The 230686-nt window shown below is 71.3% G+C and carries 211 protein-coding genes, 1 tRNA gene, 3 rRNA genes and 1 pseudogene (2 of these 216 running past the window's edge); 155 read left to right on the top strand and 61 right to left on the bottom strand.

Annotated elements, in window-relative coordinates; translation table 11 throughout:
- From dnaE to LTT61_RS26880, 5 genes are all read left to right on the top strand, one after another.
- On the top strand, positions 1-1630 hold the end of the coding sequence (dnaE, locus tag LTT61_RS26860; RefSeq protein ID WP_233016793.1) for a DNA polymerase III subunit alpha. The gene continues 1913 nt to the left of window position 1, outside the view; only the last 1630 of its 3543 coding nucleotides appear in the window; its start codon lies off the left edge, out of view; the stop codon is at positions 1628-1630.
- A gap of 178 nt (positions 1631-1808) precedes the next feature.
- Positions 1809-3746, top strand: a complete 1938-nt coding sequence (locus LTT61_RS26865; protein ID WP_233016794.1) for a cellulose biosynthesis cyclic di-GMP-binding regulatory protein BcsB — start codon at positions 1809-1811, stop codon at positions 3744-3746.
- A complete protein-coding gene (locus LTT61_RS26870) occupies positions 3743-5221 on the top strand; it encodes a hypothetical protein (RefSeq protein ID WP_233016795.1) in 1479 nt (492 codons plus the stop codon). Before LTT61_RS26865 ends, LTT61_RS26870 begins: the two co-directional genes overlap by 4 nt.
- Positions 5218-6660 (top strand): glycosyltransferase, encoded by a 1443-nt coding sequence (locus LTT61_RS26875; RefSeq protein WP_420094702.1) that lies wholly within the window; start codon positions 5218-5220, stop codon positions 6658-6660. Before LTT61_RS26870 ends, LTT61_RS26875 begins: the two co-directional genes overlap by 4 nt.
- On the top strand, positions 6657-8324 hold the full coding sequence (locus LTT61_RS26880) for an ABC transporter (protein WP_233016797.1): 1668 nt from the start codon (positions 6657-6659) through the stop codon (positions 8322-8324). The genes LTT61_RS26875 and LTT61_RS26880 overlap by 4 nt, the downstream gene beginning before the upstream one ends.
- Here the strand turns inward: LTT61_RS26880 and LTT61_RS26885 are convergent.
- Positions 8290-9282, bottom strand: coding sequence for a beta-mannosidase (locus LTT61_RS26885; protein ID WP_233016798.1), 993 nt, complete (start codon positions 9280-9282; stop codon positions 8290-8292). The genes LTT61_RS26880 and LTT61_RS26885 overlap by 35 nt on opposite strands.
- 91 nt (positions 9283-9373) lie before the next feature.
- On the opposite strand from LTT61_RS26885, the gene LTT61_RS26890 reads away from it, so the two are divergent.
- From LTT61_RS26890 to LTT61_RS26900, 3 genes are all read left to right on the top strand, one after another.
- Complete coding sequence (locus LTT61_RS26890; protein ID WP_233016799.1) at positions 9374-9778, top strand: hypothetical protein; 405 nt, start codon at positions 9374-9376, stop codon at positions 9776-9778.
- A 120-nt stretch (positions 9779-9898) separates the two neighbouring features.
- Positions 9899-11635, top strand: a complete 1737-nt coding sequence (gene treZ / locus LTT61_RS26895) for a malto-oligosyltrehalose trehalohydrolase (protein ID WP_233016800.1) — start codon at positions 9899-9901, stop codon at positions 11633-11635.
- Between the two features lie 56 nt (positions 11636-11691).
- Positions 11692-12942 (top strand): serine hydrolase domain-containing protein, encoded by a 1251-nt coding sequence (locus tag LTT61_RS26900; protein ID WP_233016801.1) that lies wholly within the window; start codon positions 11692-11694, stop codon positions 12940-12942.
- Positions 12943-12963: 21 nt separating this feature from the next.
- On the opposite strand, the gene ilvA is transcribed toward LTT61_RS26900, so the two are convergent.
- Entirely contained in the window at positions 12964-14328 is a 1365-nt protein-coding gene (ilvA, locus tag LTT61_RS26905; RefSeq protein ID WP_233016802.1) for a threonine ammonia-lyase IlvA, read from the bottom strand.
- A gap of 53 nt (positions 14329-14381) precedes the next feature.
- The gene (locus LTT61_RS26910; RefSeq protein ID WP_233016803.1) at positions 14382-14816 is read right to left on the bottom strand and encodes a nitroreductase family deazaflavin-dependent oxidoreductase; all 435 of its coding nucleotides are present in this window, start codon (positions 14814-14816) and stop codon (positions 14382-14384) included.
- A 98-nt stretch (positions 14817-14914) separates the two neighbouring features.
- On the opposite strand from LTT61_RS26910, the gene LTT61_RS26915 reads away from it, so the two are divergent.
- Positions 14915-15139 carry a hypothetical protein gene (locus LTT61_RS26915; protein WP_233016804.1) on the top strand — a complete coding sequence of 75 codons (225 nt, stop codon included), beginning with the start codon at positions 14915-14917 and terminating at the stop codon, positions 15137-15139.
- On the opposite strand, the gene LTT61_RS26920 is transcribed toward LTT61_RS26915, so the two are convergent.
- Positions 15119-17779, bottom strand: coding sequence for a helix-turn-helix transcriptional regulator (locus LTT61_RS26920; protein ID WP_233016805.1), 2661 nt, complete (start codon positions 17777-17779; stop codon positions 15119-15121). The two genes, LTT61_RS26915 and LTT61_RS26920, sit on opposite strands and share 21 nt — an antisense overlap.
- 94 nt (positions 17780-17873) lie before the next feature.
- Here LTT61_RS26920 and LTT61_RS26925 point away from each other — a divergent pair, with 94 nt between their 5' ends.
- Positions 17874-18224: a nuclear transport factor 2 family protein gene (locus LTT61_RS26925; protein WP_233016806.1), complete on the top strand. Its 351-nt coding sequence runs from the start codon at positions 17874-17876 to the stop codon at positions 18222-18224.
- Between the two features lie 62 nt (positions 18225-18286).
- Here the strand turns inward: LTT61_RS26925 and treY are convergent, their stop codons facing one another.
- Complete coding sequence (treY, locus tag LTT61_RS26930) at positions 18287-20707, bottom strand: malto-oligosyltrehalose synthase (RefSeq protein ID WP_233016807.1); 2421 nt, start codon at positions 20705-20707, stop codon at positions 18287-18289.
- Positions 20708-20720: 13 nt separating this feature from the next.
- Positions 20721-22871, bottom strand: a complete 2151-nt coding sequence (gene glgX / locus LTT61_RS26935) for a glycogen debranching protein GlgX (RefSeq protein WP_233016808.1) — start codon at positions 22869-22871, stop codon at positions 20721-20723.
- Between the two features lie 97 nt (positions 22872-22968).
- Between glgX and LTT61_RS26940 the strand changes: the two genes are divergently transcribed.
- A complete protein-coding gene (locus tag LTT61_RS26940; RefSeq protein ID WP_233016809.1) occupies positions 22969-24240 on the top strand; it encodes an adenosylmethionine--8-amino-7-oxononanoate transaminase in 1272 nt (423 codons plus the stop codon).
- 666 nt (positions 24241-24906) lie between these two features.
- Positions 24907-25344 carry a hypothetical protein gene (locus LTT61_RS26945; protein ID WP_233016810.1) on the top strand — a complete coding sequence of 146 codons (438 nt, stop codon included), beginning with the start codon at positions 24907-24909 and terminating at the stop codon, positions 25342-25344.
- A 6-nt stretch (positions 25345-25350) separates the two neighbouring features.
- On the opposite strand, the gene LTT61_RS26950 is transcribed toward LTT61_RS26945, so the two are convergent.
- Entirely contained in the window at positions 25351-25725 is a 375-nt protein-coding gene (locus LTT61_RS26950) for a cupin domain-containing protein (protein WP_233016811.1), read from the bottom strand.
- Between the two features lie 73 nt (positions 25726-25798).
- Between LTT61_RS26950 and LTT61_RS26955 the strand changes: the two genes are divergently transcribed.
- From LTT61_RS26955 to bioD, 3 genes are all read left to right on the top strand, one after another.
- Entirely contained in the window at positions 25799-26257 is a 459-nt protein-coding gene (locus tag LTT61_RS26955; protein WP_233016812.1) for a MarR family winged helix-turn-helix transcriptional regulator, read from the top strand.
- 79 nt (positions 26258-26336) lie between these two features.
- Positions 26337-27491, top strand: a complete 1155-nt coding sequence (locus LTT61_RS26960) for an 8-amino-7-oxononanoate synthase (RefSeq protein ID WP_233016813.1) — start codon at positions 26337-26339, stop codon at positions 27489-27491.
- Between the two features lie 200 nt (positions 27492-27691).
- Complete coding sequence (gene bioD / locus LTT61_RS26965) at positions 27692-28336, top strand: dethiobiotin synthase (protein ID WP_233021219.1); 645 nt, start codon at positions 27692-27694, stop codon at positions 28334-28336.
- A gap of 33 nt (positions 28337-28369) precedes the next feature.
- Here bioD and LTT61_RS26970 read toward each other — a convergent pair whose 3' ends face one another.
- Positions 28370-29524, bottom strand: a complete 1155-nt coding sequence (locus LTT61_RS26970; protein ID WP_233016814.1) for an acyl-CoA dehydrogenase family protein — start codon at positions 29522-29524, stop codon at positions 28370-28372.
- Positions 29525-29578: 54 nt separating this feature from the next.
- Between LTT61_RS26970 and LTT61_RS26975 the strand changes: the two genes are divergently transcribed.
- Entirely contained in the window at positions 29579-30055 is a 477-nt protein-coding gene (locus LTT61_RS26975) for an SRPBCC domain-containing protein (protein ID WP_233016815.1), read from the top strand.
- A 147-nt stretch (positions 30056-30202) separates the two neighbouring features.
- Positions 30203-31354, top strand: a complete 1152-nt coding sequence (locus LTT61_RS26980; RefSeq protein WP_233021220.1) for an alpha/beta fold hydrolase — start codon at positions 30203-30205, stop codon at positions 31352-31354.
- Here LTT61_RS26980 and LTT61_RS26985 read toward each other — a convergent pair.
- Entirely contained in the window at positions 31342-31806 is a 465-nt protein-coding gene (locus LTT61_RS26985) for a YfbM family protein (protein ID WP_233016816.1), read from the bottom strand. The genes LTT61_RS26980 and LTT61_RS26985 overlap by 13 nt on opposite strands.
- Positions 31807-31904: 98 nt before the next feature.
- Between LTT61_RS26985 and LTT61_RS26990 the strand changes: the two genes are divergently transcribed.
- From LTT61_RS26990 to LTT61_RS27015, 6 genes are read left to right on the top strand one after another with little or no spacing between them, the layout of a single operon-like run.
- Positions 31905-32993 carry an ABC transporter substrate-binding protein gene (locus LTT61_RS26990; protein WP_233016817.1) on the top strand — a complete coding sequence of 363 codons (1089 nt, stop codon included), beginning with the start codon at positions 31905-31907 and terminating at the stop codon, positions 32991-32993.
- A complete protein-coding gene (locus LTT61_RS26995) occupies positions 32993-33859 on the top strand; it encodes an ABC transporter permease (RefSeq protein ID WP_233016818.1) in 867 nt (288 codons plus the stop codon). Before LTT61_RS26990 ends, LTT61_RS26995 begins: the two co-directional genes overlap by 1 nt.
- Complete coding sequence (locus LTT61_RS27000; protein ID WP_233016819.1) at positions 33835-34581, top strand: ABC transporter ATP-binding protein; 747 nt, start codon at positions 33835-33837, stop codon at positions 34579-34581. The genes LTT61_RS26995 and LTT61_RS27000 overlap by 25 nt, the downstream gene beginning before the upstream one ends.
- Positions 34578-35930, top strand: coding sequence for an LLM class flavin-dependent oxidoreductase (locus LTT61_RS27005; protein WP_233016820.1), 1353 nt, complete (start codon positions 34578-34580; stop codon positions 35928-35930). Before LTT61_RS27000 ends, LTT61_RS27005 begins: the two co-directional genes overlap by 4 nt.
- Positions 35927-37156, top strand: coding sequence for an MFS transporter (locus LTT61_RS27010; protein WP_233016821.1), 1230 nt, complete (start codon positions 35927-35929; stop codon positions 37154-37156). Before LTT61_RS27005 ends, LTT61_RS27010 begins: the two co-directional genes overlap by 4 nt.
- Before the next feature lie 30 nt (positions 37157-37186).
- Positions 37187-38020, top strand: a complete 834-nt coding sequence (locus LTT61_RS27015; protein WP_233016822.1) for an alpha/beta hydrolase — start codon at positions 37187-37189, stop codon at positions 38018-38020.
- 326 nt (positions 38021-38346) lie between these two features.
- Here LTT61_RS27015 and LTT61_RS27020 read toward each other — a convergent pair whose 3' ends face one another.
- Together LTT61_RS27020 and LTT61_RS27025 are read right to left on the bottom strand one after the other, a co-directional pair.
- Entirely contained in the window at positions 38347-39381 is a 1035-nt protein-coding gene (locus LTT61_RS27020) for a helix-turn-helix domain-containing protein (protein ID WP_233016823.1), read from the bottom strand.
- Between the two features lie 530 nt (positions 39382-39911).
- Complete coding sequence (locus LTT61_RS27025; protein WP_233016824.1) at positions 39912-40523, bottom strand: TetR family transcriptional regulator; 612 nt, start codon at positions 40521-40523, stop codon at positions 39912-39914.
- A 113-nt stretch (positions 40524-40636) separates the two neighbouring features.
- Between LTT61_RS27025 and bioB the strand changes: the two genes are divergently transcribed.
- From bioB to LTT61_RS27045, 4 genes are all read left to right on the top strand, one after another.
- Positions 40637-41650 (top strand): biotin synthase BioB, encoded by a 1014-nt coding sequence (bioB, locus tag LTT61_RS27030; RefSeq protein WP_233016825.1) that lies wholly within the window; start codon positions 40637-40639, stop codon positions 41648-41650.
- A gap of 8 nt (positions 41651-41658) precedes the next feature.
- Entirely contained in the window at positions 41659-41901 is a 243-nt protein-coding gene (locus LTT61_RS27035) for a hypothetical protein (RefSeq protein WP_233016826.1), read from the top strand.
- An 11-nt stretch (positions 41902-41912) separates the two neighbouring features.
- Positions 41913-42557 carry a DUF2567 domain-containing protein gene (locus tag LTT61_RS27040; RefSeq protein ID WP_233016827.1) on the top strand — a complete coding sequence of 215 codons (645 nt, stop codon included), beginning with the start codon at positions 41913-41915 and terminating at the stop codon, positions 42555-42557.
- A 125-nt stretch (positions 42558-42682) separates the two neighbouring features.
- Positions 42683-43420: a hypothetical protein gene (locus tag LTT61_RS27045; RefSeq protein WP_233016828.1), complete on the top strand. Its 738-nt coding sequence runs from the start codon at positions 42683-42685 to the stop codon at positions 43418-43420.
- On the opposite strand, the gene LTT61_RS27050 is transcribed toward LTT61_RS27045, so the two are convergent.
- Positions 43404-44099, bottom strand: a complete 696-nt coding sequence (locus LTT61_RS27050) for an NUDIX hydrolase (protein WP_233016829.1) — start codon at positions 44097-44099, stop codon at positions 43404-43406. The genes LTT61_RS27045 and LTT61_RS27050 overlap by 17 nt on opposite strands.
- 82 nt (positions 44100-44181) lie before the next feature.
- Between LTT61_RS27050 and nadA the strand changes: the two genes are divergently transcribed.
- From nadA to nadC, 3 genes are read left to right on the top strand one after another with little or no spacing between them, the layout of a single operon-like run.
- Positions 44182-45201, top strand: coding sequence for a quinolinate synthase NadA (nadA, locus tag LTT61_RS27055; RefSeq protein ID WP_378646089.1), 1020 nt, complete (start codon positions 44182-44184; stop codon positions 45199-45201).
- The gene (locus tag LTT61_RS27060) at positions 45198-46832 is read left to right on the top strand and encodes an L-aspartate oxidase (protein ID WP_233016831.1); all 1635 of its coding nucleotides are present in this window, start codon (positions 45198-45200) and stop codon (positions 46830-46832) included. The genes nadA and LTT61_RS27060 overlap by 4 nt, the downstream gene beginning before the upstream one ends.
- Before the next feature lie 32 nt (positions 46833-46864).
- The gene (gene nadC, locus LTT61_RS27065; RefSeq protein ID WP_233016832.1) at positions 46865-47725 is read left to right on the top strand and encodes a carboxylating nicotinate-nucleotide diphosphorylase; all 861 of its coding nucleotides are present in this window, start codon (positions 46865-46867) and stop codon (positions 47723-47725) included.
- On the opposite strand, the gene LTT61_RS27070 is transcribed toward nadC, so the two are convergent.
- Positions 47722-48900 carry a winged helix DNA-binding domain-containing protein gene (locus tag LTT61_RS27070; protein WP_233016833.1) on the bottom strand — a complete coding sequence of 393 codons (1179 nt, stop codon included), beginning with the start codon at positions 48898-48900 and terminating at the stop codon, positions 47722-47724. The genes nadC and LTT61_RS27070 overlap by 4 nt on opposite strands.
- A 109-nt stretch (positions 48901-49009) precedes the next feature.
- Between LTT61_RS27070 and LTT61_RS27075 the strand changes: the two genes are divergently transcribed.
- The 12 genes from LTT61_RS27075 to hisI all read left to right on the top strand — a co-directional run bounded on the left by LTT61_RS27075 (position 49010) and on the right by hisI (position 61161).
- A complete protein-coding gene (locus LTT61_RS27075; RefSeq protein WP_233016834.1) occupies positions 49010-49852 on the top strand; it encodes an arylamine N-acetyltransferase family protein in 843 nt (280 codons plus the stop codon).
- 48 nt (positions 49853-49900) lie between these two features.
- Positions 49901-51652, top strand: coding sequence for a penicillin-binding transpeptidase domain-containing protein (locus LTT61_RS27080; protein WP_233016835.1), 1752 nt, complete (start codon positions 49901-49903; stop codon positions 51650-51652).
- 167 nt (positions 51653-51819) lie between these two features.
- Positions 51820-53406 carry a serine/threonine-protein kinase gene (locus tag LTT61_RS27085; protein WP_233016836.1) on the top strand — a complete coding sequence of 529 codons (1587 nt, stop codon included), beginning with the start codon at positions 51820-51822 and terminating at the stop codon, positions 53404-53406.
- A gap of 144 nt (positions 53407-53550) precedes the next feature.
- Positions 53551-54888 (top strand): histidinol dehydrogenase, encoded by a 1338-nt coding sequence (gene hisD / locus LTT61_RS27090; protein ID WP_233016837.1) that lies wholly within the window; start codon positions 53551-53553, stop codon positions 54886-54888.
- Positions 54885-56039, top strand: a complete 1155-nt coding sequence (locus LTT61_RS27095; protein ID WP_233016838.1) for a histidinol-phosphate transaminase — start codon at positions 54885-54887, stop codon at positions 56037-56039. Before hisD ends, LTT61_RS27095 begins: the two co-directional genes overlap by 4 nt.
- A gap of 16 nt (positions 56040-56055) precedes the next feature.
- Positions 56056-56670, top strand: coding sequence for an imidazoleglycerol-phosphate dehydratase HisB (gene hisB, locus LTT61_RS27100; protein WP_233016839.1), 615 nt, complete (start codon positions 56056-56058; stop codon positions 56668-56670).
- The gene (gene hisH / locus LTT61_RS27105) at positions 56667-57296 is read left to right on the top strand and encodes an imidazole glycerol phosphate synthase subunit HisH (protein WP_233016840.1); all 630 of its coding nucleotides are present in this window, start codon (positions 56667-56669) and stop codon (positions 57294-57296) included. Before hisB ends, hisH begins: the two co-directional genes overlap by 4 nt.
- 58 nt (positions 57297-57354) lie before the next feature.
- Positions 57355-58086, top strand: a complete 732-nt coding sequence (gene priA, locus LTT61_RS27110; protein WP_233016841.1) for a bifunctional 1-(5-phosphoribosyl)-5-((5-phosphoribosylamino)methylideneamino)imidazole-4-carboxamide isomerase/phosphoribosylanthranilate isomerase PriA — start codon at positions 57355-57357, stop codon at positions 58084-58086.
- A gap of 104 nt (positions 58087-58190) precedes the next feature.
- Positions 58191-59018, top strand: a complete 828-nt coding sequence (locus LTT61_RS27115) for an inositol monophosphatase family protein (RefSeq protein ID WP_233016842.1) — start codon at positions 58191-58193, stop codon at positions 59016-59018.
- 13 nt (positions 59019-59031) lie between these two features.
- On the top strand, positions 59032-59805 hold the full coding sequence (hisF, locus tag LTT61_RS27120; RefSeq protein WP_233016843.1) for an imidazole glycerol phosphate synthase subunit HisF: 774 nt from the start codon (positions 59032-59034) through the stop codon (positions 59803-59805).
- A 64-nt stretch (positions 59806-59869) separates the two neighbouring features.
- The gene (locus LTT61_RS27125; protein WP_233016844.1) at positions 59870-60820 is read left to right on the top strand and encodes a TIGR03564 family F420-dependent LLM class oxidoreductase; all 951 of its coding nucleotides are present in this window, start codon (positions 59870-59872) and stop codon (positions 60818-60820) included.
- A complete protein-coding gene (gene hisI, locus LTT61_RS27130; RefSeq protein WP_233016845.1) occupies positions 60817-61161 on the top strand; it encodes a phosphoribosyl-AMP cyclohydrolase in 345 nt (114 codons plus the stop codon). Before LTT61_RS27125 ends, hisI begins: the two co-directional genes overlap by 4 nt.
- Before the next feature lies 1 nt (position 61162).
- Here hisI and LTT61_RS27135 read toward each other — a convergent pair whose 3' ends face one another.
- From LTT61_RS27135 to LTT61_RS27145, 3 genes are all read right to left on the bottom strand, one after another.
- On the bottom strand, positions 61163-61588 hold the full coding sequence (locus LTT61_RS27135; protein WP_420094833.1) for a MarR family winged helix-turn-helix transcriptional regulator: 426 nt from the start codon (positions 61586-61588) through the stop codon (positions 61163-61165).
- A gap of 203 nt (positions 61589-61791) precedes the next feature.
- Entirely contained in the window at positions 61792-62364 is a 573-nt protein-coding gene (locus tag LTT61_RS27140; protein ID WP_233016847.1) for a permease, read from the bottom strand.
- 54 nt (positions 62365-62418) lie between these two features.
- On the bottom strand, positions 62419-62880 hold the full coding sequence (locus tag LTT61_RS27145) for a peroxiredoxin (RefSeq protein WP_233016848.1): 462 nt from the start codon (positions 62878-62880) through the stop codon (positions 62419-62421).
- 89 nt (positions 62881-62969) lie between these two features.
- On the opposite strand from LTT61_RS27145, the gene LTT61_RS27150 reads away from it, so the two are divergent.
- The 11 genes from LTT61_RS27150 to LTT61_RS27200 all read left to right on the top strand — a co-directional run bounded on the left by LTT61_RS27150 (position 62970) and on the right by LTT61_RS27200 (position 74244).
- A complete protein-coding gene (locus LTT61_RS27150) occupies positions 62970-64526 on the top strand; it encodes an anthranilate synthase component I (protein ID WP_233016849.1) in 1557 nt (518 codons plus the stop codon).
- Complete coding sequence (locus LTT61_RS27155; protein WP_233016850.1) at positions 64523-65206, top strand: TIGR02234 family membrane protein; 684 nt, start codon at positions 64523-64525, stop codon at positions 65204-65206. The genes LTT61_RS27150 and LTT61_RS27155 overlap by 4 nt, the downstream gene beginning before the upstream one ends.
- A 205-nt stretch (positions 65207-65411) precedes the next feature.
- Positions 65412-66230, top strand: coding sequence for an indole-3-glycerol phosphate synthase TrpC (trpC, locus tag LTT61_RS27160; RefSeq protein WP_233016851.1), 819 nt, complete (start codon positions 65412-65414; stop codon positions 66228-66230).
- Positions 66227-67480: a tryptophan synthase subunit beta gene (gene trpB / locus LTT61_RS27165; protein WP_233016852.1), complete on the top strand. Its 1254-nt coding sequence runs from the start codon at positions 66227-66229 to the stop codon at positions 67478-67480. Before trpC ends, trpB begins: the two co-directional genes overlap by 4 nt.
- Positions 67444-68271, top strand: a complete 828-nt coding sequence (gene trpA / locus LTT61_RS27170) for a tryptophan synthase subunit alpha (RefSeq protein ID WP_420094834.1) — start codon at positions 67444-67446, stop codon at positions 68269-68271. The genes trpB and trpA overlap by 37 nt, the downstream gene beginning before the upstream one ends.
- A gap of 90 nt (positions 68272-68361) precedes the next feature.
- The gene (lgt, locus tag LTT61_RS27175; RefSeq protein WP_420094835.1) at positions 68362-69657 is read left to right on the top strand and encodes a prolipoprotein diacylglyceryl transferase; all 1296 of its coding nucleotides are present in this window, start codon (positions 68362-68364) and stop codon (positions 69655-69657) included.
- Positions 69658-69730: 73 nt separating this feature from the next.
- The gene (locus LTT61_RS27180) at positions 69731-70258 is read left to right on the top strand and encodes a TM2 domain-containing protein (protein ID WP_233016854.1); all 528 of its coding nucleotides are present in this window, start codon (positions 69731-69733) and stop codon (positions 70256-70258) included.
- 102 nt (positions 70259-70360) lie between these two features.
- On the top strand, positions 70361-71128 hold the full coding sequence (locus tag LTT61_RS27185; RefSeq protein WP_233016855.1) for an amino acid ABC transporter substrate-binding protein: 768 nt from the start codon (positions 70361-70363) through the stop codon (positions 71126-71128).
- 6 nt (positions 71129-71134) lie between these two features.
- On the top strand, positions 71135-71803 hold the full coding sequence (locus LTT61_RS27190) for an amino acid ABC transporter permease (protein ID WP_269821805.1): 669 nt from the start codon (positions 71135-71137) through the stop codon (positions 71801-71803).
- A 70-nt stretch (positions 71804-71873) separates the two neighbouring features.
- Positions 71874-73292, top strand: coding sequence for a pyruvate kinase (gene pyk / locus LTT61_RS27195; RefSeq protein WP_233016856.1), 1419 nt, complete (start codon positions 71874-71876; stop codon positions 73290-73292).
- Between the two features lie 52 nt (positions 73293-73344).
- Entirely contained in the window at positions 73345-74244 is a 900-nt protein-coding gene (locus tag LTT61_RS27200; protein WP_233016857.1) for an acyl-CoA thioesterase, read from the top strand.
- A 54-nt stretch (positions 74245-74298) separates the two neighbouring features.
- Here LTT61_RS27200 and LTT61_RS27205 read toward each other — a convergent pair whose 3' ends face one another.
- Both LTT61_RS27205 and LTT61_RS27210 read right to left on the bottom strand, forming a co-directional pair.
- Positions 74299-74712 carry a hypothetical protein gene (locus LTT61_RS27205; protein WP_233016858.1) on the bottom strand — a complete coding sequence of 138 codons (414 nt, stop codon included), beginning with the start codon at positions 74710-74712 and terminating at the stop codon, positions 74299-74301.
- Positions 74713-74818: 106 nt separating this feature from the next.
- On the bottom strand, positions 74819-75436 hold the full coding sequence (locus LTT61_RS27210) for a low molecular weight phosphatase family protein (RefSeq protein ID WP_233016859.1): 618 nt from the start codon (positions 75434-75436) through the stop codon (positions 74819-74821).
- A gap of 569 nt (positions 75437-76005) precedes the next feature.
- On the opposite strand from LTT61_RS27210, the gene LTT61_RS27215 reads away from it, so the two are divergent.
- Entirely contained in the window at positions 76006-77250 is a 1245-nt protein-coding gene (locus LTT61_RS27215; RefSeq protein ID WP_233016860.1) for a helix-turn-helix domain-containing protein, read from the top strand.
- Positions 77251-77685: 435 nt separating this feature from the next.
- Here LTT61_RS27215 and LTT61_RS27220 read toward each other — a convergent pair.
- Positions 77686-77772: transfer RNA gene (locus LTT61_RS27220), tRNA-Leu, on the bottom strand.
- Between the two features lie 143 nt (positions 77773-77915).
- Between LTT61_RS27220 and LTT61_RS27225 the strand changes: the two genes are divergently transcribed.
- From LTT61_RS27225 to LTT61_RS27265, 9 genes are all read left to right on the top strand, one after another.
- Entirely contained in the window at positions 77916-78533 is a 618-nt protein-coding gene (locus LTT61_RS27225; protein WP_233016861.1) for an ANTAR domain-containing response regulator, read from the top strand.
- A gap of 305 nt (positions 78534-78838) precedes the next feature.
- Entirely contained in the window at positions 78839-80041 is a 1203-nt protein-coding gene (locus LTT61_RS27230; protein ID WP_233021222.1) for a branched-chain amino acid ABC transporter substrate-binding protein, read from the top strand.
- Between the two features lie 103 nt (positions 80042-80144).
- Positions 80145-81182: a branched-chain amino acid ABC transporter permease gene (locus tag LTT61_RS27235; protein WP_233016862.1), complete on the top strand. Its 1038-nt coding sequence runs from the start codon at positions 80145-80147 to the stop codon at positions 81180-81182.
- A 92-nt stretch (positions 81183-81274) separates the two neighbouring features.
- Positions 81275-82651: a branched-chain amino acid ABC transporter permease gene (locus tag LTT61_RS27240; RefSeq protein WP_233021223.1), complete on the top strand. Its 1377-nt coding sequence runs from the start codon at positions 81275-81277 to the stop codon at positions 82649-82651.
- Positions 82648-83616, top strand: a complete 969-nt coding sequence (locus LTT61_RS27245; RefSeq protein ID WP_233016863.1) for an ABC transporter ATP-binding protein — start codon at positions 82648-82650, stop codon at positions 83614-83616. Before LTT61_RS27240 ends, LTT61_RS27245 begins: the two co-directional genes overlap by 4 nt.
- Entirely contained in the window at positions 83616-84347 is a 732-nt protein-coding gene (locus LTT61_RS27250) for an ABC transporter ATP-binding protein (protein ID WP_233016864.1), read from the top strand. The genes LTT61_RS27245 and LTT61_RS27250 overlap by 1 nt, the downstream gene beginning before the upstream one ends.
- 192 nt (positions 84348-84539) lie before the next feature.
- Positions 84540-85535 carry a neutral zinc metallopeptidase gene (locus tag LTT61_RS27255; RefSeq protein WP_233016865.1) on the top strand — a complete coding sequence of 332 codons (996 nt, stop codon included), beginning with the start codon at positions 84540-84542 and terminating at the stop codon, positions 85533-85535.
- 50 nt (positions 85536-85585) lie between these two features.
- Positions 85586-88321 (top strand): DNA polymerase I, encoded by a 2736-nt coding sequence (gene polA / locus LTT61_RS27260; RefSeq protein ID WP_233016866.1) that lies wholly within the window; start codon positions 85586-85588, stop codon positions 88319-88321.
- A gap of 129 nt (positions 88322-88450) precedes the next feature.
- Positions 88451-88939, top strand: a complete 489-nt coding sequence (locus tag LTT61_RS27265; protein WP_233016867.1) for a beta-class carbonic anhydrase — start codon at positions 88451-88453, stop codon at positions 88937-88939.
- Between the two features lie 60 nt (positions 88940-88999).
- On the opposite strand, the gene LTT61_RS27270 is transcribed toward LTT61_RS27265, so the two are convergent.
- Positions 89000-89506 (bottom strand): hypothetical protein, encoded by a 507-nt coding sequence (locus LTT61_RS27270; protein WP_233016868.1) that lies wholly within the window; start codon positions 89504-89506, stop codon positions 89000-89002.
- A 572-nt stretch (positions 89507-90078) separates the two neighbouring features.
- Here LTT61_RS27270 and LTT61_RS27275 point away from each other — a divergent pair.
- The gene (locus tag LTT61_RS27275) at positions 90079-90513 is read left to right on the top strand and encodes an alpha-isopropylmalate synthase regulatory domain-containing protein (protein WP_233016869.1); all 435 of its coding nucleotides are present in this window, start codon (positions 90079-90081) and stop codon (positions 90511-90513) included.
- 66 nt (positions 90514-90579) lie between these two features.
- On the opposite strand, the gene trxA is transcribed toward LTT61_RS27275, so the two are convergent.
- Together trxA and LTT61_RS27285 are read right to left on the bottom strand one after the other, a co-directional pair.
- On the bottom strand, positions 90580-90948 hold the full coding sequence (gene trxA, locus LTT61_RS27280; RefSeq protein WP_233016870.1) for a thioredoxin: 369 nt from the start codon (positions 90946-90948) through the stop codon (positions 90580-90582).
- Positions 90949-90994: 46 nt separating this feature from the next.
- Complete coding sequence (locus LTT61_RS27285) at positions 90995-91513, bottom strand: 2'-5' RNA ligase family protein (RefSeq protein WP_233016871.1); 519 nt, start codon at positions 91511-91513, stop codon at positions 90995-90997.
- Positions 91514-91576: 63 nt separating this feature from the next.
- Between LTT61_RS27285 and LTT61_RS27290 the strand changes: the two genes are divergently transcribed.
- The 4 genes from LTT61_RS27290 to LTT61_RS27305 all read left to right on the top strand — a co-directional run bounded on the left by LTT61_RS27290 (position 91577) and on the right by LTT61_RS27305 (position 95391).
- Positions 91577-92659 (top strand): isocitrate/isopropylmalate dehydrogenase family protein, encoded by a 1083-nt coding sequence (locus LTT61_RS27290; protein ID WP_233016872.1) that lies wholly within the window; start codon positions 91577-91579, stop codon positions 92657-92659.
- A gap of 173 nt (positions 92660-92832) precedes the next feature.
- The gene (locus LTT61_RS27295; protein WP_233021224.1) at positions 92833-93702 is read left to right on the top strand and encodes an ABC transporter substrate-binding protein; all 870 of its coding nucleotides are present in this window, start codon (positions 92833-92835) and stop codon (positions 93700-93702) included.
- Position 93703: 1 nt separating this feature from the next.
- Positions 93704-94630 carry an amino acid ABC transporter permease gene (locus tag LTT61_RS27300; RefSeq protein WP_233016873.1) on the top strand — a complete coding sequence of 309 codons (927 nt, stop codon included), beginning with the start codon at positions 93704-93706 and terminating at the stop codon, positions 94628-94630.
- A gap of 8 nt (positions 94631-94638) precedes the next feature.
- Positions 94639-95391, top strand: coding sequence for an amino acid ABC transporter ATP-binding protein (locus LTT61_RS27305; RefSeq protein WP_233021225.1), 753 nt, complete (start codon positions 94639-94641; stop codon positions 95389-95391).
- Here the strand turns inward: LTT61_RS27305 and LTT61_RS27310 are convergent.
- Positions 95388-96275 (bottom strand): LysR family transcriptional regulator, encoded by an 888-nt coding sequence (locus tag LTT61_RS27310; protein WP_233016874.1) that lies wholly within the window; start codon positions 96273-96275, stop codon positions 95388-95390. The genes LTT61_RS27305 and LTT61_RS27310 overlap by 4 nt on opposite strands.
- Before the next feature lie 70 nt (positions 96276-96345).
- On the opposite strand from LTT61_RS27310, the gene LTT61_RS27315 reads away from it, so the two are divergent.
- The 5 genes from LTT61_RS27315 (at position 96346) to LTT61_RS27335 (ending at position 99413) form a co-directional block, all read left to right on the top strand.
- On the top strand, positions 96346-96966 hold the full coding sequence (locus LTT61_RS27315) for an FAD-binding oxidoreductase (protein ID WP_233016875.1): 621 nt from the start codon (positions 96346-96348) through the stop codon (positions 96964-96966).
- Entirely contained in the window at positions 96864-97610 is a 747-nt protein-coding gene (locus tag LTT61_RS27320) for a hypothetical protein (protein ID WP_233016876.1), read from the top strand. Before LTT61_RS27315 ends, LTT61_RS27320 begins: the two co-directional genes overlap by 103 nt.
- Positions 97611-97676: 66 nt before the next feature.
- On the top strand, positions 97677-98558 hold the full coding sequence (locus tag LTT61_RS27325) for an SPFH domain-containing protein (protein ID WP_233016877.1): 882 nt from the start codon (positions 97677-97679) through the stop codon (positions 98556-98558).
- 11 nt (positions 98559-98569) lie between these two features.
- Positions 98570-98770, top strand: coding sequence for a hypothetical protein (locus LTT61_RS27330; RefSeq protein WP_233016878.1), 201 nt, complete (start codon positions 98570-98572; stop codon positions 98768-98770).
- Between the two features lie 55 nt (positions 98771-98825).
- Positions 98826-99413, top strand: coding sequence for a hypothetical protein (locus LTT61_RS27335; RefSeq protein WP_233016879.1), 588 nt, complete (start codon positions 98826-98828; stop codon positions 99411-99413).
- A 4-nt stretch (positions 99414-99417) separates the two neighbouring features.
- On the opposite strand, the gene LTT61_RS27340 is transcribed toward LTT61_RS27335, so the two are convergent.
- A complete protein-coding gene (locus tag LTT61_RS27340) occupies positions 99418-100263 on the bottom strand; it encodes a class I SAM-dependent methyltransferase (RefSeq protein ID WP_233016880.1) in 846 nt (281 codons plus the stop codon).
- Positions 100264-100623: 360 nt separating this feature from the next.
- Between LTT61_RS27340 and rpsA the strand changes: the two genes are divergently transcribed.
- Positions 100624-102102, top strand: a complete 1479-nt coding sequence (gene rpsA, locus LTT61_RS27345) for a 30S ribosomal protein S1 (protein ID WP_233016881.1) — start codon at positions 100624-100626, stop codon at positions 102100-102102.
- A gap of 133 nt (positions 102103-102235) precedes the next feature.
- Here the strand turns inward: rpsA and LTT61_RS33005 are convergent, their stop codons facing one another.
- On the bottom strand, positions 102236-102370 hold the full coding sequence (locus LTT61_RS33005; RefSeq protein ID WP_420094703.1) for a hypothetical protein: 135 nt from the start codon (positions 102368-102370) through the stop codon (positions 102236-102238).
- A 340-nt stretch (positions 102371-102710) separates the two neighbouring features.
- On the opposite strand from LTT61_RS33005, the gene coaE reads away from it, so the two are divergent.
- The gene (gene coaE, locus LTT61_RS27355) at positions 102711-103886 is read left to right on the top strand and encodes a dephospho-CoA kinase (RefSeq protein WP_233016883.1); all 1176 of its coding nucleotides are present in this window, start codon (positions 102711-102713) and stop codon (positions 103884-103886) included.
- Here the strand turns inward: coaE and LTT61_RS27360 are convergent.
- On the bottom strand, positions 103873-104397 hold the full coding sequence (locus LTT61_RS27360) for a DUF402 domain-containing protein (protein ID WP_233016884.1): 525 nt from the start codon (positions 104395-104397) through the stop codon (positions 103873-103875). The genes coaE and LTT61_RS27360 overlap by 14 nt on opposite strands.
- A 69-nt stretch (positions 104398-104466) precedes the next feature.
- Here LTT61_RS27360 and uvrB point away from each other — a divergent pair, with 69 nt between their 5' ends.
- A complete protein-coding gene (gene uvrB / locus LTT61_RS27365) occupies positions 104467-106629 on the top strand; it encodes an excinuclease ABC subunit UvrB (protein ID WP_233016885.1) in 2163 nt (720 codons plus the stop codon).
- A 129-nt stretch (positions 106630-106758) separates the two neighbouring features.
- Here the strand turns inward: uvrB and LTT61_RS27370 are convergent, their stop codons facing one another.
- Positions 106759-107229: a VOC family protein gene (locus LTT61_RS27370; RefSeq protein ID WP_233016886.1), complete on the bottom strand. Its 471-nt coding sequence runs from the start codon at positions 107227-107229 to the stop codon at positions 106759-106761.
- On the opposite strand from LTT61_RS27370, the gene LTT61_RS27375 reads away from it, so the two are divergent.
- The 3 genes from LTT61_RS27375 (at position 107228) to LTT61_RS27385 (ending at position 109425) form a co-directional block, all read left to right on the top strand.
- A complete protein-coding gene (locus LTT61_RS27375) occupies positions 107228-108163 on the top strand; it encodes a helix-turn-helix domain-containing protein (protein ID WP_233016887.1) in 936 nt (311 codons plus the stop codon). The genes LTT61_RS27370 and LTT61_RS27375 overlap by 2 nt on opposite strands.
- A gap of 67 nt (positions 108164-108230) precedes the next feature.
- A complete protein-coding gene (locus tag LTT61_RS27380) occupies positions 108231-108647 on the top strand; it encodes a DoxX family protein (protein WP_233016888.1) in 417 nt (138 codons plus the stop codon).
- A gap of 325 nt (positions 108648-108972) precedes the next feature.
- Complete coding sequence (locus LTT61_RS27385) at positions 108973-109425, top strand: universal stress protein (RefSeq protein WP_233016889.1); 453 nt, start codon at positions 108973-108975, stop codon at positions 109423-109425.
- A 64-nt stretch (positions 109426-109489) separates the two neighbouring features.
- On the opposite strand, the gene LTT61_RS27390 is transcribed toward LTT61_RS27385, so the two are convergent.
- The 3 genes from LTT61_RS27390 to LTT61_RS27400 all read right to left on the bottom strand — a co-directional run bounded on the left by LTT61_RS27390 (position 109490) and on the right by LTT61_RS27400 (position 115129).
- Entirely contained in the window at positions 109490-111760 is a 2271-nt protein-coding gene (locus LTT61_RS27390) for a HelD family protein (RefSeq protein ID WP_233016890.1), read from the bottom strand.
- 92 nt (positions 111761-111852) lie between these two features.
- On the bottom strand, positions 111853-113202 hold the full coding sequence (locus LTT61_RS27395; RefSeq protein WP_233016891.1) for a sensor domain-containing diguanylate cyclase: 1350 nt from the start codon (positions 113200-113202) through the stop codon (positions 111853-111855).
- 205 nt (positions 113203-113407) lie between these two features.
- Positions 113408-115129, bottom strand: a complete 1722-nt coding sequence (locus tag LTT61_RS27400) for a GAF domain-containing sensor histidine kinase (protein ID WP_233016892.1) — start codon at positions 115127-115129, stop codon at positions 113408-113410.
- Between the two features lie 224 nt (positions 115130-115353).
- On the opposite strand from LTT61_RS27400, the gene LTT61_RS27405 reads away from it, so the two are divergent.
- The gene (locus LTT61_RS27405) at positions 115354-116232 is read left to right on the top strand and encodes a sigma 54 modulation/S30EA ribosomal C-terminal domain-containing protein (RefSeq protein ID WP_233016893.1); all 879 of its coding nucleotides are present in this window, start codon (positions 115354-115356) and stop codon (positions 116230-116232) included.
- 73 nt (positions 116233-116305) lie between these two features.
- On the opposite strand, the gene LTT61_RS27410 is transcribed toward LTT61_RS27405, so the two are convergent.
- Complete coding sequence (locus LTT61_RS27410) at positions 116306-116938, bottom strand: response regulator (RefSeq protein WP_233016894.1); 633 nt, start codon at positions 116936-116938, stop codon at positions 116306-116308.
- 220 nt (positions 116939-117158) lie between these two features.
- Between LTT61_RS27410 and uvrA the strand changes: the two are divergent.
- Positions 117159-120077, top strand: a pseudogene (gene uvrA / locus LTT61_RS27415) (excinuclease ABC subunit UvrA); the annotation flags it as partial.
- An 803-nt stretch (positions 120078-120880) separates the two neighbouring features.
- On the opposite strand, the gene LTT61_RS27420 reads toward uvrA, so the two are convergent.
- Entirely contained in the window at positions 120881-121258 is a 378-nt protein-coding gene (locus tag LTT61_RS27420) for a DUF1844 domain-containing protein (RefSeq protein ID WP_233016895.1), read from the bottom strand.
- Positions 121259-121263: 5 nt separating this feature from the next.
- Positions 121264-121761 (bottom strand): DinB family protein, encoded by a 498-nt coding sequence (locus LTT61_RS27425; RefSeq protein ID WP_233016896.1) that lies wholly within the window; start codon positions 121759-121761, stop codon positions 121264-121266.
- A gap of 318 nt (positions 121762-122079) precedes the next feature.
- Here LTT61_RS27425 and infC point away from each other — a divergent pair, with 318 nt between their 5' ends.
- From infC to ppc, 12 genes are all read left to right on the top strand, one after another.
- Positions 122080-122754, top strand: coding sequence for a translation initiation factor IF-3 (gene infC / locus LTT61_RS27430; protein WP_233021226.1), 675 nt, complete (start codon positions 122080-122082; stop codon positions 122752-122754).
- A gap of 55 nt (positions 122755-122809) precedes the next feature.
- Positions 122810-123004, top strand: coding sequence for a 50S ribosomal protein L35 (gene rpmI / locus LTT61_RS27435; protein ID WP_233016897.1), 195 nt, complete (start codon positions 122810-122812; stop codon positions 123002-123004).
- A gap of 115 nt (positions 123005-123119) precedes the next feature.
- A complete protein-coding gene (gene rplT / locus LTT61_RS27440) occupies positions 123120-123500 on the top strand; it encodes a 50S ribosomal protein L20 (RefSeq protein ID WP_233016898.1) in 381 nt (126 codons plus the stop codon).
- Between the two features lie 79 nt (positions 123501-123579).
- A complete protein-coding gene (locus LTT61_RS27445) occupies positions 123580-124386 on the top strand; it encodes a TrmH family RNA methyltransferase (RefSeq protein WP_233016899.1) in 807 nt (268 codons plus the stop codon).
- 82 nt (positions 124387-124468) lie between these two features.
- Positions 124469-125527, top strand: coding sequence for a phenylalanine--tRNA ligase subunit alpha (gene pheS, locus LTT61_RS27450; RefSeq protein ID WP_233016900.1), 1059 nt, complete (start codon positions 124469-124471; stop codon positions 125525-125527).
- 30 nt (positions 125528-125557) lie between these two features.
- The gene (gene pheT, locus LTT61_RS27455; RefSeq protein WP_233016901.1) at positions 125558-128059 is read left to right on the top strand and encodes a phenylalanine--tRNA ligase subunit beta; all 2502 of its coding nucleotides are present in this window, start codon (positions 125558-125560) and stop codon (positions 128057-128059) included.
- 31 nt (positions 128060-128090) lie between these two features.
- Positions 128091-128372, top strand: a complete 282-nt coding sequence (locus LTT61_RS27460; RefSeq protein ID WP_233016902.1) for a DUF427 domain-containing protein — start codon at positions 128091-128093, stop codon at positions 128370-128372.
- Positions 128369-129169, top strand: a complete 801-nt coding sequence (locus LTT61_RS27465; RefSeq protein ID WP_233016903.1) for an alpha/beta hydrolase — start codon at positions 128369-128371, stop codon at positions 129167-129169. The genes LTT61_RS27460 and LTT61_RS27465 overlap by 4 nt, the downstream gene beginning before the upstream one ends.
- A gap of 9 nt (positions 129170-129178) precedes the next feature.
- Positions 129179-129685: a hypothetical protein gene (locus LTT61_RS27470; protein ID WP_233016904.1), complete on the top strand. Its 507-nt coding sequence runs from the start codon at positions 129179-129181 to the stop codon at positions 129683-129685.
- 34 nt (positions 129686-129719) lie between these two features.
- Entirely contained in the window at positions 129720-130745 is a 1026-nt protein-coding gene (locus LTT61_RS27475) for a hypothetical protein (protein WP_233016905.1), read from the top strand.
- A gap of 108 nt (positions 130746-130853) precedes the next feature.
- Complete coding sequence (locus tag LTT61_RS27480) at positions 130854-131972, top strand: AAA family ATPase (RefSeq protein ID WP_233021227.1); 1119 nt, start codon at positions 130854-130856, stop codon at positions 131970-131972.
- Between the two features lie 82 nt (positions 131973-132054).
- A complete protein-coding gene (gene ppc, locus LTT61_RS27485; protein WP_233016906.1) occupies positions 132055-134814 on the top strand; it encodes a phosphoenolpyruvate carboxylase in 2760 nt (919 codons plus the stop codon).
- 133 nt (positions 134815-134947) lie between these two features.
- Here ppc and LTT61_RS27490 read toward each other — a convergent pair whose 3' ends face one another.
- From LTT61_RS27490 to LTT61_RS27500, 3 genes are all read right to left on the bottom strand, one after another.
- Positions 134948-136312 carry a PQQ-binding-like beta-propeller repeat protein gene (locus LTT61_RS27490; RefSeq protein WP_233016907.1) on the bottom strand — a complete coding sequence of 455 codons (1365 nt, stop codon included), beginning with the start codon at positions 136310-136312 and terminating at the stop codon, positions 134948-134950.
- Positions 136309-137649 (bottom strand): hypothetical protein, encoded by a 1341-nt coding sequence (locus LTT61_RS27495; protein WP_233016908.1) that lies wholly within the window; start codon positions 137647-137649, stop codon positions 136309-136311. Before LTT61_RS27495 ends, LTT61_RS27490 begins: the two co-directional genes overlap by 4 nt.
- A 186-nt stretch (positions 137650-137835) precedes the next feature.
- Positions 137836-138399: a TetR/AcrR family transcriptional regulator gene (locus LTT61_RS27500; RefSeq protein ID WP_233016909.1), complete on the bottom strand. Its 564-nt coding sequence runs from the start codon at positions 138397-138399 to the stop codon at positions 137836-137838.
- A gap of 85 nt (positions 138400-138484) precedes the next feature.
- Between LTT61_RS27500 and LTT61_RS27505 the strand changes: the two genes are divergently transcribed.
- From LTT61_RS27505 to sigJ, 3 genes are all read left to right on the top strand, one after another.
- The gene (locus LTT61_RS27505; protein WP_233016910.1) at positions 138485-139606 is read left to right on the top strand and encodes an FAD-dependent monooxygenase; all 1122 of its coding nucleotides are present in this window, start codon (positions 138485-138487) and stop codon (positions 139604-139606) included.
- An 83-nt stretch (positions 139607-139689) separates the two neighbouring features.
- Positions 139690-140859 carry an NAD(P)/FAD-dependent oxidoreductase gene (locus tag LTT61_RS27510; protein ID WP_233016911.1) on the top strand — a complete coding sequence of 390 codons (1170 nt, stop codon included), beginning with the start codon at positions 139690-139692 and terminating at the stop codon, positions 140857-140859.
- Positions 140856-141746, top strand: a complete 891-nt coding sequence (gene sigJ, locus LTT61_RS27515; protein WP_233016912.1) for an RNA polymerase sigma factor SigJ — start codon at positions 140856-140858, stop codon at positions 141744-141746. The genes LTT61_RS27510 and sigJ overlap by 4 nt, the downstream gene beginning before the upstream one ends.
- Here the strand turns inward: sigJ and LTT61_RS27520 are convergent.
- Positions 141700-142668, bottom strand: a complete 969-nt coding sequence (locus LTT61_RS27520) for a helix-turn-helix transcriptional regulator (protein ID WP_233016913.1) — start codon at positions 142666-142668, stop codon at positions 141700-141702. The two genes, sigJ and LTT61_RS27520, sit on opposite strands and share 47 nt — an antisense overlap.
- Positions 142669-142730: 62 nt before the next feature.
- Here LTT61_RS27520 and LTT61_RS27525 point away from each other — a divergent pair, with 62 nt between their 5' ends.
- The 13 genes from LTT61_RS27525 (at position 142731) to LTT61_RS27585 (ending at position 153412) form a co-directional block, all read left to right on the top strand.
- Entirely contained in the window at positions 142731-143225 is a 495-nt protein-coding gene (locus tag LTT61_RS27525; protein WP_233016914.1) for a pyridoxamine 5'-phosphate oxidase family protein, read from the top strand.
- A 78-nt stretch (positions 143226-143303) separates the two neighbouring features.
- Positions 143304-144359 (top strand): N-acetyl-gamma-glutamyl-phosphate reductase, encoded by a 1056-nt coding sequence (gene argC, locus LTT61_RS27530; RefSeq protein ID WP_233016915.1) that lies wholly within the window; start codon positions 143304-143306, stop codon positions 144357-144359.
- Positions 144356-145567, top strand: a complete 1212-nt coding sequence (gene argJ / locus LTT61_RS27535) for a bifunctional glutamate N-acetyltransferase/amino-acid acetyltransferase ArgJ (protein ID WP_233016916.1) — start codon at positions 144356-144358, stop codon at positions 145565-145567. The genes argC and argJ overlap by 4 nt, the downstream gene beginning before the upstream one ends.
- Entirely contained in the window at positions 145564-146460 is an 897-nt protein-coding gene (argB, locus tag LTT61_RS27540) for an acetylglutamate kinase (RefSeq protein WP_233016917.1), read from the top strand. The genes argJ and argB overlap by 4 nt, the downstream gene beginning before the upstream one ends.
- A complete protein-coding gene (locus LTT61_RS27545) occupies positions 146457-147647 on the top strand; it encodes an acetylornithine transaminase (protein ID WP_233016918.1) in 1191 nt (396 codons plus the stop codon). The genes argB and LTT61_RS27545 overlap by 4 nt, the downstream gene beginning before the upstream one ends.
- 107 nt (positions 147648-147754) lie before the next feature.
- A complete protein-coding gene (gene argF / locus LTT61_RS27550) occupies positions 147755-148690 on the top strand; it encodes an ornithine carbamoyltransferase (protein ID WP_233021228.1) in 936 nt (311 codons plus the stop codon).
- 43 nt (positions 148691-148733) lie between these two features.
- Complete coding sequence (locus LTT61_RS27555; RefSeq protein ID WP_233016919.1) at positions 148734-149246, top strand: arginine repressor; 513 nt, start codon at positions 148734-148736, stop codon at positions 149244-149246.
- 178 nt (positions 149247-149424) lie between these two features.
- The gene (locus LTT61_RS27560) at positions 149425-149718 is read left to right on the top strand and encodes a type VII secretion target (protein ID WP_233016920.1); all 294 of its coding nucleotides are present in this window, start codon (positions 149425-149427) and stop codon (positions 149716-149718) included.
- Complete coding sequence (locus LTT61_RS27565; RefSeq protein ID WP_233016921.1) at positions 149715-150995, top strand: hypothetical protein; 1281 nt, start codon at positions 149715-149717, stop codon at positions 150993-150995. Before LTT61_RS27560 ends, LTT61_RS27565 begins: the two co-directional genes overlap by 4 nt.
- A 40-nt stretch (positions 150996-151035) precedes the next feature.
- Positions 151036-151566, top strand: a complete 531-nt coding sequence (locus tag LTT61_RS27570; protein WP_233016922.1) for a hypothetical protein — start codon at positions 151036-151038, stop codon at positions 151564-151566.
- A gap of 240 nt (positions 151567-151806) precedes the next feature.
- Positions 151807-152163 carry a hypothetical protein gene (locus tag LTT61_RS27575; protein WP_233016923.1) on the top strand — a complete coding sequence of 119 codons (357 nt, stop codon included), beginning with the start codon at positions 151807-151809 and terminating at the stop codon, positions 152161-152163.
- A gap of 328 nt (positions 152164-152491) precedes the next feature.
- Positions 152492-152854 (top strand): hypothetical protein, encoded by a 363-nt coding sequence (locus LTT61_RS27580; RefSeq protein ID WP_233016924.1) that lies wholly within the window; start codon positions 152492-152494, stop codon positions 152852-152854.
- A 189-nt stretch (positions 152855-153043) separates the two neighbouring features.
- Positions 153044-153412: a hypothetical protein gene (locus tag LTT61_RS27585; RefSeq protein ID WP_233016925.1), complete on the top strand. Its 369-nt coding sequence runs from the start codon at positions 153044-153046 to the stop codon at positions 153410-153412.
- A 409-nt stretch (positions 153413-153821) separates the two neighbouring features.
- Here LTT61_RS27585 and LTT61_RS27590 read toward each other — a convergent pair whose 3' ends face one another.
- The 6 genes from LTT61_RS27590 to LTT61_RS27615 all read right to left on the bottom strand — a co-directional run bounded on the left by LTT61_RS27590 (position 153822) and on the right by LTT61_RS27615 (position 163926).
- Entirely contained in the window at positions 153822-155048 is a 1227-nt protein-coding gene (locus LTT61_RS27590; RefSeq protein WP_233016926.1) for a TIGR02679 family protein, read from the bottom strand.
- The gene (locus LTT61_RS27595) at positions 155048-159169 is read right to left on the bottom strand and encodes a TIGR02680 family protein (RefSeq protein WP_233016927.1); all 4122 of its coding nucleotides are present in this window, start codon (positions 159167-159169) and stop codon (positions 155048-155050) included. Before LTT61_RS27595 ends, LTT61_RS27590 begins: the two co-directional genes overlap by 1 nt.
- Entirely contained in the window at positions 159166-160326 is a 1161-nt protein-coding gene (locus tag LTT61_RS27600) for a TIGR02678 family protein (RefSeq protein WP_233016928.1), read from the bottom strand. The genes LTT61_RS27595 and LTT61_RS27600 overlap by 4 nt, the downstream gene beginning before the upstream one ends.
- Complete coding sequence (locus LTT61_RS27605; RefSeq protein WP_233016929.1) at positions 160323-161807, bottom strand: TIGR02677 family protein; 1485 nt, start codon at positions 161805-161807, stop codon at positions 160323-160325. Before LTT61_RS27605 ends, LTT61_RS27600 begins: the two co-directional genes overlap by 4 nt.
- 95 nt (positions 161808-161902) lie before the next feature.
- Positions 161903-163609: a protein kinase domain-containing protein gene (locus tag LTT61_RS27610; RefSeq protein WP_233016930.1), complete on the bottom strand. Its 1707-nt coding sequence runs from the start codon at positions 163607-163609 to the stop codon at positions 161903-161905.
- 89 nt (positions 163610-163698) lie between these two features.
- Positions 163699-163926 carry a hypothetical protein gene (locus LTT61_RS27615; RefSeq protein WP_233016931.1) on the bottom strand — a complete coding sequence of 76 codons (228 nt, stop codon included), beginning with the start codon at positions 163924-163926 and terminating at the stop codon, positions 163699-163701.
- Positions 163927-164155: 229 nt separating this feature from the next.
- Here LTT61_RS27615 and LTT61_RS27620 point away from each other — a divergent pair, with 229 nt between their 5' ends.
- From LTT61_RS27620 to LTT61_RS27635, 4 genes are all read left to right on the top strand, one after another.
- Positions 164156-164455 carry a WXG100 family type VII secretion target gene (locus tag LTT61_RS27620; RefSeq protein ID WP_233016932.1) on the top strand — a complete coding sequence of 100 codons (300 nt, stop codon included), beginning with the start codon at positions 164156-164158 and terminating at the stop codon, positions 164453-164455.
- A gap of 2 nt (positions 164456-164457) precedes the next feature.
- Complete coding sequence (locus LTT61_RS27625; protein WP_233016933.1) at positions 164458-165837, top strand: hypothetical protein; 1380 nt, start codon at positions 164458-164460, stop codon at positions 165835-165837.
- Between the two features lie 41 nt (positions 165838-165878).
- Complete coding sequence (locus tag LTT61_RS27630; protein ID WP_233016934.1) at positions 165879-166406, top strand: hypothetical protein; 528 nt, start codon at positions 165879-165881, stop codon at positions 166404-166406.
- Between the two features lie 352 nt (positions 166407-166758).
- Positions 166759-167166, top strand: coding sequence for a hypothetical protein (locus tag LTT61_RS27635; protein ID WP_233016935.1), 408 nt, complete (start codon positions 166759-166761; stop codon positions 167164-167166).
- A 19-nt stretch (positions 167167-167185) separates the two neighbouring features.
- Here LTT61_RS27635 and LTT61_RS27640 read toward each other — a convergent pair whose 3' ends face one another.
- Positions 167186-167830: a hypothetical protein gene (locus LTT61_RS27640; RefSeq protein WP_233016936.1), complete on the bottom strand. Its 645-nt coding sequence runs from the start codon at positions 167828-167830 to the stop codon at positions 167186-167188.
- 106 nt (positions 167831-167936) lie between these two features.
- On the opposite strand from LTT61_RS27640, the gene LTT61_RS27645 reads away from it, so the two are divergent.
- The 5 genes from LTT61_RS27645 to LTT61_RS27665 all read left to right on the top strand — a co-directional run bounded on the left by LTT61_RS27645 (position 167937) and on the right by LTT61_RS27665 (position 170989).
- Positions 167937-168524: a contact-dependent growth inhibition system immunity protein gene (locus tag LTT61_RS27645; protein WP_233016937.1), complete on the top strand. Its 588-nt coding sequence runs from the start codon at positions 167937-167939 to the stop codon at positions 168522-168524.
- Positions 168525-168615: 91 nt separating this feature from the next.
- Positions 168616-169266 carry a hypothetical protein gene (locus LTT61_RS27650; protein WP_233016938.1) on the top strand — a complete coding sequence of 217 codons (651 nt, stop codon included), beginning with the start codon at positions 168616-168618 and terminating at the stop codon, positions 169264-169266.
- Positions 169267-169396: 130 nt separating this feature from the next.
- A complete protein-coding gene (locus LTT61_RS27655) occupies positions 169397-169753 on the top strand; it encodes a hypothetical protein (RefSeq protein WP_233016939.1) in 357 nt (118 codons plus the stop codon).
- A gap of 267 nt (positions 169754-170020) precedes the next feature.
- Positions 170021-170584 carry a DUF3558 domain-containing protein gene (locus LTT61_RS27660; protein WP_233016940.1) on the top strand — a complete coding sequence of 188 codons (564 nt, stop codon included), beginning with the start codon at positions 170021-170023 and terminating at the stop codon, positions 170582-170584.
- Positions 170585-170602: 18 nt separating this feature from the next.
- Positions 170603-170989 (top strand): hypothetical protein, encoded by a 387-nt coding sequence (locus LTT61_RS27665; RefSeq protein WP_233016941.1) that lies wholly within the window; start codon positions 170603-170605, stop codon positions 170987-170989.
- Positions 170990-171947: 958 nt separating this feature from the next.
- Here the strand turns inward: LTT61_RS27665 and LTT61_RS27670 are convergent.
- From LTT61_RS27670 to LTT61_RS27695, 6 genes are all read right to left on the bottom strand, one after another.
- On the bottom strand, positions 171948-172844 hold the full coding sequence (locus tag LTT61_RS27670; RefSeq protein WP_233016942.1) for a hypothetical protein: 897 nt from the start codon (positions 172842-172844) through the stop codon (positions 171948-171950).
- A gap of 77 nt (positions 172845-172921) precedes the next feature.
- Positions 172922-174400 carry a TerD family protein gene (locus LTT61_RS32835; RefSeq protein WP_332909210.1) on the bottom strand — a complete coding sequence of 493 codons (1479 nt, stop codon included), beginning with the start codon at positions 174398-174400 and terminating at the stop codon, positions 172922-172924.
- Positions 174401-174504: 104 nt separating this feature from the next.
- The gene (locus LTT61_RS27680) at positions 174505-174978 is read right to left on the bottom strand and encodes a hypothetical protein (protein ID WP_233016943.1); all 474 of its coding nucleotides are present in this window, start codon (positions 174976-174978) and stop codon (positions 174505-174507) included.
- A gap of 137 nt (positions 174979-175115) precedes the next feature.
- Positions 175116-175988 (bottom strand): WXG100 family type VII secretion target, encoded by an 873-nt coding sequence (locus LTT61_RS27685; protein WP_233016944.1) that lies wholly within the window; start codon positions 175986-175988, stop codon positions 175116-175118.
- A complete protein-coding gene (locus tag LTT61_RS27690) occupies positions 175985-176296 on the bottom strand; it encodes a hypothetical protein (protein WP_233016945.1) in 312 nt (103 codons plus the stop codon). The genes LTT61_RS27685 and LTT61_RS27690 overlap by 4 nt, the downstream gene beginning before the upstream one ends.
- 1 nt (position 176297) lies before the next feature.
- On the bottom strand, positions 176298-176993 hold the full coding sequence (locus tag LTT61_RS27695) for a hypothetical protein (RefSeq protein ID WP_233016946.1): 696 nt from the start codon (positions 176991-176993) through the stop codon (positions 176298-176300).
- A gap of 239 nt (positions 176994-177232) precedes the next feature.
- Here LTT61_RS27695 and LTT61_RS27700 point away from each other — a divergent pair, with 239 nt between their 5' ends.
- The 3 genes from LTT61_RS27700 (at position 177233) to LTT61_RS27710 (ending at position 180294) form a co-directional block, all read left to right on the top strand.
- Entirely contained in the window at positions 177233-178435 is a 1203-nt protein-coding gene (locus LTT61_RS27700) for an argininosuccinate synthase (protein ID WP_233016947.1), read from the top strand.
- Positions 178432-179838, top strand: a complete 1407-nt coding sequence (gene argH / locus LTT61_RS27705; protein WP_233016948.1) for an argininosuccinate lyase — start codon at positions 178432-178434, stop codon at positions 179836-179838. The genes LTT61_RS27700 and argH overlap by 4 nt, the downstream gene beginning before the upstream one ends.
- Positions 179839-179961: 123 nt before the next feature.
- Complete coding sequence (locus LTT61_RS27710; protein WP_233016949.1) at positions 179962-180294, top strand: hypothetical protein; 333 nt, start codon at positions 179962-179964, stop codon at positions 180292-180294.
- A 79-nt stretch (positions 180295-180373) separates the two neighbouring features.
- Here the strand turns inward: LTT61_RS27710 and LTT61_RS27715 are convergent, their stop codons facing one another.
- On the bottom strand, positions 180374-180724 hold the full coding sequence (locus tag LTT61_RS27715; RefSeq protein WP_233016950.1) for a hypothetical protein: 351 nt from the start codon (positions 180722-180724) through the stop codon (positions 180374-180376).
- 193 nt (positions 180725-180917) lie between these two features.
- A complete protein-coding gene (gene idi, locus LTT61_RS27720; protein ID WP_233016951.1) occupies positions 180918-181466 on the bottom strand; it encodes an isopentenyl-diphosphate Delta-isomerase in 549 nt (182 codons plus the stop codon).
- 202 nt (positions 181467-181668) lie between these two features.
- On the opposite strand from idi, the gene LTT61_RS27725 reads away from it, so the two are divergent.
- Together LTT61_RS27725 and LTT61_RS27730 are read left to right on the top strand one after the other, a co-directional pair.
- Positions 181669-184569 carry an AMP-binding protein gene (locus LTT61_RS27725; protein ID WP_233021229.1) on the top strand — a complete coding sequence of 967 codons (2901 nt, stop codon included), beginning with the start codon at positions 181669-181671 and terminating at the stop codon, positions 184567-184569.
- Positions 184570-184621: 52 nt separating this feature from the next.
- Positions 184622-185221 carry a class I SAM-dependent methyltransferase gene (locus LTT61_RS27730; RefSeq protein ID WP_233016952.1) on the top strand — a complete coding sequence of 200 codons (600 nt, stop codon included), beginning with the start codon at positions 184622-184624 and terminating at the stop codon, positions 185219-185221.
- 49 nt (positions 185222-185270) lie between these two features.
- On the opposite strand, the gene rffA is transcribed toward LTT61_RS27730, so the two are convergent.
- The gene (gene rffA / locus LTT61_RS27735; RefSeq protein WP_233016953.1) at positions 185271-186410 is read right to left on the bottom strand and encodes a dTDP-4-amino-4,6-dideoxygalactose transaminase; all 1140 of its coding nucleotides are present in this window, start codon (positions 186408-186410) and stop codon (positions 185271-185273) included.
- A complete protein-coding gene (locus tag LTT61_RS27740; RefSeq protein ID WP_233016954.1) occupies positions 186400-187491 on the bottom strand; it encodes a glycosyltransferase in 1092 nt (363 codons plus the stop codon). Before LTT61_RS27740 ends, rffA begins: the two co-directional genes overlap by 11 nt.
- 202 nt (positions 187492-187693) lie before the next feature.
- On the opposite strand from LTT61_RS27740, the gene LTT61_RS27745 reads away from it, so the two are divergent.
- From LTT61_RS27745 to LTT61_RS27755, 3 genes are read left to right on the top strand one after another with little or no spacing between them, the layout of a single operon-like run.
- The gene (locus tag LTT61_RS27745; RefSeq protein WP_233021230.1) at positions 187694-189895 is read left to right on the top strand and encodes a hypothetical protein; all 2202 of its coding nucleotides are present in this window, start codon (positions 187694-187696) and stop codon (positions 189893-189895) included.
- Positions 189892-190401, top strand: coding sequence for a GtrA family protein (locus LTT61_RS27750; protein WP_233016955.1), 510 nt, complete (start codon positions 189892-189894; stop codon positions 190399-190401). The genes LTT61_RS27745 and LTT61_RS27750 overlap by 4 nt, the downstream gene beginning before the upstream one ends.
- Positions 190402-190405: 4 nt before the next feature.
- The gene (locus LTT61_RS27755; protein ID WP_233016956.1) at positions 190406-190627 is read left to right on the top strand and encodes a Trm112 family protein; all 222 of its coding nucleotides are present in this window, start codon (positions 190406-190408) and stop codon (positions 190625-190627) included.
- A 2-nt stretch (positions 190628-190629) separates the two neighbouring features.
- Here LTT61_RS27755 and LTT61_RS27760 read toward each other — a convergent pair whose 3' ends face one another.
- From LTT61_RS27760 to LTT61_RS27770, 3 genes are read right to left on the bottom strand one after another with little or no spacing between them, the layout of a single operon-like run.
- On the bottom strand, positions 190630-191232 hold the full coding sequence (locus tag LTT61_RS27760; protein WP_233016957.1) for a TetR family transcriptional regulator: 603 nt from the start codon (positions 191230-191232) through the stop codon (positions 190630-190632).
- Positions 191229-191996, bottom strand: coding sequence for an ABC transporter permease (locus tag LTT61_RS27765; protein WP_233016958.1), 768 nt, complete (start codon positions 191994-191996; stop codon positions 191229-191231). Before LTT61_RS27765 ends, LTT61_RS27760 begins: the two co-directional genes overlap by 4 nt.
- The gene (locus tag LTT61_RS27770) at positions 191993-192721 is read right to left on the bottom strand and encodes an ABC transporter ATP-binding protein (RefSeq protein WP_233016959.1); all 729 of its coding nucleotides are present in this window, start codon (positions 192719-192721) and stop codon (positions 191993-191995) included. The genes LTT61_RS27765 and LTT61_RS27770 overlap by 4 nt, the downstream gene beginning before the upstream one ends.
- 37 nt (positions 192722-192758) lie before the next feature.
- On the opposite strand from LTT61_RS27770, the gene LTT61_RS27775 reads away from it, so the two are divergent.
- From LTT61_RS27775 to rrf, 5 genes are all read left to right on the top strand, one after another.
- A complete protein-coding gene (locus LTT61_RS27775) occupies positions 192759-193406 on the top strand; it encodes a DNA-3-methyladenine glycosylase (protein WP_233021231.1) in 648 nt (215 codons plus the stop codon).
- A gap of 54 nt (positions 193407-193460) precedes the next feature.
- On the top strand, positions 193461-194753 hold the full coding sequence (tyrS, locus tag LTT61_RS27780; protein ID WP_233016960.1) for a tyrosine--tRNA ligase: 1293 nt from the start codon (positions 193461-193463) through the stop codon (positions 194751-194753).
- 478 nt (positions 194754-195231) lie between these two features.
- Positions 195232-196750: ribosomal RNA gene (locus LTT61_RS27785) — 16S ribosomal RNA — on the top strand.
- 265 nt (positions 196751-197015) lie between these two features.
- Positions 197016-200150: ribosomal RNA gene (locus tag LTT61_RS27790) — 23S ribosomal RNA — on the top strand.
- 64 nt (positions 200151-200214) lie between these two features.
- Positions 200215-200331 (top strand): 5S ribosomal RNA (rrf, locus tag LTT61_RS27795).
- Together the 16S, 23S and 5S rRNA genes form the textbook arrangement of a ribosomal RNA operon.
- Before the next feature lie 111 nt (positions 200332-200442).
- Here rrf and LTT61_RS27800 read toward each other — a convergent pair.
- Positions 200443-202413: a hypothetical protein gene (locus LTT61_RS27800; RefSeq protein ID WP_233016961.1), complete on the bottom strand. Its 1971-nt coding sequence runs from the start codon at positions 202411-202413 to the stop codon at positions 200443-200445.
- A gap of 303 nt (positions 202414-202716) precedes the next feature.
- On the opposite strand from LTT61_RS27800, the gene LTT61_RS27805 reads away from it, so the two are divergent.
- The 6 genes from LTT61_RS27805 to recN all read left to right on the top strand — a co-directional run bounded on the left by LTT61_RS27805 (position 202717) and on the right by recN (position 208835).
- Positions 202717-203766: a hypothetical protein gene (locus LTT61_RS27805; RefSeq protein ID WP_420094836.1), complete on the top strand. Its 1050-nt coding sequence runs from the start codon at positions 202717-202719 to the stop codon at positions 203764-203766.
- A gap of 270 nt (positions 203767-204036) precedes the next feature.
- Positions 204037-205035, top strand: a complete 999-nt coding sequence (locus LTT61_RS27810; RefSeq protein WP_233016962.1) for an HAD-IIA family hydrolase — start codon at positions 204037-204039, stop codon at positions 205033-205035.
- On the top strand, positions 205032-205301 hold the full coding sequence (locus tag LTT61_RS27815) for a hypothetical protein (RefSeq protein WP_233016963.1): 270 nt from the start codon (positions 205032-205034) through the stop codon (positions 205299-205301). The genes LTT61_RS27810 and LTT61_RS27815 overlap by 4 nt, the downstream gene beginning before the upstream one ends.
- Positions 205302-206123 (top strand): TlyA family RNA methyltransferase, encoded by an 822-nt coding sequence (locus tag LTT61_RS27820; protein WP_233016964.1) that lies wholly within the window; start codon positions 205302-205304, stop codon positions 206121-206123.
- Positions 206120-207082, top strand: a complete 963-nt coding sequence (locus LTT61_RS27825) for an NAD kinase (RefSeq protein ID WP_233016965.1) — start codon at positions 206120-206122, stop codon at positions 207080-207082. Before LTT61_RS27820 ends, LTT61_RS27825 begins: the two co-directional genes overlap by 4 nt.
- Positions 207060-208835 (top strand): DNA repair protein RecN, encoded by a 1776-nt coding sequence (recN, locus tag LTT61_RS27830; protein WP_233016966.1) that lies wholly within the window; start codon positions 207060-207062, stop codon positions 208833-208835. Before LTT61_RS27825 ends, recN begins: the two co-directional genes overlap by 23 nt.
- Before the next feature lie 44 nt (positions 208836-208879).
- On the opposite strand, the gene LTT61_RS27835 is transcribed toward recN, so the two are convergent.
- Complete coding sequence (locus LTT61_RS27835) at positions 208880-209299, bottom strand: SRPBCC family protein (RefSeq protein WP_233016967.1); 420 nt, start codon at positions 209297-209299, stop codon at positions 208880-208882.
- Positions 209300-209455: 156 nt separating this feature from the next.
- Between LTT61_RS27835 and steA the strand changes: the two genes are divergently transcribed.
- The 11 genes from steA to der all read left to right on the top strand — a co-directional run bounded on the left by steA (position 209456) and on the right by der (position 221184).
- On the top strand, positions 209456-210670 hold the full coding sequence (gene steA, locus LTT61_RS27840; protein ID WP_233016968.1) for a putative cytokinetic ring protein SteA: 1215 nt from the start codon (positions 209456-209458) through the stop codon (positions 210668-210670).
- An 11-nt stretch (positions 210671-210681) separates the two neighbouring features.
- Positions 210682-211626 carry a copper transporter gene (locus LTT61_RS27845; protein ID WP_233016969.1) on the top strand — a complete coding sequence of 315 codons (945 nt, stop codon included), beginning with the start codon at positions 210682-210684 and terminating at the stop codon, positions 211624-211626.
- An 86-nt stretch (positions 211627-211712) separates the two neighbouring features.
- Complete coding sequence (locus LTT61_RS27850; protein ID WP_233016970.1) at positions 211713-213431, top strand: CTP synthase; 1719 nt, start codon at positions 211713-211715, stop codon at positions 213429-213431.
- On the top strand, positions 213428-214072 hold the full coding sequence (locus tag LTT61_RS27855; RefSeq protein WP_233016971.1) for an NUDIX domain-containing protein: 645 nt from the start codon (positions 213428-213430) through the stop codon (positions 214070-214072). Before LTT61_RS27850 ends, LTT61_RS27855 begins: the two co-directional genes overlap by 4 nt.
- An 8-nt stretch (positions 214073-214080) precedes the next feature.
- Positions 214081-215010, top strand: coding sequence for a site-specific tyrosine recombinase XerD (xerD, locus tag LTT61_RS27860; RefSeq protein WP_233021233.1), 930 nt, complete (start codon positions 214081-214083; stop codon positions 215008-215010).
- A 264-nt stretch (positions 215011-215274) separates the two neighbouring features.
- Positions 215275-216219 carry a ParA family protein gene (locus tag LTT61_RS27865; protein ID WP_233021234.1) on the top strand — a complete coding sequence of 315 codons (945 nt, stop codon included), beginning with the start codon at positions 215275-215277 and terminating at the stop codon, positions 216217-216219.
- Positions 216216-217073 carry a segregation and condensation protein A gene (locus LTT61_RS27870; protein WP_233016972.1) on the top strand — a complete coding sequence of 286 codons (858 nt, stop codon included), beginning with the start codon at positions 216216-216218 and terminating at the stop codon, positions 217071-217073. The genes LTT61_RS27865 and LTT61_RS27870 overlap by 4 nt, the downstream gene beginning before the upstream one ends.
- The gene (gene scpB, locus LTT61_RS27875) at positions 217070-217726 is read left to right on the top strand and encodes an SMC-Scp complex subunit ScpB (protein WP_233016973.1); all 657 of its coding nucleotides are present in this window, start codon (positions 217070-217072) and stop codon (positions 217724-217726) included. Before LTT61_RS27870 ends, scpB begins: the two co-directional genes overlap by 4 nt.
- Positions 217727-217733: 7 nt before the next feature.
- Positions 217734-219035, top strand: coding sequence for a pseudouridine synthase (locus LTT61_RS27880; RefSeq protein WP_233016974.1), 1302 nt, complete (start codon positions 217734-217736; stop codon positions 219033-219035).
- A 65-nt stretch (positions 219036-219100) separates the two neighbouring features.
- Positions 219101-219772: a (d)CMP kinase gene (cmk, locus tag LTT61_RS27885; RefSeq protein ID WP_233021235.1), complete on the top strand. Its 672-nt coding sequence runs from the start codon at positions 219101-219103 to the stop codon at positions 219770-219772.
- Positions 219769-221184 carry a ribosome biogenesis GTPase Der gene (gene der, locus LTT61_RS27890; RefSeq protein ID WP_233016975.1) on the top strand — a complete coding sequence of 472 codons (1416 nt, stop codon included), beginning with the start codon at positions 219769-219771 and terminating at the stop codon, positions 221182-221184. Before cmk ends, der begins: the two co-directional genes overlap by 4 nt.
- A 56-nt stretch (positions 221185-221240) precedes the next feature.
- On the opposite strand, the gene LTT61_RS27895 is transcribed toward der, so the two are convergent.
- Both LTT61_RS27895 and LTT61_RS27900 read right to left on the bottom strand, forming a co-directional pair.
- Positions 221241-221615: a hypothetical protein gene (locus LTT61_RS27895; RefSeq protein ID WP_233016976.1), complete on the bottom strand. Its 375-nt coding sequence runs from the start codon at positions 221613-221615 to the stop codon at positions 221241-221243.
- Positions 221612-222721: an AraC family transcriptional regulator gene (locus LTT61_RS27900; protein ID WP_233016977.1), complete on the bottom strand. Its 1110-nt coding sequence runs from the start codon at positions 222719-222721 to the stop codon at positions 221612-221614. The genes LTT61_RS27895 and LTT61_RS27900 overlap by 4 nt, the downstream gene beginning before the upstream one ends.
- An 81-nt stretch (positions 222722-222802) precedes the next feature.
- Between LTT61_RS27900 and LTT61_RS27905 the strand changes: the two genes are divergently transcribed.
- The 7 genes from LTT61_RS27905 to LTT61_RS27935 form a co-directional block, all read left to right on the top strand.
- Entirely contained in the window at positions 222803-224284 is a 1482-nt protein-coding gene (locus tag LTT61_RS27905) for a flavin-containing monooxygenase (protein ID WP_233016978.1), read from the top strand.
- Positions 224281-226020, top strand: coding sequence for a GMC family oxidoreductase N-terminal domain-containing protein (locus LTT61_RS27910; RefSeq protein ID WP_233016979.1), 1740 nt, complete (start codon positions 224281-224283; stop codon positions 226018-226020). Before LTT61_RS27905 ends, LTT61_RS27910 begins: the two co-directional genes overlap by 4 nt.
- 94 nt (positions 226021-226114) lie before the next feature.
- Complete coding sequence (locus tag LTT61_RS27915) at positions 226115-227569, top strand: MFS transporter (protein ID WP_233016980.1); 1455 nt, start codon at positions 226115-226117, stop codon at positions 227567-227569.
- A gap of 125 nt (positions 227570-227694) precedes the next feature.
- Entirely contained in the window at positions 227695-228498 is an 804-nt protein-coding gene (locus LTT61_RS27920) for an MlaE family ABC transporter permease (protein WP_233016981.1), read from the top strand.
- On the top strand, positions 228495-229373 hold the full coding sequence (locus LTT61_RS27925) for an ABC transporter permease (RefSeq protein WP_233016982.1): 879 nt from the start codon (positions 228495-228497) through the stop codon (positions 229371-229373). Before LTT61_RS27920 ends, LTT61_RS27925 begins: the two co-directional genes overlap by 4 nt.
- Positions 229374-229380: 7 nt before the next feature.
- Positions 229381-230364, top strand: a complete 984-nt coding sequence (locus LTT61_RS27930) for an Mce family protein (RefSeq protein ID WP_233016983.1) — start codon at positions 229381-229383, stop codon at positions 230362-230364.
- Positions 230361-230686, top strand: partial view of an MlaD family protein gene (locus LTT61_RS27935; protein ID WP_233016984.1) — the 5' portion only. The gene runs 691 nt beyond the window's last position; 326 of the gene's 1017 nt are visible here — the first part of the coding sequence; its start codon is at positions 230361-230363; its stop codon lies off the right edge, out of view. Before LTT61_RS27930 ends, LTT61_RS27935 begins: the two co-directional genes overlap by 4 nt.

The following is a 230686-nucleotide window of genomic DNA, read 5'->3' on the forward strand; positions in this document are numbered from 1 at the left end:
CCCCATGCGCGACCTGCTGCGCCGCATGCAGCCCACCGCCTTCGAGGACATCGTCGCCGTCGGCGCGCTCTACCGCCCCGGCCCGATGGGCATGAACGCGCACAACGACTACGCGGACCGGAAGAACAAGCGGCAGGACGTCAAGCCGATCCACCCGGAGCTGGCCGAGCCGCTGAAGGAGATCCTTGGCGAGACCTACGGCCTGATCGTGTATCAGGAGCAGATCATGCACGTCGCGCAGAAGGTCGCCGGGTACTCGCTCGGCCGCGCCGACATCCTGCGCCGCGCCATGGGCAAGAAGAAGGCCGAGGTGCTGGCCGCGGAGTTCGAGGGCTTCGAGGCGGGCATGCAGGCCAACGGCTATTCCAAGGCCGCGATCAAGGCGCTCTGGGACACCATCCTCCCGTTCGCCGGCTACGCCTTCAACAAGTCGCACGCCGCCGCCTACGGCCTGGTCTCCTACTGGACCGCCTACTTCAAGGCGAACTACCCGGCCGAGTACATGGCGGCGCTGCTCACCAGCGTCGGCGACGACAAGGACAAGGCCGCCGTCTACCTCTCGGACTGCCGCAGGCTCGGCGTGCACGTGCTGCCCCCGGATGTGAACGAGTCCGAGCTGAACTTCGCCTCGGTCGGCACCGACGTGCGGTTCGGGCTCGGCGCGGTGCGCAATGTCGGCACGAACGTGGTGGCCTCGATCCTGCAGGCGCGCAAGGAGAAGTCGAAGTACACCGACTTCTCCGACTACCTGAACAAGATCGATACCGTGGCCTGCACCAAGAAGGTCACCGAGTCGCTGATCAAGGCGGGCGCCTTCGATTCGCTCGGGCACCCGCGCAAGGGGCTGCTGCTGATCCACTCGGACGCCATCGACGCGGTGATGACCACCAAGAAGGCCGAGGCGATCGGGCAGTTCGACCTCTTCGGCGGGGTCGACGCGGACGAGTCGATCACCTCGATCTTCAACGTCGCGGTGCCGGACGACGAGTGGGAGTCCAAGCACCGGCTGGCGCTGGAGCGGGAGATGCTCGGGCTCTACGTCTCCGGGCATCCGCTGAACGGCGTCGAGCACGTGCTGGCCGCGCAGGCCGACACCCAGATCCCGGCCATCCTGGAGGGCGACCTCAAGGACGGCACCCAGGTGACCGTCGGCGGCATCCTGGCCTCGGTGAACCGCCGGGTCAACAAGAACGGCCTGGCCTGGGCCTCGGCCCAGCTGGAGGATCTGACCGGCGGCATCGAGGTGCTCTTCTTCCCGCAGTCGTACCAGCTCTACGGCATGGACGTGGTCGAGGACGCCATCGTGCTGGTGAAGGCGAGGGTCAGCGTGCGCGACGACCGGATCTCGCTGATCGCCAACGACCTCGCGGTGCCGGATCTCTCCACCATCGGCGTCGCCAAGCCGCTCGCCGTCACGGTGACCACCCGGATGTGCACGCCGGACAAGATCGGCGAGCTCAAGCGGGTGCTCATCAGGCACCCGGGCACCGCCGACGTGCACGTGCGGCACGTCGGGGCCAGGGACAAGACCACCGTGCTCAAGCTCTCCGACAGCTTCCGGGTCTCGCCGTCGTCGGCGCTCATGGGCGACCTCAAGGCGCTGCTCGGCCCCGGCTGCCTGGCGGGCTGAGCGACACCGGGACGCGCTGCGCCGCACGCTCTCCACGCGGCGGTGCGGCGCCCGCGCCGGCGCACCGCCGAGCCCGGTGCCGGAGACACGCACCGCTGATACCGAGGTGACCAGGACTTTCGGCCCTATGGTTGGGGTCGTTCGTCCTGATCTCGGCTCGTGTGGTGGAGGTGTGGGCATGACAATCGCCGGTTCGATCCGGTCCGGTATCGCGCGCTGCGCGGCGGCCGGGGCGGCGGTGCTGGTGCTGGCCGCGCCCGCCGCGGCGGTGCCGCTGCGGCAGGACGCGCAGTTCCCGCTCCCCGCGCTCGGGTTGACCGCCGTGCAGCCCTTCGACGGCCGCGACGACGTGGTCGCGCTGGTCGTCCCGGTGCCGCCGGGGATGGCGCCCGCCGCGCTGCGCGGCACCCTGCAGGTCGCGCCGGACGCCGGGACCGGACGGATCGACGTCGAGGTGCAGGGGCGGGTGGTCGGCTCGGTCGAGGTGCCGCCGGGCAGCGCCACGCTGCCGGTCAGCCTGCCGCTGGCCGGGGTTCCGGTGCTGAACGGCGCCGCCACCGTCACGCTGCACTCGCACCTGACCGCGATGGGCGCGGGCTGGTGCGCCGCCGAGAGCGGCACGCTCGCCCTCGTGGACGCCACCGTCGACTACACCGGCGAGGAGACGCAGCCCGCGGTGATCGCGGACTTCCTGCCACCGGTGCTGAACCGGCTCACCCTGTACCTGCCCGCCACCCCGTCGGCGGACGAGACCGCCACCGCGCTCGAGCTCGGCACCGCCATCGTCGCCAGGTACGCCAACCAGACCGTCGCGGTTGAGCTGCGCCCGCTCGGGCCCGGCGGTGCGATTCCGGCGGAGCCGCCTGGGCTCCTGGAGCGCCGCGTGGTGATCACCGAGGCGGACACCGCGGGCACCACCCTGCGGACGACGGCACCGGGCGGCCCGGTGCTCGCGGTCACCGGCCGCGGCGCGGAGCTGCGCACCCAGGCCAGGCTGATCACCAGCGACATGGCCTGGATCGCCGCGGACACCGCCGCCGTCGCCGGGTCGCTGGCCCCGGCGCCGCAGCTCGCGCCGGACAGCGTCACGCTGCGCGAGCTGGGCGTCACCACGCTGAGCGGGACCGGCCAGGGCCGGGTCCGGATTCCGATCGCGGTGGACCAGACCCGGCTCGGCCGCCCCTCCGGGACCGTGCGGATCCACCTGCGCGGCAACTACACGCCGCTGCCGGACGGGACGAACGGCCAGCTCACGGCCACCGTCGGGGACAGCACGGTCGACCACTGGCCGGTGGACGGCTCCGGGAGCATCGACCGCTGGATCGACGTCCCGGATCGGCTGCTCGGCCGCTTCACCGAGGTCGCGGTGGCGCTGCAGGTCGCGGGGGCCGCGAGCTGCGAGGCGGCGCAGCCGGTCACGCTCACCCTCGACCCGGAGAGCACGGTGGAGAGCGTGCGGCGGGTGCCGCCGGTGCCGGGCGGGTTCGAGGCGCTGCCGCAGGCGCTCATGCCCGCCGTGCAGGTCGGGCTGAGCGCGGGCACGCTGGCCGACGCCGGGCGCGCGCTCGGGCTGCTCACCGGATTGCAGCGGATGACGCTCGCGCCGCTGCGCCCGGAGCTGGTCCCGCTCGACGCCGCGCTGAACTCGGACCGCCCCGCCGTCCTGATCGCGGCCGACGGCGGGCTGCCCGACTCGCTGGAGCTCCCGCTCACCGTGGTCGGGCCGAGCGTCACCGTCGCCGACGCCGACGGTGGCCCCGCGCAGAGCGTGGAGCTGCCCGGGCAGCGGCTCGGCTCGCTGCAGGCGGCCTGGAGCGGCGACCGGATGCTGCTGGTCGCCACCTCCACCGGCGACCCCGCCGCCACCGATCGGCTGCTCGACTGGTTGCGCGCCGAGCCGGACCGCTGGTACGGGCTGCGCGGCGGGGTGCTGGCGCAGACCGGCGACCGGGAGCCGATCCTGCTGCAGGCGCCGGCCACGCTGCCGGCCGAGCAGCCGAGCGACGACCACACCACCCTCCTGCTCGCGGGCGCGGTGCTGCTCGGAATCGGGCTGATCGGCGCCGTCCTCGTCCTGCTCACCCGAGCCCGCCGCGGCCCCGGCCGCCGGGCGTGAGCACCGCCACCGCGCAGCGCCCGCTCTGGCTGCGCCACCCGCTCCTCGCGGTGAGCCTGCGCTGGGCGCCCATCGTCGGCGGCGGCGCGATCGCCTTCCACGAGTCGCTGAGCCGCCTGCAGCCCAGCGCCGAGAACGGCCAGCGGGTCGGCTACCTGGTGATGCTGCCGCTGGTGGCGCTGGTTGCCGCGGTCGGCGTCGCCCGGCGCCGGTACCGGGAGCTGCCGATCCACGACCGGCAGGTCGACTACATCGTCGGCGGCATGGCGCTGGTGCTCGCGGTCGTGATCGTCGGGCTGATGGTCCCGCGCTACCCGGACACCTTCGACCTGCTCCGGCTGGACATGTACGCGGGCGTCGCCTACTACTTCGGCGGCTGCGTGCTGATGTTCGGGCTGCGCGCGACCGGCCGGTTCTGGCCGGTCTGGCTGGTGGTGCTGCTCTTCGGGCCGCTGCCGTACCGCGCGCTCGCGGTGCTGCTCGGCGGCGACTGGAAGGCATCGGCGCTGGTGTTGGTGCTCTTCGTCGGGTTCTGCGCGGGCATCGCGGTGGCCCGCAGCTGGCGGCGCGGGCTGCTCGGCGCGCTGGCCGGGCTGCTCGTCGGGCTGGTGCTGGTCGGGCTGCTCGACCTGGCGACGACCGGCATCCCGAGCCCGCTGGTGCAGCAGCTGCCCGCCGCCGTCGCGGTGGCCGGGGTCGGGCTCTACTTCATCGGGCACACCATGCGGCACCGGGAGCCGAACGCGCACCTGGTGCCGCGCCGCGAGCCGACCGTCGCGCGGCCATGGCCCGCGCTGATCGTGCTGGCCGCCGCCACCGTCGCGCTCTCCCTGCTGCCGCTGCCGCCGCCGATCGATCAGCGGATCGGCACCGGCCCGCCGCTCGCCGACGGGCCGGGGCTGAGCGTGCCGGACGGCTGGAACCAGACCGGGTTCGCCCGGCTGGACTGGGCGCCGCAGTACTTCGGCGCCGATGCCACCCTGGTCCGCCAGGTGGTGACCGCCGACCGCGTGGTCGACGCCTGGGATGTCAGGGGCCGCAGGCGAACCCTGGTTGTCGACACGCTGAACACCGACGACGTCTTCAATCTCCAGGTGTACCCGGGCCAGACGCTGTACTCCACCATCTACGCCCGCCGCTCCGACCCGCTCACCATCGAGCTGGCCCCCGGCCAGACCGGCCGGATCTACACCATCGTGGACGAGAACCTCTTCCTCACCTGGACCTACCTGAGCTTCATCTGGCACCGCGGCCCGGTGGTGGAGTCGGTGCGGGTGATCGCGGTCGACAACCACGAGCCGGGCGCGCCGTTCCCCGAGCCGTCGCCGAACATGGGCTCGATCGCCGCGCAGACCTTCACGATCATGATGCGCGGCAACGCCGTCGCGGTGGACGACAAACCCGAGTACAAGGACGTCGACCTGCTCACCACCTTCGGCAGGGCACTGGTCGCCCGGCAGTGGGAGGCGCCGTGACCGATCCCGAGTTCCGCGCCGCCGCGCTGCACGACGCCGTCTCCGGGCTGCGCGAGCGCACCCCGAGCGCCTCGGCGGCCGTCCCCTTCACGCCGTGGCAGCGCGTCATCGGCTTCGCCCTGCTCGCGCTGCTGATCGCGGGCGGGATCTTCGCGCCGATCCCGACGCTCACCACGCTCACCGCGGTGAGCACGCTGGCCTACGTCGCCGCGCTGATCGACCGGCTGGTGATCTTCCGGCGCGGGCTGCCCGCGGACGCCATCGTCCAGATCGACGACGACGAGGCGCGTGCCATCCCGGACGCCGAGCTCCCGCCCTACACCGTGCTCATGCCCGCCTACGACGAGACCGAGGTGATCGGCCAGCTCATCGCCGCCATGGCCGCGCTCGACTACCCGAAGGACAAACTGCAGATCCTGCTGCTGCTGGAGGAGGACGACGACACCACCATCGCCGCCGCGGCCGCCGCCGGGGTGGAGCAGGTGGCCACCGTGGTCCTGGTCCCCGCCGCCGACCCGCGCACCAAACCCAAGGCCTGCAACTACGGCCTGCACTTCGCCACCGGCGAGATCCTCACCATCTACGACGCCGAGGACATCCCGGACCCGCTGCAGCTGCGCAAGGTGGTCGCCACCTTCGCCCGCTCCGACCCGAGGACCGCCTGCGTGCAGGCCAAGCTGGCCTTCCGCAACGGCAGGCAGAACCTGCTCACCGGCTGGTTCACCGTGGAGTACGACGTCTGGTTCAGCTACCTGCTGCCCGGCGTCATGCGGGTGAACGCGCCGATCCCGCTCGGCGGCACCTCCAACCACCTGCTCCGCCGGGTGCTGGACGACGTCGGCGCCTGGGACCCGTACAACGTCACCGAGGACGCCGACCTCGGGGTCCGGCTGGCGATCAACGGCTACCGCACCGCGGTGCTGAACTCGGTCACCTGGGAGGAGGCGAACAGCGACCCGATCAACTGGCTGCGCCAGCGTTCCCGCTGGTACAAGGGGTATCTACAGTCCTGGCTTGTGCACACCAGGCACCCGGTGCGGCTCTGCCGCGCGATCGGCACCGCCGCCTTCCTCCGCTTCACCCTGCTGCTCGCGGGCACCCCGCTGATCGCCTGCGTGAACGCGCTCTTCTGGCTGGTGCTGCTGCTCTGGCTGCTCGGCCAGCCGCGCGCGGTGGCCTGGGTCTTCCCGCCCGCGGTCTACTACCCGGCGCTGATCAGCCTGGTCCTCGGCAACGCGCTGACCATCTACATGAACCTGATCGGCTGCCGCGAGGGCCGCGACCCCCGGCTGCTCGTCGCCTGCCTGACCGTGCCGATCTACTGGTTCATGATGAGCATCGCCGCCATCAAGGGGGTGTGGCAGCTGCTGCGCAACCCGTCGTACTGGGAGAAGACCGCGCACGGGCTGGAGGTCACCACCGACGAGCCCGCGCCGTGAGGGCCCGCGCGGTCCCGCTGCTCTTCGCCGGGACCACCCTGGTCTACCTGGCGCTCGGCTGGTGGCTCGCGGTGCACCACGGCTACCTCATGGGCGACGCGCTGAGCCGGGTGCAGGCGGTGCAGGCCGTGCTCTTCAGCCGCGACCCGCACCTGGCCGCGATCGGCTTCGTCTTCACCCCGCTCACCGCGCTGCTGGAGCTGCCGCTGGTGGCGCTGAGCCCGTGGCTGCCCGCGCTCACCAGGTACGGCGTGGCCGGGGTTGTGGTCTCCGCGCTCTTCATGGCGGGCGCGGTGGTGCAGGTGTACGGGATCGGCGTCGACCGCGGCGCACCCCGGTGGCTGATCGTGCCGGTGACGGCGGTCTTCGCGGTGAACCCGATGATCCTCTGCTACGCGCTCACCGGAATGAGCGAGGCGCCGTTCGTCTTCTGCGGCTGCTGGGCGGTGCGCAGGCTGATCCGCTGGGTCCGCACCGACGACGTCCACGACCTGATCACCGCCGGCGCCGCGCTCGGGCTCGGCTACCTGGCCAGGTACGACGCGGTGGTGCCGATCGCGGTCACCGCGGCCTTCGTCGCGCTGCGCAGCTACCTGGCCGCCCGCGGCCGCAAACGCGGCGACCGGGTGGCGGCCGGGGTGCTGGACGCGCTGCTGCTGATCGGGCCGGGGGTGCTGGCGGTGCTCACCTGGTTCGTCACCAGCTGGCTGCTCACCGGCGAGGGGCTGGCCCAGTTCAGCTCGGCCTACGGCAATGCCGCCATCATCGAGCAGTCCGGCGGCGCGGCGCAGCAGGGGCTCGCCGCGATCGGCTTCTCCGCGGCCGGGCTGCTGGTGCTGGCTCCCGCGCTGCCGCTGATCGCGCCGGTCGCGCTGGCGCTCGGGCTGCGCCGCCGGGACATCGAGGTGCTGGTGCCCACGCTGATCCTCGGCTCGGTGCTGGCCTTCCAGGCGTACGCCTACTTCCGCGGCGCCACCTTCCCGCTGCTCCGCTTCTACATCGCGGGCATCCCGCTGGTCTGCGTCTACACCCTGCAGCTCGCCCCGCCGGTCGGCGCGCCCCCCGCCCGGCGGCCGGGCCGCAACGCCGGGCCGCGCGGCGCCGCCGTCCCGCGGGCGCGCGCCGCCGCCGCGCTCGGGGCCGTCCTGCTGGTGCTGAGCCTGCCGATCACGGCGATCGGCCTCGCCGAACCCACCATCTCGGTGCAGCAGTACGCGCTGCGCAGCCTCTTCGCAGGCCCCGGCGACACCGCGCCGACGGTCGACACCGAGCACCGCATCCTCGCCTCCTTCCGCACCGAGCGCGCCATCGCCGACTACCTCGACGCCCAGCACCTGCCGGACGGCTCGGTGCTCACCGACTCCGTCTCCGGCTTCGGCATCGTGGTCGCCTCGGAGCGCCCGGAGCAGTTCGTCATCCCCTCCGACGAGGACTTCATCACCGTCCTCAGCGACCCAGCCGCGCACGGCGTGCGCTACATCCTCGCCGTCCCGCCGGTCGGCCGCGGCACCGCCGACGCGGTCAACCGCCGCTATCCGACCATCTACGAGAACGGCGGCGAGGTCGCGGTCCTGGAGCTGGAGGCGCCGAACGACGGCAAGGACCAGCCGGACTGGCGGCTCTACCGGGTCATCCCGCCGCGTTCCGGAGAGCAAGGACGGTGAAGAGCGGGTCACCCGGGCCGATGTCGTAGGTCTGCTCGCCGGGGCGCGGGTCGGGGACGAAGGCCCAGAGCAGGGCGCCCGCGGTGCCCGCTACGCGCTGGCCGTCGATTTTCTGCGTGATGTCGGCGGCGCGCCGGGCCAGGGAGGCGGGGGACTGGTCGCTGTGCTGCCCGATCTCGGCCACCAGCAACGGTTTTCCGGCGGCACCGGCCTGCTCGATGCGGCGGGCGAGGCCGTTCCACTGATCGCCCGGCAGCGGGACGCCGTCGGCGCCGTAGTCGTGGTACTGGACGATGTCGACGTTCGGCGACTCCGCGATGAGCCCGTATTCGTCTCCGGCCGAGCCGCATTGGCCGCCGCCGAGCAGCCCGGCGGTGATCGGGGTGCCCGGCGCGGCCGCGCGGACGATCGCGCCCGCCTCGTCCATGAAGGCGCGCAGGACGGCGGCGGCGTCCGGCGGGCAGGTGCGGGCGTTCCAGGCGCAGTCGCCGCCGGGACAGATCCCCGGCTCGGGTTCGCCGACGAGTTCCCAGGCGGCGAGCGCGGGGGAGCCGTGCCAGCGGGCGGTGGCGGCCGCGGTCCAGGCGGCGAAGGGGCCGCGCCAGCCGTCGGTGTACCAGTCGTACTGCTTGAACTTCTCGTCCTCGCAGGCGCCGTCCTGCGCGGTCAGCACCGGGATCAGGAGCTGCCCGTACTGCTGCGCGGCGGCGAAGACCGCGTCGATCGGGCCCCAGTCCCGCGCGCCGGTGACCCGGTGCGTGGCCAGCGCCTCGAAGGCGTTGAACCGGGTGAGTGAATTCGGTGGCAGTGCGGCGAAATACGCGTCGAGGTCGACCTGGGCGCCGCAGCCCCGGTTCACCTCCCAGTCGGTGGCGAGCTGGTAGGCGTTCAGCCCGGCCGGCCACCACGGCTCGCCGTCCAACCGCAGTTCCCCCTGCTGTACCTGCACCCTCGCCATCACCCCAGTGTGGCGTTGACCGAACGTTAAGGGCGCCGAAAGCGCCGAACCGCATTCTTTTCCCGACACCACCGAGACACAGGAGAAAGCAATGAACATCCTTCGCGCCCAGTTCCGGCTGCTCGCCCTCGCGTTCACCGCGCTGGCGGCCGCTGCCGCGCTGACCATCGCGGGTGCGTCGGGATCGGCCACCGCCGGCGTCTTCGCCGAGCTGAAGCTGCAGCCGGGCACCAGCAGCGGCGGCGTCGGCGGCAGCGTGGTCAGGGGTGACTCGGACACCTACATCCTGGAGGCCCGCTCCGGCCAGCTGTTCACCGCCGGGCTCGGCTCGGTCGAGGACAACGCCGCCTTCACCCTGATCGCCCCGGACGGCACCATCCTCGCCATCGAGGAGAACTACACCGAGGTGTGGCTGCCGCTCTCCGGCGACTATGTCCTCGATATCGCGCCGACCCGCGGCAACACCGAGTACTACCTGCAGTTCGAGATTCTCTGAGGCTCCCGGCGGTGGGGGCGAGGGGTGCTCACCGCACGGGTGGAAAAGGCCGCCGGTCCATGAGGACCGGCGGCCTTCCCGTTCCCGGCACACCGCCCGCGAACGTGGAATCCTGGGCTGGTGACTCTCTTCGAGGTGTGGGCGCCCCGGCCGGATCTGGTCCGTCTCGATCTCGACGGCGAGGTGCACCCCCTGCACCGGGACGATGCAGGCTGGTGGCGAGCCGACATCCCGGCCGCCCCCGGCGCCCGCTACGGCTTCCTGCTCGACGACGACCCCACCGTGCTCCCCGACCCGCGCTCGCCCTGGCAGCCGGACGGCGTGCACGGCCGCTCCGCGCTCTGGAGCCCGGACCCCGAGCTCTGGACCGACGCCGGCTGGCCCGGCCGCGGGCTGCCCGGCGCGGTCTTCTACGAGCTGCACATCGGCGCCTTCACCCCGGATGGCACCTTCGACGCCGCGATCGGCAAACTCGACCACCTCGTCGACCTCGGCGTCACCGTGGTCGAGCTGATGCCGGTGAACGCCTTCGACGGCACGCACAACTGGGGCTACGACGGCGTGCTCTGGTACGCGGTGCAGGACTCCTACGGCGGCCCGGCCGGGCTGCAGCGCTTCGTCGACGCCTGCCACGCGCGCGGGCTCGCGGTGGCGCTCGACGTCGTCTACAACCACCTCGGCCCCTCCGGCAACTACCTGCCGAAGTACGGCCCCTACCTCACCGACGGCCGCAACACCTGGGGGCAGAGCCTCAACCTGGACGGCCCCGGCTCGGACCACGTGCGCAGGCACGTCCTGGACAACGCGCTGCGCTGGCTGCGCGACTTCCACCTCGACGCGCTGCGCCTGGACGCGGTGCACGCCCTGGTCGACCGCACCGCCGCGCACCTGCTGGAGGAGCTCGCCACCGAGGTCGCGGTGCTCTCCGCCCGGGTCGGGCGCCCGCTCACCCTGGTCGCCGAGAGCGACCTCAACGACCCGCGGCTGATCACCCCGCGCGCGGCGGGTGGCTACGGCCTCACCGCGCAGTGGAACGACGATCTGCACCACGCCGTGCACACCGCCGTCTCCGGCGAGCGGCAGGGCTACTACGCCGACTTCGGCAGCCTGGAGTGCCTGGCCACCACGCTGACCCGCGGTTTCTACCACGCGGGCAGCTACTCCAGCTTCCGCGAGCGCAGGCACGGCCGCCCGGTGGACCGCGCGACGACGCCGCCGTCCGCGCTCTTCGGCTACACCTGCGACCACGACCAGATCGGCAACCGGGCCATCGGCGACCGGCCGTCGATGAACCTCACCGACGGCCAGCTGGCGATCAAGGCGGCGCTGGTGCTGCTCGCGCCGTTCACCCCGATGCTGTTCATGGGGGAGGAGTGGGGCGCGCGCACGCCGTTCCTCTTCTTCACCTCGCACACCGACCCGGAGATCGGCGCCGCCACCGCGACCGGGCGCAAGGCGGAGTTCGCCGAGCACGGCTGGGCCACCGCGGACGTCCCCGACCCGCAGGACCCCGAGACCTTCGCCCGCAGCAAGCTGGACTGGACCGAATCCGCCGACCCGTCCCGGGCCAGGCTGCTCGAGCTGTACCGGGATCTGCTCGCGGTGCGCCGGCTGCGGCCGGAGTTCACCGGCACCTGGATTCCCGACCACGCGGTCCGCTACGACCAGGACGAGAACTGGATCGTGATCGCCCGCGGCGGCCTCGAGCTGGCCTGCAACCTCGGCACCGAGCCGGTGGTAGTACCGGTGACCGGCATCACAGTACTGGCCTCCGCCGAGCCGGACAGTGCGCCCGAAGGTGCCGGTACGGTGCTCCCCGGTCACTCCTTCGCGCTGCTGGCCTGCGAGAACGATTGAATCACCGTCTCGGACGGATGATTGCCGGAGCCGAATCGCGCGTCTACCTTTGGTTCATGAGCACCGTTGCTTCCGCCGGCGATTGCGCCGAGCTACCGGACGGTGTCGGCGGCAGCGCCGGCACCGAGTTCGCCCCGCTGATCCGCACCTTCGCGCGGGTCTTCGGCCACCGGAGGGACGCGGGGGCCGCGCTCGCGGTGTACCGGCACGGACAACCGCTCGCCCACATCTGGACCGGCTACGGCGGTGACCGGCCCTGGACCGCCGACACCGGCACCGTGGTCTTCTCCGCCACCAAGGGCATCACCGCGACGGTGATCCACCGGCTCGCCGACCGCGGGCTGATCGACTACTACGCGCCGATGGCCGAGTACTGGCCGGAGTTCGGGGCCAACGGCAAGGCCGGAATCACGGTCGAGCAGGTCATGACGCACCGGGCCGGGCTCTCCGCGCTGCGGCAGGTCGCGCAGAACACCAGCGAGGTGCTCGACCACGAGCTCATGGAGCAGCGGCTGGCCGCCGCCGCGCCGGACCACCTGCTCGGCACCCCGACCTACCATGCGCTCACCTACGGCTGGCTGATGAGCGGGCTGGCCCGCGCGGTCACCGGCAAGAGCATGGGGCAGCTCTTCCGCGAGGAGGTCACCGAGCCGCTCGGCATCCGCGACGGGCTGCACCTCGGCTACCCGGGCCCCGGCTCGGCCACCCGCTACGCGCCGATGGCCGGCACCCAGCTGAGCGCCGCCCGCAACCCCATCGCCTCGCTGGTGCTCGGCCGCGGCCACGGCCTCCCCGGCGTGGTCGGGGCGGCGGTGCGCTGCCTCTTCGTGCCGGGGCTCGAGGCCATTCTGGAGGGCGCGCAGCCCTCGCTGCTGCAGACCGAGCAGGGCGCCGCGAACGGCGTCTGCACCGCCTCCGCGCTGGCGACCGTGTACGGGGCGCTGGCGGGCGACGGCGTGGTGAACGGCGCGCGCTACCTCTCCGGGCACACCCTGCACGAGATGCGCAAGGTGCGCAGCTACCAGCTGGACCACGCGCTGTTCTACCTGCCGATGATGTGGCACCTCGGGTACCACTCCATCCCGGTGCCAGGCGGGCACACCGGCTTCGGCCACATCGGGCTGAACGGCTCGTTCGGCTGGGTCGACCCGCGCTCCGGGATCTCGGTCGGCTTCGTGCACAACCGCTTTACCCTGCCGCTCTTCGGCCTCGACATCTCCACCGTCGCCTGGCTGCTCCCGCTGATCGTCGGCTGCCTGCGCGGCAACCAGGCCGAGCTCACGCCCGCCGCCCGCTCCGCGGCGTGAGCGGAGGGCGGGCGGGCTCGGTCAGGTGAGGTAGCGGTAGGCCGGGGAGCCGGGGTCGAGCCGCTCGCAGTTGATCGGCGAGTCGGCGATCCGGCGCAGCAGCGCGTCCAGGCAGTCGGCGGCGCCGAGTTCGATGCCGACCAGCGCGGCGCCGGTCTCCCGGTTGTTGCGCTTGACGTACTCGAAGACGGTGATGTCGTCGTCCGGGCCGAGCACCTCGTCCAGGAAGCGGCGCAGCGCCCCCGGCTCCTGCGGGAAGTCCACCAGGAAGTAGTGCTTGAGCCCCTGGTGCACCAGCGAGCGCTCGATGATCTCGTTGTACCGGGAGACGTCGTTGTTGCCGCCGGAGACCAGCACCACCACCGTCGAGCCGGGCGGCACCGAGATCTCGGCGAGCGCGGCGGTGGCGAGCGCCCCGGCCGGCTCGGCGATGATGCCCTCGTTCTGGTACAGCTCCAGCATGGCGGTGCAGATCGCGCCCTCGTCGATCTGCATGAGCCCGAAGTCGCCCTGGCCGGTGCCGCCGGCCGGGGCCGCGAGCAGCGGCAGCGAGCCGTGCGAGACCACCCGCCCGCCGAACTCGGTGACCGCCGCGAACGGCACCGCGCCGATCCGCCGGACGGCGGCGCCGTCCACGAACGGATCGATCTCCGGCAGCGTCACCGGGCCGCCCGCCACCAGCGCCGCCGTCATCGAGGCCGCGCCCGCGGGCTCGACGCCGAGGATGCCGGTGCGCGGGGAGCGGTCGCGCAGGTAGGTGCCGATCCCGGCCAGGCAGCCGCCGCCGCCGACCGGAACGATCACCAGGTCGGGCGCGGTGTCGAGCTGGGTCAGGAATTCGGCGGCGATGGTGCCCTGCCCGGCGGCGGTGCGCGGGTCGTCGAAGGGCGGGACCATGGTGGCCCCGGTGCTCGCCACGTCGTCGGCGGCGGCCGCCGCGGCCGCGTCGAAGTTCTCGCCGACCGCGATGAGCTCGACGAACTCGCCGCCGTGCACCCGGATCCGGTCGAGCTTCTGCTTCGGCGTCGTGGTCGGCACGTAGATCCGGCCGCGCACCCGCATGGCCTGGCAGGCGTAGGCGACGCCCTGCGCGTGGTTGCCCGCGCTCGCGGCGACCACGCCCGCGGCGCGCTCGGCAGCGGTGAGCTGGACCATCAGGTTGTAGGCGCCGCGCAGCTTGTAGGAGCGGACCGCGGTGAGATCCTCGCGCTTGAGGTAGACCGTCGCACCGGTGAGCGCCGATAGCCGCGGGCTGTGCTGCAGCGGCGTCGGCTCGATGATGTGCCGAATGCGTTCCGCGGCGCTGTCGATCTCGGCAGCGGTCAGTGCCGGATGCGCGATGGACGTGGGCTCGAGTACCGGAAGCGGATTGGACACCCGGTCCATGGTGCCACCAGGCGCGCGTACCGCGCGCGCCGGGTGGCGGCCGTCCGGGCTGGTCAGCGCGGTTCGAGTACGAAAACCGGAATTTCCCGGCTGGTCTTCGTCTGGTAGTCGGCGTAGTCCGGCCAGACCGCGACGGCGCGCTCCCACCAGGCGGCCTTCTCGTCGCCGGTCACCTCGCGCGCGGTGTAGTCCTTGGTCTCGGTGCCGTCGCGCAGTTCGACGTGCGGGTCGGCCTTGATGTTGAAGTACCAGACCGGGTGTTTGGGGGCGCCGCCGAGCGAGGCCACCACCGCGTACTCGCCGCCGTGCTCGACCCGCATGAGCGGGGTCTTGCGCAGCTTGCCGGATTTGGCGCCGCGGGTGGTCAGCAGGATGACCGGGACCCCGCGCAGCGTGGTGGCCTCGGTGCCGCCGGAGTTCTCGTACTGCTCCGCCTGCTCCCGGGCCCAGTCGGACGTGCTCGGTTCGTACTCTCCTGTAAGAGGCATGCAACCAGTAACTCGCACAACGGGCCGCACTGTTCCCGTGACACACGGAACAGAAAAGTTCGGTGGACCGAAAACTTTCGCGCGGTTATGGTGAAGACATGACAGCGGTGCACCCCGATTCGTCCCTTGCCGAGCGGCCGACGGTCCTGCTCGCCGGGGTACCGTGGCCGGTCTTCAAGCTGGAGGCCCTCGCGCTCGGCCTGGTCACAATGCTGATCCTGCTGCTGGTCACCGGCTCGCCCGCGGTCGCGGTGCTCGGCGGCGCCGGGCTCGCCGCGGGCCGCTGGGCGCTCGCCGCGGTGTCACCCCGCCTCCAGCGGTAGCCCCGCCAGCTCACCGCGCGCCGCCACCCCCAATTTCGGATACGCCTTGTACAGGTGGTGCCCCACCGTGCGCGGGCTCAGGAAGAGCTGCGCCGCGATCTCCCGGTTGGAGAGCCCGCGGGCGGCCAGCCGGACGATCTGCAGCTCCTGCGGGGTGAGCCGGGCGACCGGCCCCGGACCGGCCGCCGGTGCCGCGCCGCCGCCGAGCGCCGCGAGCTCGGTGCGCGCCCGAGCCGCCCAGTGCGTCGCGCCCGCCCGTTCGAAAGCCGCCGCCGCCGGTTCGAGCTGGGCCCGCGCCTCGGTCTTGCGCTTGGCCCTGCGCAGCCACTCGCCGTAGAGCAGCCGGGTGCGGGCCTGCTCCAGCGGGCGCGCCCCGAGCTCCAGCGCGGCGCGGAAGTGCTGCTCGTCGCCGGTGCGCAGGGCGCGGCAGCGCTGCTCCAGCGCCGCCACCCACGGCTGCCCGCCGCGCCGGGCCCACTCGGCCAGCCGCTCGACGGCGTCCCCGGCCCGCTCCGGCTCGCCGAGCCGCACCGCCGCCTCCACCACGTCGGGCAGCGCGCGCACCGCCGCCACGTGGTGCCGCGTCGGGCCCGCGGTGAGCGCACTGAGCCGGTGCAGGGCGCTCGCCACCCGGCCGAGGCCGAGCTCGAGCATCCCGAGCGCGGCATCGGCCCAGGTGGCGCCCGGTGCCATGGCCCCGCCGACCGCCGCGACCGCCGCCAGGCACTCCGCCTCGTCGCCGGTGAGCGCGGCGAGGTAGGCGCGGAAGGCGTGGTGCTGGCTCACCCACTGGCCCAGCCCGGCGTCCCTGGCGATCCGCAGCCCCTCGGCCCCGGCCACCGCCGCCTCGGCAGGGTTGCCACCGAAGAGCTCGGCCTCGGCCAGGAAGAAGAGCAGCGGCGGGAGCAGCGCGATCCGGCCCTGCTCCCTGCACTCGGCGATCAGCTCGGCGGCCAGCTCGCCGACCTGTTCGTCCTGCCCGACCACCAGCCCGGCCCCGCACAGCTGCACCAGGTCGCGCGCGCTGTCCGCGCCGAGCCGCCGCGCCGCGGCTGCCGCGTCCCGCAGGTCGACGGTGTAGGCGGTGCGCAGCGCGGGCAGGACGTAGCCCGCGATCGGCGCGACCGGGTCGCCCTCCGGCAGCGTGAGCTCGGCGAAAGCCGCTGCCACCGCCGTGATCTCGGGGTCGCCGAGGTACCAGGCCGGATGTGCCGCCTGGATCAGGATGCGGGCGGCGCGGGCGGGTTCGCTGCTCGCCGCGGCGCCGAGCAGCAGCCGGTGCGCGGCCGCCGGACGCCCCGCGCCGAACTCGGCCAGCCCGCGCACCACGTCCAGCCGGGCCAGCGTGGCCGGGTCCGGCGCGGCCACCGCCGCCGCGCGCTCGGCGCAGCGGCGGGCGAGGTCGAGCAGCCCGGCCTCGGCGGCGGTCTCCGCGGCGGGCAGCAGCCTGCGTGCCCGCGCCGCGTCGTCGACGCTGAGCGCGGCCGCACGCTCGTAGGCGGCGACCGCGCCGTGGTAGCCGCTGCGGCGGCGGGCCCGCTCCGCGGTGTCCGCCAGGGCCGCGGCGACCGCCTCGTCCGGGCCGGTGGCCGCGGCGGCCAGGTGCCAGGCCCTGATGTCGGCGTTCTCCGGGCCGGTGGCGGCGGCGGCCAGCGCCCGGTGCGCGGCGAGCCGCTCCGGCAGCGGCGCGCCCCGGTACACCGCCGAGCGCAGCAGCGGGTGCCGGAACACCACGCCCGCGGTGCCGGTGCGGATCAGCCCGGCCCGCTCGGCCGGGGTCAGGTCCTCCGGCCCCGCCCCCAGCGCCGCCCCGGCGCGCAGCACCGTGCCCAGGTCGGCGGCGTCGGCCGCGGCGGCGACCAGCAGCAGGGTGCGGGTGGCCGCGGGGAGCGGGGCGACCTGGCCGTGGAAGGCCTGCCGGAGCCGCTGCGGCAGCGGCTGGTCCGGCGCGGCGCCCGGCGTCTCGGCGGCGAGCAGCGCCGGAAGCTCCAGCAGGGCAAGTGGATTGCCCGCCGACTCGACCAGCGCGCGGTAGCGGACGGCCGGTGCGAGCCCGGAGTGGCCTGCGTCGAGCAGCGCGGCGGCGACCTCGGGCGGCAGCGCGCCGACCGGGAGCTCGGGCAGCCCCGGCGCGGGGAAGTCGTCGTCGCCCGCCCTGGTGGCGAAGATCAGGGCGACGCCGTCGGCGTCGAGGCGGCGGGCCGCGAAGAGCAGCGTCTCCGCGGTCGCCCGGTCCAGCCAGTGCGCGTCGTCGACCAGGCAGAGCAGCGGGCCGTCGGCCGCCTCCTCGGCGAGCAGCGAGAGCACCGCGAGGCCGATCAGCATGCGGTCGGCCGGGTCGTGCTCGGCCAGGCCGAAGGCGCCGTCCAGCGCCGCGCGCTGGCGTGCCGGGAGCGCGCCGAGGTCGGCGCCGCGGACCAGCAGATGCAGTGCGGCGAAGGGCAGCTCGGCCTCGGACTCGATTCCGGCGCCGCGCACCGTCGGCAGCCCGGCCGCGGCCGCGTACTCCAGCAGCGCGGTCTTGCCGATGCCCGCCTCGCCGCGCAGCACCAGCGCGCCGCTGCGGCCCGCCCGCGCCGCGGCGAGCAGGGCGTCGATGCGGGCCAGCTCGGCCGCGCGGCCCAGAAGTGCGGTCGGCATCCTCGAAAAGTACCTATAGGCGACCGATTCGGTGCACCCCCCGCCCGCCATACCGTGGTCCACACACCGAGAAACAGCAGGTAGAGGAGAAATCATGAACGAGATCGCGACGCAGTACCTGGCGGCCTGGAACACCACCGACCCGGCCGCCCGCCGGGCGGCGATCGCCAGGGTCTTCACCGCCGACGCCGAATACACCGACCCGCTCATGGCCGTGCGCGGCCACGACGAGATCGACGCGGGCATCGCCGCCGCCCAGGCGCAGTTCCCCGGCTGGGAGTTCCGGCTGGCAGGCGAGCCGGACGGCCACCACGACCAGGTGCGCTTCACCTGGGAGCTGGGCCCGGCCGGCGCCGCGCCGGTGGTGATCGGCTTCGACGTCGCCGTGCTGGAGCAGGGCCGGATCGGCGCCGTCTACGGCTTCCTGGACCAGGTGCCCGCGTAGCTCCCCGTCGAACCCCGAGGAGGTTCCGTCCTGCCCCGCAGTACCCGGGGCTGCGCCGGGCCTCAGCGCACCAGTAGCGCCACCGGCAACCGGTCGAAGATCTTCTCGAGGTGGGCCCGCCCCTGGAAGGTCTCGCCGGTGAGCCGGTCGGTCCAGACCCCGGGCGGCAGGTCGAGCACCGTGTCCGCCCAGCCGGTCTCCTTCAGCTTCACGCTGTGCCTGGTGGCGGCGACCAGCACCTCGGGCAGCCTCCCCGGCTTGCCGCGGCCGTAGCAGATGAGGTGCCCGGCCTGCTCGCCGATGGCGTGCATCGGCAGGTAGCTGCCGCCGACAAAGCACTCCGGGCGCTCCCGGCGCAGCCACAGCGCGTAGGCGACCACCCACATCTTGGCCGCGCCGGTGGGGTCGAGCGGCGGGGTGGTCTCCAGCATCTGCAGCATCCCGGCGCGCACCATGAAATCGACCGGACGCCGGTTGTCCGGGTCGACCAGCGAGTCCTCCCAGAGCTCGCAGCCCTGGTAGATGTCGGGGACGCCGGGGCCGCAGAGCTGCAGCAGCTTCTGCGCCAGCGCGTCCGACCAGGCGTGCGGGGCCAGCTCGTGCACCAGGTCGTTCAGCCCGGAGCCGACCGGCCCGTCGATCACCGCGTCCAGCCAGCGGTGCACCGCCGTCTCGAACTCGGTGTCCGGGTCCTCCCACGAGGTGCGGGTGCCCGCCTCCCGGATCGCCTTCTCCGCGTACTGGTGGATGCGCTCGCGCAGCCCGGGCACCGACGAGGCCGGGCGGCCGTCCGCAGGCCAGACCCCGAACATGTTCTGCAGCAGGAAGAGCGCGGTCGCGCCGTCCGGGCTCGGGGTCGCCTCCTGCCAGGCCCGCACCCGGCGCGCCCAGGTGTTGCCGACCTGCGAGAGCACCCCGATCCGGGCCCTGACGTCCTCGCCGCGCTTGGTGTCGTGGGTGGAGAGCGTGGTCATCGAGGAGGGCCAGCGCGTGGCCCGCTCGCTGTTGGCCAGGTGGAACTCGTTCACCGAGCGGGCGAACCGCGCCGGGCTGCCGCCCACCTCCTGCAGCGAGATCAGCCGCACCGCGCGGTAGAACATGGCGTCCTCCACCGCCTTCGCGGTCATCGCCCCGCACACCTGGTCGAACCGGATCTGCGCCTCTCCGTCCCTGGCCAGCGCGGTGACCAGCACCTGGAGCGGCGCGGTGAGCTCGGCATTGCGCCGCTCCACCTCCGCGACGACGGCGCCGGTCATCCCGGCCAGCGGGCTGTAGTCGGCCCGGTAGACCGGCATGAAGGCGAGCACCTCGATGGTGGCGTTGGTCAGCGCCATGGTGTCGAAGCCCGGCGCGTCGGCGTCGTGCTTGATCGCGGCGACCAGCCTGCGCACCTCGGGGGAGAGGATGGTCTCGGCCACCGCGCGCTTGATCCGGTGCTCGGTCTCGCCGATCCAGGAGCGGTCGCTGCCGTGCCCGGTGAAGCGGCGGGAGAGCTCGGTGAGCGCGGGCTCGCCCGCCGGGTCGATGAGCACCCCGCCCAGGTCGGCGAGGGCGTCGTAGCCGGTGGTGCCGTCGATCGGCAGCGTCGGGTCCAGCGGCTCCCGGTTCGCCAGGATCTTCTCGATCAGCAGCAGCCGGTCCGGGCCGAGCAGTTTCCGCAGCCGGTGCAGGTAGCCGATCGGGTCGGCGAGGCCGTCCGGGTGGTCGATCCGCACGCCGTCGATCAGGTCGTGCTCGCACCACGCCGCCAGCTCCCGGTGCGTGGCCTCGAAGACCTCAGGATCCTCCTGCCGCACCGCGGCCAGCTCGCTGACCGCGAAGAACCGCCGGTAGGTGCAGACCCCGGACTTCCAGCTCACCAGCCGGTAGTGCTGCTTGTCGTGGATGCGCAGCGCGTTGTCGCCGTCGGTGCCGGGCGCGATCGGGAACCGCATGTCGTGCAGGCTGAGCATCGGCTCCGGGCCGGAGCGGTCGACGCCGAGCGCGGCCGGGTCGTTCTCGCCCTGCAGGACGGGGAGCGCGAGCCGCCCGCCCGCGCCGTTGCCCTGGCTCCAGTCGATGTCGAACCAGTGCGCGTACTGCGACTCCTTCCCGTGCCGCAGCACGTCCCACCACCACTTGTTCTGCCTCGGGTCGCCGACCCCGACGTGGTTCGGCACCAGGTCGACGATCAGCCCCATGCCCCTGGTGCGCACCTCGTCGGCGAGCGCCTTGAGCCCGGCCGGGCCGCCGAGCGCCGCCGAGACCGTGGTCGGGTCGGTGACGTCGTAGCCGTGCGTCGAGCCGCGCACCGCGGTCAGGATGGGCGAGAGGTAGAGGTGCGAGATCCCCAGCTGCTGCAGGTACTCCGCGATGGACCTGGCGTCGGCGAAGGTCAGCGCGTCCGGCCGGAGTTGCAGCCGGTAGGTGCTGCGCACCGGCCGCCGGGCGGGTTCCCGGCGGCGCGGGGTGGGGTCGGTGGTGTGCGTCGCGGACTCGGTCATGAGCGTCGGTGCCTCAGGAGGGGTCGGTGTGGCGCAGGACGAGCAGGCAGCGAGCGGGGACGGCGAGGGCGTCGCCCGCCTCGAGGACGGCCGCCGACTCACCGGTGGGCGTGGAGCAGTCGAGCACCACGCTCCAGCCCAGCCCGTAGTCCGGGCCGGGCAGGGCGAATTCGATCTCTTCATCGTGTGCGTTGAAGCAGAGCAGGAACGAATCGTCGGTGATCCGCTCGCCGCGCGGCCCCGGCTCCGGGATGCCCGCACCGTTGAGATACACCGAGAGCGACTTGCCGAAACCGCTGTCCCAGTCCGCCGGGGTCATCTCCTCGCCCGCCGGGGTGAGCCAGGCGATGTCGCGGGCGTCGTCCCTGTTGCGGATCGGGCGCCCGGCCAGGAACCGGCGGCGCCGGAAGATCGGGTGCTCGGTGCGCAGCGCGATCACCCGCCGGGTGAAATCGAGCAGCTCGGCATTGGTCTCCGCCAGCGACCAGTCCATCCAGGAGAGCTCGGAGTCCTGGCAGTAGACATTGTTGTTGCCGTGCTGGGTGCGGCCCATCTCGTCGCCGTGCGCCAGCATCGGGGTGCCCTGGCTGAGGACCAGGGTGGCCAGCAGATTGCGCCGCTGCCTGGCCCGCAGCGCGAGAATCTCGGGGTCATCGGTCGGCCCCTCGACGCCGCAGTTCCAGGAGCGGTTGTGGCTCTCCCCGTCGCGGTTGCCCTCGCCGTTCGCCTCGTTGTGCTTCTCGTTGTAGGAGACCAGGTCGTTCAGCGTGAAGCCGTCGTGCGCGGTGATGAAGTTGATGCTCGCGCTCGGCCTGCGGCCGGTGGCCTCGTAGAGATCCGACGAGCCGGTGAGCCGGGAGGCGAACTCGCCGAGCGTGGCGGGCTCGCCGCGCCAGTAGTCGCGCACGGTGTCGCGGTACTTGCCGTTCCACTCGGTCCAGAGCCCGGGGAAGTTGCCCACCTGGTAGCCGCCCTCGCCGACGTCCCACGGCTCGGCGATCAGCTTCACCTGGCTCACCACCGGGTCCTGCTGCACCAGGTCGAAGAAGGTGGAGAGCCGGTCGACATCGTGCAGCTCCCTGGCCAGGGTGGCGGCCAGGTCGAAGCGGAAGCCGTCCACGTGCATCTCCAGCACCCAGTAGCGCAGCGAGTCCATGATCAACTGCAGGGTGTGCGGGTGCCGGACGTTCAGGCTGTTGCCGGTGCCGGTGTAGTCCATGTACTTCGACGGGTCCTCGTCGACCAGCCGGTAGTAGGCGGCGTTGTCGATGCCGCGGAAGGCGATGGTCGGGCCCCTGTGGTTGCCCTCGGCGGTGTGGTTGTAGACCACGTCGAGGATCACCTCGATGCCCTCCTCGTGCAGCGCCCGCACCATCGCCTTGAACTCGGTGACGGCGGCGCCCGCGCGCGGCATGGCGGCGTAGTCGGCGTGCGGGGCCAGGTAGCCGAAGCTGTTGTACCCCCAGTAGTTGCGCAGCCCCTGGTCCAGCAGCACGGTGTCCTGCAGGAACTGGTGTACCGGCATGAGCTCGATCGCGGTCACGCCGAGGCTCTTCAGGTGCTCGATGACGGCCGGGTGCGCGATGCCGGCGTAGGTGCCGCGCAGCTCCTCCGGCACCGCCGGGTGCGTCATGGTCATGCCCTTGACGTGTGCCTCGTACAGCACCGTCTCGTGGTACGGGGTCTTCGGGGCGCGGTCGTTGCCCCAGTCGAAGAAGGGGTTGATCACGACGCAGGTCATGGTGTGGCCGAGCGAGTCGAGGCCGTGCGTGTGCAGCGAGGGGTCGCCGTCGAACTCGCCGTCGAACGCTTTGCCGTACGGGTCGAGCAGCAGTTTGCTCGCGTCGCAGCGCAGGCCGCGCTCGGGATCCCACGGGCCGTGCACCCGGTAGCCGTAGCGCTGGCCCGGGCCGAGGCCGGGCAGGTAGGTGTGCCAGACGTAGCCGTCGACCTCGTCCAGCGGAAGCCGGGTCTCCAGCCCGTCCCGGTTGATCAGGCACAGCTCGACCCGCTCCGCGACCTCGGAGAAGACCGAGAAATTCACCCCGGCGCCGTCGTAGGTGGCGCCGAGCGGGTACGCCGTGCCCGGCCACACCCCCAGCGGCGCCACCTCGGCCAGGGCGGGAGCGGGGGGACTGTCGCCGGCCGGCGCTGAGTCGAGCATGGCACCGACAGTAGTGGCACCGGGCGGGTCCGGGATGCCAGGTCGTGACCATCACAGGGGCCGCGGACTTGAACAGCGTTCAAGGTACCGTGCCGCTATGGACCTCGACCGGCTGATCACGCTCGACGCCGCCCACGTCTGGCATCCCTACGGTGGCTTTCCGGCGAGTACCGAGCCGCTGCCGGTGGCGTCGGCGTCCGGGGTGCGGCTGCGGCTCGGCGACGGGCGCGAGCTGGTCGACGGCATGAGTTCGTGGTGGGCCGCCATCCACGGGTACCGGCATCCGGTGCTGGACGCCGCGCTGCTGGCGCAGGCCGGGAAGATGAGCCACGTCATGTTCGGCGGCCTCACCAACGAACCGGCCGTTCGCCTGGCCGAGCTGCTGGTTTCGCTGACGCCGGCCGGGCTGGAGAAGGTGTTCCTCTGCGACTCCGGGTCGGTGTCGGTGGAGGTCGCGGTGAAGATGTGCCTGCAGTACTGGCGGGCCGTCGGCCGCCAGGAGAAGCGGCGCCTGCTCACCTGGCGCGGGGGGTACCACGGCGACACCTTCACCCCCATGAGCGTCTGCGACCCGGACGGCGGGATGCACTCGCTGTGGACCGACGTGCTGGCCGCGCAGGTGTTCGTCGGGCCGCCGCCGCGCGAGTACGACCCGGCGTACGTGGCCGCGCTGGACCGGGCGCTCGGCGCGCACGCTCACGAACTCGCCGCTGTCATCGTGGAGCCCGTCGTCCAGGGCGCGGGCGGCATGCGCTGGCACCATCCCCGCTACCTGAGCGACCTGCGCGCGCTCTGCGACCACCACGGGGTGCTGCTGATCTTCGACGAGATCGCCACCGGCTTCGGGCGCACCGGGACGCTCTTCGCCGCCGACCGGGCGGGGGTCGCGCCGGATGTGCTGTGCCTCGGCAAAGCGCTGACCGGCGGGTACCTCACCCTCGCCGCCGCCCTGTGCACCACGCGGATCGCCGAGACGGTGAGTGCCGCGCACGGTGGGCTCATGCACGGGCCGACGTTCATGGGGAACCCGCTGGCCTGTGCCGTCGCCGTCGCGTCGGTGGAGTTGCTGCTCTCCCGGGATTGGGCGGGCGAGGTCTCCGCGATCTCCGCCGGGTTGCTGGCCGGGCTCGCGCCGCTGGCGTCGCTGCCGGGGGTGGTGGATGTGCGGGTGCTCGGGGCCATCGGGGTGGTGGAGCTGGAACGTCCGGTGGATATGGCCGCCGCCACCGATGCCGCTGTGCGCGAGGGGGTTTGGCTGCGGCCGTTCCGGAACCTGGTTTACACGATGCCGCCGTTCATCAGTGCTCCGGAGGAGGTGGCGGCGATCGCGCGGGGGATCGGCGCGGCGGTGCGGGCGTCCCTGCCGTGAATCTGTAACATGCTTCCCGGCAGTTGATTTCGTGTGCAGTACGGTTCGCCGGATCTGCCTCCGGTGTTCCGGAGTTGCACGGACTGCGCGAGCTCCATTGCTCCGCCGCTTCACCGCACAGCCGACGCTCGCGGTCGGCCCTTGCTGGTTCTCTGCGTAGTTCGACAAGATTGGAGTAGCCGGACCATTGCCGTCGCCACCCAGGATCGGCACCCCGCCGCGGTGGAACGAGCCGCAACCACCCCTCCTGCCGGATGCGCCTCTCGCCGAGCATCAGGTCCTCAGCCAGTACGGCCGCGTGCATCGCCGAACAGGCCAGTACGAGTTCCGGGAGATGCCTCGATTCGACAATCGGCTTCCTGCCGAATTCGAGATCTCGATGCAGATGGGACAGCTCTCTCCGGACGAGATCGGAATTATTGTTCGCGGTCTGACCCCGCCGAAGCGGATCAGGGAACTGGAACGGGTCCGCTGGTTCCGGGTCGGGGACCTTCGCTCCGCGGGATACGTGGTCGTACGGAGTCCGGGTCGCGGGGTCCACGTCAGCGTCTGGGGTGGTGTCGAAAAGCCGGATCGTGGCGATCTCTCGGTGAACAAGTCGTGGTGGTACGACAGCGGTCGTGCCAAACTGAGAGCGTTGGCTATCGGGATCGGAGGTGATCCGAAGTGAGAGAAACGTACACGTGGCTGCGGGAAGTGCCGCTCCGCGCGCCTACCGTGCTCGGCGAGTGGGACGGCGTCGCGAACATTCTGCTGTTCCCCATCCCGAGCGGTGCGCTGCTGTGGTGGATGTTCGAGGACCACGCCGGCGCCTCGCTCGGGGCATTCGTGCACCTCACCGATCACGAGGCCCAAGTGGTCTTCGAGCACTCCGGCGCGGATGCCGGGCTGCTGGAGCCGGTCCGGGAGACCCTGACCGACCCCAATGCCGTGGTCTGGTCGATCACCGAGGGCACGCGCCCGAAGGTGGCGCCCTTCCGCGTCGTGCCCTACGCGGACGAGGAGGCGTTCACGGAGATGCTGTGGAACGCCGCGGAGGCGACGATGGAGCCACTGGCGGAGTTCGCCGAGCAGGCGTACGCGCTGCATCTCACCGCCTGCTGATCCGTCTCACGCGGTCCAGGGCGGGACGATGCCCTGCGTCTCGCCCGCGCGGTAGGCCTGCGCGCCGGCCGGAGCCGTCGCCACGGCCGTGAGCCCCCACGCCCCCGCCGTGATCTGTCGCGGGACGTCGGCCGGGAGGACGGCGGTGTCGCCGGGGGCGAGCGTCACCTTCTCGGTGCCGAGGGTGATCTCCGCGCCGCCGTCGAGGACGGTCCAGATCTGCTCGACGTCGATGCGGTGCTCGGGGCCGGCGGCGTGCGGGGCCATGCGGACGCGCCAGAGCGCGGAGGCGGCGTTGCCGAGGGTGGGGGAGGCGAGGGTGGTCATGGCGCCCGCCGGGGTTTCGGTGTGGCGGGCCTGGTCGCGGGTGATGACGGGCATCGGGTGCTCCTGCAGGTAGTCAATGTGGTTGTCTTGTTGGGCAATGGTCAACCATGTTGTCTATCCTGTCAAGGTGAACTCCTTCGAGCTGCCGCTGCGCATGCTGCTCGCCTTCCGCTCGGCCGTGGACGAGGTGCACGCGGAGCTGGCCGCGCACGGGCACCCGGAGATCCGGCCCATGCACGGCTTCCTGTTCCAGGCGGTGCTGCGGACCGAGGGGTGTACGGCGGCGGAGCTGGGGCGGGTGCTCGGGATCTCCAAGCAGGCGGCGGGGAAGCAGGCGGAGGCGCTGGAGCGGCTCGGGTATCTGCGGCGGGAGGACGATCCGGCGGACGCGCGGCGCAAGGTGTACCGGTTGACGGCGCGGGCGGACGAGGTGCTCGCCCGGTCCGAGGCGGTGTTCGACCGGGTGCGGCGGGAGTGGGCGCGAGAGCTGGGAGCGGGGCGGATCGGTGAGCTGGAGCGGGACCTACGGGTGCTCGCGCCCGGCGAGCTGTTCCGGCTCGACGTGCCGGGGTGGTTCGCCCGCTGAACAGCCGGGCGGCGGGCGTCTGCTCGCCCCGGTTTCCCCCGAGCGCGCCTTGAACGGCGTTCAAGTATGCTCCCGAGCTGTGAATACCGATCCGCTGAGCTGGCTGGACGACCGTGCCTCCGAGCGGGTCGCCGCCGGGTTGCGCCGGGAGCTGCGGCCGCGCGCCGCGCGGGCCGCGGCCATCGACCTGGCCTCCAACGACTACCTGGGGCTCACCCGGCACCCCGAGGTGATCGCGGGCGCGGTCGCGGCGGTGCGGCGCTGGGGAGCGGGGTCGACCGGGTCGCGGCTGGTCACCGGGACCACCGACGAGCACATCGCGCTGGAGCGCGAGCTCGCGGGATTCACCGGGGTGGAGAGCGGGCTGGTCTTCGCCTCCGGGTACGCCGCGAACCTCGGGGTGGTGACGGCGCTCGCCGGGCGGGACGCGCTGGTGGTCTCGGACGCGGCGAGCCACGCCTCGCTGGTCGACGCCTGCCGGCTCTCCCGGGCCCGGGTCGCGGTCGCGCCGCACGGGGATGTGGACGCGGTGGCGCGAATCCTGGCGGCGCGCACCGAGCGCCGGGCGCTCGTGGTCACCGATTCGGTGTTCAGCGCGGACGGCGATCTCGCACCGCTCGCCGCGCTGCACCGGGTGACCAGGGCCGCGGGGGCGGTGCTGGTGGTGGACGAGGCGCACGGGCTCGGGGTGCGGGGGCGCGGCGGGCGCGGGCTGGTGCACGAGGCGGGGCTGGCCGGGGAGCCGGATCTGATCGTCACCGCGACGCTCTCCAAGGCACTCGGGGCGCAGGGCGGGGCGGTCCTCGGGCCCCGGCGGGTGCGGGACCACCTGGTCGATGCCGCGCGGACCTTCATTTTCGACACCGGGCTCGCCCCGACCGCCGTCGGCGCGGCGCGGGCGGCGCTCGGCGTGCTGCGCCGCGAGCCGGAGCGGGCCGCCGCGGTGCTGGAACGGGCGGGGGAGATCGCGCGGATCGCCGGGGTGCCGGAGCCGCCGTCGGCCGTCGTGTCGGTGGTGCTCGGGGAGGCATCGGTGGCGTACGAAGCAGCGCTGGCCTGCCGGGAGCGCGGGCTGGATGTCGGGTGCTTCCGGCCGCCGACGGTGCCGGAGGGCACCTCGCGGTTGCGGCTCACCGCGCGGGCCGATCTCACCGACGCCGAGCTGGGCGTGATTCGCGAGGTGCTCGCGGACGTGCTGGCAGCGCGGCGACCGCGGGAAGAGGTGCCCGCGTGAGTGGCGCGGAGCCGGTGCGGCGCGCCGGAGAGACCGAGGCGAGCACCCGCGAGCCGGGTGCCGGGCCGACGAAGATCGTGCGGGCTGCCGGGGCGGAGACCACCCCGAGCCTCGAGTCGGAGGGCGCCGCCCGGGCGGTTGACAGGCGCGCCGCGCAGGAACCGGCGAACCGGAGCCGGGCACCGTACGCGCACAACGGGATTCTGCTGGTCACCGGCACCTCCACCGAGGTCGGCAAGACCGTAGTCACCGCCGCGCTGGCGGCAGCGGCGCTGGCGGCGGGACGCACCGTCGCGGTCTGCAAACCCGCGCAGACCGGCGTCACGGCGGGCGAACCCGGCGACCTGGCCGAGATCACCCGGCTCAGCGGTGCCACCCGAACCCTCGAGCTGGCCCGCTACCCCGACCCGCTCGCCCCCGACACCGCCGCTCGCCGCTGCGGCGCACCCCTGCTCACCCTCGGCGAAACCGCCGCCGCCGTCGGAGAACTCGACGCCGACCTGGTCCTGGTCGAGGGCGCGGGCGGACTGCTGGTCCGGCTCGGCGACTTCACCCTGCTCGACCTGGCGCTCCGGCTCGACGCACCGGTACTGGTCGTCGCCGCGGCCGGCCTCGGCACCCTCAACCACAGTGAACTCACCGTGCGCACGTTGCGCGCGGCGAACGTCCCCTGCGCCGGGCTGGTGATCGGATCCTGGCCGGAGCAGCCGGATCTCGCGGCGCGGTGCAATCGTCACGACCTGCCCCGCGTCACCGAGGCGGGGCTCGTCGGCGCCGTTCCCGCCGGAGCGGGAAACTGGGACCGCGCCCGCTTCACCGCGGCCGCAGCCGGCTGGTTCGGCTGAGCGGCCGCCCGCCTGCCGCAGGCGACCGAACCCCTACAACCCCAGCTCCCGCCCGATCAGCTCCTTCATGATCTCGTTCGTCCCCGCCCAGATCTTGGTCACCCGAGCATCCCGCCAGGCCCGCGCCACCCGGTACTCGTTCATGTACCCGTACCCGCCGTACAGCTGCACGCAGTGGTCGAGGACCTCGTTCTGGATCTCCGACGTCCACCACTTCGCCTTCGCGGCATCCGTCGCCGAGAGCGCGCCCTCCGCGTGCGCGGCGACGTAGCGCTCGACGAACGCCCGCGTCACGTCGATCTTCGTCGCCAGCTCCGCGAGCAGGAACTTGTTGTGCTGGAACGACCCGATCTGCTGCCCGAACGCCTTGCGCTCCTGCACGTACTCGACCGTCTCGGCCAGGATCTGCTCCGCGTGCGCGAGGTTCGAGACCGAGCAGCCGAGCCGCTCATGCGGCAGGTTCCGCATCATGTGGATGAAGCCGCCGTCGACCTCGCCGACCACCTCGGCATCGCTCACCCGGACCCCGTCGAAGAAGAGCTCGGCGGTGTCGGATTCGGGCTGTCCCACCTTGTCCAGCTTGCGGCCGCGGGAGAAGCCGGGCCGGTCCGCCTCGACGGCGAAGAGCGTGATGCCGCGGGCCTTCTTCTCCGGGCTGGTCCGCGCCGCGACGATGATCAGGTCGGCGGAGTAGCCGTTGGTGATGAAGGTCTTGGAGCCGTCGAGCACCCAGTCGGCGCCGTCGCGCACGGCGGTGGTCTTCAGGGCGGCCAGGTCGGAGCCGCCGGAGGGCTCGGTCATGGCGATGGCGGTGAGGAGCTCGCCGCTCACCATGCCCGGCAGCCAGCGTTTGCGCTGCTCCTCGGTGGCCAGCGTGGTCAGGTAGGGCGGCACGATGTCGGCGTGGATGCCCATGCAGGAGGCGAGCGAGGCGTTCACCTTCGCGAACTCCTCCAGCAGGATCGCGTTGAACCGGTAGTCGCCCGCCGCGCCGCCGCCGTACTCCTCCGGCACCTCGAGGCCGAGCAGCCCCTGGCTCCCCGCGTCCAGCCAGAACTGCCTCGGCAGCGCCTTCTGCTCGATGTGCTCCTCCAGGTGCGGGCGCACCGAGCGCTCGACGAACTGCCGGACACTGTCCCGGAACGCCTCGTGGTCCGCGCCGTACACGGTGGGTGGGGGGAGCGCCATTGCCGATCCTTCGTTGCCGGAGAACTCTGGTCCGCCTTCCAGTATCGTCGGCCCGTGACATCGACCCGCATCGGCAGGCACATCGCGGCCCCGCGCGGCGCCGTCTACCGGCTGCTGCTCGACGCCGGCGCGGTCGCCACCTGGATGGTCCCGGACGGCATGAGCAGCGAGGTGCTGACCTTCGAGCCGCGCGAGGGCGGCGCGGTGCACATCGCGCTCACCTACGACGACCCGGACGCCACCACCGGCAAGACCGACGCCCGCACCGACTCCTACCGCGGCCGGTTCGTCGCGCTGGTGCCGGACGAGCAGGTCGTCCAGGTGGTCGAGTTCGACACCGACGACCCGGAGATCCGCGGCGAGATGCGGATCGTGTTCACCCTCGCCGACACCGACGACGGCGGCACCGACCTGGTCGCGCTGCACGACGGGGTGCCGCCGGGCGTCGCGCCGGAGGACAACGAACTGGGCTGGCGGCTCTCGCTCGGCAAACTCGCGGCACTCGCCGAGGGTGGCGCCGCCCGGTCGTAGCCCGGGTGCCCGTCGTGCGGCACCCGTCCGGCGAGATCACCCGACGGGCGCCCGCACCTGCCCGGCCACCGCCCCCGACCCGACCGTCCGCCCCGCTTTTCGTGGCACCCCCGCCGGGGCGTGCTTACAGTGGGATGGGTGTCGCCGATGGAGAATCGGCACCCGTCCACCGTCTCGGATTGGAGCGATTCACGACGTCGCGCCCGCCTGCGGGAGACCAGCCCCGGGCACCGCGGGACGTCGTGGCGCAACCCCCGAACGGCCCTGCTGCGGGTGACCGCGCTACTGCTCGCGGGATTCGTCGTGTTCGCCCAGTACTGGCAGCACGACGTCGCCCCGGAGCGTGACCGCCTCGCCCGCACCGAACCCGCGCTGCTCCCGGTCGCCACGCCCGCCGACGGCGCGCCATGGGACACCGTTGTGGTCGACCTGGTCGGCCTCGGCAACCTCAACGCCACCGACACCGCCGCCGCGCTCCCCGCGCTGAGCGAGCTCGGCGTGGTGTGGGCGGTCCGCTACGACCAGAACGGCATCGACACCAGGGTCATCGCGGAGCTGATCGTGCGCGCCGCGCGGATGTCGGGGCTGCGGAACGTGATCCTGGTCGGGCACAGCATGGGCGGCGTGATCGCGCTGGAGGTGGCCAGGCACATCCACATCGGCAGCGACCGCAGGCTGCTCTCGGTGATCCTGGACTGCACCCCGCTCGACCTGGACTCGGTGCGCCAGGAGAGCAGGGGCCGCGGCGAGGACCTGGTGCGCTGGATGGGCTGGCTGCCCGGGGTCAGGGAGAGCCGCACCCTGCGCACCGCCGCCGAGCTGTACGCGCGCCGGGACCGCTTCGTCACGCACCACGGCGCGCTGCCCACCGTGGACTGGCCGCGCTTCGGCACCGCGCTGGACGAGGTGCTGCGGCAGAAGACCTTCTCCGCCGACGCCGCCAGCAACGGGCTGATCGAGGCGCAGTTCCTCGCCATCGTGGCCAGCGGCGCGGGTAACGACCTGCGCGCGCTGCGCGAGCCGCGCCCCGGCCGCGCCCGTCCCGCCATCGTGCTGCTCCGCCCGCTCGACCCGGCCGACGACCACGTCGTGCTGGTCGACCGCACCCAGGCGACGCTCTCCGCGGAGGCGGGTGCCCGCGAGGGCGCGCTGCTCGTGGTGAGCGGCCGGATCGGGCACGCGAACCCGAGGCAGCGGCCGGAGGCGTACGCGGCCATGTTCACCGAGCGGGTGCTCCCCTTCCTGGCCCGGTACCAGCAGACCGCGCGCGGCGGCGCCGCGCTGCCTCAGCCCAGGTGAGCGACGGCGGCGCTGCGGTACTTCGCGGCGTGCCGGAAGAATTCGCTCAGCCCGCCGTAGTGGTGGTTCAGGTAGTGCAGCCCCTCGGCGCCGCCGTCGCGCAGCCAGATGTTGGGGTAGATCTCCGCCCGGTCGAAGAGGGCCGGGTCGTAGTGCGCGGCCAGGGCGTCGAAGGGGAGCGCGCGCAGCCGCTCGTCGGTGGCGCGCACCAGCTCGACGGGCCAGACCGAGTAGTTCTCGTCTGCCAGCGAATTCCCGGCGTCGGTCAGCTCGACCCCGCTCTCCGCGGCCCGCAGCAGGTAGGCGAGCCCGCTCCACGCCTTGTCCAGGTAGCCGCTCGGGCCCGGGTTCTCCGCCGCGAACACCAGCTCCCCGACCTCGTCCGCCCCGGCGAACCCCAGCTCCTCGACCTGATCCGGGCGCACCCGGACGAACGACATGATGATGCCCATAGCGCGCACGGTAGCGGGATGGGGTGACACCACCGAGTTGCAATCGCGATGAAAACAACCGTTCTCGCAGCTCGCCGCTGCTGCTTGACTACTGCACCATGTCTCGAACCCGTCTGTTCCACACCGGCCTTCGCGGCCGCATGACCGCCGCACTGCTCGCCGTGGCGACCGTCGCGACCCTCGGCACCGCCGGTTGTGCGAAGAGCGACGAGCCGGTCGCGGCGGCCAGTGGCCCGCTGCCCACCGACATCCAGCCCGGCACCAAGCTCGTCATCGCCGACCAGTCCGAGCGGCTGCAGTCGGCGCTGCGCTTCTCCGGCGAGCTGGACAAACTCCCCTTCCAGGTGGAGTTCGCCAACTTCGTCGGCGGCCCCGCCATCCTGGAGGCCTTCCGGGCGGGCGCCGCGGATATCGCGCCGGTCGGCGACGTCCCGCCGATCCACGCCCTCGCCGCGGGCCAGGACGTCCCGATCATCGCCTCCTACCGCACCAGCCCGCAGTCCATGAAGCTCGCGGTGGCGCCGGGTGTCCCGGTGCGCACGCTCGCCGACCTGAAGGGCCGCAAGATCGCCTACGCCGAGGGCACCGCGCAGCAGGCCGCGGTTCTCCGCGCGCTGGACAAGGCCGGGCTCGACACCGGCGACGTCGAGCTGGTCCGGCTGCAGCTGGCCGAGTTCCTGGACGCCGTGCGCACCGGCCAGGTCGACGTGGCGCCGCTGATCGAGCCGAACGTCACCCGCTTCCTGCGCACCCAGGGCGCGAGCCTCGTCCCTGACTCCGAGACCGCGGGCATCTACCCCGGCCTCGCCTACCTCTACGCGCGCCGCGACGTGGTGAACGACCCGGCCAAGGCGGGCGCGGCCCGCGCGCTCGTCGCGGCCTTCATCCGCGCCTTCCAGTGGGCCAACACCCACGGCGAGGAGTGGGAGCGGCGCTACTACGTCGAGAACCAGAAGGTCAGCCCGGAGGACGCGAAGCGCATCGTGAACTCGCTCGGCCAGTGGACCTTCCCGCACCTGGACCAGAAGGTCGTCGACGTGCAGCAGCAGACCATCGACGCCATCGACGCCGCCGGTCAGCTGCCCAGGAAGGTGCGCGCGGCGGACGGCTTCGACCTGCGCTTCGACGACATGATCACGCAGACGGTCACCGAGTCCGGCGCCTCCTTCGGACCGGAGGTCGGCTGATGGCCACCATCACCAGGAAAATCAGCGCCCCGGCCGGGCTGTTCGGCCGCACCGGCGGCCGGGCGCAGGACGCGCGGCGGGTCACCCGCAAGCGCAGGCTCGGCCCGGGCAAGGCGATCCCGTTCGGGATCGGGATCGGCCCGGCCATCCTGATCGCCGTCTGGGTGCTCGGCTCGGCCGCGGGCACCATCGACCCGGAGACGCTGCCCGCCCCCTGGACCGTCGCGCAGACCGCCGGTGACCTGATCGCCGACGGCCGGTTGCAGTCCAACCTGCTCACCTCGCTGCAACGCGCGGTGATCGGGCTGGTCCTCGGCGTCTCGATCGGGCTGGTGCTCGCGCTGATCTCCGGGCTGAGCCGGATCGGCGAGGCGGTGGTCGACGGCCCGGTGCAGATCAAGCGCTCGATCCCGACGCTGGCGCTGATCCCGCTCTTCATCGTGTGGTTCGGCATCGGCGAGGAGATGAAGCTGGTGGTGATCACCACCAGCGTGCTCATCCCGGTCTACATCAACACGCACGCGCACCTGCGCAGCGTCGACGCCAGGCACGTCGAGCTCGCGGAGACCGTCGGGCTCTCCCGCTCGGCCTTCGTCCGCCGGATCGCGCTGCCCGGTTCGCTGCCCGGCTTCTTCACCGGGCTGCGGCTCGCGGTGACCATCTCCTGGCTCGCCCTCGTGGTGGTGGAGCAGGTCAACGCGACCAGCGGCATCGGCTACCTGATGACCCAGGCCCGCACCTACGGCCAGATCGACGTGATCGTGGTCGGACTGGTGATCTACGGCCTGCTCGGCCTGTTCGGCGATATCGCCGTGCGCACCATCGAGAGGAGGGCGCTGTCGTGGCGACAGACACTCGGGGACTGAACGTGGTCCGCACCCGCGGGCTGACCAGGAGCTTCGGCGACCGGGATGTCCTCACCGGGATCGATCTGGAGATCGCGCGCGGCGAGTTCGTCGCGCTGCTCGGCCGCAGCGGCTCCGGCAAGAGCACGCTGCTGCGCGCGCTGGCCGAGCTGGACGGCGAGGTCACCGGGCGCGGCGAACTCACCGTCCCGGCCGAACGCGCCGTGGTGTTCCAGGATTCGCGGCTGCTGCCGTGGAGCCGGGTGCTCGACAACGTGATCCTCGGCCTGACCGGCTCGGACGCCAGGGCCCGCGGCACCGCCGCGCTGGCCGAGGTCGGGCTGGCCGGGCGGGAGCGGGCGTGGCCGCGCGAGCTCTCCGGCGGCGAGCAGCAGCGCGTCGCGCTGGCCCGCTCGCTGGTCAGGGAGCCCGAGTTGCTCCTGGCCGACGAGCCGTTCGGTGCGCTGGACGCGCTCACCCGGCTCCGCATGCACGCCCTGCTGGAGGCGCTCTGCGCCAAGCACCGCCCCGCGGTCCTGCTGGTGACGCACGACGTGGACGAGGCGGTCGCGCTGGCCGACCGGGTGCTGGTCCTGGACGAGGGCCGGATCGCGCTCGACGAGCCGGTCGACCTGGAACGCCCGCGGCGCCACGGCGACCCGCGTTTCGCCCGGCTGCGCGAGCGGCTGCTCGGCGCGCTCGGCGTCGAGACCCCCGATTCGACCGAGAGACGAGCCTCATGAGCACCGCGCCCCGTCAGCTCAGCCTGAACGCCTTCATCTACCCGTCCGGGCACCACGAGGCGGCCTGGCGGCACCCGGCCAGCTCCCCGGACCGGCTCTACGACGTGAAGTACTACCAGGAGATCGGCCGCACCGCCGAGGCCGCGAAGCTGGACGCGGTGTTCTTCGCCGACGGCCCGGCGCTGCGGGTGAACGTCAAGCACAACGCCGCCTCCGGGCTCGAGCCGATCACGCTGCTCACCGCGATCGCCACCGCCACCACCCATCTCGGGCTGATCGCGACCGCCTCCACCACCTACTACGAGCCCTACAACCTGGCCCGGCTCTTCTCCACGCTGGACCACATCTCCGGTGGCCGCGCGGGCTGGAACATCGTCACCACCGCGACCGACCAGGCCGCCGCCAACTTCGGGCTGGACCGCCACCCCGACCACGAGGAGCGGTACGCCCGCGCCCGCGAGTTCGTCGACGCCGTCGTCGCGCTGTGGGATTCCTGGGAGGACGACGCCATCGTGCTCGACCCGGCGGCGGGCATCTACGCCGACCCGGAGCGGATCCACCGGATCGACTTCGAGGGCGAGCACATCAGGGTGCGCGGGCCGTTCAACGCGCCGCGCACCCCGCAGGGGCACCCGGTGCTGGTGCAGGCGGGCGCCTCGAACGAGGGCCGCGCCTTCGCCGGGCGGTACGCCGAGGCCATCTTCACCGCGCACCAGCAGCTGAGCGACGGGCAGACCTTCTACCGCGACATCAAGCGGCAGGCGGCCGAGTTCGGGCGCAACCCCGAGCACGTCAAGATCCTGCCCGGGCTGAGCCCCTTCATCGCCGACACCGAGGCGGGCGCCAAGCAGCTGGAGCGCGAGTTCAACGAGCTCACCGTGGCCGAGTACGGGCTGCACCAGCTGGAGAACCTGGTCGGCACCAGCCTGCGGCACCTGCCGCTGGACGAGCCGGTGCCGCTCGCGCTCTTCGAGCAGGCGGGCGACGTCACCGACAACAGCCGCAGCAGGCTGCAGGTGATCGCGGGCATCGTGCAGCGCGAGCGCCCGACCGTGCGCGGGCTGCTGCACCGGCTGGCAGGCGCGCGCGGGCACCGGGTCTTCGCCGGAACGCCGGAGCAGGTGGCCGACACCATCGAGGAGTGGTTCACCCAGGGCGCGGCCGACGGCTTCAACGTCATGCCGCCGTACTACCCGGGCGGGCTGGAGGTCTTCGCCGAGCAGGTGGTGCCGATCCTGCAGCACCGCGGGCTCTTCCGCACCGAGTACAGCGGAACCACGCTGCGCGACCACTTCGGGCTGCCGCGCCCGGAGAGCCAGTTCGCCCGCCGCGCGGCGCTGGCCGGGTGACCGCCGAGGCGGCACCCGACACCGGCTGTCCGACGCCGGGCCCGCCACCGCGGGCCCGGCTGGCGCCGCTCGTCCTCCCGGTCTTCCTGCCGTCGGCCGTCTACGGCCTCGGCAACGGCGCGGCCGCGCCCATGTTCCCGCTGCGCGCCCTGGAACTCGGCGCCTCGCCGGGGCTCGCGGGGCTGGTCGTCGCGCTCTCCGGGTTCGGCATGATCCTGATGGATCTGCCCGCCGGGTCGATCGTGGCCCGGCTCGGCGAGCGGGTCGCGATCGCGCTCGGCTCCGCGGCGGGCGCGCTCGGCATGCTGGCCGCCATCTTCGCGCCGAATATCGCGGTCTTCGGCGCAGGCATGCTGCTCACCGGCGCCGCCACCGCGGTGTGGGGGCTGGCGCGGCAGTCGTACGTGGTGGCGGTGGTGCCCGCGGCCGACCGGGGCCGGGTGCTCTCGGTCTTCGCCGGGAGCATGCGGCTCGGGTTCTTCGCCGGGCCGTTCCTCGGCGCGGCCATCGTGCACGGCGCCGGACCGGTCGGCGCGCTCTGGGTGCAGCTCGGCGCGGTGGTGCTGGCCGGGGGGCTGGTCGCGGTCATGCCGGAGCCGGAGGACGGCGCCGCCGCCAAGGGCGTCACCGGGCTCGGCACCGTGCTGCGCGAGCAGCGCGGGCTGCTCACCACGCTCGGCTCCGGCGCGCTGCTCATGGGCGCCGCGCGCGCCTCCCGCCAGGTGCTGCTCCCGCTCTGGGCCGCGCACATCGGCGCCGACGCCGCGGTGGTCGCGCTGCTCTTCGGCATCGCGGGCGCCGTGGACGTCCTGATGAGCTACCCGGCCGGGCTCTGGATGGACCGCTTCGGGCGTCGGGCCATCGGCGTGCCCTCCATGCTCTGCTTCGCTGCCGGGTACGCCGTACTCCCGTTCGCCGGGTCGGTGCCGTGGCTCGGTGTCGTCGCCATGCTGCTCGGGCTCGCCAACGGGCTCAGCAACGGGGTCATCATGACGGTCGGCGCGGATATCGCCCCGCCGGACCGGCGCGCCGAATTCCTCGGGGCCTGGCGGTTGACGCACGATTTCGGCATGTTCGCCGGGCCGATCACCATCGGCGTGATCGGTGCCGTCTCGATGCTCGGGGGAGCGGCGGTCGTTCTGGCCGCCGCGGCGGGTGCGGGCGCAATCGCGATGTACCGGTGGTTCCCGGGGCCGGGTGGAGTGCTGCGTGATTCAGCCCGGTGAGCGGCGCGCCGGGTCTGATTGACTGTGCCCGTGCCAAGTACCAGCACCACTTGCATTCGCACCCTCGATGGTCTCCGCCTCGGTGCCACCGTCGTCACTCCGGAGAGTCACGCGACCCGAGCCGTCGTCCTGGTCCACGGTGGTGGGGTCACCAGGGAGGAGGGCGGGTTCTTCACCCGATTGGCAGATGGTCTCGCCGACGCGGGCGTAGCCTCGCTCCGATTCGATCTCCGCGGTCACGGCGAGAGCGAGGGGCGGCAGGAGGAGCTGACGCTTTCCACGATCCTCAACGACATTCGAGTTGCCGTTGCCGAACTGCGCCAGGTGACCGGTGCCTCCGAGATCAGTGTGCTCGGTGCCAGTTTCGGTGGTGGTGTCTGTGCCTACTACGCGGCAAAGGGGCGGGACGAACTGACGCGGCTGGTGCTGCTCAATCCACAGTTCGATTACAAGAAGCGCACCATCGACAGCCGTGACTACTGGCACGACGACTTCATCGGCGACGAGCGGGCGAAGGAGCTGGACGAGACCGGCGCGGTCCGGTTCACGCCGACCCTGAAACATGGCCGACCGCTGCTGAACGAGGTGTTCTGGCTGAAGCCGAACGAAGTCCTCGGCGAGATCCGCACCCCGACCCTGGTCGTCCACGGCAACGCCGACACCCTTGTTCCGATCGACGGTTCCCGTGCGGCTGTCGCCGAGTTCACCGCGCCCGTCGAGCTGGTGGAGATCGAAGGATCGCAGCACGGCTTTGCCGTTCACGACGATCCGCAGTACCTGAACCCGAAGAGCCGGGCGTATCAGGCCGAGGTCATCGGGATTGTCGCCAACTGGCTGACGACCGGATCGGCGTCAGGGCTGTAGTACGTCCTGCAGTCGGCGCACCATCGGTCGGTGCCGCCAGGAGTCGAGCGCCCGCGCGACCTCCACCACGACGTTCATCGTTCGCGCCGAGCGGGTCGCACGGGCAACAGCGACAGATCGCACGGCGACCCGTGCAGCTTCGTCCGGCTCGCCGCTCAATGCCAGGGCTTTGGCTTGGCGCGCGCCGAAGAATCCGGCGTCGCGACGGGACAACGATCCGCTTGTCAGCACATGACCGAACAGCTGTGCGGCGATCTGCGGTCTTCCCGCTTCGAAATGGCAGACAGCAGCACGAAGACAGAAGGTGTTCCGGTCGAAGGAGCTGATCAGCGGTTCACCGCGGTAAACGGCTCGCCCAGCATCGCCTTGCCGAGCGCTTCCTGTTGCACCACTTCGGCTTTGATCCGAGCCGGAAGCTGCCATGGTCCCTCGTCGGCCGCCTGAGCGAGTGTCAGAAGTGCTCCGGTGTCTCCTGTCTCGTAGGCCATTTGCGACTTCTCGAGCAGTACGTACCCCTGCATGGGCAGACTGCACGCGGCTTGTGCCCACTCCATCGACCGGTCGTAGAGGAAGGTGGCGGTAACCGGATCGTGCAGATCGCGGTAGAGCCAACCGGCGAATTCCGCACCGTCGGCGCCGAGCGCGAGCAGTTGCCGCCGGACCGCGGGATCAACATCCCTGACATGCTGACGAATCGCTCCGATCAGCGCCAGAGTGAGTGGCAGTGCTTCCGAGGGACCGAGAGATCCATCGGTTGCCTTGCAGCGGGTGAGCTGCCGGCGAAAGAACTCGACGACGGTGCCGTCGAAGTAACGGCGAGCGTCCGTCAACGCCCGGCCGACTCGCTGGAGGTCACCGGGGCAGCCGCCGGGCGGCACCGGTCCGGAACCGTCCGCGATGAGCCACCGCGCCAATGCGACCGCATCGTGAAGTCCGCCCGTTACGACGCCGCTGTGTTCGTTCCGATGTCCCGGCAGTTCGAACCAGAGCAGTTCTATCGGGATGTCGAGGACCTCCGCCCACCGGATCAACTTGGACAGCTGTTCGGGGGCCGTCCCCTTTTCGATGCGACTGAGTTGCGCCTGGGTGAGACCGAGCCGGTTCGCCATCGACTCCTGGGACAACTGCCGCCCATGAAATGGGTGGGTGCGGTAAGCGTGGAATACGCGACCCATATGCCAGGTGGCGCAGGCATCCCGCATTCGATCGGTCTGCCAGAACTCTGGCGGCACTTCCGGCGGACGATGGTGGTCGCGATGGGTCCCGCCTTCGCAGGGGCTGCACAGCGTTCCGGCGTTGTAGCTGTTCAGCCGAGCGCCGCAGTGGGCGCAGTAGCGCTGCGGCTTCGGCGCCCGTGTCATTGCTGTCCCCCGAACGGTCCCTCCCGCCGTTCGGGGTGAGCGTAATCGCCTGGGCGGTACCGCGATATGCGCCGGACGCATAGCGATCCGCGATGATTCGGCATAGCCCCTGAACAGGGCAAACGCGAAAGTGGTCATCGGTAGCCGGTGCCGGGGTGACGCCGCGAACCTCTCAGCGGCGCACCGGACGACTCAACGGCGGGCGTAACGGTGGCTTCGACCGGAGCCCCCGGTGCCGGTTACCACCGTTTCGGCCCGGTCGGTCGAGTGCGCTCGAACCAGGGGGATTTATGCCGACAACAACGCCCGCTGAGGCCACACCATGAGCGTGAATCGCCGGATTCGAATCGAATCCGGGCCCTTGCGACTGGCCTACCGAGCCACTGCGGAGCAGGCCGGGGACGTCGCCGACGAACTGGCGCAGAGCTGCCCTGAATTCGCCGTCCGTGTGGACGACGAAGTGTCTGACGACCTTCCGCCGCTTCCTTGCGCCGGTCTCTGGGACTGACCCGCCCCGGGTCGAATACGACCTACTCGCTCTCGGGGACGTACTCCGGATCGTGAGCGCGCTCGAGGCTGTTCCTGACCCCGCCCACGAACAACCGCAGCCCGAAGTCGAAGCGCGCGGTGGGGTCGGCGTCCACCTCGGCGAGCGGTGAATCCGGCTCGGCCAAGGCGCCCGCCGAGTCCATCTGCATGCGCGACTGCTCGTCGACGGTCTGCCCGAGTACGTAGTAGAGCAGCGCGAAAGCCGCGAGATCGGCGTCCCCCCGCGGTATTCCGGCACGCAGCGCGGCGGCGGCGAAACGTTCCCGCCCGCGGCTGGTGGTGAGCCGGGAGGCGTAGGTGGCGGAGACCAGCTCGGCCCCGTCGCGGTAGGCGAGCAGGCAGTCGCGCAGCCGGTGCGCCAGCTCGGCCAGCTGCCCGGCCCAGTCCGCGGCCGCCACCGGCTGTTCCATGGGGGCGAGGATGCGGTCGGCGACGGCGCCGAGCAGCGCCTGCTTGTTCGGGAAGTGCCAGTAGAGCGCGCCCGGCTGGACGCTCAGCGAGCTCGCCAGCCTGCGCATGGTCAGGTCGGCGAGGCCGAACTCGTCCAGGATGGCGATCGCGCCGTCCACCACGTCGCCCCTGCGCAACTGCACCCGTCGACCTCCCGTCTCGCCCCGGCCCCGACCGTACTCTATCCTGAACGCCGTTCAAGTAGTCCTGAACGGCGTTCAAGTCGGTGGGCTACCTCGGCGAAGAAGGGATTCACATGACCCAGGCACCCGTGCTCACCGACATTCTGGCGCGCGCCCGCGAGCAGGTGCTCGAGCGCGGCACCGGGCTGGACCGGGAGCAGACGCTGGAGGTGCTCGAGCTCGGCGACGACCGGCTGGAGGAGCTGCTGGCGCTGGCGCACGAGGTGCGGCTGCGCTGGTGCGGCCCCGAGGTCGAGGTCGAGGGCATCATCAGCCTGAAGACCGGCGGCTGCCCGGAGGACTGCCACTTCTGCTCACAGTCCGGGCTCTTCCAGTCGCCGGTGCGCGCGGCCTGGCTGGACATCCCGAGCCTGGTCGAGGCGGCCAGGCAGACCGCGAAGACCGGCGCCACCGAGTTCTGCATCGTGGCGGCGGTGCGCGGCCCGGACGAGCGGCTGATGGCGCAGGTGGCGGCCGGGGTGGAGGCGATCCGCAACGAGGTCGACATCCAGGTGGCCTGCTCGCTCGGCATGCTCACCCAGGAGCAGGTGGACCAGCTCGCCGCCATGGGCGTGCACCGGTACAACCACAACCTGGAGACCGCGCGCTCACACTTCCCGAACGTCGTCACCACGCACAGCTGGGAGGAGCGCTTCGAGACCCTGCGCATGGTGCGCGCGGCGGGCATGGAGGTGTGCTGCGGCGGCATCCTCGGCATGGGCGAGACCCTGGCGCAGCGCGCCGAGTTCGCCGCCGACCTGGCCGCGCTCGACCCCGACGAGGTGCCGCTGAACTTCCTCAACCCGCGGCCGGGCACCCCCTTCGGCGACCTCGAGGTGCTGCCGGCGGCCGACGCGCTGCGCGCGGTGGCCGCCTTCCGGCTGGCGCTGCCGCGCACCATGCTGCGCTTCGCCGGCGGCCGGGAGATCACGCTCGGCGACCTCGGGGCGAAGCAGGGCATCCTCGGCGGCATCAACGCGGTGATCGTCGGCAACTACCTGACCACCCTCGGCCGCCCGGCCGAGCGCGATCTGGATCTGCTCGGCGAGCTGAAGATGCCGATCAAGGCACTGAACGAAACGCTCTGACCGGTGCGATGAGCGAGAGACCACTGGGTACTGTCATGGCCATGGAGGAGCGCTACAACCCGTTCACCGGCGCACCGATCGTGCCCGGCGCCGAGGCCGCGTTGCCCGCGGCGGCCGCGCTCGGGCTGGAGCCGCCGCGGTACTGCGAGCGGTGCGGCCGCCGCATGGTGGTGCAGGTGAGCCCGGACGGCTGGTGGGCGCGCTGCTCCCGGCACGGGATGCTGGATTCCGCCGCGCTGGAACGCCGCTAGTGGCCGGCCGGATGCGCCGCGAGCTGCGCGGTGCGCTCGCGATCGCGGTCGGGGTGCTGGTGGCCGGTGCGCTGCTCGGCGTCGCCTGGGGCTTCCTCGCCCCCGCCGAGCGCCTCGTCGTGGTCACCGACGGCCGCGGCGCGCCACTCACCGGCGAGAGCCTGCACCGCTTCGACGCGCTGGCGATCTTCGTCTGTTTCGGCGCCGGGCTCGGGCTGGTCTCGGCCGTCGCGGCCTGGCGGGCGCGCTCGGTGCGCGGGCCGCTGGTGCTGCTCGCGCTGCTGCTCGGCTCGGCCGCGGGCGCCTACGCCATGGCCGATATCGGCGAGCTGGTGGCCGAGGTGCGCAATCCGCGCCCGGACGATCCCGTCGTCGGGCAGATCGTCACGCTGCCCGCCGAGGTGGAGGCGTGGCAGGCGCTGCTGATCCAGCCGCTGCTGGCCGGGCTGGTCGTCCTCTTCCTCGCCGCGCTGAGCACCGCCGAGGATCTCGGCACCGGGTTCACCGGGCCGTTCGGGGAGAGCGAGCCGGTGCTGAAGGCGGGCGCCGACCCGGACCGTCCGGCGGCCGAGGCGTACTCGCTCGGTTCGGAGCACCCGGTACGAACGGCTCAGCCGGATTCCGGCTGGTCCCGCCCCGGCTCGCCGGAGCGCTGACGCTGCGGAGAATCCGTTCGCGCGCACGTCATTCACCGTTTCCGCCCCGATTCGCGGCCAGGACATCCGCGTGTCCGCCCGGATGTCCGGTGCGAAACCCGCTGCGCCTGCTCGATCCTGGGGAGATGACGGAGACCGAGCTCGACCTCTTGCCGGTGCCCGACGAGCTACGCCGCGCGCTGGCGGGCGACTACGCCGACCGCGCCCTGATGGTCACCGGCCAGCGGGTGCGGGTGGACCTGGACTGGTGGAACACCTCCCTGGTGAAGCTGGGCGCGCCCGGCGGCTGCCTCTGGGTGGACGGCACCGACACCGGCCAGGTCGACGTGACCCGCGCGCACGTCTTCGCCGCCGCCGACCAGGGCGTCTGGCCGCTGCTGTGGCTCTCCATGGCCTGGGGCACCGGCTCCCGGCGCAGGCTGGTGCACAGGCGGATGCGCGCGGCCGCCGCCGACCCGGAGCGCTACGCCGCCGCGCTCACCGCCGCCGCGCGGGCCGCCGCCGACGCCCCCGAGCACGCCTACGCCCTGCTCTACCCCGGTGACCGCAGCCTGGTCCCCACCCTCGGCCCCTCCTTCTTCACCAAGTTCCTCTACTTCGCGGGCGCCGGGAACCCGGTGCACCGCAGCCGGATCCTGGACAGCCGGGTGGCCCGCAGCCTGCACCGCGCGGGCTGGCGCTCGCTGAAGACCGGCGGCGCCTGGCCCGCCCGCACCTACGGCCGCTACACCGGCCTGCTCGACGCCTGGACCGCCACGCTGAGCGCCGAGCTCGGCCACCAGGTCGCGGCCGACACCGTCGAGCGCTGGCTCTTCGACCAGGGCGCGGGCGCGCAGCTCCGGCCGGTCAGCTCCGTGGCCTGAGCGCCGCGAACTCGTCGGTGACCCGCAGCTCGGAGTCGGTGAAGCGGTAGAGCGCCGCCGGGCGCCCGCCGCTGCGGCCCGGGGCGGCGGTGGCGCCGGTCGGCGTGATCACCGTGCGGCGGCTCAGCACCCGCTGCAGGTTCGTGGTGTCCACGTCGTAGCCGAGTGCGGCGCAGTAGATCTCGCGCAGGGTGGACATGGCGAAGCGCTCGGGGGCGAGGCCGAAGGCGATATTGGTGTAGGAGAGCTTGGCGGCCAGCCGGTTCCGCGCGTGCTCCAGCACCGTGCCGTGGTCGAACGAGGTCACCGGGAGCGCGGAGAGCGGGTGCCAGGCGGTGTCGTCCGGGAGCCGCGGGTCGGCGGTCATCGGGACGAGCCCGAGGTAGGCCGAGGCGATCCGGCGCGGGCCGGGCACCCGGTCCGGTGCGCTGAAGACCGAGAGCTGCTCCAGGTGGCTGAGCTCGCGCACGTCCACCTTCTCGGCCAGCTGCCTGGCGGCCGAGGCGTCCAGATCCTCGTCCGCGCGCAGTTTTCCGCCCGGCAGCGACCAGGTGCCCCGCTGCGGGTCGAGCGCGCGCTCCCAGAGCAGGACGGCGAGCTCGGGTCGGCGACCTGCGGAAACGTCGCGAACCTGGAACACCGCGGTGAGCGATTCGTGGATGGTGCTACTATGGGTCACGTTTTCGATTGTAAGTCGAAAACCTGGTTCGGTGCGAATCCGGCGACGAGGGCCGGCGCACGAGGAAGGAGCCGTCATGGCGATGCCAGCACTGATGGAACAGGTCGTGGACGGGCCCGAGGGGTACGAGGGCGTGCAGGCGGGGCCGGAGTGGGCCGCCGAGGTGCGGCGGCTGGCGAAGGCGCGCAACGCCACCATCCTGGCGCACAACTACCAGCTGCCGGAGATCCAGGACATCGCCGATCACGTCGGCGATTCGCTCGCGCTCTCCCGGCTGGCGGCGGAGGTGCCGGAGGAGACCATCATCTTCTGCGGCGTGCACTTCATGGCCGAGACCGCCAAGATCCTCAGCCCGGAGAAGACCGTGCTGATCCCGGATCAGCGCGCGGGCTGTTCGCTGGCCGACTCGATCAAGGGCGACGAGCTGCGCGCGTGGCGCGCCGAGTTCCCGGACGCCGTCGTCGTCTCCTACGTGAACACCACCGCCGAGGTGAAGGCGCTCACCGACATCTGCTGCACCTCGTCGAACGCGGTCGACGTGGTCGCCTCCATCGACCCGGAGCGCGAGGTGCTCTTCCTGCCGGACCAGTTCCTCGGCGCGCACGTCAAGCGGGTCACCGGCCGGGCGAACATGCACATCTGGGCCGGGGAGTGCCACGTGCACGCCGGCATCAACGGCGACGAGCTCGCCGAGCAGGCGCGCACGCACCCCGACGCCGAGCTGTTCGTGCACCCGGAGTGCGGCTGCGCGACGTCGGCGCTGTACCTCGCGGGCGAGGGATCGTTCCCGGCCGACCGGGTGCACATCCTCTCCACCGGCGGGATGATCGAGCAGGCGAAGGCGGCGAAGTCGTCGCAGGTGCTGGTCGCGACCGAGATCGGCATGCTGCACCAGCTGCGCAAGGCCGCGCCCGGCATCGACTTCCAGGCCGTGAACGACCGCGCCTCCTGCCGCTACATGAAGATGATCACCCCGGCCGCGCTGCTGCGCTGCCTGGTCGAGGGCGCCGACGAGGTGCACGTCGACGCCGAGGTGGCCGCGCTCGGCCGCGGCTCGGTGCAGCGCATGATCGCGATCGGCAACCCCGGCGGCGGGGAGTGACCGGGTTCGTCCCGCGCACGGTTCCGGTCGCCGTCGACTGGGAGGCCGCCGCCGATCTGGTGGTGATCGGCGGCGGCGTCGCCGGGCTCACCGCGGCCCGCACCGCCTCGCTGCGCGGGCTGCGGGTGCTGACGCTGAGCAAGGGCGGCCCCGCCGACACCGCCACCCAGTACGCGCAGGGCGGCATCGCGGTGGTCGCGCCGGAGGGCGACTCGGTCGACGCGCACGTGCGGGACACCGTCGCGGCGGGCGCCGGGCTCTGCGACGCCGCGGCGGTGCGCTCGATCGTGGCCGGTGGGCAGGTTGCCGTCGCGGCGCTCACCGACCTCGGCGCCGTCTTCGACCTGGGCCGGGACGGCCGGGTGGCGCGCACCAGGGAGGGCGGGCACAGCATCCGCCGGATCATCCACGCGGGCGGCGACGCCACCGGCGCCGAGGTGCAGCGGGCGCTGCGCGCCGCCGGGCTGCCGGTGCTCTTCGGCGCGGCGGCGGGCGAGGTCCTGCTCGGTGCCGACGGGGTGCGCGGCGTGCTGGTGATCTCCGAGCGCGGCACCGGCGTGGTGCACGCGCCCGCGGTGCTGCTCGCCACCGGCGGGCTCGGGCAGCTGTACGCGCTGAGTACGAACCCGGACGGCGCCACCGCCGACGGGGTCGCGCTGGCGCTGCGGGCCGGGGCGGCCGTCGCCGACCTGGAGTTCGTGCAGTTCCACCCGACCGTGCTCTACACCCCCGGCGGGCTCGGGCGCAGGCCGCTGATCAGCGAGGCGGTCCGGGGCGAGGGTGGCGTGCTCGTCGACCTCGCGGGGCGCTCGGTGACCGCGGGGGTGCACCCGCGCGGGGACCTGGCGCCGCGCGACGTGGTCTCGCTGGCCATCGCCGCGCGGATGCGCGAGACCGGCGCCGACCACGTCCTGCTCGACGCCACCGGCATCGCCGGGTTCGCCGCGCGGTTCCCGACCATCACCGCCTCCTGCCTGGCCGCCGGGATCGACCCGCGCACCGACCCGATCCCGGTCGCGCCGGCCGCGCACTACCAGTGCGGCGGGGTCGTCACCGACACCGAGGGCCGGACCGGGGTTCCCGGGCTGTACGCGGCGGGCGAGGTGGCGCGCACCGGGCTGCACGGCGCCAACCGGCTGGCCTCGAACAGTCTGCTAGAGGGGCTGGTCGTCGGCGAGCGGGCCGGTGCGGCGGCGGTCGAGCGGCGCGGTGCCGCGGCCGAGGTGACCGAGGTCGGGCGGGGCGCCGCCGAGGTCGCGCCGCGCGCCGCCGTGCAGCGGCTGGCCACCGCGCACGCGTCGGTCGTCCGCGACGCCGACGGACTGGACCGGGCGCGGCGCCGGCTGGCCGAGCTGAGCCGTCCGGTGGCTCCGGACGACCGGCACCCGTCGGGCGTCGACGCCGCCGCGGCCCGCCGGATCACGGCGGTGGAGGACGCCGCGCTCACGCTGACCGCGAAGGCCCTGCTCGCCGCGGCCGCGCTGCGCACCGAGAGCCGCGGCTGCCACACCCGCTCCGACCACCCCGGCACCGTCGCGGCGCAGGCACACAGCACCCGCTTCGTGCTCGGCCCGGACGGCACGCCGGTCCCGGCCGGCGCCGCCGACCCGGCCGTCCCGACCGCCTCCTGACCCTCCCGACCCCGACTCCCCGAGGAAGACCGATGACCCTCGACCCCGCACTCGACCGCGACGATCTGCTCGCCCTCGTCCGCACCGCCCTGCACGAGGACCTGCGCTACGGCCCCGACGTCACCACCACCGCCACCGTCCCCGCCGACGCCACCGTGAAGGCCCGCGTGGTCTCCAGGCAACCGGGCACCGTGGCCGGGCTCGACGTCGGGCTCCTGGTCCTGGACGAGGTGCTCGGCGCGGACGGCTACGAGGTGACCGCCCGGCTCGCCGACGGCGCCCGCGTCGCCCCCGGCGACGCCGCGCTGGAGCTCGTCGCCCCCACCCGCGCCCTGCTCACCGCCGAGCGCACCCTGCTCAACCTGCTCTGCCACCTCTCCGGCATCGCCACCGCGACCGCCGCCTGGGTGGACGCCGTCGACGGCACCGGCTGCCGGATCAGGGACAGCCGCAAGACCCTGCCCGGGCTGCGCGCGCTACAGAAGTACGCGGTGCGGGTCGGCGGCGGCGTGAACCACCGCATGGGGCTCGGCGACGCCGCGCTGATCAAGGACAACCACGTCGCCGCCGCGGGCTCGGTCGTCGCCGCGCTGCGCGCGGTCCGCGCCGCCGCGCCCGGCCTGCCCTGCGAGGTCGAGGTGGACAGCCTGGAGCAGCTGGACGCGGTGCTCGCCGAGCACCCGGAGCTGGTCCTGCTGGACAACTTCCCGCTCTGGCAGACCCAGGCCGCGGTGCAGCGCCGCAACGCCGTCGCCCCCGGCACCGAGCTGGAGTCCTCCGGCGGCCTCACCATCGACGTCGCCGCCGACTACGCCCGCACCGGCGTCGACTACCTCGCCGTCGGCGCGCTCACCCACTCGGTGACCGTGCTCGACCTCGGGCTCGACATCTAGCCCGACAGCTCCTTCTCCAGCGGGGTGCGGAACCGCGGGATGGCCCGCACCTCGCCGTAGAAGGCGCGCATGCGCTCCGCCTCGGCGGTGATCGCGGTGTCGGCGTCGGCGCCGACCTCCTCCAGCAGCCGCCAGGCGAGCTCGCCGTCCCGGCGCTGGGCCCAGCCGCCGACGATCCGGCCGTTCCACCAGACGGTGGGGCCGATATTGCCGAAGCGGTCGAAGAGCGCGGGGCCGTGCGGGCCCAGGTACCAGTCGCGCGATTTCCAGCCCATCGGGGTCGGGTCCAGGTGCGGGAGCAGGGCGGCCCACGGCTCCGGCTCCGCGACCGGCTCGAGGTCGTCGGCGAGGAGCAGCCCCGGCACGCCGTCCAGGTCGACTTCGACGGTCTGCACCCCGGTCAGCGCCGCGGTGACGTCGCGCTGGGACCAGCCGGTCCACCACACCAGGTCCGAGAAGGGGGCGGGGCCGAAGGCGCGCAGCCACGCTCGGAGCAGGGTCGCGCGCGCCTCAACCAGGGGGATCGCGGGAACGCCCGCCGGAAGCCAGGATTCGATGGGTTCCCAGCGGTACTGGCTGCCCGCCCAGGTGCCGCCGGGGCGGCCGCGCACGATCCGGCCCTGCGCGCCGAGCAGGACCAGCACCCAGGTGGTGATCGCGCCCGGCTTGGAGTACGCCTTCTCCGGGGTCGGGTCGACCTTGGTCGCCAGCCGCGGCACCAGCTTGCCGAGCTGCGCGCCGGTCGCCGAACCGGCCTCGAGCAGGGCGCGGTGCGTCTCTTCGGCGACCTCGTCCAGCCACGCCGCGGTATCGCCGTCGCCGACCCCGGCCTTGCTCAGGAGGCGCGTGTAGTTGCGGTGCTGGGTGACGGCGAGCGCGTCCGCGCAGGCCGCCTGCAGCACCGGGACCAGCTCGGTCGGGACGACGAACATGGTGCGCCGCATGCCGAGCAGCCGCACCAGCTCGCGCCGGTCGTAGAGCGCCGCCTCCAGGTCCCCGGGGGTGAGCCCGTGGCCGCGCGCGGCGGTGGAGAGGAAGACGGTCGCCGGGTCGGTGGCGTGCAGCGCCACCATCGAACGCACCACCCGCACCACGTCCGCGGTGCGGGCCTCGTGCGCCAGCCGGTGCCGCACGGCGAGCCGCGCCCGCCGCTGAGCCGTATCCATCGCGTGCATGCGCGCAGCGTAACCAGGGGCGGTGACAGGGCGGGAACACCTGTGCGAGTTTCGCGGTTGTCGCGAACGAGGCGCGCACCCGGGCGCCGCACCGCGGCGAGGAGGCCCGATGACGTCACCGACACCCTGGCAGGGCGATGCTCTCGACCTGGACGCCTACCTCGCCCGCATCGGCTACGACGGTGCGCGCGAACCCACGGAAACCGCCCTGCACGCCCTGATCCGCGCGCACACCACCGCCATCCCGTTCGAGAACCTGGAGACCCTGCTCGGCCGCCCGGTACCGCTCGACCCGGAGTCGTTGCAGCGCAAGCTCGTCCGGAGCCCGCGCGGCGGCTGGTGCTACGAGAACGCCGTGCTGTTCGCCGCGGCACTGGAGCGCTTCGGTTTCGACTTCACCGCGCTCGCCGGCCGGGTCACCATGGGCGCGGCTGGCCCGGTGGAGGTGCCGACCAGACCGGCAACGCACGCCTTGCTCGCCGTCCGGGTGCCGGAGTCGGAGCACCCGCTGATCGCCGACGTCGGCTTCGGCGCAGGCCCGCTCGCCGCCTACCCGCTGACCGAGCGCGGCGAACTCGCGCTCGGCGACTGGCGCTTCCGCCTGGAGCGGTTGCCCGAGCTCTGGGTGCTGCACCAGTTCGCCAAAGACGGCTGGGTCGACCGCTACACCTTCACCGAGGCGGCGCAGTACCCGATCGACTACGAGGTGGCGAACCACTTCGTCGCGACCTCGCCGCGCTCGCCCTTCACCCGCCGCGTCTTCGCGCAGCGCTTCCACCCGGAGGTGCACCACATCCTGGACAGCAAGACCTGGACCGCCGAGTACCCGGACGGTCGAGCGGAATCCCGCGAACTCGAGCCGGACGAGCTGCCGAAGGTGCTGGCCGAGGTCTTCGAGATCGAGCTGAACGCCGCGGATTCGGCGCGGCTCGTCGCGACTGTCCGGGACTGAGTGGGCTTCGTCCCGCATACCGGGGCCTTCCGGCGTTACTCTCCCCGCGTGCGCTCTCCTCTCCGCCGACCGCTGGTCGTGCTCGCCGTGCTCGGTCTCGGGCTGGCCGGCTGCTCCGGGCCGTCCCAGCCGGACACCGTGGCCGGTGAGTTCGCCGACGCGCTGCAGCGCGACGACGTCGCCGCCGCGGCCCGGCTGACCACCGACCAGAACGCCGCGATTCCGGTGCTCGAGGGGCTGTACCGGGCACTCGGCACCGAGAACGAGGTCACCGTGCGCTCCGCGGAGGGCAGCGACTTCACCCTCGACGTCACCTGGAGACTCGGCCCGGGCGGCCGAAACCTGTGGCAGTACACCACCTCCGGGCTCGCCGCCGACTCCGACGACGGCTGGCGGGTGAAGTGGAGCCCGGCGACCGTCGCGCCCGGCCTGGACACCGGCCCGCTGGAGTACTCGACGGCCTACGGCGACCCGGTCCCGGTGCTGGACGCCGCCGGCGGCGAGCTGATGACCGAGCAGACCGTCACCCTGGTGAACCTGGCCCCCGACGCCGACACCGCGGGCGTCGCCGCGCTGCTCGGCCCGGCCGCCCCCGGCATCACCGCGCAGACCCTCGACACCGAGCTGGCCGCGGCGCAGGGCCGAGCCGTCACCGCGGTGTCGCTGCGCGCCGCCGACATCGCGCCGATCCAGGACCGGCTGAGCGCGCTGCGCGGCGTCACCCTCGCCCCGCAGACCCGGTTGCTCACCGTGGACCGGGCACTGTCCGGGCCACCCCTGAACGGGCTCGCCGAACTCTGGCAGCAGGAGGCCGACGACGCCGCGGGCTGGTGGATCCAGGCGGAGACCGCGCAGGGCCCCCGCCGGGTCGCGGGCCGCCCGCCGCGCGCCGCCGCCGCCCTCGCGAGCACCCTGGAACCGGCGCTGCACCTGGCGGCGGAGGCCGCGCTCGCCCCGATCCGCACCCCGGCGGCGATCGTCGCGCTGCGGCCCTCCACCGGCTCCGTCGTCGCGGTGGCGCAGAACGCGGCGGCCGACGCGCAGGGCGCGCTCGCGCTCACCGGCCTCTACCCGCCCGGCTCCACCTTCAAGACGGTGACCGCATCGGCCGCGCTGCAGGCGGGCGCCGCCACCCCGGACACCGTGCTGCCCTGCCCGGGCAGCGCGGACATCGAGGGCAGGCGGATCCCCAACGACGACAACTTCGACCTGGGCCGGGTGCCGCTGCACACCGCTTTCGCCCGCTCCTGCAACACCACCATGGCCGCGCTCGCCGTCGGGCTGCCCGCCACCGCGCTCGCCGACGCCGCCGCCCAGCTCGGGCTCGGCATCGACTACGTCACCCCCGGGCTGACCACCGTCACCGGCTCGGTGCCCGCCGCCGAGACCCCGGCGCAGCGGGTGGAGGCGTCGATCGGGCAGGGGCAGGTCACCGCCTCGCCCTTCGGCATGGCGCTGGTCGCCGCCGCGCTCGCGCAGGGCTCGGTGCCTGCCCCCGCGCTCGTGCAGGGCCGCCCCGGCACCCCTGACCGCACCCCGCCCGCGCTGCCCGCCGGGGTCGCCGACGAGGTGCGATCGATGATGCGGGAGACGGTCACCGCGGGCACCGCGACCGCGCTGCGTGACATTCCCGGCCTGCTCGGCAAGACCGGTACCGCCGAGTACGGCGACAACTCCGCGGCGCACGGCTGGTTCGTCGGCATCGACGGGGATCTGGCGTTCGCCGTGTTCGTCGCGGACGCGGGCAGTTCCGAGCCCGCGGTGGCGGCGGCCGGGCGCATGCTCCGGGCAGTGCGATAGCGAAAACGTATGGGAACACGGTATCGTGACCGGCGCGAGATAAACCACCGCTGACGCCGACTCGGGATCACATGCCCGCTACACTTGGCGTCGAACGCGCGGATGTCGAGCCGCGCGCTGTCACGATTTCGAGAAGGTTCGGAGTAGAAGCCATCGATACCGGTCAGTTGATCGCGGAACACTACCGCCTGGTCGAGCGGATTGGTAGCGGCGGCACGGGCGTGGTCTGGCGTGCCCTCGACGAGCGGTTGCAGCGCTCGGTCGCGGTCAAGCAGATCCACATCAAGCCGAGCCTTCCGCAGGCCGACCGGGAAGTGGTCCGCCAGCGCGCATTCCGTGAGGCGCGCAACGCCGCCCGTTTCCAGCACCCGAACGCCATCGTGGTGTTCGACATCACCGAGCACAACGGTGACCCGTGCCTCGTCATGGAGTACCTGAAGTCGCGCAGCCTGGCCGCGGTCATCTCCGCCCAGGGCACGCTGCCGCTGACCCAGGTGGCCAGGATCGGCGAGCAGGTCGCCGCCGCGCTGATCGCGGCGCACCAGGCGGGCATCGTGCACCGCGACGTCAAGCCGGGCAACATCCTGCTCGACGACCACGGCACGGTGAAGATCACCGACTTCGGCATCTCCCGCGCCACCGGTGACGTCACGCTCACCGAGACCGGGCTGATCTGCGGCACCGCCGCCTACCTCGCCCCCGAGGTGGCCCGCGGCGCCGACCCCACCCCCTCCGCGGACGTCTTCGCGCTCGGCGCAACGCTTTTCCACGCGCTGGAGGGCGAGCCGCCCTACGGCGCGAGCGCCAATCCGCTCGCCGTGCTCTACGCGGCGGCCAACGGCCAGGTCAGCGAGCCGCGGAATGCCGGGCCCGCCACCGATTTCCTGCTCCAGCTGCTCGATCCGGATCCGGAGCGGCGGCCGACCATGCGCACCTCCCGCGCCCGGCTGGCCGCGCTCGCCGAGGCCGGTGCCGAGCCGGTGCCCGCCGGGTTCGTGCCCGCCTCCGAGGCGTACGGCGGCCGTGAGCAGCAGCGCGGCGGCGCCGGGGTGCGCACCGCGACCCCGCCTCCGCCGCAACGGCATTCGCGCCCGACCTCGCCGCGCAACGGCGGCCAGGGCGGCCCCGGCAACCCCGGCGGCCAGCGCAACGGCACCGGCTCGCGCGGCCCGGGGCATCCGAAGACGGCGTCCCATCCGCGCACGGCCGCGCACCCGCAGCCCGCGCCGGATGCCGGCTCCGGCTCCGGTAAGCGCACCGCCGTGCTGATCGGCGCCGGGCTCGGCGCGATCGCCGCCGTCGCCGCGGTCCTCTTCACCACCATGGGCGGTGACGACTCCTCCGGGAACCAGGCGCAGGCGAGCACCTCGTCGATCAGCGCCCCCGCGGGCCCCGCCACCAGCTCGGCCGCGCCGGCCGCCATCGGCCAGACGCCGAGCGCCGCCACCGTCGACCTCGGCTCCGCCGCCCAGCTGGTGGTCGACTTCTACAGCAGCCCCGCGAGCAACTGGTCGCTGCTCACCCCGGCCGCGCAGAAGGTCTACGGCTCCGAGTCGGAGTTCCGGCAGTACTGGCGCTCCCGCACCATCGACACCTTCGCCAATATCGACGCCCCGTCCCGGGCCAACAACGACGACGGCTCCATCGACATGCGCGTCGCCAGCCTCACCATCAGCGGGCAGACCGAGGCGGTCACGCTGCGGGTGATCGGCTCCGGCAGCGGCAAGCTGCTGATCGACAGCGACACCCGCTAGGTCCGCGCGCGCCGCCGGGTGACGGCGGCCACTCGGCGCGCCTGCCGCAGGCGGCCAGGGAAAAAGCGCGTGCGCGGGACGGATAGGCTGGTAGCCGGACGCACGCTGCCGATCCGCCCCCTCGAGACAGGACCGCACCCCGAGATGACCACACCCATCGAGCTCGCCCGCGTGGATCTGCGCGGTCGCACTCCCGCCGTGGCCGAGCTGCGCTCCGCGCTGCCGCGCGGGGGAGTCGACGTGGACTCGGTGCTGCCGCGGGTGCGGCCGGTGGTGGAGGCGGTGCGGGATCGCGGCGCCGCCGCCGCGCTGGAGTACGGCGAGCAGTTCGACGGGGTCGCCCCCGCCGCGGTCCGGGTGCCCGCGAAGGCGCTCGCCGAGGCGCTGGCGGGGCTCGATTCGAAGGTCAGGGTCGCGCTGGAGGTCGCGATCGAGCGGACGCGGAGGGTGCACGCGGATCAGCGCCGCACCGACACGGTCACCGAGGTGGTGCCGGGCGGGATCGTCACCGAGCGCTGGGTTCCGGTCGAGCGGGTCGGGCTGTACGTGCCGGGCGGCAACGCCGTCTACCCGTCCAGCGTGGTGATGAACGTGGTGCCCGCACAGGCCGCCGGGGTGGAATCGCTGGTGGTGGCCTCGCCGCCGCAGAAACAGTTCGGCGGCTCGCCGCACCCGACGGTGCTGGCCGCGGCCGCGCTGCTCGGCGTCGACGAGGTGTGGGCGGTCGGCGGCGCGCAGGCCGTCGCGCTGCTCGCCTACGGCGGCACCGACACCGACGGGCAGCCGCTGGCCCCGGTCGACCTGATCACCGGGCCTGGCAACATCTACGTCACCGCCGCCAAGCGGCTCTGCCGCGGGCTGGTCGGGATCGACGCCGAGGCGGGCCCCACCGAGATCGCCATCCTGGCCGACGCCACCGCCGACCCGGTGCACGTGGCCGCCGACCTGATCAGCCAGGCCGAGCACGACGTGCTCGCCGCCAGCGTCCTGGTCACCGACAGCCCGGCGCTGGCCGACGCGGTGGACGCCGCGCTCACCGCGCAGCTGCCGGTGGTCGAGCACGCCGAGCGGGTGCGCACCGCGCTCACCGGCACCCAGTCCGGCACCGTGCTGGTCGACGACATCACCCAGGGGCTGCGCGTGGTGAACGCCTACGCCGCCGAGCACCTGGAGATCCAGACCGCCGACGCCGCCGCCGTCGCCGCCCGGGTGCGCAGCGCGGGCGCGATCTTCGTCGGCGCGTACGCCCCGGTCAGCCTGGGCGACTACTGCGCGGGCTCGAACCACGTGCTGCCCACCGCGGGCTGCGCGCGGCACTCCTCCGGGCTCAGCGTGCAGACCTTCCTGCGCGGCATCCACGTGGTCGAGTACACCGAGGCCGCGCTGAAGGACGTCGCCGGGCACGTCGTCGCGCTGGCCGACGCCGAGCACCTGCCCGCGCACGGCCAGGCCGTGCGGGCCCGCTTCGAGGCGCTGTCGTGACCGTTACCCCGGACGACCAGCGCCTTCACGCCGCCGCGGTCCCCGGCTCGGGCATCGGGCTGGACGACCTGCCGCTGCGGGACAACTTGCGCGGCAAGCAGCCCTACGGCGCCCCGCAGCTCAGCGTCCCGGTGCAGCTCAACACCAACGAGAACCCGCACCCGCCGACCCGCGCGCTGGTCGACGACGTGGCCGAGGCGGTCCGCACCGCCGCCGCCGAGCTGCACCGCTACCCGGACCGCGACGCGGTCGCGCTGCGCACCGATCTCGCCGCGTACCTGACGAAGCAGACCGGCATCGCGGTCGACACCGCCAATGTGTGGGCCGCGAACGGCTCCAACGAGATCCTGCAGCAGCTGCTCCAGGCGTTCGGCGGCCCCGGCCGCACCGCGCTCGGCTTCGTGCCCTCGTACTCGATGCACCCGATCATCTCCGAGGGCATCGACACCGCGTGGATCGAGGCGAAGCGGGCGGGCGACTTCTCGCTCGACGTGGACCACGCGCTCGCCGCCATCGCCGAGCGCCGCCCCGACGTCGTCTTCGTGACCAGCCCGAACAACCCCACCGGGCACAGCGTCCCCGCCCCCGAGCTGGAGCGCATCCTGGCCGCCGCGCCCGGCATCGTCGTGGTCGACGAGGCATACGCCGAGTTCTCCGCGCAGCCGAGCGCCATCGGGCTGATCGACCGGTACCCGGCCAAGCTCGTGGTCAGCCGCACCATGAGCAAGGCCTTCGCCTTCGCGGGCGGCAGGCTCGGCTACCTGGTCGCCGCGCCCGCCGTCGTCGACGCGCTGCTGCTGGTCCGGCTGCCGTACCACCTCTCGGTGGTCACCCAGGCCGCCGCCCGCGCGGCGCTGCGGCACGCCGGAGAAACCCTCGGCAGCGTCGCCGAGCTCGCCGCGCAGCGCGACCGGGTGGCGGCCGAGCTCGCCGCGCTCGGCTTCGACGTGGTGCCGAGCGATGCCAACTTCCTGCTCTTCGGCCGGTTCGCCGACGCACCGGCCACCTGGCGGCGGTACCTGGACCGCGGCGTGCTGATCCGGGACGTCGGCATCCCCGGCCACCTGCGCGCCACCATCGGCCTCGCCGCCGAGAACGACGAATTCCTGCGAGTGAGCGCCGGACTCACCGGCGACCTCGTGCCGCGATGACACCGGAGGGAGCCCGATGAGCAGAACCGCGCGGGTGGAGCGCGTCACCAGGGAATCGAACATCCTGGTCGAGCTCGACCTCGACGGCACCGGCCGCACCGAGATCAGCACCGGCGTGCCGTTCTACGACCACATGCTGACCGCGCTCGGCGCGCACGCGGGCTTCGACCTGACCGTGCGGGCACAGGGCGACATCGACATCGAGGCGCACCACACCGTCGAGGACACCGCCATCGTGCTCGGCCAGGCGCTCGGGCAGGCACTCGGCGACAAGGCCGGGATCCGCCGCTTCGGCGACGCCTGGATCCCCATGGACGAGACGCTCGCGCACGCCGCGGTCGACGTCTCCGGCCGCGCCTACTGCGTGCACACCGGCGAGCCCGAGCACCTGCTGCACGCGGTGATCCCCGGTTCCGGCCCCGGTGCGCCGTACTCGACCGTGCTCAACCGGCACGTCTTCGAATCGCTGGCCTCGCACGCGCGGATCGCGCTGCACGTCCGGGTGCTCTACGGCCGCGACCAGCACCACGTCACCGAGGCGGAGTTCAAGGCGGTGGCCCGCGCGCTGCGCGCCGCCGTCGAGCCGGACCCGCGGATCACCGGGGTCCCCTCCACCAAGGGCGTGCTGTGACCTCCGTCGCGCTGCTGGACTACGGCTCCGGCAACCTGCACTCCGCCGAGCGCGCGCTCGTCCGCGCGGGCGCCGAGGTGACCGTCACCGCCGACCCGGACACCGTGCTCGCCGCCGACGGGCTCGTGGTCCCCGGCGTCGGCGCCTTCGCCGCCTGCATGACCGGGCTGCGCGCGGTGCGCGGCGAGCGGCTGATCGGGCAGCGGCTGGCCGGTGGCCGCCCGGTGCTCGGCATCTGCGTCGGCATGCAGATCCTCTTCGACCGCGGCGTCGAGTTCGGCGTCGAGGCCGACGGCTGCGGCGAGTGGCCGGGCACCGTCGACCGGCTCGAGGCCCCCGTCCTCCCGCACATGGGCTGGAACACCGTCGACGCCCCCTCGGACAGCGTCCTCTTCGACGGCCTCGACCCCGAGACCCGCTTCTACTTCGTGCACTCCTACGCCGCCCGCACCTGGGACCTCCCCCCCGCCGATCACATCGCCGCGCCCCGGCTCACCTGGGCGGACCACGGCGGCCGCTTCCTCGCCGCCGTCGAGAACGGCCCGCTCTCCGCCACCCAGTTCCACCCGGAGAAGTCCGGCGACGCCGGCGCCGCGCTGCTCCGCAACTGGATCCGCGCCCTCTGAATCCCGGTGCCAAACCCCCAGGCCGGGCCGCTCCGCACGCCCGACTAAGCTGCCTCGAGTGAGTCTCGTACTACTGCCCGCGGTCGATGTCGCCAATGGTGAGGCCGTGCGCCTCGTGCAGGGAGAGGCCGGTAGCGAAACGAGCTACGGCTCCCCGAGGGAGGCGGCGCTGGCATGGCAGGAGGCGGGGGCCGAGTGGGTGCACCTGGTCGACCTGGACGCCGCGTTCGGGCGCGGGTCGAATCGCGAGCTGCTGGCCGGGGTCGTCGGTGAGCTGGACGTCAAGGTGGAGCTCTCCGGTGGCATCAGGGACGACGATTCGCTGCGCGCGGCGCTCGCCACCGGGTGCGCGCGGGTGAACCTGGGCACCGCCGCGCTGGAGGATCCGGTCTGGTGCGCCAAGGCCATCGCCGAGTACGGGGAGCGGGTCGCGGTCGGGCTGGACGTGCGGATCGTGGACGGCGAGCACCGGCTGCGCGGCCGCGGTTGGGTGAGCGACGGCGGCGACCTCTGGGAGGTGCTGGAGCGGCTGGAGCGCGACGGCTGCACCCGCTACGTCGTCACCGACGTCACCAAGGACGGCACCCTGACCGGCCCCAACCTGGACCTGCTCCGCGATGTCGCCGGCGCGACCGACGCCCCGGTGATCGCCTCCGGCGGCGTCTCCACCCTGGACGACCTGGTCGCCATCGCCGAGCTGGTCGGCGACGGGGTCGAGGGCGCGATCGTCGGCAAGGCGCTGTACGCGGGGCGCTTCACGCTGCCCGAGGCGCTGGCGGCGGTGCGCTGAGCAGTGGTCTCGACCTCGAAGGCCGCGGCGCGCCAGGCACCTCCGCGCGAACTCGCCGACCCGCGCGAACCCGCGGCCCCGCGCGCGAGTGCGGAGCCCCGTCGATGAGCCCGCGCGAGCAGGCCACCGTGGCCGACGCCGATCTCGGCACGCTGCTCGACACTGCCGCCACCATCCTGGACGAGGTGGCGCCGCGGTTCGTCGAGGGGATCGGCGCGCCGAGCGCGGTCACCAAGGGCCGCAACGACTTCGCGACCGAACTCGACCTGGAACTCGAGCGCACGGTGAGCGCCGCGCTGCGCGAGCGCACCGGCATCGAGGTGCACGGCGAGGAGTACGGCGGGCCGCAGCTCACCTCCGGCGCCGCCTGGGTGCTGGACCCGATCGACGGCACCTTCAACTACTCCGCCGGGCACCCGCTCTCCGGCATGCTGCTCGCCCTGGTCCGGGACGGCGAACCGGTGCTCGGGCTCACCTGGCTGCCGCTGCTGAACCGCCGCTACGCCGCGGCGGCGGGCGGCCCGCTGCTGGTCGACGGCGTCCCGCTGCCCCCGCTGGCGCAGGCCGCGCTCGGCGAATCCATGATCGGCTTCGGCGCCTTCAACGTCGACTCCCGCGGCCGCATCCCCGGACAGTTCCGCTTCGACCTGCTCGGCCCGCTGAGCAGGCTCTCCTCCCGGGTCCGGATGCACGGCTCCACCGGGATCGACCTCGCCTTCACCGCGCACGGCGTACTCGGCGGCGCGATCGTCTTCGGCCACCACCCGTGGGACAACGCGGCGGGCGTCGCGCTGGTCAGGGCCGCGGGCGGGGTGGTCACCGATATCGCGGGCGAGCCGTGGACCATCACCTCCGGCTCGGTGCTCGCCGCCGCGCCCGGCGTGCACGCCGAGCTGCTCGCGATGATCTGCACGGTCGCCGAGGACGGATGAGAAGGGTGCCGACATGACGCTGGCCGTGCGGGTCATCCCGTGCCTGGACGTGGACGCCGGCCGGGTGGTCAAGGGCGTGAACTTCCAGAACCTGCGGGACGCGGGCGACCCGGTCGCGCTCGCCGCGACCTACGACGCGCAGGGCGCCGACGAGCTCACCTTCCTCGACGTCACCGCCTCCACCGGTGACCGCGGCACCATGATCGACGTGGTCACCAGGACCGCCGAGCAGATCTTCATCCCGCTCACCGTCGGCGGCGGCGTGCGCACCGTCGAGGACGTGGACCGGCTGCTGCGGGCAGGCGCGGACAAGGTCTCGGTGAACACCGCCGCCATCGCGCGCCCCGAGGTGCTGCGCGAGATGTCCGAGCGGTTCGGCTCGCAGTGCATCGTGCTCTCGGTGGACGCCCGCACGGTCCCGGACGGGCAGCCGGACACCCCGTCCGGCTGGGAGGTCACCACGCACGGCGGCAAGCGCGGCACCGGGATCGACGCGGTCGAGTGGGCCGAGCGCGGCGCCGAGCTCGGCGTCGGCGAGATCCTGCTCAACTCCATGGACGCGGACGGCACCAAGGCCGGGTTCGACCTGCTGATGATCCGCGCGGTGCGGGCCGCGGTGGCGGTGCCGGTGATCGCCAGCGGCGGGGCGGGCGCGGTCGGGCACTTCGCCCCCGCGGTGCACGCCGGGGCGGACGCGGTGCTCGCGGCCAGCGTCTTCCACTTCGGCGAGCTGACCATCGGGAACGTCAAGGATTCGCTGCGGGACCAGAACATCGTGGTGCGCTGAATAAGAATCACCCCCTGCCGAAGCCGGGGAATTCGATTGCGGCGGAACGCCGTTGCAGCCTGATGTGAGTATCGGAATCGCACTGTCCCCCGTCGCGCTCGGCGCCGCCGCCAATGCCGTCGACGCCGCCGTCTCGCTGGGCCGGGAGGCGGAGGCCGTCGGGCTCGCCTCGCTCTGGCTCGGCCAGACCTTCAGCCACGACGCGATCGCGGTCGCCGGGATCGTCGGCCGCGAGGTGCCCGGCCTCGAGGTCGGCACCTCGGTGGTGCCGATCATCGGCAGGCACCCGCTGCTGGTCGCGAGCCAGGCGCAGACCGCGCAGGCCGCGGCGCGCGGCCGCTTCACGCTCGGCATCGGGCTCGGCGCGGCCGCCATCTCGGGCCCGGCCTACGGGGCTCCGGACGAGCGCCCGATCACCCGGCTGCGCGAGTTCATCACCGCGCTGCGCTCGGTGATCGGCACCGGCGTCGCCGAGCTGCGCGGCGAGACCATCACCGCCGTCACCCCGATGCCGGGCGCGGTGGCAGGCGCGCGCACCGACACCGCGATCCTGGTGGCCGCGATGGGCCCGCAGGCGCTGCGGGTCACCGGCGAACTGGCCGACGGCACGCTGCCCTTCCTGATCGGGCCAGCCGCGCTGGCCGAGCACGTGATCGCGCCGCTGCACGCCGCCGCCGAGCGGGCGGGCAGGCCGCGGCCGCGGGTCGCGATCGCGGTGCCGGGGGTGGTCACCGCCGACCTCGGGGCGGCGCGGGCGGCGGCGGCCGCGCAGACCGCGTTCTACGACACCATCCCCTCCTACCGGCGCACCGTCGAGCTCTCCGGCGCGCGGGCCGCCGCCGAGCTGGTGGTGCTCGGCGACGAGGAGACGGTGGCCGCCCGGATCGCGGAGTACTTCGACGCGGGCGCCACCGACGTGATCTTCACCCAGACCGACCTCACCACCCAGGCCGACCGGCGCCGCACCTGGCGGCTGCTCGGCGAGCTGAACCGGTCCCGTATAAAGACAGCATGAGCCTGGACCCGACGATCGCCGCCCGCCTCAAGCGCAACGAGGCGGGGCTGGTGTCCGCGGTGGCCCAGGAGAAGGCCACCGGGGCGGTGCTCATGGTGGCCTGGATGGACGACGAGGCGCTGGCCCGCACCCTGGCGACGCGCAAGGCCACCTACTACTCGCGCTCCAGGCAGCAGTACTGGGTGAAGGGCGAGACCTCGGGGCACACCCAGTACGTGCACGAGGTGCGGCTGGACTGCGACGGCGACACCGTGCTGCTGGTCGTGGATCAGGAGGGCGCCGCCTGCCACACCGGCACGCACACCTGCTTCGACGGCGACCGGCTGCTCGCCGAGCGCTGACTCAGTCCTGGTTCTCCGGGTCGAGCACGTCGGTGAGGTGCCGGGAGAGCGTGTCGACCACCCGGGCCAGCTCGCGGGTGGTCTCCGAGTCCAGCGCGTCGAAGACCAGCCTGCGCACCGCCTCCAGGTAGCCCGGCGCCACCTCGACCACCTTGACATACCCGGCATCGGTCAGGACGGCCTGCACGCCGCGCTTCCCCGAGGTCGCGGAGCGCTGCACCCAGCCGAGCCGCTCCAGTTTCGAGATCACGTGCGAGAGCCGGGATAACGACGCATTTGCCTTGTGCGCCAGCTCGCTCATCTGCAGCCGGTGCCCGGGTTCCTCGGAGAGCAGGGTCAGCACCCAGTACTCGAAATGCGTGATCCCGAATTCGCGCTGCAGCCGGGTGTCGAGCGCACCGGGCAGCCGGGTGGTCACGGTGACCATCGCGCGCCAGGCGCGCTCTTCGACCGGGTCGAGCCATTTCGTCACTGTCTGCCTACTTTCGGAGCCAAGTGACGTGGGGCGAAATTCAGCCGGGCTGATTAGGCGCGGAATTCACTGCAACGTGTATTCACAGTCACTCGCGTGAGCGAGTTTGCCACGGTGATGCTCGAGCGTCATGAAGATGCTCGGTTCCGTGAAAACACTCACAAACCGCCGGAATCGGTCGCCGGCTTTCCGGCGGCCGGTTCGACCACCCGTCCGGCGCCCCTGCGACGGCGGATGCCGCGCCGGGCCAGCAGCGCGGCGACGGCGGCGAAGAGCACCGCGGCGAGGATCGCGCCGGTCAGGGCGGCGCCGCGGAAGGCGGGGGCGTCGACGTCGAGGATGCGCTCGCCCGCGTGCGCGGCGTCGCTGGTGCCGAGTACGACGGTGAGCGTGAGCAGGTTCGGGATCGCGGCCAGCAGCGCGAGCAGCGCGGCCGCGCCCGCCAGGAAGCGTCCGCCCCTGCGCCGCCAGCCGAGCCCGGCGGCGAGCAGCAGGAAGAGCGTGAGCGCGGTGCCGACGCCGCCGTAGAGCAGACCCCAGCCGATGCCCTTGGCGAAGCTGCCGTCCACCGCGGCGGCCAGGCGCTGGGCCCACCAGCGCGGCAGGAACGCGGCCAGGATCAGGTAGGCGACGACCAGCACCGCGAGCAGCGCCACCGCCGCGATCGCGCGGTTGCGCCACACCACCGCGGCGGGCTTGCGCCGATCGACCGGGACCTCGCTCGCTGTCATGGATCCAGGGTAGGCCGGTGTGCCCGCCGGACGGGCGCGGCCGGGCCCTTCCCCCTACTTCGCGCGGTCGCGCAGGAACCGCAGCGCGTCGTCGGCGTGCACGTTGGCGCGCAGCTCGCCGGTGATCACGGAGAGCACGGTGCGGTCGGTGTCGATCACGAAGGTCTGCCGCTTCACCGGGGCCAGCTTCCCGAGCAGCCCGCGCTTGACGCCGAACTCCTTCGCCACCGCGCCGTCGGCGTCGGAGAGCAGCGGGTAGCGGAGGCTCTGCTTACCCGCGAAGCCGGACTGCGTCTCCACCGAATCGGTGCTGATCCCGGCGCAGCTCGCGCCGAGCGCGGCGAACTCGCCGACCAGGTCGCGGAAGTGGCACGCCTCCGCGGTGCACACCGGGGTGTTGGCGGCGGGGTAGAAGAACAACACCAGCGGTCCGTCGGCGAGCAGCGCGTCGAGCGAACGGGGTGTACCGGACTGATCGGGGAGCTCGAACCGCGGAGCGAGCTGGCCTGTCTGCATGAACCCCGACCCTACCTGCCGTGCGGCCGGTCGGGCCCGGGCGCGCGGGGGCCCGATATTCGCTCGCGGCCACCTGGGATGATGGCCCGATGCACGCCGCGTCGACCCCAGCCACCACGTCCCGCGAACGCTTCCACCAGCTGGCCGCGGAGCACCGCGTGGTCCCGGTGACCCGGAAGGTGCTCGCGGATTCCGAGACCCCGCTCTCGGCCTACCGCAAGCTGGCCGCGAGCAGGCCGGGCACCTTCCTCTTCGAGTCGGCGGAGAACGGGCGCTCCTGGTCGCGCTGGTCGTTCATCGGCGCGGGCAGCCCGTCGGCGCTCACCGTCGCCGACGGCGAGGCCGCGTGGCTCGGCGCCACGCCCGCCGACGCCCCGGTCGGCGGCGACCCGCTGACCGCGCTGCACGACACCCTCGAACTGCTGCGCACCGAGCGGATCCCCGGGCTGCCCCCGCTCACCGGCGGCATGGTCGGCTACCTCGGCTACGACGCGGTGCGCCGGATGGAGCGGCTGCCGACGCTCGCCGCCGACGACCTGCACCTGCCCGAGATGGTGCTGATGCTCGCCACCGACCTGGCCGCCTTCGACCATCACGAGGGTGCCATCACGCTGATCGCCAACGCGGTGAACTGGAACGGCACCGCCGACCGGGTGGACGAGGCCTACGACGACGCCGTCGCCAGGCTGGACCGGATGACCGCCGCGCTCGCCGCCCCCGCCGCCTCGACGGTCTCGGTCTTCGACCAGCCCGAGCCGGACTACCGCCGGGCGCGCAGCAGCGACGAGTTCGGCGCCGACGTGCGCAGGCTGATCGGTGAGATCGAGGCGGGCGAGGCGTTCCAGGTGGTGATCTCGCAGCGCTTCGAGATGGACTTCGACGGCGAGCCGATCGATCTCTACCGGATGCTGCGCGCCGCCAACCCGAGCCCGTACATGTACCTGCTGCAGATCCCGGACAGCGCGGGCGGCACCGCCTTCTCCATCGTCGGCTCCAGCCCGGAATCGCTGGTCACCGTGGTGGACGGGGTGGCGACGACGCACCCGATCGCGGGCACCAGGTGGCGCGGGGCCACCGAGGAGGACGACCTGCTGCTGGAGAAGGGGCTGCTGGCGGACGAGAAGGAGAACGCCGAGCACCTCATGCTCGTCGACCTGGGCCGCAACGACCTGGGGCGGGTGTGCAGGCCGGGGACGGTGCGGGTCACCGAGTATCGGCACATCGAGCGGTACAGCCACGTCATGCACCTGGTCTCCACGGTCTCCGGGCAGCTCGCGGCCGGGAAGGTCGCGCTGGACGCGGTGCGCGCCTGCTTCCCGGCGGGCACGCTCTCCGGGGCGCCCAAGGTGCGGGCCATGCAGCTCATCGAGGAGCTGGAGCCGACCCGGCGCGGGATCTACGGCGGCGTCGTCGGGTACCTGGACTTCGCCGGCGACGCCGACACCGCCATCGCCATCCGGACCGCGCTGGTCAAGGACGGGATCGCCTACGTGCAGGCGGGGGCGGGGGTGGTCGCCGACTCGGTGCCGGAGTACGAGGACGACGAGGCGCGGAACAAGGCGATGGCGGTGTTGCGCGCGGTCGCCGCCGCGCGGACGGTGCGGCCGTTCGGGGCCGAGGCCCCGGTGCGCGAAGGCGCGCTGTGAGCGGGGGAGAGCCGGGTGCGCGGCGGTATCCGGTGGGGCCGGTGGTCCTGCTCGCCGTGGCGGCCGGGCTCATGTGGGTGGCCTCGCGGATGACCTGGGTGACCGTGACCTCGTCGGACGGGCTCACCGAGCCGCGCACCGACGAGCTGAACGGCGGCACCTGGTTCGGTGCGCTCACCCCGCTGGCGCTGGTGCTGCTCGCCGCCATCGCGGCGGTCTTCGCGACGCGCGGGTGGCTGCGGCGGTTCCTCGGGGTGCTGGTCACCCTGGTCGCCGCGGTCACCGCGGTGCCGCCGTTCGCGCTGCTCACCGGCTCCGGCGACCCGGGGCAGCGCGGGGCAACGCTGGCCGAGCTGCCCGGGCGGGCCGTGGTCACCGGCGCGCAGACCGCCGTCCTCCCGGCGCTGATCGCCGTCGCCGCCGCGCTCGCCGCCTTCACCGCGGGGGTGCTGCTCGCCCGCATGCCACGCGAGTCCGCCGAGCTCTCCGGGCGCTACGACGCCCCCGCCGTCCGCCGCGCCGCGGCCGGGGCCGAACTCGACAAGGCCCGATCGGGCGCGGACGCCGACCTCTCCGAGCGCGTCCTCTGGGACGCCATCGACGCGGGCGACGACCCCACCGCCGACCCGGGAACGGCGGGTACCACGGGTGACCGGCCTCGCAGCGCGGGCGCGGAGTGACGCGGCGCGCAGTCCTGCCCCACGGCTCCGCGCGCACCCCGGGTGCGCAGGTCCGGCCCGGTGGGAGCGGTGCCGGGGGAGGCAACCCCCGACCCGGCTCGGACTCCCGGTTCCCGGGCATTTATTCTTGGTCGGCATCGGTGAGACAGCGCCTGGAGGGATTTTCAGGCAGCAAGTCCGTCTCCCCAGAAAGGATTCGAGCCAGATGACGGTACTCGACTCGATTCTCGACGGGGTCCGTGCAGACGTGGCCGCCCGCGAAGCGGTCACGGATTTCGCCGCGATCAAGGCGGCGGGAGCCGCGGCACGCCCCGCCCTGGACGCCAGGGCAGCGCTGCTCGAGGACGGTATCGGAGTGATCGCGGAAGTCAAGCGCGCCAGCCCGTCCAAGGGCTCGCTGGCGACGATCACCGACCCGGCCGCGCTCGCCAAGGCCTACGAGGACGGCGGCGCGCGGGTGATCAGCGTGCTCACCGAGGAGCGCCGCTTCCACGGCTCGCTGGACGACCTGGACGCCGTCCGCGCCGCCGTCTCCATCCCGGTGCTGCGCAAGGACTTCGTCGTCGGCCCGTACCAGATCCACGAGGCGCGGGCGCACGGCGCCGACGTCATCCTGCTGATCGTGGCCGCGCTGCCGCAGGACGTGCTCTCCTCGCTCATCGACCGCACCGAATCGCTCGGCATGACCGCGCTGGTCGAGGTGCACACCGAGGAGGAGGCGGACCGGGCGCTGGAGGCGGGCGCCTCGGTGATCGGGGTGAACGCCCGCAACCTCAAGACGCTCGAGGTGGACCGCGACGTCTTCTCCCGGATCGCGCCGGGGCTGCCGACCGAGGTCATCCGGATCGCCGAGTCCGGCGTCCGCGGCACCGCCGACCTGCTCGCCTACGCGGGTGCGGGCGCGGACGCCGTCCTGGTCGGCGAGGGGCTGGTGACCAGCGGCGACCCGCGGGCCGCGGTGCTCAAGCTGGTCACCGCCGGCACCCACCCGTCCTGCCCGAAGCCGGCCAGGCGGGGCCGGTGACGGCCGGTCTGCCCCAGGCCAGCGCCGGCGTCGCCGAACACAGCGCGCACGAGCCGGACGCGGGCGGCCACTTCGGCGTCTACGGCGGCAGGCACGTGCCGGAGGCGCTGATGGCGGTGATCGAGGAGGTCACCGCCGAGTACGAGAAGTGCCGCGCCGACCGCACCTTCCTGGACGAGCTGGACCGGCTGCAGCGCGATTACACCGGGCGGCCGTCGCCGGTCTTCGAGTGCACCCGGCTCGCCGAGCACGCGGGCGGCGCCCGCATCCTGCTCAAGCGCGAGGACCTGAACCACACCGGCTCGCACAAGATCAACAACGTGCTCGGGCAGGTGCTGCTCGCCCAGCGCATGGGCAAGAAGCGGGTGATCGCCGAGACCGGCGCCGGCCAGCACGGCGTCGCCACCGCCACCGCCTGCGCGCTGCTCGGCCTGGAGTGCGTGATCTACATGGGCGCGGTCGACACCGCGCGGCAGGCGCTGAACGTCGCCAGGATGCGGCTGCTCGGCGCGGGCGTGGTCTCGGTGGAGACCGGCTCCCGCACGCTCAAAGACGCCATCAACGAGGCGCTGCGCGACTGGGTCTCGCACGCCGACGACACCTACTACTGCTTCGGCACCGCCGCGGGCCCGCACCCGTTCCCGCTGCTGGTCCGCGATTTCCAGCGGATCGTCGGGCTGGAGGCGCGCGCGCAGGTGCAGGCGCTCACCGGCAGGCTGCCGGACGCGGTGGCGGCCTGCGTCGGCGGCGGCTCCAACGCCATCGGCATCTTCCACCCGTTCCTCGACGACGCCGGGGTCCGGCTGGTCGGCTACGAAGCCGCGGGCGACGGCGTCGAGACCGGGCGGCACGCGGCCACCTTCACCGGCGGCACCCCCGGCGCCTTCCAGGGCGCCTACTCGTACCTGCTGCAGGACGAGGACGGCCAGACCATCGAGTCGCACTCGATCTCCGCCGGGCTCGACTACCCCGGCGTCGGCCCCGAGCACGCCTACCTCAAGGACATCGGCCGCGCCGAGTACCAGCCGGTCACCGACGCCGAGGCGATGGACGCCCTGCTGCTGCTCAGCCGCACCGAGGGGATCATCCCGGCGATCGAGTCGGCGCACGCCGTCGCCGGTGCGCTGCGGCTCGGCAGGGAGCTGGGGCCGGGCGCGATCATCCTGGTGAACCTCTCCGGTCGCGGAGACAAGGACATGGACACCGCCGCCCGCTGGTTCGGGCTCTTCGACGAGGGGCAGGAAGCGTGACTTCGCGTCTCGCGGCCACGTTCGCGGCCGCCCGCGGCGAGGGCAGGGCCGCGCTGATCGGCTACCTGCCCGCCGGGTACCCGGACCTGGACGGGTCGATCGCGGCCTGCCGCGCGCTGGTCGAGGCCGGGTGCGACATCGTCGAGGTCGGGGTCGCGTACTCCGATCCGGTGATGGACGGGCCGACCATCCAGGTCGCCGCCGAGCAGGCGCTGCGCAACGGGGTGCGGGTGCGCGACGTGTTCCGGGTGGTCGAGGCGATCACCGGGGCCGGCGGCCAGGCCGTGGTCATGAGCTACTGGAATCCGGTGCTGCGCTACGGGATCGACGCCTTCTCGCGCGATCTCGCGGCGGCGGGCGGGTCCGGGATCATCACGCCGAACCTCATCCCGGACGAGGCGGGGGAGTGGATCGCCGCCGCCGACGCGCACGGGCTGGATCGGATCTTCCTGGTCGCGCCGTCCTCCACCGAGGAGCGGCTGGTCATGACGCTGGAGGCGAGCAGCGGGTTCGTCTACGCCGCGTCGACCATGGGCGTGACCGGTGCCCGGGATGCCGTCTCCTCGGCGGCGCCGGAGTTGTGCGCGCGGATCCGGGCGCACAGTGACATTCCGATCGGGGTCGGGCTCGGGGTGCGCTCCGGGGCGCAGGCCGCGGAGATCGCCGCCTACGCCGACGGTGTCATCGTCGGGTCGGCGCTGGTCACCGCCGCGGGTGAAAGTCTGGAGGCGGTGCGTGCCCTGACCGCCGAGCTCGCCGAAGGTGTTCGCTCCGCGACGGTCACTTCCTGAGCGCAGCTCCGCCGGAGGTGCGCCCTTCGCCCCTGCCCGGGCGGTCGGCCCGGCGGCTCGGATACGGTGGCGTCCGTGACCTCACGAGTCCTGGCAGACAGTCTTTCCGGCGCCGCCGACGTGCTGGCCTACATTCCGAGTCCCGCGCAGGGTGTCTGGCAGCTGGGGCCGTTCCCGTTGCGCGCCTATGCCCTCTGCATCATCGCGGGCATCATCGTCGCCATCTGGTGGGGTGAGCGGCGCTGGCGGGAGCGCGGCGGGCAGCCGGGGGCGGTGCTCGACGTCGCCATGTTCGCGGTGCCGTTCGGGCTGATCGGCGGCAGGCTCTACCACGTCGCCACCGACTGGCAGAAGTACTTCGGGCCGGACGGGAACGCGGTCGACGCGCTCAAGATCTACCAGGGCGGGCTCGGCATCTGGGGCGCGGTCGCGCTCGGCGCCGTCGGCGCCTGGATCGGCTGCCGGATCTACAAGATCCCGCTGCCCGCCCTCGGTGACGCCGTCGCCCCCGGCATTCTGCTCGCGCAGGCCATCGGCAGGCTCGGCAACTGGTTCAACCAGGAGCTGTACGGCCGGGAGACCGAGGTGCCGTGGGGGCTGGAGATCTACCGCCGGGTCGGCGACGACGGCAGGCTGGACATGATGGGCGGGGTCTCCACCGGCGTGGTGGACAAGGTCGTGCACCCGACCTTCCTCTACGAACTGCTCTGGAACGTGCTCATCGTGCTCGCCCTGGTCTGGGTGGACCGGCGCTACCGGATCGGGCACGGGCGGCTCTTCGCGCTCTACGTCGCCGGGTACAGCTTCGGCCGCTTCTTCGTCGAGCTCATGCGCGACGACGAGGCGACGCACATCGCCGGGATCCGGATCAACTCGTTCACCGCGGCGGTCGTGTTCCTGCTCGCCATCGCGTACTTCGTCTTCGCCACCAAGGGGCGGGAGCGGGCGGAGCAGCTGCAGCCGGCCACCGGGCGGCCGTGGCCGTGGCAGTTCGGCGCGTTGCGCACCTACGGTGCGGCGGAGGCTGTTCCGGGCGACCCGGACGGGGTCGACGCATCGGCGGATGCGAAGGACGAGGGTGAGCAAGCGGAGGCGAAGGCGGCGAATGCCGCGAACGCGAAGGACGAGGGTGCTTCCGTCGACGTGAAGAATGCGACCGCCGCGACGGGGGAGAAGCCCGAACCGCCTGCCGCGGGTGCGGCGGAGACGCCGGAGACCGAGACTTCGCCCGGGGCGAAGGCCACCGAAACCACTCCCGATCCGGATCTGGCGAAGACGTCAGAGGATTCCGGCAACGCCGACGCGGGTGCCGGCGATAACGGAACCGAGAGCGAAGCGGGGTCCACCGCGACGAAACCGAGTGGTTCACGCCAGAATGACTCGTGACCGTCGCGGCTCCTCGCCGCTCGGATCAGCACACGGGGCCTGAGCAAGGCGCCCGCACGACGGAGGAGGACGTGTGACCGACCCCTATCAGAACAACCCGGGTGGCCCCCAGTACGGGCCGCCCGGCACCGGCCCTGACCTGAACAAGTCCGGCGAGCAGCCGCAGCAGCCGTACGCCCAGTCCGACCCGTACGCCCAGCAGCCGCAGTACGGCCAGCCCCAGCAGCAGTACGGCCAGCCGCCGCAGCAGTACGGGCAGCCGCAGTACGGCCAGCCCGGCGACCCGTACGCGAACCAGGGCGCCTACCCGGCCCCGCCGCCCCAGGGGTACAACCCGAACGACCCGGAGGCCCCGTACGGCCGCGACATCTACGGCGCCCCGTTCTCCGACAAGCAGAAGCTGGTCGCCGGTCTGCTGCAGATCTTCGTCGGCACCTTCGGGGTCGGCCGGTTCTACCTCGGCTACACCACGATCGGTGTGCTCCAGCTCGTTGTCAGCATCGTGACCTGCGGCATCGGTGCGATCTGGCCGCTGATCGACGGAATCATGATCCTGATGGGCAAGGTGCCCGACGTCCAGGGCCGCCCGCTGCGGGACTGACTCCGCGCCGCCCCGAGACGTCACCGCCTCCCGCGGTGGCGTCTCGGTCCGTTCCCGGCGGGGGAGCGATAGGCTGAGCCTCTCCGTCGAAAGGGGTCAGCCGTGCGCCGCAGGCTGTTCGCCGCCGTTCTGCTCGCCGTTCTCGCCGCCACCGGCCTGACGGCGTGTAGCAGCTCGAGCGACCCCGACGTGCTCCGCGTCGGCACCGAGGGCACCTACGCGCCCTTCAGCTTCCAGGGCACCGACGGCGCGCTCACCGGCTACGACGTCGAGATCGCGCGGGCCGTCGGCGAGAAGCTGGGCAAGCGGGTCGAGTTCGTGCAGACGCCGTGGGACGCCATCTTCGCCGGGCTGGAGTCGCGCCGCTTCGACGTGGTCGCCAACCAGGTGACGGTGACCCCGGAGCGCAGCGAGAAGTACGGCATCTCCACCCCGTACACCCTCTCCGATGGCGTCGTCGTGACCCGCTCCGACGACAACTCGATCACCTCGCTCGCCGACCTGCGCGGCAAGACCAGCGCCCAGTCGGTCACCAGCAACTGGAACCAGGTCGCCACCGACGCCGGTGCGAAGGTCGAGGCCGTCGAGGGCTTCGTGCAGGCCGTGCAGCTGCTGAAGAACGGCCGGGTGGACGCCACCGTCAACGACAACCTCGCGGTCGCCGAGTACACCACCCGCACCGGCGACAGCGGCGTCAAGGTGGCCGCCGAGACCGGCTCCACCACCGAGCAGGCCTTCGCCACCCGCTCCGGCGACGCCCTGCTCGCCGAGCTGAACCGCGCCCTGGACGAGCTGCGCGCCGACGGCACCCTGAAGCGGATCTCGGAGAAGTACTTCGGCACCGACGTCAGCGCCCCCGCGGGCAACTGACCCCGGATGGATCCCGCCACCAGGGAGCTGATCCTGCACAACCTGGCGCCGATGCTGCGCGCCACGGTGACCATGACGCTCCCGCTCACCGCCGTCAGCTTCGTCATCGGGCTGGCGCTGGCGCTGCTGCTCGCGCTGGCCAGGTTGTCGCCGCTGTGGGTGCTCTCGGTGCCCGCCCGGGTCTACATCTCGATCATCCGCGGCACGCCGCTGCTGGTGCAGCTCTTCATCGTCTTCTACGCGCTGCCGCAGTTCGGCGTCGTCATCGACCCGTTCCCGGCCGCGGTGATCGCCTTCAGCCTCAATGTCGGCGGCTACGCGGCCGAGGTGGTGCGGGCGGCGATCCTCTCGGTGGCGCACGGGCAGTGGGAGGCGGCCTGGGCGGTGGGGCTGCGCTACCCGCAGATCCTGCGGCTGGTGATCCTGCCGCAGGCCGCCAGGATCGCCGTCCCGCCGCTGAGCAACACGCTGATCTCGCTGGTCAAGGACACCTCGCTGGCCTCGACGATCCTGGTCACCGAGCTGCTCAGGACCGCCCAGCTGGCGGCCGCGCCGACCTTCGACTTCTTCGCGCTGTACGGCGTGGCCGCGGTGTACTACTGGGTCATCTGCCTGGTGCTCGGCTTCGGCCAGACCCGGCTGGAGACGCGGCTCTCCCGGCACGTCGCGCGGTGAGCACCCGTTCACGAGAGCTTCATCCGCGCCGAGGAGGGCGAAAGGCCCGGGCAGGACTAGTCTCGACGCCGTGATGCGACGGACGAAGATTGTGTGCACTCTCGGACCGGCCACTGCCTCCGAGGACCGTATTCGCGAACTCGTCGAGAGCGGTATGGACGTTGCCCGGCTGAACTTCAGCCACGGTGAGCACGCGGACCACGCCGAGAACTACAAGAAGGTGCGGCAGGCCTCCGACCATGCCGGTCGCGCCGTCGGCATTCTCGCCGACCTACAGGGGCCCAAGATCCGGCTCGGGCGCTTCAAAGAGGGCCGTACCACCTGGGCCACCGGGGAAGAGGTGCGGATCACCGTCGACGAGGTCGACGGCACGCACGACCGGGTCTCCACCACGTACAAGGAGCTCGCCGCCGACGCCAAGGCGGGCGACCGGCTGCTGGTCGACGACGGCAAGGTCGGGCTCACCGTCACCGGGGTCGACGGCAACGACGTGATCTGCCGGGTCACCGAGGGCGGCCCGGTCTCCAACAACAAGGGCGTCTCGCTGCCCGGCATGAACGTCTCGGTGCCCGCGCTGTCGGAGAAGGACATCGAGGACCTGGAGTTCGCGCTCGCGCTCGGCGTCGACTTCATCGCGCTCTCCTTCGTGCGCTCGCCGTCGGACGTCGAGCTGGTGCACGACATCATGGACCGGGTCGGGCGCCGGGTGCCGGTGATCGGCAAGCTGGAGAAGCCGGAGGCCATCGACAACCTGGAGGCCGTCGTGCTGGCCTTCGACGCCGTCATGGTGGCCCGCGGCGACCTCGGCGTCGAGCTGCCGCTGGAGCAGGTGCCGCTGGTGCAGAAGCGGGCCATCCAGATGGCGCGGGAGAACGCCAAGCCGGTGATCGTGGCGACCCAGATGCTGGAGTCCATGATCGAGAACTCCCGCCCGACCAGGGCCGAGGCCTCGGACGTCGCCAACGCGGTGCTGGACGGCGCGGACGCGGTCATGCTCTCCGGCGAGACCTCGGTCGGCGCCTACCCGATCGAGACCGTGCGCACCATGGCGCGCATCGTGAACGCGGTGGAGTCCGAGTCGACGACGGTGCCGCCGCTGACCCACGTGCCGCGCACCAAGCGCGGCGTCATCTCCTACGCCGCGCGCGACATCGGCGAGCGGCTGAACGCCAAGGCGCTGGTCGCCTTCACCCAGTCGGGTGACACCGTGCGCCGTCTCGCGCGGCTGCACACCCCGCTGCCGCTGCTCGCCTTCACCCCGCTCCCGGAGGTGCGCAGCCAGCTCTCGCTCACCTGGGGAACGGAAACGTTCCTGGTCCCGACGGTGCACAGCACCGACGCCATGATCAAGCAGGTGGACACCGCGCTGCTCACCCTCGGCCGCTACCAGCGGGGTGACCTCGTGGTCATCGTGGCCGGGTCCCCGCCCGGAACCGTCGGTTCCACTAACCTGATCCACGTACACCGGATCGGTGAGGAGGACCATTAGTGAGTGACCTATCCGCTGCCATGTCCGTCCCGGCGACGGGCGGTGCGCACCCGTGACCCCGGCGGTTCCCGGCGCTGTCGGGGCCGGGACCGATCTCGACGTGCTGCTCGGCCTCCTCGACCTCGAGGAGGTCGGGGGGGACGTGTTCATCGGGCAGCACCCGGCGAAGGTCTGGAGCCGGACCTTCGGCGGCCAGCTGGTCTCGCAGGCCATCATCGCCGCGGGCCGCACCGTCGGCGACCGGCCGGTGCACGCGGTGAACGCGCACTTCGTGCGCGGTGGCGACGTCAAGAAGCCGATCGAGTACCACGTCGAACGGCACCGTGACGGGCGCGCCTTCGCCAACCGCACGGTCACCGCGAGCCAGGACGGACAGGAGCTGTTCGTCATGCTCGCGGCCTTCCAGGAGTGGGGCCGCGGGCTGGAGCACGCGCACGAGCGCCCCGACGTGCCCGACCCGGAGAGCCTGCCGCGCATCGAGCAGAGCTTCGCTGGGTTCGAGGACAAGCTGGAGATGTTCGTGAACGCCCCGCGGCCGATCGACCTCCGCTATACCAACGACCCGTCCTGGATCCTCAAGGGCACCGGGGAGAAGCTCAACCACAACCGGGTCTGGATGAAGGCCGACGGCACGCTGCCGGACGATCCGCTGCTGCACAACGCGACGCTCGGCTACTCGTCGGACACCACCGTGCTGGATTCGATCATCACCACGCACGGCCTCTCCTGGGGGCTGGACCGGATCGTCGCGGCGACGGTGAACCACTCGATCTGGTTCCATCGGCCGTTCCGCTTCGACGAGTGGACGCTGTACGCCACCGAGTCGCCGGTGGCGGCGGGGTCGCGCGGGCTCGCCACCGGGCGGTTCTACGCGCGCACCGGTGAACTGCTCGCCACCACCGTGCAGGAGGGCGTGATCCGGCACTTCCCGCCGCGTCGGCCGAAGAGTTAGCTGCCGCTGCCGCTGTCGCGGCGGTGGACTGCTGTCCGCTGTCGCGGCGGTGGACTAGATCCGCTCGCGGTCGGTGTCGAGGTCGAGGTCGGTGCGCTGTGAGGCGGAGAGCGTGAACGGGATCTCCGGCTCGTCGCCCGGGGTCGCGTAGAGCGCGAGCAGCAGCTTGTGCTCCAGCTCGGCGATATCGGCGTCGGTCAGCTCGGCCGGGGCGCCGACGAGGCTCAGCGCGATCTCGTAGCAGCCGCGCGCCCCCGGGGCCCGGTCCGGATTGTCGGTCCGCCACCGGGTTTCCAGGGCCGCGTGGCGGGGGTCGTCGGGGTCGACCGGCAGCGTGAAGCGCCAGGCGAAGACCTCCCGGTCCGCCAGGTGCGCGTCGACCTCGTCGCGCACCGCGCGCACTACGTGGTCGAGGGTCTCGGGGGTGAGGTAGACGTGGAGCGAAACATCCGAAATCCGCTTCGGCATGCCTGATTCCTGTCCTCGGGTCGCGCCGGAATCGGCGCAGGGCTCGTCCGCGGGGAGTGTAGCGCCGAGGTCCGCCGCGGGAACCGGCACCACGCCGCGCGGTCGATCACCGGGTGCGGTTGGCGGCGAGGAACGCCGAGAGCGGGGCCTGCGGCTGCGGGCGGATCACCAGCCCCAGCTGGACCTCCTCCACCGGCCGCGCCTGCTCGTACGGCGCGAGCGCGAGCAGCAGCGGCACCACCGCCTCCGCGATCCGATCACCCACCTCGCAGTAGGACTGCGCCGAGAGCCCGACCGGGTCGGCGATGTTCTCCCGGTGCACATACGCCAGATCGTTACGCGCGGCATGCAATTCGCCGATCGTCCGCGCCCCCGTCAGCTTCGCGATCCGCCGCGCCTCCAGCAGCGTGAAGGCCCGCGCCTGCGCCCCGAACCCCATCCCGCCCGCCTGGTCCCGGAGCTGATCGGTCATCGCCAGGATCAGATCCGCCCGATCCACCATCTCCGGCGTCAACCTGCGTGCCCTGAACCCATCCGGATCACCCCCGAGCCCGGAGATCGTCTGCGCCGCCAGCGGTTCCACCGGAAACCCGACCAGCGCGCGGGTCCCCGCGCTCTCCGCGGTGAGCCGGGGCAACTCGTAGTCGACCGCGAGGGCGCGCGTGAGCCGCTCGGCGATCGCCGAACGGCAGACGTTGCCATTGCAGACGAACAGGACGTGCATACGACAACGGTATGCAGGTCACAGCGCTGTCACGACCCCGCGCAGCGGGAAATCACACCCCGCCCGGCAAGTGTTCACCCGCAGGTCGGATACCGTACACGCCCCCCGGGGAACCCATCTCGGGTCTCTGCACCCGGTGCGTGAATTCTCGGAGTTCACCTCACTCCGAGCGGCCGCACCGGGACAACGGTTCACCGCACCCGGACCACCGCCGCCGGGCTCCGGTCCGTCCGGTTGTCCACCACCCGCACACCGCGCCACGGACAAACTTCCCGCCGAGACCCGCCGAACTGATGCAGAACGATCATTCCGCCCTCGACCGGTGCCGGGTGCGGCCCCGCCGGACACGCCACCCGCGCGATCTCGCTCCCCCGATACAGCACCGCCCCACACAGCGAGACCGGAATCCACGGTCCGTGTTCGCACCCCTGCTCACTCCTGCTCCCCACCGATATCCCCTGTTCGTCGTGGTTGTCGAGCGTGCTGACCGACAGCTTCGCGCCCGAGTCGGAGAAGCGGTGCCAAGTTTTCTGTCAGTTTCGAGCGGGACAACCGAGTCCAATCGGATCATGAGCGGTATGAGCGGTATGAGCGGAATTACGGACAACGGTGTGGGACAGCGAGTTCGGGGAACCCGCAAACTTCGCGGCTGGACCCAGGAACGCCTTGCGCAAGAAGTCGCCCGGTACTCCGACAGCGTCTCTCTGTCCCTCATCCGACAGGTCGAGCAGGGCCGCCTGCCCGCATCCCCCTCTTTCACCGCCGCGTGCGCACGAGCCCTCGAAGTGGCACCGGGTGACCTCTACGAAGAGACCTACCCGCGCACTACTCCGGACGAGCAGAAGATGCACGCCGGCATTCCCGAGATCCGGCGCGAACTCGCCGCTTATCACCTCCCGCCCGGCGATGTACCCATTCGGCCGTTCGCCGATCTCGCACGCGATGTCGCTCGCGCCTCACAACTGCGTCACCTGGTGAAACTCGGCGACCTGGGCCGACTACTCCCGCCATTGCTGCACGACCTCCGAGCGGCCAGGCACTCCACCACGGGCCCGGACGAAGAGCGCATCTTCGGCCTGCTCGCCGAGACGTTCGCCGCCACCTCCCAGGCCGTCTACAAACTCGGCTATACCGATCTGTCCTCGCTCGCGGTCGACCGTTACGAATGGGCAGCCGCCCGCTCCGGCGATGAACTCGCCGTCCTCGTCGGCGACTACCAGCGAGCCGGCGAACTCATCTGCGTAGCCGATTTCGCCGCCGCCGAACGCCTCCTGGCAACAAGCCGCTCCCGGCTCGAAGACGAACTGCACCGAGGCGACCAGGCCATCCTGGCCACCTACGGCAATCTGCACCTCAAATCCGCCCTCGCCGCCGCCCGATGGGGCAAACGCGACGCCGCCGACGTTCACTTGGAGGAGGCGAGGCAAATCGCGGCCCGCATCGGCACCGACCGCGACGACTACCGCCTCTGCTTCGGCCCCGCCAACGTCGCCATCTGGTCGGTAGGCCTCGCGGTCGAGTCGATGGACGGCACCGAAGCCGTCAAGCGCTCCGAGAACCTCCGCCTGCCACCCGAAACCCCCCGCGAACGAGTCGGACACCACTACATCGACCTCGCCCGCGGCCACCTCCTGAACGGCGACAGACAGCGTGCCTTCGCCGCCCTGCAAACCGCCAAGAAAATCACGCCAACCCAGACCCGCTACCATCCCATGGTCCGCGAAACCGTACGCACCCTCGCGCGTCAGGAAGCCCGTGCGACGGATACCGTCCGAGGCTTCGCCGCCTGGTGCGGAATCACCCACCTCGACTGAATTCGGGTACCCCGCCGATTCGGCGATCAGTTATGGCATTGCGCCGCCACCGCAGCCCGTACGCTCTCGCCATGGGATTCCTGTCGCGAATGCTCGTTCCCCGTAGCGTCCGACGCGCGATGCACCCCGTTCGCACTGTCAAGCGGAAAGCGACGCCGAAAAGCATAAAGAGGGCGCGGCGTGCACTGCACCCCATCGACAACGCTGTGTACGGTCTCGAGCGCAGTCTGAACACCGGACGTCGTCCCGCTCGCAGTGCGCAGGCGTACAACCATGGCAACTGCCCGGTGAACCACAGAACGGCTGCGGCCATGCAGAAATGCCGCCAACCGATAGCGCCGGAGCACCGGCCGTTCTCGTCATCCTCTGGCCCGAGTTTTCAGGGGATTTGAACCCCTGAGGCTGTGTCCGGTATTCCCTGCCGGTGGACAGCCTTGGTGCCGAGTGTGGGACTCGAACCCACACGCCCTTTCGGGCAACGGTTTTTGAGACCGTCGCGTCTGCCAGTTCCGCCAACCCGGCGCACCGGAAGCGACTATAGCCGCTCGGCGCCCCCGGCCGCGAAACGGCGGGGCGCGGCGGGTTCGCGCAGGGTATATGGGTTGTTCGGCGGGCTGAACGGTACTCTCTACAGCACTCGCATGCGGAACCAGAGGGGTCTACCAATGAGCAGTACAGCAGGGGGCGCCGGCCCGACGCGGGACACCGGTGCGAAGCGTGTCGTCGTCGCCGAGGACGAGACGCTCATCAGGATGGACCTGGTCGAGATGCTCACCGAAGAGGGCTACGAGGTGGTCGGCGAGGCCGGTGACGGGCAGCAGGCGGTCGACCTCGCGGTGGAGCAGAAACCCGATCTGGTGATCATGGACGTCAAGATGCCGCGCCGGGACGGGATCGACGCCGCCGCCGAGATCGCGTCGAAACGCGTTGCGCCGGTGGTGATCCTGACCGCCTTCAGCCAGCGCGACCTGGTGGAGCGGGCGCGCGACGCGGGGGCGATGGCCTACCTGGTGAAGCCGTTCACGAAGTCCGACCTGGTTCCGGCCATCGAGCTGGCGGCGAGCCGGTTCCACGAGATCACCGCGCTGGAGAGCGAGGTGGCGAACCTCTCCGAGCGGCTGGAGACCCGGAAACTCGTCGAGCGCGCCAAGGGCGTGCTGATGCAGACCCAGGGGCTCTCCGAGCCGCAGGCGTTCAAGTGGATCCAGCGCACCGCGATGGATCGGCGCACCACCATGAAGGCGGTCGCGGAGGTCGTGCTGGAGAATCTCGCGCCGCAGTGATCTGCGCGGCATTTTCGATACCCGCGGAACGCGTGTCAGGGGGTTGAGCGACGCCTCCGCGGAATCGTGGCGGGGAAATGCCGCCGTCGCGGCCGGAAATTTTACCTGCCGGAAACGTGAACTGCGCGAACAATTCGACACGAAGTCGTCTTCATGGAGCGATTGTGATGCGGATCCATCGTACCGACGCTATGTTTCTGACCGGGCTGGCGCGGTCGGCCTCCCCGGTCCGACCGGGGGAACACAGGAACGTAGAGGTGAGACGCGTGCTGAGTTCGACATGGCGAAGGCGCTCCACGCGCGGCGTGCTGGCACTCGGTGCCGTCGCCGCGCTGGTGCTGACCGGATGTGGCGACAAGTCGACGAGCGACGGTGCGGATTCGTCCGGCACCGCGGGTGCGGGCGGGTTGTCGATCCAGCCCGTGCTGCAGGTCGACGAGCAGGGCAAGGAGATCCCGAAGGTGGACGCCGCCGCGGCGGCCGATCCGGCGGGTGCCGGCGGCGCGACCTGCCCGGCGGGCACCTCGATCGCCATGGCCGGCGCGCTCACCGGCCCGGACGCGGCGCTCGGCATCAATATCGTCAACGGCGTGAAGCTGGCGCTGGACAAGCACAACAAGGCCAATCCGGGCTGCCAGATCGCGCTGAAGCAGTTCGACACCGAGGGTGACCCGCAGAAGGCGTCCCAGGTGATCCCGCAGATCGTCAACGATCCGACGGTGATCGGCCTGGTCGGCCCGGCCTTCTCCGGCGAGACCAAGGCGACCGGCCAGATCCTCAGCGACGCCGGGCTGGTCTCGGTCACCTCCTCGGCGACCAATGCCACGCTCACCGCGAACGGCTGGCAGACCTTCTTCCGCGGTCTGGCCAACGACGACGTGCAGGGCCCCTCGGTGGCGAACTACCTGGTGAACACCGCCGGGTACAAGAAGGTCTGCGTCGTGCAGGACAACACCGACTACGGCACCGGCCTGGCCAAGAGCATCACCGCAGGCCTCGGCGCCGCGGCCGACCCGGCCTGCGCCGCCAGCATCAAGAAGGGCGACAAGGACTTCTCGGCCACCGTCACCCAGATCTCGGCCGCGAAGCCGGACGCCATCTTCTACTCGGGCTACTACTCCGAGGGCGCCCCGCTGGCCCAGCAGCTGAAGTCGGGCGGCGTGGACGCGGTCTTCGTCTCCGCGGACGGCACCAACGACCCGCAGTTCGTCGCGCAGGCGGGCAGCTCGGCCAAGGGCGCGGTGCTCTCCTGCCCGTGCGGCCCGGCGCCGGAGACCTTCGCCAAGGAGTACGAGGCGCTGAACGGCCAGGCGCCCGGCGTGTACTCGGTCGAGGCCTACGACCTGACCACGATCCTGGCCAAGGGCATCGACGGCGGCGCGGTCACCAGGCCCGCCCTGCTCGACTACGTGAAGACCTACGACGGCGCCGGTCTGGCCCGCCAGTACAAGTGGAATCCGAACGGTGAACTGTCCAACGCGCTGATCTGGATCTACGAGGTCAAGTAGCCGGACGACCGGCGAAACGGCACGTGCGAACCCTGCCGGGGGGCGTACGTGCCGTTTCGTCCGGGGCCGAATCCGTGCGGGTGAAGATGAGGGCGAACTACGAATGACGACATCAACTCTGCTCGGCGCCGCCTACCTCGCCGACGGGTCGATCGACTTCAACTACGAGGGCGTAATCGACCAGTTCTGGCGGCTGACCGTCGACGGGCTGTCCTACGGCGCGATCTACGCGCTGGTCGCCGTCGGCTACACGCTGGTCTACGGCGTGCTGCGGCTGATCAACTTCGCCCACTCCGAGGTCTTCATGCTCGGGCTGTTCGGGCAGTACATCGGGCTCATGCTGCTCGGCTTCTCGCCGAGCGGCGACGTCTACTCCGAGGGCATCCTGCTCACCGTCACCTACCTGGGGCTGGCGATGCTCTTCGGGATGGCGGTCTCCGGCGCCGCCGCGGTGGGGCTGGAGCGGGTGGCCTACCGGCCGCTGCGCAAACGCGGAGCCAAGCCGCTGATCTTCCTGATCACCGCGATCGGCATGTCGTTCGTGCTGCAGGAGTTCGTGCACTTCGTGCTCCCGGAGATCTGGCCGGGGCTGGGCGGCACCAATGCCCAGCAGCCGATCATGCTGGTCGAGCCGAAGGTGCAGTTCAGCTTCGGCGGCGCCGACGTCACCAACGTGACGCTGGTGATCATCGCCGCCGCGGTGATCCTGGCGATCGCGACCGAGATCGTGATCAACCGGACCAAGTTCGGCCGCGGCATCCGCGCGGTCGCGCAGGACCCGGACACCGCGACCCTGATGGGCGTCTCCCGCGAGCGCGTCATCATGCTGACCTTCCTGATCGGCGGCGTCCTCGCCGGCGCCGCCGCGCTGCTCTACGCGCTCAAGATCCCGAACGGCATCATCTACTCCGGCGGTTTCGTGCTCGGCATCAAGGCGTTCAGCGCCGCGGTGCTCGGCGGCATCGGCAACCTGCGCGGCGCCCTGCTCGGCGGGTTGCTGCTCGGCCTCGCGGAGAACTACGGCCAGATCCTCTTCGGCACCGAGTGGCGCGACGTGGTCGCCTTCGTGGTGCTGGTACTGGTGCTGATGTTCCGGCCGACCGGCATCCTCGGTGAGAGTCTCGGGAAGGCACGCGTATGACCGACCACGACCCGGTGACGCAGCGCCTGCCGATCCAGCAGGCCGCGCCGCCGAAGGACCGCTCACCCGCGCCCGCACCGCCCGCGCGGCAGATGCACGGCGTCGGCGACGCGCTGCGCTCCTGGTGGGCGGGGCTCTCCCGGCCCGCCCAGTGGGCCGTCGGCGTGCCCGCGCTGATCGTGCTCGCGCTGCTCCCGCTCTTCCCGCCGCCCTTCCTGAACACGCCGGGCACCAGCTTCGGCGGGGTCATGGCGCAGTTCGCCATGTACGCGCTGATCGCCATCGGGCTCAACGTGGTGGTCGGCCAGGCCGGGCTGCTCGACCTCGGCTACGTCGGCTTCTACGCCGTCGGCGCCTACACCGTCGGGCTGCTGACCAGCCCGAACAGCCCGTGGAACCAGACCGACGGCGGCTGGCTGAACGAGGACTGGGCCTGGCTGGCCTGCGTGCCGATCGCGGTCGCGGTGACCGCGCTCTCCGGGCTGATCCTCGGCTCGCCCACGCTCCGGCTGCGCGGCGACTACCTGGCCATCGTGACGCTCGGCTTCGGCGAGATCGTCCGGCTGCTCGCCGACAACCTCGGCGACGTCACCAACGGCAGCCTCGGCCTCTCCGGGATCGCCTACCCGCGGGTCGGCGAGTCGGCGGAGAAGCCGAACGGCTACTTCTCCTCCGGCAATGTCGGCGACTCGAACTCGTCGAACCTGCTGGACAAGGCGAACTCCGGGGTCTGGTGGTTCTGGATCGGCATGATCTTGGTGATCATCGTGCTGCTGATCGTCGGCAACCTGGAGCGCAGCCGGGTCGGCCGCGCCTGGGTGGCGATCCGCGAGGACGAGGACGCCGCCGAGGTCATGGGGGTGCCCGCCTTCAAGTTCAAGCTCTGGGCCTTCATGATCGGCGCCGCCATCGGCGGGCTCTCCGGCGCGCTCTACGCGGGCCAGGTGCAGTTCATCAACCCGACCGGCTTCAACATCATCAACTCGATGCTCTTCCTCTGCGCGGTGGTGATCGGCGGGCAGGGCAACAAGCTCGGCGTGATCGTCGGCGCCTTCATCATCGTCTGGCTGCCGAACCGGCTGATGTCGGTGCAGCTGGTGGAGCAGAGCGCCACCGGCTACACGCTGCTCGCGGTCACGATCGTCGTGCTGATCGCGGCCGTCGTCGGGTGGCGGAAGTGGGCGCGGCACCAGGACCAGGCGGGGGTGCGGTACGGCTACGTTCTCGGGTCGATCGTTGTGCTGATCGGGCTGTTCGTCGTGCTCGACAACACGCTGGTGCTCCAGCAGCAGGGCGCGCAGTCGCTCGGCGACTTCAAGTACCTCTTCTTCGGCATCACGCTGGTGGTGCTGATGATCTTCCGGCCGCAGGGGCTCTTCCCGGCGCGGCAGAAGCTGCTCACCTACGGCCGCCAGATCTACCAGGCGGTCCGCAGACCGGCCGCCGGACCGAACGGAGAACGGGCATGACCGGGCCCGGTGCGGGTGACGCGCTGTTCGACAACGAGGACATGTCCGCGGGGTACCGCAGGCCGCCGGAGCCGGTGGAGTACGCGGGCGACGTCGAGGTGACGGCGGTGCTTCCGGTGCTCGCCGACCCCGACGCGGTCGCCGAGGTGGTGGCGCCGAGCCGGACGATCGACACCCCGGTCGGCGCCGCGCTGCTGCGCACCGACGGGCTGACCGTGAAGTTCGGCGGGCTGACCGCGCTGGACAGCGTCGACTTCGAGATCCGCCGCGGCGAGATCCTCGGGTTGATCGGGCCGAACGGCGCGGGCAAGACTACCTGCTTCAACGCCATCAGCGGGGTGTACCGGCCGACCTCGGGCACGGTGTACTTCGACGGCAAGCCGCTCACCAAGACCAAGCGCAACGCCATCACCAGGCTCGGCATCGCGCGCACCTTCCAGAACATCCGGCTCTTCGGCGAGATGACCGCGCTGGAGAACGTGGTGGTCGGCACCGACGCCAGGCACAAGACCTCGGTGCCCGGCGCGATCTTCCGCACCCCGCGGCACCGCCGCGAGGAGCGCGACGCCATCGAGCGCGGCATGGCGCTGCTGGAGTTCGTCGGCATCGCGCCGCGGGCGGTGGAGAAGGCGCGCAACCTCTCCTACGGTGACCAGCGCAGGCTCGAGATCGCCCGCGCGCTCGCCACCGAGCCGAAGCTGCTCTGCCTGGACGAGCCGGCCGCTGGGTTCAATCCCAGCGAGAAATCCGCGCTCATGGAGCTGATCCGCAAGATCCGCGACGACGGCTTCACGGTGCTGCTCATCGAGCACGACATGCGGCTGGTCATGGGCGTGACCGACCGGATCGTGGTGCTGGAGTTCGGCCGCAAGATCGCCGACGGGCTGCCCGCCGAGATCCGGGAGAACCCGGACGTGATCGCCGCCTACCTCGGCGTGCCCGACGACGAAGAACAGGGGCAGTGATGGCTGACACCGAGGTGCTGCTCGACGTCACCGACATGGTGGTGAACTATGGCCGGATCCAGGCGCTGCACGGGGTCTCGTTGCAGGTCAGGCAGGGTGAACTGGTGACACTGCTCGGCGCCAACGGCGCGGGCAAGACCACCACCATGCGCGCGCTCTCCGGGCTGCTGCCGCTCACCGGCGGCCGGGTGGTCTTCGACGGCGAGGACATCACGCACGTCAAGGCGCACGAGCGGGTGGGCCGCGGGCTCATCCAGGCGCCAGAGGGCCGCGGCGTCTTCCCCGGCATGACCGTGCTGGAGAACCTGGAGATGGGCTGCTACGCCCGGCCGTTCGAGGAGAAGGCGGGGTACGCGAAGACCCTGGACTGGGTCTTCGAGCTCTTCCCGCGGCTGGCCGAGCGGCGCAAGCAGGTCGGCGGCACGCTCTCCGGCGGCGAGCAGCAGATGCTCGCCATCGGCCGCTCGCTGATGGCGCGGCCGCGGCTGCTGCTGCTGGACGAGCCGTCGATGGGGCTGGCGCCCATGGTGATCCAGCAGATCTTCCGGATCATCGGGCAGATCAACGCCGAGGGGACGACGGTGCTGCTGGTCGAGCAGAACGCGCAGCAGGCGCTGGCGCGCAGCACCCGCGCCTACATCCTGGAGACCGGTGAGGTGACCAAGACCGGTGGCGGCCGCGAGCTGCTCACCGATCCCGCCGTGAAATCGGCGTACCTCGGCGTCGGCTGAGCCGGGGCCGCCGCGGCCGCGCGGTGGAAGTGCCTGCTCCGCGGGGGTTTCCGCCGTGCCGGGCGGCGGTGCGCTGGCCGCGGGGCCGCGGTGGCCGCTCCGGACGGGCTTGCGGTGCGCACGGCGCTCCGCTTCCATGGAGCCGGTGGTGCGGGCAACGGCGCCGGTGCCACCGCGGAGCGAGGGGGAACGATGAGCGGGCCGTGGTGGAGCCGGCCGCGCCGGTTGATCGCCCTCGCGGCGGGTGCGGCGGTGATCGGGCTGGTGCTGGCCGCCGGGGTCTCCGGGCCCGCGCACCGGACCGTCGAGCCGCCGACCGAGCTGCGCGCGGCGCGCGGCGTCGCGGCCGGCCCCGGCTTCGCGGGCGTGCTCGACGAGGCAGCCCGCCCGGCCGGTGACGACGCGCCGCCGGTGGCCGAGCTGCCGCTGGCCGGGGTGCCGCTGCGCGCGGGGCCCGGCGCGCCCGACCCGCGCCCGGTCTTCGCGCTCGCCGACCACCCGCTGCTGGCCAGGCACGCCGGGCTGGCCAGGATCAGCTGCGAGCTGCCGCCCTGGCACGACGAGCCGCGCGGCGCCGACGCGTTCCTGCGCGCGACGCTGGACTGCCTGGACGACAGCTGGTCGGTGACGCTGCGCAACGCCGGGCTCCCCTTCCGCCCGCCGCGGCTGGAGCTGCCCGCCGCCGGGGCCCGCAGCGCGTGCCCGGACCGGCTGCCCGGCCCGGCGGACCGGCCGTTCTACTGTCCGGCCGAGGAGAGCATCGTCGTCCCCGCCGCTGCGCTGCGGCCGCTCGGCGCCGGGTCGAGGCGCGGCACCCAGCTCGCCGCGCTCGGGCACGAGTACGGCCACCACGTGCAGCAGCTCGTCGGCGTGCTGCGCGCCTACACCGACGCGCGCACCGCCGCGGGCTGGAGCTCCGAGCGCGGCCAGGAGCAGAGCCGCAGGCTCGACCTGCAGGCGTGGTGCTTGTCCGGCATGTTCCTCGGCACCAACCACGGCCGCGGCGACATCGACCGGCGCACCTGGGAGGAGGCCGCGAGCGCGGTTCGGGCCGGCGGCGACCGGCCGGGCGAGCCGCGGCTGCTCGGCAGCCCGGAGTCGGTGTGGGGCTGGTGGCGCTGGGGTTCGGACACCGGCGACACCTGGGAGTGCAACAGCTGGTACGCGGCCGCGTCGCACGTCGGCTGAGCCGCGCGGGTCCCGGCCCGGATGTCGGAGCCGGTCCCTAGACTCACGGTGTGACTTCACCGACCACGCAGCCAGCCACCTCCGCCGCCGCCCCGACCGCGGGCGGTGACCGGCCGACGTTGCTGCTGCTGGACGGGCACTCGATCGCCTACCGCGCCTTCTTCGCACTGCCCGCGGAGAACTTCAAGACCGTCACCGGGCAGACCACGAACGCCGTCTACGGCTTCACCGCCATGCTGATCAACCTGCTCAGGGACGAGAAGCCGACGCACGTGGCGGCCGCCTTCGACGTCTCCCGCGCGACCTTCCGCACCGAGGCGTACCCCGCGTACAAGGCGAACCGCAGCGCCACCCCGGACGAGTTCCGCGGCCAGGTCGAGCTGACCAAGGACGTGCTCGCCGCGCTCGGCATCCCGGTGATGGCGATCGAGGGCTACGAGGCCGACGACGTGATCGCCACCATCACCACCCAGGCGCTGCGCGACGGCTTCCGGATCCTGGTCGTCACCGGCGACCGCGACGCCATCCAGCTGGTGAACGACGACGTCACCGTGCTCTACCCGCGCAAGGGCGTCTCCGACCTGACCCGCTTCACCCCCGGGGAGGTGCAGGCCAAGTACGGCCTCACCCCCGCCCAGTACCCGGATTACGCGGCGCTGCGCGGCGACCCGAGCGACAACCTGCCCGGCATCCCCGGCGTCGGGGAGAAGACCGCGGCCAAGTGGATCCGCGAGTACGGCGACCTGGCCGCGCTGGTCGACCGGGTGGACGAGGTCAAGGGCAAGGTCGGCGACGCACTGCGCGCCAACCTGAGCAGCGTGGTGCTGAACCGGCAGCTCACCGAGATGGTGAAGGACGTCCCGCTGCCGTACACCCCGGAGCAGCTGGCCAAGGCGCCGTGGGACCGGAACAGGATCCACCAGCTCTTCGACGACCTGGAGTTCCGGGTGCTGCGCGACCGGATCTTCGAGACGCTGGCCCCGCCGGAGCCGGAGGCCGAGTCCGGCTTCGAGATCAGCGGCGGCGCGCTGGAGGTCGGTGCGGTCGGCGAGTGGCTCACCGCACACGCGAAAGCCGGTGCGCGGCACGGCCTCTCGGTGGTCGGCAGCGGCAGCCCGGCCGCCGGTGACGTACGCGCGCTCGCCATCGCCGCGGCGGACGGCGAGGGCGGCTACATCGACACGACGGTGCTCACCCCGGAGGACGAGGCCGCGCTCGGCGCCTGGCTGGCCGACCCGGCGGTGCCGAAGGCGCTGCACGAGGCGAAGGCCGCCATCCACGCGCTGCGCGGCCGCGGCTGGAGCCTCGGCGGCCTCGCCACCGACACCGCGCTCGCCGCCTACCTGGTGCGCCCGGGCCAGCGCAGCTTCAACCTGGACGACCTCTCGCTGCGCTACCTGCGCCGCGAGCTGCGCGCCGAGGTGGACGAGACCCCGCAGCTCTCGCTCCTGGACGAGGAGGACGCCGCCGACGTCGAGCTGGCCACCGCCGAGATGCTGCGCGCCCGCGCCGTCGCCGACCTGGCCGACGCGCTCGACGAAGAGCTGGCGAAGATCGAGTCGGTGCCGCTGCTCACCGAGATGGAGCTGCCGCTGCTCGGCGTGCTCGCGGGTCTGGAGGAGTCCGGCATCGCGGTCGACACCGACCAGCTCGGCACGCTGCAGCGCACCTTCGCGGAGAAGGTGAACGACGCCGCCGAGGCGGCCTACGGCGTGATCGGCAAGCAGATCAACCTGGGCTCGCCCAAGCAGCTGCAGGTGGTGCTCTTCGACGAGCTGGACATGCCGAAGACCAAGCGCACCAAGACCGGCTACACCACCGACGCCGACGCGCTGGAATCGCTCTTCGAGAAGACCGAGCACCCCTTCCTCGAGCACCTGCTCGCGCACCGCGACGCCACCCGGCTCAAGGTCACGGTGGACGGGCTGCTCAAGTCGGTCGCCGACGACGGCCGCATCCACACCACCTTCAACCAGACCATCGCCGCCACCGGCCGGCTGTCATCGACCGAGCCGAACCTGCAGAACATCCCGATCCGCACCGACACCGGCAGGCAGATCCGCGACACCTTCGTCGTCGGCGCGGGCTACGCCGAGCTGATGACCGCCGACTACAGCCAGATCGAGATGCGGATCATGGCGCACCTCTCCGGCGACGAGGGGCTGATCGAGGCCTTCAACTCCGGCGAGGACCTGCACACCTTCGTGGCGTCGAAGGCCTTCGACATCCCGATCTCCGAGGTGCACCCGGAGATGCGGCGGCGGATCAAGGCCATGTCCTACGGCCTGGCCTACGGGCTCAGCGCCTTCGGCCTCTCCGCTCAGCTCAAGATCAGCACCGCCGAGGCGAAGGAGCAGATGGAGACCTACTTCGCCCGCTTCGGCCGGATCCGCGACTACCTGTACGAGGTGGTGGAGCAGGCCCGCAAGGTCGGCTACACGCAGACGCTCTTCGGCCGCCGCCGCTACCTGCCCGACCTGGACACCAGCAACCGGCAGCGCCGCGAGGCCGCCGAGCGGATGGCGCTGAACGCGCCGATCCAGGGCACCGCCGCCGACATCATCAAGGTCGCCATGATCAACGTGCACAACGCCATCGCGGCCGCCGGGCTGCGCTCCCGGATGCTGCTGCAGATCCACGACGAGCTGGTCTTCGAGGTCGCCGACGGCGAGCGGGCCGAGCTGGAGCGGCTGGCCCGCGAGGAGATGTCGGCGGTGCTCGAGATGTCGGTGCCGCTGGACGTCTCGGTGGGCACCGGGCGCAGCTGGAACGCCGCCGCGCACTGACCCCCTTCGCTGCCTGCGAACCCAGGTTTGCGATCAGGGTGAGTTGTACCGGGGTCTTCGCTGGGGGGTAGCTCTACGGTGGCGTGTCATATGAGCGTTCCCGCATACGAGTGCGAAGGATACTTCCGCATGACCGTCACCGATCAGCTGCTCGAGAACAACGCCGCCTACGCCGCGACCTTCAGCGGCCCGCTGCCGCTGCCCCCTTCGAAGGGCGTGGCCGTGCTGGCCTGCATGGATGCCAGGATCAACGTCTACGGCGTGCTCGGCCTGAACGAGGGTGAGGCGCACGTCATCCGCAACGCGGGCGGCGTCGTCACCGCGGACGAGATCAGGTCGCTGGCGATCAGCCAGCGGCTGCTCGGCACCCGGGAGATCATCCTCATCCACCACACCGACTGCGGGATGCTGACCTTCACCGACGACGACTTCAAGAAGTCGATCCAGGACGAGGTCGGAATCAAGCCGGAGTGGTCGGCGGAGGCATTCGGCGACCTGGACACCGACGTGCGGCAGTCCATCGCGCGGATCGAGGCCAGCCCGTACATCCCGCACAAGGACGCCATCCGCGGCTTCGTCTTCGACGTCGCCACCGGCAAGCTGAACGAGGTCGTCTGAACCTTCTCGCCCGCGGCGACCGGCCCGCGTGAGCCCCCGGCTCGCGCGGGCCGCTCCGCGTCAGAACTCCAGCGCGCCCCGCGCGGGCCAGACACCGTCGGCGCGGTGCTGCTGCACCACCCGGACCCAGACCTGCCAGGCCGCCGTCCCGGCCGGCCGGTAGCGGTTGGTGTCCAGGTCGAGGGTCAGCTCGAAATCCTCGTCCGGCTCGGGGGAGCGGCCGGTGCAGCGGGCCGCGACCAGGTAGCGGGCGGAGCGATCGTCACCGTTGCCCAGCTCGTACTCGACCCGCCAGCGCACCGGGTGGATGCGGACCCCGCGCGGCTCCCGGCCGCCCTCGCCCGCCGCACTGTAATCGGCGGCCACCTCGTACTCGCCGAGCGCGGTGTACTCGTAGACCTCCCCGCTGGCCGAGTCGACCACGAAGCGCACCGGCGCCGCCTCCTCGGGCAGCGGCGTGCAGACCCAGCCGCGCTCGAAGGGCACCGAGCGGAACGTCAGCCCCGGCCCGAGGAGCTCCGTCAGATGGTGTTCGGCGCGCACTGTGTCGTCGGTCGGCTGGATCATGCTCGCTCTTCTCTCCCCCGCGGCCTTGCCCGCGAAAGCGATTCGCGGACTTCTTGTTTCGGCACGACGTCGGCTACGCCGTCCGACACTGGGTTGGACGCGCGGTGTGAACCAGCGGTTCCGCATTGTGACCGGGGCGACGTTCGCCCGGGTGGCGCATGAGTTGCGGAGCTCCGGGCCGCCGGATCCGGCCGCGCGGTCCTCATGCGCGCCGCGCACTGCCGCGCCGTGCCCGTGACCCGGCGCACAGCACCCGTTGTGAGCTGCGCGAACACTACTTGCCGGTATCGGTGAAACCGGGTGTTAACGCGGTTGCCATACCCGGACGACATCCCTATTGTGAAAGCCGTGCCGTACCCCGCCCGCCACCGCGCCGCAGCGCTCGATATCGCAGACCGCGATCGCGCCGCGCGCATTCCGCTCACCGCGATGGTGGCGCGGCGACTTCTCGTAGTAGCTCGCCGTAGCGAGGTCTGATCCGGACCAGCCCCCTCGCTGCGGGCTTCCTCGAACGTTACTGCTGGTCACCCCTGTTTCATTCGGACATACTCTCCGGGAAGACCGAACCTGCCATGACCATGTTGACTCTCGACATCGATACGTTCCGGACCGCCGCCCCCGCCGCCCTGCGGGCCGAGTGCGCCGGTCTCACCGACTCCGACTTCCAAGCCCGCTACTGCGCTGAGCAGGGCCCGATCCGGCTCGGCGACTGGTCGCCCGCGGACAGCCGCAGCGCCTGCTTCACCGCGACCATCGAATTCGCCGACCGGCTGCGCAGCGTGGTCGCCACCGGCAGCCCGGTGGCCGCGCTGACCTCGGCGCTCTACAGCGAGGGGTACCCGGTCGAGCTGCTGCAGTTCCACCAGCGCAGCACCGCCGCCGGGACCGCGACCTTCGTCCGCTGCGAGCTGAACGGCCGCAGGGGCTGGGGCGCCGCGCTCGCCGACGACGGCCTGGAATCCACCGTCCGCGCCATGATCGCGGGCGTGAACGGGCTCGGTGCCTGACCGGCACCTCCCGGACGAACCGAGGGCCGCTCACGGATCGTGAGCGGCCCTCGTCGTCGGTGCGCGCTACTCGGCGGGCTGCTGCTCCGCGAGCTGCTTGCGCACGTCGTCCATGTCCAGCGCCTTCACCTGGGAGACCAGGTCCTCCAGCGCGGCCGGGGGCAGCGCGCCGGGCTGCGCGAAGACGAGCACGCCCTCGCGGAAGGCCATGATCGTCGGGATGGAGCGGATGTTGGCGGCGGCGGCGAGGCTCTGCTCGGCCTCGGTGTCCACCTTGCCGTGCACCACGTCGGGGTGCTTGTCCGCGGACGCCTCGAAGGTGGGCGCGAAGCTCTTGCACGGACCGCACCACGAGGCCCAGAAATCGACGAGTACCACGTCGTTCCCGGTCACAACCTCGTCGAAGTTCTGCTGGGTCAGCGTCTGGGTGGCCATGTCGTCCTCTCGTTGCGTGTGCCTGCTGTAACGCGGGCCTACCGTTCTATGTTCCACGGACAGTCCACTCGCGGCGCCGATCGCCGTCCCATCGGCGAATACCCGCGACCGTCGCCGGGGAATCACCATCGGCCGCGATCAGCTCGATCGCCGCGCCGAGCCGCTCCGGCGGCAGCCGCCTTGCCAGCGTCACGTGCGGGGTCCAGGCGTCCGGTTCCGAGTTCTCCGGAATGTCGGGCGCGCCACCGACGGCGACGTGTATCCGGCGGTGCAGCGCGAGCAGCGCGCGGGTCGGGATCACCAGCCGCACCAGGACGAACCGTCCCCTGCCGAAGACCACCGGGCTGCCCAGCGTGATCGGGAACGGCTCGAACTCCAGCTCGCACAGCGCGGCCTCGGCCTCGGGGGCCAGCTCGGCGGCGACCGCGGCGGTGACGTGCGGCCGGTTCGACGCCCCGGTGTGCGCGGCCTGGCTCGGCAGCCCGGCCGCGGCGAGCGCCCGCCACTGCGCCCGCACCGCGGACTCGGCCGCCGCGTCCAGCAGCAGTTCGACGGACTGCACCATGATCGTCCGACGGTAACCGACCCCGCGAAGCCGCGCGCCGGAACCGCGCGCCACGATGAGCGGGTGAGCGGAAGCACGGAGTGCGGGCTGCGGCTCGGCGTACTGGACGGCGACGGCATCGGGCCGGAGGTGGTCGCGGCCACCACGACGGTGGTCGACGCGGCGCTGGCCGCGGCGGGGGCGTCGCCGGTGGAGTGGGTGCCGCTGCCGTTCGGGCGCGCCGCGCTGGACGAGTTCGGCGACGCGGTGCCGGAGCGGACGCTGCGCGAGCTGGAGCGGCTGGACGCCTGGATCCTCGGCCCGCACGACAATGCCTCCTACCCCGGCGGGCACGCCGACCCGCCGAGCGGCCGGATTCGCAGGCACTTCCGGCTCTTCGCCAATATCCGCCCGGCCAGGGCGTTTCCCGGCGTGCGTGCGGCGGCGCCCGAGATCGACCTGGTGATCGTGCGGGAGAACACCGAGGGCTTCTACGCCGACCGGAACATGGCGATCGGGTCGGGGGAGTTCGCCCCGACCCCGGACGTCGCGCTCTCCGTCGGGCTGATCACCAGGGCGGGCAGCACCGCCATCGCGCACGAGGCGTTCCGGCTGGCCGGGGCGCGGCGCGGGCACCTCACCATCGTGCACAAGGCCAATGTGCTGCCGCTGACCATGGGGCTGTTCCGGTCGGTCTGCTACGAGATCGCCGCGGAGTACCCGGACGTCGCGGTGACCGACGAGCACGTCGACGCCGCCGCCGCGCACCTGGTGCGCGCCCCCGCCGACTACGACGTGCTGGTGACCGAGAACCTGTTCGGCGACATCCTCTCCGATCTCGCCGGTGAGCTGAGCGGATCGCTCGGCATCGCGCCGTCGGTGAACTGCTCGGCGCGCAAGGCCATGGCGCAGGCGGTGCACGGCGCCGCGCCGGACATCGCGGGCCGCGGCATCGCGAATCCGGTTGCTCTGCAGGGCAGTGCTGCGCTGTTGCTGCGGCGGCTGGGGGAGCGCGGCGGCGATCCACGGGTGCTGACGGCGGCCGGTGCGCTGGAGGCCGCGCTCGGTGCCGTGCTCGCCGCGGGGGTGGCCACCCCCGACCTCGGCGGCACCGCCACCACCAGCGAATTCACCGGGGCGGTCGAGCGCGCGCTCGGCACGCCGTAATGCCACCGGCGGGAACCGTCCAGCATTAATGTTCGGTTACTGTGCCCACACGGACGGTGCCGGTCGCCTAGATTTGCCGGACGGGCGATGCCGCCCGGGTTGTGCGATTCCGACGTGCGTGGAGGTCTGCTGTGGCTGTTCGATCGGTGCTCGGCAGGGGTGCCCTGCGGGTGATGTGCGTCATCACCGGGGGCGCGCTGGTCCTGACCGGGTGTACCAGCAATACCGAGGACGCGGGCTCCGGGAACGAGGCGGAGAAGGTGCAGGTCGACAAGGTCGACGCCATCGCCGCGCAGCTGCCGGACAAGCAGAAGCAGTACGGCAAGCTGGTGATCGGGGTGAACGTCCCCTACCAGCCCAACGAGTACAAGGACGCCTCCGGCAAGATCGTCGGCTTCGACGTCGACCTGATGAACGCGGTGACGGCGGTGCTCGGGTTGCAGCCCGAGTACGTGGAGTCCGCGTTCGAGAAGATCATCCCGGCCATCCAGGCAGGCACCTACGACGTCGGCATGTCCTCGATCACCGACTCCAAGGAGCGCGAGGAGCAGGTCGACTTCACCACCTACTTCAACGCGGGCATCCAGTGGGCGCAGCAGGCGGGTAAGCCGGTCGACCCGGAGAACGCCTGCGGCAAGCGGGTCGCGGTGCAGGCCACCACCGTCGAGCACACCGACGAGGTGCCTGCCAAGAGCGCGGCCTGCGTGGCGGCGGGCAAGCCCGCCATCGACATCCAGGCCTTCGACGAGCAGAGCCAGGCCACCAACGCGCTGGTACTCGGGCAGGTGGACGCCATGTCCGCCGACTCGCCGGTGACCGCGTACGCGATCAAGCAGGGCGGCGGCAAGATCGAATCCGCCGGGTCGGTCTTCGATTCCGCGCCGTACGGCTGGGCCGTGCCGAAGGGCTCGCCGCTGGCGGCCGCGCTGCAGAAGGCGGTGCAGCACCTGATCGACAACGGGCAGTACAAGACGATCACCGACAACTGGGGTGTGCAGGACGGCGCGATCACCACCTCGGTGATCAACGGCGCGACGAACTGAGATGACGGTCGACACCACCAAGCCGGCGAGCGCCGAGCCGGAGCCGATCAAGGCGGTTCCGCTGCGCAGACCGGGCCGCTGGCTCGCGGCCGCGCTGATCCTGGCGCTGGTCGGGCTCTTCCTCTACGGCGCCGCCACCAACGAGGCATACCGCTGGGACACCTACTGGGCCTACCTGCGCGACGAGCGCATCGTCGCGGGCGCGTTGGTGACCCTCGAGCTCACCGTGCTGGCCATGGTGATCGCGGTCCTGCTCGGCACCGTCCTCGCGGTCATGCGGCTCTCGCCGAACCCGGTGCTGCGCGCCAGCGCCTGGGTGTACCTGTGGATCTTCCGCGGCACCCCGGTCTTCGTGCAGCTGGTGTTCTGGGGGCTCTTCCCCTCGCTGTACCGGCAGATCCAGCTCGGGGTGCCGTTCGGGCCCAGCTTCTTCGAGCTGGACGTGCAGGGGTTGCAGGCCGCGTTCACCTTCGCGGTGATCGGGCTCGGGCTGAACGAGGCCGCGTACATGGCCGAGATCGTGCGCGCCGGGATCAACTCGGTGGGCGAGGGGCAGCGCGAGGCGTCGGTGGCGCTCGGCATGTCCTGGGGCCAGACCATGCGCCGCACGGTGCTGCCGCAGGCCATGCGGGTGATCATCCCGCCGACCGGCAACGAGCTGATCGGCATGCTCAAGACCACCTCGCTGGTGACCGCGATCCCGCTCAGCACCGACCTCTACGGCCGGGCCCGCGACATCTACGGGGTGAACTTCCAGCCGATCCCGCTGCTCCTGGTCACCGCGACCTGGTACCTGGCCATCACCAGCGTGCTCATGGTCGGGCAGTACTACCTGGAGCGGTACTACTCGCGCGGGGCCTCCCGCCAGCTCACCGCCAAGCAGCTGCGCGAGCTGGCCGAGGCGCAGAAGGTGGTGGAGCCGCGGTGACCGAACCGATGATCCGGGCGGACCGGGTCTGCAAGAACTTCGGTGCGCTCCGGGTGCTGCGCGGGATCTCGCTGGAGGTGTCGCGCGGGGAGGTGCTCTGCCTGATCGGGCCGTCCGGCTCCGGCAAGTCCACCTTCCTGCGCTGCATCAACCACCTGGAGGTGGTGAACGCGGGCAGGCTCTACGTGGAGGGCGAGCTGGTCGGCTACCGGGAGAAGAACGGCAAGCTCTACGAGCTGCACCCGCGGGTCGCGGCCAGGCAGCGGCGCGAGATCGGCATGGTGTTCCAGCACTTCAACCTGTTCCCGCACCGCACCGCGCTGGAGAACCTGATCGAGGCGCCGACCCAGGTGAAGCGGGTCCGCAAGGCGGACGCGGTGACCCGGGCCAAGGAGCTGCTCGACCGGGTCGGCATGGTGGAGAAGGCGAACGCCTACCCCGCGCAGCTCTCCGGTGGGCAGCAGCAGCGGGTCGCCATCGCCAGGGCGCTGGCCATGGACCCCAAGCTCATGCTCTTCGACGAGCCGACCTCCGCGCTCGACCCGGAGCTGGTCGGCGAGGTGCTCACCGTCATGCGCGAGCTGGCCGCCTCCGGGATGACCATGGTGGTGGTGACGCACGAGATGGGGTTCGCCCGCGAGGTCGCCGACCAGCTGGTGTTCATGGACGGCGGGGTCGTGGTGGAGTCGGGGAAGCCGAAGGAGGTGCTCGCGGCGCCGAAACAGGAGCGCACGCAGGCATTCCTGTCCCGGCTGCTCTAGCCGAAGGCCGCGCGGAGTGCGGTGATCAGGGCCGCCGCGGCGGGGCCGCGGGGTTGCCCGGCGTTCCAGGCCAGGGCGAGGCGGCCGCGGATCTCGGGAACCAGTGGGATGGCGCGGACGCCGAAGCTCTCCGCCTCCGCCGGACCGAGCCCGGGCACGACGGCGATCCCGAACCCGCGCGCGGCGAGCCGGAGCAGCAGCGGGGGAGCCGCCGCCTCGAACGCCACCTCGGCGCGGAATCCCGCCGCCGCGCACGCCCGCTCCAGCTCGGCCCTGACCCCGGTGCCGGTCGGCAGGCAGATCAGCGGCCGGTCGCGCAGCGCGCGCACGCGCAGCGTCGGCCCGTACCCGTCGGCATCGGCGGCGACCGCCGCGACCACCGGGGTGTCCAGGATGACCTGCAACCCGAGCCGGGGGTCGGGCGGCTCGCTGGTGAGCGAGACCAGCGCCGCGTCCAGCTCGCCGCGCAGCACCGCCGCCAGCATCGCGGCGGAGATGTCCTCGGTGAGGCGGATCGAGATCCCCGGGTGCGCGGCGTGGAACCCGGCGAGCGCACCGGCGACGTCGAACTCGTCCGCGGTGGCGCCGGAGATGAGCCCGACCCGCACCTGCCCGCGCAGCAGCCCGGTGAACTCGTCCGCCACCTGCCCGGCCCGCTCCGCCGCGGCCAGCGCCGCCCTGGCGTGCGGCAGCACGGCCGCCCCCGCCTCGGTGAGCGTGACCCGCCTGCCGCCCCGGTGCAGCAGCGGCAGCCCGAGCTCCTTCTCCAGCTGCGCGATCTGCGCGCTGAGCCCCGGCTGGGTGATGTGCAGTCGCTCGGCGGCCCGGGTGAAGCCGCCCTCCTCGGCGATCGCGGCGAAGTAGCGCAGGTGGCGCAGTTCCATAACTGGCACTTATCCGATCCATCAGAACTATCTGTTTCACTTCTAGCTTACCGCGCGCCAGGGTGGATCCATGGACAGTTTCCAGACCGCTTACGCCCACCACCCCGACCTGACCGTCGAGGTACGCACCGCCGACGAGGTCGCCACCGCCGTCCGGCACGCCGCCGAGCGGGACCTGCCGATCGGTGTGCACGCCACCGGCCACGGCCTCTCCGTTCCGCTGGACGGCGGCGTCCTGATCGGCACCGCCCGGCTGGACGGCCTGCGGATCGACCCGGAGACCCGGATCGCCCGGGTCGAGGCCGGCGTCCGCGCCGGCGCGCTGCTCGAGGCCGCCGCCGAGCACGGCCTGGCCCCGCTCTCCGGCTCCTCGCCCTCGGTGAGCGTCGTCGGCTACCTGCTCGGCAGCGGCCTCGGGCTGCTCGCCAGGAACTACGGCTACGCCGCCGACCGGGTGCGCGCGTCGAGCTGGTCACCGCCGACGGCGAGCGGCGCCGGCTCGAGCCGGGCGACGCGCTGTTCGGCGCGGTATTCGGCACCGTCGGCAACTTCGGTGTCGTCACCGCCGTCGAGCTGGAGCTGCTCCCGGTGGCCGAGATCTACGGCGGCCAGCTGGTCTTCGACGCCGGACTCACCGAGCCGCTGCTCGACGCCTGGCGCGCCTGGGCCGCGACCGCGCCGGCGACCGTGACCACCTCCGCCGGGCTGCTCACCTACCCCGACCTCGAACCCCTGCCGCCGTTCCTGCGCGGCCGCTCGGTGGTGAGCCTGCGGATCGCGGTCGACGGCAGCGCGGCCGAGGGGGAGCGGCTGGTCGCGCCGCTGCGCGCGGTCGGCGAGCCGATCGCCGACGACCTGCGGATCATGCCGTACGCGGAGTCCGGCAGCATCCACCGCGAGCCGCCGGAGCCGCACGGCTACGCCGCCACCAACGCCCTCCTCTCCCGCTTCGACGCCGAGGCCCAGCGCGCGCTGCTCGCCGCCACCGGCCCCGACACCGTGGTCGACATCAGGCAGCTCGGCGGCGCGCTGCGCGAGCCGGGCAGCTCCGGCGCGGCCATCGACTTCCGGGAGGCGGAGTTCCTGGTCCGGGTGATCACCGCCGCCGACGGCCCGGGCCGGGTCCCCGCGCTCGACGCGGTGCGCACCGCGCTGGAGCCGTGGACCCTCGGCCACCAGCTCGGCTTCCTCTACGGCGCGGGCGACATCGCCGACGAGGCGCAGACCAGGGCCGCCTTCACCCCGGAGACCTACCGCCGGCTGGCCGCGCTCAAGGCCGAGTACGACCCCGCCGCCCGCTTCCGCGCCACCCGCGCCATCGGGCCCGCGCGCTGAAACACCCTTCCGGCGAACCGGGCACCCTGCTATCGTTGTGATATCACTTTGATACTGGAGGATGTCATGAAGTTTCGACCCGCATGGCACGTCAACGGGTTCGCGGTCCTGGTGGCGTGGTTCGTGCTCACGCTCGGGTTCGGCACGGCGGCGGCCTACGGCTTCGTGGTCGCGAGCCGCGACGGCAGCAGCCCGGCGCTGGTCGCTGCCATCGCCGCGGTCGTCCTGGCGGTCGTGGTGCTGATCCTGGCCAGCGGCCTGATCGTGGTGAACCCGAACGAGGCCAAGATCGTCCAGTTCTTCGGCCGCTACATCGGCTCGGTCAGCGAGCCCGGGTTCTTCGCGGTGCTCCCGCTCACCGACCGCAAGAGCATCTCGCTGCGGGTGCGCAACTTCGAGACGCAGAAGCTGAAGGTCAACGACGCCGACGGCAGCCCGGTCGAGATCGCCGCGGTCGTGGTCTACCGGGTGGTGGACAGCTTCAAGGCGGCCTTCGCGGTGGACGACTACGAGGAGTACGTGGCGACCCAGTCCGAGGCGGCGGTCCGGCACCTGGCCACCACGCACCCGTACGACGCGCACGAGGCGGGCACCAGCCTGCGGGACGGCGCCGAGGTCGCCCAGGAGCTGACCGTCGAGCTGGGCGAGCGCACCGAGCTGGCGGGCATCGAGGTGCTGGAGGCCAGGATCACCCACCTCGCCTACGCGCCGGAGATCGCCCAGGCGATGCTGGTGCGGCAGCAGGCCGCGCAGATCGTCGCGGCGCGCACCCGGATCGTGGAGGGCGCGGTCGGCATGGTCGGGCTCGCGCTGGACCGGCTCAGCGAGCAGGGCGTGGTCGAGCTGGACGAGGAGCGCCGCGCCGCGATGGTCTCCAACCTGCTGGTGGTGCTCTGCGGCGACCGGGCGGCGCAGCCCGTGGTCAACGCGGGCTCGCTCTACAGCTGAGCGGCGCCCGGATGGCCGACCGCAAGAAACTCCTGCTCCGCCTCGACCCGGCGGTGTACGACGCGATCGCCAGGTGGGCCGCCGACGACCTGCGCAGCGTGAACGCCCAGATCGAATTCGCCCTCCGGCTCGCGCTCGACCAGGCGGGCCGGAATCCGAAAAGCGGTCGGGTCGGACCGGATTCGGGCACCGCGGACGAATCGGAGCCCTGACGGTCGCCGGTAGTGGAGCGCGTGCCATCGGCACCCGCTCCGCTACCGTGTCCGCGTGCCGCTCTCCTTCGACCTCACCGGAATGCACGCGCTGGACGACAGCACCTGGGGGGATCCGGTCACCCGCGACGTGGTCGCCGTGCACTACTTCGACATCGCGCCGGAGCTGCCCGCCGGGCTGGACGACGCCGAGACGCTGCGGCGCAGGCTCGCCGAGCACCACGCCGCCTCCGGCTGCCTGATCGAGGCGCTCGTCATCTGGGTGGACTCGCTGCCCGCGCTGCTCCGGGTGGAGAAGGTGCCGATGCCCTTCGCACCGGGCAAGTTGGCCTATTCCGCCTCGATCCTGGTGCCGCGGGCGCGGTGCAGCGCCGTGCTGCAGATCATCTGCCCCGAGGTGGGGAATCCGATCGCCCGCGAGGTGGTGGTCACCCAGCAGGCCGAGACCAGGAACCGCAGGCGCGGGCACCCGTACGCGCCGGGGCTGCAGGGCAGGCTGCCGTTCACCTCCGCGGACGACGTGCGCTGGGACGAGAGCTTCCCCGACCACCCGCTCAGCCGGGCCAGGCGCTGGGTGGTGCGGACCGTGCCGACGGTCGAGGTGGACCCGGAGTTCGCCGCGCTGGAGCCGTACCCGGGTTGAGCCGTCAGGGCTTGCGGGTCACGAAGATGGCGGTGCCGGGGAAGATCTCGCCGCGCAGCGGGCTCCACTGCCCCCACTCCCGATCCAGCCACTCCGGCCACTCCGGCTCGACGATGTCCTCCAGCAGCAGCCCGGCCCCGACGATCTCGCGCACCCGGTCGCCGACCGTGCGGTGGTGCTCCACGTAGACCGGGGTGCCGTCGGCGCCGGTCTCGACGTACGGGCTGCGGTCGAAGTAGGACTGCCGCGCGACCAGCCCCACCGGGCCGGGATCGTCCGGGAAGATCCAGCGCATCGGGTGGTTCACCGCGAACACCCAGCGCCCGCCCGGCCGCAGCACCCTGGCCACCTCGCGCATGACCCCCGCCGAGTCGGCCACGAAGGGCACCGCGCCGAAGGCCGAGCAGGCCAGGTCGAAGCTCGAGTCCGGGAACGGCAGCGCCTCGGCGTCGGCCTGCACCAGCGGCACCACCGGCCCGCCGCGCGCCATCACCGCGGTGCCGCGGCGCAGCATGCCCGCCGAGATGTCCAGCCCGACCGGGCGCGCGCCGTTGCTCGCCAGCCAGCGCGCGCAGGGCGCCGAGCCGCAGCCGATCTCCAGCACGTCGCGCCCGGCGACCGGGCCGAGCAGGTGCCAGTCGCCCTCGTGCAGCCCCTCCGGGCACCAGACGAACTCGCCGCCGGGGGTGTCGACGCCGAGGAAGTTCGCGTGCTCGCGGTGGTAGTCGGCGGCATCGGCGTCCCACCAGCGCCGATTGGCCGTGCTACTGGCGGCCGAGCCGGCCGGGATACGGGCGACGGCGGTCACCCCGAGGTCGGCCTCGGCGGTGGCGTGGCGGTGGTCGGACACCCGGGTGAGCCTAGTCTTGCTGCGGATTTCGTCGCTTCCGGCCCGGTTTGCCCGGGCGTGATCGGGTGCCGTAGGGTGATTCGCGAGTGACGACTGTACTGGCGTACCGATCACCGGGGTTCTCGAATGCGGGGTTTCCGGGGTGAGCCGGTCATAGCACAGGGTATCGGGCCGGGTACACTCGGCGCGCCTCCCGAAACACTCCGCGCTCGGAATATCCGGCGGCCACGCCGGGTTTCGTCAGGCGAAGCGTGCGGTACGTTCATTGTGTCCGTCGTCGCATCGTCGCGGTGATTTCGCAGCGTACCGAAAGTTCCAATGTCCGCAACCGACCACAATCCGTCCGGAGCACACCGACACATGCCCACCACCGTCACCTCGCCGCAGGTAGCCGTCAACGACATCGGCTCCGCCGAGGACTTCCTCGCCGCCATCGACGCCACGATCAAGTACTTCAACGATGGCGACATCGTCGAGGGAACCATCGTCAAGGTCGATCGCGACGAGGTCCTGCTCGACATCGGTTACAAGACCGAAGGCGTCATCCCTTCCCGCGAGCTCTCCATCAAACACGATGTCGACCCGAACGAGGTCGTTTCCGTTGGCGATGAGGTGGAAGCCCTGGTCCTCACCAAGGAGGACAAGGAAGGCCGCCTGATCCTGTCGAAGAAGCGGGCGCAGTACGAGCGTGCGTGGGGCACCATCGAGGAGCTCAAGGAGAAGGACGAGGCCGTCAAGGGCACCGTCATCGAGGTCGTCAAGGGCGGCCTGATCCTCGATATCGGGCTCCGTGGCTTCCTCCCGGCCTCGCTGGTCGAGATGCGCCGGGTCCGCGATCTGCAGCCGTACGTCGGCAAGGAGATCGAGGCCAAGATCATCGAGCTGGACAAGAACCGCAACAACGTGGTGCTGTCGCGCCGTGCCTGGCTGGAGCAGACCCAGTCCGAGGTGCGCAGCGAGTTCCTGCACCAGCTGCAGAAGGGCCAGGTCCGCAAGGGTGTGGTCTCCTCCATCGTCAACTTCGGCGCCTTCGTCGATCTCGGCGGTGTCGACGGCCTGGTGCACGTCTCCGAGCTGTCCTGGAAGCACATCGACCACCCGTCCGAGGTCGTCGAGGTCGGCAACGAGGTCACCGTCGAGGTGCTCGACGTCGATCTGGATCGCGAGCGCGTCTCGCTGTCGCTGAAGGCGACCCAGGAGGATCCGTGGCGGCAGTTCGCCCGGACCCACGCCATCGGGCAGATCGTGCCGGGCAAGGTCACCAAGCTGGTTCCCTTCGGCGCCTTCGTGCGCGTCGAAGAGGGCATCGAGGGCCTGGTGCACATCTCCGAGCTGGCCGAGCGCCACGTCGAGGTGCCGGACCAGGTCGTCGCGGTCGGCGACGACGCCATGGTCAAGGTCATCGACATCGACCTGGAGCGGCGCCGGATCTCGCTGTCGCTGAAGCAGGCGAACGAGGACTACAACTCCGAGTTCGACCCGTCGAAGTACGGCATGGCCGACAGCTACGACGAGCAGGGCAACTACATCTTCCCCGAGGGCTTCGACTCCGAGACCAACGAATGGCTCGACGGTTTCGAGAAGCAGCGCGAGGAGTGGGAGGGCCGCTACGCCGAGGCGGAGCGTCGCCACAAGATGCACACCGCGCAGATCGAGAAGATGGCGGCCGACGCCGCGGCCGAGGCCGCGAACGGTGGCGGCTCGTCGAACTACTCGTCGGAGTCCGGCGGCGGTTCGCAGGCCTCCTCGTCCAGCTCCGTGCCGGAGTCGTCGGGTGGCTCGCTCGCCAGCGACGCGCAGCTCGCCGCGCTGCGCGAGAAGCTGTCGGGCAACGCCTGATCCGCTCAGCAGGACACCGAAGGCCCCGATCCACGCGGATCGGGGCCTTCGGGCTTTTCCGGGGCCGGCCCGCGAGGGGCACGGAGACGACTGTGGCCCGGCCGCATCGGCCGGGCCACAGTCGTGGACGGGATCAGTTGGCGGTGGCCGGAATCCAGCGGGCGACCGCGAACAGCGGGCGTCGTCGCGACGACACGAAGCTGTGCCTCGACGGGCTGAGCAGCGCGGTCAACCACGGCCTGCGGTATTCGGCGATCGCCGCCGCCACGGCGGGGTAGCGGACACAGTGCACTCCCCCCGGCATTCCGAGGCGGTGGCGACCCGCTCGGTTGAGTTCGGTGCGCAATGAATGTCCTTTGCCTCGATGCGGGAGCGGCCGGAATTCGCCAGGCCGAACAGTATCGGAAATCTTCCGATCGGCCCAGTACTTCATCCTGGAAAACGCCGCCGCGTGTCGGAAAGTTATCGTTGCCGACGCGGGTCGCACGGAAATTGTTGCGAAATGATCTCGGCATCGTCACGGATCGGGCAGCGGCGGCAATTCAGGTGAATTCGGTGCGCCCGATGGGTACCAAGACTGATCGGCACCTCGTGCGAGACTGTCTCCCATGTTGCGGATCGGCCTCACCGGAGGCATGGGAGCGGGCAAGTCGACGGTGGCGCGGATCCTGACCGAGCTCGGCGGCGTCCTCATCGACTCCGACGCCATCGCCCGCGAGGTGGTCGCCCCCGGCACCGAGGGGCTGGCCGCCCTGGTCGAGCGGTTCGGCGATGCCATCCTGGCCGCCGACGGCAGCCTGGACCGCCCCGCGCTGGCCGCCATCGCCTTCGCGAGCGACGAATCCAGGACCGCGCTGAACGGCATCGTGCACCCGCTGGTCGGCAAGCGCACCGCGGAGCTCTTCGCCGCCGCGCCCGCCGACGCCGTCGTGGTGCAGGACGTGCCGCTGCTCGTGGAGAACAACCTCGCGCCCATGACGAACCTGGTGCTCGTCGTGCACGCCCCCGCCGAGCTGCGGCTCCGCAGGCTGGTCGAGTTCCGCGGCGTGGACGAGGCCGACGCGCGGGCGCGGATCGCCAGCCAGGCCACGGACGAGCAGCGCCGCGCCGCCGCCGACGTCTGGCTGGACAACAGCGGCGAGCCGGAGGCGCTCGAGCCGGTGGTGCGCGCGCTCTGGTCCGAGCGGCTGCTGCCCTTCGAGCGCAATCTGCGCACGGGTACCGCGGCCGCGACCGACGCCGTCCGGCTGGCCGAGCCGGACCCGGAGTGGCCTGCCCAGGCGCAGCGGCTGATCGCCCGGCTCCGGCTGGCCTGCGGCGGCGCCGCGCTGAGCATCGAGCACACCGGCGCCACCTCGGTGCCGGGCCTCCCGGCCAAGGACGTGCTCGACATCCAGATCACGGTGCCGAGCCTCGAGGTCGCGGACGGGCTGCGCGACGGGCTCACCGCAGCCGGGTTCCCGGTCGGCGAGCACCGCTTCGACAACCCCGAGCCGGCCGACGGCGACCCGGCCCGATGGGAGAAGCGGCTGCACAACAGCGCCGACCCGGGCCGCCCGGCCGATATCAGCCTGCGGGTGGCCGATTCGCCCGGCGCCCGCTTCGCCATCGCCTTCCGGGACGCGCTGCGCGCCGATCCCGAGCTGCGCGCCGAGTACCTGGCGGTCGAGCGCAAGGCCGAGGCCGAGGCGGAGGGGTTGACCGGCCGCGCGGCGATGGACGCCTACCTGGCCGTCGAGGAGCCCTGGTTCGACGAGGTGTACGCGCGGCTCAGCGCCAGCTGAGCGGCATGCCGAGCGAACCGGCCCAGGCGTCTACCGAGTAGCCGTGCGCGGCCAGCCCCTCGATGGCGTAGGTCGCGTTCAGCACGGCTGCCTCGGCGGCGGCGGCGTCGATCAGCCCGGCCTCCAGCGCGGCGAGCAGCTCGTCGGTGTCGAGCAACTCGGCCTCCCTGCCGTTCTGCACCGCGATGTCGAGGTAGTGGTCGAGCGCGCGCCAGCGCAGCGGGGCGACCGGGCGGAACACCCCGATGTCCAGGTAGACGTCCTGGTCGCGGAGCTCGCCCGCCCGGAAGTGGAAGATCGTCGCGCGCACGCCGAGGTCGGGGAGCAGCCAGGACTCCATGTGCTCGAACCGGGGGTGGTCGGCGGTGCGCGACATGTACAGCCCCCACGGCTCCTCCCGGTACGCCTGCACCGGCCGCACGAACCCCTTGTTGTCGGTGTTGGTGCGCGCCGCCAGATCGAAGTGCTCGACCTTGGGCCGATGCACCGATACCCCCTGCGCGTCTGTCATGCCCGGAAATGTACCGCCCTCCGGTCGCCGCGCCGGAGTGTGTCGGTGGCTCCGCCTACCCTGGTGAGCATGGCATTCGCAACCGAGATCCCCGAGGGGACGCCGCTGGCCCACTCGGAGTTCCGTCCGGTGGGCGAGATCGAGCGTGCCGAGGGCGAGTTCCGGGTCGTCAGCGACCACGAACCCGCTGGTGACCAGCCCGCCGCGATCGCCGAGCTGGAGCGCCGGGTGCGCGCGGGGGAGCGCGATGTCGTGCTGCTCGGCGCCACCGGCACCGGCAAGTCGGCGACGACGGCGTGGCTGATCGAGAAGCTGCAGCGGCCGACGCTGGTGATGGCCCCGAACAAGACGCTCGCCGCCCAGCTGGCGAACGAGCTGCGGGAGATGTTCCCGCACAACGCCGTCGAGTACTTCGTCTCGTACTACGACTACTACCAGCCCGAGGCGTACATCGCGCAGACCGACACCTACATCGAGAAGGACAGCTCGATCAACGACGACGTGGAGCGGCTGCGCCACTCGGCGACCTCGAGCCTGCTCTCCCGGCGCGACGTGATCGTGGTCGCCTCGGTCTCCTGCATCTACGGCCTCGGCACCCCGCAGTCCTACCTGGACCGCTCGGTGCAGCTGGAGATCGGCGGCCAGGTCGACCGGGACGCGCTGCTCCGGCTGCTGGTCGATGTGCAGTACACCCGCAACGACATGTCCTTCACCCGCGGCTCGTTCCGGGTGCGCGGCGACACCGTGGAGATCATCCCGTCCTACGAGGAGCTCGCGATCCGCATCGAGTTCTTCGGCGACGAGATCGAGGCGCTGTACTACCTGCACCCGCTCACCGGCGACGTGGTGCGCAAGGTCGACACCGTGCGCATCTTCCCGGCCACGCACTACGTCGCGGGGCCGGAGCGGATGGAGCGCGCGGTCGGCGACATCGAGGCCGAGCTGGAGGGGCGGCTGGCCGAGCTGGAGCGGCAGGGCAAGCTGCTGGAGGCGCAGCGGCTGCGCATGCGCACCCAGTACGACCTGGAGATGATCCGCCAGGTCGGCTTCTGCTCCGGCATCGAGAACTACTCACGGCACATCGACGGCAGGCCGGCGGGTTCGGCCCCGGCCACCCTGATCGACTACTTCCCGGAGGACTTCCTCCTGGTGATCGACGAATCGCACGTCACCGTGCCGCAGATCGGCGGCATGTACGAGGGCGACATGTCGCGCAAGCGGAACCTGGTGGAGTTCGGCTTCCGGCTGCCCTCCGCGGTGGACAACCGCCCGCTCACCTGGGAGGAGTTCGCCGACCGGATCGGCCAGGCGGTGTACCTCTCGGCCACGCCGGGCCCGTACGAGCTGGGGCAGACCGGCGGCGAGGTGGTCGAGCAGGTCATCCGCCCGACCGGGCTGGTCGATCCCGAGGTGGTGGTCAAGCCGACCAAGGGCCAGATCGACGACCTGGTGCACGAGATCCGGCTGCGCACCGAGAAGGACGAGCGGGTGCTGGTCACCACGCTGACCAAGAAGATGTCCGAGGATCTCACCGACTACCTGCTCGGCCTCGGGATCCGGGTGCGCTACCTGCACTCGGAGATCGACACGCTGCGCCGGGTCGAGCTGCTGCGCCAGCTCCGGCTCGGCGAGTTCGACGTGCTGGTCGGCATCAACCTGCTGCGCGAGGGGCTCGACCTGCCCGAGGTCTCCCTGGTGGCGATCCTGGACGCCGACAAGGAGGGCTTCCTGCGCAGCAGCACCAGCCTGATCCAGACCATCGGCCGCGCCGCCCGCAACGTCTCCGGGCAGGTGCACATGTACGCGGACAAGGTCACCGACTCCATGCGGCACGCCATCGAGGAGACCGATCGGCGCCGGGCCAAGCAGGTGGCCTACAACACCGAGCGGGGCATCGACCCGATGCCGCTGCGCAAGAAGATCGCCGACATCCTGGATCAGGTGTACCAGGAGGCCGAGGACACGGTGCAGGTCGGCGGCTCCGGCCGCAATGCCAGCCGCGGCAGGCGGGCCCAGGGCGAGCCGGGCCGCGCGGTGAGCGCGGGGGTGTACGAGGGCCGCGACACCTCGTCCATGCCGCGCGCCGAGCTCGCCGACCTGGTCGCCGAGCTCACCGCGCAGATGATGAACGCCGCCCGCGAGCTGCAGTTCGAGCTCGCGGGGCGGCTCAGGGACGAGATCTCCGACCTGAAGAAGGAGCTGCGCGGCATGGACGCGGCAGGGCTGTCGTGAGCGGGGTGCCCCCGCGCCCCCGCCCCGCGAGCCTGCCGCAGGCGGGAGCGCCCGCCGGGCTCACGGGAACGGGTCGGCTCCCGTGAGCCTGCCGCGGGCAGTTCGAGTTGCCCGGCCTTCGTGAGCGGTTCAGCCCTGCTGGGCCATCCACTCGTTCACCCGGCGCTCGGCCTCGGCGGGGGAGACGTCCTCGACCCGGGTCATGGTCACCCAGCGGTGCCCGAACGGGTCGAGGAAGACGCCGAAGCGGTCGCCGGTGACGAAGGTGGCGGGCTGCTCCAGCACCGTCGCGCCGTGCGCGGCGGCCCGCTCGACCACGCCGTCCACGTCCGGGCAGTAGTGCACGATCGAGGTGTGCACCCAGCCCTGTTCGGGCGCGCGCACGCCGTTCTCCGGCATCGGCAGCCCGACCTGGAAGGTCGAATCGCCGACCTTCACCTCGGCGTGCGCGGGCTGGCCGTCCGGCAGGTCGTTGCGGCTGACGACCTCGGCGCCGAGGACAGCCGTGTAGAAATCCAGCGCGGCGTTGCCGTCCGGCACCGCGAGGAAGCAGGTGAGCGAGTGGTAGCCGGCCGGGATGGGATTCACGGTGTTCGTCATGGGAACCACCCTGCCCCGCCCGGGCGCGCCGATCTTGGAAGAAAGCGACACGGTGGCTGACGAGCGCGCCGCGCCCATTCGCGGCGGGGTCGGCGGCGGGGAGAGCCTGAAGGGCATCCTGCACCCCGGCGAGCAGGCCAGGCACCGCTCGCTGAGCCGGCTGCCGGTCGGCCCGGCGCTGCGCCGCTACGTGGCCTGGTACTGGGCGGTGCACTGGGACCTGCGCGAGCCGTACCGGGCCGAGGTGCTGTCGCACCCCTGCGTGAACGTCACCTTCGAGGCGAGCGAGCAGGACCGCGGCGGCTTCGTCAACGGCGTCTGCACCACCCGCTTCGAGCGCGAGCTCACCGGCCGCGGCCACACCTTCGGGCTGCGCTTCCACCCCGGCGGCTTCGGCGCCTTCACCGGGCTCGACATCGGCGCGCTGCGCGACCGGCGGCTGCCGCTCGGCGAGGTGCTGCCCGGCGCCGACCGGCTGACCGGCCCGGTGCTGGCCGCGGCCGACGACGACGCGCGTGCCGCACTGGTCGAGGAGTACTTCACCGGCCGGGTCGCCGCCGCCGACCCGCAGTACGACCTGGTGCTCACCGTCGTCGCGGCCATGGAGCGGGAGCGCGAGCTCACCCGGGTCGACCAGGTCACCGAGCGGTTCGACATCCCGGTGCGCACCCTGCAGCGGCTGTTCCGCCGCTACGTCGGCGCGGGGCCGAAGTGGGTGCTGCGCCGCTACCGGCTGCAGGACGGCGCGCACCTGCTCGCCTGCGGCCGCACCGCCGACCTGGCCGCGCTCGCGCTCGAGCTCGGCTATTTCGACCAGGCGCATTTCTGCCGGGAATTCACCGCCGAAATCGGGATGCCGCCGCTGGAATACGCGCGCAATTCCGCCCGCAGCCCGATCCCCGGACACGATTCGGCCGATTCTTCGGGTCGATAGGGGATATCCGGCGGCCGCGGCGGGACAATTGTCCCGGTCGGATTCCGATGTCTCGAAGGAGCGGGTCATGGATGTCGTTGTGCTGATCGGGCGGATCTTGTTCGCGCTGCTGTTCCTCGGCTCCGCCGCGGGTCACCTGACCCAGGCGGACGGGATGGCCGGGTACGCGGCGAGCCGGGGGATACCCGCGCCGAAGCTCGCCGTAATCGGCTCGGGGGTGCTCATCCTGGTCGGCGCGCTGAGCGTGCTGCTCGGCGTCTGGGCCGACCTCGGATCGCTGCTGCTCGTGCTGTTCCTGCTGCCGACCGCGGTGCTCATGCACCCGTTCTGGAAGGAGACCGACGCCGAGACCAAGCAGATGGAGCTGATCGGCTTCAACAAGGACGTCGCGCTCGGCGGCGCCGCGCTGGCGCTCTTCGCCTTCTTCGCGCACACGCCCGAGCTCGGGCTGACGATCACCGGGCCGCTCTTCCACCTGAACTGACCACGGCGCGGTACGCTTTTCCGGCCGGAAACCGGCGGGGTATCGGTGTTGTGACGAATGTCTTACCGGGGCAAGGCGCTTCGATTCGCCTGTGACACTTCACAGATCGGCCCCCGTCCGCACCGCGTCGGCGCAGGTTGGCGCGGGCCGGTCAGCGAACTCGCGGTGCGGCGGATCACCGGAATGCCGCGGGGGCGCGGATGTGATGTGTTGCGATTTCTTAAATTCTGCGGGGTTTTGCCGCTATGGTCGGTCGCAGTCACCGCCCGGTGCGTGTCTCAGCCAGGCACCGGACCGGCACCCGCCCTGAGTCGTTGGAGGAGAGATGACCGCCTACCGGACCATTGTCGTCGGTACCGATGGATCGGACTCGTCGTACGTGGCCGTGGAGAAGGCCGCGGCGCTGGCAGGCGTTTCCGACGCCGCCCTGATCGTGGCCTGCGCGTTCTACCCGACGGACGACCGTGATGTCGCCGCCGCGGCGGACGTGCTCAAGGACGAGGCCTACCAGGTGCGCGGCTCCGCGCCGACCACCGAGATCCTGCGCGTCGCGCGGGACAGAGCCACGGCCGCGGGCGCCAAGAACATCATCGAGCGGCCCGTCGTCGGCGAGCCGGTCGACTCGCTGCTGAACCTGGTGCGCGAGGTCGACGCCGATCTGCTCGTCGTCGGCAACCGGGGGCTGAACACCCTGGCCGGGCGGTTGCTCGGCTCGGTGCCGTCGGATGTCGCGCGCAAGTCCCGCTCGGACGTGCTGATCGTGCACACCGTGCGCTGAGAACTCCCGCTCGACGAACCCCGCCCGGCCCGATCGGGCGGGGTTCGTCGCGTCCGGGCAGCGCTCAGGGCGCGAGCGTGGACAGCTCGGCCGGGAGATCGGTGCTGTGCAGCACGGTGAGCCGCTGGGTGGCGCGGGTGAGCGCGACGTACAGGTCGTTCCGCCCGCGCGGTGACTCGTCGAGGATCGCGGCCGGCTCGACCAGGAGCACCGCGTCGAACTCCAGCCCCTTCACCTCGGCGACGGTGAGCACCCGCACCGACTCGCTCGGCGGCTCGGGCAGCGCGCCCGCCAGCGCGTGCGGCACTATCACCGCCGTGGTCCCCGGCCCGGTCTCGGCCGCCACCGCCTTGCCCACCGCGTCGGCCAGCTCGCCGGAGGCCACCCGCACCGCCTTCGGCTCCACCCCGGTGGCCCGGATCGAACGCGGCACCTCGGCCGCCGGATCGATCGCCGCCAGCACCCCCGCCGCCACCGCCATGATCTCGGCAGGCGTCCGGTAGTTGACGGTCAGCTCGGCCAGCTTCCAGCGCCGCGCCACGTACGGCTCCAGGATCTCCTGCCAGGACGAGGCGCCCGCCGGGTCGCCGGTCTGCGCCACGTCGCCGACCGCGGTGATCCAGCGGTTCGGGATCCGCCGCATGACCATGCGCCAGGCCATGGCCGAGAGCTCCTGCGCCTCGTCCACGATGACGTGGCCGTAGGTCCAGGTGCGGTCGCCGGCGGCGCGCTCGGCGGTGGTCTGGCTGGTGCGCACGTTCTGCCGCTCGGCCAGCTGCCCGGCGTCGATCAGGTCGTAGGCCATGAGGATCTCCGGGTCGAGCTCGTCCTCCAGATCCTGCGGCGCCGAGCCGGTGAGGATGTCCAGCGCGTCCTGCGCCTCCTCCAGCCTGGCCCGGTAGCGCCGCCGCGAGCGCTCCCGCTCCTCGGCGTCGTCCACCCCGAGCAGCTCGGCCAGCTCGTCCAGCAGCGGGGCGTCGGCGGCGCTGAACTCGCCGGTGGCCCGCCGGTGCAGCTCGGCCCGGTCGGCCTCCGGCATGGTCCGCGCCACCCGGGCCAGCCGCTCCGGCTGGGCCAGCAGGTCGGCGAGCACCTCCTGCGGCGAGAGGATCGGCCAGAGCCGGGTGATGGCGGCCTGCACCTCGGGGTCGGAGCGCATCTCGTCCCTGATGTCGTTCAGCTCGGCGGGGGCGAGCAGGCTCTCCGCGCCGACCAGGTTGGCGCCCATGGTGGCGGCGAGCTGCTCGGTGAGCGCGTCGATCACCGAGGCGGCGAAGATCGGCCGCGCCAGGTTGTGCGGGCGCCGGGAGGAGCGGGCCCGGCCGCGCGCCTTCGTCGCGATGCCGCGGTCCAGCGTCACCGGGTAGCCGTCGAAGCGCAGCCGGATCGGCTGGGCGGGCACCTCCTGCCGGTCCCGGACGGCCTGCTTGAGCACGTCGAGGATGGCGAGCGAGCCCTTGAGCTCGCCCGCGCGCAGGCTGTCCTCCCTGGTGGCCTTCACCCCGGGGTAGAGGTCGCCGATGGTGGAGAGCAGCACGCCGGTCTCGCCGAGCGAGGGGAGCACCTGCCCGATGTAGTCGAGGAAGGTCGCGTTCGGGCCGATGATCAGCACGCCGCTCTTGGCCAGCTGCTGCCGGTAGGTGTAGAGCAGGTAGGCGGCGCGGTGCAGCGCCACCGCGGTCTTGCCGGTGCCCGGCCCGCCCTGCACGACGAGCACGCTCTTGTGCTCGGAGCGGATGATCGCGTCCTGCTCGGTCTGGATGGTCTCGACGATGTCGTTCATGTGCCCGGTGCGGGCGGCGTTCAGCGCGGCGAGCAGCGCGCTCTCGCCGCCGACCCCCTCGTCCGGCTGCGCGGCGCCCGCCGCCTCCAGCGCCTCGACCGCGAGGTACTCGTCGTTCAGCGCGGTCACCCTGCGGTTGCGCGAGCGGATGTGCCTGCGCCGCCGCACCCCCTCCGGCATGGCGGTGGTGGCCAGGTAGAACGGCCGGGCCAGGGGAGCGCGCCAGTCCAGCAGCAGCGGCTCGTAGTCGTGCTCCTCGTCCAGGATGCCGAGCCTGCCGACGTAGCGGCTGGCGTCCTCGGACTGCTCCGGGTCGAGGTCGATCCGGCCGAAGCAGAGGCCGTGCTCGGCGGCGTCGTACTTGGCCAGGTCCTCGCTGTAGAGCTGAGTGAACGATTCCCGCTCGCTGCGCGCCTGCGGGGTGCCGCCCGCCTCGAGCAGGACGGTGCGCAGCCGGGTGCGCGCGTACTCGCGCATGGCGTCCAGCCGCTCGTACAGCGCGGTCAGGTACTCCTGCTCGGTTACCAGGTCGTCGTCGCGGCCTTCGGGCACACTGAACTCCTTCTCGGCCGGGTGGGAGTCCGCTGCGCGCGGAGTGCGCAGCCGGAGAACGGAACGATCGAGTCTACTCCGGCCGGTGCCGGTCAGGAGGCGTGCGTGCTGGTCGGGTGGTTCCGGTCACCGCCGGACTTGGCCTGGTACATCGCTACGTCGGCGTCGTGCAGCACCGCCTCCGGGGTGCGGTCGTCGCCGGGCAGCAGATCGGTGGCGCCGACCGAGGCGTCCACCTCGATCCGGTGCCCGCGCGCGATGATCGGCTCCGCCATGGCGGTGCGCAGCCGCTGCGCCAGCGCGTCCCGGTCGGCGGCGCGGGTGCGCCCGGCGACCAGGACCAGGAACTCGTCGCCGCCGAGCCTGCCGACCACGTCGTCGGCGCGCAGCGCCCGCTGCAACCGTTGCGCCACGATCTGCAGCACGGTGTCGCCGATGGCGTGCCCGAGCGTGTCGTTGATCGCCTTGAAGCCGTCCAGGTCGATGAAGAGCACCAGCGAGACCGGCTGCTCGTCACCGGCGGCCAGCGCCTCGGCCAGCCGGGCCAGCACCAGCGACCGGTTGGCCAGCCCGGTCAGCGAGTCGTGCGTCGCCTGGTACTCCAGCTGCCTGCGGCTGGCGCGGACCTCGGTGATGTCGGAGAACGAGGAGACCGCGGAGGAGTCCGGGTCGTCCGGGTTCAGCAGCCTGCTGCTGCCGGAGAGCCAGCGGCGCTGCCCGTCGTGCCGGTCGACCCCGAAGACGTAGCCGGTGATGGTCTCGCCGGTGGCCAGCGTGCGCGCCACCTGGTGCCTGGCCGGGGCCAGCGGGCGGGCGGCGGCGTCCAGCAGGGTGATCGGCAGCTCCTCGATCCGGCAGCCGATCGGCTCGAGCCCGGTGTGCACGCCGAAGATGCGCCGCGCGGCCGGGTTGATGGACTCGATCCGGCCGTCCCGGTCGATGCAGACCACGCCCTCCTCCAGCTGCTCCACCACCGTGGTGAAGTGCTGCTCGGCGCGGCGCTGCGCGGCCTCCGCGGTGCGCTGCGCGGTGAGGTCGTGCAGCACCACCTGGTAGGCGAGGCGGCCGTGCCAGGGGGTGAGCACGGCGACGGTCTGCACGTCCACGGTGCTGCCGTCCACCCGGAGCAGCGTCATCGCGGCGGGCGGCGAGCCCGAGCCCTCCTCGGTGAGCCCCGCGATCCGGTTCAGCATGGCTGGCACGAAGCGGGGGTGCACGAAGTCGGTGAGCGGCCTGCCGACCACCTCGGCGGCGGACGCGGCGCCGACCAGCCGGACGGCGGCGGGATTCACGTAGACGACGGTGCCGCGCTCGTGCACGCAGACGCCGTCCGGGATGTGCTCGACCAGCGAGCGGTAGCGCTGGGCGACCAGCTCGGCGCCGGCGACGCGCGCGTCATCGGCCGGTGTGCCGGCAGCATCGACGGTGCCGTCCTCACCCACGTCGCTCCCCGATCGCTCGTCCCGCGCCACACCCGGAACGGCAGCCACCCGCACCCTGGCCACGGGGGTAACCGGTTCGCCCGCCGGGGAGCCGGCGGAGGAGCACAGATATTGCCCGGTGCCGCAGAAGCCGTCCAGAGCAGTACTCGATCATATGTCGATCGCGCGCACCGTTCCCGTTACCGCACGGTACGCACGGGCTCGATCAGAGCGGCACCGACCAGCGCAGCCTGGTGCCGGGGAAGGTGCTCGGATCGGCGTCCGGCCCCGCGGTCACCACCGCGAGCGAACCGCCCGCCGACTCGGCGCGCTGCTCCAGATTGCGCAGCCCGGAGCGGGCGACGTGGTGCGGCATGCCCCAGCCGTTGTCGGTGACCACCACGGTGAGCGCGCTGCCCGCGGCCACCTCGACCAGCACGGTGTCGGCGCCGGAGTGCCGCACGGCATTGCTGACCGCTTCGCGCACCACCGCCTCGGTGTGGTCGGCCAGCTCCGGCGCGAGCCCGTCCACCGGGCCGCTGATCCGCAGGTCGGCGTGGAGCGCGGTCTCCGCGGTCTGCTGGCGCACCGCGTCGGCCAGCCGCTGCGGCAGCCCGACCCCGCCGTGCAGGTCAAAGATCGAGGTCCGGATCTCCTGCACCACCTCGTGCAGGTCGTCGATGGTGGCGCCGAGCCGCTCCCGCACCTCCGGCCCCCGCACCTGTGGCAGCGTGCTCTGCAGCGAAAGGCCGATGGCGAAGAGCCGCTGGATGACGTGGTCGTGCAGGTCGCGGGCGATCCGGTCGCGGTCGGCGACCAGGTCCAGTTCGCGCACCCGCTGCTGGGCGTCGGCGAGCTGCATGGCCAGCGCGGCCTGGTCGGTGAAGGCGGCCGTCAGCTCGACCAGCTCGTCGTCGAACGGCGCGAACCCGGCGGGGCGGATGGTGACCAGCACGCCGAGCGTGCTGTCCGGGGTGCAGAGCGGAAGCACCAGCACCGGCCCGGCATTGCGCAGCGGCACCCCGAGCTCGGCGTCGCCGAGCTCGTCCCAGCGCAGCGGGGTGCGCCGGGTGAAGGCCTCGCCGAGCGCGGTGCCCGCCACCCGCACCGGCTGCCAGTCGGCGCCCGCGTCCGGCCCGACCCACTGCGTCACCACCAGCTCCCGCACCGGGGTGCCGCCCGCGACCCGCATCGGGGCGCTGGCCAGGAAGGCCTGGTGCGAGCCGCTCAGCGTGCGGGCGTGGTCGACCACGTGCGCCAGCACCCGGTCGGAGTCGGTGCCGGCCAGGAACTCGGTGGCGATGTCGCGGGTGGCCTCGATCCAGGCCTGCCTGGTCCGCGCCGACTCGTAGAGCCTGGCGTTGTCCACCGCGGTGCCCGCGGCCGCGGCCAGCGCCTGCACCAGCACGTCGTCGTCCTCGGTGAAGGGCTGGCCGCCTGCCTTCTCGGTGAGGTAGAGGCTGCCGAACACCTCGTCCCTGATCCGCACCGCGACCCCGAGGAAGGTGCGCATGGGCGGATGGCCGGACGGGAAGCCGACCGAGTCCGGGTGCGTGGTGAGGTCGTCCAGCCGCACCGGCCGGGTGTGCCCGAAGACCGTGCCGAGCACCCCGTGCCCGGCGGGCTGGGCCGCGATCTTCGCCCTGGTGGCGTCGTCGATGCCCTCGTCGAGGAACTGCACCACCTGCTCGTCGTGGCCGCGCACCGCGAGCGCGCCGTAGCGCGCGTCGACCAGCTGGGTGGCGGCGCGCACGATGGCCCGGAGCGTGTCGTCCAGGTCCAGCCCCCTGGTGACCGTGAGCATCGCCTCGACCAGGCCGTCCATCCGGTCCCTGGAGTCGATGATGAGCTCGACCCGCTCCTTCACCTCGCCGAGCAGCTCGCGCAACCGCAGCTGGGAGAGGGTGTCGCGCACCGAGTAGGGATCGCTGCCGTTCTCGTCGGTCATCCGCGCATTCCCCTGCTGCCGGGCGTCGGCGCCCGAACTCGAAAACCCCTGGCGCGCGGCACCGGCCGCGCGGGTCCAGTTTAGAACGCCGGGGTGGTGCGCAGGCCGCGCGCGGGGCCGTGTCGCACGCCCGGGCCGGTGACAGAGGACTTTCGACCCTGGTCCGGTGCGGTGGGCGGCTGTTCCATGGTCAGCGGGAACGAATCGGAAGTGGGGTGTGGCAGATGGATTCGTCGAAGCGAGTGGGCCGGTCGTCCGCGCCGCGGTCGGTGGCGATGCGCCGCCGTCCGGTGGCGGCGGGCCGGATCCGCGGCACGCCCGCGCCGGAGCGGGCCGTGCAGCAGTGGACGACCGCCGGTGATCCGGTGCTCGCGGTGACCACCTCGGGCGAGGTGGAGCCCGCCGAGGTGACCAGGGCGGTGCGCGCCATCGGGCGGGTGCTGCGCAGGCACCGGCTCGACGCCACCACCAGGGTCAGGGTGACGGCGCCCGCCCGCCCCGGCGAGCCGACGCTGGTGCAGGCCAACCTGTGCCTGCGCGACCTGCCGACCCGGGTGCAGGTCACCGGCCCGCGCGGCTTCGCGGTGACCTTCGCCGCCGAGCGGCTGGACCGCAGGTTGGCCCGTGCCGCCTCCGGGGAGGCGCGGGCCTGGCCGGATCCGGCCAGGCCGCCGCTCACCGCGGTCACCGCGGTCCGGCCGATCGTGCGCGGCAAGCAGTGCCTGCTGCTGGACGGCACCGTCGCCGAGGCGGCGGCCATCCTGGACGCCATGGATTACGAGGCGTATCTCTTCGTGGACGCCGAGACCGGGGAGGACGCGGTCGTGCACTGGGTGGACGGGGTCGGGGCCGGGCTCATCCGGCAGCGCTGCACCCGCCCCGCGCCGTCCCCGATGACCGGGCCGCTGCAGGTCGGGGCGCTCACCGTGCGCACGAGCACCGAGCCGGCGCCGGTGCTGACCAAGGCCGCCGCCGCGCATCGGCTCTGCCGCGCCGGCCTGCCGTTCCTGTTCTTCACCGACACCGCCACCGGCCGCGGCGCCCTGCTCTACCGCCGCTACGACGGTGACCTGACGCTGGTCACGCCCGCCACCGCGGGTTGATCGCGCAGGGTTCGGATGGCCGGTCCGCGGGCCGGGTGGCGTCGCCGCGCCGCCCGGCCACGCGGGACCTGGCTCAGGCGCCGGAGTCCAGCTTGCTGGCGAGCACAGCCGCCTGGGTGCGGCGCTCCATGCCGAGTTTGGCGAGCAGCCGGGAGACGTAGTTCTTCACCGTCTTCTCGGCGAGGAACATGCGCGCGGCGATCTGCCGGTTCGTGAGCCCCTCGCCGAGCAGCGCGAGCAGCCGCCGCTCCTGTTCGGTGAGGCGCTCCAGGGTGGCGGCCCCGCTGGTGTGCCGCAGCCGCGCCTCCAGCGTCTCCGCCGAGCGCGCGCCGAGCAGCGAGCGCCCGGCGCCGACCTGCTTGATCGCCTCGGCCAGCTCCATCCCCTTGATGTTCTTCACCACATACCCGCCCGCCCCGGCCAGCACCGCGTCCAGCATGGCGTGCTCGTCGCTGAACGAGGTGAGGATGAGGCAGCGCAGCCCGTCGTGCTCGGCGAGCAGGTCGCGGCAGAGCTCGATGCCGTTGCCGTCCGGCAGCCGCACATCCAGCACCGCGACGTCGGGGTGCACCGCGCGCACCCCGGACAGCGCGGCCGCGACGGTACCGGCCTGACCGACGACGGTCAGCTCCGGATCGCTCTGCAGTAGATCCACCAGCCCCCGCCGGACGATCTCGTGGTCGTCGACCAGGAACACCCCGAGCATCCCGCCCTCCGCTCCGCCCGCCGCCGACGCGGCGCCGCGTCCGTATGCTGGACGACGAATACGTGCGGCGCCTGCACCCCGGCGGCCGCGGTCGTCGTGTTCTGCGACCCCACCTTAGCCCCCGCCCCGACCTCGCGGCCGCTACTTGTCGGTGGTCGCCTCTAGCATCGCCGCCGGGGACAGCTGTGCACGTCGGAACACGATCGAGAAGGGACTTCTGGTGGCGGAACGCCTCACCGTTCGCGGAGCTCGGGAGCACAACCTGAAGGGGGTCGACCTCGATCTGCCCAGGGACAGCTTGATCGTGTTCACCGGGCTCTCCGGCTCCGGCAAGTCCAGCCTCGCCTTCGACACCATCTTCGCCGAGGGCCAGCGGCGCTACGTGGAGTCGCTGTCGGCGTACGCGCGGCAGTTCCTCGGCCAGATGGACAAGCCGGACGTGGACTTCATCGAGGGGCTCTCCCCCGCGGTGTCGATCGATCAGAAGTCGACGAACCGCAACCCCCGCTCGACCGTCGGCACCATCACCGAGGTCTACGACTACCTGCGGCTGCTCTACGCGCGGGCGGGCACCCCGCACTGCCCGGTCTGCCACGAGCTGATCGCCAAGCAGTCCCCGCAGCAGATCGTCGACCAGGTGCTCGCCATGGACGCGGGGCTGCGCTTCCAGGTGCTCGCCCCGGTGGTGCGCACTCGCAAGGGCGAGTTCGTCGACCTCTTCGACCAGCTGAACAGCCAGGGCTACTCGCGGGTCCGGGTGGACGGCGTCGTGTATCCGCTCACCGACCCGCCGAAGCTGAAGAAGCAGGAGAAGCACGACGTCGAGGTGGTGATCGACCGGCTCGCGGTCAAGGGCAACGCCAAGCAGCGGCTCACCGACTCGATCGAGACCGCGCTGCGGCTGGCCGACGGCATCGTCGTGCTCGATTTCGTCGACCGCGACGAGCACGCGCACGACCGCGAGCGCCGCTTCTCCGAGCGGCTGGCCTGCCCGAACGGCCACCCGCTCGACATCGAGGACCTGGAGCCGCGCTCCTTCTCCTTCAACTCGCCGTACGGCGCCTGCCCGGACTGCACCGGCCTCGGCATTCGCAAGGAGGTCGACCCGGAGCTGGTGGTCCCCGACCCGGAGCTGAGCCTGGCCGACGGCGCCATCGCGCCGTGGTCGCGCGGGCAGTCGGCGGAGTACTTCACCCGGTTGCTCGCCGGCCTCGCCGAGGCGAACGGCTTCTCCATCCGGACGCCGTGGAAGAACCTGCCGGTCAAGGCGCGCAAGGCCGTGCTGGAGGGCAGCACCGACCAGGTGCACGTCTCCTACACCAACCGCTACGGCCGCAAGCGCTCCTACTACGCCGACTTCGAGGGTGTCATGCCCTTCCTGCAGCGGCGCATGGAGAACACCGAGTCCGAGCAGATGAAGGAGCACTACGAGGGGTACATGCGGGACATCCCGTGCCCGGTGTGCCGCGGCAGCAGGCTGCGCCCGGAGATCCTCGCGGTGACCATCGCCTCCGGCTCGGAGCGGCGCTCGATCGCCGAGGTCAGCGACCTGTCGATCGGCGACTGCGCGGCCTTCCTGAACGGGCTCACCCTCGGCGAGCGGCAGGCCGCCATCGCCGGGCAGATCGTCAAGGAGGTGCAGGCCAGGCTCGGGTTCCTGCTCGACGTCGGGCTGGAGTACCTGAGCCTCTCCCGCGCCGCGGCCACGCTCTCCGGTGGCGAGGCGCAGCGCATCCGGCTCGCCACCCAGATCGGCTCCGGGCTGGTCGGCGTGTTGTACGTGCTGGACGAGCCATCGATCGGGCTGCACCAGCGGGACAACCGCAAGCTGATCGAGACGCTCACCCGGCTGCGCGACCTCGGCAACACCCTGATCGTGGTGGAGCACGACGAGGACACCATCCGAGCCTCGGACTGGGTGGTCGACATCGGCCCGATGGCGGGCGAGCACGGCGGCCGGGTGGTGCACAGCGGCACCTACAGGGAGCTGCTGAGCAACGAGACCTCGCTCACCGGCGCCTACCTCGCCGGCCGGGAGAGCATCGCGCTGCCGCTGGTGCGCAGGCCGATCGACCGCAAGCGCAGGCTCACCGTGGTCGGCGCGACCGAGCACAACCTGCGCGGGATCGACGTGCACTTCCCGCTCGGCGTGCTCACCGCCGTCACCGGCGTCTCCGGCTCCGGCAAGTCCACCCTGGTGAACGACATCCTGGCCACCGTGCTGCAGAACAAGCTGAACGGCGCGCGCCAGGTGCCCGGCAGGCACACCAGGATCACCGGGCTCGACCACCTGGACAAGCTGGTGCAGGTCGACCAGTCGCCGATCGGCCGCACCCCGCGCTCCAACCCGGCCACCTACACCGGCGTCTTCGACAAGATCCGCACGCTCTTCGCGGCCACCACCGAGGCGAAGGTGCGCGGCTACCAGCCGGGGCGGTTCTCCTTCAACGTCAAGGGCGGGCGCTGCGAGGCCTGCTCCGGTGACGGCACGCTCAAGATCGAGATGAACTTCCTGCCCGACGTCTACGTCCCGTGCGAGGTGTGCCACGGCGCCCGGTACAACCGGGAGACGCTGGAGGTGCACTACAAGGGCAAGACCATCGCCGAGGTGCTCGACATGCCGATCGAGGTCGCGGCCGAGTTCTTCGAGCCGGTCACCTCGATCCACCGGTACCTGAAGACGCTGGTCGACGTCGGGCTCGGGTACGTCCGGCTGGGGCAGAGCGCGCCGACGCTCTCCGGCGGCGAGGCGCAGCGCGTCAAGCTCGCCGCCGAGCTGCAGAAGCGCTCGAACGGGCGCACCGCCTACATCCTCGACGAGCCGACCACCGGGCTGCACTTCGAGGACATCCGCAAGCTGCTCATCGTGATCAACGGGCTGGTGGACAAGGGAAACACGGTCATCGTCATCGAGCACAACCTGGACGTGGTCAAGACCGCCGACTGGGTCATCGACATGGGGCCGGAGGGCGGCTCCGGGGGCGGCATGGTCGTCGCCGAGGGCACGCCGGAGGAGGTGGCCGGGGTCGACGGCAGTTACACCGGCGGGTTCCTGCGGGAGGCGCTGGCCGCCGCCGCGCGGCGCGGGGCCGGCGCGGCGCCGGTGCGCAAGTCGCGGGCGCGCAAGGCGGTTGCCGCCGCGCCGGAGGTCGTAGCGGCGGAGGCGGCCACGGCGGCCGCGCCCGCCGGCGAGCGTGGTGCGAAGGCTGCTCCGGCGAAGGCGGCTCGAGGTGATGCTGCTCCGGCGAAGGCGGCTCGCGGTGACGCTGCTCCGGCGGAGGCGACCGCGCGGAAGGCAACTGCGCGGAAGGCGACTCCGCGGAAGGCGCCCGCCGAGAAGACGGCGGCGGAATCCGAGCCGGCGCAGCGGGCGGCGGCCACCGCCAAGCGGCTCTCCCGCAAGGCGGCCGCCCTGCGCTGACCGAGCCGGAAAAGCGGGCCGTCCGATCTCGGGCGGCCCGCTTTTCGCGCCGTTGTCGACGCTATTCGGTCGAACGTCCAGATTCCGGCCCGATCTGAAACGGTCGTATGTAAGATCGGCGGCGCCGCGTCCGGAACGTGTCCAGGACAGCAGCGGCACTCGTTCGATCCGAGTCGTTCCCGATCGCCGGCGCGGCGGCGGCACGACTCGGAACAGCTTCCGCCAGAGAGGAATTCACATGGAAGGCGTCGATATCGCGGCGCTGGTCGCTGCGGTGCTAGCGGCCCTGAGCACCGGCTCATCGCTCAACTACAACCCCGGCACCGGCGCCTGAGCGCGTCCGTCGAAAGGACTACGAATACATGGATACCGGAAGTGCCGGGATCGCGGGCATCTTCGCTGCCCTCGCCCAGGTCATCGCCACGGGCTCGTCCATCTCGGTAACCCCGCCGGGGCTGTGAACCGCACCGGGCGGAGCCGCCCATCGGCCGCTCCGCCCGGTCGCGCACTGCCCGCGGTGCTCAGTGCACCGGCCCGGTGTACTTCTCGCCCGGCCCGGTGCCCGGCGCGTCCGGGTGCGCCGAGCTCTCCCGGAAGGCCCGCTGCAGCGACTGCAGCCCGTCCCTGATCGGCCCCGCGTGCGGCCCCAGGTACTCGATCGAGGCCGTGACCAGCCCGGCCAGCGCGGTGATCACCCGCCGCGCCTCGTCCAGATCGCGCCGCGGGCTGGCATCCGGATCCTCGTCGGCCAGCCCCAGCTTCTCCGCGGCCGAGCTCATCAGCATCACGGCGGCCCGGCTGATCACCTCCACCGCCGGAATATCGGCCAGCTCGCGCACATCCGGTTCGGGGGGCGCGGCGGTCTCGGTGACGGCGGCGAATTCGGGCTGGTCGGTCATGGCGTTCAGGCTAGCGATCCCCGCCGGAGCAGCCGGAGCTGCCCGAGCTCCGCGACGTTCTTCATGAGTTCGGCGTTCACCCAGGCCACCAGGTGGGCCACCGAGGGCCACGCGCCCGCGGGTTTTGCCAGCTCGTCCGGGCTGAGCGTCTCCAGCAGGGCGAGCCACTCGGTGCGCAGGGTGCGCAGCCGGGCCACCGCGGCGGCGGCGCTGCCCGCCCACGGGACGTCGCCCGGCCCCGGCGCCGCCGTGCCGCGCGCGGTGGCCAGCGCGCCCGACCACCACCAGTCGATGTGCCAGGTGAGCCAGCCGATGGTCGGCACCGGGATCGGGGACGGCTCGGTCTCCGCCCAGTCCGGGCGCCACGCGCCGGAGGCGTCCGGGCGCACGGTCCAGACCAGCGGACCAGGCTCCCACAGCGCGTCGTCGGCGGTGAGATCGTCGAGGTGGATGGTGGCGAGCGACCAGGTGAGGTCGAATTGCCAGCGCAGCAGGTCGGTCACGGGCGGAACGGTCCCAGCGCGGAGCCGTCGCCCGCAAGCGAATAAGGGGCGATTGGGAGCCGGGGCGCATAACTGCTAGAGTTGTTCGCGACGACCGCCCTGGTCGGTGGTAAGCATGCCATCCGCATGCTCACTCTCCGTCCGGGGTCGCAAGTGGAGCCCGACTCCCACCGCCGCCGACCTCGTGTCCGGTACGCGGTCCGGTCACCCGCCCGCCAGGGCCGGATTCCTGTGTGCTCAGTGGCACCCGGGTTTCGTGGTGATCGGTCGACTCGGGCCTCGGCCGGTGAAATACCGGGCCGGGGCTTTCGCGTTGATATCGGGGTTACCTGCACGCGGTCGTCGACGACACCGCTTGACCTAGGAGGCCCCATCAGCACTGAGACCCGCATCAACGATCGCATCCGAGTTCCCGAAGTCCGGCTCATCGGGCCCAGCGGCGAGCAGGTTGGGATCGTGCGTGTTGAAGATGCGCTACGCGTCGCTCTCGAAGCCGATCTCGACCTGGTCGAGGTGGCCCCGGATGCCCGTCCGCCGGTCTGCAAGATCATGGACTACGGCAAGTTCAAGTACGAGACGGCGCAGAAGGCGCGCGAGTCCCGGAAGAACCAGGTCCAGACCGTCATCAAGGAGCAGAAGCTCCGCCCCAAGATCGACGACCACGACTACGAGACCAAGAAGCGCAACGTTGTCCGCTTCCTCGAGGCCGGGTCCAAGGTCAAGGTGACGATCATGTTCCGCGGCCGCGAGCAGTCCAGGCCCGAACTCGGCTTCCGATTGCTGCAGCGGCTCGGATCCGACGTCGCCGAGCTGGGTTTCGTGGAGACCTCGGCCAAGCAGGACGGCCGCAACATGACGATGGTTCTCGCCCCGCACAAGGGCGCGAAGACCCGGGTGAAGGCGCAGCAGGACGCGGCGCCGCGCCCCCGGTCCGGCCCCGCACCGGAACCGGCCCCCGCGCCGGCGTCGGCCGAAACGACCGCGCCGCAGTAGGACGAACAAGCACTCGGCGGCCCACGGGCCGCCGGCACACAGATTGAGGACACTCATGCCGAAGATGAAGAGCCACAGCGGCGCCTCGAAGCGATTCAAGGTGTCCGGCCGGGGCAAGCTGCTGCGCCAGCAGGCGAACCGTCGCCACCTGCTCGAGCACAAGTCGAGCCGCCGGACTCGTCGTCTGGACGGCGTCGAGTCGGTCTCCGTGGCCGATGTCCCCCGCGTCAAGCGGCTGCTCGGTATCTGACGTGCTCCGGCGCGGGTGCGAGCCCGCGCGACCCCGCGTCCGCTGACCCGGACGCCAGAATCTATCGAACCAGGGTGCCTCGCCGCGCCCACGAACCTCGAACAGGAATCGATCAGTGGCACGCGTCAAGAGGGCCGTCAACGCTCAGAAGAAGCGCCGTTCCATCCTCGAGGCCTCCAAGGGCTACCGGGGCCAGCGGTCCCGGCTGTACCGCAAGGCCAAGGAACAGCAGCTGCACTCGCTCGCCTACGCCTACCGGGACCGCCGGGCGCGCAAGGGTGACTTCCGCAAGCTGTGGATCGCGCGCATCAATGCCGCCGCCCGGCTCAACGACATCACCTACAACCGGTTCATCCAGGGCCTGAAGGCCGCCGGTATCGAGGTGGACCGCAAGATCCTGGCCGAGCTCGCGGTGTCGGACGCCGAGGCGTTCGCCGGTCTGGTCGTGCTCGCCAAGGCGGCGCTGCCCGAGGATGTCAACGCCCCCGCCGCCTGACGGCACGCGTTGAACCACGTACTTCCGGAACGACCCGCGGGACGCATCCCGCGGGTCGTTTCCGCGTCGGGCCGCGCCCGTGGCTGAGCCGCTGGAGCCGCGGAACCCGCGCGTCGTCGCGGCCGCCAAACTGCACCGTTCGGCGCAGCGCCGCAAGACCGGTTCGTTCCTCGCCGAGGGGGCCAATGCGGTGGCCGCCGCGCTGGAGACCGGGCGGGTGCGCGAGCTGTTCTACTCGGCGGGCGCCGCCGAGCGCGAGCACGCGCTGGTCGCCGGGGCGGCGGCGGACGGCGTCCGCACCACGCCGGTGAGCGAGCGGGCGGCGCAGCATCTCGGGGAGACGGTCACCGCGCCGGGGCTGGTCGCGGTCTGCGACCTGCTCGACATCCCGCTCGACGAATTGCTGACCCGCGCCGCCGCGCCCGCGTTGTTCGCGGTGCCGGTCGAGATCGCCGAGCCGGGCAACGCGGGCACGCTGATCCGGGTGGCCGACGCGGTCGGGGTGGACGGCGTCGTGCTCGCCGGCGACACCGTCGACCCGCACAACGGCAAGTGCGTGCGGGCCAGCGCGGGCAGCCTGTTCCACGTCCCGGTGGCTCGGGAGCGCGCCGCCGCCGCCGCGCTGGACGCGCTGAGCGCCGCGGGCGTCACCCTGCTCGCCACCACCGCCCGCGGCGAACTCGACCTGGACGACGCCGACCCGGTGCTGGCAGGCCCGGTCGCCTGGCTCTTCGGCAACGAGGCGCACGGGCTGGCGCCGGAGCTCGCCGAGCGCGCCGACCACCGGGTGCGCATCCCGATCCGCGGCCGCGCCGAGAGCCTGAACCTGGCCGCCGCCGCGGCGATCTGCCTGTACGCGAGCTCGCGGGTCAGGCACGCCGGGTAATGCGGGTGAAGCCCGCACGGCCCATCGAATACGATTCGACCGGGACAATTCCGCACCCGACCGCAGGGAGAGACGAGCTACCGTGGCCGACGACACCGCCGCCGAGCAGGGCACCGCGCTGACCGAGGAGGCACTGGCCGCGGCCGCGGCTGCCGCCGAGAAGGCGTTCGCCGCCGCGGCGGATCTGGACGCTCTGGCCGTCGCCAAGACCGAGCACCTCGGTGGCAAGGCGCCGCTGGCGCTGGCCCAGCGCGCGCTCGGCACCATCCCCCGCGAGGAGAAGAAGGAGGCGGGCAAGCGGGTCAACGCCGCCCGCACCCGGGTCTCCGACGCCTTCGACGCCCGCCGCGCCGCGCTGCTCGCCGAGCGCGATGCCGCCGTGCTGGTCGCCGAGGCCATCGACGTCACGCTGCCCGCCCGGCGCGCGGCCGCGGGCGCCAGGCACCCGATCACCGTGATCTCCGAGCAGATCGCCGACGTCTTCGTCGCCATGGGCTGGGAGGTCGCCGAGGGGCCGGAGGTGGAGACCGAGCACTTCAACTTCGACGCGCTGAACTTCCTGCCCGACCACCCCGCGCGCACCATGCAGGACACCTTCCACATCGCCCCTGAGGGGTCGCGCCAGGTGCTGCGCACGCACACCTCGCCGGTGCAGGTGCGCTCGCTGCTGGAGCGCGAGCTGCCGATCTACGTGGTCTGCCCGGGCCGCACCTTCCGCACCGACGAGCTGGACGCCACGCACACCCCGGTCTTCTCCCAGGTGGAGGGGCTGGCGGTGGACCGGGGGCTGACCATGGGGCACCTGCGCGGCACCCTCGACGCCTTCGCCCGCGCGCTCTTCGGCCCGGAGACGCGCACCCGCATGCGCCCCAACTACTTCCCCTTCACCGAGCCCTCTGCCGAGGTCGACGTCTGGTTCCCGGACAAGAAGGGCGGCGCGGGCTGGGTCGAGTGGGGCGGCTGCGGCATGGTGAACCCGAAGGTGCTGATCGCGAGCGGGATCGACCCGGAGGAGTACAGCGGCTTCGCCTTCGGCATGGGGCTGGAGCGAACCCTGCAGTTCCGCAACGGGATTCCCGACATGCGCGACATCGTCGAGGGCGACGTGCGGTTCACCCTGCCCTTCGGCGTCCGGTCCTGACCCTTCCGATACGAGAGAGCGACACGTCACGTGCGAGTAGCGCAGTCCTGGCTGACCGAGATCATCGCCCGCACCGTCCCGGAGTGGTCGGTGACGCCGGAGGAGCTCGACGCGGGATTCGTCCGGGTGGGGCTGGAGGTCGAGGAGGTCGACCGGCTCCAGCGGGTGACCGGTGACATCGAGCATCCGCTCGTGGTCGGCCGGGTGCTGGAGATCACCGAGCTCACCGAGTTCAAGAAGCCGATCCGGTTCTGCCGGGTCGACGTCGGCAACCCGGAGCCGCAGGAGATCATCTGCGGCGCGCGGAATTTCGCCGTCGGCGACCTGGTCGTCGTCGTGCTGCCGGGCGCGACGCTGCCCGGCGGGTTCCGGATCAGCTCGCGCAAGACCTACGGCCACACCTCGCACGGCATGATCTGCTCGGTCGCCGAGCTCGGGATCGGCAAGGACCACTCCGGCATCCTGGTGCTGGAGCCCGGCACCGCCGCCCCCGGCACCGACGCCAACGAACTGCTCGGGCTGGACGACACCGTCATCGAGCTGAACATCACCCCGGACCGCGGCTACTGCTTCTCGGTGCGCGGCCTCTCCCGCGAGCTGGCCTGCGGCTTCGACCTGGAGTACGCCGACCCGGCGGTCCGCACACTGCCGGATTCGGCCGCGCCCGCGTGGCCGATCACGCTGCAGCCGGAGTCGAAGTGCACCCGCTTCGCGGCCCGCCGGGTCACCGGGATCGACCCGAAGGCGGTGTCGCCCTGGTGGCTGCAGCGCAGGCTGCTGCTCTCCGGCGTGCGGCCGATCTCGCCCGCGGTGGACGTCACCAACTACGTCATGCTCGAGCTCGGCCAGCCGCTGCACGCCTTCGACGCCGCCGCGGTCAGCGGCGAGCTGGTGGTGCGGCAGGCGCGGCCGGGGGAGCGGCTGCGCACCCTGGACGACGTCGAGCGCACCCTCGACCCGGAGGACGTGGTGATCGCCGACGAGTCCGGCGTGGTCTCGCTGGCCGGCGTCATGGGCGGCGCGAGCACCGAGGTGAACGACGGCACCACCGACGTGCTGCTGGAGGCCGCCACCTGGAACCCGCTGCTCATCTACCGGACCGCGCGCAGGCACAAGCTGGTCTCCGAGGCGGGCAAGCGGTACGAGCGGGTGGTCGACCCGGAGCTCAACGTGGTCGCGCTGGACCGTGCCGCCGCGCTGCTCGCCGAGATCGCGGGCGGCGTCGTCGGGGACGTGCTCAGCGACATCCGGGTGCCGGTCGAGCCCGCGCCCGCCATCGCCATGGACATCGACCTGCCCGATCGCGTCGCCGGCGTCACCTACCCGACCGGCACCGCCGCGCGCAGGCTGGCGCAGATCGGCTGCACCGTCGAGGTCGCGGTGAGCGAGGTCGGGCACGGCCAGCTGCTGGTCACCCCGCCGAGCTGGCGGCCGGACCTGGCCCAGCCCGCCGACCTGGTCGAGGAGGTGCTGCGACTGGAGGGGCTCGAGCAGATCCCGTCGGTCGTGCCGACCGCGCCTGCCGGGCGCGGGCTGACCCCCGCGCAGCGCCGCCGCCGCGCGGTGAGCCGGGCGCTCGCCTTCGCCGGCTGCGTCGAGGTGCCGCCGCCGGTCTTCCTGCCCGCCGGGGTGTTCGACGTGTGGGGGCTGGACGACGACGACCCGCGGCGGACCACCACCCGGGTGCTGAACCCGCTCGACGCCGAGCGCCCCGAACTCGCCAGCACGCTGCTGCCCGGGCTGCTCGAGGTGGCCGCGCGCAATATCTCCCGGGGCGCGCGGGACCTCGCGCTCTACGGCATCGCCCAGGTGGTGCTGCCCGGGCCGAACGTCCGTCCGGTCGCGGCGCTTCCGGTCGACCGCAGGCCCTCGTCGGAGCAGATCGCCGAGCTGCTCGACTCGCTGCCCGCGCAGCCGGTGCACGTCGGCGCGGTGCTCAGCGGCCGTCGCGAGCCGCGCGGGCCGTGGGGGCCGGGCAGGCAGGCCGAGGCCGCCGATGCCTTCGCGCTGGCCGACGCGGTCGGCGACGCGGCTGGGGTCCGGATCGAGCGGCGCCCGGCCGCGCAGCTGCCCTGGCACCCGGGGCGCTGCGCCGAGCTGGTCGTCGACGGCGCCGTCGTCGGGTACGCGGGCGAGCTGCACCCGGCGGTGCTGGAGCGGGCCGGGCTGCCCGCCCGCACCTGCGCGCTCGAGCTCGACCTGGACGCCATCCCGCTGCGCGACACCCGCCCGGTGCCCGTGGTCTCGCCGTTCCCCGCGGTCCTGCAGGACGTTTCGGTGACAGTCGCCCGCTCGGTGCCTGCCGCCACCGTCGAGGCGGCGCTGCGCGACGGCGGCGGCACGCTGCTGGAGGAGATCGCGCTCTTCGACGTCTACGAGGGCGCGCAGGCAGGCGCCGACCGCCGCTCGCTCACCTACGCGCTCCGCTTCCGCGCGCCGGACCGCACCCTCACCGAGGACGAGGCGAGCGCCGCCCGCGATGCCGCGGTGGCCGCCGCGGCGAGCGCCGTCGGCGCGGAGCTGCGCGGGTAACGTCGGGGGAGTCCCCGGCGAAAGGCGCATCATGCGAGCGGAATGGAACGGCGCGGTCCTGGCCGAGAGCGACGAGACCGTCGTGGTGGAGGGCAACCACTACTTCCCGGCGTCGTCGCTGAACCGGGCCTACTTCGGCGACAGCGACAAGCACAGCGTGTGCCCGTGGAAGGGCACCGCGTCGTACTACACGGTGACCGTCGACGGCGCGCGCAACCCCGACGCCGCCTGGTACTACCCGGACCCGAAGCCGAAGGCCGAGGAGATCAGGGACCGGGTGGCCTTCTGGCGCGGCGTCGAGATCACCGGATGACGCTCGCGGTGCGCGCGGCGCGGCACCCGGCGAACGCGGTGATGCACGCGCTCACCTACCACCCGACCAGGGAGATCGCCTGGACCCCCGACCTGCTCGGGCTCGACTTCACCGAGCTCGCGCCGCGCACCGCGGACGGGGAGACGCTGCACGCCTGGTGGCTGCCTGCCCGCGAGCCGATCGGGCACATCCTCTTCGCGCACGGCAACGCCGGCAACATCGGTGATCGGCTGCCGATCTTCGCGCTGCTCACCGCGGCCGGGTTCGACGTGCTCTCCTTCGACTACCGCGGGTACGGCCGCAGTACCGGGCGGCCCAGTGAGCGCGGCACCTACCTGGACGCCCGCGCCGCCCGCGCGGCGCTGCTCGCCCGCCCGGGGGTCGATCCGGAGCGCGTCGTCTACCTGGGGAAATCGCTCGGCGGGGCGGTGGTCACCGAGCTCGCGGCGGCGCACCCGCCCGCCGGTGCGGTGCTCATGTCCACCTTCACCGGGCTGCGCGCCGCGGCCCGCTCGGTCTTCCCGGTGATCCCGGCCCCGCTGGTGCCGGACGCCTACCCGACCCTGCGCCGCATCGGCGACCTGCGCATCCCGCTGCTGCTCATGCACGGCGACCGGGACGAACTGCTCCCCGTCGAGCACTCCCGCAGGCTCTACACCGCCGCCCCCGACCCCAAGCGCCTGGAGATCTTCCCCGGCTGCGGCCACAACGACCTCATCATGGGCGCCGGCCGCCGCTGGGCCGGGCTGATCGCCGAGTGGGCGCGCGCGGAGTGCGGGCTCGGCCGGACTCCGTAGCCTGGTGGCATGACCGACTCAGCCGGAATCGGTGCGCTGCTCGCCGCGCTCCCGGACGACGAACTGCTCGCCGTACTCCGTGCCGCCACCGCGCAGCGGCCGACCTTCGCACGGGTGCACGCCGCGCTCGCCGAGCAGGCCACCTCCGGCGCGCCGCTCGACGCGGTTGTGATTCCGGACACCCCGCGGCCGGGTACCGGTACCGCCCCGCAGCGGGCGCCCGGATCGCAGCAGGTCGGCGACGGGTTTGCGGTACCGCCGGTACCGGTACCGCCGCCGGGTATGTCCGCTGCGCCGCCGACCGGCGGCTATACCGCCTCCGGCGTGCCGACATTCGACTCCGTTCGCGATAAGGTCGAGCAGCGCTTCGGCACCGCCCAGGGCCGGGAGGAGCTCGAACGCGAGACCACTGCCGGGCGCGGCGTCGAAGAACAGTGGCAGGCGCGCGAGGATGCGGCCCGCGACCGCCTCGACAAGATCCGGAAGTCGATGCGCGACGAATCCACCGGGCCGTGACACCCGCCGGCTCGGCGACACGAGAGTGGAGAACATGCCCGAGCCGCGCGAGATCGCCGAACGACTCCTCGACGCCCAGGTCGACTTCCTGCTCGCGGAGGTGACCGGCGACCGCTTCGCCGAGGTCGTCGCCCGCGACGTCGGGGCCGTGCTCGGCGTCGCCGAGACCATCCTGGTCCGCGATGTCGTCGCCCCGGAGCAGGCCAAGCAGACCGTGGCGACCGTGGTCGAGCTGATCGGCGGCAGCCCCGTCTTCGCCGACATGTCCGGCGTCTTCGCCGACTCGATCTACACCCACATCGCGGAGAACGACGAGTACACGCTCGGCGAGGTGGTCGAGCGGCAGCCGGTCGAGGCGCTGCTGGCGAAGATCCTCGGCATGCACCAGGCGCAGGAGCGGATCCTGAGCAGGCTCACCGAGAGCCCGCTGGTCGCCACCGTCGCCTCGAAATTCGTGGACAAGCTGATCGACGACTTCATGCAGGCCAACCGGCAGCGCGCGGAGAAGATCCCCGGCGTCGGCTCGCTGGTCTCGCTGGGGCAGTCGGCCGCCAACCGGGCGCGGAAGGCCGCCGCCGACAACGCCTTCCTCAGCGACATGGCGGACAGGGGCGCGCGCTTCGCCCTCGAGCGCACCAACAACGCCATCCGCGAGGTGCTGCGCGACGCCCCGGTGCACAGCGCCGCCATGGAGTTCTGGGATCTGCACGCCGGGGAGCCGGTCAACGGGCTGCGCGAGTACCTGACCAAGCAGGATCTGCGCGACCTGGTGCTGCTCAGCTACGAGATCGCGGTGACCACCAGGGAGAAGCCGTACTTCGGGCTGCTGCTGGACGAGTGCGTCGACGTCTTCCTCGGCAAGTACGGCGAGTTCACGCTCGCCGCGCTGCTGCCCGAGCTCGGGCTCACCGGCGACGACCTGCGCACCGAGATCCTGCGCTACGGCCCCGCGGTGATCGAGCGGGCCAAGGCGGACGGGGTGCTGGCCGGGCTGATCCGCGAGCGGCTGGAGCCCTTCTACCTTTCCGAGCCGGTGCTCGCCATCCTCGGAGCGGGCTGACCAGGCGAAAAACCGCCCGGTCTCCCGCCTTTCGGCGCGCCGAACCGCTGGGCGTGTCGCCGGGACTTACGCGCCGCTGCCGCCGTGGATCGGGCTACGGTGGCCGACGTGCTCACCGTCCTCGCCGTCGAGAACTACCGGTCCCTGCGTCACCTCATCGTGCCGCTGACCCCGCTCACCGCGGTCACCGGGGCGAACGGCAGCGGCAAATCGAGCCTGTACCGGGTGCTCCGGCTGCTCGCCGAGTTCGCCAGCAACGGCGCGGTTGCGGCGCTGGCCAGGGAGGGCGGGCTGGACTCCACGCTCTGGGCCGGGCCGGGGCGCCCCGCGGACGGCACCCCGGTGGCGCTGCGCGTCGGCTTCGCCGCGGACGACTTCGGCTACGCCGCCGACCTCGGCATCCCGGCGCCCGCCGACTCCCTGTTCGACCGCGACCCGGAGATCAAGGCGGAGGCGGTGTGGTCCGGGCCGATGCTGCGCCCGGCAACGGTGCTCACCGAGCGGGCGGGCCCGGTGGTCCGGGTGCGCACGGGCAGGCGCTGGAACACCGTGCCGCACACACTGCGCTCCTTCGACAGCATGCTCGGCGAGCTCTCCGACCCGAGCCGCGCCCCCGACCTGCTCAGCGTGCGCGACCGGGTGCGCGGCTGGCGCTTCTACGACCGGCTGCGCACCGACGCGGGCGCCCCCGCGCGGGCCCCGCAGATCGGCACCCGCACGGTCCGGCTCGGCCACGACGGCGCCGACCTGGCCGCCGCGCTGCAGACCATCAGGGAGATCGGCGACGCGGTCGAGCTGGACGCCGCCGTCGACAAGGCCTTCCCCGGCAGCCGGGTCGAGGTGGCCGCGCACGCGGGCCGGTTCACCGTGCGGCTGCACCAGCCCGGGCTGCGCCGCCCGCTGGAGGCCGCCGAACTCTCCGACGGCACCCTGCGCTACCTGCTGGTGGTGGCCGCGCTGCTCACCCCGCGGCCACCGGAGCTGCTGGTGCTGGACGAGCCGGAGACCAGCCTGCACCCCGAGCTCATGAGCGCGCTCGCCGATCTCATCGTCACCGCGTCGGCGCACACCCAGGTGATCGTGGTGACGCACGCCCCGGCGCTGCTCACCGCCTTCGCGCGGGAGGAGCGGGCCTCGGTGCTGGAGCTGCGCAAGGACGACGGCCGCACCTACCTGGCAGGCCAGGGTTTGCTCGATGAGCCACCGTGGGCCTGGCCCATGCGCTGATCGGCGTGACCAGCGTGTGAATTCCCCCCGATGTGCGCCGCGTCGCATATCGGGGCGGCCGCCGCCGCAATAGTCTCGGCGTATGAGCGACCCGAGGATCGAGACCGAACCCGAGGCCATCCGGCCGCTGCGCGACGACATCCGCTTCCTCGGCGAGGTGCTCGGCGACACGATCCGGGACCACGAGGGGCCGGAGGTCTTCGACCTCATCGAGCGGGTGCGCAAGGAGGCGTTCCGGATCCGCCGCGAGGAGGTGGGCCGCAGCGCCGTCGCGGAGATGCTGCGCGGGGTCGACGTGGCGGTGGCGATCCCGCTGATCCGCGCCTTCAGCTACTTCGTGCTGCTCGCCAACCTGGCCGAGGATCTGCAGCGCGACCGCCGCCGCGCCGTGCACATCGGCGCGGGTGAGCCGCCGCAGGACTCCTCGCTGGCCGCCACCTACCGCAAGCTGGACGCCGCCGCGCTGGACGGCGAGACCGTCGCCGACCTGCTCTCCGACGCCCTCGTCGCCCCGGTGATCACCGCGCACCCGACCGAGACCAGGCGGCGCACCGTCTTCGACGGCCAGGCCAGGATCACCGAGCTGATGCGGCAGCGCGGCCGCTTCGCCGAGGGTGAGCGGGAGCGCGCCGCGCTGGAACTCGACATCAGGCGGCAGGTGCTCGCGCTCTGGCGCACCGCGCTGATCCGGCTGGCGCGGCTGCGGATCCAGGACGAGATCGCGGTCGGGCTGCGTTACTACGAACTCACCCTCTTCGACGTCATCCCGGCGATCAACGCCGAGGTCAGGGCCGCGCTGCGGACCCGGTGGCCCGGCGTCGAGCTGCTCCCGCGGCCGATCCTGCGGCCCGGCTCCTGGATCGGCGGCGACCGCGACGGCAACCCGTTCGTCACCGCCGACGTGGTGCGCACCGCCGCCGGGCAGGCCGCGAGCGTCGCCTTCGAGCGGTACCTGCGCGAGCTGGCCGAGCTGGAGAAGGTGCTGGCCCAGTCGGCCCGGCTGGTCCCGGTCTCCGAGCGCGTGGCCGGGCTGGCCGCGGCCGGCTACCCGGAGCCGGAGACGCACGCCGACGAGCCGTACCGCCGTGCGCTGCACGCCATCCGGAACCGGCTGACCGCCACCGCGGTGCGCGCGCTCGGCGCCGCGCCGGTGCACGGCTCGGATGCGGGCGCCGAGCCGTACGACACCCCGCAGCAGGCGCTGGACGACCTCGACGCGGTCGACGAATCCATGCGCGCCGCCGGCGACGGCCTGCTCGCCGACGACCGGCTAGCCGCGCTCCGCTTCGCCCTGGAGACCTTCGGCTTCCACCTGCAGAGCCTGGACATGCGGCAGAACTCCGAGGTGCACGAGCAGGTGGTGGCCGAGATCCTGGCCTGGGCCGGCGTGCACGCCGACTACGCGAGCCTGCCGGAGGACGAGCGGGTCGCGCTGCTCGCCGCCGAGCTCCGCACCCGCAGGCCGCTGCTCGGCCCGCACGCCGCGCTGAGCGAGAAGACCACCCAGGAGCTCGGCATCGCCTGCGCGGCCGCCGAGGTGATCGCGACCTTCGGCGCCGAGGCGGTGCCGAACTACGTCATCAGCATGTGCACCTCGGTGAGCGACATGCTGGAGGCGGCGCTGCTGCTCAAGGAGGCGGGCATTCTCGACCCGGGCGGCCCGTCCTGCTCGGTCGGCATCGTTCCGCTCTTCGAGACCATCGAGGATCTGGCCGCGGGCGCCACGACCCTGGCCGCGGCACTGGAGGTCCCCGTGTACCGGGAGCTGGTGGCGAGCGCCGGGATGCGCCAGGAGGTCATGCTCGGCTACTCCGACTCCAACAAGGACGGCGGCTACCTCGCCGCCAACTGGGCGCTCTACCGGGCCGAGCTGGAGCTGGTCGAGGTGGCCCGCGAGACCGGGATCAAGCTGCGGCTCTTCCACGGCCGCGGCGGCACCGTCGGCCGCGGCGGCGGGCGCAGCTACGACGCCATCCTGGCCCAGCCCGCCGGCGCCGTGCGCGGCGCGCTCCGCCTCACCGAGCAGGGCGAGGTGATCGCCGCCAAGTACGCGGAACCCTCTGCGGCGCACCGCAATCTGGAGTCGCTCATCGCGGGCACGCTGGAGTCCACGCTGCTCGACGTCGAGGGCCTCGGCCCCGCCGCCGAACCCTCCTACGAGCTCATGGACGACCTGGCCGCCCGCGCCCGCGCCGCCTACGCCGCGCTGGTGCACGACGAGCCCGGGTTCGTGGAGTACTTCCGGCAGTCCACCCCCGTCGCCGAGGTCGGCGACCTGAACATCGGCAGCCGCCCGGCCTCGCGCAAACCCACCAGCTCGGTCTCCGACCTGCGCGCGATCCCGTGGGTGATGGCCTGGAGCCAGTCCAGGGTCATGCTGCCCGGCTGGTACGGCACCGGCACCGCGCTCGAGGAGTGGGTGGCCGGTGACCCGGACCGGCTCGCCGTCCTCACCGACCTCTACCGGCGCTGGCCGTTCTTCCGCACCGTGCTCTCCAACCTCGCCCAGGTGCTCGCCAAGAGCGATCTCGCCATCGCCGAGCGGTACGCGGAGCTGGTCGAGGACGTGGCGCTGCGCGACCGCATCTTCGGCATGATCCGGGACGAGCACGCCCGCACCATCCGCATGCACGCCGCCGTCACCGGGCACGACCAGCTGCTCTCCGACAACGCCTCGCTGGCGGAGTCGATCCACAACCGGTTCCCGTACCTGGAGCCGCTGAACCAGATGCAGGTGGAGTTGCTGCGCCGGTTGCGTGCGGGGGACGATCAGGAGCTGGTCAAGCGGGGGATTCTGCTCACCATGAACGGGCTGGCGACGGCGTTGCGGAACTCGGGGTAGGGCCGAGTCCGGGGCGCGGGGGGCTGCGGCGGCGGTCATCCGAGCCGCCCGCCCCCGAGCAGCGGAGGCAGCTGTCGGTAGGCCACCACGACTGCAGCCCGATGGGTGGGGCAGGCCAGCCGGCGATCCGCTGTCAGTGCCCGAGGGGCCGGAGTCCGATCATTGTCCGGGCGCCGGCGTAGGTGTAGTGGTCCTTGCCGTGTGCGGCGAGCTGGCCGTAGCCGGTGAGGGCCTCGGTGTCGGTGTGCACGGCGCCGAATGGGATGTCCCAGGAAGTGGCGCCGGTTCGGGGGTCGATCGCCCAGAGTCCGGTGTAGTCGGAGAGGACTACGGTGTGGCCGTCCCAGCCGAGCAGGGTGCCGAGGCGGGTGGTGTCGGTCCGCCACAGCCGGTGTCCGGTGCGGAGGTCGAGACCGGTGGTGGTGTGCGCGTCGGTGTCTTGCAGAAGGGCGACGTCGCCGAAGACGGCCGTTGCGGTGCCGGTCGTGGTGTTGCTTCCCCGTGGTACGAAAATCAGGTCGGAGCTGCTCCAGAGGAGGGTGCCGGTGCGGCGGTCATAGCCGCTGTCGCCGAGCAGGACGGGGACGGTGTCGTCGGCGGGGAGGTCGAACGAAAGGTACTGGGTAACCGTGCTGTCGGAGGTGGCAATGGTGCGACCGGTGCGGTCGAGGAGGTCGCTGCCGGTGTTGTCGTCGCCGCATCCGGTGCGCACGAGCACCGCGCCGCCGCTTGCGCGGGTGTCGGAGCAGCCGTCGCGGGTGGTGGTCCAGGTCGGCTTGCCGGCGGCGAGGTCGAACCCGGCGATGTCGGCGCCGAGGGTGAAGACGCCCTGGCCGTGGGACACGTCCACGCTGTCGAAGGGCAGGCTGTCCCAGGTCGTACCCATGTCGAAGGCTCGTGACCAGTACGCGGCCGGGTCGGTGAGGGTGCCGGCGTGGACGCGCACGTCGTCGGACTCGACGTCGCCCTCGGCGACGTACACGCGATCGTCGAGTGTCGCGAGGGCGAAGGGAAACCACTTCGTCGGTGTCCGGGTGACATCTCCGGTGGTGAGGTCGTAGCCGACGAGCGCTCGGTCGGAGCTGAAACAGACGACCCGGCCATCGACAGGGACAGCCCCGCAACCGGCCAGGTCCGCGGCGGGGGCCTGCCAGCGTTTCGCGCCGGTGCCGGCATCGATGCCGACCAACACCGGGTCTCGCAGGTTGTCGTCGTCCGGCACACCGAGCACCGTCACCAGGGTGTCACCGCCGTCGATGAATCCCGCTCCGTCGCTGCGGTATTCGGTGCCGTCCCGCGGATCGCGGAACTCCGCGCCTGCTCGTCCGAGCCCGGCGGCGGTTGTCGACCAGGCGAGCCCGGGAGCGGAGTCCGCGGTGCCGGTGATCTTGCGCGTGGCGTCCTCGGGCTGCACATGGACCACTACCGCACCGGCAGTCGTGACTACGGCCGCCGTGGCGGCGAGCACGAGGTCGCGCAGCCCGGGAGTCGTTCTCATCGCGACACCTCCAGTCCCGGATTCACGGCGATCGCCTCGAGCAGCTCGAACGGCAACGGCTCGGCGGGACCATCGCCGGAGCTGACCTCGATCCGGGTCCCGGACGGGCGGGTGACGGTGACAGTGCGGGTCGTTTGCGTGGAGGGTGACGGCTCCTCCATCACTGTGCTTCGCGATTCGCGCGTCTCGACCACCGTTCCGTCCGGCAGCCGACGTGACGTCGCGCCGTCCTTCGACGAGCGCTCCGGTGGAAGAGGCTGTCCGATGCTGATCGCCACGCTCAACCGGGATTGCCGGCCAGGTGTGGTTACCCGGACCACCTGGCACACCCCGCCCCTGCTTGCCGGTAGCAGCGCCCCGAGCGGCTGGTCGAGGGTCGAGCCGTCGAGTGGAATCCGCGCCAGGACCGCGTCCCATCGACGAGCCTGGGCCTGATCGATCACGGGCGAGGACTCCGCCCAGTTGTCGCAGGACTCGGGCGGGTTCGGCGTTCCGGGCGGAACCGGCGTGGTGATGCGGAGTCCGGGGACGGTGACGAGCGCGACGAGTTCGTCGACGGTCAGCGGGACGGTTCCGGTATAGCCGCTGCCGTCACTGGCTTCGTCGGTGGCGGAGGCGTTGGCAACGGTTCCGTCGGGCAGGTGAGCGGTGGCCGAGCGCCGGAGGGTGCGAACACCGTTGGTCTCGTACCAGGTGTCGTGGGTATCGACGGTCGTGCCGTCGGGAAGGCGGCGTCTCTCGTCGAGATCGCCGGCGACGCACGGCGGGATCGGCTCGGTGGACTCGCGAACGTCCACCGACAGCCAGCCCGATCGGTCGCCGCGCAGCAGCGTGGCGCGTGCGTCGGTCGCACCTCCGAAACCCCTGTCCGCCGCGGGGTCGCCGAGGATCGGCTGGAATACCAGTGACCGATCCGCCGATGCGAAGGCGATCTCGGCACCGGCGGGCAGCGCCGCCTGCAGCGCCTGCGTCATCGCGACGGCCTTGGGCCCGGAGAACCACGGATAGGCCGGGTTGTCGTATTCGGGTGTTTCGACGGTGACCATCGAAAAACCCTGCCCCTGCTGTGGTGGCTCCACCACATCACAACCCGGAATCTGCACCGGAAATGTCACCGGCGGGGTGACATACGAATACTCGGCCGGTTCCGGCGGCTCCGAAGTGGTGGTGGGGGTGAGCGGTGCGGTCGTCAACTCCGGCTCCGGCTCGTGCAGCAGACCGGCGATCAGGTAGCCGGTCGCGACGATCGCTACGCACGTCAAACCCACCGTCCAGTGGTGAACGGCGGGGGAGGGTGCGGTTGCGTCCTTGCTGCCACCGTTTCCCGTGTCCTGCATCGTGCCTCCCGGTATCCGGTCCTCGGTGGAGACCTGGACGGACGAATTATCGGCAGCATGGGACGGTGCAAGAGCTCCTCCACATGGATGCGATGAGCGGTGACGGTAACAAGGGCCCGTCGTTGCGGTCATGCCCCCAGTTCCGGGCCGCGGATTCGCACCGAGGCTGTCGCGTCGCCACGCTGCTCACCCGGTGCGGCTGATCGCGGCGGTGACCAGGGTGTGCAGCGTCGTTCGCACCGTCGCGGTGTCGAAGCCGCCGATCAGGGCGTGGTGCAGGGCGAAGCCGTCGAGGTAGTCGATCAGCGGGCGGACGGCGGACTCCGGGATCGCGGGATCGTCGGTGGCGGCGCGCAGGTGTCCGGTGAGCCAGGCGGTGAGCCGGAGGTGCCCGGCGCGCAGGGCTTCCCGCACTTCGGGGAGTTCGCGAGCCTCGAGCATGAGGGCGTAGCGGGCCAGGGTGGCCGGTTCGTCCGCGGTGACGGCGTGCCGGAGCACGGCGCAGAGCACCTCGACCAGTTCGGCGGTGTCGCGCGGGGCGGGGGCGCGCTCCCAGGCCGCGTGGTCACGTTCCTCGAGGAGCGCGGTGATGCCGATGAGCAGCGCCGCGCGGGTGCGGAAGTAGTTCGAGGCAGAGCCCGCGGGCAGCCCGGCCGCCTCGTCGACGGCGCGGTGGGTGAGCGCGCGCGGGCCGCGTTCGCCGAGCAGGCGCAGGGCGGCGTCGAGCACGAGGGTTCGTTTGCCGGTCACGCCGAAATACTACAGGGGTAGTGCTTGCCACTACTGATGTAGTAGATTCCACTACATCGGTAGTGACGGAGAAGGAGTGAGTCGGATGGACGAGGTGCTGATCGCCGGCGGCGGAATCGGTGGGCTGGCGACCGCGCTGGCCGTGCTGCGGGCCGGGAAATGGCCGGTGGTGCTGGAGCGGGCGGCGGAGCAGGCCGTGGTGGGGTCGGGGCTTTCGCTGTGGCCCAATGCGATCCGGGCACTCGATGCGCTGGGAGTCGGGGCGCAGGTGCGGGCGCGCGCTGTCCCCGATGCGTCGGGCGGGATCAGGGACGCCGCCGGGCGGCCGCTGTTGCGGGTGGACGCCAGGGTGCTGAAGGAGCGGTTCGGGGAGCCGATCGTGGTGCACCGGGCAGAGCTCATGGCGATTCTGCGGGAGGCGCTGCCCGCCGGGGTGCTGCGGACGGGAGTCGGGGTGGCGGCGGCGGACGAGTCCGGGCGCGTGGTCACGACGGCGGGGGAGCGCAGCGCGGAACTGGTGGTCGGAGCGGACGGGATTCGGAGCGTGGTGCGGCGCGCGGTGGCCGGAGAGGTCGAGCCGCGCTACGCGGGCTACACCGCGTGGCGCGCGGTGGTGACGCCGTCGGTGCCGGTCACCGAGTTCGGTGAGAGCTGGGGTCGCGGGCAGCGGTTCGGCTTCGCCGCGCTGGCGGGCGGCCGGGTCTACTGCTTCGCCACCGCGAACGCCCCCGCCGCCGCACCCGACGGCGGTCTCGCCGAGCTCAGGGAGCGCTTCGCCGACTGGCACGACCCCATCCCGGCCCTGCTCGCCGCCGCCGACCCGGCCGAGCTCCTCCGCCACGACATCTACGACCTCCCCGCCCTCCCACGCTTCACCGCCGGCCGGATCGCCCTGGTCGGCGACGCCGCCCACGCCATGACCCCCGACCTCGGCCAGGGCGCCTGCCAGGCGCTGGAGGACGCGGTCACGCTCGGCGCGGTCCTCGCCGGCGACGGCGACCTGCGCCGATACGACGCCCTGCGCCGCCCGCGCACGCAACGAATCGGCACCGGGGCGCGGCGCATGGGTCAGGCCGGGCAGCTCTCGGCGCGCCCGCTCGTCGCGCTGCGGAACGCGGTCATGCGGCGCACCCCCGCGAGCGCGCAGCTCGGCGCGATGGCCGAGCTGCTGGACTGGGCGCCTACGGAGCCGACTCCGATAATGTGATGCCGGTCACGCGGCGTCACGTCCGGTCGAGCTGCCCTGTCTCCTGTGTGACCACGACGGAACCACCCGCAGGGAGCCCGGCCATGACCACCACCAGCACGCCGCACATCGTCGTCCTCGGCGCCGGGTACACCGGCATGCTCGCCGCCATCGGGCTGGCCCGGCGAACCGGCGCCCGGATCACCCTGGTGAACCCCTCGGACCGGTTCACCGAGCGGCTGCGCCTGCACCAGCAGGCCACCGGCCAGGAGTTGAAGCAGCACTCGATTCCGGCTCTGCTCGAGCACACCGGCATCACCTTCCGCCGCGGCGCCGCGACCGCGCTCGACCCCGACGCCAGAACCGTCGCCATCGACGACGGCACAATCCTCACCTACGACACCCTGATCTACGCCCTCGGCAGCCGAACGGGCACCGCGGACATCCCCGGCGCCCGCGAGCACGCGGTGCCCCTCGACCACCCGGACCGCATCGCCGCCCGCCTCGCGACGGCGAGCACCGTCACCGTCTGCGGCGCCGGCCTCACCGGCATCGAGACCGCCGCCGAGATCGCCGAGCGCCACCCGGAGATCGCCGTCACGCTGATCAGCCGCGGCGAGCCGGGCGCCATGATGGGCACGGGCGCCCGCGCCCACCTGAACCGCGCCCTGGACCGGCTCGGGGTGCGGCGCCGCGCAGCCACCGTTACCGGGCTCCGCTCCGATGGAGTCCGGCTCGACACCGGCGAACTGATCAGCTCCGACCTCACCATCCAGACCACCGGCGTCCAGGTCTCCCCGCTCGCGGCCGACTCCGGCATCGCCGTCGACCCCGCCGGGCTGATCCGCACCGACCCCATGCTGCGCTCGATCTCGCACCCCGACATCCACGCCGTCGGCGACGCCGCCGCCATCCGCATGGCCTGGGGCGACGTGCACGGCACCTGCCAGACCGGCCTCCCCACCGCCGCCTACACCGCCGACACGGTCGCCCGGCTGCTCAGGGGCAGGCGAGTCGAGCCGTTCCGCATCGGCTACTTCCACCAGCCGGTCAGCCTCGGCCGCCGCGATGCCGTCATCCAGTTCACCCGCGCCGACGACACCCCGCGCCGCTGGTACCTGACCGGCCGCGCCGCCGTCGCCTACAAGGAGGCGGTGACCAGCTCACCGCCGTTCGCCTTCCGGCTCAGCCGCCGCGTCCCGGTTATGGTGCGCCTGACCGCAGGCGGCCGCGCCACCCGGCGCCCGGCGGCACAGGAAGCGGCCGCCCGATGACCGACCCCTTCGCCGAGCACCGCCCGCTGCTCTTCGCCACCGCCTACCGCATGCTCGGCAGCGTGGCCGACGCCGAGGACATCCTCCAGGACGCCTGGTTGAAATGGCACGGCACCGAGCAGGCGACCGTCGAGCACCCGAAGGCCTACCTGGTCCGCACCGTCACCAACCTGGCCTTGAACCGGCTCACCGGCGCCCGCGCCACCCGCGAGCGATACGTCGGGCCGTGGCTCCCCGAACCGCTCACCGACGGCGACCCGGTGGCGGCGGCGGGCGAGACGGCGGACAGCGTCTCCACCGCCATGCTGGTGGTGCTGGAATCGCTCGGCCCGGTCGAGCGGGTGGTCTTCGTGCTGCGCGAGGTCTTCGGGTACTCGCACGCCGAGATCGCCGAATTCCTGGAGCGGCCCGAGCCGACGGTGCGGCAGCTGGCGCACCGGGCGCGCGAGCACGTGCGGGCGCGGCGGCCCCGGTTCGAGACCGATACCGCGGTGCGCTCGCAGGTCACCGAGCGATTCCTGCTGGCCTGCCGCGGCGGCGACGTCGGCGCGCTGATGGCGGTGCTCGCCCCGGACGTCACGCTGTGGAACGACGGCGGCGGCCTGGTCACCGCCGCGCGCCGCCCGCTGCACGGCCCCGACCACGTGGCGCGCTGGCTGATCGGCGTGCTGGCCAAGCCGATCCTGACCGGGATCGAGTTCGGCGCGGCGGTCGTGAACGGGGAGCTGAGCGTGATCGGCAGGCTCGGGCCCCTCCCGGTCGGCGTGCTCACCTACGACCTGCGCGACGGGCTCATCGTGAACCTGCGCTTCCAGGTCAATCCGGAGAAGCTGCGCGGGATCACTCCGCGTACCGGCGAGCCATCGCCGCCGCCGTCCCGGCCATGACCGCGCGCAGCTCGGCGGGCTCGAGCACCTCCGCGTGCGCGCCGAGCGGCAGCAGCCCGTGCGCCATCACCTCGTAGGACTCCGCCGCCACCGTGATCCGCACCCACCCCTCGGCATCGGGCTCGTCCGCCGAGGCGACGGCGTCGGCCACCGCTGCGGGTTCGAAACCGAGCCGGAGCAGCGACAGCCGCGCGGCGTCGATCCGGCAGCGCGCGGTCACCCGGAGCATGGCGCGGGCGAACTCGGCCGCCGCCCGCTCCCAGTGCGCGGCGAGGTCGAAATCGGCGGGCCGGGTGAAGGTCTCGCCGGTATCGGCCGCCTCGGCGATCCGCCCGACCCGGTACGACCGCACCGAGCCGCCGGCCAGCGCCACCAGGTACCAGGTCCCCGCCTTGAGCACCAGCCCGAGCGGCCCGACCCGGCGCCGCACCACCGCGTCGCCGCGCTCGTACCCGATCTCCAGCAGCCGATCCGCCCAGAGCGCCTCGGTGACGACCCCCAGCGCCGGGGTGCGGTCCGGCCGGTGGAACCAGCCCGCGGCGTCCACGTGCACCCGCTCGGCGATCCGGGTGGCCCGCCCGCGCAGCTCCGGCGGCAGCGCGGCGAGCACCTTGAGCTGCGCGGTCGCCAGCACGGTGCCGAGCCCGAGGTCGGCGGCGGCGCCGGGCTGCCCGGCCAGCAGCACCGCGTCGGCCTCGTCCGGGTTCAGCCCGGTGATCCGGGTGCGGTAGCCGTCCAGCAGCCGGATCCCGCCCGCACGGCCCGGCTCGGTGTAGACCGGGACGCCGGAAGCGGAGAGCGCGTCCACGTCGCGGTACACCGTCCGCACCGACACCTCCAGCTCGGTGGCCAGCTGGGACGCCGTACACCGGCCCCTGGTCTGCAGGAGCAGCAGCAGGCGGAGGAGTCGGCTCGCGCGCATCGACCGACACTATCCGGACAACCCTGACAGCAGGTGTCACCATACGGTCGTACCGTCCCCGCATGACCACCTGGACCCGATTCCTCGACGAAGCCCCGCGCGTCTCCGCCGTCTTCACCCGCAGGCACCGCGCCACCGGCAACCTCTGCCTGCTCGGCACGCTGCGCGCCGACGGATCGCCGCGGATCAGCCCGATCGAGCCGCGCGTCTTCGAGGGCATGCTGGTGCTCGCCGGTATGCCGAACACCCGCAAGTTCGCCGACCTGATCCGCGACCCCCGGTTCTGCCTGCACACCGCCACCACCGACCCCATGGTCGGCGACGGTGACGCCAAGCTCTTCGGCAGCGTCACCGACCTGTCGGATCGGGAGCTGCACGCCCGCTTCGCGCAGCACATGTTCGACGAAACCGGCTTCGACATCCGGGGCAGGGAATTCGACCACTTCTTCGTCGCCGACCGGCTGACCGGCGGCTCCACCGTGGAGCTGGTCGACGGCCACATGGAGGTCACGGTGTGGACGCCGGGCGCGGGGGAGCGGGTCGAGCGGAAGAACTGAGAACTCGTACCACTCCTGCGTACCCTGGAGGTGCGCCCCTGGCGTGAATGAGCTTGCACAATCGTGCATAATCATCACATGGTTGATTCCTCGAACGGGACCCTGCGGGTCGCGGTGGCCGGAGCGAGCGGGTACGCGGGCGGTGAGGTCCTGCGGTTGCTGCTGGAACACCCCGAGTACCGACGCGGGCGCCTCGAGATCGGGGCGCTGACCGCGGGTTCGAACGCCGGGGCGCCGCTCGGCTCGCTGCAGCCGCACCTGCATCCGCTGGCCGACCGGGTGCTCACCGCCACCACCGTCGACGAGCTGGCCGGGCACGACGTCGTCTTCCTCGGCCTGCCGCACGGCCAGTCCGCCGCGCTGGCGAACACCCTGCCCGAGTCCACCGTGATCATCGACTGCGGCGCCGACTTCCGGCTGCACGACGCCGCCGCCTGGCAGCGCTGGTACGGCGGCGAGCACGCGGGCACCTGGCGCTACGGCCTGCCCGAGCTCGGCGACAACCGGGAGCGGCTGCGCGGTGCCCGCCGGATCGCGGTGCCCGGCTGCTACCCGACCGTGGCCAGCCTCGCGCTCGCCCCCGCCTTCACCGCGGGGCTCGCCGAGCCGAACGTCACCGTGGTCGCGGTGAGCGGAACCTCGGGCGCCGGAAGGAAACTCGACGTCGGGCTGCTCGGCTCCGAGGTCATGGGCTCGGCCCGCGCCTACGGCATCGCGGGCGCGCACCGGCACACCCCCGAGATCGCGCAGAACCTGAGCGCCGCCGCGGGCGCCGCCGTCGCGGTCTCCTTCACCCCGGTGCTGGCCCCGATGCCGCGCGGCATCCTCGCCACCTGCACCGCCCCGACCACCGCTGACCTCGCCGAGGTGCGCGCCGCCTACGAGAAGGCCTACGCCGCCGAGCCCTTTGTGCACCTGCTGCCCGAGGGCGCGCTGCCGTCGACCGGCGCGGTACTCGGCTCCAACGCCGTCACCTTGCAGGTGGCGGTGGACGCCGATGCCGGGCTGCTGGTGGTGATCGGCGCGATCGACAACCTGACCAAGGGCACCGCGGGCGCCGCGGTGCAATCCATGAACCTCGCCGTCGGTTTCGACGAGACCGCCGGGCTTCCCACCGTAGGAGTGGCACCGTGACGACGACCGAAGCAGGCAGGCTGGTCCGCACCCAGGGGGTGACCGCGCCGCTCGGCTTCCGCGCCGCCGGGATCGCGGCCGGGATCAAGGTCAGCGGCAGGCCGGACCTGGCGCTGGTCGTCAACGAGGGGCCGGAGTACGCCGCCGCCGGGGTGTTCACCAGAAACCAGGTCAAGGCCGCCCCGGTGCTGTGGTCGCAGCAGGTGCTCAGCACCGGCAGGCTGCGCGCGGTGATCCTGAATTCCGGCGGCGCCAACGCCTGTACGGGCCCGGCCGGGTTCCAGGACACGCACCGCACCGCCGAGGAGCTGGCCGCCGCGCTGAGCAGCTGGGGCACCGAGACCGGCGCCGGCGAGATCGCCGTCTGCTCGACCGGGCTGATCGGCGACCGGCTGCCGATGGACAAGATCGTCCCGGCCATCACCGAGATCGTGCACGAGATGGGCGGTGGGCTCTCCGGCGGCACCGATGCCGCGCACGCCATCATGACCACCGACACCGTGCCGAAAGAGGCCGCCTACCACCACCGTTCGAAGTGGAACGTGGGCGGCATGGCCAAGGGCGCCGGCATGCTCGCCCCCTCGCTCGCCACCATGCTGGTCGTGCTCACCACCGACGCCGCCGTCACCGCCGAGCAACTCGACGAGGCGCTGCGCAAGGCCACCGCGCGCACCTTCGACCGGCTCGACGTGGACGGCTCCTGCTCCACCAACGACACCGTGCTGCTGCTCGGCAACGGCGCCAGCGAGGTGACCCCCTCGCAGGACGAGCTGGACGCCGCCGTGCTCGCCGTCTGCGACGACCTCGCCGCCCAGCTCATGGCCGACGCCGAGGGCCTCACCAAGCGGGTGCTGGTCACCGTCACCGGCGCGCGGGACGAGGACGAGGCGCTGGCCGCCGCGCGCACCGTCGCCAGGGACAGCCTGGTCAAGACCGCGCTCTTCGGCTCCGACCCGAACTGGGGGCGCGTGCTCGCCGCCGTCGGCATGGCCCCGGTGACGCTCGACCCCGACCGGATCTCGGTGTCCTTCAACGGAAACCCGGTCTGCGTCGACGGTGTCGGCGCGCCGGGCGCCCGCGAGGTCGACCTCTCCGGCGCCGACATCGAGGTCGTCGTCGACCTGAAGATCGGCGACGGCGCCGCCACCATCCGCACCACCGATCTCTCGCACGGCTACGTCGAAGAGAACTCGGCCTACAGCTCGTGACCGGCCTCGCGCACGACCTCAGCGCGCTGGACAAGGCGCACGTGCTGGCCGGGGCGCTGCCCTGGCTGCAGCGGTTCCGGGACAAGGTCGTCGTGGTCAAGTACGGCGGCAACGCGATGGTCGACGACGGGCTGAAGCGTGCCTTCGCCGCCGACATGGCCTTCCTGCGCACCGTCGGCGTGCACCCCGTGGTGGTGCACGGCGGCGGCCCGCAGATCACCGCCATGCTCGGCAAGCTCGGGCTGCAGGGCGAGTTCCGCGGCGGCTTCCGGGTGACGACGCCCGAGGTCATGGACGTGGTGCGGATGGTGCTGTTCGGGCAGGTCGGACGCGAGCTGGTCGGGCTGATCAACGCGCACGGCCCGTACGCCGTCGGGATCTCCGGCGAGGACGCCCGGCTCTTCACCGCCACCCGCCGCACCGTGCTGGTGGACGGCGAGGCTACCGACATCGGCCTGGTCGGCGACGTCACCGAGGTCAACCCCGACGCTGTCCTCGACCTCATCGCCGCGGGCCGCATCCCGGTGGTCTCCACCATCGCCCCCGACATCGACGGCGTGGTGCACAACATCAACGCCGACACCGCCGCCGCCGCGCTCGCCGAGGGCATCGGCGCCGAGAAGCTCGTTGTCCTCACCGACGTCGAGGGGCTCTACACCGACTGGCCGGACCGCTCCTCGCTCACCACCGAGATCGGCGCCGCCGCGCTCGCCGCGCTGCTGCCGAGGCTGGACGCGGGCATGGTCCCCAAGATGGAGGCCTGCCTGCGCGCCGTCCAGGGCGGTGTCCCGAGCGCGCACGTGATCGACGGCCGGGTCCCGCACTCGGTGCTGCTGGAACTGTTCACCGGAGAAGGAATCGGCACCATGGTGACCCCCGAGGAGACGATATGAGCTCGGCCGACCTGCAGGGCCGGTGGAACGCCGCCCTGATGAACAACTACGGCACCCCCAAGATCGCGCTGGTCCGCGGCGCGGGCGCGGTGGTCTACGACGCCGACGGCAAGCGCTACCTCGACTTCCTCGGCGGCATCGCGGTGAACAGCCTCGGCCACGCCCACCCCGCGATCCTGGCCGCGGTCACCGAGCAGCTCGGGACGCTCGGGCACGTCTCCAACCTGTACGTCAGCGAGCCGGTGATCGAGCTGGCCGAGCGGCTGCTGGCGCAGTTCGGCGAGGGCAGGGCCTTTTTCTGCAACTCGGGCGCCGAGGCGAACGAGGCCGCGTTCAAGATCGCGCGGTTGACCGGGCGGCCGAATATCGTCGCCTGCGAGGAGGCGTTCCACGGCCGCACCATGGGCGCGCTGGCGCTCACCGGCCAGCCCGCCAAGCGTGAGCCGTTCGCGCCCATGCCGCCCGGCGTGCGGCACATTCCGTACGGCGACGCCGCCGCTTTGGCGGCCGCCGTCGACGAGCAGACCGCCGCTGTCGTTCTGGAGCCGATCCTCGGCGAGAGCGGCGTCATCGTCCCGCCCATCGACTACCTCGCCAAGGCCCGGGAGATCACCTCGCGCAACGGCGCTTTGCTGATCCTGGACGAGGTGCAGACCGGCATCGGCCGCACCGGCGCCTTCTACGCGCACCACACCGCGGGCATCGTCCCCGACGTGATCACCCTCGCCAAGGGCCTCGGCGGCGGCCTCCCCATCGGCGCCGTGCTGGCTCGCGGCGCCGCCGCCGAGCTGCTCCAGCCCGGCGCGCACGGCACCACCTTCGGCGGCAACCCCGTCTGCGCGGCCGCCGCGCTCGCCGTGCTGCGCACCATCGACGAGGAGGGGCTGCTCGCGCACGTCGAGTCGGTGGGCAAGCGGCTCGTCGACGGCATCGAGCTGCTGGAGCACCCCGAGGTGGACCACGTGCGCGGCGCCGGGCTGCTGCTCGGCATCGGGCTTCGCCGCGGTATCTCCGGCTTGGTCGAGGCGCGTGCCCGCGAGGCCGGGTACCTGGTGAACGCCCCCAAACCGGACACCATCCGGCTCGCCCCGCCGCTCGTGCTCACCGAAACCCAGGCGGAGAACTTCGTCGCGGACCTGCCCGCGATCCTGGATGCCGCCGCCGCCGACGCCAAGGAGGAAGCGTGACCTCGGAACCCATCGACGGCGGATCCGTCACCCCGATCGGCGCCGCCGCCTCGGCCGGTTTCGGCGGAACCATCGCCGCGGCCGCCACCTCGGAGCTCACCCCCGGCCTGCGGCACTTCCTCCGCGACGACGACCTCACCCCCGCCGAGCAGGCCGAGATCCTCACGCTGGCAGCCGAACTCAAGGCCGCGCCGTTCTCCCGCAGACCCCTCGACGGCCCGCGCGGCGTCGGCGTGATCTTCGAGAAGAACTCGACCCGCACGAGGTTCTCCTTCGAGGTCGGCATCGCCCAGCTCGGCGGCCACCCCGTCGTGGTCGACGGCCGCGACACCCAGCTCGGCCGCGAGGAGACCCTCGCCGACACCGGCCGCGTCCTCTCCCGCTACGTCGACGCCGTCGTCTGGCGCACCTTCGCCCAGGCCCGGCTCGAGCAGATGGCCGAGACCGCCACCGTCCCGATCGTCAACGCCCTCTCCGACGAATTCCACCCCTGCCAGGTCCTCGCCGACCTGCTCACCCTGCGCGAACGCCTCGGCTCGCTGCCCGGCCGCACCCTGGCCTACTTCGGCGACGGCGCGAACAACATGGCGCACTCCCTGCTCCTCGGCGGCGTGACGGCCGGGCTGAACGTGGTGATCGCCGCCCCCACCGGCTTCGTCCCCGACCCCGAGGTCATCGCCGCGGCCACGAAGCGCGCCGCCGAAACCGGCGCCTCCGTGCTCGTCACCGACGACCCGATCGCCGCCGCCACCGGCGCCGACGTCCTGGTCACCGACACCTGGACCAGCATGGGCCAGGAGAACGACGGCCTCGACCGCGTCGGCCCCTTCCGACCCTTCCAGCTCAACGCTTCGTTGCTGGCGCACGCCGGGCCGGATGTCGTTGTGCTGCACTGCCTCCCCGCGCACCGCGGCGAGGAGATCACCGACGAGGTGCTCGACGGCCCGCACAGCGCGGTCTGGGACGAGGCAGAGAACCGCCTGCACGCCCAGAAGGCACTCCTGGTCTGGCTCCTGGAGAAACGTGCGGAGGTACCGCGATGACCCGCCGCATCGGCGCCACCCTCCGACGCCCGAGGCGCCGACGATGACCGCATCACGAAGTCAGTCCGGCCGGGGCCCCGCCATCGCGCGGACCCGCGCCGGACGCCAATCCCGCATCATCGAACTCCTCGCCACCAACCCCGTCCGCAGCCAGGGCGAACTCGCCGCCCTACTCGCAGCCGAAGGCATCGAAACCACCCAGGCCACCCTCTCCCGTGACCTGGACGAACTCGGCGCGGTGAAGCTGCGCGCCGCCGACGGGGGAGCGGGCGTCTACATCGTCCCCGAGGACGGCAGCCCCGTCCGCGGCGTCACCGGCGGCACCGACCGCCTCTCCAAACTCCTCGGCGACCTGCTCGTCTCCACCGACGCGAGCGGGAACATGGCCGTCCTGCGCACCCCGCCCGGGGCCGCGCACTACCTGGCGAGCGCGCTGGATCGGGCGGCGCTGCCGTGGATCGTGGGGACGATCGCGGGGGACGACACGATCGCGGTGATCGCCCGCGAACCGCTGACCGGGGCCGAGCTGGCGGCGAAGATCGAGGAATTGGCTTGAACGCGACCAGCTGAGCGGTGTTCTGCGCGAATAGATCTGACGGCGGCAAGGGCTCACTGTGCATACGTCCACGGTGGGGGTGGTCACCGACGGCAGACAGCTGTCTTCGGCTCTCGCGTGCTTGCCGGGGGACATCGAGATGTGATGAGCTGAGAAATGTATCGCAGGGGGGACTGATATGCAGGTTGATCCACAGCAGCTACGTGCGCTCGCGGCGTCGATGGCCGACATCGGCGGCAAGGTCGACGCGCTCGATGTCCGCACCGGGGGTGACGCGGTCGCCGCGGCGCTGCCGGGGTCTCCGCTCGGCGCAGCCTGCGCGACGGCCACCGAGTACGTCGAGGGTGCGTGGCTGCGGATGGCGATGCGGCATCGGCGAGTCGCCAACCTGTGCCGAGGTAGCGCCGACAACTATGAGGTCACCGAGAACGAGTTTCGTGACAAGCTCACGCAGATGGGCGCGAACCTGTGACCGAGGTCCCGACACGGACCCAGCTCACCTCGTGGGAACCGTGGAAGCTCTCCGCAGCGGGCACTGAAGCCAAGGAGCGCAACTCCGACTTCCTCGGTCTCATCGACAGCACCGCTGCGCAGATCCGGGACGCGGGCAAGCAGTGGGAGGGCGACGCGTACTGGTCGGCCTATGACCGGGTTGTCGGTGATCGCGACAATGGCAACAAGGTCAAGCAAGCGGTCGACGAGCTTGCCGACGCCATGATCGACGGTGGCACGGTCCTCACCGACTACCGCCGGGTCGTCCTCGGCAAGGTCGCTCTCGCCACCGAAGACGGCTTCACCGTGTCCGACAGTTGGGCGGTGGGCACTCCGGGCGGCCCAACGGACGATCGCGAAGACGATCGCTCGGCTCACCAGACGGCCATCGCCACCGCTCTGAATGAACTGCTCGGAGCACAGGCCGGGATCCATACCGCGATTACCGCTGCGGCGGAGGAGGTTCGCGTCCGAGGCGACAATCTCGGTGAAGGCGACAGTGCGGACAACGCGAACGGCCAGCTGCTCGGTGTGTCGGATCCGGTGATTCTTGCTCCTGGGCAGAGCTCGCCCGCTCAGCAGGAGATCGATGCGAAGTACGACTACTACGCGTCCCTGATCGAGAAGAATGGCGGCTCCGTCGACGGCGGACCGGACCAGAAGAATATGATCGCGATTCGCCGGGAAACCAGTGTCTTCGCGAACAACGGCCAGGGAGTCTACGACGACAAGGCTGTCCTGATCTGGGTCGATGACCACGGCGTCAGGCACGTGAGCGAATACCGGGCGAACACGGACCCGACGGCGCGGTACATCGACAATCCCAGCGAGACCCGGGACGTCAACGGCGATGGAACGCGGGAACTGGGCCGCCTTCCCGCGGGCACCTACGAGTACGGACACAACTGGTTCAAGAACAAGCACGACACGGTGGGGGACGGCAACGTCTTCACGATGCCGGAGAGCGCTCGAGTCGCGGCGGAATACGATACGAACCACGACGGATTCTTCAATGACAGTGCCACCGGCCCGGGCGGGGAGTCCATGTTCTGGCATTGCGGGCGGGAAGGCGATGTGGCCAGCGCGGGCTGCCAGACAATGCCTCCCGATGACTGGAGCCGGTTCACCTCCGATATGGGTGTGTCCGTGACCGACAAGTACACCGGTGAACAGGTTCCGCTGCGCTATACGTTGGTGAACGAGAATCCGGCCGATGGGAACACGGAGTACAGACATGTCGAAGAGGGAGTCGCCTGAGCACCCCAGGCCGCCGGCTCCGGCGGCCTGGACAGTGCCGATGGTGGTGGCAGCGGTCGCGACCGCGCTGTGCTGCGCCCTGAAACTGTGGGCGGACGTGACGACGTTCGCCGACGAGGAATTCTGGCTGCCCCTCGGGCTTCTGATCGCCGTACCGGTAGCGGTGTGGTCGGTGCTGATCGCCATCGGCTGCGTGCGGTACGCGAACTGGTGGCGCCTGGGATTGCTGGTCCCGCTGTTCGTGGCGGTGACCGTGGCGCTGGCCGGATTCGCGGTCCCGGGCCGGATCGGCTGGCAGTTGGCCCGAAGCGAGATGGATCGGGCCGCCGCGGAGTGCGACACTTTGCAGGGCGGGCAGTCGGATGGCTCGTACAGAAGCGCGACCATCGGTGTCTACGATTTTCATCATGTCGAGAGCGGGGCCGGCGGAGAATGCGAATTCTATCTGTCGAAGCATTACCCGGGAGTGCGTAGCGGTTTCCTCTATCTCCCGAATGGCGCAGCCCCCGTCAGCGATATCGATCACGAGTACGTTCGCCTCGGGGATTCTTGGTACTACTTCAAGACGTGATCTCCGCCTCGGCTTTGTCTCGAGCGACTCCGCCTGGTATCTACTCCTCCGGTGCGCACGGCCTCGGGCAGGTGAAGCCGGTGTGCGCCGCCGTGAATCTCGCCTGAGCCAGGTTGTGGCGCGACCGTGGGGGCCGGGGATCAGCCGGATCGCGGGGGAGATGCAGGAGGCGTTGCTGCAGCAGGATCGAAGGCTCCCTGTGCCCTATGCTGGCCTCGAACCTCGGGGAGGAGTTCGTGCGTGAATCCTGATCTGCCGCAGCCGCAACCCGGATATCGGCCTGCGCCGTTCCAGGCGAGAAGTGATCGCGATGTGCTGACGCCGAATCAGCGGATCGTATTCCTCGCCGCCTACCTGTTCATCGGGTTCGGCCTGTTGGCTACTGCGGTGGTGGTGGGGTACCTCGGTTGGCGTTCGGACTTCGAGGCATGGTTGGACAACGACTCGGGATTCCGAGGTGATTCACCATCGCTTGTCCCGCGGTTGGTGGGCTCCGCACTCTTCACCACTGCTCTCGGGGCTCCGCTGCTCCTGATACTCGCCGTGCTCGAGGCGAAGCTGCGAACCTACATGTTGGAGAGGCCGTTTCGAGGCTGACCGGCGTGGTCACGAGGGTTCGAGGGCGATAGCGATTTTCCCTCCGGTCCGCGGAGTGCGTGCCGGGCGAGAGCCGTGGCGAGGCGTGCCGACCAGAGAAGGGGCAACGAGCGCGGCTCCGGAAATCTTCGCGGCGCCCGGAAACGCCACCTCGACCAGGGGCGCACCCGTCGCCGCATCCATCTCCGACAGCTGAGCGGGTCTCGCACGCGCATACTCCTGTTCGGGTTTGACAAGACAAGATGTCCACGTATGCCCTGAGGGAGGCTGTCACCGCTGACGAAACGGTGAAAGTGCGGGAGGGAAGGTTTCATCGGGGTGGATCCACATGCTGCTCGACACCGTCGCATCGTCATCGCGAAGAACCGATGATGGCGACCCGGGGATTCTTCGACCACTACGACGATCCGGACGAGTTCCGGGACGAGGAACCGATCGTTCGGCAACCGGTGAAGAGTTGGGGGACAGCGCAGTCGACAACATGATCGAGGGGAACCGAATCGCGCAGAACACGTCGATCCAGGTGGGGCTCCCGAACAACCAGTGGCCGCCCGCGGTTCAGAAGGACGTCTACGCACCGCCCGGGTCTTCGGCGCTCGATGATCTGCGTGGTGCCATCGCCGACGGAACCACTCTGGACGGGGACAAATCCGACTGGGAGATCGGCAATACGACGGTTGCCGCACCATGACGCGAGCCTCGGCACGCGAAGCCCTCGTCGCGGTGCTACTCGGTCTCTCGATATTCGGGTGCTCGTCCCAGCCGCCCTCGGCACCACCCCCGGTGGCGAAACCGGCCGCCATGACCCAGGGGGAGCTGTTCCTCGCTGAAGGAGTTCTTCACCGAAGAACTCCAGGCGCGCGCACTCCAGACGATTCCGGTGTCCAAGGACGAGTCCTCGGAGATCTCCATGAGCGGAATGTGCCGAGTCGCGCAGGGGAGTGAATCGGCCGGTCGGGTCGAGTCCCGTCACGCCCCCGGCGACGTCGACCCCACCGAAGGTGTCCCCGATTTCGAGCAGAGCACCGTCGACGGCGTCTCCGTGTGGATCCGGGACCGCACTGCTGACCCACTCGATCCGTCGAACGAGGTTCGCTTCGCGACCCGGGTCGGCGAATGGAACGTCCGGCTGTACATCGAGAACGAGAACACGAACACCGCGGCCGGTCCGTTGCGCCTCACCGACGAGAACAAGCGCGAGGCCGCCCGATTCCTCGTCGACCTTGCCGGGCGGTTGTCCGGTAGCTGAAAGGCACCCCAGCCTTGGTTCGAAGGGACATGGACCGGGCGCCGCGGATCGTGGCACATTGCAGGATTCCGATGCCTACGAAGGTAGACGAAACGGCCGAAATCGTGACCGTCCTAGAGGATCATTTGCGGCTGCTCACCGACGAATCGGGAGTATGAAACGAGCTCGAACAGAAAGATTTGCGCCGGCGGCTACCGCTGTGTCGTGGCGGCCATACCGGCGTGTGGACCGATGAGCGATCGTTCTGCTTCCCCGACCACTCCTACTCGAGGGAGTTGATACGGAAGGGACGAGGCTTTGGTCAATGCCAGCGGGATGTGCGACCCGATCCCCGTCACCCCGGCCGCGTGCCTCTCCGGTAGCCGGCGGGCACAATCTCGCCGGACGGAGGGGCGGCCAAGAGCCGGGATCATCGTAGATCGGCGAGCAACACGTCCAGGAGGGACTCCTCATGAACGATCAGACCGGTCCGGTGCATGGTCGAGGAGAGTTCGGGATCCCAGGGAGTGGGTACCTGCTGACCGGTGAGCGGAAGCCGATGGATGCCGGAATCGATGGCGGCGAGGTAGTCCGCCGCGGACATCCGCCACGGCTCGGCACCGATGGCGTGCAGCCGGGCGGCGATGCCGATGCCGGGCCAGTCGAAGTCGCCGTGGTAGCGAATCCGGACACGTTCGGCGAGCGCGATGCCCGCGGCGGACGGATTGCCGCTGAAACAGATGAGCGGTGCCGGTACCCCCCTCTCCGCCGCGCCTTGTAGCACCTGCGGGTTCTCGCAGGCGGCCACGGTGACCTCCGGTGCGGTCAGCGTGAGGGGGAAGGCGGCGAGTTCGGCGAGCGTGAGGTGGGTGACCAGCCCCAGCTCGGTACGGGTGCGCAGCATCGCCGACCACTGATCGCGCCCGGGCGGGCGCAGCCCCCAGGTGAGAACGGTGCCGGAGACCGCGTCGACGGTGATGCCCGCGAGCTGCCAGAGCGTGCTGCGATCGCGGGCGGTGAGCGGGTCGGGGCGATCGAAGGCCAGGCTCAGCGCGCGGATCGCAAGCCGACCGGCGAGCCGGTCGCCGTCGAGCGCGTGCGAATCCCCGGCCACGTCGGTGGCTAGCTGGCCGAGCATCCGAGATGGCTGTCGGTGGTCCAGAGCTGTCGCCACAGCCTTTGCAGCGGTGGCGAATTCGGCGCGGCCGGTCTCGGGGGTGCGCAGCAGGAGGCCGGTGCCGTGCAGCCACTGCTTCCACACCTCGATCCAGGGCGCCGCCGCCAGTCCGGTGTCGTCGAGCACCCGCTCCACCTCGGCCCACAGCGCGGTGACGGTGTCGGTGCGGGCCAGCCGCTCCGAGGGGCGATCGCGCAGCGGGCCGCCGGTCAGCTCGGCGAGCACGGTGACCAGACCGGATCCGGCGGCGCTCTGCCGCAGCGCCGCGTCGAGTTCGAAGATCGCGACAGTGCGGCGACCGGGGGTGACCCGGCGGCCGAGCAGCCCCGAGATCTTCTCGGCCGCGTCGGAATCGACATCCACCCTGACCGTGCCGGTGATGGCGTGCCCGGTGCGTTCGAGTCGTTCGCGCAGTTTCGCCCAGAACTCGGCCAGGCTCGGCGCGGCGAGATATTCGCGGGTGCGGGGTGGCAGGGGCATCAGCGACCGACCGCGGTGAGGAAGCTCTTGTTGCGCCCGTCCCAGCGGATGTGGGTCGGGACCACGCTGCTGTCGCCGATCCGGCGGATCTCGTAGATGTCCAGCGCGGGCACCTCGGGGACCGTACCCCAGAGCGCGTGGCCGGTCATCACGAAGTCGATGTCCAGCCGGACCAGCAATCCCATGAGTTCGCCGATCGCCCGCTCATCGACCTTGGCGAAGGCATCGTCGAGCAGGACCAGGCGCAGGGCGCCCGCGGCATCAGGGAGCCCGGAGAGGTAGCCGTCCGCGGCCGCGAAGAGCGTCACGTAGGAGACGAAGCGGGTCTCGCCCTGAGAGATCTTGGCGCGCCGCGAGATTCGCCTGGTCTGCCCCTGCTCGGGGCCGAGGATAGTGACCTCGACCGCGTGCCAGGCGCGGTAGTCGAGTGCTTCGCGCAGGTGGGCGGCGTATCCGGCGGCGGCGTCGGTGGCGTGCAGCCGCTCCACCCGCTCGCGGACCAGCGCGACCAGCTCCTCGCTGTCGTTGCCGGGACGCAGCTCGTCGGCCTTCCCGACGAGCTGCATGAGCCTGCGCAGCTCGGGGTCGGCATCGTTCAGTTCCCATCGGAGCCGCACCCCGATGTTGTGACTGGTCCTGGTGCCGGCGAGGCTGGCATTCATCGCGTCGACGAGGTTCCCGGCCTGCAGCACGCGGCTGCGCAGTTCGTCGGTGACATTGCCGAGGATGAACTCGGTGAAGACGTCGCGTTCCCGGTCGGTCAGTGCCTTCCGGCCGCGCTCGACCTTGTCGGTGAGGTGCGTGAGCACCGCGGGGAGGTCGTGGTGGTGCTCGGCGCCTTCGATGTGCACCAGGATCACGCCCGGCCCGTCGCTCTGCGAGATGTCGAGCTGACCGGTGGTACCCGCGCCGAATCGGGTGAGCGCGTTCCCCAGTTGCGCGTCGGTCGTCGCCTTGTGGCCGCGCAGGTGGGCGATGATCGCGTCCGCGGTGCCGGCGCAGGCCACCGCGTCCTGCGGGTCGGGAATCGGGTCGAGCGGGGTATCGGTCGCCGCGGCGGTGAATCCGGGGAGCCGGAGCCGCGCGGCGAGCAGTTCGGCCGCCAGCCGCAGCGCCGTAACGCCATCGCGCACGGCCACCTCGGAGAGGCGGTGGTCGGAGGTGGCCTGGATCTTCTCCCCGCGGGCCTCGTCGCGGCGCGCGGTCGCGGCACCGAGCTCGGCTCGCGTGCTCTGGAGTTCGGCTTCGCTGTTCGCTATCTCCGCGTTCAGCTCCTGCAGCGGCAGCGCGAGCGCCTCCCGGCGTGCCTCCAGCTTGACGGCTTCGCGCTGCCACAGGTCACGCCCGGTGCCCGCCGTCGTCTCGTCCTCCACCCGCTGGCTGCGGCTGTCGAGAAGTCGCTGGTAGGCACTGTCCGCCGCGGCGCTGTGCCGTTCGGCGTCCCGGCAGCTCCGCTCCAGCGCGGCGCAGGCGGCGCGGGCGGTCTCGCATCCCTCCCGTGACCGGAGGAGGTCGTCGATCTCGGCGGGGAGCCCGAATCCTGCGCACAGTGCTCGGTGTTCGCGCTCGGCTGTACGCCACGCCGCGCGTTGCGCGGTGGCCTCCACCCGTGCGGTGACGGCTTCGGCACGCAGCCGGGTGGCGTGGCCTGTCTGCGTCCGCGCGTGCTGCCTGGCGGCCACCAGCTTCTGCGAACGGGGTGCGGTGCGGATCAGGTCGTCCAGCTCGTCGCGGCGGTCGCGCAGCTCCCGCTCTTCACCGTCGAGTTCCGCCATCGCGGTGGCGATCTCGTTCAGCTCGCGCTCGATCTCGAGCAGTTCGGCGCGGCGCGCCGCGGCTCTGGCGGTCGCGCCGATATGGCGAGCGGCAGGCGGGCGATGCCTGCCGCTGAGTATGCCGTTGCGCCAGCTGCCATCCCCGGCTATGGCGGTCACCGCGTCCGGATCCTGCCACCCGACCGCGGCCAGGATCTGCTCGACCGCGGTGGTCACCTCCGGTGCGGCGGGGTCGGGCCGCAGCACCAGGGAGAGCGGCGCGGTGGCGGCCGGCTGCCCCGCGCGCAGCAGCACCTCGCCGTCTTCGGCGTGCAGTGCGCCCTCGGTGCCGCAGTAGGCGGTCAACAGGCCGGCGGCGAGCAGCGCGCCCTCGATCCCCGCGCGCTCGGATTCGGCCGTTTCGTCGCGGAAATCGACGGCCCGCCAGAGCGGGACGCCGCGGCCGATGGACTGCCACGGCGCCGTCGGTGGTTCGGGGTCATCGGCGGCCAGCAGCCGCACCTGCCGCTTCCGCAGCGCGCGGGTGTTCTCGCGGTGCTGCTCGACCTTGTGTGCGATCGCGGCCGAGCACCGGACGAGCCCGTCCCGGACCGGCCGCGCGAGCTCGGCAGCCAGCCCGTCCAGGCCGGTGAGCTGCGCGTCGTCGGCGTCGCCGCAGAGCGCCTCGGGATCAGCGAGCAGCGCGGCGAGGACGGGGTGTGCGCGGTCCACCTCCGGCAGCAGCCGGGTGGTGCCCGGATCGTCGAGCCAGTCGCGCCAGCCGCGGTTCATGCCGACGGCGAGCTCGTCCCTGGCCGCGTCGGCGTCCTCGGCCCGCGCCGCCGCGTCGGCGGCGGTGTGCTCCCGGTCCGCGGCGGCATCCTCGAGATTCCGAATCCGGCGGTGCTCGTCATCGAGCCGCCGCGCCTCCCGCATCCGCCGGTCGGCCTTGTCCCTCCGGTCGGCGGCTGCCCGGCCCGATGCCTCCGCGCCCGCCCTCGGCTCGGCGAGATCGCCGGGGACGAGCGTGAGCACCGCCGCCCGCGGGCGGGTGATCGGGATCGGCGCCTGGTCGAGGGAATCCATGACGGCATCGATGGTCTGCTGCTCATTCTTGGCCTCCACCCCGATCGAGCCGGGCAGCCTGCCGTGCGGGAGGTCGATGGCGGCGAGCGCGGCCACCGCACCGCGAAGTGCCGCACCCGCCTCGGCCGCAGCCTCGCGCAGCCCCGCCGCTGCGTCGGTATACCGCTGCGCGGCGGCCGCCTCCGCCGCCCGGGAACGCCGTGCGGTGCCGAGCCCCTGCTCGGCCGCGCTACGCCGCGCGGCCACCGTCGACTCGTACTGTTCCAGGTCTTTCAGGTCCTCGAAGAGCGGACGTTCGCGCAGTGCGGTGATGGCGTCCTTCAGCTCTGCCTTGGTCGCCGTCAGCTCGGCCACCTCGACCTCGGCGGCGCTCTCGGCCGCCTCGAAGCCATCGCGCGCAGCGGCGAATCCGTCGCGGGTCCGCCGGGCCTCGAGGAGACCGGTGGCCGCCGTCCGCAGCGCTGCGGCACTCTCGGTGAGCACGCCGGCGGCATACCCGCGGTAGACCGCGTGGAAGCGCCTGACCTGCTCCAGGGTCCCCGCCAGCTGTTCCTGCGCCAGCCGGGTCGCGGTGAGCCCGTCCAGCCGTTCCCCCGCTGCTTCCAGGGTCCGCTCGTTCAGCGGCGGCAGCGCGTCGGAGAGGATCTGCGGGAGCCTTCCCTCATCGATCCGGTTGCCGACGTCGGGGGAGCGCAACGTGTGCAGCAACTGGATCAGCCCCGTGAACCGATCCCGGTCGGCTTCGCCGTGCAGCCCGAACACGCGGGCGCGGACATGCTCCCGGTGCTGGTCGGCGTCGGTCAGCGTGTCGGCGCCGATCAGGTCGCGCAGCCGTTCCCGGGAGAGCGCCTCCCGGTCGCCGTCGAGCAGCGGCAGCTCCGGGCCGACCCGTTTGCCGGTGACGAAGAACAGCACCTCCGACCGGTGCGCCGACGCGCTGTACCTGATGTGCGCGCCGAGCGTGAGATGCTCGCCGGGGCGCGCGAGCTCGAGCCAGAGGTAGCCGATCCGGTTGGTCTGGTCGCGGCGGCCGGTGCGCATGAGCTCGTCCAGGCTGACCTTCTGCGACCCGGTCGCGTCCATCCGCCGCCGGTCCGCATCGAGCAGGAACGGCAGCAGCATCTCCAGCGCCCGCGACTTCCCCGACCCGTTCGCGCCGCGCAGGATCAGCCTGCCCCCCGAGATGGCGAACTCGGTGTCCAGGTAGTGCCAGACATTGACGACGCCGGCGCGGACGAGCCGCCAGCGCTCCTCGAAGTGTTTGACCGGTGCGGTGTTCACGACGATTCCTCCTCCGGCACCTCGAGCGTGAGCTGGGTGGTCACCGTGATCCGCGGCCGATACCGGTGCGCGGGCGGCAGCAGGCGCAACCCGTCGTCCCGCTCTTCGGCGAGGCACAGCGACCGCAGCAGGGCGACGATATCCGCGCGCAACCGCTGCGGGGCGTCGCCGTACTCGGCCTTCCAGATTCGCCGGTGCCGCTCGATCAGCGCGCCGAGCACGGCATCGACGACGTCCCACCCGAAGTACTCGCCCCCGGCCCGGTCGGCGAGCTCGCCGATCAGCAGCAGCGCGGCCTGCTTGACCGTGCCGGGGCCGGGGAAGGCGATATCGCCGAGTGCGTCGGCGGGGTCGTAGGCGAGTGCGCCCTCGGCCCTGACCTCCAGGGTCAGGCCGAAGTTGTCGTTGAGCAGCCGGGCAAGTTCGTTCCGCTCCCTGGAGAGCGCATCGAGCTCCTCCGGGCTCAGGTTCTCGCGCAGCACGGCCGGATTCTCGGTGAGCCTGCGGCGGAGCCGCTGGCGGGGAGCCGCGGTATCCGGGGCCAGCACCTCGTCCGGCCCGACGGCGGGCCCGATCGATCGAATCAGGATGTGCGGCAGCAGCGGCCTGCACACCGTCAGCAGCCCCTCGCCCTCCGGGCCGTCACCCCACTGCGCGACGGTGCCGTCGGTTTCGGTCAGCACTCCCCACTCGATCAGCACACCGAGCGCGGCTACCAGCCGCCTGCGCCCCGGTAGCCCGTCGGACAGCGTGATTCGCTGTTCGGCGGCGTCGGCGCGCATCTGGGCGACCAGTTGCGAGATCAGGATCTGTTCCCCGGCGCCGGGCGCGAGCAGGGCAGCGCAGGCCAGCGCGACGAGCGTGTAGGTCGCGGCGTCCAGCGGAGTCCCGCTGCGGCGGGCGAGCTCGCGCAGCGGCGCGTCGGCCTCCGGCGGTGATTTGGCCAGCCGCGCGAAACCCGATTCGACGACCAGCGAATAGCCGAGCTGGGTACCGAACATCGTGCGCAGCGCGGCCGCGTGCCGCCTGATCAGGGCGAGCGACTCCGGGGCGCGCGCCGCCGTCACGATCGGCGTCTCCAGCAGTGTGCGGGCGGCCTCGCGCACCGCGGTCGCGTCGTGCGAACGGGTGCCGAGCGACCGGGCGTCGTCGTTCATCGGGCCACTCGCACGACCCCGGCCACGCTGCCGTCCACCGGGCGGACCGAGAGCCTGCACCCGTCGATGGTCAGCGTGCCGTCCGGGGATTCGACCCGGGTCCGGCCACCGGCCGCGCCCGTGATCGTCAGGCCGAGATCGTGGTCGACGAGGGCGGTGTCCCCCGCGAAGTCCGTGTGCAGCGCGAGCAGCCTGGACAGCAGCTCGAGCAGAACCGCGCGGCCCGCCGCCGAGAGCTTCGCGCCGTCGAGATCCCCGCAGGCGAGCAACTCGGCGGCGGCTTCGCGGTGGCGTTGCGCCTCGGCGCGGGCGGCGGCTTCGATGATCCTGCGGTCGGCGCTGGAATCCGGGACCCGCGACGTCCGCCCGCGGGAAACGCGATTTCCGCGCTCGCGCAGCGAGATCGGGACGTCGATGGGGTCCGCTGCGGTCCACGATGTCGTCGGTGACACCCGCGGGTCGGGTTCATCGGGGCCGAGACCGAGATGCCGGGTCGGCCATGCCCCGAATGCCGCCGCGAACAATCGGCTCGCCTCCTCGTCGGAGGAGTGGTCGAGCCAGTTCGCCAGGCGCAGGAGATCGGCGCGGCGGGAGTACCCGGTGCGGGACGAATCGAGGATGCGTTTGGCATTGGCGATCAGCTGGCCGAGCGCCTGCCCGGCGGCGTTACGCAACTGCCCTGGACCCGAATCGGCCCCCGAATACCACTGGTGCAGCTGCGCCCAATCGGTGCGCGACCTACCCTCCGAACGCTCCACCGCGACCTCGTCACCGAGGCTCAGCCCCGGCAGCGCGTCGAGAACGGCCAAGAGTTCCTCGATCCGGGGCAGCACCCGGTCCAGCGCGCGGGCGATCAGCGGGGCGTGCCGGTTGACGTCGGCGTTGATCAGGTCGACGTAGTCCAGCAGCAGCTCCTTGAACCGGGCGTACTCCTCGCCGCCCAGATCGAACCGGGAGAGCACCCCGGAGAGGTAGGCGTAGAAATCGGTGACGCTCGCGGTGAACAGCCGCTGATTGTTGAAGATGGTCGTCACGATGCCCGCCAGGCGCTCGTCCCGCTCCGCGCCCGCGACGGCGTCCAGCAGTGCCGGAATCTCCGCGAGCGCGTCCGCGATCCGGCCGAGCAGCTCGCGGGCGACCTCGCGCGCGCCATCGGCGGTGGCCATGATTTCCAGAGCGCTCCGGTGCACCCGGCCACCGAGGCTGGAGACCTGGTAGCGCGAGCGCGCCCGCAGGTACTCGGCCACCGTGTTGACCCGCGCGTCGCGCAGCGAAGGAACCAGATTCCCCCAGCGGACCAGCTGTTTGCACCGAGCCTCAACAACCTCGGCCGGCAGCGTCGTCCCCGCCGCCGCCAGCTGCTCGGCCACCGCCGCCGCCGACATGTCGGCGAGCAGCGAAGCCGTGAACAGCGACATGATCGCGAGGTAGTCGCCGCTTTCCTCCGCGGCCAGATAGCGGAACAGGTCGAGGTTCGCCACCCCGCCCGGTTCATTCCTCGATTGCGAACCACCCCCGTTGCGCATATCGACCACGATAGAGCGGGGCACCGACATCGTGTCGAGCTCGTCGTCGGTCAGTTCACCGTGACACTATCGATCACCACCGGTTGCCGTGGTGAGCCATCGTCTGCGCTGCGCGAATAGTCGTGACCGGCGGCCACGATGCTGCGGAGTGTGCTCATCCCCTCCTCGTCGATCGAGCCGAAGATTGTGTACTCGGGAGGTTGCCAGGTGGAGCCGTGCGCGAAAAAGAATTGGCTGCCGTTGGCGCCGGTGCCGAACTTCGCCATGGCGACGGTGCCGCGCGGGTAGTCGATGTAGTCCCGGTATGACGTCGCTGCGGTGGTGACGGGGTACTCGTCGTCGAACGAGTACCCCGGTCCACCGCTACCGGTTCCGGTCGGGTCGCCGCATTGCAGAATGTTCAAGCCGAAGGTGGCTGTCAGTCGGTGACAACCAGAGTCGTCGAAGTATCCCTGCTGAACCAAGCTGACGAAACTGTTCACGGTGCAGGGTGATTCGGCATTGCGCAGGGTGATCCCGATTCTGCCGTAATTCGTCAGCATGGTTGCCGAGGTCGTGCCGGTCGCACGGACGCCTTGGACGGTTTCGGGGGTGTGCACCGGGTGGGCAGAGGCCGTGCCGTTCTCCCGATAGGTGCAGTCGACGGTCGCGGGAGGCGGTGGTGGCGTACTGCTGCTGCTGGTGGTGCCGGCGCGGCTGGCGCCACCCGTAGCGGAGTACAGGCTGAGCAGCCACAGCGGCAGCGCGAGAGTGATCGTCACCGCGGCCACGAGGGTGGCGACGACTCCGCCTCGGGTCAGGCGGAAGCGTCCCGCGCGCCGCGCGGCCACCCGGACGGGATTCGGTGCCGACGGGAACACGACCGGCGCTGGCGAGAACGCGACCGGCGCCGGCGGGAACGCGACGGGTGGCGCGACAGCCGCCGTGGTCTCGATCGAGACCACGGCCGCCCGGGTCAGCTCCAGGCAGCTGCCGAAACGCTCACCCGGATGTTTGGCGAGCCCTTTGAGCAGCACGCGATCCAGCTCGGGGGGGATACCCGCGCGCCGGCCGCTCGGCGGTTGCGGTGCCTCGTGCAGGTGCCCGGCGATCACCGCTCCGGCCGTGTCGGCCTCGAACGGGGTGGTTCCGGTCAGCAACCAGTAGAGCGTGCAGGCGAGCGAGTACTGATCTGCCCGGCCGTCCAGGGGAGTTCCGCCGAGTTGCTCCGGCGCCGCATAGGCGAGTGTGGCCAGCACGGTTCCGGTCCGGGTGAGGCCGGGGGCGTTGTCCCGCAGCCGGGCGATCCCGAAATCGGTGAGCAGGGTCTGGTGTCCGCGACCAGGAACCGGGCGAGCGATCAGCAGATTGGCGGGCTTGACATCGCGGTGCAGCACACCGGCCGCGTGCGCGTAGTCGAGCGCGTGCGCCGCCTCGGTCGCGATGAGCGTGGCCTGCCGCAGGGTCAGCTCCGTCGGGCAGATCTGCGCGGCGTCCACGCCGTCGACGTAGCGCATGGCGAGCCATGGTCGCCCCTCGGCTATTCCGCGATCGTAAACGGTCACGATGTTCGGATGTTCGAGCCGCGCGACGAGATCGCCCTCCCGGTCGAACCGGGCGCGGCCCTCCGCGTCCGCGGCCAGCTCGCCGCTCAGCACCTTCAGCGCCACCGACCGGGGCAGCCGGGGATGCCGCGCGAGGTACACCGACCCCATGCCGCCCCGGCCGAGTTCTCCCTCTATTCGAAAGCCCGCGAAGACCTCCCCGGGACGCAACATTCCCGCACTCCTCCCCATTGGTGCGCCAGAACCGTACACCCTCGAACAGCATTGTGCCGGTGCGCAATCCGCTGAGGTGCCCGACCCACTCAGCTGCCGAGTAACTCCGAGCGCTTCCCGCTCCACGTGACGACCACCTGGTCCCGCGCGCGCAGGCGGACGTAAGGGCCCTTGAACATGCCCTCGAGGGGGTGGCCGACGAAGTCGATGAGCGCGGCCTGGGCGTCCGGGTCGGTGAGGGCGAAGGTGGTCGCGAGGTAGTCGGTCAAGCCTTCGCGCAGGTGGTCGGCCTGCAACGTAGGCAGGAGTGCCCCCATGTACTTCGCTCCTCGGTCGTCGATTCGATCACCCGGTCCCCGCGGATCGACGCTATCGCAGTGGGGTCTGTCGCGGGTGATCGCGTGCTTGTCCGGAGGGCACCGTGGGTGGGTGAACGCTTCCGGCCGGTACCGGTGCCGGAGGCTGCTGGTACCGTCGTCCCGTGAGCGATACCGGGGGGACGCTATCCGTCGACACTCTTGCCACCAGCCCTGCTCGAGCCCTGTCATGAGCGAACAGTTCTCGGTGAATCTGGAGGAGATCGACAATATCGTCAGCCGCCTCTCCGGGCTCGCGAGCTTCGTCGCCGATCACCTCGACGACATCGATGACAAGGTCGCCGGTTTGGTCGGCACCGGCTGGGAAGGCGTGGCCGCACAGGCGTACTCCACGGCACACCGGGAGTGGCTGACCGGTGCGCGGGAGTTCACCGAGGGCCTGCGCACGATGAGCGACGCCGCGAAGAGAGCGCACGGCCGCTACAGCGCGGCGGCCGAGGTCAACAGGCAGATGATTCAAGGCGGGTAGCGATGACCTGGATCATCGACACCGGCATGTACCTCGACGCGTCGAAGAAATGCCAGCAACTCGCCTCCGACATCAACCTCGCCCTGGGGCCGCTGCACCGGACCCTGGTGAGCGACTGCGCGGGCATGGCAGGCGATCACGAGAAGTCCCTGGCCTGGACCACCGGTTACGACCAGCATGCCCGCGACATCGTCACCCTGACCGCGGCCCTGTGCAACGCCCTCCAGCGCTTCGGCGATTTCCTCGCCGCCGCCGGCTACAACTGGTGGCACTCCGACAGCACCCGCGCCACCGGCGCCGCGCCCCCGCGCCCGAGCACCTCCGAACCGTTCTACGACTCCGGGATGCAACTCCCACCCAGCGCCAAAGGCGACAACGGCACGGGAATCGACACCTCGATCACCGGTCTGATGGAACAGGTCGGTCGCATCCCCAACGGGGATGTCACCAAGCTCGGAATCGCGAAGGACGCGTGGAAAACGTTCGCAGGCAACAGCTCCATCACCGGCGCCGCCGAGCGGATCAACGGCGTCACTGCGAAATTCAGCGGCAGTTCCGACCCGCTCGTGGTCGACATCGAAGAGAAGCTGACAACGCTGCGGAACGCGGCACAGCTGGTAGCCGATGCCGCCGCAGGACTGGCCGTCCCGGTCGCCGACCACCACGAGGCGCTGGGCACGATGCGCGACGACATCAACTCGGCGGTTGCCTCGGCGACCGGGGAAATCGCCGCCGCTGTCGCGATCACCGTCGCCGTTGTCGCCATCGTGGCGGTGTTCTCCGCCGGCACGGCAGCCGCGCCCGCTGCCGCCGGCGGCGCCGTGGTCACCGTGGAGATCGTTGCCGCCACCGCCTCGATCATCCGCAACACCGTCTCGATCAGCCGCCTGCTCGTCCTCTTCGGCGCGGTCACCGCCGTCGGTAGCGCGGCCGGTGTCTTCACCGCGATTCCCGACCTCACCCAGAACGGGATCAACGCTGCGCTGGCGAGCATCGCCGCGATGACGGTCAAGATCGTCGAGGGTGACAACGAGGGCGGTGCCGCATCGACCCCGACCGCAAAGACGGTCGAGGAGAAGGCCGCAGCGGTGGAAGAGATCGTTACCGACGACGCCGGAAATCCGATCGGGTGGGAGGACGCCGACGGTGTTCGAATTGTGTCCGCGGCCGAAGTCGAACGTGCTCACCAAGAACTCATCGCCAGGCTGGGGCCACCCGATTCTGTGAAGCATACTGACAAGGGGGACGTCGAGGTATGGAATGTCTCTGAAGATCCCAAATCGACTATCAATTATCGGTCATTCAGCCGTTCGGGCGGGCCGACGATCGATTACAACAACGTACCGGGGGTGGAGGTCAAAAGATGGCATATCGGCAAGTGATGCTATATAAACATCTCTACGCACCCGTCGCGGAGGTTTGAGTGGAAGTCGACAGAATCCTCGAATATAGAACGCAATCATTCATCAACTTCCGTGATTTTGATTTCGATGACCGCGGAAAGCATCGTTTCCGCTGGATCGACATCAAGAAGTTCGCCTTCGAGCTGACGGAGTGGGATGATCGGTTGATACTCCAAGCTCTGATCGCGAACCCGGAGTTTCCGGACGACTATGTCGGTGGTGGAGTCGATCGCGAAGGACTCCGGCACGGGCCTTATTGGCGAGCCAGTATTACGCCGGAAGCGTATCGCAAGATCGATACCGTGTCTGCCCTCGATATATTCGGCGGATGGCTTTCCGGGTGCGGCGTAATTCCTGCCGAGCTGGATTCCGCGATAGCGCGCGAGGTTCGCGATCCGATGCGCACAGCTGACAGCCGCTACCTTCTCCGGGAACTCGGCAGCTCCGCCTCCAATGATTATGGGGACATTCATATCGAATTTCATGAATTCGTGCTCATCAGCGAGGTCGAGAAATCTGTACTTCTGGTGGTGGCGACTGACGACTGACCTGGTGAGCATCGGTGTCGGGGCCGTTGATTGCGCCTATGCGGTGACTGGGCGTCGCTGAACGATTTCGACGTCATCGTGACGAGGCTCGAGCCCGACAACGCAGCGCGAACTATCTACCCGGTTCCGTGAAAAGGCTCAAGTGGGAATCGCAATAATGTGTCTTCGAGATGACCAGCCTCCGGCGAGCGCGCGTGGCGGGCTGCGTCCTGTAAGGCGCACGCGGTCGAATTCGGGGACCGGTAGATATCGGTGTCGATTCTCCGACCTTGATCGATGGGGTGGACCTGGCTGGCCGAGAAGCAGGCGTCGGATGTCGAGGTCTTCCAGACAGAGAAAGATCTTCGCCACGATGAACAAGAAATCCGAGCATTTTCTGCTCTACACGATCTCGGACGACTGGACACCGCTCAGCGACTTCCACGTCGTTCTCCAGAAGCTGGAGCCGGAGCGCTTCGACCGCGCTTTCGTGCTGGACGCGATGCGCAGTCTGGGCGAACGAGGACTCATCCGATTCGGTTCCTTCACCGCGCCGGTGAGGCCGTGGACCCCCTGGGAGCTGTCGGTCGAGGATTCGATCTCGCGCGTCGCGCACGGGTTCGACGAGCACGTGGGCTATCTGGCCTCGAGCGACGGCGAGGTGCATCACACCGAGATATTGAGAGCCGAGATCACCGAGGCAGGCGTCGAGCTGCTGCGGGAACTCGGCGATCCGTACGAGATCCACGGCGATCCGTGGATCGACGACCTTTCGGGGTGAGGTGTCCACGGCTGTCGCCTCATCGCTCGCCGCACCCGAATCTCATCTCCAAGAGCGTCTGCTCACCTCGCAGTACCGCGCTCCGTTGCGAATCGGACAACCCATTGATCCCGCGCAGCGCCGCACCGCCCTCGACTCGGTCGATACTGACGAAACAGCCGTCTCGATAGTTGCCATGAACGAGCCAGGTCTTCCCGTTCGCAGGGCTGGGCTTGTTCATCTCGATGAATCCCGCTCCCGGCGAGGTGATCCGATCCTGCGGCCGATCGACTACCGGACCGATATACACCTTCGTGACCAGCAAGCCGCCGAGATCCGCCTTGGTGAGCGAGACCTCCTCGAATCCGGACACGACGGCCGCGGTCGCATGCTGCACTTCCCGCGGCGGATCCACCCTGATGCGAATCTGGTTGAAGATGACGAGCCCGGCGGCGGCCACCGGCGAGAAATCGACGACCAGCAGCAGCCCGATCACGACGTATCTCGCCGTCTTTCGTGCCCAGTTCCCGACAGCACCGGCCAGGCGTCCGGGCCGGATGTCCTCGGGGCTGTCGTCATAGCCCTCGGTCCAGTGATCTTCGCCGATCTTGTAGCGCAGGACGTCGGAGCCGGCCGGCTGATCGCAGAACTCCGGCTGCTCACGGAGCCGGTCGTCCTGTCCCACGGGGATCCCGCCGATGTGAAAACTGTCGGGCCGATCGTGGAATCCAGGTAGGGCGCGAGTTCGCTCGATTGCTCGCCCGGCGTCCGCTCGGCTCGGGTATCGCCCGATGATCCGGACGAATTCGGTGCCATCGTCCGATACATACCGGTGTTGCAGGAGGAAGATCTCCCTCCTGGGATCCCCGCCCCGACTCTCCATCCGGCTCCCCACTTGCCCGTATCGTGCTGGATCAACTTACCCGCTCGGCACCGAGCGGGAGTGCCGGGACGAGAGGTGGTCCAGCGTGTCCGGTTACGGAAGGCCGCGAGCGGGGAGGAGTATCGAGCAATTGGCGGGGCCTTGGCCGCCTCCTGGTCACGACGCCACCGGACTGGCCCGAACAGTTCACCGATTGCGCCGAATTCCGTTGTCCGAGTTGTCGGCCGAGGACATTCGAATCCTGCTCGGTCAGCGGGATGCGGTTCCGGTCCTGCTCCCGATAGCGCTCGACATGATCGACCTCGATCCGCTGGCTGCCGGTGACGTGTATCCGGGCGCCCTGCTCGCCGCCGTTCTGCGCGCGGTGACAGTCAGCGGCGCGAGCGCGGCGGATTCCGATCGCCTGCGCGCGGCGATCGAGCACATCCGGGAGCGTGAAGATGGATCGGTGCCGGCCGAACTCTGGGAACGCGCCGACGAATTGGGGCTGAGCTGACCGGATGTCGCGACCGAGTGCCCTGCGGCATGGCGATCCCGCGAAAAGCGCCGTCACCTCGGTAACCTGACCCTCGAGCCAGGGAGGGGCCATGACGCAGAAGTACCAGCAGATGAGGATCGAGCACTTCCGCGACGACTACCGCGAACGCATCTACGACCCGCACATCCGCGAGCTGAACGAGTACGTCGACAAGCTGCGCGCCCGGAAGCCGGGCCAATTCGTCCCGCACGTCTCGCCGGAGTTCGGCGGCCGCGAGGCCCGGCTGCTCCTACTGACGCTGTCGCCGGGGGAGAAGACCAAACTCGAGGCGGCCGGCGGCTCGGGCATGCTCTCGGTCGAGAACAGCGACCCTGCTGCCGCGCGGATTGCGGAAGCGCTCGACCATGCCGGCATCGACCGGTCGGACTGCGTCGGCTGGAACATGTATCCCTGGTTCGTGCAGGGGCTGGGCGAACTCCGCAAACCGGTGCAGGATCCGTACCTGCTGGAGGGCACGGACCATCTCATCCAGGTGATCGCCCGGCTGCCCCGGCTGCGCGCCGTTTTCGTCTTCGGCGCGGTTCCTGAGCGTGGGTGGGGCTTCTTCCGGCGGTCTTACCCCAGAACGGTGCGTAGCTTGCGGTGCTTCTGGCACCGCAGCACCGGGCCGAAGGGGTACATCTGGTCGGCGCAGCAGCAGGCGATCTGGCGCCAGGAGCTCTTGGCAGAGATGGCCGCGGCGAAGCATGCGATTACCTGACGGGCTCGTTCAGCTCCGGTGAGCCCGCCCGAACCCCGAGCCGAGCTCATGGTGCGGCCGCGCGCGCCGAAACCGGAGCGGTTCCCTGTGCCCTATGCTGGGCCGCGAACCTTTGGGGAGGAGTTCGTTCATGAATCCTGGGCCGCCGCCGTCACAACCCGCATACCGGCCGCCGCCGTTTCAGGCGAGAAGCGATCGCGATGTGCTGTCGCCGAATCAGCGGATCGTATTCTTTGCCGCCTTCCTGTTCCTCGGGGTCGGCTCATTGGTTGCGACGGTGGCGGTGGCTTATTTCACCTGGTCTTCGGATCTTCAGGAATGGGTAACTTCTGATTCGCGTTTTCGACATGATTCCCCATCGCTGTTCAAATATTTTCTCGGGTCGATATTGTATGTCGCTGCTTTCGGGGGCCCGCTTCTCTTGGTGCTCGCTGTGCTCAAAGACAGGTTGCGAAGGTACATGATGGAGAGGCCGGTTCGAAGCTGACCGGTGTGGGTTGCTGTTGGAATGTGAAGCATTAGAGCGGAGGCGCGCCGGAGATCGAGGTTGTTCACCGTGCTCGCGATCGGTAGCGCCGTGTGAGATGCGATCGCCGATGCCACTGGGCCGGGCTGTCGCTCGGAGCGTTGTCTTCGCGCCCGCGTGCCGTCCGGACGGCCGTGGTTCGATGGGGCTGGGAACCAAGGGCGGTTACCTCGCGTCCAATCAATCGACGGGCCGTGGTTCCCGTCACCGATCGACAGGGGAGTAGCTGTGCCGAAGGCCGTCGTCTACCGGGCCGTGATCTGCGGGCTCGCCGGGATTGCCGCACTCACCGGCTGCACCGGCAGCGAGGGGTCGGCGGGGCCGACCACGACCGTGCGCGATCTGGACAAGATCGAGGTGTTCAATCCGTGCCGGGGAGCGTTGTCCGACGAGACACTGCGTGCGGCCGGGCTCGATCCGGCCAGCAAGAGCATTACCACCGATCCCGCGACCGGGGTGTCGGCGTGGCGAGTTTGCAACTGGGCTCCGTCGGATGACCGCTACGGCGCCGGTAAACGCCGAGTCGCAGTCTTCTCGACCAGCCGCCTGCTGGACGACGTGTACAAGAAGGAATCGGTGACCGTGCTTCGAGAGACCACAGTCAACTCCCGCCGTGGGCTGGTCTCCACCGAAAGGAACGACCCTGACAGCTGTTACGTCTCGTTCGAGGCCGAGCAGGGCATGTTCGAGGTCAACGCGGCTTGGTTGAGCACCGAAGGCCCGCGCGTGGGTGACCTGTGCGACATGGCTGCCCGTTATGCGGCTGTCCTGGAACCCCACCTACCCCGCTGATCGACCTGAGGCGTCATAATGACCGAGGACCAAGCAGCCCACTGGCGAAATCTGAAACATCAGGCGATCAATGGGGATTTGCGGCTCGATGAAGGGGTCGGGCAAGCGCTCGCCGAGGTAGTCGACCAATACATCACCGCACTCGAACAGCAGAAGCGTGAAGCGCGATATCTCGAGCACTTGACCGGCTGGGGCACCCTGCCTTCAGCCCAGGCGATCCGCCAGAAACTCGAAGCCAAGGCCGTTGCCGGCAGCGCGGAAGACCCGGACGATTCGGCAATCAATCGCCTCGACCAGCACATCGCCATCGCCCGCGACCAACGCGACACCTTCCTCGCGGCGATCGGCAGACTCCTATCCACCGAGCAACAGTCCGCAGACGATCTCGGCTCGACCGGGCGGTGAGATCGAACCCGAACACGCCGCGTTCGGTAGCCCGGGCTTCCGGCGCGCGGCGGTGACCTTCGCCCGGTGTGAAGACGGGGGACAAACGGCCCCTATCCGATCCGATTCCACCGCGCCCGCAGCGACCCCGATCGTGTCCGCGATCATGATCTGGGCGGTGGCCCGAATCGCCGCTTTCTCCCCGGTGATGGTCCACCGTGCCAGGGCCGGCACGTGAATGAGCCGGCGGTGCGGGCGCTCTGGTCACGAGATGGCGGGAGTGAGCGGTCGGGTCGTTCCCAGCGGCTCCGACGAGGTTCGGTCTATCGGTCCCGGTGACTTCTCATGCACCGTGGTGCTGATACAGCTGCTGTCGACGCATTTCTATCGGCACTCCGGTGGCATCGGCAAAACCGTATCCGGGGTGCGCCCGATCGTGCTTCCACTACGAGCGCGGCCAGCGAGGGTTCGCCTCTCGCTTCGCAGTCCCAGGAGAGAACGTCGAGCAGGCGGCCGAGACTTCGGTAATTGTAGAGCTCGTCGATTGCATGGGCGAGCCCTTTGTAGGTGATGGTTTGACCGGTCGCCGCGACAGCGATCAATGCCGCGCGCGCTCGAATTGATGCGTCCATCATTCGGTCTGTGATCCGCACTGGTGACGAGTCTGGACGCCATTCGAATGACAGATGGTCGCCCGTGACGAACCTCATTTTTGAATTACTGGCTGGTTTGGACACCGAATGCTCCCCTCCGTGTCGTTCCGATATATCAGTCAGAGCCTTTGCGGTCTGGGGCGATGCAACCGATAAAGATCCTTCCATCGTTACCCCAGCGCTCGAGGGTCGGTTGATCCCGGTCGAACCCGGGGACAATGATAACCACGTCGGACTCTACGGCCGCGTGACCGAGTCTGTTCTCTGATCGTGCAGCAGCCTCATGTACTGAACGGTCGGTGCTGTCGTCACCTTCTGCACGGATGTCAGTTGGTCTTGGTGTTCTTGAGGTGTCGGCCGATGTAGCCGATGTAGACCTGCCCGTCTCGAGTCCACCGGTCGAGGTAGTACCGCCGCTGATTCGGGTGCAGGAAGGTGCGCCATGCCTTGAAGTCGCCCTCCTCGATCACCCGGCGCAGCTCGTCGTTGTCGTCGACCAGGGTGAACTGCATCCTGGTCGCCGGATGGTCGAGCGCGGCGATGACCTGCTCGTTCTCGTCCAGGCTCGCGTCGACCGGCTGCTCGGTGAAGCCGAGCGCGTCCCTGATGTCCTCGATCGCGCGGCCGACCGCGAGCTCCAGCAGCGCGTTCTGCTGCCAGGCGACCTCGGTCGTCTGGGCCGCCGCCAGGATCGCGTCCTGGTCCGGCGCCGCCAGCGCCACCTCTGCGAGCTCCGGGTCGAGACCGAGCCGGTCCGTCAGATCGGCTGCGGTGAAGCCGATGTGGCTGAGGTAGCCGGTCGCGGGCCGGGTCGCCAGCCGGGTCAGCGCCCCGGTCGGGTCGGGGACCACCGTGCGCTTCTTGCGATCACCGTGGCCGTCCAGCTCGCCGACGATGCCCTCGAGCACCCCGTTCACCGGGTTCACCCGCAGGATCGACTTCTCCGCGAGCTGATTCGCCTCGTCGTGCTTCCAGGTGCCGAGGTAGATGTAGGTGGTCTCGACCGACCTGCCGTCGATCCGGAACATGATCGCCCGGTAGTTGAGATCGACCCGCCCGGTGCGGACGCGGGAATCCACCGCGCCCTTGATCGGCTCGATGTGCAGCCCCGGCAGCGTGTCGTCGGCACGCACCTTCTCGAAGAAGTCGTAGACCTTGTTCTTGATCGAGCCGTCGAGCCTCGGCATCGATTTGTTGTTGGTCGCCAGCACCACCAGCGCCATGCGCGCCACTCCCTCGCCTCGGTCACCCCCGCGTCCCGGCCGTGCTCGGCATGCGGTCGCTGTTCGTTCAGAGCATCCTAGGGGGAATGCCGGGCTGCAGGCAGGGGCGCGAGGTGGGGGCGCATGGCGGTCAGGTCGTAGTCGAGGGGGTCACGCAGCGGCGGCCGCAGGGGCGGAACCGTGATCGGCGGTCCGTCCAGGACGGCGGGGCTCGCCTCGTTCGCCTTGACGGCGTCGATCCGCACCTTCGCCGCGACCGACGAGCCGGTGATCTCGCCCCAACAGGCGGTGAGCAGCCCCCGCGTCTCCAGGTGCTGGATCATCGGCAGGAAACGCTGACTCGTCTGCGGCGTCAGCTGACCGACCCGCATGCCGTCGACGCGGACCTCGACGTGCGGCTTCGCCCGGCTGCCCGGTGTCGAGTTCTCGTGCAGGGTGACGAACAGCAGCCCGATGCCGCCCACCGGTACGAACCGGGACAGCGCCCCGAAGTGCTCGTGTTCCTTGGTCACCTGGACGATCCGCGAGCGGGGCAGCAGCGTGTAGGGGGCGTCCGGCGGGTCGTTGACGGGAATCGCGAGGACCGGCTCCTCCAAGCCGATGCGTACATCGGCGTCGACCTGGGTCCCGCCCTCCCAGTCGTCGTATTCGTGCAGCCGGATCGTGCTCGACGTGATGGGGAACAGCCCCGAGGCCACGATGCGCCGGAGCGGTGGAGCCCAGGTCTGCGCGTCGCCCGGCTTCAGGTACCCGATGGTGCGGCCCTCGGCGCGCACCGACACGCTCCACGGCCCGCGCGGGCCGTCCGGTTCGGGCACCAGCTGGACAGCGGGGGAGAGGTCGCCGTACCGGCCGGACCTCTCCGGCGGGTAGAGGCTGCGGATCGCGGGCAGGAACTCCTTCTCGATCGCCAGGTCGTAGCTCTGCCAGCTCCGGTTCTGCCCCCACAGCCGGTAGACCGGGTCGGCGGCGTACTCGATGCTCGGCGGCGCCACGTCGGGCGCGGAGACCTCCGGCGCGATGTCGTCGTCGGCCACCGAGACGCCGAAGTCGGTCGCCAGCCCGGCCAGCCCGGAATCCCAGCCCTGTCCCACCGCCCGCACCTTCCAGGTGTCGTCCCTGCGATAGATTTCCCCGAACAGGAACGCGGACTCCGTGGTGGCGTCGGCGGTGGCGAAGGTGGCCAGCGGCTCGCCGGCCTCGTCGAGAATGGTCAGCGAGAGTTCGCCGAGCGAGCCGAAAGTGCCGGTGTCGACGCTGCCGACCAGCGCTATGGTCCGGACATCGGCGGGGACCGCGGCCAGCCCGATATCGATCAGAGCCTGGCCGGCGGGCCCGCCCGCCCCGGCCCGGAACCGCACCGAGCCGTCGGCCGAGTGCGGCTGGTTGTAGAAGACGAAGTCGGCATCCGACCTGACCTTCTGATCGGCCCCGAGCAGGAGCGCGGAGGCATCCACCTCGGCGCCGGGGGCACCCCACCCGATGACCGCGACGACGTGGTGCACACCCGCCGGGATGACGAGGTTCTGTCCACGTTGCAGAATCGGAGACGTCACAGCGGAGACCATACTTGCTCGCCAATTGCTCTGCCCGGGAATGGTCTTGCGTCGGCCCGCCGGTGCCGGTTCGGGGCGGCGCCGGTCACGGTCGCCGCCAGCGCTCAGCGGGGAGGGGCGGTCGCAGGCGGATCGCCCGGCAGCTTGCCGATCAGTTCGTCCGTGTAGCCGAAGAAATAGTCGATTGCTTCGCGCAGGTTGTCATCGGTCATCACGAGATCGCCGGTGGCGGTGTGAGTCTGCGGGACAACTATCTCCAGCGCCGCGTTCCACTGGCCGACCCGGGCGGCCAGGAGCACCTGCCCGGAGTCGAACCACGGATTCCGCCGCCAGTCCCAGATCCAGAGTTCCCTGCCGTCCCGAACGGTCTTCTCGTAGCCCCTGTAGTTGCCGGTCGGATCGGGGTCGTCGGGGGAGTGTCGCAACCGGTAGTTGCCGACCCGCAGGCCGTCGCCGGTATTGACGAGAGCACACTCGCCCCATCGGGTGACGGTGGCGTCCGGGCTCAGGACCGGTGCCGTTCGCACGTTCACCGCGCCCAGGTCGCCGGTGAAGAAGTCGCGCACCGAGTCGCACACCTGCGCGACTCGTATCTGTGGCTCCGGGACGACCGTACCGTCGGGTTGTTCCACGGTGGAGCACCCCGAGAGCAGAGCGGCGAGGATTGTTGCCGCAGTGGCGATTCCAGGTGCGGTGCAGCGATTCGGTCTGCGCATCAGAGTTTCCAATCCGAGCTGTCACCATCGGTGACCGAGGCGTCTCCGATGGCATCGCGTACGGCGTCGACACCGGAGCCGTAACTGCTCACGACGGCAGGTGGCCACTGACCCGATGGCAAACCCCTCGGCGCAGCCACCGCGTCGTATATCTTGTTACCTTCGATCGTGTTCGTCGCGGCATTCGAAGCGATCGACGAGGCAAGATCGAGTACCAGTTTCTTCGATGCTTGAACCGCGCTGACCAGGTTCGACGATGCCGTGATGTATCCCATGGGGAAGTTGAAGGCCGACGATATATAGGAGCCCGTCAGGTTGGTCACCGTGGAGATCAGGTCCTGTATCTTGGTGGCCAGATCACTGTAGAGCGCGAGTTCGGCCTCGGCGACCTTGTCGAGGCTGTCAGCTATCTGCGTGGCCGCCTCGGCCAGCGATATGCATGCCAGGCTCTGCCGCTGGTGAATATCACGATAGCGGTTCGACGCATCGCCCTGCCATTCGGTATAGAGGACCGTCTCGGATATTGCCGTGAACGCGTTGTTGATGTCGCTCTTGACACTCCGCCACTGCGCAGCGTAATCGATGAAATCGACCGGAACATTCAGCCCCGGTTCCATTTCTGCGAGTTTGTCTCCGGTCTCGCCCAGTGTTGTATTTATTTCATCTCTGTTTCCCCATACCAGGTCGACCTGTCCCTCGGCCTGCACCAGGGCTGCGACGTTTCCGGTCGCCGCTGCGGCGGCGGCGCTCGTTCGGATCAAGGAGGCGAGGTTGCCGTGCCACTCCTGGACTTTGTTCGGCAGATCGTCTATCGAGATCTGACCCGACCTGATCGTGGCAATCTGTCGAATCAGCTCGTCCCGGCTGGTCATCTCGGGCCCTGGGTGTTCTGGATCGCGTGCGCCCCCGCCTCTTCGTTCGCCCGGTAGCTGTCGTGGGCCTGCTGCAGGACGTCCGCGATGTCGCTGAACAGTGCCCGGCCTTCACGCATCCTGTCGGTGAAGTAGCCCGGCGCCGGCCGGTAGTTGTCCAGGGCCAGTGCGAATGCCCCCGCCTTGTTCTCGGCGATGTTCAGCCCCATCGCCTTGGTCGCCGCGAGTTCGAAGTGGTGGGCGGCCTCCTCCCACTTCCGCACCGCGTGCTGCATCAAGTCCAGGGAGACAACTACCTTGTCGGACAACTCAGCTCATCCTCTCGTCGAAAAGCCGTTGGCGATGCCGATCGAGGCGGAACTCGAGGTCGGCGTTCGAGTAGCGGGAATAGTCGCCGCTCACGACGAAGCGGGGACGCAGGGCGCGGATGCGGTCGGCGCATCGAACGACGTCGTCGAAGACCCGGTGCGGTTCCACCGCTGCTGCCCACAGCGGCTGGATCTCGATCGAGAGGAGGTAATCCCGGTCCGCTCGGACAGTGGTCGCCGGCCCGTGGCGGAACAGGGTGCCCCCGTGTACTTCGTAGCGCTCGTTGGTCACAATCCTGCTCGATGCCGTCGTGAACTGTTCCCACGTCGTGGTCTCCGACAGGATGGTCATGATCGTGCGCTGGTCCGGCACCGCATTCTCCGAGACCTCGTGCGGGGTGGGGATCCGCTCGGCGGCGAACAGGGCGGTCATGCGCGTCTGCACCGCGAAGTGGTAGGCCCGCAGCAGTTCATCGCCGGTTTCGTGCGGTGCCACATGTCGCTGCCACCGCGCGTCGAACTCGATGCCGATCGGCAGGAGTCCTCGGTCCAACATCATGGACGCGAAAGCTGAACCGCTGGGCCGCGCATCCGCCTCGACGGGTGGTCGCTGGTTACCGCGAGGCTGCCTCAGCGGTTCGTCGTCCCAGAATTCGTCGGGGTCATCGTAGTGATTGAAGTGCCCGCTGATCGCCATCGTCGCTCACCCGAGCGCGTGGACAGTGCTGCTTACCTCGGCCATGGCTACCCCCCGGTACCTTCTGCGTCGCCATGGTTACCTTGCTCCCCCCGGACAACCCTGTCAAACGAGGGCGAACCGCCTGGGCGCAGTACTCTTCCCCGAACACCCCCACCCCCGCCGATGAATGACCTTGCAGACTCGTGCATAATCATTGAGAGCACCCCGCCGCACAGAAACCTAGGAGCACACACACCATGTCCGATCGCGTCGTACTCGCCTACTCCGGTGGCTTGGACACCTCCGTAGCCATCAGCTGGATCGGCAAGGAGACCGGCGCCGAGGTCGTTGCCGTCGCCATCGACCTGGGCCAGGGCGGCGAGGACATGGACGCGGTGCGGCAGCGCGCGCTGGATTGCGGCGCGGTCGAGGCGATCGTGGTGGACGCGCGGGACGAGTTCGCGAACGACTACTGCCTGCCGACGGTGCAGGCGAATGCGATGTACCAGGGCAAGTACCCGCTGGTGTCGGCGATCAGCCGGCCGCTGATCGTGAAGCACCTGGTGGAGGCGGCCAAGTTCCACGGGGCGTCGACGGTGGCGCACGGCTGCACCGGCAAGGGCAACGACCAGGTGCGGTTCGAGGTGGGGATCGGGGCGCTGGCGCCGGATCTGAACGTCATCGCGCCGGTCCGCGACTACGCCTGGACCAGGGAGAAGGCGATCGCCTTCGCCGAGGAGAACAAGCTGCCGATCAGCGTGACCAAGAAGTCGCCGTTCTCGATCGACCAGAACGTGTGGGGCCGTGCGGTCGAGACCGGGTTCCTGGAGGACCTGTGGAACGCGCCGACCAAGGACGTCTACGACTACACCGCCGACCCGACGGTGAACTTCGAGGCGCCGGACGAGCTCATCGTCAGCTTCGACAAGGGTGTTCCGGTGGCGATCGACGGGCGTCCGGTGTCGGTGCTCGAAGCCATCGTCGAGCTGAACAAGCGGGCGGGGCGGCAGGGCGTCGGCCGGCTGGACATGGTCGAGGACCGGCTGGTCGGCATCAAGAGCCGGGAGATCTACGAGGCGCCGGGCGCCATCGCGCTGATCACGGCGCACCAGGAGCTCGAGGCCGTCACGGTCGAGCGGGAGCTGGGGCGGTACAAGCGGCAGGTGGAGCAGCGCTGGAGCGAGCTGGTCTACGACGGCCTGTGGTACTCGCCGCTCAAGCGCGCGCTGGACGCCTTCGTCGCGGAGACCCAGGAGCACGTCTCCGGTGACATCCGGATGGTGCTGCACGGCGGCAACGTCGTGGTCAACGGCAGGCGCAGCGAGCAGTCGCTGTACGACTTCAACCTGGCCACCTACGACGAGGGCGACACCTTCGACCAGTCGCTGGCCAAGGGCTTCGTGCAGATCCACGGCCTCTCCTCGAAGGTCGCCGCGCGGCGCGACCTGAACCAGAAGTGAGCGGCGGCACCAATACCGGCGCGCTCTGGGGCGGCCGGTTCGCCGACGGCCCGGCCGCGGCCATGGCCGCGCTGAGCAAGTCGACGCACTTCGACTGGGTGCTGGCCCCGTACGACATCCGGGCGTCGAAGGCGCACGCCAGGGTGCTGCACAAGGCCGGGCTGCTCTCCGCGCCCGACCTGGAGGTCATGCTCACCGGGCTGGACGGGCTCGACGCCGACGTGGCCTCCGGCGCGTTCGGCCCGGCCGAGTCGGACGAGGACGTGCACGGCGCGCTGGAGCGCGGGCTGATCGAGCGGGTCGGGCCGGAGGTCGGCGGCAGGCTGCGCGCGGGGCGCTCGCGGAACGACCAGGTGGCGACGCTGTTCCGGATGTGGCTGCGGGACGCGGCCCGCCGGGTCGAGGCCGGGCTGCTGGACGTGGTGGACGCGCTGGTCGCGCAGGCCGAGGCGCACCCGGACGTGGTGATGCCGGGCAAGACGCACCTGCAGGCGGCGCAGCCGGTGCTGCTCGCCCACCACCTGCTCGCGCACGCGCACCCGCTGCTCCGCGATATCGACCGGCTGCGCGACTTCGACAAGCGGGCGGCGATCTCGCCGTACGGGTCGGGTGCGCTGGCAGGCTCCTCGCTCGGGCTGGATCCGGAGGCCATCGCGGCCGACCTGGACTTCCATGCGGCGGCGGCGAACTCGATCGACGCCACCTCGGCCCGCGACTTCGCGGCGGAGGCGGCCTTCGTGCTCGCCATGATCGGCGTCGACCTGAGCCGGATGGCGGAGGAGATCGTCGTCTGGAGCACGCCGGAGTTCGGCTACATCACGCTGGCCGACGCCTGGTCGACCGGGTCGTCGATCATGCCGCAGAAGAAGAACCCGGACGTCTCCGAGCTCACCCGCGGCAAGGCGGGGCGGCTGATCGGCAACCTCACCGGACTGCTCGCCACGCTCAAGGCGCAGCCGCTGGCCTACAACCGGGACCTGCAGGAGGACAAGGAGCCGCTCTTCGACTCGGTGGCCCAGCTGGAGCTGCTGCTGCCCGCCATCGCGGGGCTGGTCGGCACGCTCACCTTCCATCCGGAGCGGTTGGCCGCGCTGGCCCCGGCCGGGTTCACGCTGGCCACCGACATCGCGGAATGGCTGGTGCGGCAGGGTGTTCCGTTCCGGGTCGCGCACGAGGCGGCCGGTGGGTGCGTGCGGGTGGCCGAGGCGCGCGGGGTCGGGCTGGACGAGCTGACCGACGCGGAGTTCGCCGCGGTGGATCCGGCGCTCACCCCCGCGGTGCGCGAGGTGCTCACGGTGGCGGGGTCCATCGCGTCCCGAGACGCGAAGGGCGGTACCGCGGGTGTGCGGGTGGCGGATCAGCTCGCCGAGGTGAAGGCGGAGGTCGCGCGGCTACGCGGATAGGTCGCGGCCCGGCCGCGAAAGCCGCTGTCAGGACCTGTTTCTTGTCGGACCCTCCCGGTAGAATCGACAGTGTGTTCGAGCGCGAGTCCGTGCGTTCGACACCATCAGGGATGGGAGGGCCCCGTGACCGAATCCGCCACCGCCCGCATCGGAAGCGTCACCGAACTCCGCAGCGCGAGCCACCGCTACCGGCGGCCCGCGTCGGAGCCGCTCACGCCGTATACGCCGCTCGTCAGGCGCCCGCTGCCCGCGGGTAAGCCGAGGCACTGGTACATCACGCACAACCGCAGGCTCAAGGCCATGCGCCTGGCCATCGCGCTACTGGACGCCGGCACCTACCTGCCGACCCAGGCGAGCAACGAGAAGATCCGGCGCACCGCCGAGCAGGTCGGCATCCGGCCGCCGTCGGACGCCACCTGCCGGATGGTGCGCACCATGCTGCGCTACAGCCGGTAGCCGGAGACGACGCCGGCCGGGTGCGCTCAGCGCTACCCGGCCGGTATCCCGCGGGCCCGTCTGCCCGACGGGCGAGTTCTCAGGCCGCCACGGCGGCGGTCAGCTTGTCCAGCTCGGCCTCGGGGTCGGCCACGTCGACCACGAGCCGGGTGTACTCGCCACCGGCCAGATCGATCCGGATGGCGCGGCCGGTGAAGGTGGTGTCCCAGAACTCCTTGCGGCCCTTGCCCCGATAGGTGCCCGCGGCGATCACGCCGGGGAAGAAGGTACCGGGGGCGCGCACCCACGGCGGGCGCAGATCCACCTCGGCGGGGGTGATGGCCTCGATATCGGCGACGTCCAGAATCAGCTGCCCGCGCAGCGCCAGGATGCGGTGGCCGCCGAGCACGTGCAGCGTCACCGTCGACTCGTCCAGCTCCAGCTCGACCATCGGTAGACCTCCCGGTTGCGTCCCGCGCGATCAGGGGTGATCGCCGGTCGACACCCACTCTGGCCGGGGCTGCTGGCCTCGGGCTGAGGTCAGCCTGTGAGTTCCCCAAGTCTTTCGATCGTCGATACCGTGATATGCGCATCCAACGATGTGGATCGAGCCGAACCCGCGCCGGAAAAGACGCGGGGGGAGGTCAGCCGAGGGCGACGTCGAGGACGCCGGTGAGCCAGGGGGTGAAGTCGCCGGGGCGGGTGCGCAGCTCGGCGCGGAGTTCGTCGGGGGCGACCCAGCGCACCTCGGCGACCTCGGCGGGGTCGGGGCGCGGCACCTCGTGCGCCAGCGTCCCGGTGAGCACGTGGTCCCACTCGTGCTCGACCCGGCCGGTGCGCTCGTCGTCGGCGCGGTAGCTGTAGACGCCGCGCTCGGTGAGCCCGGTGGTCAGCCCGAGCTCCTCGACCAGCCGGACCGTCGCGGCGGCGACCACCGGCTCGCCGGGCGCCGGGTGGCCGCAGCAGGCGTTGGCCCAGAGCAGCGGGAACCTGGTCTTGACCGCGGCCCGGCGCTGCAGCAGCACCCGGCCCTCCGGGTCGAAGAGCACCACCGAGAAGGCGCGGTGCAGCCGGCCGGGCTGCTGGTGCGCCTCCAGCACGGGGCAGGCGCCGACGGCTTGCCCGGTCTCGTCGACGAGCTCGACGGGCAGGGTCTCACGGTCGGTGGCCGGCTGCTGCGCGATGTCGGTCATTTCTCCAGCCTATCGGCGAACGCGGATCACAGCCCGGCAGCACCTGGCCGGTGCCGTCGTAGCGCGGGGACATAATGGGTACGCGATGTGCGAAGCTCGATGGGGCACGTCGGATGCGTGTGAGAGCGGTCACGGTGAGGTACGGCCAGGAGCGATCGTGAAATTCGGTGTGCAGGGAATCGCCGGTTCGGTGCAGCGTCTGATGGCGACGGCACAGAACGGGCTCGAGGTGATCCGCTTCGGCGGGCTGACGCACGATGTGGAGTCGTCGCCCTTCGAGGTGGTCGAGCGCAGACGCATGTACCGGCTCAGGCACTACTTCCCGGACGAGGCCGCGGCGGGCCGCCCGGTGGCGCTGCTGGTGCCGCCGCTCATGGTCAACGCCGACATCTGGGACGTGGGCGCCGAGAACGGGGCGGTCGGGATCCTGAACCGCGGCGGCGTGGACTGCTGGGTGGTCGACTTCGGCTCGCCCGCCACCGAGGAGGGCGGCTGGCAGCGCGACCTGGCCGACCACATCCTGGCGATCAGCAGCGCCATCGACACCGTCACCGAGGCCACCGGCAGCGACGTGCACCTGATGGGGTACTCGCAGGGCGGCATGTTCGCCTACCAGACCACCGCCTACCGCTACGGCAAGGGCGTCGAGAGCATCGTGACCTTCGGCAGCCCGGTCGACATCGTCAACGGCATGCCGTTCGGGCTGCCGTACGGCATGGTCTCCGAGGCCGCCGACTTCGTCGCCGACCATGTGCTGAACCGGCTGCCGATCACCGACTCCATGGTGCGCATCGGCTTCCAGCTGCTCGACCCAGTGAAGACCGCCAAGTCGCGGATCGATTTCCTGCGCCAGCTGCACGACCGCGAGGCGCTGCTGCCCAAGGAGCGGCAGCGCCGCTTCCTGAACAGCGAGGGCTGGGTCGGCTACGCCGGACCCGCAGCGGCCGACCTGCTCAAGCAGTTCGTGGCGCACAACCGGATGATGTCCGGCGGTTTCGTGATCCGCGACCACCCGGTCTCGCTGGCCGAGCTCCGCTGCCCGATCCTCGCCTTCGTCGGCGAGGTGGACGACATCGGCCAGCCCGGCGCGGTGCGCGGCATCGTGCGCGCCGCCCCGCACGCCGACGTCTACGAGGCGACGCTGCTGGCCGGGCACTTCGGCCTGGTCGCAGGCTCGACCGCGAGCAACCGCACCTGGCCGCTGGTGCGCCAGTGGATCGACTGGCTCGACCGCGAGCGCACCCTGCCGCCCGACATCGCGCCGATGTCGGAGTACGTGGCGTCGAACGCGCCGCGCTCGGCGGCGGCCCGCGCCATCCACACCGCCGGTTCGCTGGTGGAGGCGGGCACCGGGCTCGGCAAGGCGCTGGAGAATCTGGCGTCGGGGGCGATGAAGGGCTCGGTGGAGCTGGTCGGCGAGGCCGCGCGGGCGCTGCCCCGGCTCACCCGGCTCGGCACCATCCAGCCGCACACCAGGATCTCGCTGGGCAGGCTGCTCGCCGAGCAGGCGAACCGGGCGCCGAACCGCGACCTCTTCCTCTTCGACGACCGGGTGCACACCAACGAGGCGGTGAACGCCAGGATCGACAATGTGGTCCGCGGGCTGATCTCGGCGGGCGTCCGCCCGGCCAATCGGATCGGCGTGATCATGGAGACCAGGCCGAGCGCGCTGGCCACCGTCGCCGCGCTCTCCCGGCTCGGCGCGGTCGCGGTGCTGCTCGCGCCGGGCGGTGAGCTGAAGCGCGCGCTCGCGGTGACCGGGGTGCGCACCGTGGTGAGCGATCCGGAGAACCTGCGCCAGGCCGCCGCCACCGGGGCGCGCGTGCTCGTGCTCGGCGGCGGCGCCGACCGCGAGCTGGAGATTCCGGCCGGTGGCGACGTCACCGACCTGGAGCAGATCGACCCGGCCGCCGTCCCGCTGCCCGGCTGGTACACCCCGGACCCGGGGCTGGCCCGCGAGGTGGCCTTCGTGCTGGTGATCGGTACCGGCGATCGGCTGGAGACGAAGTACATCACCAACCACCGCTGGGCGCTCTCCGCCTTCGGCACCGCGACCTCGGCCGACCTGGATCGCCGGGACACGGTGTACTGCCTGGCGCCGCTGCACCACTCGTCCGGGCTGCTGGTCAGCCTGGGCGGCGCCATCGCCGGCGGCAGCCGGATCGCGCTGGCCCGCTCGCTCGACCCGCACCGGTTCGGCGAGGAGGTACACCGCTACGGCGTCACGGTGGTCACCTACACCTGGACGATGATGCGCGACATCCTGGACGCCGAGGTGTTCCCGAAGGGGCATCGGCACCCGATCCGGCTCTTCATCGGCTCCGGCATGCCCGCCGGGCTGTGGCGGCGCACGGTCGAGCAGTTCGAGCCGGCCCGGGTGCTGGAGTTCTACGCCTCGATCGAGGGCGAGGTGGTGCTCGCCAACGTCAGCGGCGTCAAGCACGGCTGCAAGGGCAGGCCGGTGCCGGGCACGGCCAGGGTCGAGCTGGTCGCCTACGACCCGATCGCGGAGGAGGTCCTGGTCGACGAGTCCGGCTACGGCAGGCGCTGCGCGGACAACGAGGTCGGGCTGCTCATCGGCAAGGCCGCGGACAGCGTCGACCTCTCCACCGGCGGGCTGCGCGGTGTCTTCGCGCGCGGCGACTCCTGGATGCCGACCGAGAACCTGTTCCGCCGCGATTCCGACGGCGACTACTGGCTCATGGACCGCCGCGACACGGTGATCCACGGCAAGCGCGGCCCGATCTACTCGCAGCCCATCGTCGACGTGCTGAACGACATCGGCGCGGTGGACATGGAGGTCGCCTACGGCCTGCCGGACGGCGGGCACTGCCTGGCGGTGGCGGCGGTGAGCGTGCGCGACGGGTACCGGCTGGAGCCCAAGGACGTCACCGAGGCGCTGCGCGCGCTCGACCCGGACCAGCGCCCCGACATCGTGCACGTGGTCCCGGAGATCCCGCGCAGCGCCACCTTCCGGCCGTCCACGCGGGCGGTCCGGGAGACAATGCCGCCGAGGCCGGGGCCGGACACCTGGTACTACGACCGGGAGTCCGAGAGCTACGAGGTGCTCACCGAGGCCGAGGCGGGGCGGCTGCCCGGATGATGGCGAAACCCGGCGTGCGCGAGCGGATCCGGGGATGGCATAGTCGGGGCCCGTGAGCACCAGCCTCATCTACCGCAACGGCATGGTCTACGGCGTTCTGATGCGCGCCCTGTACGGGCGGCACTACCCGGACCGGTTCCGTGCCGTCGCGGCCGAGATTCCGCACGGCGCCTCGGTGCTCGACCTGTGCTGCGGCCCGTCCACGCTCTACACCCGGTACCTGCGCGACCGGGAGGTGGATTACCACGGGCTCGACCTGAACGAGCGCTTCGTCGCCGACGTGCGCAAGGCCGGGGGCCGCGCCGACGTCTGGAATCTGGGCGACGGCGCCCCGCTGCCCGCCGCCGATGTGGTGCTGATGCACGCCAGCCTCTACCACTTCCTGCCCGACGCGTCGCCGGTCGTCGACCGCATGCTCGCCGCCGCCCGCGACCGGGTGGTGCTCGCCGAGCCGGTGCGCAACATGGCCAGCAGCGACAACAGGCTGCTGGCCGCGCTCGGCAAGCGCTACACCGACGCGGGCGACGGCGCCAAGGCGAACCGCTACACCGAGGAGACGCTGGACGCGCAGCTCGGCCGCTACGCCGACCGGGTCGTCAAGCAGACGCTGATCGCGGGCGGCCGGGAGAAGCTCTACGTCCTCGAGCCGTAGCTGCTCCGCCCGGGGGGCGGCCGGAGCAGCGGCGCCCGCGTCGAGCTCGTCAGACCGTGAACGCGGTCACCGCGTCGATCACCCTGGCGACCTGCTCGTCGGTGAGATCCGGCCAGAGCGGCAGCCGCAGCACCGTCGCGGAGAACTCCGCGCTGTGCGCGCACGGCACCGGCGTGCGGCCGAGCTTGAGCCCGGCCGGGCTGGAGTCCAGCGGCACGTAGTGGAACGGCGCGGAGACGCCGAGCCCGGCGAGGTGCCGGATCAGGTCGTCGCGCAGCTGCTCGGAGGGGGCCCGCAGGTAGTAGAGGTGCGCGGTGTGCGCCCGGTCCTCCGGCACCGTCATGAGCCGGATGTCGTTGCGCCGCGCCCACTCCGGCAGCGCGGTGGCGTAGGCGTGCCACACCCGGTGCCTGCCGGTCTGGATCAGGTCGAACTCGTCGAGCTGGGCATCGAGCACGGCGGCGTTCAGCTCGCTCGGCAGGTAGCTGGAGCCGATGTCCTGCCAGGAGTACTTGTCCACCGCGCCGCGCAGGAACCGGGCCCGGTCGGTGCCCTTCTCCCGGATGATCTCGGCGCGCGCCATCAGGATCTCGTCCCGGAGCAGCAGCGCGCCGCCCTCGCCGCAGTGCACGTTCTTGGTGTCGTGGAAGCTCAGCGTGCCGAGCGTGCCCAGGGTGCCGAGCGGCCTGCCGCGCCAGCGCCCGCCGAGGCCGTGCGCGTTGTCCTCGACCACCGCGAAGCCGTGCGCGGCCGCGAGCTCGAGCAGCCCCTCCATGTCCGCCGCGACGCCGCCGTAGTGGATGACGACGACGGCCTTGGTGCGCGGGGTGACCACCCGCGCGACCGCGGCCGGGTCGAGGTTGCCGGTCGCCGGATCGATGTCGGCGAAGACGCAGGTGGCCCCGCGCAGCGCCATCGAGGTCGCGGTGGAGGTGAAGGCGAAGCTCGGGACGATCACCTCGTCGTCCGGGCCCAGCTCGAGCAGTAGCCCGGCCATCTCCAGCGCCGAGGTGCAGGAGGTGGTGAGCAGCGCGTGCGGCGCCTCGGTGATCGCCTTCAGCTTGGCGGTGGCCGCCGCGGTGAAGGGCCCGTCGCCGTGGCTGTGGTCGGAGCCGAGCACCGCCTCCAGGTTGGCGAGTTCGCGCTGCGCGCGGTGCGGGCGGCTGAAAAGGATGCGCTCAGTGCTCAACCTGCTCGACCTCCCTGGTCGTGATGGTCTCCCCGGCACGGTCGAGCCGGGGGATGGGCGAGCGCACGGTCAGGTACAGCGGCTTGCCGACCAGGATGTGCAGCGCGACCCCGAGGTACTCGGCGATCAGCCCGAGCGAGAAGAGCGTCGCCCCGGAGCAGAGCAGCACCACCACGATCATCGACGCCCAGCCCTCCGGCGCCCAGTCCTCGGTGGTCATCGCCTCCCAGACCACGACGCCGGCGACCACCACACCGGCCAGCGCCAGCGTCACCCCGAGCAGGCTGACCAGCCGCAGCCCGCGGGTTCCGCTGCACAGCACCATCTTCCAGAACAGCGAGAAGAGCCTGCGGTAGTTGTAACCGGAGTCCTCGCGGCCCTCGGCGCGCAGCACCACCGGCACCTGCGCCACCGCGCCGACCACCCAGGAGAGCGCGACGTCCAGGTAGGCGCCGTTGGAGGCGACGTCGGCGAGGCTGCGGCCGATGTCGCCGCGGATCAGCCGGAAGCTCTCGAACCGGGTGGAGTCGGGGAAGGCGAAGAGCGTGGCGAGCACCAGCTTGGCGCCGCGCGAGGTCAGGTTGCGCAGGAAGCCGTGCGGCCGGGTGTTGCTCGGCTTGGAGTAGACCAGGTCGGCGCGCTCGCCGAGCGCCGCGTCCAGGAAGGCGGGGACGAAGGCCGGGTCGTGCTGGCCGTCCTCGTCCATGGTGACGATCCAGTCGCCGCGGGCGGCTGCCATTCCGGCGATGGTGGCGGCGTCCTGCCCGTAGTTGCGGCTCAGCCAGATCGGGCGCACCTGGGGGTAGCGCCGCTCCAGCTCCTGCAGCACCACGTCGGAGCGGTCCGGGCCGTGGTCGTGCACCAGCAGGATCTCGTCGACGACGAAGAGCGCGCCGCCGGGGGTGGTGTCCGCCGCGGCGAGCCGGTCCAGCTCCGCGACCAGCGCCCCGATGGTGTCCTCACCCCGGTAGACCGGGACGACCACGGAGATCGAGTGCGGCCGGTCGACGCCGGGCCGGGCGAGCTCGCCGTGCGGCGCGGCCTCGACCGGACGGGGGGAACGAGCGGAGGGAATCGGCATCAGCTGGATCGACTTTCGACAACGGTGCGTGCCGGCAACTCCCCGGCGGGGGAGGCGGACCCGAGACGTCCGGAACTCTAACACGGTGCGGTAACGGTCCCCGCGCCCGTGCGGGCCGCCTTCGGGCGGTTGCCGCGCCACCGGCGCACGGTATGGTCTGGAACTCGTGACCGACAGTGCAGTACCGGAGCCGCGCCGGAATGTGTACCGGTGGGGCCTCGTCACCATCCTCGGTGTGATCGCGGGCTATGCCGCCGTCCTGCTGGCCAATGCCAGGCATTACTACACCGACGACACCGAATCGCAGTACACCGCGCTCTGGGTCGGGCTCGGCCGTTCGCTGCGGGACGGCGTCTTCCCGGTGATGGTGCCCGAGCAGTGGATGGCCGGGAACAACACGATGGACGACGCGGGGCTGTTCAACCCGCCGCAGCTGCTGATCGACCTGATCGCGCCCTCGATCGACAACGTCGCGGTGTACGCCACCGTGGTCAAGCTGGTCTTCGCGATCATCGCCGCGCTCGGTGTCTACCGGATCGCGCTGGTCTACGGCGCGCGGCCGGTGTGGTCGGCGGTGGCGGGCGTCGCCTTCCCGCTCTCCGGCTTCTTCCTCTTCTTCGACCAGGCCAGCTGGATGACGGCGCTCACCGGCACCGCCTGGCTGGTGCACGCCTGGGCCTCGTCGGTGCGCTACACCCGCGGCATCGGCGGCCCGATCCCGGTCTTCGTCTTCCTCTACCTGACGATCACCACGCAGTACATCTTCCCGGCGGTCGAGGCGGTGCTCATGCTGGCCGCGGTCGCCGTCGGCGAGCTGGTCTACCAGCGGCGCTGGCAGCCGATCGCCCGGCTCACCGCGGTCGCCGCCTGCGCCGGGCTGGCCGGGCTGATCGCCTTCCTGCCGAGCATGCTCTCGGCCAAGGTCACCTGGCGCGGCACCGCGCAGATCATCAACGACCAGTTCCTCACCGTGCCCTGGTCGGAGTCGCTGAACGCCAGCCTGCCCAGCGCGCTGCCCGCCTTCACCTCCTGGTGGAGCTACGTGCACCCGATGCCGGTCACCTACATCGCCTGGTTCCTGATCCCGGCGCTGGCCTTCATCGACTGGACGAAGGCGCGCGGCGCCTGGCGCGAGCTCAGCGCGGTGGCGCTCTTCGCGATCATGATGCTCATGTGGACCGCGGGCCCCGGCTCGGTGGGGCCGCTGCGCTGGCCGGTCCGGGTGCTGCCGATGCTCGCCATCGGGCTGCTCGTGCTGGTCTGCGTGCTGATCGGCCGCTTCGGCACGGTCCGCGAGTGGCGGCCGCGCGCGATCGCCGCCGCCGTGCTTGTCTTCGCGCTGCTGGTGCGCTCGTTCTCCGCCGACCCGGCGCGGGTGGTCTGGCACCTGCTCGCCGCCGCCGCGCTGCTCGCGCTCGGCGCGGGCGTGGTCTACCTGGGCCGCACCCGCGGCACCGCGTTCGCCGGCGCGCTGACGCTGCTCGCCATGTTCCCCATCGCCTACTTCCAGGTGGACGCCGCGCAGCCGACGCCGATGGCGTGGAATCTGCCCGCCCACCGCTCGGACGCGCAGAAATCCTTCCCCGACTTCCCCGGCACCACCCTGCAGCTCGGTGACCGCGGCCTGCTGCAACCGCAGGACAAGAGCGTCGACGGCGCCTACGGCTCGCTGGTGTTCGGCAACTACGCCCGCGCCGTCGAGCTCGACTACGTCAACGGCTACACCCCGAGCGGCCACTTCTACTTCGGCGAGCTGCTCTGCATGCGCTGGGACGGCAGCGTCTGCCCGGACGCCTACCGCCGCATGTTCGCGCCCGAGCCGAGCACCGGCCGCCCCCTGGTCGACCTGATGAACGTCGACCGGGTCACCCTGCAGAAGGCGCTCTTCCCCGACGCCGGGCTGAACCCGGCTCCCGAGGGCTGGAAGTGGGTCGACTACCCCGGCAATGCCCGCTACATCTGGGTGCTGGAGCGGGAGAACGGCCTGATCTCCACCGTGAACGGGCGGATCTCGAACAGCGCGGGCGTCACCGCGACCTCGCTCGGCGAGACCGACACCACCAGCCGGGTCCGGGTCAGCTCGGCGGCGGGCGGCAAGGTCACCTTCGCGAGGCTCGGCTGGCCCGGGTACCGCGCGACGCTGAACGGCAGGGACATCCCGATCACCACGGTCGCGAAGTCGTTCATCGCGATCGACGTCCCCGCGGGCACCGAGAACGCCGAGCTGGAGCTGACCTGGCGCCCGCCGGGCTGGAAGATCGGCATCGGCACCGCCGTCATCGGGCTGGCCGGGCTCGGCGTCCTGCAGTGGGGTTACCTCCGCTCCCGCCGCCGCGACGAGCCCGACACTGTCGCGACCCCCGCCGGCGAGCCGGACCGGCCGCTGGCGGACGTCGCGCCGTGAGCGAGGACCGAGCAGCGCCGCCGGGCCCGGCGCACCCCGTCGCCCCGCTCGGCGGCCCCGCTGCGGTCGAGGTCGCCGCGGGGGAGCAGCCCGAACCCGGGCTCCTGCTGCGCCTGGTGCGCCGCCAGGAGGTCGGCTTCGCGCTGATCGGCGGCTTCAACACCGTCTTCGGCATGGCGCTCACCCTTTTCTGGCTCTGGTTCCTGCCGGACTCCTGGCCCGCCGCGATCTCGGTGGTCTTCGCCTACGCCGTCGGCACCACGACGGCGTTCGCCCTGCACCGCACCCTGGTGTTCCGGGTGCGTGGCCGAATGCTGCGCGACTTCCTCGGCTTCGTCGCGGTGAACTCCGGTGGCCTGCTGCTGAATGTCGTCCTGCTCTCGCTCGCCGTCGACGTGCTGGCGCTGCCGGAGATCCCGTCCACCGTCGCGGTCATGGCGCTGGTCGCCGTGGTGAGCTTCTTCGGGCACCGGCACATCTCGTTCCGCCGGACCGAGGTAGGTTGACCCCATGCCCGAGCAGTACACCCTCGACCCGACCCTGCTGAGCCTGCTGGCCTGCCCGGAGGACAAGGGCCCGCTCCGGCTGGTGCGCACCGCCGACGGCGGCACCGTGCTCTACAACGAGCGGCTGGCCCGCGCCTACCCGATCGACGGCGGCATCCCGGTGCTGCTCATCGACGAGGCACTGCCGGTGAGCGCCGCCGAGGCGGCCGCCTTCACCGATGCCTGAGCTCAGCCCAGCTCACCGGTGAGGTAGCGCTGCACGGTCGGCCCGATCGCCGCCACCACCGCGTCCACCGGCATGGAGGCCAGCGGCTCCAGCTCGATCACCTTCCTGGTGATCAGCACGCCGAGCATCTGCGAGGCGACCAGCGCGACCCGCCCGCTGCCGTCGTCGGTCTCGGTGGCGATCCTGGCCCGCACCCGCTCCAGCGCCACCTCGACGAAGAAGCTGCGCGCCAGCCCCGGATCGGTGCCGGCCACCATCGTGCGCAGCACCGCGACCGCCGCGCTGCCCAGCTCGGAATCCCAGAGCGTCAGCAGCGTGCGCACCATGGTCGCCCCGAGTTCGTCCAGCGGCGCCGCGCCGAACACCCGCATGACCACCTCGGGGTCGATCGGCAGCTCCACCACCGCGGCGAAGAGCTGCCGCTTGCTGCCGAAGTAGTGGTGCACCAGCGCCGGGTCCACCCCGGCGTCCCCGGCGACGGCCCGGATCGAGGTCCCGTCGAACCCGTTCGTACTGAACCGCTTCCTGGCCGCGTCCAGGATCGCCGCGCGCGCCCCCGAGTTGCCCGGACGCCGCCCGGAGCGGCTCTGCGTCTCGCCGCTCACGCGGTGCGGCGGCGTAGCGTCGCCGCACCCAGCCCGAGCGCGACCACCGCGAAGGCGGCGACGACCGTCAGATCCCGCCACATCTTCCCGGTCGGCTCCGGATGGATCGCCACCTCCTGCAGCGCGTCCACCGCGTAGCTGAGCGGCAGCACATTGCTCACCGCCTCCAGCCAGCCCGGCAGCTGCCCGCGCGGGACAAGCAGCCCGCACAGGAAGATCTGCGGCGCCACCACCACCGGCATGAACTGCACGGCCTGGAACTCGGTGCGCGCGAAGGCGCTCGCCAGCAGCCCGAGCGCGACCCCGAGCACCGCGTCCAGCACCGCGATCAGCATCACCCAGCCGGGGTTGCCCGCCGCGTTCAGCCCGAGCAGCACGAACGCCACCAGGCAGGCCACCCCCGCCTGCGCCGCCGCGGCGAGCGAGAAGGCGGTGCCATAGCCGCCGAGCAGGTCGAGTTTGCGCAGCGGCGTGGTGAGCAGCCGCTCCAGCGTGCCCGAGCTGCGCTCGCGCTGCATGGCGATGGCGGTGATCAGGAACATGACGATGAACGGCAGGATGCCGAGCATGCTGATCCCGACCCGGTCGAAGAGCGACGACTGCGCCTGTGGCGGGGTGGGAACGTCCTGGTAGACGAAGTACAGCAGCGCCATCAGCACCGCGGGCACCACCAGGATCATGGCGACGGTCCTGCGGTCGTTGCGCAGCTGGCGCAGGATGCGGCCGGTGGTGGCGGCGTAGGGACGCAAGGTCTGGGCGCTCATGCGGTCACTCCGGTCGTGATGAGGTTCAGAAAGGCGGATTCCAGGTTCTGCTCACCGGTGCGGGCGCGCAGCTCGGCGGGGGAGAGCTCGGCCAGCAACCTGCCCTCGCGCATCAGCAGCAGCCGGTCGCAGTGCTCGGCCTCGTCCATGACGTGGCTGGAGACCAGCAGCGTCGTCCCCGCCGCGGCCAGCGCCGCGAACTGCTTCCACAGCTCGACCCGAAGCACCGGATCCAGCCCGACGGTCGGCTCGTCCAGCACCAGCAACTCCGGCTGCGCGACCAGCGCGCAGGCCAGCGAGACCCTGGTCTTCTGCCCGCCGGAGAGCGCGTCGCCGCGGTTGCCCGCGCGCTCCTCCAGCCCGACCGCCGCGATCGCCTCGTCCACCGCGACGGCATCGCGCCCGTAGACCGCGGCGTAGTAGGCGACGTTCTCCCGGACGCTGATGTCGCTGTAGATGCTCGGCGCCTGGGTCACGTACCCCACGGCGGCCCGCAGCGCCGCCGACCCCGCGGGCCGCCCGAGCACGGTCACGCTGCCGCCCTGCACCAGCTGGGTGCCGACGATCGCGCGCATGAGCGTGCTCTTCCCGCAGCCGGACGGCCCGAGCAGCCCGGTGATCGACCCGCGCGGAATGGTCAGCGCGATTTCGTGCAGCACCGGCCTGCCGCCACGCCGGACATCCAGGCCGTCGATCCGGACGGCGGGTTCGGAGGAGTCGGGCATCTCGCCTCTATTCATCGAGTGTTGAATTCACTGTGTGATGAATTTACGCCCGGATCGGGACTCGGCACAACCGTTCGGCACAATCGGCCCGGTGCAGGAACTCGTCACCGACCCGCCCACCGCCGCCCGCCGCCTGCTCGGCGCCACACTCCGGTCCGGCCCGGTGGAGCTGCGGATCGTGGAGGTGGAGGCGTACGGCGGCGACCAGGCGGGCCCGTGGCCGGACCCGGCCTCGCACTCCGCGCGCGGCCGGACCGCGCGCAACGCCGTCATGTTCGGCCCGGCCGGCGCGCTCTACGTCTACCTCAGCTACGGAATGCACTTCTGCGCGAACGTCACCACCGGCCCCGACGGCACCGCCGGCGCCACCCTGCTCCGCTCCGGCGAGGTGATCGCCGGGCTCGACATCGCCCGCTCCCGCCGCCCGGCCGCCCGCACCGACGCCGCGCTGGCCCGCGGCCCGGGCAATCTGGGCAGCGCGCTCGGGCTGAGCTTGGCCGACTACGGCACCGACCTCACCGACCCGGGCGCCGCGATCAGGCTGGAACTCGGCCCCCCGCTCCCGGACGCGGCCGTCGCGGCGGGGCCGCGGGTCGGGGTGAGCCTGGCCGCCGACGTCCCGTGGCGCTTCTGGCTCCCCGATTCCCCCGCCGTCTCCGCCTATCGCCGCAGCCCGCGCGCGTAGCTCAGCACGGCCTCGGGGAACCCGCCCCCGCCCGGTGCGGCACAATCGGTCCACGTGAGCAGCGACATCATCGACGAACTGACCTGGCGCGGCCTGATCGCGCAGTCCACCGATCCGGATGCCTTGCGCGCGGCCCTGGCCGACGCGCCGCTCTCGCTCTATGCCGGCTTCGACCCGACCGCCGCCAGCCTGCACGCGGGCCACCTCGTCCCGCTGCTCACCCTGCGCCGCTTCCAGCGCGCGGGGCACCGGCCCATCGTCCTCGCCGGCGGTGCGACCGGGCTGATCGGCGACCCGCGCGACGTCGGCGAGCGCACCATGAACGCGGCCGACACCGTCGCCGAGTGGTCCGGGCGCATCCGCGCCCAGCTGGAGCGCTTCGTCGACCTCGACGATTCGCCCACCGGCGCCACCGTCGTGAACAACCTGGACTGGACCGGCCCGCTCTCGGTCGTCGACTTCCTGCGCGACATCGGCAAGCACTTCTCGGTGAACGTCATGCTGGCCAGGGAGACGGTCAAGCGACGGCTCGACACCGACGGCATCTCCTACGCCGAGTTCAGCTACATGCTGCTGCAGGCCAACGACTACCTGCAGCTGCGCCGCAGCCACGGCTGCCGACTGCAGGTCGGCGGCTCGGACCAGTGGGGCAACATCATCGCGGGCGTCGAGCTGAACCGCCGGGTGGACGGCGAGCAGGTGCACGCGCTCACCGTCCCGCTGGTCACCTCGGCGGACGGCAAGAAGTTCGGCAAGTCGACCGGTGGCGGCAGCCTCTGGCTCGACCCCGAGCTGACCAGCCCCTACGCCTGGTACCAGTACTTCGTGAACACCGCCGACGCCGACGTCGTCCGCTACCTGCGCTGGTTCACCTTCCTGAGCCGCGAGGAGCTGGCCGAGCTGGAGACCGCCACCGCCGAGCGCCCGCACGCCAGGGAGGCGCAGCGCAGGCTCGCCGCCGAGATGACCACGCTGGTGCACGGCGAGGCCGAGACCCGCGGGGTGCAGCTGGCGAGCCAGGCGCTCTTCGGCCGCGCCGACCTGCGCGAGCTCGGAGAGGCGACGCTCGCCGCGGCGCTCCGCGAGGCCGCGGTGGACGGGACGGTCGCCGAGATCGACCCGAGCGGCGCGAACACCATCGTCGACCTGCTGGTGGCCTCCGGGCTGTCGGAGAGCAGGGGAGCGGCCCGCCGCGCCGTCAACGAGGGGGGCGCCGCGGTCAACAACGACCGCGTCACCGACCTCGACTGGACCCCCGGCGACGGCGACTACCTGCACGGACAGTGGCTGGTGCTGCGTCGAGGCAAGCGCAACTTCGCCGGCGTGCGCCGCACCCCTCGAGAATGATCTTGAAAGTGGCCCGGATCACAACGGTGTGATTCCGGGTCACTGTCCGGGTCTGGCCGCGCTGACCTGCGGTTTTGCTTCCCTGACCAGGCGATTTGACGTTGCGTTTTCCGCCGCGTAACTTATTCCATGTCAGAGCGACACGGACACCGACCCGGGAGACCGGGACACGAGGTTGGACGGTTGAGCGCCTGACGGATTTGGATACCTGCTCTTGATGAGCTAAGCTGGTCCAACAGCCGCACGGAAACTCCGGAGAATATCCGGTTCGGATGTGTGTGCGTGTGTTCTTTGAGAACTCAATAGTGTGTCGATGAATGTCAGTGCCAAATGTTTATTTGGTTCTCGATTCTTGCACCCCCGTGTGAGGGTCGGGACATTTAGTCAGCAAATTTTTTGCTGGCGTTTTGTTTTGCTGGGTTTTCGGACTCGCGTTTTTCTTTCGATTGCGCCTCTTTGGGGGTGTGGTTGTGAGTCTTCAACGGAGAGTTTGATCCTGGCTCAGGACGAACGCTGGCGGCGTGCTTAACACATGCAAGTCGAGCGGTAAGGCCCTTCGGGGTACACGAGCGGCGAACGGGTGAGTAACACGTGGGTGATCTGCCTCGCACTCTGGGATAAGCCTGGGAAACTGGGTCTAATACCGGATAGGACCACTGATCGCATGGTTGGTGGTGGAAAGATTTATCGGTGTGAGATGGGCCCGCGGCCTATCAGCTTGTTGGTGGGGTAATGGCCTACCAAGGCGACGACGGGTAGCCGGCCTGAGAGGGCGACCGGCCACACTGGGACTGAGACACGGCCCAGACTCCTACGGGAGGCAGCAGTGGGGAATATTGCACAATGGGCGAAAGCCTGATGCAGCGACGCCGCGTGAGGGATGACGGCCTTCGGGTTGTAAACCTCTTTCGACAGGGACGAAGCGCAAGTGACGGTACCTGTAGAAGAAGCACCGGCCAACTACGTGCCAGCAGCCGCGGTAATACGTAGGGTGCGAGCGTTGTCCGGAATTACTGGGCGTAAAGAGCTTGTAGGCGGTCTGTCGCGTCGTCCGTGAAAACTTGGGGCTCAACCCCAAGCTTGCGGGCGATACGGGCAGACTTGAGTACTTCAGGGGAGACTGGAATTCCTGGTGTAGCGGTGAAATGCGCAGATATCAGGAGGAACACCGGTGGCGAAGGCGGGTCTCTGGGAAGTAACTGACGCTGAGAAGCGAAAGCGTGGGTAGCAAACAGGATTAGATACCCTGGTAGTCCACGCCGTAAACGGTGGGTACTAGGTGTGGGTTTCCTTCCACGGGATCCGTGCCGTAGCTAACGCATTAAGTACCCCGCCTGGGGAGTACGGCCGCAAGGCTAAAACTCAAAGGAATTGACGGGGGCCCGCACAAGCGGCGGAGCATGTGGATTAATTCGATGCAACGCGAAGAACCTTACCTGGGTTTGACATACACCGGAAACCTGCAGAGATGTAGGCCCCCTTGTGGTCGGTGTACAGGTGGTGCATGGCTGTCGTCAGCTCGTGTCGTGAGATGTTGGGTTAAGTCCCGCAACGAGCGCAACCCTTGTCCTGTATTGCCAGCGGGTTATGCCGGGGACTTGCAGGAGACTGCCGGGGTCAACTCGGAGGAAGGTGGGGACGACGTCAAGTCATCATGCCCCTTATGTCCAGGGCTTCACACATGCTACAATGGCCGGTACAGAGGGCTGCGATACCGTGAGGTGGAGCGAATCCCTTAAAGCCGGTCTCAGTTCGGATCGGGGTCTGCAACTCGACCCCGTGAAGTTGGAGTCGCTAGTAATCGCAGATCAGCAACGCTGCGGTGAATACGTTCCCGGGCCTTGTACACACCGCCCGTCACGTCATGAAAGTCGGTAACACCCGAAGCCGGTGGCCTAACCCCTTGTGGGAGGGAGCCGTCGAAGGTGGGATCGGCGATTGGGACGAAGTCGTAACAAGGTAGCCGTACCGGAAGGTGCGGCTGGATCACCTCCTTTCTAAGGAGCACATAGCATTTCGGGTCCGAGTGTGGCCCGGTGTTGCTCACGGGTGGAACGCTGACGCTGTACCGGATTCGTCCGGTTCTATATCGACACACTGTTGGGTCCTGAAAGAACACGCGAGTGTTTTTTCGAGGAAGAAGAATGCGACGAGACCGCGTAGCGGTTCATACCAGCCTCTTTGTGTAGGGGTGTCGGTGACGCGGATTGCGTGGTCTTGTGTGTTGTTTGAGAACTGTACAGTGGACGCGAGCATCTTTGTTTGTAAGTGTTTAAGAGCGTTCGGTGGATGCCTTGGCACCAGGAGCCGATGAAGGACGTAGGAGGCTGCGATAAGCCTCGGGGAGCTGTCAACCGAGCTGTGATCCGAGGATGTCCGAATGGGGAAACCCGGCACGAGTGATGTCGTGTCACCCGCATCTGAATGTATAGGGTGTGTGGAGGGAACGCGGGGAAGTGAAACATCTCAGTACCCGCAGGAAGAGAAAACAACAGTGATTCCGTGAGTAGTGGCGAGCGAAAGCGGATGAGGCTAAACCATGCGTGTGTGATAGCCGGCAGGTGTTGCACGTGTGGGGTCGTGGGGTCATTTTTCCCGGTTCTGCCGAGCTGGGCGACAGTCAGAAAGGTGCGTGTTAGTCGAAGTGGTCTGGGATGGCCGACCGTAGACGGTGAGAGTCCGGTAGACGAAAACATGTTCCCTGTCGTAGGTGATGCCCGAGTAGCAGCGGGCCCGTGAAATCTGCTGTGAATCTGCCGGGACCACCCGGTAAGCCTGAATACTCCCTGGTGACCGATAGCGGACTAGTACCGTGAGGGAAAGGTGAAAAGTACCCCGGGAGGGGAGTGAAATAGTACCTGAAACCGGACGCTTACAATCCGTCAGAGCCTGTGCACAGTTTGGTCTGTGGTGGGTGATGGCGTGCCTTTTGAAGAATGAGCCTGCGAGTTAGTGGCATGTGGCGAGGTTAACCCGTGTGGGGTAGCCGTAGCGAAAGCGAGTCCGAATAGGGCGTTGAGTCGTGTGTTCTAGACCCGAAGCGGAGTGATCTACCCATGGCCAGGGTGAAGCGACGGTAAGACGTCGTGGAGGCCCGAACCCACTTAGGTTGAAAACTGAGGGGATGAGTTGTGGGTAGGGGTGAAAGGCCAATCAAACTCCGTGATAGCTGGTTCTCCCCGAAATGCATTTAGGTGCAGCGTCACGTGTTTCACTCCGGAGGTAGAGCTACTGGATGGCCTAGGGGGCCCACAAGCTTACCGAAGTCAGCCAAACTCCGAATGCCGGGGTGTGAGAGCGTGGCAGTGAGACTGCGGGGGATAAGCTTCGTAGTCGAGAGGGAAACAGCCCAGATCGCCGGCTAAGGCCCCTAAGCGTGTACTAAGTGGAAAAGGATGTGGGGTCGCGAAGACAACCAGGAGGTTGGCTTAGAAGCAGCCACCCTTGAAAGAGTGCGTAATAGCTCACTGGTCAAGTGATCCTGCGCCGACAATGTAGCGGGGCTCAAGTACACCGCCGAAGCCGCGGCACTCCCACAATACATCGGCTCGATCCTGCGGGGTCGTGTCTAGTGGTGGGGGTGGGTAGGGGAGCGTCGTGCATCCTGGGAAGCAGCAGCGTGAGCTAGTTGTGGAGGGTGTGCGAGTGAGAATGCAGGCATGAGTAGCGAAAGACGAGTGAGAAACTCGTCCGCCGAATGACCAAGGGTTCCTGGGCCAGGTTAATCCGCCCAGGGTGAGTCGGGACCTAAGGCGAGGCCGACAGGCGTAGTCGATGGACAACGGGTTGATATTCCCGTACCCGTGTATCCGCGCCCAATGGCGAATCATCTGTGCTAAACGCCCTGAACCGGATCCATCACCTTCGGGTGAGGAGAGGGGGATGCGCGTGACCCTGGGTGTAGTAGTCAAGCGATGGGGTGACGCAGGAAGGTAGCTGGGCCCGGTAATGGTTGTCCGGGTGTAAGCCTGTAGGGCGTTGTGTAGGCAAATCCGCACAGCATATAGCCTGAGAGGTGATGCGTAGCCGATTGAGGTGAATTCAGTGATCCTATGCTGCCGAGAAAAGCCTCTAGTGAGTTGGTACACGGCCCGTACCCCAAACCGACACAGGTGGTCAGGTAGAGAATACCGAGGCGATCGAGAGAACTGTGGTTAAGGAACTCGGCAAAATGCCCCCGTAACTTCGGGAGAAGGGGGACCAACACTGGTGACCGGATTTACTCCGTGAGCTGGTGGTGGTCGCAGAGACCAGAGAGAAGCGACTGTTTACTAAAAACACAGGTCCGTGCGAAGTCGTAAGACGATGTATACGGACTGACGCCTGCCCGGTGCCGGAAGGTTAAGAGGACCGGTTAGCCCTTTAGGGGGCGAAGCTGAGAATTTAAGCCCCGGTAAACGGCGGTGGTAACTATAACCATCCTAAGGTAGCGAAATTCCTTGTCGGGTAAGTTCCGACCTGCACGAATGGCGTAACGACTTCTCTGCTGTCTCAACCACAGACTCGGCGAAATTGCATTACGAGTAAAGATGCTCGTTACGCGCGGCAGGACGAAAAGACCCCGGGACCTTCACTATAGCTTGGTATTGGTGTTCGGTACGGTTTGTGTAGGATAGGTGGGAGACTGTGAAGCGGGCACGCCAGTGTTCGTGGAGTCATCGTTGAAATACCACTCTGATCGTATTGGACTTCTAACCTCGGGCCATGATCTGGTTCAGGGACAGTGCCTGGTGGGTAGTTTAACTGGGGCGGTTGCCTCCCAAAATGTAACGGAGGCGCCCAAAGGTTCCCTCAGCCTGGTTGGCAATCAGGTGTCGAGTGCAAGTGCACAAGGGAGCTTGACTGTGAGACTGACAGGTCGAGCAGGGACGAAAGTCGGGACTAGTGATCCGGCACCGGCATGTGGAAGCGGTGTCGCTCAACGGATAAAAGGTACCCCGGGGATAACAGGCTGATCTTCCCCAAGAGTCCATATCGACGGGATGGTTTGGCACCTCGATGTCGGCTCGTCGCATCCTGGGGCCGGAGTAGGTCCCAAGGGTTGGGCTGTTCGCCCATTAAAGCGGCACGCGAGCTGGGTTTAGAACGTCGTGAGACAGTTCGGTCTCTATCCGCCGCGCGCGTCAGAAACTTGAGGAAGGCTGTCCCTAGTACGAGAGGACCGGGACGGACGAACCTCTGGTGTGCCAGTTGTCCTGCCAAGGGCACTGCTGGTTGGCTACGTTCGGAAGGGATAACCGCTGAAAGCATCTAAGCGGGAAGCCTGTTCCAAGATGAGGTTTCTCACCACCATCGAGTGGTTAAGGCCCCCTACAGACCATGGGGTTGATAGGCCGGAACTGGAAGCGCAGTAATGCGTGGAGGTGACTGGTACTAATAGGCCGAGGGCTTACCAACAAAGATTGCTACGCGTCCACTGTACGGTTCTGAAACAACACGGTTCGTGTTCGTTTCACAGAGTTACGGCGGTTATAGCGGCAGGGAAACGCCCGGTCCCATTCCGAACCCGGAAGCTAAGCCTGCCAGCGCCGATGGTACTGCACTCGACAGGGTGTGGGAGAGTAGGACACCGCCGGAACAAATTGTCAGATCAGGGGATCCACCGAGGTGGGTCCCCTGATCTCGTTTCAGGGCCCGATCGCACCCGCCGGCAGGCGGGTGCTTCGTGCTGCCCGCAGCATGGTTGAATTCAAGAGCGAACATACTTCTCCCGGCGGGACCGGGAATTCGGAAAGGGAACATCGTGCCGGAACGGAACGACGACCGGAAGCCCTTCCGGCGTGACGCCTCGCAGGGCGACTCCGACCGGCGCGGTTCGGGTGATTCCCGCCGAAACGACAACAGCCAGGGCGGTTTTCGTCGGAACGACGACCGCGGTGGCAGTTCCCGCGGGGGCGATCGCGACAGTCGGCCGAGCCGTGGCGGGGATTCCGACCGCGGGTCGCGGGATGGTGGGTTCCGGCGCGATGGCGGATCCTCCCAGGGCGGGAACAGCGGGTTCCGCCGCGACAGCTCCGGCAGCTCGAATCAGGGCGGATACCAGCGCGGGGGAGACCGTGACGGTGGACACCGGGGCGGGGGCGACCGGCGCGATGACCGGAGCGGCGGGTTCCGGCGCGACGACGATCGCCCGAACTTCCGGCGCGACGATCGCGACAGCGGGTCGCGCCGTGAGGGCGGGTTCCGCCGTGATGACCGTGGAGCCGGGGATCGGCACGACAACCGTGGTGGTTCCCAGCGAGGGAACGAGGGCGGCAGTGCCGGTGGGTTCCGCCGCGACGACCGGGACAGTGGTTTCCGGCGCGGCGGTGATCGCGAGGGCGGCAATCGACGCGATGACCGAGGTGGCGACAGTCGCGGCGGCGGATATCAGCGCGGCGGTGATCGCGACGGTGGATTCCGTCGAAGTGGTGACAGTGACAACCGGGGCGGGAGCGGCGGCGGCTTCCGCCGTGATAGCGGCGACCGAAGCGGCGGCTTCCGGCGCGACGGTGACAGTCGCGGCGGTGACAACCGCGGCGGCGGCTTCCGTGGTGGCGACAACCGCAGCGGTGGATTTCGTGGTAGCGACAACCGCGAAGGCGGTTCCCGTCATGGTGGCGACAGCCGTGAAGGCGGTTTCCGCAGTAGCGGTGACAGCGGCGGCCGTGAAGGCGGTTTCCGGCGCGGTGGCGATGGCGGGAATCGCGAGGGCGGTTTCCGGCGCGGTGGCGATAGTGCCAACCGCGAGGGTGGCTTCCGGAGTGGTGGCGACAGTGGCAACCGTGCCGGCGGCTTCCGAAGTGGCGGCGGCGGTGGCAACCAGCGGGACGATCGCGGGAGCGGATTCCGCGGTGGTGACCGCGAGGGCGGCAGCCGGAGTGACGATCGCGGGAGCGGATTCCGGCGTGATGATCGGGGCGGCGATTCGCGCCGTGACGATCGTGCGAGCGGTTCGCGGGGCGGTAGTGACCGCGATGGCGGGTTCCGTCGCGGTGGCGACCGCGAGGGCGGGTTCCGCAACGACGACCGCAGGGGTGGTGCCCGGCGCGACGATCGCGAGGGGGGCTACCGCAAGGACGACCGCGCCGGCGGTTCCCGCGAGGGCGGTTTCCGGCGGGATGATCGCGACAGCGGATCTCGCGGGGGCTCCAGCTCCGGCAGCTCGAATCAGGGCGGCTACCCGCGTGGCGGTGACCGTGACGGCGGGTTCCGGCGCGGTGCTGACCGGCCGGAGGGCAAGGGCGGGTTCCGGCGTGATGGCGGGAACCGCTCCGACGACCGCAGTGGGAATCGGCAGGGCGGGAACGAGCGCGACGGTGGTTTCCAGCGCGATGGTGATCGGCCGGCGAGCAATCGTGCCAGGGAGTTCCGGCGGAATGATCGCGCCGACCGGGCCGATGACCGCGCGAGCGGTGCCAAGGCCGAGGATCAGGCGAACGACTTCGATGCTCGCGCGGACGAGCTCGTTTTCACGAACGAGCGCGACGACCGTGCGGACAGTGGTGCCGACCAGGTAGACGGCCGGGCCGATCGTCAGGGCGATGATCGCGAGCACGGCAGCGACGAGCGCGAGCGCGGCGCCGGCGACCGCGAGCGCGCTGGCGATGATCACGGAAGCGATGGCAGCGACGGTGCGGATGGTGTGGATGACGGCGAGCGTGGCGTCGGTGTCCGCCAAGACACCGGGGGGTACCGCGAGCGCGGTGCCGACGGAGACGCGGCCGGTGACCGCGAGCGTAGCGCCGCCGACGGCGTAGACAGCGTCGACGGCGTGGGCAGTGCCGACGACCGCCTGGCCGGTGCCGACGACCGCCTGGCCGGTGCCGAGGACCGTGTGGACGGTGCCGAGGACCGCCCGGACAGTGCCAGGGACCGCGTGGACAGTGCCAGGGACCGCGTGGACGGTGCCGAGGACTCCCCGGACAGTGCCAGGGACCGCGTGGACGGTGCGGGGGACCGCCCGGATGGCGTTGGGGACCGCGTGGACGGTGCCGACCAGCGCGCAGACGGCTCCGGCGAGCCCGGCGATGGCGTGGGCGGTTCGGCGGCTGGTACGCGGGCTGGTGGAACCAGCGCTGAGGGCGCCGCGGCACCGTCGGACGACGCGGCACCTGCGAACGACGGAGCGGACAGCGGATCGCGGAGTGGCGGGGCCGATGCGGCCTCGATCGTGGGCGGAACCGATGTGCCGGCGGAACGGGCCGACGACTCTGCCTCCGACTCGAACGGCGCCGCGCGACGTGCGCCCGTGAACAACGCCGAGGAATACCGCAGCTTCAGCCGCGCGGGCAGTGACGACCGCCGCCGCGGCGGCGAGGGAGCCCGCCTCGGCCGCTCCCTCGACCGCCGCCCCCCGCGCCCGGAGGAGCCGGACCTCCCGGACGACATCCAGGCCTCCGACCTGGACCCCACCATCCGCCGCGACCTGCTGAGCCTGGACAAGGGCAACGCCGAGACAGTCGCCAGGCACCTGGTGATGGCCGCCGCCCTGATCGCGGACGATCCGGAACTCGCGCTCGCGCACGCCAGGGCGGCGCGGCAGCGGGCGGGGCGGATCGCGGTGGTCAGGGAGACCGCGGGCGTCACCGCCTACCACGCGGGCGAGTGGGCCGAGGCGCTCTCCGAGCTGCGGACCGCGCGCCGGATGTCCGGCGGCTCGGGGCTGCTCGCGGTCATGGCCGACTGCGAGCGCGGCCTGGGCCGCCCGGAGCGCGCCATCGAGCTCGGCCGCAGCGAGGAGGCTCGCGCCCTGAAGGGCGAGGAGGCGATCGAGCTGCGCATCGTGGTGGCGGGCGCGCGCATGGATCTGGGGCAGGTCGACCAGGCGGTGGTGACGTTGCAGACCGCCGAGCTGGATCCGGCGCGCAGCGGGTCGGCGCACGCGCGGCTGTTCTACGCCTACGCCGACGCGCTGGTCGCGGCCGGGCGGACCGACGAGGGGCTCACCTGGTTCCTCAACGCGGCCGCCGCTGACCTCGAGGGCGATACCGACGCCGAGGACCGGGCCGCGGAGCTCACCGCGGAGAACTGACCCTGTCGGTGGCCCCCGCTACAGTGCGGGGGTCTCGTCGAGGAGCCCGGGCGCGCCCGGGTGGCCGGTCCGCGTTGGCGGCTCGTCCGGATTGGTGACGACCGGGGCCCGTCGCGGCGCCCGAGTGATGATGAGCACGGCGGCACCCGTGCCCGGTTCTGCGACCATGAGGACGAGACGGCGGCGCATCCGCGCCGCGCGCGCCCGCAGCGGGTGCGTCCGATGGACCGGTTCGGCCGGATCCGAGCGCCGAGACGAAACGAGGGTGGAGTGACCCGGCTACGAGACGGTTACCGAGCGTTGCTGCTCGACCTGGACGGCACGCTGTACCGCGGGGCCGCGGTGATCCCCGGCGCCCCCGAGGCGCTGCCCGCCGGCTCCGCGCAGCAGCTCGTCTACGTCACCAACAACGCCAGCCGCAGCCCGGGCGCGGTGGCCGAGCACCTCACCGAGCTCGGCTTCGCCGCGGCGCCCGACGATGTGGTCACCAGCGCGCAGGCCGCCGCGCGGCTGCTCGCCGAGCGGGTGCCCGCGGGCGCGGATGTGCTGGTCGTCGGCACCGACGCGCTGGCGGCCGAGGTCAGCGGCGTCGGCTTGAATCCGGTGCGGCGCTTCGACGATCGGGTGCCCGCCGCGGTGGTGCAGGGGCATTCGCCGGAGACCGCGTGGCCGGATCTCGCGGAGGCCGCCTACGCCGTCCGGGCCGGCGCGCACTGGGTGGCCGCCAACACCGACCGCACCCTGCCGAACGAGCGCGGCCTCGCGCCCGGCAACGGCTCCATGGTCGCGGCGCTGCGGGCCGCGACCGACACCGAGCCGGAGGTGGCGGGCAAACCCTTCGCGCCGCTGCTGGAGGATGCGCTCACCAGGGCGGGCACCCGCGCCGCGCTGGTCGTCGGCGACCGGCTGGACACCGATATCGATGGCGCCAACCGGGTCGGGCTCGATTCGCTGCTCGTGCTCACCGGTGTGAGCACCCTGGACGAACTGGCCGCCGCGCCGCCGGAGCACCGGCCCACCTACGTCGCGCTCTCCCTCGACGCGCTGAACCACCCGGTCGCCGCCGACGAGGTGGAGCTGGGCTCGCCCGCGCTGGGCGAACTGCTCGACGCCGAACCCGCCCGCGCCTTCCCGGTGCGCGGCAGCGCGGGTGATCGGGCGGCGAACGGCGCCCCGACCGGCGGTGCCACCGCGGGATCGACGGCGGCCGCGAGCGGTGCGGCCACGGGCAACGGCTCCGGAAATCCGATAGCGTTGAGCCCACGATGACTACTCCGACGCCGCGCCCGCACCCCGGCCAGCACGGCCACCGCCAGGGGATGCCGCTGCCGGGCAGCCACCTGCCCGGTGCGGCGCCGGAGCCGGAGCCGGCCGACCCGGCCCTGGTGCGGGCGGAGGTGCGGGAGCTGCTGGCCGAGCTGGAGGCGGGCGCCGGGCACGCGGACGCCGGGGTCGACCTCATCCGCCGGGCGAAGATCCTGGAACAGGCGCACGACGTGCTGGTCGAGGCGCTCGCCACGGTGGACAAGATCTGAGTGGCCAGGCGTGCGCGCGTTGACGCCGAGCTGGTCCGCCGCGGCATGGCCCGGTCGCGGGAACACGCGGTCGAGTTGATCACCGCGGGCCGCGTGCTGATCAACGGCTCGATCGCCTCGAAGGCGGCGACGGCGGTCGAGACCGGCACCCCGCTGCTGGTCCGCACCGAGCCGGACGAGGTCTCCTGGGCCTCGCGGGGCGCGCACAAACTGCTCGGCGCGCTGGCGGCCTTCGAACCGGAGGGGCTGACGGTGGCCGGGCGGCGCTGCCTGGACGCGGGCGCCTCCACCGGCGGCTTCACCGACGTCCTGCTGGCGAAGGGGGCGACGCGGGTGGTGGCGGTCGACGTCGGCTACGGGCAGCTGGTGTGGCGGCTGCAGAGCGACGACCGGGTGACGGTGCTGGATCGCACCAATGTCAGGAAGCTGACCCCGGAGGCGATCGGCGGCCGGGTCGAGCTCGTCGTCGGCGATCTGTCGTTCATCTCGCTGGGGCTGGTGCTGCCCGCGTTGGCCGCGTGCGCGGCGCCGGGCGCGGATCTCGTGCCGATGGTGAAGCCGCAGTTCGAGGTCGGAAAGGACCGGGTCGGCGCCGGTGGCGTGGTGCGGGATCCGGCGCTGCGTGCGGCGGCGGTGCGCGAGGTCGCGGCCGCGGCGGCGGCGCTCGGGCTGCGGACGCGGGCGGTGACGGCGAGCCCGCTGCCGGGGCCGTCCGGCAATGTCGAATACTTCCTGTGGTTGCGGAACGAGGGCCGGGTCACCGACGACCCGGCCGCGGTCGCGACCATGGTGCAGCGCGCCGTCGAGGAGGGACCACAGTGAACGCGGGAACGCCGCTCAGCGGCCGAGAGATCCTGTTGGTCGCGCATCCGGGCCGGGCCGAGATCATCGAGACGGCACACCGGGTCGCGAAGATCTTCGGCGACGCCGGGATCGGATTGCGGATCCTCGCCGACGAGGCCGACAGCACCCGGTTCGAGGGCGCGGTCGGCAGCGAGGGCGCGGTGCGGGTGGTCGAGGTCGGCCCGGCGGCCGCGGTCGGCTGCGAGATGGTGCTCGTCCTCGGCGGCGACGGCACGCTGCTGCGCGCGGCCGAGCTGGCCCGCCCCGCCGCCACCCCGGTGCTCGGAATCAATCTGGGCCGCATCGGATTCCTCACCGAGGCCGAGGCGGAGAACCTGGACGAGGCGCTGGCCCAGGTGGTGCAGCACGACTACCGGGTCGAGCACCGGATGACCATCGACGTCACCGTCCGGGTGGACGACGAGATCGTCGAAACCGGCTGGGCGCTGAACGAAGCCAGCATCGAGAACGCCTCGCGGATCGGGGTGCTCGAGGTGGTGCTCGAGGTGGACGGCAGGCCGGTGTCGTCGTTCGGGTGCGACGGCATCCTGCTCGCCACCCCGACCGGCTCCACCGCCTACGCGTTCTCCGCGGGCGGGCCGGTGGTCTGGCCGGAACTGGAAGCGCTGCTGGTCATCCCGAGCAACGCGCACGCCCTGTTCGCGCGGCCGCTGGTCGCCAGCCCGGAGTCGCGGATCGCGGTCGAGTCGGTGGCCACCGGACACGATGCGATAGTTTTCCTCGATGGCAGGCGCACGCTGGCGCTGCCGCGCGGCAGCCGCGTGGAGGCGGTCCGCGGCGCCGAACCGGTGCGCTGGGTGCGGCTGGACTCGGCGCCCTTCGCGGACAGAATGGTGCGCAAGTTCCAATTGCCCGTGACAGGCTGGCGAGGCCGGCGGCGAACGGAGAGCACAAGTGCTGACAGAGATCAGGATTGACGGTCTCGGCGTCATATCCGCCGCGACCGCGCAGTTCCACGAGGGGCTGACCGTCCTCACCGGCGAGACCGGTGCGGGCAAGACCATGGTGGTCACCAGCCTGCACCTGCTCAGCGGGGCGCGGGCGGATCCAGGGCGGGTGCGCCTCGGCGCCGAGAAAGCCGTGGTGGAGGGGCGATTCATGGTCGACGAGCTGAACGAGGCCGCGCGCACCGAGGTCGCCGCGGTGCTGGAGTCGGCGGCCGCCGAGGCCGACGACGACGGCAGTGTCATCGCCATCCGCACGGTCGGCAAGGACGGCCGCTCCCGGGCGCACCTCGGCGGGCGCGGCGTGCCCGCCTCGGTGCTCGCCGGGTTCACCGCGCCGCTGCTCACCGTGCACGGGCAGAACGACCAGCTGCGGCTGCAGCGGCCGGAGCAGCAGCTGGCGGCACTGGACCGGTTCGCGGCGGAGACCGTCGAACCGTTGCTACGCGGCTACCGCAAGCACCGCAAGGCCTGGCTGGCGGCGCGGGAGCGGCTGCTCGAGCGCACCGCGCGCAGCCGGGAGCTGGCGCTGGAGGCGGATCGGCTGACGCACTCGCTCACCGAGATCGACGCCGTGCGGCCCGAGCCGGGCGAGGATCTGCGGATCGTGGACGAGGTGCGGCGGCTCAGCGACCTGGATTCGCTGCGCGACGCCGCGGTTGTGGCGCACGACGCGCTGGCCGGGCCCACCGACGCGCCCGATGCCGGCTCCGGCGCGCTCGACCTGCTCGGCACCGCGCGGTCGCGGCTGGATGCCGCGGATGATCCCGCGCTCACCGCGCTGGCGCCGCGGCTCGCCGACGCCATCGCGGTGGTGGTGGATCTGACCACCGAGCTCAGCGGCTACCTCTCCGACCTGCCGTCGGACCCGAGCGCGCTGGACTCGCTGCTCACCAGGCAGGCCGAGCTGAAGACGCTGACCCGCAAGTACGCCGCCGACGTGGACGGGGTGCTCGCCTGGGCGGCGGAATCGCGGGCCAGGCTCGCCTCGCTCGACGTCTCCGAGGAGGCCATCGCGGGGCTGGCGGGCGAGGTCGACGCGGCCGCCGAGAAGGTGCGGGCGGCGGCGGTGAAGCTCAGCGCCGCGCGGACGAAGGCGGCGGGCAAACTGGCGAGCGCGGTGAGCGCGGAGCTGGCCGGGCTGGCCATGGGCAAGGCGCGGCTGGAGGTGACGGTCAGGCAGCTGCCCGCGAGCGCGCAGGATTCGGCGCCGCTGACGGTGGACGGGGCCGAGCTGCACGCCGGGTCGTCCGGGGTGGACGAGGTGGAGTTCCGGTTGTCCGCGCACTCGGGGGCGCAGTCGCTGCCGCTGAGCAAGAGCGCCTCCGGGGGTGAGCTCTCCCGGGTCATGCTGGCGCTGGAGGTGGTGCTCGCCGGGTCCGATCACGGGGCGACCATGGTCTTCGACGAGGTGGACGCGGGGGTCGGCGGCCGGGCCGCGGTCGAGATCGGGCGCAGGCTGGCCCGGTTGGCCCGCACCCACCAGGTGATCGTGGTGACGCACCTGCCGCAGGTGGCCGCCTTCGCCGACACCCACCTGGTGGTGAGCAAGTCGGACGACGGCAAGGGGCGGGTGGACAGCGGCGTGCAGTCGCTGGACCGCGAGGAGCGGGTGGTCGAGCTTGCGCGCATGCTCGCCGGACTGGACGACACCGAGACCGGGCGCGCGCACGCCGAGGAGCTCCTCGAAACCGCCCGCGCCGAACGGGAACCGGCCAGCGCCTGAATAGGCCCGCGGGCGCCCGGCCGGGCGCCCGCGGAAACCTCAGCTCAGCGGACCGCCTTCTGCGCACCCTTGATCATGGTGGTGATCAGGTTGCGCAGCCCCAGCTCCAGCACCTTGCCCGGCACCGGCAGCTTGGGCTCGGACTCCATGGTGTAGCTGACGAGGGTGCCACCGTCGGTGTCGGCGAAGGTGACGACGCCGATGTGCCGCTTGACCGGCGCCCCCGCGACGACCTTGTACGCCATCCGCTCGTTCGGCACGAGCTCGGTGATCTCCTCGGTGATCCCGACGCCGCCGACGCCGATGAGGTGCTGCGCGCCGACGCCCTCGCGCTCCGTGCTGCCCGGCCGCTTCAGGGTGATGTTCACCGCCAGGTGCGGGCTCAGGCTCTCGCGGTTCGCGAACGTGCGGTAGACGACATCGCGCGGGGCGGCGACGACGGCATCGACGGTGGTGCTGGCCATGAACGGCTCTCCTCGGATCGGGCTGTCTGTGACAGGAGCATATCGGGTTGTCTGGGGGTTCGCCGGAGGGTCTGCTTTGGTATCACTGTGACGAATGTGGCGTCGGATACGGCGCGCCTCCACCTCTGGTCGAGGGTTTGCGGACATCATCGGCCCATGAAGATGCCGGCGCTGCTATCGAGGAGTTCCGAAACGCTTCCTGGTCGCTCTGGAATAGCCAGGGTGGATCGCAACACTCGGCGGCTGCTGAAACGGGTCGGCCCCGGCGATATCGCCGTGCTCGACGAGATGGATCTGGACCGGGCCACCGCGGATCGGCTGCTCGAGGCCGGTGTCGTCGCCGTCGTCAACACCTCGCCCTCGATCTCCGGCCGGTACCCGAACCTGGGGCCCGAGGTGCTGGTCGCCAATGACGTGCTGCTGCTGGACACGCTGAGCTCGGATGCCTTCTCCAAGATCAAGGACGGCGCGAAGGTCCGGATCCACGACGGCACCGTCTACGCCGACAAGCTGGTGAAGAAGGAGCCGGAGGCGCTGGTCGACGGCATCGAGCTCACCGAGTCGGTGGTGGGGGACCGGATGATCGAGGCCCGCAACGGGCTCGCCGACCACCTCGAGGCCTTCGCGGGCAACACCATCGAGTTCGTGCGCACCGAGAGCAGCCTGCTGATCGACGGCGTCGGCGTGCCCGCGCTGACGCTGACGATGAAGCAGGCGCACGTGGTGGTGGTCGGCGACGGCCCGGACCACGCCGAGGACCTGCGCAGCCTGAAGCCGTTCGTCAAGGAGTACGCGCCGATCATGGTCGGCGTCGGCCGCGGCGCGGACACGCTGGTGAAGCAGGGGTACAAGCCGGATCTGATCGTCGGCGACCCGGACGAGATCACCACCAAGACGCTGCGCTCCGGCGGCGAGGTGATCCTGCCCGCCGACACCGACGGCCACGCCAAGGGGCTGGACCGGATCCAGGATCTCGGGATCGGCGCCACCACCTTCCCCTCGTCCGGCTCGGCGACCGACCTCGCGCTGCTGCTCGCGCACCACCACGGCGCGGCCATGATCGTCACCGCGGGGGCGGCGGTCTCGCTGGACGAGTTCTTCGATCGGGGCCGCAAGGACAGCAACCCGGCGACCTTCCTGACCCGGCTCAAGCTCGGCACCACGCTGGTCGACGCCAAGGCGGTCGCCACGCTGTACCGGCACCGCGGCTCCGGGGCCGCGCTGGCGCTGGTGGTGCTGGCCGCGCTGGTGGCGGTGATCGTGGTGCTGGTCGCCTCGGACAGCACCGGCGCGGTCCTCGACTGGGGCATCGACCTGTGGAACCGCTTCGCCGTCTGGGCGCAGGGCCTGGTCGGGGCGCGCGACAACTGAGGGGAGCCGCGATGATCTCGCTGCGCCAGCACGCCATCTCGATCGTGGCGATCTTCCTCGCGCTCGCGCTGGGGGTGGTGCTCGGGTCGCAGACGCTCGCCGCCGACCTGCTCGGCGGGCTGCGCTCGGACAAGGCCGAGCTGCGCACCCAGCTGGACGCGGCGACCGAGCAGAACCGGCTGCTCACCGAGCAGCTGTCGGTGACCGACGATTTCCTCGCCAAGTCGGCGGGCGCGGTGGTGCAGGGCACGCTGGCCGACCGCACCGTGCTGGTGTTCACCACCCCGGACGCGGTGCCGGAGGACGTGGACACGGTGAGCAGGAACCTGGAGGCCGCCGGCGCCGCCATCACCGGTCGGATCGCGCTGAACACCCCGTTCCTCGACACCGGCGAGGGCGACCGGATGCGCAGCGCGCTGATCAACGTGATCCCGGCCGGCGCGCAGCTGCGCACCGGCGCGACCGACCAGGGCAGCATCGCGGGCGACCTGCTCGGGCAGGTGCTGCTGCTCGACCCGGTGACGGCGCAGCCGCGCAGCACGCCGGAGGAGTTCGGGCTGGTGCTGGAGACGCTGCGCGGGGGCGGGTTCCTCGCCTACGGCGAGGATCCGGTGCGGGCGGGGCAGCTGGCGGTGGTGATCACCGGTGACATGCCGGATGCCGCGAACGGCAGCCGCGGGGTCTCGCTGGCGCGGTTCGCCGGTGGGCTGGACTCGGCGAGCGCGGGGGTGGTGCTTGCCGGGCGGCCGGGCGCGGTGAACGGGCAGGGCCCGATCGACGTGGTGCGCTCGGACACCCCGCTCTCGGCCGCGGTGACCACGGTGGACAACCTGGGCCGGCAGATCGGCCGGGTGACCGCCGTGCTGGGGCTGAGCGAACAGCTCAACGGCGGCGCGGGTCGCTACGGCACCGGCGCCAAGGCGACGGCGCTGACGGTCGCGACGCCGGCGAGCTGAACGCGGGCCGCGACATCCTGGCGACTTTTCGGCAAACCTGCGTGGCGGGTGAGCGCGGCGCCGGGCGCATGTTACCGTGAAGTCCCGTGGGTCAAACACGGATTCAGGCGCGAACAGCCACGAAGCACATCTTCGTCAGCGGTGGCGTCGCCTCCTCACTGGGCAAGGGTCTCACCGCTTCCAGCCTCGGTCAGTTGCTGACCGCGCGCGGGCTGCGGGTGACGATGCAGAAACTCGACCCGTATCTCAACGTCGATCCCGGCACCATGAACCCCTTCCAGCACGGTGAGGTGTTCGTGACCGAGGACGGCGCCGAGACCGATCTGGACGTCGGGCACTACGAGCGCTTCCTCGACCGCGACCTCTCCAGGGACGCGAACGTGACCACCGGGCAGATCTACTCGACGGTGATCGCGAAGGAGCGGCGCGGCGAGTACCTGGGCGACACGGTGCAGGTGATCCCGCACATCACCGACGAGATCAAGAGCCGCATCCTGGCCATGAGCGCCCCCGACGCCGAGGACATCATCCCGGACGTGGTGATCACCGAGATCGGCGGCACGGTCGGCGACATCGAGTCGCAGCCGTTCCTGGAGGCGGCCAGGCAGGTCAGGCACGACGTCGGCCGGGAGAACGTGTTCTTCCTGCACGTCTCGCTGGTGCCGTACCTGGCGCCGTCGGGTGAGCTCAAGACCAAGCCGACGCAGCACTCGGTGGCCGCGCTGCGCAGCATCGGCATCCAGCCGGACGCGCTCATCCTGCGCTGCGACCGCGAGGTGCCGCAGGGGCTCAAGAGCAAGATCGCGCTGATGTGCGACGTCGACGTGGACGGCTGCATCTCCACGCCGGACGCGCCGTCGATCTACGACATCCCCAAGGTGCTGCACCGCGAGGGGCTCGACGCCTACGTGGTGCGCAGGCTCGGGCTGCCGTTCCGGGACGTGGACTGGACGGTCTGGGGCGATCTGCTGGACCGGGTGCACTCGCCGCGCGAGACCGTCGAGGTGGCGCTGGTCGGCAAGTACGTCGACCTGCCGGACGCCTACCTCTCGGTCACCGAGGCGCTGCGCGCGGGCGGCTTCGCCTCGCGGGCCAGGGTGCAGATCCGCTGGGTGCAGTCGGACGACTGCGCGACCCCGGCGGGCGCGGCGGCCGCGCTGCGCGACGTGGACGCGGTGCTCATCCCCGGCGGCTTCGGGATCCGCGGCATCGAGGGCAAGGTCGGGGCGATCACCTACGCCCGCACCCGCGGGCTGCCGCTGCTCGGGCTCTGCCTGGGGCTGCAGTGCGTGGTGATCGAGGCGGCGCGCTCGATCGGGCTGGCCGAGGCGAACTCGGCGGAGTTCGAGCCGGAGACCCCGCACCCGGTGATCTCCACCATGGACGACCAGAAGCAGATCGTGGCGGGCGAGGCGGACCTGGGCGGCAGCATGCGGCTCGGGGCGTACCCGGCGGTGCTGGCGAAGGGGTCGCAGGTGGCGCAGGCGTACGGCACCGACCAGGTCTCCGAGCGGCACCGGCACCGGTACGAGGTGAACAACGCCTACCGGGACCGGATCGGGAAGAGCGGGCTGCGGTTCAGCGGCACCTCGCCGGACGGGCGGCTGGTGGAGTTCGTCGAGCTGCCCGCCGACAAGCACCCGTTCTTCGTCGCCACCCAGGCGCACCCCGAGCTCAAGAGCCGCCCGACCCGGCCGCACCCGCTCTTCGCGGCGCTGATCGCGGCGGCGCTGAAGTACAAGCTGGCGGAGCGGTTGCCGGTGGACATCCCGGACGAAGAGTTCGCGGGCGCGGAACAGGCATGAGCGAGCAGGTGGGGAGCCACACGTTCGAGACGGTGTCGTCGGAGACCGTGTACAGCGGGGCGATTCTGGCGCTGCGGCTCGACCAGGTGGTGATGCCGGGTGGCAAGGTCGCCGAGCGGGAGGTGGTGGAGCACCACGGCGCGGTCGCGGTGGTCGCCGTCGACGACGCCGGTGACGTGGTGCTCATCCGGCAGTACCGGCACCCGATCGGCACCAGGCTGCTGGAGCTGCCCGCCGGACTGATCGATGTCGAGGGCGAGGACCCGCTGGCGGCGGCGCGCCGCGAGCTGGCCGAGGAGACCGGGCTGGCCGCCGAGCGCTGGTCGGTGCTGGTCGACGTGGCGCTCTCGCCGGGTTTCACCGACGAGGCGCTGCGCATCTACCTGGCCGAGGGGCTCGGCGCGACCGACCGGCCCGAGCCGGAGCTGGAGGAGGCCGATATCGCGCTGGTGCGGCTGCCGCTCGCCGAGGCGGTCCGGGCGGCGCTGGCGGGCGAGATCGTGAACGCCACCGCGGTGGCGGGGGTGCTTGCGCTCGCCACCGCGCGCGCCACCGGCGTCGCGCTGCGGGCGGCGGAGGCGCCGTGGCCGGGGCAGCCGACCGCCCTGCTGCGCAGGCAGGCCGCGCAGCGCGGCAGCTGAGCGCCGCGGTGCTCGCCAGGGAGATCGACGGCTACCTCGACCACCTCGCGGTCGAGCGCGGCGCGGCCCGCAACACCGTCGCCGCCTACCGGCGCGACCTGGCCAGGTACCGCGAGTTCCTGGACGGCCGCGGCATCGCCGCGCTGGCGCGGGCGGGCGAGGCCGATGTGGCCGAGTTCGCCACCGCGCTGCGGGCGGGCGGGGCGGGCAGCCCCGCGCTGGCCGCTGGCTCGGTGGCGCGGGCGCTGATCGCGGTGCGCGGGCTGCACCGCTTCGCCGCCGCCGAGGGGCTGGCGGGCACCGACGTCGCGCGGGCGGTGAAACCGCCGAGCCAGGGGCGCAGGCTGCCCAAGGCGCTGCCCTACGACCAGGTGCTCGCGCTGCTGGAGGCCGCGGGCGGGGACGCGGCCGCGACGGACGCGCCGCGCGCGCTGCGCGACCGGGCGCTGCTCGAGCTGCTGTACTCCACCGGAGCCAGGATCTCGGAGGTGGTCGGGCTCGACGTGGACGACCTGGACACCGACGGCCGCGCGGTGGTGCTGCACGGCAAGGGCGGCAAACAGCGCATGGTCCCGATCGGGCGCCCCGCGCTGGCCGCGGTCGACGCCTACCTGGTGCGCGGGCGGCCCGCCCTGGTGCCGCGCGGGCGGGCCGCGGGCGGGCCCGCGCTGTTCCGCAACGCGCGCGGCGGCAGGCTCTCCAGGCAGAGCGCCTGGCAGGTGCTGCGCAGCGCCGCCGAGCGGGCCGGGATCGAGGCGGCGGTCTCGCCGCACACGCTGCGGCACTCCTTCGCGACGCACCTGCTCGACGGCGGCGCCGACGTCCGGGTGGTGCAGGAGCTGCTCGGGCACGCCTCGGTGACAACCACGCAGATCTACACCCTGGTCACGGTGACGACGCTGCGCGAGGTATGGGCCACCGCGCACCCGCGCGCGTGACCCGACCCGACCCGCCCGTTTTCGTACCCACCGGCCCGTAACCCGGACGCGCGGCGGTGACACGGGGAACACTGGGACGCGCGTGTCCGAGCGCCGGTGCCCCGCACGAGGCGGTAGCGTCTATCGGAAGCTGGACCGTACGAGAGCGAGGTCGCGCCATCCCGGCTTCGCTACGCTCGGCAAGGAACGGGCAGGACGTATAAGGAGCAGCGGATCGTGACCACAGCCAGTGCGGAACCGCCGAACAACGCGTCCGTCCGGGGTCTGTCCGCGCGCGCGGAGCGTCGCGGCGACGCCGAGCCCAAGGGCCCGTCCAAGGCGGCGGCCGACTCGCTCTGGGGCGACGGTGCCGAGCCCGTTCCCGAGGACGCCGACCTCGGCCCGACCGGACGGCCGCTGCGCGCGGTGCCGGACCCGCCGCCGGTGGAGAAGACCGGCCGGGCGCTGATCGTCGCCATGTGCAACCAGAAGGGCGGCGTCGGCAAGACCACCTCCACGATCAACCTGGGCGCCGCGCTCGCCGAGTACGGCCGCCGGGTGCTGCTGGTCGACCTCGACCCGCAGGGCGCGCTCTCCGCGGGGCTCGGGGTCGCGCTGCACGATCTGCAATACACGGTGCACAACCTGCTGGTCGAGAACCGCGTCGGGATCGACGACGTGGTGATGGAGACGCGGGTCGACGGCATGGATCTGCTACCGAGCAATATCGACCTCTCCGCCGCGGAGATCCAGCTGGTGAACGAGGTCGGCCGCGAGCAGTCGCTCGGCCGCGCGCTGGCACCGGTGCGGGACCGGTACGACTACATCCTGATCGACTGCCAGCCCTCGCTCGGCCTGCTCACCATCAACGCGCTGGCCTGCGCCGACGGCGTCATCATCCCGATGGAGTGCGAGTACTTCTCGCTGCGCGGCCTGGCCCTGCTCACCGACACCGTCGACAAGGTGCGGGACCGGCTGAACCAGCAGCTCAGCCTCTACGGCATCGTCGTCACCATGTTCGACGCCAGGTTGCAGCACGCCAGGCAGGTCATGGCGCGCGTGGTCGAGGTCTTCGGCGACCTGGTCTACGACACCGCGATCGGCCGCACCGTGCGCTTCCCGGACGCCAGCGTGGCCGGTGAGCCGATCACCACCTGGGCGCCGAAGTCGACCGGTGCGGAGCAGTATCGATCGATGGCCAGAGAGGTCATCCACCGGTCCGGCCGGTGACCGCGACCGTCACCACAGCGGCGCCCGAGGCGCCGCGCCACACGTTCCACCTGCGGCTGAGCAACTTCGAGGGGCCGTTCGACCTGCTGCTGCAGCTGATCAGCGCGCGCAAACTGGACGTCACCGAGGTCGCGCTGCACAAGGTCACCGACGAGTTCATCGCCTACACCAAGGCGCTCACCGCGGCCATGTCCGCGCCGAACGGGCTGCGCGCGGACAAGATCCTGGACGAGACCACCGAGTTCCTCGTCGTCGCCGCCACCCTGCTCGACCTCAAGGCGGCCCGGCTGCTCCCCTCCGGCGAGATGACCGACGCCGAGGACCTGGAGCTGCTGGAGGCGCGCGACCTGCTCTTCGCGCGGCTGCTGCAGTACCGGGCCTTCAAGCAGGTCGCCGAGTTGTTCGCGGAGCTGGAGGCGGTGGCGCTGCGACGCTACCCGCGCTCGGTCGGGCTGGAGGAGCGGTTCGCCGGGCTGCTGCCCGAGGTCACGCTCGGGGTGGATGTGGCGCGATTCGCGGAGATCGCCGCCGCGGCTTTCCGCCCCAAGCCGACGCCGCGGGTCGGGCTCGACCATCTGCACGCGCACACCGTCTCGGTGGCGGAGCAGGCCGAGCTGGTGCTCGACGTGCTCAAGGAGCGCGGCATCGGCGGCTGGACCACCTTCGCCGAGCTGGTCACCGGCCTCACCGAGCCGATCGAGATCGTGGCGCGGTTCCTGGCGCTGCTCGAGCTGTACCGGGGTAAGCACATCGAGTTCGACCAGCCGGAGCCGCTCGGCCCGCTCGGCGTCAGCTGGACCGGCGACCCGGAGGCGGTGCGGGATCCGGCCGCCATCGAGGAGGAGTACGGATGACCGACGCGGTGGCGAAGTTCACGCCGGAGCCGCTGGATGGCCCCGAATTCCGGGCTGCGCTGGAGGCCATGCTGCTCGTCGTGGACGCTCCCGCGCCGGTCGAACAGCTGGCCGCGGCGCTGGACGACACCTCGGAGCGGGTGGAGACGGCGCTGCGCGGGATGTCCGCCGAGCTCGCCGCCAACGGCAGCGGGATCGACCTGCGTTTCGTCGGGGACGGCTGGCGCTTCTATACTCGGAGCGAGTACGCGCCCTATGTGGAACGGGTACTGCTCGACGGCGCGAGGACCAAACTGACCAGGGCGGCGCTGGAGACGCTGGCGGTCATCGCGTATCGCCAGCCGGTCACCAGAACCAGAGTCGGCGCGGTGCGCGGGGTCAATGTCGACGGCGTGATGCGCACGCTGCTGGCACGGGGCCTGATCGCCGAGGACGGTGTCGATCCGGAGACCAACGGCACCCTCTACCGCACCACGGAGCTCTTCCTGGAGCGGATCGGGCTGGCGTCGCTCAGCGATCTGCCGCCACTGGCGCCGTTGCTCCCCGGCGTCGACCTGATCGATGAGATCAACGAGAGCCTGGAGACGGATCCCCGTTACACCAGGCTGCGAAAATCCACCGAGTCCGATCTGGACCTCGGTACCGAGAACTGAAGGAACTATGAACACCCCCGCTCGCCGAGATGGCACACCGGATCGAAGAAACCGCAGCGACCAGCCCGGGCGCGGCAGGCCGGAGCGCGGACAGCGCACCGCCGCCGCCCGCGCCGACGGCGCCCGTCGCGCGGACGAGGAACGCGATCGCCGCCGCACCCGCGGCGACACCGAGAGCCGCGGTAGCGGCTACGGCCGCGACGGCCGCGACGACCGCGGCGCGAGGCCGGGCGGCGGCCAGGACCGCGCCGGGCGTCCCGACGGCGGCTACGGCCGCGGGGACGACCGGGGTGGACGCCCCGGCGGCGGCCAGGACCGCGCGGGCCGCTCCGACGGCGGCTACGGCCGCAGGGACGACGGCGGAACCGGAGGCCGCTACGGCGGCGGCAGGCCCGACGGTGGCCGTGGTGGTGCGCCCGGCGGCCGCCGGGACGAGGGCGGCGCGCGCCGCGACTCCCGCCCCGCGGCCAAGAAGGCCAAGCCGGAGCGGCAGACCAGCTCGACCCCGCTGCTCAGCAATGCCAAGCCGGCCAAGCACCAGTACGCGGAGGGCGGCCACACCAAGCTCCCGTGGGGCGAGGGCGAACGGTTGCAGAAGGTGCTCGCGAAGGCGGGCGTGGCCTCGCGCCGCGCCGCCGAGGAGCTGATCGCGCAGGGCCGGGTCGAGGTGGACGGCGCCATCGTCACCGAGCAGGGGCTGCGGATCGACGCCGAGAACGCCGTCGTCCGGGTGGACGGCACCCGCGTCGTCGTCCGCGAGGAGCTCGTGCACCTGGCGATGAACAAGCCGCGCGGCTGGCAGTGCACCATGTCCGACGACCTGGGCCGCCCGTGCGTCGGCGACATCGTCGCCGAGCGGATCGTCGCGGGCCAGCGGCTGTTCCACGTCGGCAGGCTGGACGCCGACACCGAGGGGCTGCTGCTGCTCACCAACGACGGCGACCTCGCGCACCGGCTCATGCACCCCTCCTTCGAGGTGCACAAGACCTACCTGGCCACCGTGCGCGGCGAGGTGGACCGCTCGCTGGGCAAGCGGCTGCGCTCCGGCGTCGAGCTGGAGGACGGCCCGGCCAGCGTCGACCGCTTCCAGGTGCTCGAGGTGAACGAGGGTCGATCCCTGGTCAAGCTGGAGCTGCACGAGGGGCGCAAGCACATCGTGCGCAGGCTGCTCGCCGAGGTGGGGCACCCGGTCGACCGGCTGCTGCGCACGCACGTCGGCCCGGTGGCGCTCGGCGATCAACGGCCCGGCACGCTCAAGGTGCTCGGCCGGGACGAAGTCGGAAAACTCTACGAGGCGGTGCAGCTGTGAACGGTCTGGAGATCCCCGTGGCGGAGACCGCGCGGTTGACCGACGATTCGCCGCTGGTGGTGGCGATGGACGGCCCGTCGGGCACCGGTAAGTCCAGTGTCTCGCGGAAGCTGGCCGACCGGCTGCGCGCCCGCTACCTGGACACCGGCGCCATGTACCGGGTCGCCACCCTGCGGGTGCTCCGGCTCGGCGTCGACCCGGCCGACCCGGCCGCGGTCGCCGCCGCGGTCGCCGAGCTGCCGCTGACCATCGGCACCGACCCGGGGCAGGAGCTGATCCTGCTCGCGGGCGAGGACGTCTCCGACGAGATCAGGGGCAGCGTCGTGACCCGCGCGGTCTCCGCGGTCTCCGCGGTGCCCGCGGTGCGCGAGCTGCTGGTGGCGCTGCAGCGCGAGCTGGCGGCGGGCGCGGGGCGGATCGTGGTCGAGGGCCGCGACATCGGCACCGTCGTGCTGCCGGACGCGGACGCCAAGGTCTACCTGACCGCCTCCGCCGAGGCCCGCGCGCACCGGCGCAACCAGCAGAACATCCGCGAGGGCAGGGGCGACGACTACGCCGGTGTCCTCGCCGACGTACAGCGCAGGGACACCCTGGACTCGACGCGCGCGGTCTCCCCGCTGCGCCCGGCCGCGGACGCGGTCCAGGTGGACACCAGCGAGTTGGACATGGACGAGGTCATCGACGCGCTGTACCGAGTGGTCGGGCACGCCGTGGCCGGAAACGGACGGACGCGGTGACCGAGGACGTACTGGCAGGCGACGGCATCTGGAGCGACGAGTCCGACTGGGAGATCCAGGATCTCGACTCCGAGGCGGAGGCGGGCCAGGAGATCGCCATGCCGACCCTCGCGGTGGTCGGCCGCCCCAACGTGGGCAAGTCGACGCTGGTGAACCGGATCCTCGGCAGGCGCGAGGCCGTCGTCGAGGACATCCCGGGCGTGACCAGGGACCGGGTCTCCTACGAGGCGAACTGGTCGGGCCGGCGCTTCTGGGTGCAGGACACCGGCGGCTGGGAGCCGGACGCCAAGGGGCTGCAGCAGTCGGTGGCCCGCCAGGCCGAGCTGGCCATGGCGACCGCCGACGCGATCCTGCTGGTGGTGGACGCCGTCGTCGGCGCCACCACCACCGACGAGGCCGCGGTGCGGAAGCTGCGGCGCAGCGACATCCCGGTGATCCTGGTCGCCAACAAGGTCGACGACGCGCGGGCCGAGGCCGAGGCGGCCTCGCTGTGGTCGCTCGGGCTCGGCGAGCCCCGGATGGTCAGCGCCGCGCACGGCCGCGGCACCGGCGACCTGCTCGACGACGTGCTCGCGGCGCTGCCGGAGACTCCGCGCGAGGGCACCCCCGGCATCGGCCCGCGCCGGGTCGCGCTGGTCGGCAAGCCGAACGTCGGCAAGTCCAGCCTGCTCAACAAGCTGGCCGGGGACGAGCGCTCGGTGGTGCACGACGTCGCGGGCACCACCGTCGACCCGGTGGACACGCTGGTCGACCTCGGCGGCAAGATCTGGAAGTTCGTCGACACCGCGGGGCTGCGGCGCAAGGTGGCGCACGCCTCCGGCACCGAGTTCTACGCCTCGCTGCGCACCAAGTCGGCGCTGGAGGCCTCCGAGGTCGCGATCATGCTGATCGACGCCTCGCAGCCGCTCACCGAGCAGGACCTGCGGGTGATCAGCCTGGTCGCCGACTCCGGCCGCGCGCTCGTGCTCGCCTTCAACAAGTGGGACCTGGTCGACGAGGACCGCAGGCTCACCCTGGAGAAGGAGGTCGACCGCGACCTGATCCGGGTGCCGTGGGCGCAGCGGGTGAACATCTCCGCGCACACCGGCCGGGCGGTGCAGAAGCTGGTGCCCGCGATGGAGGGCGCGCTGGAGTCGTGGGACAAGCGCATCTCCACCGGGCGGCTGAACAACTGGCTCAAGGAGGTCGTCGCGGCGACTCCGCCGCCGATGCGCGGCGGCAGGCTGCCCCGGGTGCTCTTCGCCACCCAGGCCGGTACCCGCCCGCCGACCTTCGTGCTGTTCACCACCGGTTTCCTGGAGGCCGGGTACCGCCGGTTCCTGGAGCGGCGGCTGCGCGAGGAGTTCAATTTCGACGGCTCGCCGGTGCGCATCTCGGTGCGGGTGAGGGAGCGGCGCGAGCGCAAGAAGTAGCCGACAGGCAGGCGGCGGGGACGGTCGATGACCGTCCCCGCCGTTGTCGTATCCCGCTACTCCGACACCGGGAAGAGCGAGGGGCCGTCCTCGGGGGCGCCGTCGACCTGGCCGCGGTGGGTGCCGAAGAGCTCGTCGGCATCGTCGGCCGGGAGCTGATCGACCTCGGTGACGCCCGCGTCGGCGAGCTCTTCGGTGGTGTGATCGATGGGCTCTCCGACGTCCGGCTCCTCCTCGGCGAGGCGCTGGGCGAGCGGCTCGCCCTCGCGCTCCTCGCGGGCGGTCATGCCGAAGCGGTTCGCGCCGCTCCAGTCGTCCGGCGGATCCACCACGGCGTCGCCGTCGTCGTTGCGCACCTCGTCGGAGTCGAGGGACTCGGTCGGCGACAGGGTGTCGCCGGGACCGTCTTCGGTGCTCGCGTCGGTACTCATACGCCAGAGGTGCCCGACCGGCCCCCGGGCAAACGTGCGGCGCCGGTCACCGCGGGGGCGCGCAGCCTGGTCCTGCGGTAGGCCGCGGGGGTGGTGCCGGTCCAGCGCTTGAAGGCGTGGATGAAGGGGGTCGCCTCGGCGTAGCCGAGCCGCAGCGCGACGTCGTCCACCGACATCGGGGTGGCGGCGAGCAGCTCCTCGGCCAGCGTGCGGCGCACCTCGTCGAGCAGGCCGCGGTAGCTGGTGCCCGCCTCGGCGAGCCTGCGGCGCAGGGTGCGGGTGCTCATGGCGAGCTCGGCGGCGACGGCGTCCAGCGTCGGCGGGCCGCTCGGGCCGGGGAAGAGCCGCTCCCGCACGTCGGCGGCGATCCCGGTGCGGGCGCGGCGGCGGCCGACCAGGTCGCGGCACTGCGCGACACACATGGCCCAGGTGGCCTGGTTGGCCTGCGGCAGCGGTTGGGTGAGCAGCCCGGACGGCACGCCGAAGAGGGTCTGCGGGCGGTCGAAGCGCGGCTCGACGCCGAGCACGGCGGTCAGGGCGGCGCTGTTCGCGGGCGCGGGCGCGGGGAAGGCGAACTCGGCGCGGGTGAAGGTGCACACCCTGCCGAGCAGGTCGCTCATCACCCGGTGGATGGCGACGATGTCGCGCTGCACCAGGAACCACTGCAGGTCCGCGGGGACGGTGTCGTAGCGGAACCGGGTGCGCAGCTCGTGCTCGTTCCACTCCACCTCGGGGGTGCAGAAGGCGAAACCGAGGCTGTAGTAGCGCAGCGCCAGCGAGATGGCCTCGCGCAGGGTGGCGCTGGTGACGCAGGCGAAGCCGAAGATGCCGAAGGTGCTGATCCGGTAGCGCCGCCCGACCGTCGCGCCGAGCGCCGCGTCATCCGCGCCGAGCTCGCGGACCAGCGCGCGCACGACGGCCAGCTCGGTATGCGCGTCGATCTGCCGATCCGGGTCGGTCAGCATGGCCGCGGTGAGGCCGGTGCCCGCCAGCAGCCGCGGCGCCGCGACCCCGTGCGCGGCGGCGTGCTCGACCATGACCCCGACGCTGGCGACGCCGCGCGGGAAGCTCCAATCGCGGACTTCCGCCTGCTCGACTTCGTGCATGCTCCCAGTATGGCCGAAACTATTGATTCTCTGACCTCAGGTATTTGCTGTGGGGCCCCTCACAGGTCATAGCGTAGGGATATGTCCAGCAGTACACCTTCGATCGTCATCATCGGCACCGGCTTCGGCGGCCTCGGCGCCGCCATGGAGTTGCAGCGAGCCGGGTTCGGCGACTTCACCATCCTGGAGCGCGCGGCCGACCTCGGTGGCGTCTGGCGGGAGAACACCTACCCCGGCGCGGGCTGCGATATCCCGTCGCCGCTGTACTCGTTCTCCTACGAGCCCAAGTCGGACTGGCCCAAGCGCTTCTCCGGCCAGGCCGACATCCAGGGCTACATCCGGGACGTGGCCCGCAAGCACAACCTGCTCCCGCGCATCCGGTTCGGCTCCGAGGTCACCGAGGCGGCCTACGACGACGCGACCGGCACCTGGACCGTGCGGCTCGCCGACGGCGCCGAGCTCACCTGCGACGTGCTGATCTCCGCGGTCGGGCAGCTCTCCCGCCCCGCGCTGCCCGCCATCGCGGGCATCGAGAGCTTCCGCGGGCAGTCGTTCCACTCCGCCGAGTGGGACCACGACGTCGAGCTGACCGGCAAGAGGGTCGCGGTGATCGGCACCGGCGCCAGCGCCGTCCAGTTCGTGCCGGCCATCGCGCCGAGCACCGAGCGCCTGACGCTGTTCCAGCGCTCGGCGGCGTGGATCATGCCGAAGAACGACATCGAGTACTCGAAGCTGCACCACACCCTGTTCCAGCTGCTTCCCTTGACCAGGAAGGCCGAGCGGCTCTGGTTCTGGACCCTCTGCGAGTTCCTCGCGCTGGCCCTGGTCGACGTGGTACCGATCCGGAAGCTGGTCACCTGGATCGGCAAGCGCCAGCTGCGCAGGCAGGTGGCCGACCCGGAGCTGCGCGCGAAGCTGACCCCGGACTACCCGGCCGGCTGCAAGCGCGCGCTCTTCTCCAACGAGTACCTGCCCGCGCTCACCGCGGCGAACGTCCAGGTGGAGACGGTGGGCATCACCGCGATCGAGCCCGAGGGCGTGCGCACCGCCGACGGCGCGCTGCACGAGGCCGACGTGATCGTCTACGGCACCGGCTTCAAGGGAACCGAGTTCCTCTGGCCGATGCGGATCCGCGGCCGCGGCGGCCGCGAGCTGGAGCACGACTGGGCGGGCGGGGCCGGCGCGTACAAGGGCATCACCGTGCCCGGCTACCCGAACCTGTTCCTGATGTACGGGCCGAACACCAACCTCGGCGTCGGCTCCATCGTCTATATGATCGAGTCGCAGGCGAGCTACATCCGGCAGGCGCTGGAGCGGCTGGCTCCGCACGCGGGCCGGGTGCTCGACACCCGCACCGACAAGGCGGATGAATTCGACGCCCGGCTGCAGAGGCGGCTCGACCGCACGCCGTGGAACTTCTGCGGCAGCTGGTACCGCAGCGAGAACGGGCGGATCACCAACAACTGGCCGGGCACCGTGCTCAGCTACCGGCTGCAGACCCGCAAGCTGGACCCGGCCGACCACCCGCTGCTTCCCGTCGGCGCAAAGGAGCTCTCCCGATGACTTTCGACTACGACGTGCTGATCGTCGGTTCCGGCTTCGGCGGCAGCGTGAGCGCGCTGCGGCTCACCGAGAAGGGGTACCGGGTCGGCGTGCTGGAGGCGGGGCGCCGCTTCGCCGACCACGAGTTCGCCAAGACCTCCTGGCGCGCCAACAAGTACCTGTGGGCGCCGTGGGCCAAGTTCTACGGCATCCAGCGGCTCACGCTGCTCGACGACACCCTGATCATGAGCGGCTCCGGCGTCGGCGGCGGCTCCCTGGTCTATGCCAACACGCTGTACGAGCCGCCGGAGAAGTTCTTCGCGGACCGGCAGTGGGCGCACATCACCGACTGGAAGTCGGAGCTGCTGCCCTACTACGACCAGGCCAAGCGGATGCTCGGCGTCACGACGAACCCGGCCACCACCGCCACCGACCGCGTCCTGCGCGAGGTGGCCGAGGAGATGGGCGTCGGCGACTCCTACCAGCGCACCCCGGTCGGCGTGTTCTTCGGCGGGCCGGGCACCAGGCCGGGCCAGGACGTGCCCGACCCGTTCTTCGGCGGCGCCGGCCCGGCCAGGCGCACCTGCACGCACTGCGGCGAGTGCATGACCGGGTGCAGGCACAACGCCAAGAACAGCCTGGTCAAGAACTACCTCTACCTGGCCGAGGAGGCCGGGGCCGAGGTGCACCCGCTGACCACCGTCACCGACGTGCGGCCGCTCTCCGGCGGCGGCTACTCGGTCTCGACCGTCGGCACCGGGCGGCTGCTGCGCAGGCGGAAGCGCAGCTTCACCGCCGAGCAGGTGATCTTCTCCGCCGCCGCGCTCGGCACCCAGCGGCTGCTGCACAAGCTGCGCGACACCGGCTCGCTGCCGGAGATCTCGCCGCGGCTCGGGTACCTGGCGCGCACCAACTCCGAGGAGCTGCTCGTCGTGCGCACCCGCGCCGACGACACCGACTTCACCAAGGGCGTCGCGATCACCTCGTCCATCCACCCCGACGCCGACACGCACATCGAACCGGTGCGCTACGGCAAGGGGAGCAACACCCTCGCGCTGCTCAGCACCGCGATGGTGGACGAGGTCGACGGCGTCGCCAAGGGCAAGCTGTGGTGGCGGCAGATGGTGCGCGGCAGGCGCGACATCGCGCGCATGCACAATCCGCGGCGCTGGTCCGAGCAGATGATCGGGCTGCTGGTGATGCAGTCGCTGGACAACTCGATCACCACCTACACCCGGCGCGGGGTGTTCGGGCGCAAGCGGATGCACACCAGGCAGGGTGAGGGCGCGCCCAACCCGACCTGGATCCCGGCCGGGCACGAGGTGGCGAACCGAATCGGCGACAAGATCGACGGGTTCGCCACCGGCTCGATCAGCAGCCTGTTCGACATCCCGATGACCGGGCACTTCATCGGCGGCTGCGTGATCGGCGATTCGCCGGAGAGCGGTGTGGTCGACCCGTACCACCGGCTCTACGGCCATCCCGGGCTGCACGTCATCGACGGCTCGACGATCACCGCGAACCTCGGGGTGAACCCGTCGCTGACGATCACCGCGCAGTCCGAGCGGGCCGTCGCCATGTGGCCGAACAAGGGCGAGGCCGATTCGCGGCCCGTGCTCGGCTCCGCCTATCGCCGGATCGAGCCGGTGGCGCCGCGCCGTCCGGTGGTGCCGGAGAGCGCGCCGGGGGCGCTGCGGTTGCCGCTGGTGCAGATCACCAGCAAGGGCAAGCCGGTGCCCGCGCCCGCGGGGGAGTAGCGGGTCCGCGGCCGGTCGTGCGCCGTGGCCGCGATGGCCGCCGCCGCAGGCGATTTGGTGGTTTCTCCCGCTCGGGGCGGGGAAGAACCGCGGCATGAACACCGTGCGCACGCGGATCCCGGCCCGGCTCGACCGCCTGCCGTGGTCGCGCTGGCACTGGATGATCGTCATCGGGCTCGGCTCGGTGTGGATCGTCGACGGCTTCGAGGTCACCGTGGTCGGCAGCGTGGCCGGGCGGCTCTCCGAGCCGGGCAGCGGGCTGCCGATCACGGCGGCGCAGGTCTCCGGGGTGGCGGCGGCGCTGTACGTGGCGGGCGCCTGTGTCGGCGCGCTGGTGTTCGGCTGGCTCACCGACCGCTACGGCCGCAAGAAACTGTTCATCATCACGCTCGCGGTGTACCTGGTGGCGACCGCGATGACGGCGTTCTCGTTCGACGTCTGGTGGTTCCTGCTCTTCCGGTTCCTCACCGGGCTCGGCATCGGCGGCGAGTACGCGGCGATCAACTCCGCGATCGACGAACTCATCCCGAGCAGGTACCGCGGCCGGATCGACATCATCATCAACGGCACCTACTGGCTCGGCGCCGCCGGTGGCGCGCTGCTCTCGGTGGCCGCGCTGAACCCGAACCTCTTCGCCGAGAACCTGGGCTGGCGGCTGATGTTCGGCATCGGCGTCGTCTTCGGGCTGCTGATCCTGCTGGTCCGGCGCAACGTGCCGGAGAGCCCGCGCTGGATGTTCATCCACGGCCGGGACCGGCAGGCCGAGGAGCTGGTCGACGGGGTGGAGCGGGAGGTGCGCCGGGAGACCGGCGCCGAGCTGCCCGACCCCGGCGCCGAAATCGAGGTGCGGCAGCGGAAGTCGACCGGGTTCGGTGAGATCGCCCGCGTGATGTTCCGGGAGTACCCGCGGCGCAGCGCGCTCGGGCTCGGCCTCTTCATCGGGCAGGCGTTCCTCTACAACGCGGTCACCTTCAACTTCGCCGTCATCCTGAGCAAGCTGTTCGGCGTGCGCGCCGACCACACCGGCTACTACTACGCCGTCATGTGCCTCGGCAGCTTCTTCGGGCCGCTGCTGTTCGGCCGCTTCTTCGACACCGTCGGGCGCAAGCCGATGATCGCGGGCTCCTACCTCGGCTCCGGGGCGCTGTTGCTGGTCACCGCGTGGCTGCTGGCGGGCGGGAACCTGACCGCGCTCACCCTCACCGCCTGCTGGACCGTGGTGCTGCTGGTCGCCTCCTGCGGCGCGAGCTCGGCCTACCTGACGGTGAGCGAGATCTTCCCGATGGAGACCCGTGCCATGGCGATCGCGTTCTTCTTCGCGATCGGCACGGCGGCGGGCGGGATCGCGGGGCCGCTGGTCTTCGCCGAGCTGACCGGCGATGGCGATATCGGGCGCACCGCGCTGGCCTTCGTCATCGGGGCGATCGTGATGATCCTCGGCGGGCTGGTCGAGGTCTTCCTCGGGGTGCGGGCGGAGCGGCGCTCGCTGGAGGAGATCGCCCCGCCGCTGAGTTCGCGGCCGGAGCCGGAGAGTTCGTCCGCGCGGTGAGCCGCGGCGTTGCTCGCACGCCACTTTCGAGGCTGTTCAGGGGTCCTGTCGATCAGTTCGATCGAAACCGCTCGACGCTGACCGTGCTGTTGATAGTCTAATGGCAGTTCGACTATCACAACGCGGTGTTCGAGGAGGTCGTGGTGGTCGCGTCGATCGCATCGAGCACCCGGACCTTCGGGCGCGGGGTCCGGCTCGGGGTGCGGGCCACCGCGCTCATGGGGTACGACCTCGCGCGCGGCCGCTTCCCGCTGCGGGAGGCGCTGGTCCAGGCGTGGTTCTTCGTCTCGGTGTCGATGCTGCCCGCGATCCTGATCTCGCTCCCGATGGGCGTGGTGATCGCGGTGCAGGTCGGCAGCATCACCGAGAACATCGGCGCCGGGTCGATGGCGGGCGCGGTCGGCGGCATGGGGGTCATGCAGCAGATCGCGCCGCTCGCGGCGGCGCTGCTGGTCGGCGGGGCGGGCGCCTCGGCGATCGCCGCCGACCTCGGCGCCCGCACGGTGCGCGAGGAGATCGACGCGCTGCGCACCATGGGCATCGACCCGCACCGCAGGCTGGTGGCTCCGCGCATCCTGGCCATGACGGTGGTCGCGCCGATGCTGGCTGTGCTGGTGATCCTGATGAGCATCCTGGCCGGGTTCTTCGTCGCCTCGGTCGGGCAGGGCGTCGCGCCCGGCTCGTACTGGCTCTCCTTCGGCAGCTTCGCCACCGTCACCGATCTGGTGCTCTGCCTGGGCAAGTCGGCGATCTTCGGCTACCTGGTCGCGGTGATCGCCGGGCAGCGCGGGCTGGAGGCGGGCGGCGGGCCGAAGGGCGTCGCCGACTGCGTGAACGCCGCCGTGGTGCTCGGCATGCTGGCCTGCCTGGTGGTGAACCTGGTGATCACCCAGCTGGTGCTGCTCTTCCTGCCCATGGGGTTCCTGTGACCGCGGCCGCGCCCCGCGGCGGGCCGTCGGCCTACCGCCCCGCCGGGCTGCGCTGGACCCGGCGGCTGCGGCGGGGCTGGGAACCGCTGGAGGAGCTGGGTTTCCAGCTCCGCTTCGGGGTGGCGGCGGTGCTCGGGGTCGGGCACGCGCTGCGCAACTACCGCAGGCAGACCGTCGCCGTCTTCACCGATCTGGCCTGGGGCAACGGCCGCTCGGTGATCGTCGGCGGCGGGGTGGCGCCGGTGCTGGTGATCATGGGCGTGGTGGCGGGGGCGATGATCGGGCTGCTCGGCTTCAGCGCGCTGGACATGCTCGGCATGGGGCCGCTGGCCGGGGCCATGTCGGCGCTGGCCAACCCGCGCGAGCTGGCGCCGCTGGTGGCCGCGGTCGGCTTCGCGGCGCAGGCCGGGTGCCGGATGACCGCCGAGATCGGCGCCATGCGCATCTCCGAGGAGATCGACGCGCTGGAAGCGCAGGCCATCGACCCGATTCCGTACGTCGTCTCCACCCGGCTGGTCGCCGCCGTGATCACCGTGGTCCCGGTGTACCTGATCGCGCTCGCGCTCGGCTTCTTCACCACCGACCTGGTGGTGACGGGGGTGCAGGGGCAGGGCTCCGGCGCCTTCGGGCACTACTTCCGGATGTTCGTCAGCGGCCCGGACCTGGCCTTCTCACTGCTCAAGGTGGTGGTGTTCGTGCTGCTGGTCACCGGCGTGCACGCCTACCAGGGGTTCTACGCGACCGGCGGGCCGGAGGGGGTCGGCATCGCCTCCGGGCGGGCGATCCGGGCCAGCCTGGTGCTCATCGCCATGAGCGACATGGCGCTGACCCTCGCGATCTGGGGGTTCGACACCGATATCGGATTCACGGGGTGAGCGGGCGATGAGCCGGGCACGAAGTTTCTCGGTGCGCGGCCCGGACCGCGCCGGGCTGCGGCTGCGCGGGCTGGTGCTGCTGGTCGCGCTGGTGCTGCTGAGCGGCGCGGTGTGGCGCACGCTGGAGCCGGGGCGGGACGGGCGGGTCGAGTTCGACCTGGTGGTCTCCGGGCTCGGCGACGGCGCGGGGGCGGGCACCCCGATCCGGCTGCGCGGCATGGCGATCGGGGAGGTGGTCGAGGTGCGGCCGGTGGGGGTGCAGCGGCACCGGCTGACCGTCGGGGTGGACGCGGCCCGGCTGCCCGAGCTGAGCACGACCACCCGGCCGCGCTTCGTCTCGGCCACGGTCTTCGGCTCCACCGCACTGGAACTCACCCCGATGCCGGGCGGGGAGCCGCTCGCCGCCGGTGCGGTGCTCGAGCCCGCCGAGCGGGTCGAGAACTTCACCGTCACCCGGATCCTGCGCGACTCCAACCGGGCCGTCGCCGACATCCTCACCGATCGGCTCGCGGTCTCGCTGGAGAACGCGGCCGGGCTCACCGAGGCGGGCGCGCCGCTGCTCACCTCGGCGCTGCTGCTCGCCCGCAGCCGGCAACGGGTCCAGGGGGTGCCGCTCGGGCAGGTGCTGAGCACCACCGCCGACGTCACCGAGGGGGTCGCGGCGTTCGCCCCCTCCGCGCTCGGCATCCTCACCGCGCTCGCCTCGGTCGAGGAGCTGGACGACGACGCCGCGACGAAACAGGCATCGGCCACCATCTCCGAGGTCTCCAACCTGGTCTTCGCCTTCGCCGGCGAGCTGGTCGGCTCGCTCGGGCCGATGGCGCACGCGGTGGACATGCTGCTGGACATGGTGATCCCGCTGAACCAGTCCATGCGCGGCGTCACCCCCTGGCACGTGCGGGCGCTGCTGGCCGGGCTGGACGGCGCGCTGCCGAACCGGGACGGGCAGGTCACCCTTCAGACCGAGATCGTCATCGGGGGGCCGCGATGAAGACGCCCCGCGGCGCCGCCGTGCGCCTCTCGCTGCTCCTGCTCGTGGTGCTCGGCATCGTCACCCTGGTGGTGCAGGCCATCGAGCGCCCGGTCGGCGGGGCGACCCGCGCCTACGTGGCCGAGTTCGGTGACGTCTTCGGGCTGCGCGCGAACGCCGACGTGCGGCTGCGCGGCGTCCAGGTCGGCAAGATCACCGAGGTCGCGCTGACCCCGGAGCACACCGCGCGGGTGCGCTTCACGCTGCGCACCGAGTACCCGCTGCGCGGCACCGACGTGCTCGCCATCCGCTTCCAGAACCTCACCGGGCAGCGCTACCTCGC

Source organism: Nocardia asteroides (assembly GCF_021183625.1).
GTDB lineage: Bacteria > Actinomycetota > Actinomycetes > Mycobacteriales > Mycobacteriaceae > Nocardia > Nocardia asteroides_A.

Bases quoted from the DNA above. Each gene is read 5' to 3' on its own strand.
- treY (WP_233016807.1), bottom strand. From the start codon at position 20,707: ATGACCGAGTCCGCGACGCACACCACCGACCCCACCCCGCGCCGCCGG.
- LTT61_RS26925 (WP_233016806.1), top strand. From the start codon at position 17,874: ATGAACGAGATCGCGACGCAGTACCTGGCGGCCTGGAACACCACCGAC.
- LTT61_RS27635 (WP_233016935.1), top strand. From the start codon at position 166,759: ATGAACAAGAAATCCGAGCATTTTCTGCTCTACACGATCTCGGACGAC.
- LTT61_RS27665 (WP_233016941.1), top strand. From the start codon at position 170,603: ATGACCGAGGACCAAGCAGCCCACTGGCGAAATCTGAAACATCAGGCG.
- LTT61_RS27245 (WP_233016863.1), top strand. From the start codon at position 82,648: ATGACCGGGCCCGGTGCGGGTGACGCGCTGTTCGACAACGAGGACATG.
- LTT61_RS27915 (WP_233016980.1), top strand. From the start codon at position 226,115: ATGAACACCGTGCGCACGCGGATCCCGGCCCGGCTCGACCGCCTGCCG.
- hisF (WP_233016843.1), top strand. From the start codon at position 59,032: ATGACGCTGGCCGTGCGGGTCATCCCGTGCCTGGACGTGGACGCCGGC.
- LTT61_RS27555 (WP_233016919.1), top strand. From the start codon at position 148,734: ATGACCGCATCACGAAGTCAGTCCGGCCGGGGCCCCGCCATCGCGCGG.
- LTT61_RS27255 (WP_233016865.1), top strand. From the start codon at position 84,540: ATGAGCGGGCCGTGGTGGAGCCGGCCGCGCCGGTTGATCGCCCTCGCG.
- LTT61_RS27420 (WP_233016895.1), bottom strand. From the start codon at position 121,258: ATGACCGACCAGCCCGAATTCGCCGCCGTCACCGAGACCGCCGCGCCC.
- LTT61_RS27270 (WP_233016868.1), bottom strand. From the start codon at position 89,506: ATGATCCAGCCGACCGACGACACAGTGCGCGCCGAACACCATCTGACG.
- LTT61_RS27235 (WP_233016862.1), top strand. From the start codon at position 80,145: ATGACGACATCAACTCTGCTCGGCGCCGCCTACCTCGCCGACGGGTCG.
- LTT61_RS27670 (WP_233016942.1), bottom strand. From the start codon at position 172,844: ATGGCGCTGGTGGTGCTGGCGACCAACAACAAATCGATGCCGAGGCTC.
- LTT61_RS26900 (WP_233016801.1), top strand. From the start codon at position 11,692: ATGAGCACCGTTGCTTCCGCCGGCGATTGCGCCGAGCTACCGGACGGT.
- LTT61_RS27650 (WP_233016938.1), top strand. From the start codon at position 168,616: ATGACGCAGAAGTACCAGCAGATGAGGATCGAGCACTTCCGCGACGAC.
- hisD (WP_233016837.1), top strand. From the start codon at position 53,551: ATGACCACACCCATCGAGCTCGCCCGCGTGGATCTGCGCGGTCGCACT.
- coaE (WP_233016883.1), top strand. From the start codon at position 102,711: ATGTTGCGGATCGGCCTCACCGGAGGCATGGGAGCGGGCAAGTCGACG.
- LTT61_RS27005 (WP_233016820.1), top strand. From the start codon at position 34,578: ATGAGCACCGCGCCCCGTCAGCTCAGCCTGAACGCCTTCATCTACCCG.
- glgX (WP_233016808.1), bottom strand. From the start codon at position 22,871: ATGCTCGACTCAGCGCCGGCCGGCGACAGTCCCCCCGCTCCCGCCCTG.
- LTT61_RS27140 (WP_233016847.1), bottom strand. From the start codon at position 62,364: ATGACAGCGAGCGAGGTCCCGGTCGATCGGCGCAAGCCCGCCGCGGTG.
- LTT61_RS27305 (WP_233021225.1), top strand. From the start codon at position 94,639: ATGATCCGGGCGGACCGGGTCTGCAAGAACTTCGGTGCGCTCCGGGTG.
- LTT61_RS26990 (WP_233016817.1), top strand. From the start codon at position 31,905: ATGTCTCGAACCCGTCTGTTCCACACCGGCCTTCGCGGCCGCATGACC.
- trpC (WP_233016851.1), top strand. From the start codon at position 65,412: ATGACGGTACTCGACTCGATTCTCGACGGGGTCCGTGCAGACGTGGCC.
- LTT61_RS27465 (WP_233016903.1), top strand. From the start codon at position 128,369: ATGACGCTCGCGGTGCGCGCGGCGCGGCACCCGGCGAACGCGGTGATG.
- LTT61_RS27715 (WP_233016950.1), bottom strand. From the start codon at position 180,724: ATGGTCGAGCTGGAGCTGGACGAGTCGACGGTGACGCTGCACGTGCTC.
- LTT61_RS27740 (WP_233016954.1), bottom strand. From the start codon at position 187,491: ATGCCGATTCCCTCCGCTCGTTCCCCCCGTCCGGTCGAGGCCGCGCCG.
- LTT61_RS26980 (WP_233021220.1), top strand. From the start codon at position 30,203: ATGGAGAATCGGCACCCGTCCACCGTCTCGGATTGGAGCGATTCACGA.
- idi (WP_233016951.1), bottom strand. From the start codon at position 181,466: ATGACCGACATCGCGCAGCAGCCGGCCACCGACCGTGAGACCCTGCCC.
- LTT61_RS27905 (WP_233016978.1), top strand. From the start codon at position 222,803: ATGTCCAGCAGTACACCTTCGATCGTCATCATCGGCACCGGCTTCGGC.
- LTT61_RS27655 (WP_233016939.1), top strand. From the start codon at position 169,397: ATGAATCCTGGGCCGCCGCCGTCACAACCCGCATACCGGCCGCCGCCG.
- LTT61_RS27490 (WP_233016907.1), bottom strand. From the start codon at position 136,312: ATGAGAACGACTCCCGGGCTGCGCGACCTCGTGCTCGCCGCCACGGCG.
- LTT61_RS27510 (WP_233016911.1), top strand. From the start codon at position 139,690: ATGACCACCACCAGCACGCCGCACATCGTCGTCCTCGGCGCCGGGTAC.
- hisI (WP_233016845.1), top strand. From the start codon at position 60,817: ATGAGCCTGGACCCGACGATCGCCGCCCGCCTCAAGCGCAACGAGGCG.
- LTT61_RS27375 (WP_233016887.1), top strand. From the start codon at position 107,228: ATGGGAACCACCCTGCCCCGCCCGGGCGCGCCGATCTTGGAAGAAAGC.
- LTT61_RS27410 (WP_233016894.1), bottom strand. From the start codon at position 116,938: ATGCTCGGGGTGTTCCTGGTCGACGACCACGAGATCGTCCGGCGGGGG.
- scpB (WP_233016973.1), top strand. From the start codon at position 217,070: ATGACCGACGCGGTGGCGAAGTTCACGCCGGAGCCGCTGGATGGCCCC.
- LTT61_RS27610 (WP_233016930.1), bottom strand. From the start codon at position 163,609: ATGTTGCGTCCCGGGGAGGTCTTCGCGGGCTTTCGAATAGAGGGAGAA.
- LTT61_RS27205 (WP_233016858.1), bottom strand. From the start codon at position 74,712: ATGCCGAAGCGGATTTCGGATGTTTCGCTCCACGTCTACCTCACCCCC.
- LTT61_RS27075 (WP_233016834.1), top strand. From the start codon at position 49,010: ATGACGTCACCGACACCCTGGCAGGGCGATGCTCTCGACCTGGACGCC.
- LTT61_RS27460 (WP_233016902.1), top strand. From the start codon at position 128,091: ATGCGAGCGGAATGGAACGGCGCGGTCCTGGCCGAGAGCGACGAGACC.
- LTT61_RS27880 (WP_233016974.1), top strand. From the start codon at position 217,734: ATGAACACCCCCGCTCGCCGAGATGGCACACCGGATCGAAGAAACCGC.
- LTT61_RS27625 (WP_233016933.1), top strand. From the start codon at position 164,458: ATGACCTGGATCATCGACACCGGCATGTACCTCGACGCGTCGAAGAAA.
- LTT61_RS27215 (WP_233016860.1), top strand. From the start codon at position 76,006: ATGAGCGGTATGAGCGGTATGAGCGGAATTACGGACAACGGTGTGGGA.
- steA (WP_233016968.1), top strand. From the start codon at position 209,456: ATGAAGATGCCGGCGCTGCTATCGAGGAGTTCCGAAACGCTTCCTGGT.
- LTT61_RS27250 (WP_233016864.1), top strand. From the start codon at position 83,616: ATGGCTGACACCGAGGTGCTGCTCGACGTCACCGACATGGTGGTGAAC.
- LTT61_RS27285 (WP_233016871.1), bottom strand. From the start codon at position 91,513: ATGGTGCAGTCCGTCGAACTGCTGCTGGACGCGGCGGCCGAGTCCGCG.
- LTT61_RS27135 (WP_420094833.1), bottom strand. From the start codon at position 61,588: ATGGTCACCGTGACCACCCGGCTGCCCGGTGCGCTCGACACCCGGCTG.
- LTT61_RS27855 (WP_233016971.1), top strand. From the start codon at position 213,428: ATGAGCGAGCAGGTGGGGAGCCACACGTTCGAGACGGTGTCGTCGGAG.
- ilvA (WP_233016802.1), bottom strand. From the start codon at position 14,328: ATGGACCGGGTGTCCAATCCGCTTCCGGTACTCGAGCCCACGTCCATC.
- LTT61_RS27240 (WP_233021223.1), top strand. From the start codon at position 81,275: ATGCACGGCGTCGGCGACGCGCTGCGCTCCTGGTGGGCGGGGCTCTCC.
- LTT61_RS27525 (WP_233016914.1), top strand. From the start codon at position 142,731: ATGACCACCTGGACCCGATTCCTCGACGAAGCCCCGCGCGTCTCCGCC.
- LTT61_RS27275 (WP_233016869.1), top strand. From the start codon at position 90,079: ATGACCATGTTGACTCTCGACATCGATACGTTCCGGACCGCCGCCCCC.
- LTT61_RS27210 (WP_233016859.1), bottom strand. From the start codon at position 75,436: ATGCACGTCCTGTTCGTCTGCAATGGCAACGTCTGCCGTTCGGCGATC.
- LTT61_RS27020 (WP_233016823.1), bottom strand. From the start codon at position 39,381: ATGACACGGGCGCCGAAGCCGCAGCGCTACTGCGCCCACTGCGGCGCT.
- LTT61_RS27620 (WP_233016932.1), top strand. From the start codon at position 164,156: ATGAGCGAACAGTTCTCGGTGAATCTGGAGGAGATCGACAATATCGTC.
- LTT61_RS27755 (WP_233016956.1), top strand. From the start codon at position 190,406: ATGCCCGAGCAGTACACCCTCGACCCGACCCTGCTGAGCCTGCTGGCC.
- LTT61_RS26885 (WP_233016798.1), bottom strand. From the start codon at position 9,282: ATGGCGAGGGTGCAGGTACAGCAGGGGGAACTGCGGTTGGACGGCGAG.
- LTT61_RS26920 (WP_233016805.1), bottom strand. From the start codon at position 17,779: ATGCCGACCGCACTTCTGGGCCGCGCGGCCGAGCTGGCCCGCATCGAC.
- LTT61_RS26865 (WP_233016794.1), top strand. From the start codon at position 1,809: ATGACAATCGCCGGTTCGATCCGGTCCGGTATCGCGCGCTGCGCGGCG.
- LTT61_RS27600 (WP_233016928.1), bottom strand. From the start codon at position 160,326: ATGAACGACGACGCCCGGTCGCTCGGCACCCGTTCGCACGACGCGACC.
- uvrB (WP_233016885.1), top strand. From the start codon at position 104,467: ATGGCATTCGCAACCGAGATCCCCGAGGGGACGCCGCTGGCCCACTCG.
- LTT61_RS27520 (WP_233016913.1), bottom strand. From the start codon at position 142,668: ATGCGCGCGAGCCGACTCCTCCGCCTGCTGCTGCTCCTGCAGACCAGG.
- hisB (WP_233016839.1), top strand. From the start codon at position 56,056: ATGAGCAGAACCGCGCGGGTGGAGCGCGTCACCAGGGAATCGAACATC.
- LTT61_RS26910 (WP_233016803.1), bottom strand. From the start codon at position 14,816: ATGCCTCTTACAGGAGAGTACGAACCGAGCACGTCCGACTGGGCCCGG.
- LTT61_RS27315 (WP_233016875.1), top strand. From the start codon at position 96,346: ATGGACAGTTTCCAGACCGCTTACGCCCACCACCCCGACCTGACCGTC.
- LTT61_RS27190 (WP_269821805.1), top strand. From the start codon at position 71,135: ATGGATCCCGCCACCAGGGAGCTGATCCTGCACAACCTGGCGCCGATG.
- LTT61_RS27930 (WP_233016983.1), top strand. From the start codon at position 229,381: ATGAGCCGGGCACGAAGTTTCTCGGTGCGCGGCCCGGACCGCGCCGGG.
- LTT61_RS26985 (WP_233016816.1), bottom strand. From the start codon at position 31,806: ATGGGCATCATCATGTCGTTCGTCCGGGTGCGCCCGGATCAGGTCGAG.
- LTT61_RS27615 (WP_233016931.1), bottom strand. From the start codon at position 163,926: ATGGGGGCACTCCTGCCTACGTTGCAGGCCGACCACCTGCGCGAAGGC.
- LTT61_RS27910 (WP_233016979.1), top strand. From the start codon at position 224,281: ATGACTTTCGACTACGACGTGCTGATCGTCGGTTCCGGCTTCGGCGGC.
- LTT61_RS27475 (WP_233016905.1), top strand. From the start codon at position 129,720: ATGCCCGAGCCGCGCGAGATCGCCGAACGACTCCTCGACGCCCAGGTC.
- LTT61_RS27815 (WP_233016963.1), top strand. From the start codon at position 205,032: ATGACTACTCCGACGCCGCGCCCGCACCCCGGCCAGCACGGCCACCGC.
- LTT61_RS27570 (WP_233016922.1), top strand. From the start codon at position 151,036: ATGGTGGTGGCAGCGGTCGCGACCGCGCTGTGCTGCGCCCTGAAACTG.
- LTT61_RS26915 (WP_233016804.1), top strand. From the start codon at position 14,915: ATGACAGCGGTGCACCCCGATTCGTCCCTTGCCGAGCGGCCGACGGTC.
- LTT61_RS27310 (WP_233016874.1), bottom strand. From the start codon at position 96,275: ATGGAACTGCGCCACCTGCGCTACTTCGCCGCGATCGCCGAGGAGGGC.
- LTT61_RS26950 (WP_233016811.1), bottom strand. From the start codon at position 25,725: ATGCCCGTCATCACCCGCGACCAGGCCCGCCACACCGAAACCCCGGCG.
- LTT61_RS27685 (WP_233016944.1), bottom strand. From the start codon at position 175,988: ATGACCAGCCGGGACGAGCTGATTCGACAGATTGCCACGATCAGGTCG.
- LTT61_RS27725 (WP_233021229.1), top strand. From the start codon at position 181,669: ATGGCGACGGCACAGAACGGGCTCGAGGTGATCCGCTTCGGCGGGCTG.
- LTT61_RS27045 (WP_233016828.1), top strand. From the start codon at position 42,683: ATGACGGAGACCGAGCTCGACCTCTTGCCGGTGCCCGACGAGCTACGC.
- LTT61_RS27545 (WP_233016918.1), top strand. From the start codon at position 146,457: ATGAGCTCGGCCGACCTGCAGGGCCGGTGGAACGCCGCCCTGATGAAC.
- LTT61_RS27040 (WP_233016827.1), top strand. From the start codon at position 41,913: ATGCGCCGCGAGCTGCGCGGTGCGCTCGCGATCGCGGTCGGGGTGCTG.
- LTT61_RS26995 (WP_233016818.1), top strand. From the start codon at position 32,993: ATGGCCACCATCACCAGGAAAATCAGCGCCCCGGCCGGGCTGTTCGGC.
- LTT61_RS27380 (WP_233016888.1), top strand. From the start codon at position 108,231: ATGGATGTCGTTGTGCTGATCGGGCGGATCTTGTTCGCGCTGCTGTTC.
- LTT61_RS27580 (WP_233016924.1), top strand. From the start codon at position 152,492: ATGCTGCTCGACACCGTCGCATCGTCATCGCGAAGAACCGATGATGGC.
- LTT61_RS27035 (WP_233016826.1), top strand. From the start codon at position 41,659: ATGAGCGAGAGACCACTGGGTACTGTCATGGCCATGGAGGAGCGCTAC.
- LTT61_RS27330 (WP_233016878.1), top strand. From the start codon at position 98,570: ATGGCCGACCGCAAGAAACTCCTGCTCCGCCTCGACCCGGCGGTGTAC.
- LTT61_RS27325 (WP_233016877.1), top strand. From the start codon at position 97,677: ATGAAGTTTCGACCCGCATGGCACGTCAACGGGTTCGCGGTCCTGGTG.
- LTT61_RS26890 (WP_233016799.1), top strand. From the start codon at position 9,374: ATGAACATCCTTCGCGCCCAGTTCCGGCTGCTCGCCCTCGCGTTCACC.
- sigJ (WP_233016912.1), top strand. From the start codon at position 140,856: ATGACCGACCCCTTCGCCGAGCACCGCCCGCTGCTCTTCGCCACCGCC.
- LTT61_RS27770 (WP_233016959.1), bottom strand. From the start codon at position 192,721: ATGCCCGACTCCTCCGAACCCGCCGTCCGGATCGACGGCCTGGATGTC.
- rpmI (WP_233016897.1), top strand. From the start codon at position 122,810: ATGCCGAAGATGAAGAGCCACAGCGGCGCCTCGAAGCGATTCAAGGTG.
- LTT61_RS27695 (WP_233016946.1), bottom strand. From the start codon at position 176,993: ATGGCGATCAGCGGGCACTTCAATCACTACGATGACCCCGACGAATTC.
- LTT61_RS27150 (WP_233016849.1), top strand. From the start codon at position 62,970: ATGCACGCCGCGTCGACCCCAGCCACCACGTCCCGCGAACGCTTCCAC.
- LTT61_RS27225 (WP_233016861.1), top strand. From the start codon at position 77,916: ATGAGCAGTACAGCAGGGGGCGCCGGCCCGACGCGGGACACCGGTGCG.
- LTT61_RS27360 (WP_233016884.1), bottom strand. From the start codon at position 104,397: ATGACAGACGCGCAGGGGGTATCGGTGCATCGGCCCAAGGTCGAGCAC.
- LTT61_RS27295 (WP_233021224.1), top strand. From the start codon at position 92,833: ATGTGCGTCATCACCGGGGGCGCGCTGGTCCTGACCGGGTGTACCAGC.
- rpsA (WP_233016881.1), top strand. From the start codon at position 100,624: ATGCCCACCACCGTCACCTCGCCGCAGGTAGCCGTCAACGACATCGGC.
- LTT61_RS27115 (WP_233016842.1), top strand. From the start codon at position 58,191: ATGAGCCCGCGCGAGCAGGCCACCGTGGCCGACGCCGATCTCGGCACG.
- LTT61_RS27495 (WP_233016908.1), bottom strand. From the start codon at position 137,649: ATGCAGGACACGGGAAACGGTGGCAGCAAGGACGCAACCGCACCCTCC.
- LTT61_RS27070 (WP_233016833.1), bottom strand. From the start codon at position 48,900: ATGCACGCGATGGATACGGCTCAGCGGCGGGCGCGGCTCGCCGTGCGG.
- LTT61_RS26970 (WP_233016814.1), bottom strand. From the start codon at position 29,524: ATGGCGCTCCCCCCACCCACCGTGTACGGCGCGGACCACGAGGCGTTC.
- LTT61_RS27265 (WP_233016867.1), top strand. From the start codon at position 88,451: ATGACCGTCACCGATCAGCTGCTCGAGAACAACGCCGCCTACGCCGCG.
- nadC (WP_233016832.1), top strand. From the start codon at position 46,865: ATGACCCTCGACCCCGCACTCGACCGCGACGATCTGCTCGCCCTCGTC.
- bioB (WP_233016825.1), top strand. From the start codon at position 40,637: ATGACCCAGGCACCCGTGCTCACCGACATTCTGGCGCGCGCCCGCGAG.
- LTT61_RS27765 (WP_233016958.1), bottom strand. From the start codon at position 191,996: ATGAGCGCCCAGACCTTGCGTCCCTACGCCGCCACCACCGGCCGCATC.
- cmk (WP_233021235.1), top strand. From the start codon at position 219,101: ATGGACGGCCCGTCGGGCACCGGTAAGTCCAGTGTCTCGCGGAAGCTG.
- LTT61_RS27385 (WP_233016889.1), top strand. From the start codon at position 108,973: ATGACCGCCTACCGGACCATTGTCGTCGGTACCGATGGATCGGACTCG.
- LTT61_RS27775 (WP_233021231.1), top strand. From the start codon at position 192,759: ATGAATTTACGCCCGGATCGGGACTCGGCACAACCGTTCGGCACAATC.
- LTT61_RS27370 (WP_233016886.1), bottom strand. From the start codon at position 107,229: ATGACGAACACCGTGAATCCCATCCCGGCCGGCTACCACTCGCTCACC.
- LTT61_RS27835 (WP_233016967.1), bottom strand. From the start codon at position 209,299: ATGGCCAGCACCACCGTCGATGCCGTCGTCGCCGCCCCGCGCGATGTC.
- trxA (WP_233016870.1), bottom strand. From the start codon at position 90,948: ATGGCCACCCAGACGCTGACCCAGCAGAACTTCGACGAGGTTGTGACC.
- argC (WP_233016915.1), top strand. From the start codon at position 143,304: ATGGTTGATTCCTCGAACGGGACCCTGCGGGTCGCGGTGGCCGGAGCG.
- LTT61_RS27300 (WP_233016873.1), top strand. From the start codon at position 93,704: ATGACGGTCGACACCACCAAGCCGGCGAGCGCCGAGCCGGAGCCGATC.
- LTT61_RS27145 (WP_233016848.1), bottom strand. From the start codon at position 62,880: ATGCAGACAGGCCAGCTCGCTCCGCGGTTCGAGCTCCCCGATCAGTCC.
- LTT61_RS27470 (WP_233016904.1), top strand. From the start codon at position 129,179: ATGACCGACTCAGCCGGAATCGGTGCGCTGCTCGCCGCGCTCCCGGAC.
- LTT61_RS27700 (WP_233016947.1), top strand. From the start codon at position 177,233: ATGTCCGATCGCGTCGTACTCGCCTACTCCGGTGGCTTGGACACCTCC.
- LTT61_RS27895 (WP_233016976.1), bottom strand. From the start codon at position 221,615: ATGAGTACCGACGCGAGCACCGAAGACGGTCCCGGCGACACCCTGTCG.
- nadA (WP_378646089.1), top strand. From the start codon at position 44,182: ATGCCAGCACTGATGGAACAGGTCGTGGACGGGCCCGAGGGGTACGAG.
- LTT61_RS27405 (WP_233016893.1), top strand. From the start codon at position 115,354: ATGGATTCGTCGAAGCGAGTGGGCCGGTCGTCCGCGCCGCGGTCGGTG.
- ppc (WP_233016906.1), top strand. From the start codon at position 132,055: ATGAGCGACCCGAGGATCGAGACCGAACCCGAGGCCATCCGGCCGCTG.
- LTT61_RS27900 (WP_233016977.1), bottom strand. From the start codon at position 222,721: ATGCACGAAGTCGAGCAGGCGGAAGTCCGCGATTGGAGCTTCCCGCGC.
- LTT61_RS27400 (WP_233016892.1), bottom strand. From the start codon at position 115,129: ATGACCGACGAGAACGGCAGCGATCCCTACTCGGTGCGCGACACCCTC.
- LTT61_RS27645 (WP_233016937.1), top strand. From the start codon at position 167,937: ATGATCCGGACGAATTCGGTGCCATCGTCCGATACATACCGGTGTTGC.
- LTT61_RS27845 (WP_233016969.1), top strand. From the start codon at position 210,682: ATGATCTCGCTGCGCCAGCACGCCATCTCGATCGTGGCGATCTTCCTC.
- LTT61_RS27590 (WP_233016926.1), bottom strand. From the start codon at position 155,048: ATGCCCCTGCCACCCCGCACCCGCGAATATCTCGCCGCGCCGAGCCTG.
- LTT61_RS27560 (WP_233016920.1), top strand. From the start codon at position 149,425: ATGCAGGTTGATCCACAGCAGCTACGTGCGCTCGCGGCGTCGATGGCC.
- LTT61_RS27505 (WP_233016910.1), top strand. From the start codon at position 138,485: ATGGACGAGGTGCTGATCGCCGGCGGCGGAATCGGTGGGCTGGCGACC.
- LTT61_RS26940 (WP_233016809.1), top strand. From the start codon at position 22,969: ATGGACCTCGACCGGCTGATCACGCTCGACGCCGCCCACGTCTGGCAT.